The organism is Stenotrophomonas sp. 05N37, assembly GCF_056397365.1.
The window spans coordinates 1-201,995 of sequence record NZ_JBFTNG010000007.1; the positions used below are offsets into that span (position 1 = coordinate 1).

The window sequence follows — 201,995 nt, forward strand, 5'->3', positions numbered from 1 at the left end:
GTCTCCCGTTTCGCTGGCGATGGCCAGATCCAGTGCCTTTCCCTCGAAGTAGCGATCAGCGCCATGCGAGGAAGCTGACGAGCATCCAGCCAGTGGTGCAAGAAGGGCGAAGGTCAGCAGGCAGGTGAGCGTGATGCGCATTGGCTTGGGATCCTTCCTTTTAAGCGTGCCGCTGGGTCACAGCAGCGGGATATCTTCTTCCTTGCTGGGGAAGTTGAAGGCTTCGCGCTTCCTGCGGATGTGCTCGGGCATGGGCGGCCTGGGGATGTTGCGTGCCATCAGCCATTGCTGACATTTTTTCTGCCAGGGCAGCAGGTCCGGCGAGGTGATTTCCCAGTAGATGGCTTCGACCATCAGTTGTCGCTGTGACTCGACGGGATCGGTGAACAGCCCTGCCTTGATGGTGGGGTCCGCCCCGTGTTCCAGCAGCCAGTAGGCGTGCTTGAATCCGCCACGCTTGGTGTACCAGCTGAGCACGGTGTCATCCCGGTACCTGTTCGCCAGGTTCACATCGGCGCCGCCCTCGACCAGGCGTTGGACGTTCTGCCATTGATTGCCGCTGATGAAAGCCTGGAAGAGGAGCGTTTCGTTGTTGCTATTGCGGGTGTTTGGATCTCCACCGTGGTCCAGAAGAAGACTCAAGTAGCGTGGATCTTCCATCTTGGCTGCGTAGACCATGGCGTTGTTCTGACGGTGCATCCTTGTCTGCAGTTGCTTGGTCTGGCGTGCGTTTGGATTGGCGCCGTTTTCGAGCATGGCGCGCAGCCCCTCTACACTCTCTGCGCGCAGCGGCCAGGCGAGCAGGGGTATCCCGTCGCGTTTGGAAAACTCGACGTCTGGATTGACGCCCTCCTCCTTCATCAACCGACGAATTTCCTTGGCGTGGCCGGTCTCGCTGGCGATGGCCAGCTCAAGCGCCTTTTCCTCGAAGTAGCGGGCAGCGCCGTGCGAGGATGTTGGCTTGCATCCAACAAGTGGACCAGGCAACGCCAGGGCAAAGAGGAAGACGAGTGTGCCGCGCATTGGGGTGGAGTCCTTTCTTGACAGCGTTCGGCTGGGTCACAACAGCGGGACGTCTTCTTCCTTGCTGGGGAAGTTGAAGGCCTCGCGCTTCGCGCGGATGCCGCTGGGCATCGGGGGGCGGGAGACCCCGTGCGCGATCAGCCATTGCTGGCACTTCTTCTGCCAAGGCAGGTGATCGGGTGAGGTGATCTCCCAGTAGATATCTTCGGCTATTGTCATACGGGTCGGTTTTCCGGACACCTCGGGCGGAACGTACATCAGCGTGGGATCGGCTCCATGTTCAAGCAGCCAGTAGGCCTGCTTGAACCCCCCGCGACCGGTGTACCAGCTCAGTACGGTATCCGCACTGCCTCGATTCGACTCGTTCACGTTGGCTCCCTTCTCTACCAGCAACTGGACGTTCTGCCATTGATTGCCGCTGATGAAGGCCTGGAAGAGCAGGGTTTCGTTGTCAGCATTGCGGGTATTGGGGTCTCCGCCGTGGTCCAGAAGAAGACCCAAGTAGCGGGAATCTTCCATCTGGGCCGCATACACCATGGCGTTGTCATCGCGGTATGTCTTTCCACGTAGCGGCCTGACTTGCCGCGCATTTGGATCGGCACCGTTATCGAGCATCGCACGCAGTCCCTCCAGGCTCTGCGCGCGCAGAGGCCACGCGAGGAGGGGAATGCCGCCGCGCTTGGAGAACTCGATGTCGGGATTGACGCCCTCGTCCTTGATGAGGCGGCGTATCTCCTTGGCGTCCCCGGTCTCGCTAGCGATGGCCAGCTCAAGCGCCTTTCCCTCGAAGTACCGATCGGCTCCATGGGAAGATGAACGCGCACACCCTGCCGCAAGGAAAAGTGCGACGCATATCGCAAATATGCCCGCGTGATTAGGAGTTATCCGACGTTTTTCGCGCACGATTATCCTTAATGTACGAGCTTGCGGACGACATTAGCAGGGTCCGCCATCAGCCTGTAAGTGCCCCTGATGTTGGGATTGTTGAAGCGCAAAGGAGTTGCCATGAGTGAAGCAGATACAGAAGCAAAGATTAGGGTCCTGCATGAGCAGAACAAGTTGGTTGAGCAACTGCGTAGGGGCGGACATCACGCTGAAGCACTCATGTTGCAGGAAACTTACCACTCACGGGAAGTCGCTGGGCTTGCCGCAGATGTGTACCGTGCTGCTGCGGGTGAGGGGGGCTGTCCCCCCGGTTGGACCCGCGCCAGCGAGGATCCGGCGAGCCTTAGAAGGGCAGGCGTCAGCCTTAGTGATGAAGAAATTCTCTTGGCGTTGCGTCCAACTCGATCTGGATTCCGAGCAGAGATTTACCTTCCGGATCCCCAAATCCTTGGAGAAGGGGCTAAGCCGGTTCTAGTGTTTAAAGGGTCGACGGGCATAATTGTTGATCCCAACGCGCCGCTCGGTCGCCGCGAGTCCGGTGGGGAAGATTTCCTCAACAACGGGCAGCAGGGTTCTGGCAATCGGAGTGACTACTACGATCGCAGCATGGATTTATCCATGCTGTTGAAGCGAAGTCTCGGCGACAGGTTCGAGATTGCTGGCCACTCTTTGGGTGGTGGCTTGAGTTCCGCCGGTTCGGCTGTTAGTGGCGCGCGTGCAACTACTCTTAACGCGGCGGGCTTGCACGCGGAGACTGCCGCGCGCTACGGCAGGGAGAACGGACTACCGCTATTCAATACACAGAGCACGGTGAGCACTTACCAAGTCACAGGCGAGGTGCTCAACGACGTGCAGAACGGATGGCAGCGGTTGAACGATCAGCAGCGCCGCGACTTTGGCGTGGTGGTCAACGAGACCAGCATGCTGTTGCGAGAGCCCTTGATGAAGGAGATCGTCAAGGAAAAGCTGGAGGCTTCACTCCCCGCCGGTGCCCAGACGGCCGCCGCGCAGTTCATCGATCGGTTGGCCACACCTGAGGGGGCCAAAGCCCTGCGTAGCGTGCCCGTGGCGGCTGGCAAGATGTAGATTCTGCTGGACCCCAAGGCCCTGGATGCGGAGGGAAATGTTGTCGACCGCAGACGGGTGGAGTCGCCGAGCCAGGTGGCCGAGCTTGCCGGTCCGTTGTCCCATGTCCTTGTGGATGCCGCGCGTGCGATGCGTAGCGGGCGACAGCTGGGCGAGCACGTTGAGCGCGTGGGTGCCGGTGTGGCCGCGTCGATGGAGCGCAGCGGCGTCATGGCAGTGCAGGCCGGGCGCGTGCAGAGCGTGCTGGCGGGCAACGCGGTGGACATGGGGTCCCAGAGCATGCGGGTGGGCGTGCAGGGCGCGGCTACCGTGATTGCGAAGGGGCAGGAGCTGAAGGCACTGGTGGAAAGCACGGCCCATCGCGTCGACGGCTACCTGGCCGGGAAGTACGCCGGAGCACTCTCCAGAGGGGCCGAACTGGTCGGGCTGGACGCGGCGGCGAAGCACCTGCGGCACGGGGCCGATCAGTTCGCTGCGTCCCAGGATGCGAAGGCTGACCAGGTGATGCAGCGCGGAGCGGCACAGGCGGAGGAAACCCGCGCGGCGGGCAGTCGTGGTGCCGAGGTGATCAGGCGGACGGGCGAGGCGGCGTCAGAGGCAATGAGCGACGCGTCGGCCAGACCAGCGGCGTTCGTGGAACAGGGCTACCACTGGGGGAGTCAGAAGGTCAGGGGCATTACGGAGGATGCACCTGCGGTCATGGCAGGCACTGCCGGGCTGGTGGCAGCGACGGCCAGCGTGGCGGCGCGCCACTCGCCGACCTATGTCGCGCCGGAGAACGTAAAGAACCTGGAAGACACCGCGCAGTTCGCACGAAAGATCGGCAGATCCTTCAGCGAATCCATGGCGCGCCACGGCATGGACGAAACCGTCATCCCCAGCCTCGACGCCGAAATCGCCCGGCAGGAGGCCGCTGCACGCACGCTGCTCCGCGCTGACCAGGGCAGGCTGCAGGAAGGCGATACGCCCGAGCCGCCGCCGCTCAACGCGCCGGCGGTCGGCATCAACCACCCGGCCAATGCCGACTTCCACCTGTTCAAGGCGGCGCAGGCCGGTGTGCATGGGATCGACGCCAGCGTCGGGCATACGCCGGATATCTACAGCGACCAGCTGGCCGGCGCGCTGGCGGCCAAGGCCAAGCAGGAGGGGCTGCAGTCGATCGCACAGGTGGTGCTGAGCAAGGACCAGCGCCTCGCCGCGGCGGTGGACACCCTGGACCTGGCCGCGCCGGACCGGCATGCGGCCTATGTCGATGTGGTTGGCGGCCGCCAGCAGCCTCTGGCCGTGAGCACCGAGCAGGCCGCCGAGGTGGATCGGCAACGCGCGCAGGCAGCCAATGGACCGCAGATGGGGGCCGAGCAGCGGCCCGACGGCCGCGCCATGGGCTGAGCGCGGGCCCGCCGCGCCGGGCCGGGCGGGGTTTCCCCACGCGGGTCAGTGCGGTACAGTCAGCGGGTGTCCATTCTGACGACCCCGCATACCCTTTCTTCCGCTCGCCGCTGGTGGCGATGGTGGCCTGTTGCCGTCGTCCGTCCCGCCACCGCCGTTTCCCGGAAGGAAAGTCGTCTTGATCACGTTCGAGCAGTTCCAGCAGCAGGCCGCTGAAGGCCACACCCGCATCCCCGTCGTCCGCGAAGTGCTGTCCGACCTGGACACGCCGCTTTCGGTCTATCTGAAGCTCGCCGACGGCCCACATACCTATCTGTTTGAATCGGTCGAGGGCGGTGAACGCTTCGGGCGCTATTCCATCATCGGCCTGCCGGCGCGCCGGGTGTATGCCTTCCACGGCCATACGCTGACCGTCAGCGAGTCCGGCCAGGTGGTGGAGACCCGTGACGTGGCCGACCCGTTCGCCGAGGTCGAGGCGCTGCGCAGCGCCCACTCGGTGCCCAAGCTGGCCGGTCTGCCCGGCTTTACCGGCGGCCTGGTGGGCTGGTTCGGGTTCGAGTGCATCGGCTACATCGAGCCGCGCCTGGCGCCGCCGCGTGGCCGCGACGAGCTGGGCACGCCGGACATCCTGCTGCTGCACTCCGAAGAACTGGCGGTGTTCGACAACCTCAAGGGCCGCCTGTACCTGATCGTGCACGCCGACCCCGGTGAAGCCGGGGCGTGGGACCAGGCCCAGGCCAAGCTGGACGCACTGGTGGCCAAGCTGCGGGCACCGGGTGCCGGCTACCCCGCGCCGATCACCCGCGACGTGCTGGACGAGAACGACTTCGTCTCCGGCTTCACCCGCGAGGGCTTCATCGCCGCGGTCGACAAGTCCAAGGAATACATCCGCGCCGGCGACATCTTCCAGGTGGTGCTGAGCCAGCGCCTGAGCGTGCCGTTCAAGGCGCGCCCGGTGGACGTGTACCGCGCCCTGCGCGCCCTGAACCCCTCGCCATACATGTATTTCCTGGATACCGGCGATGTGCAGGTGGTCGGCTCCTCGCCGGAAATCCTGGTGCGCCTGCAGGACGGGGAAGTCACCGTGCGCCCGATCGCCGGCACCCGCCCACGCGGGGCGACGGTGGAGGAGGACAACGCGCTGGAAGCCGAACTGCTGGCCGATCCCAAGGAGCGCGCCGAGCACCTGATGCTGATCGACCTCGGGCGCAATGACGCCGGTCGCGTGTCCAAGGCGGGCACGGTGGAAGTGGGCGAACAGTTCGTGATCGAACGCTACAGCCACGTCATGCACATCGTCAGCGAAGTGACCGGGCAACTGCAGCCCGGCCTGAGTTATGCCGACGTGCTGCGCGCGACGTTCCCGGCCGGCACCGTCAGCGGCGCGCCGAAGATCCGCGCGCTGGAAGTGATCCGCGAGCTGGAGCCGATCAAGCGCAACGTCTACGCCGGCAGCATCGGCTACATCGGCTGGCATGGCGATGCCGATACCGCGATCGCCATCCGCACCGCCGTCATCAAGGACGGCCGTCTGCACGTGCAGGCCGGTGCCGGCATCGTCTACGACTCCGATCCGGGCAAGGAATGGGACGAGACGATGAACAAGGGCCGCGCGTTGTTCCGTGCCGTCGCCCAGGCGGCCAAGGGCCTGTGAGTTTTCCTGCCGTGGCGCGTGCCACGGCGTTCGCTGCACCACCCAGACAAGGAATACCGCATGAAGCTGCTGAGCGCATTGCTGTTGTCGACCACGTTGGCCGCTGTCGCACCCGCGTGGGGCCAGGCCAATACCATCCCCTCGCAGCCGCACCTGCTGGTCAAGGGCAGCGCCACGCGCACGGTGATGCCGGACCGCTTCACGGTAAAGGTGGCGCTGGAATCGGTCGACATGCAGACCGAGACCGCCCGCGCCCGCGTGCAGGCCAACGCCGAACGCGTGCTGCAGTTGTTCGCCCAGCACGGCGCCATCGACGGCACCGTGCGCGCTGACAACCTGAGCATTGCCCCGTCCACGCGCTATCGCAACGATGAGGAAGTGTTCAACGGCACCGCCGCCCGGCGCGACCTGAAGGCCGAATTCCCCGACGCGCAGGCGCTGAAAGCCTTCCTCGGCGATCTGAAGGCCAGCCGCGAAGTGCAGGTCAGTACCGCTGAGCCCACGTATTCGGGTGAAAGCCGCCTGCGTGGCGAACTCAAGGCCGAGGCCGCCGCGCAAACGCGCGAATCGGCCAAGGGCCTGGCGGGCGCATACGGCACGAAGATCACCGGCCTGTACAGCATTTCCGACGTCGCACCGAACTTCGCTTATGGCGTGCAGGCCGGTACCTGGGGCACGCCCGGTCGGGATCGCTTCGGCGACGGCGGAGAAAGCGCAACGCTGGACAAGATGGTCGTGACCGGGACGCGCCGCGCGCCGTCGGCTGGCGAGCTGCTGACGGCTGCACCCATCACGTACACCGAAAACGTGTACGCCATTTTCCTCATCCAAGACGGACCCTGACCATGTTGTTGATGCTCGACAACTACGACAGCTTCACCTACAACCTCGTGCAGTACCTGCAGACGCTCGGCGCCGAGGTAAAAGTGGTGCGCAACGACGCCCTGAGCGTCGACGAGATCGCCGCGCTCGCCCCCGAGCGCATCGTGATCTCGCCCGGCCCGTGCACGCCCAACGAAGCGGGCGTGTCGCTGGAGCTGATCCGCCGGCTCGGCCCGAGCACGCCCATCCTCGGCGTGTGCCTGGGCCACCAGGGCATCGGCCAGGTCTACGGCGGTGATGTGATCCGCGCGGGCACCATCATGCACGGCAAGACCTCGGCGATCCGGCATGAAGGCAAGGGCGTCTTCGCCGGCCTGCCGGACCGCTACCAGGCCACGCGTTACCACTCGCTGGTGGTGGACAAGACCACGCTGCCGGCGTGCCTGGAAGTGACCGCCTGGACCGAAAACGCGGACGGCACCATCGAAGAAATCATGGGCCTTCGCCATCGCGAGTACCCGGTCGAAGGCGTGCAGTTCCATCCCGAATCGATCCTCACCGAGCACGGCCACGCCCTGCTGAAGAACTTCCTGCAGCGCTGATCGGCGCCGCACCCGCATCGCAAAGGACCCCCCGCATGACCTTCTCCCCCCAGGAAGCCCTGCAGCGCACCATCGAGCACCGCGAGATCTTCTTCGACGAAATGGTCGACCTGATGCGCCAGGTGATGCGCGGCGAGGTGTCGCCGGTGATGACCGCCGCGATCCTCACCGGCCTGCGGGTCAAGAAGGAAACCGTGGGCGAGATCGCCGGTGCGGCCACGGTGATGCGTGAGCTGGCGCTGGCGGTGCCGGTCGAGGACAAGGCCCACCTGGTCGACATCGTCGGCACCGGTGGCGATGGCTCGCATACCTTCAATATTTCCACCTGCGCGATGTTCGTGGTGGCCGCGGCGGGGGCCAAGGTAGCCAAGCATGGCAACCGCAGCGTGTCCTCCAAGTCCGGCAGCGCCGATGCGGTGGAGGCATTGGGGGCGGTCATCGACCTGCGCCCGGAACAGGTGGCGCGGGCGATCACCGAGACCGGGATCGGCTTCATGTTCGCGCCGATGCATCACCCGGCGATGAAGGTGGTCGCTCCGGTCCGCCGCGAGATGGGCGTGCGCACCATCTTCAACATCCTCGGCCCGCTGACCAACCCGGTGGGCGCCACCAACGTGCTGATGGGCGTGTTCCACCCGGACCTGGTCGGCATCCAGGCGCGCGTGCTGCGCGAACTGGGCGCCGAGCGCGCGCTGGTGGTGTGGGGGCGCGACAACATGGACGAGATCTCGCTCGGCGCCGGCACCCTGGTGGGCGAGCTGCGCGACGGCAAGGTGCGCGAGTACGAAATCCATCCGGAGGACTTCGGGATCGCCATGTCGGCCAGTCGCAACCTCAAGGTGGCCAACCCCGAGGAATCCATCGCGATGCTGCGTGGGGTGCTCGACAACCAGCCCGGCCCGGCGCTGGACATCGTGGCCCTCAACGCCGGCGCGGCGCTGTACGTGGCCGGCGTGGCCGACAGCATCGCCGATGGCCTGGCCCGCGCCCGCGCGGCCATTGCCGACGGCGGCGCGCGCGCGCGCATGGCGCAGTACGTGGCCGCCACCCAGCGCATCGCCGCCGGCAGCTGAGCCGGCGATTTCACGCTTCACCCGCGGCTGGCCGATAATGGCCGGCCTGAAGGACCCGACCGACATGAGCGACATCCTCGACACCATCCTGGCCCGCAAGGCCGAAGAAGTCGCCGCCCGGCGCGCCGACGTGCCGCTGCAGGTCCTGATCGACCGCCTCGTGCAGGCGCCTCCGGTGCGGGGCTTTGCCGATGCGCTGCGCGCCTCGATCGCGGCCGGCAACCCGGCGGTGATCGCCGAGGTGAAGAAGGCCAGCCCGTCCAAGGGCGTGATCCGTGCCGACTTCCACCCGGCCGACATCGCGGTGAGCTACGAATTCGGCGGCGCCAGCTGCCTGTCGGTGCTGACCGACATCGATTTCTTCCAAGGCAGCGACGCCTACCTGCAGCAGGCCCGCGACGCGTGCACGCTGCCGGTGCTGCGCAAGGACTTCGTGATCGATCCCTACCAGGTGTATGAAGCGCGCGTGCTCGGCGCCGACTGCATCCTGCTGATCGTGGCCGCACTCAGCGACCGCCAGCTGGCCGAGCTGTCCGACCTGGCCATGCAGCTGGGCATGGACGTGCTGGTGGAAGTGCACGACATCGACGAGCTCGAGCGCGCCATCCAGGTGCCGGTGCCGCTGATCGGCATCAACAACCGCAACCTGCGCACCTTCGAGGTGTCGCTGCAGACCACCCTGGACATGCGCCAGGCCGTGCCCCGCGACCGCCTGCTGGTGACCGAAAGCGGCATCGTCGATGCGGACGACGTCACCCGGATGCGCAGCGCCGGCGTGCACGCCTTCCTGGTCGGGGAGGCTTTCATGCGCGTGGAGGAGCCCGGCGAGGGCCTGCGTCAGCTATTCTTCAGCGCATGACTGCGATCTACCCAACGCCGCGCGACGACGCCCCGCTGGTGGTCTTCGATTTCGATCACACGCTTTATGACGGCGACTCGGGCAGCCATCTGTTCGCCTGGCTGATCAAGCGCAACCCGTTGCGCCTGCTCGCCGCGCTGCTGGCCACCCCGGTCCTCGGGCCGCTGGTGGCGTTGCTGCCCACCCGCCGCCGCGGTATCTCCGGCTATGTGTGGATCGCCACCTTCGGCCTGCACCGCGCGCGTGACCTCAACAAGGCCATCGACCGCTACGTGCTCACCCACGAGGCCGACATCCGCCGCCGGCTGCTGCCGGTGGCGCTGGACGTGTTCGCCCAGCACCGGGCGCAGGGCGACCGCGTGGTGGTCGCCACCGGGGCGCCGCCGGAGCTGGCCCGGGCGATCCTCACCTTCGTGGCCCACCAGGGCGTGCCGGTGATCGGTACCGAGGTCGGCCCGTTCCTGGGCGCGGTGATCGCCACCCGGCACTGCCACAACGAAGAGAAGATGCGCATGCTGCGCGAGCGCGGTTACGGCGAGATCGCCATCGCCTATTCCGACAGCAGCGCCGACCTGCCGCTGCTGCTGGCCGCCAAGGCGCCGGTGGTGGTCAATCCGAAGGCTTCGCGGGTGGCCCACTTCCGCCAGGTGCTGCCCCCGGGCACGCCGGTGCTCAACTGGGGTTGCCTCGATCGGGCCGGCGATCCGGTCTGAGCGACGCGATCGATGATGCGTCTCGCGTCGTCCCGCCGGGATGACGCAACCGGCTCAGGCCGCGCGCCACTGCACCAGCGCATGGCCGATCTGGAACAGGCTGATCGCCAGCACCAGGACGCCCACGGCCACCAGGACCCAGCGCTCCTTGACCCGCTTGACCAGCAGCGCGGCGACCGGCGCGGCCATCATGCCGCCGATCATCAGCCCGGCCACGATGTTCAGGTACTGCAGGCCCATCGACAGCAGGAAGGTGATCGACACGGCCAGGGTGACCACGAACTCGGCCGCGTTGACCGTGCCGATGGTGGTGCGGGCCTGGCCGCCGCGGGCGAGCAGGGTGGAGGTGGCCACCGGGCCCCAGCCGCCGCCACCGCTGGCATCCAGCAGCCCGGCCACGAACCCCAGCACCGGCACCCGCTTCACTTCCTGGGCCGGCATCAGCCGCCCGGCCGCGCGCAGCAGGATGAAGATCGCCAGCACCAGCAGGTAGCAATAGATGAAGGGGCGAATGACGTCCCCGGGCAGCTGGGTCAGCACGTAGGCGCCCACGACGCCGCCCACCGCACCGGGCAGGGCCAGGCGCAGGAACAGGCGGCGGTCGACATTGCCGGCCACCAGGTGGGAGACGCCCGAGGCGCCGGTGGTGAACACCTCGGCGGTGTGGATGCTGGCGCTCACCGCTGCCGGCGGCAGGCCCATGCTGAGCAGGACCGAGGACGATACCAGCCCAAAGGCCATGCCCAGCGCGCCATCGACCAGCTGCGCGCCCAGGCCGATCAGGATGAACCAATAGAATTCGCTGCCCAGTTCCATGGCAACAGCCTAGCGGCAAATGGGTGAAATGGCGGCCTGGGTGGTGCTGGCGGCTGGCTGGCGGCTGGCGGCATTGGCCCGGTGGCATGCCGGGCGGGACCCTGGAAGCCGACCAATGGCCGGCCCTACGGATCAGCGGGTGCCGTACAGGACCACGGTCTTGCCGCGGGCGTGAAGGAGCCCGTCGGTCTGCAGCTTCTTCAGCACGCGGCCGGCCATTTCCCGCGAGCAGCCGACCAGCCGGGCCAGTTCCTGGCGCGAGACGCGCAGCTGGGTGCCCTGCGGGTGGCTCATGGCCTCCGGCTCGCGGGACAGGTCGTGAAGGGTGCGCACGATACGATCGGTGACGTCCAGGAAGGCCAGGCGGCTGGCTTTCCTGCTGGTGTCCAGCAACCGCTTGGAGATCTGCTGACCCAGCGCGTACAGCAGGCGCGGGGCATCGGCCGACAGCGGGCCGAGGAACAGCTGGTGGAGGCGCTCGTAGCTGATCTCGGCCAGCTCGCACGGGGTGCGGGTGCGCAGGATCACCTCACGGCGGTCGGATTCGACGAACAGCCCCATTTCGCCGACGAATTCACCTGAACCGAAGTAGCCGAGGACCAGCTCGCGGTCGTCCTCTTCCTCAGCAATTATAGAGACCGAGCCACTGATCACGTAATAAAGGGTGCCGGCGGGATCCCCGGGGCGGAACACATCGGTGCGCGCGGGGTAGCGGCGGCGATGGCTGTGGGCCAGGAAACGGTCGATGGTGGCGATATCCAGGGCCAGTGGACTTGTGGCAAGGCGCACAGTTGACACGTTTGAGGCGCTCCCTTTGCTCATGAACAATTCACGGCTATGTCCCGCGAGCTTAACGATCCGGTTTGTGAAGGGCAAACACAGCACACCTATTCCTTTCGATGCAAGTTTCGCCCCCGATCACTTTGCCCCATAATTGCGCCTTTCCCACCACACACAGGATCGACCGCCGTGGTCAAGCCGTTGCCTCGCCTGAGGTTGCAGGGTTTCAACAACCTCACCAAGGCGCTGAGCTTCAACATCTATGACGTGTGTTACGCGCGCACCGAAGAGGAGCGTCAGCGCTACATCGAATACATTGATGAAGAGTACAACGCCGATAGGCTTACTCAGATCTTGACCGATGTCGCCGAGATCATCGGCGCCAACATCCTCAACGTGGCGCGCCAGGATTACGATCCGCAGGGTGCCTCGGTGACGATCCTGATCTCTGAAGAACCGGTGATCGACAAGAAGCAGGCCGGCAAGGAGCTCATCTCCGACGCCGTGGTCGCGCACATGGACAAGTCGCACATCACCGTGCACACCTATCCGGAAACGCACCCGCAGGAAGGCATCGCCACCTTCCGCGCCGACATCGACGTGGCTACCTGCGGCGTCATTTCGCCGCTGAAAGCGCTGAACTACCTGATCGAGAGTCTGGAATCGGACATCGTGATCATGGACTACCGCGTGCGTGGCTTCACCCGTGACGTGAAGGGCAAGAAGCACTACATCGATCACAAGATCAACTCGATCCAGAACTTCCTGGCCAAGAACATCAAGTCGCGTTACGAGATGTTCGACGTCAACGTCTATCAGGAAAATATCTTCCACACGAAGATGCACCTGAAGGACTTCGACCTGGACCAGTACCTGTTCGAAGAGAAGGCCAAGAACCTGTCGTTCAAGGAACGCATGAAGATCGAGGCGCTGCTGCGTCGTGAGATCGAAGAGCTGTTCCACGGGCGCAACCTGGCCGAGTAATGCGGTGACGACAGCCGCCCCGGGCAACCGGTGGCGGTGCTGCGCAGGACGGAAGCGTCCTGCCTGTGGAACCTGCGGTTTGCGCAATTGACGGTTCCACGGACGCAGATCAACAACGGCTCGGTGTGAAGACACCGGGCCGTTGTCGTGTTCACGTTCCGGGTCCGGAGGCGGCCCGCCGGGCCAGCCAGCCGCGCTTACACGCGGTAGGCGATGCCCTTCATCACCGCCGAGGCCAGTGCCATCACCGATGGGATCGGGAACGGCAGCTTGCGTGCGCCGGCATGCTCGGCGTGGTCGGCATGGCGGGCTTCGTCGATCTTCATCACCTTGAGGATCTCGCGGCTGCGCAGGTCGGCCGGGGGCAGGGTGCCCAGGTGTTCGTCCAGGTGGGCTTCGACCTGGCGCTCGGTTTCGACCACGAACCCGAGGTTCCAGCCGTCGCCGCGCAGGCCGGCCAGGGTGCCGATGGTGTAGCTGCCGGCATACCAGAGGGGGTTGAACAGGCTCGGGCGGCTGTCCAGCTCGCCCAGGCGCTGGGCGCACCACGCCAGGTGGTCGGTCTCTTCCTGGGCCGCCTCCAGCAGGTGGGCACGGGTCGCCGCTTCCCGGGCGACCGCGGCCTGGCCGAAATACAGGCCCTGGGCGCAGACCTCGCCGACGTGGTTGATCCGCATCAGCCCGGCCGCGTGGCGGCGCTCCGCACGGCCCATCTGCACGTCCGGGGTGGCCTCGGCGGGGTAGGGGCGGCTGGCCGGCGGGTTGCCGAACACCGTGTCCAGGGCGCGCTGGGCTTCGGTCAGCAGGTGATCGAGCGGGGTGATCTGGCGGGTCGCGGTCATGGGGGCGGCGGCGTACGGCGGGGGATCGTCGATTCTCGCCCCCTGGCGCCGGTGTGCCAAGCCATGGCAGCGGGCGACTTGCATGTGGGTGGCATGGCCAGTACAATCCCGCCTCTTCACAACGCGTGGCAGAGTTCCGGCCGTTCAGCGCCGCAATGAGCCCGACCTACTTGAGTTCTTTCATGAGCACTTTCACTGCAAAGTCCGAGACCGTCCAGCGCGACTGGTATCTCGTCGACGCTTCCGGCAAGACGCTGGGCCGTCTGTCCACCGAGCTGGCCCGCCGTCTGCGCGGCAAGCACAAGCCGGTCTACACCCCCCACGTTGATACCGGTGATTACCTGGTTGTCATCAATGCAGAAAAGATTGCCGTCACCGGCAACAAGCTGCAGGACAAGCTGTACCACCGCTTCACTGGCTACATCGGCAACCTGAAGACCGAAACTCTGGCCCAGGCGCTTGAGCGCCACCCGGAGCGCGTCATCGAGACCGCCGTCAAGGGCATGCTGCCGAAGGGCCCGCTGGGCCGCGCCATGTACCGCAAGCTCAAGGTGTACTCGGGTTCCGAGCACCCGCACGCCGCTCAGCAGCCTCAGGTTCTGGATATCTAATCATGGCTATCACGCAAAACTACGGCACCGGCCGCCGCAAGTCCTCCACCGCCCGCGTGTTCCTGCGCAAGGGCGCCGGCAACATCACCGTCAATGGCCGTCCGCTGGACGAGTTCTTTGGCCGTGAGACTGCACGCATGATCGTGCGTCAGCCGCTGGAACTGACCAAGAACACCGAAAGCTTCGACATCATGGTCACCGCCGCTGGCGGTGGTACCACCGGTCAGGCCGGTGCGATCCGCCTGGGCATCGCCCGCGCGCTGGTCGAGTACGACGAAACCCTGAAGTCCGAGCTGCGCAAGGCTGGCTTCATGACCCGTGACGCCCGTGAAGTCGAGCGTAAGAAGGTCGGCCTGCACAAGGCACGTCGCGCCACCCAGTTCTCCAAGCGCTGATCCATCGCGCCTGGCGTGGGATCCCTCGGGGTCCCGCTGGGAGGACAGCAAAAGCCCGGCCTCGGCCGGGCTTTTGTCGTTTGTGGGCAGGGCCCAAGGCGGGGCGCATGGGTAGAGCCGAGCCATGCTCGGCTGCACGGCGCGCGCAGAAAGGTAGAGCCGAGCCACGCTCGGCTGCACGGCACGCGCAGACAGGTAGGGCCGAGCCATGCTCGGCTGCACGGCCCGCGCAGAAAGGTAGAGCCGAGCCATGCTCGGCTACACGGCAAGCGCAGACTGCATAGAGCCGAGCCATGCCCGGCTACACGGCACGCGCAGAAAGGTAGAGCCGAGCCACGCTCGGCTACACGGCAAGCGCAAGCTGCATAGAGCCGAGCCATGCCCGGCTGCACAGCACGCGCAGACAGGTAGAGCCGAGCCATGCTCGGCTGCACGGCCCGCGCAGAAAGGTAGAGCCGAGCCATGCTCGGCTACACGGCAAGCGCAGACTGCATAGAGCCGAGCCATGCCCGGCTACACGGCACGCGCAGAAAGGTAGAGCCGAGCCACGCTCGGCTGCGCCGCACGACACAGCGCAGCAGCCACGGCCGAAGCGTCTGCTCCCCGCATCAGTCCTGCCGGATCGACGCGGGTCAATAGCCGGTACACCCGACAAGTCCCGCTCCGCAGCCCGGCCAGCCGCTGGCGGCTGGGCGTTCGGGCGCTTGCGAGGCCGCGCCTCGCAGGCAAGGCGCCGTCACCCCTGCAAGCTCCGTCGCCGCACCTATGCGGCTCGGGGGTCCCGCCAACCCGCCCACGCCGACCCCCAACCGCTGGCGGGTGCGCAGGCGACGTGTGAGGCAGGACGGGTCCAGCACCTGGGAGCTGTGAATCAGTGCCGGCCGCTGGCCGGCAACCGCGTCACCATCCGCGAGCCGATGGCGTCGCCTTCGGTGGTCGTGACCGCGATTACGTTCGTTGATCACCGATCACCGATCACCGATCACCGACCGCATGGGCGTCATCGCCTGTCAATCGCGGCGCGTCCCCGCCGGCGATGGCAAACGCCATCGACCCACCCGCCGGCACCAACGGCACTCGGCGGCCCTCGCGCCCCATCACGCGACACACCCCTTGCAGTCCAAGGGCGCGTCCCGACGGGCGCGGGGATATGAGGCGGTGGATGACCCGGACCCCAGCCTGGCTACGCAAGGTCGGGGTGCTGGCCGCTAAGTCCCCAGCTCATCGCGCCAAATAAAACAAAAGGCCTGATCTTTCGATCAGGCCTTTTGTTTTATTTGGCTGCCCCGGATGGATTCGAACCACCGAATGCCTGAGTCAGAGTCAGGTGCCTTACCGCTTGGCGACGGGGCAATATATGCGTGCAAGTATTGCACTTTTTCCCTACAAAACCAAGCAGAACTTGGTGGCTATGGGTGGACTCGAACCACCGACCCCAGCATTATGAGTGCTGTGCTCTAACCGGCTGAGCTACATAGCCTAGGGAGCCGGTAATTCTGGAGATGTATCCGGGATCTGTCAACACTTTTTCATCGCGCTTGTGAGTGGCCTGCCGGCGTGTCACAGTCCCAACCAGTAGATTTTTCTAGGAGTCCGCATCGTGATCGATCCGGACGGCTATCGACCGAACGTCGGCATTGTGCTGATGCGGGAGGATGGGCAGGTGTTCTGGGCACGTCGTGTGCGCCGGGATGGCTGGCAGTTCCCGCAGGGCGGCATGAATACCGATGAGACGCCTGTCGAAGCCATGTATCGCGAGTTGCACGAAGAAACCGGGTTGTTGCCTGAGCACGTTGAAGTGCTCGGGGCCACGCCGGGTTGGCTTCGCTATCGGCTGCCGGCACGGGCCATCCGTCGCAATGAGAAGCAGGTCTGCATCGGCCAGAAGCAGGTCTGGTTCCTGCTGCGCCTGGCGGGCGACGAATCCCATGTGACGCTGGACCACACCGACAGCCCGGAGTTCGACCAGTGGCGCTGGGTGGATTTCTGGTACCCGGTCGAACACGTGGTCATGTTCAAGCGGGGCGTCTATGCACGCGCGCTGCGCCACTTGGCGCCGTTGGCGCGGGGCGTGGCGGGGGCCGGGGTGGAGTCGATGCCCAAGTCCGCCCAGGAGGCGTGGATGCCCGGCAACACGGCCGGGCACGATCGGCCGCGCAAACGCAGCACGCCGCCGCCCAAGCGGGGCTACTGGCCGAAGAAGGCCAAGGCCGAGCCGGGTACCCCCTGAGACGGCGCCACGACCCAGGTCGTGGCTCCGTCGGCCCGACCGGTCGACGGCCTGCCGCGTTCTCCGGGCCGCAAGGTGCGAGTGGCTGAACCGTATCGAGAATGATTCAGATACGAAATTGACAACCATTCTCGTTTCGATTGGAATAGCCGCAGGCCGATCCGGGCCTGTCTGCCGAGTCCGCACGTGTACGTCTGCATCTGCAACGGGGTTACCGACCACCAGATCCGCGAAGCCGCGCAAAGCGGTGTCGCCAGCGTGTCCGAACTGACCATGCGCACCGGCTGCGGCGCCACCTGCGGCTCCTGCCTGGACATGGCGGCCGACCTGTTGGCCAAGTTCAGCGCCACCCACGATCTGCCGCTGCCCGTGCTGGGCCTGGCCCAGGTCGCCTGAGGCACCGCACGCGCAGCTGCGCGTGATTCGCGTTCCCTCATCGTCCGGCTCGAAGCGCTACAGTGCGCGCGTTCACACGCAGCAGGAGCAGCTCATGAAGGGCGACGCCAAAGTCATCGAATTCCTCAACAAGGTCCTCTACAACGAGCTGACCGCGATCAACCAGTACTTCCTGCACGCCAAGATGCTGAAGAACTGGGGCCTGAAGGAACTGGCCGACCACGAGTACAAAGAGTCGATCGAAGAAATGAAGCATGCGGACATGCTGTCCGATCGCATCCTCTTCCTCGAAGGCCTGCCCAACTTCCAGGCGCTGGGCAAGCTGCGCATCGGCGAAAACCCCACCGAGATCCTGCAGTGCGATCTGGCGCTGGAGCGCGACGGTGTGGTCACCCTGCGCGACGCGGTGTCGTATGCCGACTCCGTGGGCGACTACGTGAGCCGCCAGCTGTTCGTGAAGATCCTGGATTCCGAAGAAGAGCACATCGATTGGCTGGAAACCCAGCTCGAGCTCATCGAACGCATCAGCGAGCCGAACTACCTGCTGACCAAGCTGGACGACTGAGTCAGCCCTGCAGCGGGGCGCGCAGGCCGTTCTGATACCCGGCCAGCGCGATCCGCGCACGCGCGAATTCGGCGATGAGCAGCGCCACTGCCACGGCGGGGCGCTCCAGGGTGCCGGCGCGCGCGTCGTGTTCGATCCGGCGTGCGGCCGCCGACAGGGCGATGGCCCCGACATTGGCGCTGGCCGACTTGAGGCTGTGCGCGATGGCGCGCAGCTGGTCCAGGTCGGCGGCCACCGAGGCGTCCTGCAACTGCTGGATCAGCGCCGGGGTGTCGTCCAGGAACACGCCGATGATGTGCGCGGTCTGCGCGCCGATTACCTCCAGCAATTCATCCAGCACGCTGCTGTCGAGTACCGGCAGCGGCTCGTCGCCGTTGTCGGGGAAGCCCGCCAGCCCCAGCGCGGCCAGGCTGGAGGCGATCTCGGCCGGTTCCGGCTCGCGCAACGCCTGCAGCGGGACGCGCGCCGACGGCGCCTGTCCCTGCCAGCGTTGCAGGCAGGCCTGCAGCGAGGCGCGGTTGACCGGCTTGGACAGGTAGTCGTCCATGCCCGCCTGCAGGCAGCGCTCGCGATCGCCGGCCATGGCGTTGGCGGTCATCGCCACCACCGGCAGGCGTTCGGCGCCGGCCTGGGCCTCCTGCGCGCGCCAGCGCCGCGTGGCCTGGTAGCCATCCAGCACCGGCATCTGGCAATCCATCAAGACCAGGTCGACGGGGTGGCGGTCCAGGTACTGCAGCGCCTGTTCACCGTCATGGGCGGTGACCACGTTGCAGCCGAGGACCTGCAGCAGGCGCTGGGCGACGGCCAGGTTGACGCTGTTGTCTTCCACCAGCAGCACGCGCAACCCCAGGTGCGGCGACGGCGCCGGCCGGGTGGCATCGGCTTCGGCCAGCAGCGGTGCTGGCCGGGCCGTGGCGGTGGCGGGGCGCAGCAGGGCGTGCAGCTCGCCATCGGCCGCGTCGCGTGGCAACTGCAGCGCATCGTCCAGCAGCAGCGCGGCCAGCGGCTCCTTGCCCTGCAGCCACAGCAGCTTGGGCGCGGGGTCGCGGCCATCGCGCAGGACCGCCCGGTGCAGTGCGGTGGCCCCGTGGCGCAGCGCGTCGGTGTCGGCGATCACCCAGGCCAGGACGGGCTCGATGCCGGGCCGCTGCGGCGCGCGCAGGATGTCCAGCGCGGCCGACGCGCTGTCGACCACGTGCAGGCGCACGTCGTGGTGGTCCAGTACGCGCTCCAAGCGCGCGGCCAGCACCGCATCGGTGCTGACCAGCAGGGCGCGGGTGGCGCCGTTGCCGGGCGCGGGCAGGTCGCCGATCACCTTCAGCAGGGGGATCTCGAACCAGAACGTGGCGCCCTGGCCCGGGGTCGAGCTGACGCCGATGCGCCCGTGCATCAGGTCGATGATGCGCTTGCAGATGGCCAGCCCCAGCCCGGTGCCGCCGTAGATGCGGGTGGTGGAGGCGTCGGCCTGGCTGAAGGACTGGAACAGGCGCGATTGCAGGGCCGCGTCGATGCCGATGCCGCTGTCGATCACCTCGAAGCGAAGCTGGTGCTGGGCACTGGTCTCGCCCAGGCGCTGCACGCGCACGCGGATCTGGCCGCGTTCGGTGAACTTGATCGCGTTGACCAGCAGGTTGCCCAGCACCTGGCGCAACCGCACCGGATCGCCGCGCACCGACAGGCGGACCGCCGGGTCCAGTTCCAACGACAGCTTCAGCGCCTTGGGATCGGCGGTGCGCTGCATGAGCTGGACCAGGCCTTCGAGCAGTTCGCGCAGGTTGAAGGTGGTGATCTCCAGGTCCAGGCCCTTGGCCTCCAGACGGGAGTAATCGAGGATGTCATCGACGATGCGCAGCAACTGCTGCGAGCTGACCGTGGCGGTCTGCAGCATCTGCCGCTGGTCGTTGCCGAGCTGGCCGCCGGCGATCAGGTCCAGCATCGGCAGGATGCCGTTGAGCGGGGTGCGGATCTCGTGGCTCATCGTGGCCAGGAACTCGCCCTTGGCCAGTGCCGCGGCCTCGGCGGCCTGTTTGGCCTGCAGCAGTTCCTGCTCGAGCGCGTCCTGCTGCTGCACGGCGTGCTGCAGCTGGTCGCGTTCGCGTGCCAGTGCGTCGCCGCGCCGCTGCAACTGCTGCAGCCGTTGCTGGGTGTCGCGCCAGTGCTGCACGCAGGACAGGCTGGCGATGACCGCCAGCACGGCCGCGCCGGCGGCGATGGCCGGCCATGGCCCACGGCTGCCGAGCGCGGCCATGCTGGCCGCGGTGGCGCCGACGGCAGCGGCCGTGGCCGCCAGCCAGAGTGCGCGGGGAACCCGTCCGTGGGCCGTCATGCTCACAACACCGCGTTGTGGAAGTCGAAGTTCAGTTCACTGCCCGCGGACTGCACCATGTTGCCCTGGATGAAGTCGACGCCGCCCATCCACATGGCCGCGGCGGCCTGCGGATCTTCGATCTGCTGGCCGATGATGAGCAACCCGGCGCGGTGCGCGTGCTCGATCGCCGCGCGCAGTTCGTCGCGGGTGCGCTGGTTTGCATGGCTGCTGGAGAAGCGCGCGGCCATGCGCACATGGCTGAGCGGCAACTGGGTGAGCAGCGCATTGGCTTCGCTGCCGGGCTCGAACTGGCTCAGGCAGAAGCGCACGCCGGCCGCGCTCATGCGCGTGCAGAACTGTTGCAGGGTGACGGTGTGGATCAGTGCGTCGGGCAGGCGCACATCGATCACCAGCGCGCTGCCGGCGATCTGGCGACGGGCCAGTGATTCCAGCAGCCAGTCGGCGAAGGCGTCGCGTGCCAGCGTGCGCAGCGACTGCGACACGAACAGGCTCAGCGGCTGGGTGGCATGGCGGTACAGGTCCAGCAGGCCCAGGGCATGGTCCATCACCTGCTGGTCGAGGTCGGCGATGCGCCCGGCCGCTTCGGCGGCGGGAATCACCTGGCCGGCGGCGAGCACGCTGCCATCGGCCTGGCGCAGCCGCAGCAGCACCTGGTACTGCGCGCTGTCGCCCCCGGCAACGGCGACGATGGGCTGGTAGGCCAGTTCCAGCTGGCCGTCGAGCAGGGCCAGGTGTTCCTGCGCGGCGATGTCTTCGCGGCGCACGTGCGCGGCCACGCCGGCGCTGAGCAGGCGGGCCTGCAGGGTGGTGCGTTCGACCGCTTCCAGTGCCGCGCCGGCATCGCTGAAGCCCAGCGACAGCTGGGCATGGCCGACCACGCCGCGCAGGTGCACCGATTCGTCGTCGCGGATCACGAAGGCGCGCGCGGACAACTGCTCGCGCAGGTTCTGCGCGAGCACGTCCAGGCTCTCTTCGTCGATGCCGCGGGCCAGGACCAGGAAGCTGTTGTCGTTGAGGCGGGCCAGCAGGTGCGGCTGGGCGCTGTCGGCGAGGCGTTGCGCGGCCTGCACCATCAGGCGCTCGAAGGCGGCATAGCCGTAGCGCTCACGCAGGCCCAGGGCGCTGGCCACTTCGATGAAGAACAGCCCGCCCTGGTCGCGATGGGCGAGCGAGGCGGCGAGCTGCTGCATGACATGGTGGCGGGTGGGCAGGCCGGTCTCGGGATTGTTCATCGCCGGGGCACCCTGCGCGCCCGGTTGCGAGGCGGCCTGGGCGCGGGCGCGGCGGATCCGGTTGGAGACCGCGGCGATCAGGTGGCGCGGGCGGATCGGCTTGCTGAGGAAATCGTCGGCACCGCTGTCGAGGACTTCAAACTGGCGTTCCGGGTCCGGGTCGCCGCTGAGGAACACGATCGGCAGCAGCTGCTGGCCGGGCTGCTGGCGGATCAGCGCGGTCAGGCGCATGCCATCCAGGCCGGGCAGGTGCAGGTCCATCAGGATCAGGTCGGGGCGGTTGTCGGCGATCGCCTGCTGCACGCCTTCGGCGTCGCTGTGCACGATCGCTTCCATGCCGGCGCCATGCAGCACGCTCTGCGCGAACAGGGCCTGCGAGCGGTCGTCCTCGACGATCAGCACCCGGTAGGGCGCGTCCAGCGCCAGCGGCGGTGCGGCCTCGTCGTGCTGGCCCGGTTCCAGCGGCGGCGGCACCGGCATCGGCGGCGGGGCCGGTGCGGCGGCCAGGGCAGCAGTCAGCGGCACCACGTTGCTGGGGGCCACGGCAGGCGCGGTCGCGCCGACCCAACGCTGCCAGTGATCGGCCGGCGGCGTTTCAGCGCGGATGACGCGGGTGGATGCAACAACGTTTTCGGTGACGGCCATCAGTACTCCCAGTCTGCGGCGCAATTATGCCGTGCATGTCGCTGCTTACGGTGGCAACACGTCGCGGTTCGACAGCGCGGCGGATCGTTCGGTGGCCTGGCCCAGCAGCCAGCGCATGCCCTTCCACAACGTGCGCCAGACCAGCCACACCACCAGCGCGCCGGCCAGGCTGCAGCCGACCACCACCACCAGCGCCAGCCACGGGTGCGCCAGTGCCAGCGCAAGGCCGCCGACCACCACGGTGTCCTCGGCCGCTGAGGCCATCCAGTTGCTGGCCGGCTCGGGCGAGGTGTTGAGCAGGGCGCGGGTGCCGGACTTCAATCCATGGCTGGCCAGCGCCACGCCGGCGCCGGCGACCAAGGCGGTGCCGCTGAGTTCGCCACTGGGCGACAGCGTGGCGGCGGCCAGGAACGCACCGGCGGGGACCCGCGCCAGGGTCTGCACCAGGTCCCAGGCCGAGTCGACCCCGGGGATCTTGTCGGCAAAGAACTCGGCGATCGCCAGCGCCGCGGAGGTGCCCAGCACCCACCACGACTCGGTGGCCTGCAGCGCCGGCGGCAGGTCGACCCAGCCAAGCAGCCCGGCCAGACCCACGCCGAATACGGTCAGGTACACGCGGATCCCGGCCAGCCAGGCCAGCAGGATGCCGATGACGAACAGATGGGCTTCGGTCATGGGACGGGCTCCGCCTGCAAAGTGTGCACAGGCCCACACTATCGGGGATGACGTCAATGAACGCCACCGCCGGCCACCCTGCCCGGCGCGTGAAATCCCTCCCCCCTGATTTACACTAGCCAGTCGCTCGTTCCGACAGGGGCCGTGCCGGTAGCGCCCTGCGCTGCCGCGGACAACCGCCATGAACCACCCGTCACCCTCACGTATCCAGATCCGCCGCCCCGGCACGCCGCCCGTGCAGGATCGCCGCCGTCTGGCCCTCCTGGCCGGGGCGTGGCTGCTCACGCTCATCGTGGCGGTGCTGGTCGGTCGTTGGACCGCCGGCCCGGGCGGTGACGTGGGCCAGCAGCTGGCGGCCGCCCAGGCCCGCGCCGAGACCCTGAACAAGCAGGTGGTCGAGCTGCAGCAGCGCCAGGCCACGTTGCAGGCCTCCGACCGGATCAGCCGCGCGGCCAACAATGAAGTGCAGACCTCGCTGGGCGAGCGCGACGAGGAAATCGCCGGCCTGCGTGCCGACGTGGCCTTCTACGAGCGGCTGGTCGGGGCGACCAGCCAGCGCAAGGGCCTGAACACCCATTCGGTGGAGTTTTCGCCGGAGACCGGGGGCACCTGGCAGTACGCCGTGGTGCTCACCCAGAACCTCAACCGGGGCGCCATCAGCCAGGGGCAGATGCGTTTCACCGTCGAAGGCGTCAAGGACGGCAAGCTGACCTCGGTCAGCTGGGACGAGCTGCACCAGCGCACCAAGGTGCCGGGCCAGGAGTATTCCTTCCGGTACTTCCAGCAGCTCACCGGCAGCATCATCCTGCCGAAAGACTTCACCCCGCAACGTGTGCGGGTCACGCTGGGATCGGGCGCGGGGGGCGCCACCCAGGTTTTTGATTGGAAGCAGGCCGGCGCACCGGCTGCACCATCGGCAAAAGAAGGGGAGTAAGCCCATGTTTGGCAGCAATAAATCCAACCGCGACGGTCATCTGGTCGTGGACGCGTTGATCGGCGCACAGGTGGTGATCCGGGGTGACGTGGAGTTCAGTGGGGGCCTGTATGTGGAAGGCACCATCCTGGGCAAGGTGATCGCAGCCGAGGGGGCGTCCAACGCCACCCTGACCCTGGCCGAACAGGGCAGCATCGAGGGCGAGATCCGCGCCCAGGTAGTGGTCATCAGTGGCCGCCTCGACGGCGACGTGCATGCCAGCGAAAAGGTCGAACTGACCCCGACTGCCCGGGTCACCGGCAACATCCACTACCAGGTGGTGGAGATGAACGCCGGGGCCCAGCTCACCGGCCGCCTGATTCATGGCGCCGCGCAGATGGCGCTGCCGCCGCCGGCCGACGAGAACGCCGACAAAGGCAAGGACGGCAGCGCCCGCAAGAAGCTCGCCAACGCGATGGCCTGAACGGCCGATCGCTTGAAAGCGTGCTCATGCGCCCCCATGCTGGGGGCATGAGCACGCTTGTTTCCCTGCCCGGCGCCCCCGCGCCCGCGCCGAACTACCAGTCGCTGGACCGTCCCTTGAACTTCACCGAGGCCGCTGCGGCCAAAGTGAAGGAACTGATCCAGGACGAGGCCAGTACCTCGCTCGCCCTGCGCGTGTACATCCAGGGCGGTGGGTGCTCGGGCTTCCAGTACGGTTTCGAGTTCGACGAGAACCGCGCCGAGGACGACCTGGCCGTGGACACCAATGGTGTCACCCTGCTGGTCGATCCGCTGAGCCTGCAGTACCTGATGGGCGCCGAAGTGGACTACACCGAAAGCCTGACCGGCGCGCAGTTCGTGATCCGCAACCCGAACGCCAAGACCACCTGCGGCTGCGGCAGCAGTTTCAGCATGTGATGGCGCGCGCCGGCGACCCGATCAGGTCCGCCGGCGCTTGCCACTGTCGTCGAATATGGGCAGGCTTTGTGCATGTCCAGATTTTCTTCGCCGCTGTCCGGTTTCGCCTTCACCACCGACCCCCTCGAACGTGCCGATACGCTGCGTGATGACGCCGACGCGTTGGCACGCCTGTGGCCGACGGCCCACGTCCTGGTCATGGACCCGGATGGCCGCGCGCTGGCCGGCGACGACGGCCAGCCCCTCGCGCTGCGTGGCGCGCAGCTCGGCGGCGGCCCGGGCACCGCGATCTTCCTCGGCCTGCGGGGTGAGCGCGGCTGGTTCTCGGTGGAATCTGCCGCGGTCGATGTGACCGCACCGCAACGCGTGGACCTGCGCGAGTCGGCCACCACGTGGTCGGCCGCCGACGCCAGCGCGTTCTGCTATGCGCGCGGCATGTCGTACTGGCACTCGCGCACGCGCTTCTGCGGGGTCTGCGGGGGTGGGATCACCTTCTCGCGCGGCGGCTTCGTCGGGCGCTGCGGGCAATGCGGCACCGAGCACTACCCGCGGGTGGACCCGGCGGTGATCGTGGCCGTGGAAAACAACGGGCGATTGTTGTTGGGGCGCCAGGCCAACTGGGCGCCGCGCCGCTATTCGGTACTGGCCGGGTTCGTCGAGCCGGGCGAGTCGCTGGAGCAGACGGTCGCACGCGAGGTCTTCGAGGAAAGCCGGGTGCGGGTACGCGAGTGCCGTTACCTGGGCACCCAGCCGTGGCCGTTCCCGGGCGCGCTGATGCTGGGCTTTGCCGCCACGGCCGAAGACGACGTGCCCACCGTGAACGGTGAGCTGGAAGATGCGCGCTGGTTCACCGTGGACGAGGTGGGTGCGGCGCTGGCGCGGGATGTGGACGATGACGGGCTGGGCATCCGCCTGTCACCGCCGATCTCGATCTCGCGCAGCCTGATCGAGCACTGGTACCGCCAGCAGGTGGGGTGACCGGGAGCGCCGTTGCCGCTGGCTGAACACGCGGCAGCGTAGAGTGGCACTGGCCCGGGGAATTGCCGGGTCGCAGGGCATAGTAGCGGCCAGAAACCGCGCCGGAGGCTTACATGTTCACCACCCTCGTCGCCGTGCTGGTTGCCCTGGCCCTTGGCCACGTCGCCCCTGCCGCGGCGGTGGCGCTGCGCCGGTTCGGGCTGTACCGGCGCTGGTTGCAATGGCTGGATGCGCATGCCGCCGAGGGCGGCTTCTGGCGCTCGCGCCAGGGGTGGGTGCTGGCGCTGCTGCCCTGGCTGCTGGTCCTGCTGCTGTTGCAGTGGGCGCTGCACGGGCGCCTGTTCGGCCTGCCCTCGCTGCTGCTGGGCGTGGCGACGCTGGTGGTCTGCTGGGGCCCGCGTGACCTGGACCGCGATGTCGAGGCGGTGATCGATGCCGACGACGCGCCGACCCGGCACCTGGCAATCACCCAGTTGCAGGCCGCCGGCGGCAGCCTGCACGAAGACGTGTCCTCGCTGGTCGAAGCGACCGTGCTGAACGCGCTGCGGCGCTGGTTCGCGGTGTTGTTCTGGTTCCTGCTGCTGGGCCCGGTCGGTGCGCTGGCGTATCGCCTGCTGGCGTTGCTGGCGGTCGGGCCGATGCGTGCGCTGGCCCCGGTGGACTGCGCGATCGGGGCGCGGCGGGTGTTGAGCTGGCTGGAGTGGCCGGTGGCGCAGCTGATGTCGCTGTCGATGGCGCTGGTGGGCAATTTCGATACCGCGTACAAGGCCTGGCGGCAGGCCCACGGCAACCAGTGGGCGGCCTCGGCGGTGTTCCTGGGCGCGGTGGCGCGCGCCAGCGTCAGCGCGGAGCTGCGCGAGGACGCGCACGATTACAGCGATGCGGGCATGGTGCCGGTGTGGCGACGCCTGCCGGAACTGCGCGATGCGATGAGCCTGGTATGGCGGATGCTGCTGCTGTGGATGGCAGCGCTGGCGCTGCTGGTGATCGCCGGCTGGGTGACCTGAGCGGGGCGATCAGCCCGGCGCGAGCCAGGTGAACGGTACCCACGGCAGGTTGCGCGCGATCCAGTACACCGGCAGCAGGGTCAGCCAGAACGCCGGGGTGGTCAGCAGGGTGATCAACGGTTGCATCCAGCGCGGGCGCCAGCCCAGCGTCCAGCCCAGCACGAGCGGGGCAATGGCCAGCATCAACATGGCCAGCGGGTTCATCGAAATGGCGGTCAGCACATCGCCATGGGCCAACGCGTGCAGCGCACGGGTCAGCCCACAGCCGATGCAGTAGAAACCGGTGACGGCGTGGAAGCTGCACGGCGGGAACGGGCTGTTGGCGCTGTTGGGGTCGAAATGACGCAACGCCCAGAACCCCGCGCCGACGACCAGCGCCGTCGGCGGAAGGGCCGCCATCAACAACCAGCGCTTGCCGTGCAGTGCCTGCATCAGTTGCTGCTTTCGATCTGCTGCTGGAGCTGCTGGATCTGTTCCATGTAGCCCTCGGTGCCGACAGTGGCCAGCCAGATCAGCGAGAACAGGGTGGCGGCGATCAGGATGCCGGAGGTGACCCAGGCCCAGATCTTGGCGTTCTTGGAGGCATTGCGCGCGGCGACCAGGTCGCCCTGGTTGAGCAGCGTATTGACCTTGGTACCAAACACGATGGCGACGATACCGGTGGCGATCGCCGGGAAGCTCAGGCACGACACGCAGCACATGAAGAATGCCAGGACGGTAACGATGATCGACCAGATCAGGTAGTTCGGGACGGTACCGGAGGCGGGCGGCAGCGGGGCGGTGGCATTCATTGGCGAAGCTCCATTTTCTGGGGTGGGTGGTGTCGAACAGCGCGTTCGACCGTGCTGGGCGGTAATCTAACCGATGTGAATGCCGGTATGTATACGGTTACATGGGCGCCGACGGCCTCAGCCGTTGGTGCCACGGAGGTCGCGGACCCGTTGTTCGAGTGCGTCGGCGGTGGCCGTTGCCCCCGGCACTGCCGGGCCCGCAGCCACCTCCACGTGCGCGCGGAAGCGGCGCGGGACGCGCATCCGGCCCATCCGGGTATCGCGCCGGCTCCACATGCTGGCCCACATCCCGCGCAATGCCATCGGCACCACCGGCACCGGGCGGCGCTCCAGGATCTTTTCCACGCCGGACTTGAACGCGGCCATCTCGCCATCGCGGGTGAGCGCGCCTTCCGGGAAGATGCAGACCAGCTCGCCCTCGGCCAACGCCGCGTCGACCTCGTCGAAGGCGGCCTGCATCAGCGCGGGGTCCTCGCGCGCGCCGGCGATCGGGATCGCCTTGGCGGTGCGGAAGATCCAGCGCATCACCGGGATGTTGAAGATCTTGTAGTACATGACGAAGCGGACCGGGCGCGGGATGGTGGCCGACAGGATCAGCGCATCCATGTAGCTGACGTGGTTGCACACGATCAGCGCGGCGCCTTCGTCGGGCACGTTGGCCTCGATGCCGTGCAGGCGCAGCCGGTACAGGCCGCGCACCATCACCCAGCTGAGGAAGCGCATCAGGAATTCGGGGACGATGGTGAAGATGTAGATCGCCACCACGGCATTGGCGATGGCCAGTGCCAGGAACAGCTGCGGGATGGTCCAGTGCAGGAATTTCTGCGTGACCAGCGCGATCAACGCGGCGCCCACGATGAAGCCGGAGTTCTGGATGTTGAGCGCGGCGAACACGCGCGACATCTCCGATTTCGGGGTGCGGCTCTGGATCAGCGCGAACAGCGGCACCACGAAGAAGCCGGTGAACAGGCCGATGCCGACCAGGTCGACGATGATGCGCACGCTGCCCGGTTGCGCGACGAATGCGGCGACCCCGAGCCCGGCGGCGGTGGCAGTGCCGGCCCGGGCGAAGTACAGGTCCAGCATGAAGGCGGTCATGCCGAATGCGCCCAGTGGCACCAGGCCGATTTCAACGGTGCGCCCGGACAGCTTCTCGCACAGCAGCGAGCCGACCCCGGTGCCGACCGAGAACAGCGCCAGCGCGAAGATGTACAGCGTGGGCTCGCCGCCGAGGTTGACCACCGCGTAGGTGGGCAGCTGCGAGGTCAGCATCGTGCCGACGAACCAGAACCAGGACACGCCCAGGATGGCGTTGCGCACCGCCTTCTGCTTCTTGGCCAGGCGCAGCACGGCCAACGACTCGGGGATGGGGTTCCAGTTGATCTTCAGGTCCGGCGCGCCGGCATCGACCTTGGGGATCATCCGCGCGGTGATGTTGCCGACGATCGCCAGCGCGATCACCGCCGTGGCCGCCACCACCGGGCCGAAGCTGCCGGCCAGGGTGAAGATGATGCCGCCGCTGATCATGCCGGTCAGGATCGACATCGAGGTGCCCATCTCGACCAGGCCATTGCCGCCGGTGAGCTCTTCCGGGCGCAGCACCGAGGGCAGCACCGAGTACTTGACCGGGCCGAACAGGGTGGACTGCAGGCCGGTGCAGAACAACGCCACCAGCAGCACCGGCATGCTCTGGGTGAGGAAGCCGACCGCGGCCAGCGACATGATCGCGATCTCCATAGTGGTGGTGATCACGATCAGCCGCGATTTCTCCAGTTTTTCGGCGATCTGCCCGGCCAGGGCGGAGAACAGGAAGTACGGCAGGATGAAGATGGCCGGCGCCAGCGTGGTGTACAGCGATTGTTCTTCCTGGCTCACGCCGAGGTAGAACAGCAGGCCGATGATGGCCTGGCGGTACACGTTGTCGTTGAACGCGCCCAGCGACTGGACGATGAAGAACGGCAGGAAGCGACGCTGCTTGAGCAGGGCGAACTGGCTGTGGCCGGACATGGAATCTCCTTGCGAACCGGCGCAGCCTAGCACTGTCGTCGTTCGCGCAGGATGGCAGCGCCGCGGCCCCCGGCGCTGCCGGGCGGGGTCAGACGATGTCGTCGACCACGCCGCCGTCCACCCGCAGCGCCGCGCCGGAGGTGGCCGAGGCCTGTGGCGAGGCCAGGTAGACCACCATGTTGGCCACTTCCTCCACCGTGGCCGCGCGCTGGATCACGGAGGTGGGCCGGTTGGCCATCACGAACTCGCGGCCGAGCACCTCCAGCGACTTGCCGGTGCGTGCGCGCTCGTCCTCCATCATCGCCGCGAAGCCATCGGACAGGGTCGGGCCGGGCAGCACCGCATTGACGGTGACGCCGCTGCCGGCCACGCGCTTGGCCAGCCCGCGCGACAGCCCGAGCAGGGCGGTCTTGGTGACCCCGTAATGGATCATGTCGGCGGGGATGTTGCGGGCCGACTCGGACGACAGGAACAGCACCCGGCCCCAGCCGCGCTCGACCATGCCCGGCAACAGGGCGCGCGACAGGCGCACGCCGGACATCACGTTGGTCTGCCAGTAGTGGTCCCAGGTGCCGTCATCGGTCTCGAAGAAGTCCTGCGGGCCGAAGATGCCGGCGTTGTTGACCAGGATGTCGATGGCCGGCAGCGCGGCCAGCAGGGTGTCCACGCCGGCGGCGTCGGAGAGGTCGGCGGCGGCGCCGAGCAGGGTCGCGTTGGGCAGGGCCTGGCGCAGCGTGGCCAGCGCAGCGTCCACCGAGGCCTGGCTGCGGCCATTGACGACGACCCGGGCACCCGCGGCGGCCAGCCCATGGGCGATGCCGTGGCCGATGCCGGCGGTGGAGGCGGTGACCAGGGCGGTCTTGCCGGTGAGATCCAGTTGCATGGGCGGTTCCTTGAGCAGGGGGAGAACGCGGTCAGTGTGCGCGGCCGCCGGTAAGGGCGTCGTGCATCCCGCGTTCCCTTCATGGTGGGGCGCGTCTCTGCGGCACCCGTGCACGCGCCGCAACGCTGCGTTGTACCGCCTCAGCGCAGGGTGCGTGCCGCTTCGTTGGCGGCGCCGCGCAGCTTGGGCAGCAGGCGCAGCATGAGTCCCATCTGGGTGCGGATGAGCTGCAGCTTGGGCGGCATGTCGTCGGTGATCTGTTCCAGCTGCTCGGCCAGTGCGCGGTCGCCGTCGTTGTCGGTGTCGTCCACCGGTTCACGCTGCTCCAGTGCCGCGGCGATGCGCTGCATGGCCTGCTCGACGCGCTCGCGCCCCGCCTGGGCCTGCGGGTCCTGGACGTAGCTGTCCAGCTGCGCGCGGTGTGCGCCGAGCGCGGAGAGGTGGCCAAGCAGGGTGTTGGACAGGGCCAGGAAGCGGAAGCCGGCATCCAGGTTGCGTCGCACGTGGCCCGGTTCGCGCAGCATGTTCGACAGCGCGGTGGACAGCGCCGCATCGGCGTTGTGCATGTCGCGCCGGGCGATGCGGTAGGCCAGGTCGTCCTGCATGCCGCTGCCGTACTGGCCGAGCACCGCGTCAAGGTAACGCGCGCAGTTGGCCAGCACCCGCGCCATCACCAGGTTGAGCCGCCGGCCCTGCCAGTCGGGCAGGATCAGGAACGCGGCCGCGGCGGCGATCGCGCAGCCGAGCAGGGTGTCGACCAGGCGCGGCCAGATCAGCAGGAACCCATCGCCGATGAGGTTGAAGCAGGTCAGGGCCATCACCGTGATCGCAGCCGAGGCGACCAGGTAGCGGTCGCTGCGGGTGAAGAAGAACAGTAGCGCGGACAGCAGCGCGATCAGCAGTTCGATGCGCAGGTCCTGGAACAGCTGCATCAAGGCCCAGGTGAGCACCAGGCCGATCAGCGTGCCGGCGATGCGCTGGGCCAGCCGCTGCCGGGTGGCGCCGAAGTGCGGGCGGCACACGAACACGATGGTGAGCAGTACCCAGGAGCCGTTCTGTGCGTTGAACAGGCGGATGGCGGCGAAGCCGACGATCAGCGCCAGCGCCATGCGCAGACCATGGCGGAACAGCACCGAGCCCGGGGTGAGCTGCTGGCGGATGCGCACGAACATTTCGCGCAGGGTGTGCGGGTTGGTGTCGCGCAGGCGGGTGTCGACGTTGTCCAGGGTGGAGTCCGACTTCTCCGCCTCGGACAGGCGCCGCTCGATGCTCTGCAGGTTGTGGCCGAGCAGTTCCAGCGAGGACAGCAAGCGCTGCCACTGCGGGTTGTGCTGGGCGCGCAGCCAGGTGAGCGAATCGGTGAGGTCGGCGGTGGCCTGCTTGGTGCGTTCCCCGTACTGGAAGGGGCGGCGCAGGCGGATGGCCAGGCCGAGGTTGGCGCAGGCCTCGCCCTGCAGCGCGAGCAGGCGCTGGCAGCGGTACAGCACGTCGCTGTGGAAGAACGCCTCGGTGAGCGCACCGTAGGGATAGTGCGAGGAGCTGGCGCGTTCGTGGAAGTCCTGGGCCATGTAGTACAGGCGCAGGTACAGGCCGGATTGCACGCCGGGGCGGCCGGAGCGGCCGAAGCGGGCGAGGATGGCGACCTTGGCGATGTTGAGCGCGTCGACCACGCGGCGGTTCTGTTCGGCCAGGGCGAGCTGGCGCTTCTGCACGTCGGCATCGCGGACCGGTTCGAACAGGTCGGCCTTGAGCTGCAGGTAGCGCCCCAGTTCCAGGTAGAGGCGGGCGACGCGTTCGCGCACCGGGCGGTTGGCGAACAGGGCGGTCCAGAGGATGGAGAGCAGGCCGTACCAGAGCGCGCCGGCGAGCAGGTGGCTGACCGCGTTGATGGCCTGGGCGCGGTCGCTGGCGCCGTGTTGTTCCAGGCCGATCATGGTGTAGATGGCCAGGGTGACGGTGGCCTGGGCAATGGAGGCGTAGCGTTCGCCGAGAGCGCCGAGCAGGGTGAGGCCGAAGGTGGACAGGGCCAGGGCGGCGATGAACACCCACGGCCAGGCGAACAACTCGACCACGGCGGTGGCGGCGATGATGAAGCACACCAGGGAGAGCGCGACCGATTTGGTGCGGCCCCACGCGTTGTCGTCGGTTTCGGCGATGGCGCTGGCGATGATGCCGAGGAACACGCCAGGCAGGGCCGGCAGCTGGTCCAGGTGCCAGCACACGCCCATCGCCACCGACAGCGCAATGAACACCCGCAGGCCATAGCTGGCCTTTTCGTGCGCCCACAGGCGGCTCAGGCGGGATTCTCGGGCGGACATGCGGGCTCGGGGTGCGGGGCAGCCCATTATTGCCGGTGTAGGGTGAAGGGGACAGCGCGGGTGTCCCCACCTCAACAGCGTCGCGATTGGGCCCCACCGGTGTGGGGCGGTGCCCAACGGAGAAGCCGGCAGTGCCGAGCCATGCCCGGCACCGCACGAAGCGCGCCGTCCGATCCAGCACAGCGGGTCGGTGCCCAACGGCGAAGCCGGTAGTGCCGAGCCATGCCCGGCACCGCGCGAAGCGCGCTGCCCGATCCGGTACAGCGGGTCGGTGCCCAAGGGCGAAGCCGGTAGTGCCGAGCCATGCTCGGCACCGCGCGAAGCGCGCCGTCCGATCCAGCACAGCGGGTCGGTGCCCAACGGCGAAGCCGGTAGTGCCGAGCCATGCTCGGCACCGCGCGAAGCGCGGCCGCCAGGTGCCAACGCCATCGCCCTGAACGTCGCCGAGCGTGGCTCGGGATGACCGGAACGGTTACAGGTCGAAACGCACGCTCACCGCGAAGGTGCGCGGCAGGCCGACGCCGGCATTGGACCAGTATTTTCTGTTGGCCAGGTTCTCCACGCCGGCGCGCCAGGTGACCGGGTGGCCGTCCAGCTGCATGCGGTAGCCCAGGCCGGCGTTGACCAGGGTGTAGTCGGGAAGGTTGAGGGTGTTGTCGGCGTCGTAATAGACATCGCCGTAGTAGCGGGCCAGCGCGTAGACGCTCAGGCCCTCCACCTGCGGGATGCTGTAGTCGGCGTGCAGCACCCCCTGCCAGCGCGCGGCGCCGGCGGTGCGGTTGCCCTGCTGGGCGACGCTGTCGGGGGACAGCTTGTCGTAGGTCGGGTCGAGCCAGGTGACACCGCCGCCGACGGTGAGCGCGTCGGTCAGGCGGACGTCGCCGCTGACTTCGACGCCCTCGTACAGGGTGATGCCGTCCTGCACCAGTACCTTGCCGGCGGGGGTGAGCAGGTCGATGTTGGCGCCGCGCTCCAGGCGGAAGGCGGCGGCATTGGCATTCCAGCGCGGGGTTTCGATCTTGGCACCGATCTCGTACTGCTTGCTGAGGGTCGGGTCGAGCACGGTGCCCGCGTTGATGTAGTCGCTGCCGACGCGGCTGCCGGCCTCCAGCGATTCGACGTAGCTGGCGTACACGGTGACGGCGTCGGCCGGCTTGTACATCACGGCGTAGGTCGGGGTGACCGGGTAGGTGTGGTAGGCGCCCTTGTTTTCGAAGTCGTTGTAGCGCGCACCGGCCAGCACCGACCAGCCGTCGGCGATGCTGACCGTGTCGCTGACGAAGACCGCCTGCTGCACCGTTTCGCTGCCGCGGCTGAGCACGCGCGAGCCCACCGCATCGTGGCGCAGCACCGGGCGTTGGTAGATGTTGCCGCGGCCGATGGTGTTCCATTCGTACGGGCGGTCCCAGCCCAGCCCGGTCTGGTGGGAGACCCCGGCCACGACCTGGTGCGACAGCGGGCCGGTGTCGAAACGGCCCTGGAGGATGGCCTGGGCCAGCGTCCACTCGCTCTTGCCGCCGAGTTCGTAGGTGTTGACGTTGTAGTCGCCGTTGACGTCGTCGATGTAGGCAAAGATCTTGTTGACGTCGTTCCAGGAGGTGGTCACGCCATAGCTCAGGCTGGCCTTCCAGTCGCTGTTGATCTGCCAGTTCAACGCGGTGGAGAGCAGGCTGGAGCGGGTATCGTAGTAGCTGCCGTCGATGCTGTTGTCGACGTCGCCGGCCAGCGCGCGCGGCAGCTCGGTGAGGCCGATGAAGTAGTACTGCGGGGATTCGTTGGCCAGGTCGCGCGACTGGAACACGCCATCGAAGGTCCAGGTGAGGCGGTCGCTCAGACGCGCGTCCAGCGACAGCGCGCCGACCTTGCGGTTCACGTCGCCGCCGTTGAAGGTCTCGCCCTTCTCCTGGTACGCGTTGAAGCGGTAGCCGAACATGTCTTCGTTGCCGAAGCGCCCGCCCACATCGACCTGGCCGCTGACAATGCCCGCCTCGCGCCAGCCGAGCTGCGCCGACAGCATGGTGACCTCGGTCGGCTTCTTGGTCACGTAGTTGACGATGCCGCCGGGTTGGCCGAAACCGTACATGAACCCACCGGGACCCTTCAGCAGTTCCACCTGCTCCATCACTTCCAGCGGCCACTCGGTGCCCCACGAAGAGACCTGCAGGCCGTTGACGCGGTAGCTGTCGTAGCTGAGGTCGATGCCGCGGTTGCGGATCGGCGAGCTCCAGCCGCTGGCATACGCGCTGACCTGGGTAACCACCGACGGGTCGGTCAGGAAGGCCTCGCCCAGCGAGACGACCTGGCGCTTCTCGATCTCTTCGCGACCGACCACGGCGATCGCGAACGGGGTATCGCGCACCGCGCGGTCACCCAGCGCGCCGGTGTCGGTGTGGGTGCGCTCGGCGATGACCTTGATGGCATCCAGGTCGGTGGCCGAGCGTGCGCGCGGCGCGCCATCCGGGGCGGTTTGCGCCTGCGCGGCACAGGCCAGGGACAGGGCCACGGCGAGCGTGGCCAGGCGGGGCAGGGAAGACGACAGCATCGATGGGTTCCTTGGCGGACAGCGCAACGCCGTCCGCGATCTGCAGAAGGCGGGGGAGAGGTCGATGGCTGGATCGCGCAGGCTGGCCGGGAACCGGCAGCGGGTGCATCGCAGAGGGCGGTGCAGGACCGTGGCTGGATGCGAATTGTTGTCGTTTTGCTACGCGGCGTCAAACCCGCCCCGGGGGTGACGACCGCTGGTCGTCATCTCGCCGCGCCGTGGCGCGGCCGGGCCTCTGCGCAGGTACCGGGCCACGCCCGGTACCTACCGGGCGACCGCGCTCCGCTTCAATGCCCGACGCTCGCGGCGGCGCGCGCGGCGGTTGACCCAGCGCTCGCGCAGGCAGGAGAAGATCACGTACAGCGCCGGGGTGCTGAGCAGGGTCAGGCTCTGCGAGAACAGCAGCCCGCCGATCATCGCGATGCCCAGCGGGCGACGCAGCTCGGAGCCCTCGCCCAGGCCGATCGCCAGCGGCACCGCCGCCAGGATCGCCACCATGGTGGTCATCATGATCGGGCGGAAGCGCACGATGCTGGCCTCGCGCACCGCATCGCGCGGGCTCTTGCCGTGCTCGCGCTGGGCCACCACGGCGAAGTCGATCATCATGATCGCGTTCTTCTTGACGATACCGATGAGCAGTACCAGCGCGATCATCGAAATCACCGACAGCTCGGTATTGGTCACGAACAGCGCCAGCAACGCGCCCACGCCCGCCGCCGGCAGCGTGGACAGGATGGTGACCGGGTGCACCAGGCTTTCGTACAACATGCCCAGTACCAGGTACACGGTGATGATCGCGGCCAGCACCAGGATCAGCATCGAGTTCGGGTTGAGCTGCACGTTGAAGCCGCCGCCATCGCTGATGCGGATGTCGCCGGGCAGGCGCAGCCCGTCCACGGTGGCCTTAATGATCGCCTCACCCTCGCCGGTGCTCACGCCCGGGGCCAGGTTGTAGCTGAGGTCCATCGTGGTGTACTGGTTCTCATGGGTGATCTGCGGCGGCGCCAATCCCGGCACCTGGTGGGCCACGGCCGTGAGCGGGATCATGTCCCCATTGCCGGCGCGCACGTGGATCTCATCCAGCGCGCGCGGGGTGGCGGTCTGTTCGGGCAGCGCGTTGACCACCACGCTGTACTGGTTGATGTCCGAGTAGATGGTGGAGATCTGGCGCTGGCCGAACGCGCCGTACAGCGCGCCGTCGATGGCACCCACCGACACACCCAGGCGCGCGGCCTGGGCCCGGTCGATCACCACGTTCTGGCGCAGGCCGGCGGTGTCCACGTCGGTGCCGACATCGCGCAGCATCGGGTTCTTCTTCAACGCGGCCTGCACCTTGGGCAGCCATTCCTGCAGCTGGGCCAGGTCGTTGCCCTGCAGCGACACGCGGTACTGCGCGCCCTGGCTGTTACCGCCGCCACCGTCGCTGGGCAGGTCCTGGATCGCGCGCAGGCGCAGTTGCAGGTCGGGGTAACGGTCGGCCTTGGCGCTGAGCCGCGCCAGCGCCAGTGCGGTGGTTTCCTTGCGGCCTTCCTTGCGCGTCTTCAGCTGGATGTTGAACTGCGCGCTGGAGCCCTGGCGGCCGCTGCCCAGGCGCACGCCGACGGTCTTCACCGCCGGATCGGCCATCAGCATGTCGGTGATGCGGCGCTGGCGGTTGACCATGTCCTCGAAGGACACGGTGGCGCTGGAGTTGGCGCGGCCCCAGATCAGGCCGGTGTCCTGGGCCGGGAAGGAGCCCTTCTTGACCGCACCGCCGAGCATGACCGTGGCTACGATCAGCAGGATCGGGGTGAGCGAGAGCAGCAGCGCGTGGCGCAGCGAGAAGTCCAGGCACACGGTGTACATGCGCAGCATGCGGTCATGCATGCCATCCAGGAAGCGACCGATCCGCGACGGCTTGTCCGGTTCGGTATGTGCGCTCAGGAAGCGGCTGCACAGCGCCGGGGTAAGGGTGAGCGAGACGATCATCGAGACCACGATCGCCGCCACCAGGGTGATGGTGAACTCGCGGAAGAACGCCCCGACCATGCCGCTGGCGAACAGCAGCGGAATGAACACCGCCACCAGCGAGGCGGTGATCGAGACGATGGTGAAGCCGATCTCGCGCGCGCCGGTCAGCGCGGCCTGCATGCGTGGCATGCCCTCGTCGAGGTGGCGCATGACGTTCTCGATCACCACGATCGCATCGTCGACCACGAAGCCGATCGCGATCACCAGCGCCAGCAGGCTGAGGTTGTTCAAGGTGAAGCCGAACACGTACATCACCAGCGCCGCGCCGGCCAGCGACAGCGGCACGGTGACCGCGGCGATCAGGGTCGGGGCCAGCCGGCGCAGGAACAGCGCCATGGTCAGGATCACCATCGCCAGGCTGATCAGCAGGGTGATCTGTACTTCGTGCAGCGACGAGCGGATGGTCGGGGTGCGGTCGAAGTACGGGGTCATCACCGTGCCCGGCTGCAGGTAGTCGCGCAGCATCGGGATCTGCGCCTTGACCCGGTCCACGGTCTCCACGATGTTGGCGCCGGCGCGGGTGAACACGTACATCACCACCGCCGGCTTGTGGTCGAACCACGCGGCCTGGTAGGCATCCTGCTGGCCGTCGTAGACGTTGGCCACGTCCTTGAGCCGGATCACCCGGCCATCGGCCTGGGTCTTGATGACCAGGTTGGCGAAGTCGGCCGCGCGCGCCACCGAATCGTTGGCGATGATCGCGGTCGTGGTATTGCCGTCGGTGAGGAAGCCGGTGGGCGAGGTCACGTTGGCCGCGCGCACCGCGTTGCGCAGGTCATCCGGGGTGAGGTTGAGCGCGTTGAGCAGGCGCAGGTTCACGTCCACGCGCACCGCCGGGGTGGACGCACCGGCGATGTCGACCGAGGACACCCCGCTGATCTGGCGGATGCGCTGGGCCAGCAGCGAGTCGGCGACGTTGTAGAGCTCGTCGGCCGACTGGGTCTGCGAGGTGAGCGCGATGGCGATCACCGGGTCGTCGTTCGGGTTGGCCTTCTGGAACATCGGCGAGCCGAGCCCGGAGGGCAGGTCGGCCTGCGAGGAATTGATCGCGGTCTGCACGTCGAGCGCGGCCGAATCGATGTCCACTCCGCTCTGGAAGATCATGAAGACCAGCGAGCTGCCTTCCGAGCTGGACGAGCGCATCTGGTCCACGCCGGGCAACTGGCCGAGGTGGCGTTCCAGCGGCGCGGTGACCGTGGACGCCATCGTGGTGGCGTCCGCGCCGGACTGGCTGGCGTGCACGAAGATCACCGGGATCTGGATGTTCGGCAATGCCGATACGCCCAGTTTCAGGTAGCAGAACAGGCCGACCACGAACAGGCCGATGGCCAGCAGCGCGGTGCCGATCGGGCGGCGGATGAAGGGGCCGGAGATGTTCATGCCGGCGCCCCCATGGCACGGAAGGACGCTGCGCTCATGCGCGGTCCTGGGCGCTGGCGTGGCGCAGCGCGCGCTGTTCGCGGCGCTCGCGCATCCACTCGGAGAAGCGCTCCATGTACAGGTAGATCACCGGCGTGGTGTACAGGGTGACCAGCTGGGACAGCAGCAGGCCGCCGACGATGGCGATGCCCAGCGGGCGGCGCAGCTCCGAGCCGATGCCGGTGCCCAGCGCCAGCGGCAGCGCGCCGAGCATGGCCGCGGCGGTGGTCATCATGATCGGGCGGAAGCGCAGCAGGCAGGCGCGGCGGATCGCCTCATGCGCGTTGGCGCCGGTGCGGCGTGCCTCGATGGCGAAGTCGACCATCATGATGCCGTTCTTCTTGACGATGCCGATCAACAGCACGATGCCGACGATGCCATCCACCGACAGCGGCAGCCCGCACACCATCAGCGCCAGCAGCGCGCCCACGCCGGCCGGGGGCAGGGTGGAAATGATGGTGAAGGGGTGGATGTAGCTCTCATACAGCACGCCCAGCACGATGTAGATCAGCACCAGCGAGGCCAGCAGCAGCCACACCACGTCGGTCTGGCTGCCGGTGAACTCGGCGGCCTTGCCGATGAACTGCGCGTGCACCTGCGAGGGCATGTCCAGCGTGGCCTTGGTCTCTTCGATCGCCTTGACCGCATCGGACAGCGAGTAGCCCGGCGCGATGTTGAACGACACGGTCACCGCCGGCAGCTGCTGCTGGTGGCTGACCACCAGCGGGGTGCTGGTGATCTTGCCCTCGGCCAGCGCGGCCAGCGGGATGATGTTGCCGGCGCCGACCGGGATGCCGGTGTTCTGCGCGCCGATGCCGGTGGCGGTGGAGGAGTTGGACGAGGTGACCTGGCCGAAGTTGGTCGCGTTGCTGCCGGTCAGCGCGCCGGCCCCGTTGGAGGCCACCGCGAGCTGGTTCATCAGCGCGGTGCTGGTGCGGAACTCGGGCGCCACTTCCAGCACCACGCGGTACTGGTTGAGCTCGGTGAAGATGGTGGAGATCTGGCGCTGGCCGAAGGCGTCGTAGAGGGTGTCGTCGATGGTCTGCATCGGCACGCCCAGCACGCTGGCCTTGTCGCGGTCGATGTTCAGCTCCAGCGCGCGCCCCTGGTTGGACAGGTTGTTGTCCACGTCGGCCAGCTCCGGGCGCTGGCGCAGCGCCTCGGTCAGGCGCGTGGCCTGCAGCGCGACCTGCGCGCTGTCCACGTCCGACAGCGAGTACTGGTACTCGGTGGCGGCCACGCGGGTGTCCAGGGTGACGTCCTGCACCGGCTTGAGGTACAGCGCCACGCCGGGGATGCCGGCCACGGCCTGTTGCAGGCGCGGCAGGATGTCCTCCAGCCCGTCGCGGTCGCCGCGCTCCTTCAGCACGATCGAGAGCTGGCCCTGGTTGAGCGTGGGGTTCATGCTGCCGGCCCCGATGAAGGCCGACACGCCGGTCACCGCCGGGTCCTTGCGCAGCGCTTCGGCCACCGCCTTGGTGCGCTGCTCCATCTGCGGGAAGGCGATGTTCTGGTCGGCCTGGACCACGCCGGTGATCAACCCGGTGTCCTGCTCGGGCAGCAGGCCCTTGGGGATCACGATGTACAGCACCACGGTGAGGACCAGCGCGCCGGCGGCCACCGCCAGGGTCATGCGCTGGTGGTCGAGCACCCAGTCCAGGCTGCGCTCGTAGGCGCCCACGGTGCGCGTCCACAGGTTCTCCTTGCCGGCCGCGGCGGCGCGCTCGTGCGCGTCTTCGCCCTCGGGCAGGGCGTCGGGCTTGAGCAGGTAGGCGCACATCATCGGGGTGAGCGTCAGCGAGATCAGCATCGACAGCACCACCGCGATGCTCAGCACCCAGGCGAACTCATGGAACAGCCGGCCGGTGACGCCGGGCATCAGCAGCAGCGGCAGGAACACCGCCACCAGCGAGATGGTCAGCGAGAGCACGGTGAAGCCGATCTGCTGCGCGCCGATCTCGGCCGCTTCCGGGCCGCTCTTGCCCTGCTCGATGTAGCGCACGATGTTCTCGATCATCACGATCGCATCGTCGACCACGAAGCCGGTGGCCACCACCAGGGCCATCAACGACAGGTTGTCCAGCGACATGCCGGCGAACGCCATCACCCCGAAGGTGCCGGCCAGCGACAGCGGCACGGCCACCGAAGGAATGATGGTCGCCCACAGCCGGCGCAGGAACACGAAGATCACCGCGACGACCAGGCCGATGGTGAGGATCAGGGTGAACTGCACTTCATGCACCGAGGCGCGGATGGTCTCGGTACGGTCGGAGAAGATGTCCAGGTGCACGTCGGCCGGCAGCACGTTCTGCAGCTGCGGCAGCAGGGCGCGGATGCGCTCGACGGTCTGCACGATGTTGGCACCGGGCTGGCGGCGCACTTCCAGCAACACCGCCGGCTTGCCATCGGCCCAGGCGGCGAGCTGGTCGTTCTCCACCCCGTCCACCACGGTGGCCACGTCGGACAGGCGCACCGGGCGGCTGTTCTTGTAGCTGATGATGGTGTCGCGGTAGTCGGCGGCGCTGGTCAGCTGGTCGTTGGTGCCGATCGAGTAGGACTGGGTCTTGCCGTTGAGCGAGCCCTTGGGCGCGTTGACGTTGGCCTGGGTCAGCGCGCTGCGCAGTTCTTCCAGGGTGAGGCCCATGTTGGACAGCTGCGCCGGGTTGACCTGGATGCGCACGGCCGGGCGCACGTTGCCGGCGATGGAGACCAGGCCCACGCCCTGCACCTGGGACAGGCGCTGGGCCAGGATGGAGTCGGCGTAGTTGTTCACATCGCGCAGCGGGCGCGTGTCGGAGGTGAGCTTGAGGGTGACGATCGCCGCGTCGGCCGGGTTCACCCGGTTGTAAACCGGCTGGTAGGGCAGCGAGGAGGGCAGGGTGGCCTGGCGGATCGCGGCCTGGACGTCCTGGGCGGCGATGTCGATGTCCCGGTCCATCGAGAACTGCAGGATGATCGTGGACAGGCCGGCCGAGGAATCGGAGGTCATGATCTCCAGCCCGGAGATCTGCCCGAACTGGCGTTCCAGCGGGGTAGTCACCAGCGAGGCCATGGTGACCGCGTTGGCGCCGGGGTACTGGGTGGTCACCACCAGGCTGGGCGCGTCGATCTCCGGCAGCGCCGACACCGGCAGCTGGCGGTAGCCGAGGATGCCGAGCAGCAGCAGGCCCGCCATCAACAGCGAGGTGGCGATCGGGCGGCGGATGAAGATCGTCGAAAAGCCCACGGGCGGATCCTTGCGGTTACGTCATGCGGCGTTGGAGCGGGCAGGCGCCGGCCAGGCGGCCGGCGTCGGGAACGTCAGGCAGGTGCGCTCAGCGCGGACCGCCGCCACGGCGCCCACCGCCACCGCCCTGCTGCTGCGCGGCAGCCTTGAGTTCGGCTTCGGTGGGCGCGGCCGGGGTTTCGCCGGGCTTGAGCGCGGTCACCTTGGCGCCGGGCTTGAGCCGGAACTGGCCTTCGCTGACGACGCGCTCGCCGCCCTTGAGCCCCTCGGTGATCTGCACGTTGCTGTCGCCCACTTCCACGCCGCTCTTGACCGTCTGCATGGCCACGGTGCTGTCCGGCTTGACGATGTAGACGTACTCACCGTCCGGCCCGCGCATCACCGCCTGGGTCGGGATCACCACGCCACCGCCGATGGTGCGCAGCTGCATGCGCACGTTGACGAACTGGCCCGGCCACAGGGTGTTGTCGGTGTTGTTGAACAGGGCGCGGGCGCGGAAGGTGCCGCTGTCGCTGCTGATCTGGTTGTCGACCACGTCCAGGGTGCCGCCGTCGGTGAGCACGTGCGAGTCGTTGCGGTCGAGCGCGGCGATGGTGACCGGGCCGGCCTGCTGGGCGGTGCGCACGTCCGGCAGCTGGCGCTCGGGCAGGTTGAAGACCACGTGGATGGGGTGGATCTGGGTCAGGGTGACCAGGGCGGTGCCGGCGCTGACGATGTTGCCGGCGTCCACGGCGCGGATGCCGGCGATGCCGGAGATCGGGGCGGTGACGCGGGTGTACTGCAGCTGCACCTGGGCGGCGCGCATGCTGGCTTCGTTGGCGGCCACGGCGCTTTCGAACTGCGCGACCTGGTTACGCTGGGTGTCCAGGTCGGTCTTGGCCACGTACTGGCGATACTCCGGGGAGTTGGAGCGCTGGTAGTTGGAGCGGGCGGTAGCGAGCTGGGCCTGGTTCTGGCGCTTGGCCGCGGCGGCTTCGTCATAGCTGGCCTGGAGGGTGCGCGGGTCGATCTGCGCGAGCAGGTCGCCCTGCTTCACTTCCTGGCCTTCCTTGAAATTGATGCTGATCAGCTGGCCGCCGACCTGCGGGCTGACGGTGACGGTGTTCATGGCGGCGACGGTGCCCAGCGCGCTGGCATAGACCGGCACGTCCTGGCGGATGGCGTCGACCACGGTGACCGGGACCGGCCCGGTGTCGCGCTGGTCGCCGTCCTTGCCGGCGCCGGCGGCCGTGCCGCTGGCCTCACCCTTGTGCTTGCCGCCATTGAGCAGGTGGAGGCCGATGAAGCCAATCACCAGCACTGCAACCACCAGCAGCACGATCTTCCAGAAACGCGACATTCAACTAACTCCTGAGGCTGGCGGAGGGCAGGGCCCGATTGGCTGGTGCAAAGCATACCCGTGGTGCGCGGGCTTTCATGCATGACGGATGGGACGGGCGATCAGACCGGATGTGACGGGGCAGGTTCCATCGGAGAACGGCTGCAGGGGCAGAAAGTTACAGCAGCAAGTGCGCTGATGGCCTACATTCAGCTTGGTCCGCCTTGAGCACCCGTGGAGATCGTCGATGCCCCGTCTGTCGTTGCTGTTGTCCGCCCTGCTGCTTGCGAGCCCCGCGCTCGCCGCGGCCGCCCCTGCCGAACGCCCGGAAGTGACCGCGGCGGCGACCCGCCTGAAGGCCAAGGTGATCGACTGGCGGCGCGACTTCCACCAGCACCCGGAGCTGTCCAACCGCGAGGAGCGGACCTCGGCGAAGGTGGCCGAGCAGTTGCGGGCGTTGGGGCTGAAGCCAAAGACGGGGATCGCCCACCACGGCGTGGTGGCGATCATCAAGGGCGGCAGGCCGGGGCCACGGATCGCGTTGCGCGCGGACATGGACGCGCTGCCGGTGACCGAGCAGACCGGGCTGCCGTTCGCATCCAAGGCGACGAGTACCTACCGCGGCGAGCCGGTGGGGGTGATGCATGCCTGCGGGCATGACGCGCATACGGCGACGTTGCTGGGGGTGGCCGATGCGCTGGTGAAGATGCAGGCGAGTCTGCCGGGCGAGGTGATGCTGATTTTCCAGCCCTCCGAGGAGGGGGCGCCGCCGCCGGAAGAGGGCGGGGCGGCGTTGATGCTGAAGGAGGGGCTGTTTGCGGATTTCAAGCCGGAGGCGGTGTTCGGGCTGCATGTGTTCTCCAGCGTGCCGGCGGGGCAGATCGCGGTGCGCGGGGGGCCGCTGATGGCGGCGTCGGACCGGTTCGGGATCAAGGTGATCGGGCGGCAGACGCATGGGTCGGCGCCATGGAACGGGGTGGACCCGATCGTGGCGACGGCCGATCTGGTGGGGACGGCGCAGACGATCGTGAGCCGCCGGGCGAATCTGTCCAAGCAGCCGGCGGTGCTGACGTTCGGGGCGATCAAGGGCGGTATCCGCTACAACATCATTCCGGACGAGGTGGAGATGGTGGGGACGATCCGGACGTTCGACGAGGGGATGCGGCAGCAGATTTTCGCGGACCTGCGCAACGTGGCCGAGCATACGGCGGCGGCGCATGGGGCGAAGGCGGTGACGGAGATCTACGAGTCCGAGGGCAATCCGGCGACGGTGAACGATCCGGCGCTGACGGCGCGGATGCTGCCGAGTCTGCAGGCGGTGGTGGGGGCGGAGAATGTGTACGAGCCGCCGCTGCAGATGGGGGCGGAGGATTTTTCGTTGTACGCGAAGGAGGTGCCGGGGCTGTTCTTCTTCGTGGGGTCCACTAGCGTGGGGATCGATCCTGCCACGGCACCGGCGAACCATTCGCCGAAGTTCCTGCTGGATGAGAAGGCGCTGGACGTGGGGCTGCGGGCGTTGCTGCAGGTGAGTCTGGATTATCTCAATGGGGCGGGGGGTGCTGCGCCTGCGGCGGGGTGAGGGTGGGTTCTGGATGTAGATCAAGATCTGGATCTAGATCTGGATCCAGATCAACGGCGATGGGAAGGGCGAGTGTCGGCGCGGGTTTGTCATGCGTGGGGCGGGCCGGGGTGGGGCGGCGGGACACGCCGTGAACCCATCCATGGGGGCTCTTTGTGCGCCATCCATGGCGCACAACGGTCCCGCCACCCCACCCCGGCCCACCCCCGGACAGTTGGCTGGTGACGGATGGGACGGCGAAGCCGAAGCCGGAGCCGGAGCCGGAGCACCCAGGGCACGCCTTGAACCCATGTTTGGGGGACTGGGGCCTCGCCACCGCACCCCGGCTCCTCCCGGACCGTTGGCTGGTGACGGACGGGGAGGCGGAGGCAGGGCAGCCAGGGGAGGTCCCGGCCAATGGCCGGGGCGAGGATCGGTACTGACCAGGTGGCGGCAGGTGTCGGACGTGGCTCGGCCACCAGCGTAAAATGGGCGGATGAATACCCCCCAGGACTCCAGCCTCGGTCGCGAGGTTGCTTACCCGTCGCAGTACGATCCCGCGCTGCTGTTTCCCATTCCGCGCCGTGGCGCGCGTGAAGAGATCGGGCTGGACGAGGCGGCGCTGCCGTTCGTCGGGCACGACCGTTGGCAGGCCTATGAGCTGAGCTGGCTGGACCGGCGCGGCAAGCCGCGGGTGGCGGTGGCCACGATCAGCGTGCCGTGCACGTCGCCGAACCTGATCGAATCCAAGTCGTTCAAGCTGTACCTCAATTCGCTCAACAGCACGCGTTTCGATGATGACGAGGCGGCGCGGCTGCGCATGGTGAGCGATCTGTCGACGTGCGCAGGCGCGGTGGTGACGGTGCGCTTCGGGGTGCCGGTGCTGGTGGAGGATGCCGAGGGCGAGTCGCTGGACGACCTGGACGTGGCGATCGAGTGCTACGGCCCGCCGGCGCCGGGGTTCCTGTCGGCAGATGCGTCGCAGATCGTCACCGAGACGCTGAGCTCGGCGCTGCTCAAGTCCAATTGTCCGGTGACCGGGCAGCCGGACTGGGCCAGTGTGAGCCTCCGGTACCACGGGCCGCAGATCGACCGCGAGGGGCTGCTGAAGTATCTGGTCAGCTACCGCGAGCATGCCGAGTTCCATGAGCAATGCGTGGAACGCATCTTCAGTGAGGTCACCCAGCGCTGCGCGCCAGCGTGGCTGGAAGTGGAAGCGCGCTACACCCGCCGCGGCGGGCTGGACATCAACCCGTGGCGGGCCAGCCCGGGCATCGATCTGCCGGCCCGCACCGTGCGCGACCTGCGCCAGTAACCGGCTGCCGGCCAGTGGCCGGCAACGGGCCGCCGCCGCCCCGGCCCGCCCGGGGCTGGGGGAGCGCCACGCCCTGCGTGGCTGCGTGGGCGGCCTGACCTGATGGGTCCAGTCACACAGGGCGTGGCGCCGCCGTCGCCCCTCGTTCCGCACGTCTTCACATCCACGCCATGTCTCATTAACACGGGCTGTGACACCGTGCCTCCCATGTCGTCAATGAAGACGGGAGCGTGTGGATGAGTACCGATAAGAAAGCCGATTTCTCCGGTGTCACCTCGAGCGTGGACAGTACCGCGCAGAAGGTGGAAAAGGCTGATTTCTCCGGCGTCACCTCATCGGTGGATACCACCGCCGAGAAGGTGGGAGGCACCTACACCGTACAGAAGGGCGACTCGCTGTCGAAGATCGCCAAACAGGAGCTGGGCGACGCCAACGCCTGGCAGAAAATCTTCGAGGCCAACCGTGATGTGCTGGACGACCCGGACAAGATCTTCCCGGGCCAGACCCTCAAGTTGCCGCCCAAAGGCTGAGTCGTTCCACTTGCATTCCACAGATTCCCAGGGAGGAATTCCATGAAGAAGACGTCCATCAGTACCGCCGTACTCGCTGCCTTGCTGGCCACCGTTGCGCTGGTCGGTTGCAAGAAGAAAGAAGACACCGCCGACAACAATGCACAGCCCGCCGCAGCGACCACGCCGGCTGCGCCGGAACCGATGACCCAGGCCGCGCCGCAGCCGATGGCCGCTGCTGCCGGGGTCACTGTGTCCACCGTCACCGTGGGCAAGACCGCTGCCGCCGACAAGAGCGTGGCCACCACGGCGCTGTTCGCCCCGAAGGACGACATCATCGTGTCGGTCCGCACCGACGGTACCGCCAGCAACACCAATGTCGGCGCCAAGCTGACCTTCCAGGATGGCCAGGTAGCCGGTGAGAACTCGCAGACGCTGAACACCACGGCGGCCGAGACCACCAACATCACCTTCAAGAATGCCAAGGGCTGGCCGGCGGGCAAGTACCGCGCGGAAGTCACGGTAGATGGTAAGGCGGCCGGAACGCCGCAAGAGTTCGAGGTCAAGTAAGCCCGCGCCGACTCTCTCCCGGCAACAGGCTCACGATGGACGCAGCCGCGAGGCTGCGTCTTTTTTGTTTATAGGGGCATGGCCACCGCGAAGCGGGCGGGCAGCGCGCTCAGCTGCGCGCGGCTGCCTGCTGTGCTGCGTCGGGTTCGCGCCCGGCGTCGGCCACGGTCTGGGCTTGTGCCTGCGCCTGCGCGCGGGCGGCAAATTCCTGCCCTTGCGCGGAGGCCTGCAGCTCGCGCATCGCAGTGCCGAGCGCCGCCTCGCCGTCGCGTGCGCCGGCCAGCAGGGCACCGGCGCCGGTCGCCGGACCCGCATCGGTCTGCGCGAGTTGGCCCTGTTCGGGCTCGCGCGGCGCCACGGGCTCCCGCGACGACAGCACCGGGTAGTCCTTGTTGCGCAGCTTCTCGATCTCCTCCGGGGTGGTCATTCGGTTGTCGAGGCCCGGTTCGATCACGCCCCCGAAGTCCTTCACCGGCACGCCCATTACTTCACCCAGGGTGCGATAGGCCGAATTGCTGTTGACCGTATCGCTGAACACCTTGAAGCCGTACTTGGGATAATTGAGGTCGAGCGCGTTCAACGGCTCCTTGGCGGCCACGGCGGCGTTCCAGCGCCCCAGCACGTCCTCCTTGCTGCCGCTGAGCACGGTGTGGTGCTGCTGGCCTTCCTGAATGTAGGTTTCGCGCGTGGGCTTGACCCCATGCTCGGCAGCGAATTCCTTGTCATGCACGTAATGCCAGATGCGCAGCGAATGCTTCTTTTCGTCGGTGCCGATCGGGATGGCACGGTTGGTCTCGCGGTCGGTGGCCAGGCCGTGCAGTTCGGCCATGTCCTTGCCATCCGGGCCACGCAGCACCCAATAGTCGTGGCTGGCCACGCCGGCCACGCGCAGGGATCGGGCTTCGATGGAGTACTGGTCGTCCGGCATGCGTCCTCTCCTTGATGTGATGTGCGCAGGCCGCGCGCAACCACGCGCCTGCGCCGTTCCCGGGCTTGCTTATGGGGACGCCAGGCAGGCCGAGAAGCCAGCCTGGAATTCCTTCAGCCCGGCATCCACGCCCTGGTCAACGAAATAGGCGCCCGCTCCGCGCAGTCGCAGCGCGACCGCGCCCTTGGCCGGGTCATGCTGCAGGTGCAGGCGGAAGCCGCTGATGTTGTCCTCGGGGAAATCGCCCGTTTCCAGCACGCCGTGCTGCACGTCCTCTCGGGTCACCGCGTGGTCCCACAGGGCCTCATCCCGGCCCAGCTCGGCCAGCCGCTGGCGGGCGCAGGCGAACACCTTGGGCGTCGGCGTCTCCACCGGCACCTGCAGGGTGGCGGCAGCCTCGGGAACCGCATGAGCGGAATTGGACATCGCGCACCCTCCTGATGCTAGAAGAACCATCATCGCCGTCGCCGGCAGACCGAATTTCCACATGACGACCATCCTGTTTCGTCCAACCGCGCCGACTATACCCCGACCCCAGGTTAAGGCGGCATCAGCCCGCGCATAAACACGGTTCCCGTGCCGGGGCGGGGCCCGGAACGGTTTCAGGCGACACGAACGGCCGGGGCATGGATCGCAGCGTTGCAGTACCGCCGCGTATGGCCCGGCTTTGCTCCGGGGGGCTGAAAACGCGACAATGCGGGGGTTTCCCGCAGCGCGCGCCGAGCGGCTCGGTCCACGGGAAAGTGACACGGTTGCACGCGGCCCGGCATCGCCGTCGGCCATTACTCCTCAGATCCGCAAGAGAGCATCAGTCCCCCATGTCGAACACGCCCAAGATCCTCTACACGCTGACCGACGAAGCACCGTTCCTGGCCACCCAGTCGCTGCTGCCGATCGTCGAGGCCTACACCGCCACCGCCGGCATCGCCGTTGAAACCCGCGATATCTCGCTGTCCGGCCGCATCCTGGCGCTGTTCCCGGATTACCTGAAGGACGACCAGCAAGAGGCCGACCACCTGGCCGAGCTGGGCCAGCTGGCGACCACCCCGGACGCCAACATCATCAAGCTGCCCAACATCAGCGCCTCGGTGCCGCAGCTGAAGGCGGCGATCAAGGAACTGCAGGACCAGGGCTTCGCGCTGCCGAACTACCCGGACGTGCCGACCGACGACGTCTCGCGCGACATCAAGGCGCGCTACGACAAGGTCAAGGGCAGCGCGGTCAACCCGGTGCTGCGCGAAGGCAACTCGGACCGCCGTGCGCCGCTGTCGGTGAAGAACTACGCGCGCAAGCACCCGCACCGCATGGGCAAGTGGTCCACCGAATCCAAGTCGCACGTCTCGCACATGGACGGCGGCGATTTCTACGGCAGCGAAAAGTCGGCCACGCTGGCCAGCGCCGGCAGCCTGAAGATCGAGCTGCAGCAGGCCGATGGCACGACCGTCGTGCTGAAGGAAAAGACCGCGGTCAAGGCCGGCGAGATCGTCGATGCGGCGGTGATGAGCCGCAACGCGCTGGCTTCGTTCGTGCAGGCGCAGATCGCCGATGCCAAGGCCAAGGGCGTGCTGTTCTCGCTGCATCTGAAGGCCACCATGATGAAGGTCTCCGACCCGATCATGTTCGGCGTGGTGGTCGAAGAGTTCTACAAGGACGTGCTGACCAAGCACGCCGACGTGCTCAAGCAGGCCGGTTTCGATCCCAACAACGGCATCGGCGACCTGTTCGCGCGCCTGCCGCAGCTGCCCGACGCCACCCAGGAAGCGATCAAGGCCGACCTGGCGGCCGAGTACGGCAAGCGCCCGGGCCTGGCCATGGTCAATTCCGACAAGGGCATCACCAACCTGCACGTGCCGAGCGATGTGATCGTCGACGCCTCGATGCCGGCGATGATCCGTGACTCGGGCGGCATGTGGAACGCCGAAGGCAAGCTGCAGGACACCAAGGCGGTCATCCCGGACCGTTGCTACGCCGGTGTGTACCAGGCGGTGATCGATGATTGCCGCACCCACGGTGCGTTCGACCCGGCCACCATGGGCTCGGTGCCCAACGTGGGCCTGATGGCGCAGAAGGCCGAGGAATACGGCTCGCACGACAAGACCTTCCAGATCCCGGCCGATGGCACCGTGCGCGTTACCGACGAGGCCGGCAACGTGGTCTTCGAGCATGCCGTGCAGACCGGCGACATCTGGCGCATGTGCCAGACCAAGGACGCGCCGATCCAGGACTGGGTCAAGCTGGCCGTCAACCGCGCCCGCCTGAGCAGCACCCCGGCGGTGTTCTGGCTGGACGCCAGCCGCGCCCACGATGCGCAGGTGATCGCCAAGGTCGAGACCTACCTGAAGGACCACGACACCACCGGCCTGGATATCCGCATCCTGGCCCCGGTGGAAGCGACGGCCTTCTCGCTGGACCGCATCCGCAAGGGCGAGGACACCATCTCGGTGACCGGCAACGTGCTGCGCGACTACCTGACCGACCTGTTCCCGATCATGGAGCTGGGCACCAGCGCCAAGATGCTGTCGATCGTGCCGCTGATGGCCGGTGGCGGCCTGTTCGAGACCGGTGCCGGTGGTTCGGCGCCCAAGCACGTGCAGCAGTTCGTGGAAGAGGACTACCTGCGCTGGGATTCGCTGGGCGAGTTCCTGGCCCTGGCCGCCTCGCTCGAACACCTGGGCAACCGCTACGACAATGCGGGTGCCACGGTGCTGGCCAAGACCCTGGACCAGGCCAACGGCCAGTTCCTGGACAACGACAAGTCGCCCTCGCGCAAGCTCGGTGGCATCGACAACCGCGGCAGCCACTTCTACATCGCGCTGTACTGGGCCCAGGCCCTGGCCGCGCAGGATGACGATGCCGCGCTGAAGGCCCGCTTCGCTCCGCTGGCCAAGGCACTGGCCGACAACGAACAGAAGATCGTTGAAGAGCTGGCCGCGGTGCAGGGTAAGCCGGTGGACATCGGCGGTTACTACCGTCCGGACGTGGCCAAGGCGGCGGCGGCGATGCGTCCGAGCGCGACCCTCAACAGTGCGCTGGCCGCGCTGTAAGCTCCGCCTGCCGCACACGCGGTGATGGACGAAGAACCCGCGCCTCGGCGCGGGTTTTTTGTGCGCGGCGCACTAGCGGCGGTGCTGGCGCGGTGGCGTCGGGAACAGGGCCAGGATGCTGTCCACCGCGGCATCCAGCTGGTCCACGTCGCCCCCTCGACGGGCCACCTCGGCGCGGATGTACGCCTCCAGGTCCGACGGTGCGCACATGCCCGCCATGCAGAACTGGTCCATCAACGCGCTCCCTGCCGCGCAGTCCAGCCCGCGCCTGCACGCCGCGATTTGCCACGCATGACCCGCCACCTCGCCGCGGGTGAAGTCCACGGCCTCGTCCCCACCAGCCTCGTGGCGCATGTCGCCCAGGTAGAGCATCGCGGTGGGATCATCGGCCGCCACCACCTGTTCGATCAGGGCCAGGTAGGCGGCGTGTGTGATCGGGTCCGGTTCGCCCCGTTGCAGCCAGATGATCGAGGCGACGTCGCCGTTGAGGGCAGCCATCGCCCGCCACCTCGGCAAGTGTGACGATGGTCGTGCCCGGGTCTCCGGCATGAAGGCCGCGTCAACGCGAATGGAACGGAACTTGCCTTGTCGCGACGGCGTCCGGACGGCCGCGCACGGTGCGCAAACGTCAACTCAATCTGTGCGATCCATCACTTATAGGCCGATATCGATGGCATAGCCTATCGACGATCTTTTCTGCAGTAAGTGTGAACTCTCACAGCGCAGGGGAAGGCGATGGCCAGGGTGCTGGTGGTTGGATCGGATATCCAGGGGGAGCACGCCTTGCTGCAGCGCCTGCGTGCGGCGGCGGCGTTGCCGGCCGATACCGTGCGCAGTTGCCGCGATCTGGACGATTGCGACCTGCTGGTGATCAAGGACACGCCCGCGCTGCGCAACGCGGCGATGCGGATGGTGCGCGAGCGGCCCAGGATCCAGTTCTGGATCGAAGACCAGCATGGCCACCTGCGGCATGGGCAGGGCGATGAACATGCCGTGCTCGACGACCACGCGATCGAGCATGCACTGCGGCAGATGCCGGCGGTATCGGCGCCGATCGAGGAGCCCATTGCGGCGCGCGCGGCCAAGGCCATCACCCGCGCGCTGCGCGAGAGCCTGCAGTCGCGGCATGGGCATGCCGTGCTTGCCCTGGATGGGTTGCCGTTGTTGCTGCTGGACTTCGAGCAGGACCAGATGGTGGTGCCCGATGGCAGCGGCCATGCCGAACTGGCGCAACTGCTGTCCGATGATTTCGAGCGCCTGGCACTGCACGGTATTGCGGCCAAGCGCTACCAGCAGCTGGCCGGCGACCTGCCGCGCCAGTCCTTGCGCCCGCTGTTGTGGCAATGGGGCCAGCACCCGGCGCACTGGGACGACCTGGATGCACGCCTGCAGCGGCACGCGCGCGTGCGCCTGTTGCGCTGGCCGGACTTCCGCGTACTGGGCCACCAGCACGACAGCTTCCGGCTGTGTTCGCTGCTGCTCAAGCGCGCCTGCAGCGTGGACGAATGCGCCTCGCTGCTGGACATTTCCGGTGCCGCGGTGCGTGCGTTCGTGCACCCGGCCTACCTGTGCGGCTACGCCGCGCTGGAGCCGGCGGCAGAGGGCAGCCGGCTGGCCAGCGTGGCCAGCGAAGGCGGCGGGCTGCTGGCCCGGATGTGGCGCAGCGTGCGCCAGCGTGGCGGGGGCTGAGCATGCGCGAACACAAGATCGTGGTGCTCGGCAGCATGGGCAGCGGCAAGTCGACGCTGGTGCGCGCGATCGCGGCCGGCGCGGTGATCGACACCGATGTGCACAACAGCGACCGCCAGGGCGCCGACAAGGCCTCGACCACCGTGGCCATGGACTATGCCGACATCGACCTGCCCAACGGCGACCGGTTGCGCCTGTACGGCACGCCCGGGCAGCAGCGGTTCGACTTCCTGTGGCCGATCCTGCTGCAGGGCGCGAGCGGGGTGGTGCTGCTGCTCGACGCCACCCGCGGCACGGCGATCGCCGAGCTGGAGGCCTACCTGGGCGTGCTGCTGCAGCACGCCGCGCAGGTGCCGGCGGTGATCGGGGTATCGCGGCTGGACCTGGCTCCGCAGTTCGACCTGGAGGCCTGCGCGGTCCGGGCCGGGCGCGAGGGGCGCTGGTTGCCGGTGGTGCCGCTGGATGCGCGTGACCGCGAACAGGGGCTGTGCCTGATGGACGTGCTGATGAGCGAGATGGAAGCCGGGGCACTGGTGGCGGCGCATGGCTGACGGACACGAGGTGCGCGGCCTGGATGCCGCACTGCGGACGCGCCTGGCCGGTCACCTGCAGCGCTTTGCCGACGACATCAACGGCGTGCGCAGCGTGGTGCTGGCCAGCGTGGATGGCTTCGCCCTGGTGCCGGCGGCCGGCACCCATGGCAACGGCGAACGGTTGGCGGCGATGACCAGCGCGATGTTGGCCCTGGCCGCGGCAGTCGGGCGCGAGCTGGCGCTGGGCGAGCTGGAGGTGCTGATGCTCGAGGCCGACGGCGGCAAGGTGCTGATGCTGGCGTTGCCTGCCGAGCCGGCCCCCCTGCTGCTGATGACCGCCTGCGATGCGCGCTGCGTGATCGGCAAGGTGCTGTGGAATGCCAAGGAATGTGGCCGGAACATCATGGCCGAACTCAGCGGATCACGAGCCGATCCGCAGGGGAAGACGGGGCTCGACAACCAACGGGGTGCAACATGGCAGGACTCGACGATACCTTGAACGCGCTGATGACCATCGATGGCGCCCAGGCAGTGGCGCTGGTCGATTACGAGAGCGGCATGCTGCTGGGGGAGGCCGGCTCGGGGATGGACATGGAAGTGGCCGCAGCGGGCAATACCGAAGTGATCCGCGCCAAGATGAAGACGGCGGCCTCGCTCAACCTCAACGACACCATCGAGGACATCCTGATCTCGCTGGGCAAGGCGTACCACATCCTGCGCCCCGTCTCGCGCAAGAAGGGCCTGTTCCTGTACCTGGTGCTGGATCGCAACAAGTCCAACCTGGCGCTGGCGCGGCGCAAGGTGCAGGACGTGGAGGCCGAGCTGGCGCTGTAGCCTGCCGCCGCCGGGCGTGGCGCAGTGACGTCCGGCGGCGCATCTGTCCGTCCGGTGCAGCCGACCCATGGTCGGCTCTACCCGGGGCGGGGCCGGCTGTCGTATGGTTGGTGCAGGTCTTATGGGTCTGCCCGCATGCGTGGTGCCGATGGTGATGCTCGACTGCTGGCAGGCCTGATCCGCGACGGCTTCGAGGCCTACCACGCGCGCTTCGCGGCAGTGACGCGGCGGGCGCGCGGACGCTTCCAGCGCCGTGACTGGGCCGGTGCGCGGGCCGACGCGGTGGAGCGGATCGGGCTGTACGACCTGTGCATCGCGCAGACCGTGGATGCGGTGCGCCGCGCCGCCGGCGACAGCGTGGGCACCCGCGCGCTGTGGCTGCAGATCCGCCCGGCCTATGCGGCGCTGCTGGACGGGCTGATCGATGCCGAGCTGTACAAGACCTTCTACAACACCCTGGCGCGGCGGCTGTTCGCCACCGAGGGCGTGGATGCGGCGATCGAGTTCATGGCGATGGACGTGGAGCCCTCCGACGCCATCACCCACCCGGTGGCGCGGCACAGCTACACGCTGTCGGCCACGCGCCCGGCCGAGGCGATCGTGCGGGTGCTCGGCGACTACCGCTTCGACATCCCCTATGCGCACCAGTTGCGCTGCGCGGCGGCCATCGCGGTGCGCCTGCAGGACGACCTGGCCCATTGGGGCGACTACCCGGTGCGCAGCATCGAACTGCTCGATACGGTGTTCTATCGCGAGCGACGCGCCTACCTGGTGGGGCGCGTGTTTGGCGAGCATCGTTTTTCGCCGTGCGTGATCGCGCTGGTCAACGACGGGCAAGGACTGCGTGCCGAGGCCGTGCTCACCGGCCGGCGCGACGTGGCGCATCTGTTCGGCGTCTCGCGCAGCTATTTCCAGGCCGACCTGGCCACGGTCGGCGATGCGGTGGTGTTCCTGCGCAGCCTGCTGCCGGCCAAGCCGATCGACGAGATCTACACCGTGCTCGGCCGTGCCAAGCAGGGCAAGACCGAGCGCTACCGCACGTTCTTCCGGCATTTCCAGGAGCAGGCCAGCGAGCAACTGGTGCATGCCGATGGCACCCCCGGCATGGTCATGGCGGTGTTCACCCTGCCCAGCTACCCGCTGGTGTTCAAGCTGATCCGCGACCGCTTCGCCTGGCCCAAGTCCATGACCCGGCACCAGGTGGAAGAAAAGTACGCGCTGGTGTTCAACCTGGACCGGGTCGGTCGCCTGCTCGACGCGCAGCCATACCGCCACCTGCGTTTTCCGCGTGCGCGGTTTTCCCCGGCCTTGCTGGCGGAACTGCTGGGCCAGTGCAGCGGCAGCGTGCACGCGGAGGGCGATGAGCTGGTGATCGCGCTGTGCTATGTGCAGCGCCGGTTCCGTCCGCTCAACCTGTACCTGCGCGAGCAGGGCAGCGAGGCGCGGCGCCGGGCCGCGCTGGACTATGCGCAGGCGATCACCGACATGGCCCGCAACAACATCTTCCCGGGCGACATGCTGCCCAAGAACTTCGGTGTGTCCCGGCATGGGCGCGCGGTGTTCTACGACTACGACGAGCTGTGCCTGGTCAGCGACTGCCACTTCCGCGCGTGGCCCACGCCGCGTAACGACGAGGAGGCCCTGGCCGACGAGCCGTGGTTCCAGATCGGCCCGCGCGATGTCTTTCCCGAGCGCTTCTGGATGTTCATGGGCCTGCCGGCCGCCGAGCTGGCGGCGGTACGCGAGCACTTCGCGCATCTGTTCGACCCGGGCTGGTGGCAGGGCCTGCAGGCGCGCTTCGCTGCGGGTGACTTTCCCGACACCGCGCCGTACGCGTCCAGCCATCGGTTGGCCTGATTGGCGGGCGAGGCGTGCCTGCGCTACGCTTCGATGCATCCACAAGGAGCAGGTGCGATGCGTTCATCCCATATTCTTGCGCTGGCGCTCGCCGTCGGCGCTGCCAGCATGGTCATGCTTCCGGGCGCAGGCGCGCAGAGCCGGAGCCAGGTCCTGCAACAGGCCGAAGCCAGCATGGTGCTCACCGGCCACATCGATATCGGTCCCCAGGGCCAGGTCGAAGGCTTCACCCTGGACAAGCGCGACAAGGTCAATGACGCGCTCGCCGGCTTCGTCGAAGGCCAGGTGCAGCACTGGCGGTTCGAACCGGTGCAGGTCGACGGCCACCCGGTCAAGGCACGCACGCCGGTCAGCATCCGCCTGGGCGGCAAGGTCACCGACGATGGCCGTCAACAGGTGACGCTGCTGGCGGCCAACTTCGAGCGCTACGACCCGGCCTCCACCGAAGACGTGACCCGGCTGAAGGCGTCGCCGCCGGCCTATCCCAAGGAGGTCTACAGCATCGGAGGGCGCGGCGACGTGCTGCTGCTGGTGCAGGTGGGGCGCGATGGCAAGGTGATCGACGTGGCCACCGAGCAGGTCAATCTGCGCCTGGCCACCAACGAAGCGGTGATGCGCCGGATGCGCGACAAGCTGTCCCAGGTGTCGATGGCGGCGGCGCGCAAATGGACCTTCAGGGTCCCCACCACCGGCGAGCGCAAGGACGATGCCAGCTGGACCGTCCGCGTGCCGGTGCACTTCGCCCTCAACGACGACCGCGAGGCACGCTACGGCCGCTGGGATGCCTACATCCCGGGCCCGCGCCAGCAGGCGCCCTGGCGCGCCGACACCGCGCTGGGCGCCGATGCCAACGCGGACCTGCTGCCCGAGGGCGGCGTCTTCATGGCCGATGCGGCCAGCCGGGGCCCGCGGCTGTTGACCCCGCTCGGCGGCTGATCCGGCGCGCCGGCGCCGGTGCGGAGTGGATGTCGCCGAATCGATCGGCGTGGTTTGCTAGGCTGTCGGTCCGATCAGGACAAGGAGTCATGGCAATGGCGTCATCGTTGCGTTGGATATTGGTCGCCGGGCTGGGCCTGGCTGGCGTGAGCGCAAGCCCCGGGAGCGTCGAGGCGGCGCCCAGCATGCGGGCGTTGCAGGACCAGGTGGAATCGAGCATGCGGATTCATGGCAGCCTGGATATCGGGGCCGACGGCCACGTGGTCGCGGTGCGCCTGAAGGACGAACAGGCCATCCCCGCCGGCGTGGTCGGCTTCGTCAAGGAATCGATGGCCGGCTGGGCGTTCGAGCCGACGCTGCAGGAGGGCAGGGCGGTGCCCATCACCACGCCGGTCTCGTTGCGCGTGGTCGGCAAGGTGCAGGGCGATGGCAGCGCCCGGATCGAGATCCGCAGCGCCAGTTTCATGGAGTATCGGGAAGACGACCTGACCCGGCCGGCACGGCTGAGCGGTTCGGTGCCGACCTACCCGGTGCGCACCGCCGGTCGCGGTGCCGCCGCCGATGTGTTCCTGCTGATCCAGGTCGGGCGCGATGGAAAGGTGCGCAATGTCGCCGCCGAGCAGGTCAACCTGCGCGTGCTGGTGCCGCCGCGCCAGCTCGACAGGGTCCGCACTGCATTTGCCGACAGCGCCATCCAGGCGGTCCGTGACTGGCAGTTCCGCATCCCCACGCAGGGCCCATTGGCCGATCGCGAGACCTGGGTGGTGCGCTTGCCGGTGCGCTATGCCGATCACTCCCCTTCGCGCGACGTGCCTGCGTGGGAGCCGTATCTGCCTGGCCCTCGCCAGCGGGCGGCATGGCAGCAGCCCGAGCCCGTGGCGGTAGCGCCGGACGCGCTGGGTGACGGCGTGTATGTGGCCGGCGAGACGCGCGGGCCGGTCCTCAAGACGGTGCTCGGCCAGGGCTGAGCCACCCCTGTCGGCGTCGCTGTGGATCAGCGGCGCCGGCGTGGCCCCGGCGCCGCCCGCAAGCTCACGCCTGCGGGTACACCACGGTGCGGTTGCGGCCCTGTTCCTTGGCCATGTACAGGGCCTTGTCGGCCAGGCGCAGGGCCTGCTGCGGGTCGTCGTGGTAACTGGGGTAATGGGCCACGCCGAGCGACACCGTCACCGAGCCGACCTCGTCGAACACCTCCGCGGCCACCTGCACGCGCAGGCGCTCGGCGATGCGCGCCGAGGCGTCGGTGTCGATCCCCGGCAGCAGGATCAGGAATTCCTCGCCGCCATTGCGGCACAGCAGGTCGGTATCACGCGAGTCGTCGCGCATCAGCTGCGCGATGCGCAGGATCACGGCATCGCCCACGGCATGGCCGAAGCGGTCGTTGATGGTCTTGAAGCGGTCGATGTCCAGCGCGATGATCCCGAACGGCTGGCCACGCGCCTGCCAGTCCTCCAGCCCCTGCTGCAGCCCCCGGCGGTTCTGCAGGCCGGTGAGCGGGTCGGTCATGCTGGCCCGGTTGAGTTTGCCGATACGGTCCTGCAGCAGGTTGAAGCTGTACAGCAGGGCCTGCTTGAGGTGGGACACCTCGTAGTACCAGGCGCGGATGCCGGTGACATGGCGGATGGCGATGCCGGTGTCGCGGTTCTGCACGTTGCGGGCCAGTTGCCACAGCGGCAGCGAGATGCGCCGCGCGCACCACCAGGTGACCAGCAGCGACAGCACGCCCAACGGGATGGCGTTCCAGATCACCGAGGTCATCAGGCTCGCCAGCGGTGCCAGGGTTGCCTCGGTGGGGCGTTGCGCCACCACGCCCCAACGCACCGCCGGCACCGGTGCGTACCCGGCGAGCATTTCCACGCCGTGGCTGTTGCGCACCTGCTGCGCGCCGGAATGGCCCTTGCCGACTGCCTGCACCGCCGGGTTCTCCTGCGCCAACTGGCCGACCCGGTCCGGCTCGACGTGGTACAGGATGCGGCCGTTGCGGTCGACCACGTACAGATAGGACCCGTCGCGGTAGTAGTGCTTGCCGAGCAGGGTCTGCAGGATGCTGCGTTCGCGCAGGTAGAGGGTGCCGCTGACATAGCCCTTGTACTCGCCCTGCGCGCTGAAGATCGGGTGCGAAATGGCCACGATCAGGCGACCGGTGGCCGACTGGTAGGGGTCGCTGATGAACGGCTCGCGGCGGGCCAGCGCTTCCTTGTTGCCCGGGCTGTTGAGGACCACGCCCTGCAGGGCCAGGCTCAGCGGCGAGGTGGCGAGCACGGTGCCGGCCGGGTCCACGATCAACACCGAGTTGAAGCTGTTGGTCTGCAGTTGCAGGCGCGCCGCTTCGGCCTCCAGTTCGCCGCGGTCGTGCGCGCGTTGGCCCAACGCGGTGGCGCTGTAGGCCAGCTGCTGCTGCGCGGACTGGATGAAATTCTGGGTGGTCTCGGCCAGCTTGCTGGCATACACCCGGTTGGCTTCCAGGGTATTGCCGATCAGCTGTTCGCGCTGCACGCGGTAACTGGCGTGCAGGGCGTTGGCCAGGGCGACCAGCGCACTGAGCAGGGCCAGGGCAAGGATGAGCTTGCCGAGGTTCAGACGGGTGGACAACGGGCGCATGCGGGCGATTCGGACTGGCAGGGTGCTGCGCCAGCCGAGGGACGGATGGAACGGCATCGATGGAGCAATCAGGAGCGCACGACTTCCCCGCTCCCGGGCGGACTACGGTCACGGCGCGGATTATTGCGGATTCCGCCGCCGCGTGGGTGAAGCGGTGCGTGCCGCAGCGCTCAGCGCTCCAGGCGCCTGCGCAGCACGCTGCGCACGTTGCCGGCCGTGGTGGCATCCAGCGGTGCCAGCACGCCGCGCGCGTGTGCGGGAACATGCGCGTGGGTTCCCGCGTCGGCCTCGAACACGTAGTGGTCAAACAGGGCCCGCCAGTGCGCGCGCTGCGCGGGTGGCAGCTCGCGCAGGGCCAGCATCGCCAGCATCAGGGCATTCATCGGCGCGTCCATCCACGCCGGCACCGGCCGCCACCAGCTGTTGACCAGCACGTTGAAGGCGTCCAGGCCTTCCATGTGGTGCCACCACAACGAGGGAATGAACACCGCATCCCCCGGTCCCAGCTCGGCGACCTGGGCCTGCGCAAGCGCCACGGGGAAGCGCGGGAAGCGCTGCAGGTCCGGCGAAGCGAAATCGACCAGGCTGACCGCTTGCCCGGCCGGGGTGAAATCCAGCGGCCCGATGTACAGGTTGTCGATCTGGTCGGGCGGGAACAGGGTAACCCGGCGCCGGCCGGCGGCCACGCAGGCCAGGTTGTCCGGCACGTCCTGGTGGGCGGCGATGCGCGAGCGGTTACCGATCCAGATGCTGGTCAGCGGTTCGTCCACGCCCAGCGCCAACGGGTTGGCGGCGGCGAAGCCGGGCAGGAAGCTGTCCAACGTGGTCGAGGCCACGTAGATGGTGGGCGGTGCCGGTTCGGCCTGGTACTTGAGCAGCGTATCCAGCACCACCCTCAGGGCGATCTGTTCGCGGCGGAAATTGAAGCCGGTCATGTCCTCGTTGTAGAAGATCCGGCCCTGCGCCTGCGGTGCGGCGGTGGTGGCGGTGACCGGCATCCGGCCGTGGTCGAACTGCTTGAGGTGGGCCACCGCCGCGGCCGCCGAGTCACGCGCGGCGGTCACCATCGGCCAGTGCGCGACCAGGCCGCGCAGCACCTTCGGGGTGGTCCACGAACGCAGCAGCGCGGGCAGCTGCGCCGGATCCAGGTCCGGGATCTCGTCGATCGGGCCGGGCAGGGGGGACATGGACATCCTCGGGGGATGGAGTGGGTGGCGCCTACCGTAGCGCACGGCCGGCGCGTGAAGCGACCGGGCGCCGGCGGAGCGGCCGCTCGTGTCGAGCGACCGCCCCACCGGCGGCCCGGGGGGATCAGAACGTGTAGCGGACCCCGAACATGTAGCGCGGGCCGGTCTGGGTGGCGTAGCGCAGCATGTTGGTGTGGCGCGAGTAGGTGCGCATGGTTTCGTCGGTCAGGTTGATCGCCTCCAGGCTCAGGGTGAGCTGGTCGCTGACCGCGTAGCTGATGTTGAGGTCGAGCTGGCCGTAGGCATCGGTGTAGTTCGGGTTGGGGCCCTGGCCGCCGATGCCGTTGAGGAACGTGTCGCGCCAGTTGTAGGCCGCCCGCACCTGCCAGTTGTACTTCTCGTAGAACAGCACCAGGTTGGCCGAATCGCTCAGGCCGATCATCGGGTACTGGTCGCCCAGGCTCAGGTTGTCGAAGGTCAGCCCGGATTTCACCTTGGTGTAGTTGGCGGCCAGGCCGAAGCCGGTCTGCCCGAACAACTGCTGCACGCTCAGTTCCCAGCCGTCCAGGTGGTCCGAACGCTGGTTGGCCGGCACGGTGATGTCGAACCCGGCCACCGGGTCGCCAGGCTGGCCGACGATGGTGCCGGTGCGCTGCCCGGCCGAGTTGGTGCCGGTGGCGGTCACGCCCGGATCGCCGTCGTGGTTGGCGAAGATGTAATCGCGGATGCACGGCATGTCGGTCACCCCGCAGCCCGATGCCAGGGCCTCGTTCCAGTAGGTGCCGCCCACCGGCGTATGCAGCCCGGCGCTGTTGTCGCGCACGATGGTGTTGCTGATGAAGTTCTTGATGTTCTTGCGGAAGAAGCCGACCGAGGCATAGCTGGATTCGCCGTAGTACCACTCCAGCGACAGGTCGATGTTGTCCGACAGCAGCGGCTCCAGGCCCGGGTTGCCGCGCGAGCCGGTGCCGCCCTGGGTGCGCACGATGGTGTCGAAGCGGCGACCGCTGTCGATCTGGGTCCAGCCGGGCCGGCCGATGCTGCGGCTGTAGCTGCCGCGCAGGGCGAGTGTTTCGGACAGGTCCAGCTTCAGGTCCACGTTGGGCAGCACGTAGTCGTACTTGCCCTTGCCGCCGATGAAGGTACCCTCGGCGGCGTAGCCCAGGTTGAACTCATTGGCCGAGCCCCAGTTGATGCTGGTCGGCACGCGCACCAGCGCGGTCGATTCCACCTCGGTCTGCTCGTAGCGCACGCCGGCGGCCACATGCAGCGGCATCGTCCAGTCGAAGGTGGTGCGGTACTGCAGGTAGGCGCTCTTGGAGGTTTCGGTGGTGCGGATGTCTTCGGTGTACTCGGTGGGCGCCAGGTAACAGGTGGGGCAGGGCGGCTCGCCGTTGGCGGCGACCTGGCCGGCGCGTTCGCGCAGGCGGTCGAAATCGAACACCAGGAACTGCCCGGTCAGGCGCGGGTCGCCGTGGCCGGAGAACGCATCGAAGTACCTGGCCATGTCATCGGCGTACCAGATGCTGTCGTCGTAGTCGGCCGGCGTGCCGAGGCCGCCCCAGGTGTCGCGCTGCATGATCGCCGAGGCCGAGCGGTTCTCCACCTTGGTGTGGCCCACGCCGAAATCCAGTGCGGAATAGTCGGCGAACTTGAACGTGCCGCGGCCCTGGTACTGCTGCACCTTGGACTTGTTGTAGCTGTTCTGGAACACCGAACCGGTGACCAGCGCATCGGCGGCCTGCACGCCGCCCGGCGGCAGCGCGATGTTGATGATCGGCAGGTCGCCGCTGTAGTCCACGGTGGTCTTGCCGCGCACGAAAGCGGCCACGCCGAGCACGCCGGCCGAGCCGTACGGGCCGTCCGGCTGGGATTCGGCGGTCGAGTTGTGGACGTCGAAGGACAGGTCCAGCGCGTCGTTCACTGCCCAGTCCACGTTGAAGCCGAGCGAATCCATCGTGTTCTTGGTGGCCAGCTTCATGCCGCCCATGGACACGTCCGAGTTGGTCATGTCCTCGCTGTAGAGGATCGGCGCCGATATCGGGCCATTGGTCCAGGTGCTGTCGCCGGGCCCGTAGTTGAACCACACCGACAGCTCGCTGCGCTGCTGCTGCACCTTGTTTTCCACGTAGGTGTAATCCAGCGTGGTGGTGACGTTGTCGGCTGGCTTCCATTGCAACGTGGCCTGGCCATTGGTGCGCTGGCGCTGCACGCCGTTGACGTTGTAGGCGGTGTTCTGCGGGCGCGCGTACACGTCGGTGGGGCCGGGCCGGTTCTGGATGCGGTCCGCATACCCCTGGCCCGGCTGCGGCAGGGCGCGCCAGTCGGTGCTTTCATTGCCGTAGAACGTGGCCCAGCCTTCGGCCACGGTGGCCTGGTTGAAGCCGGAGTCGCGCTCCTGGTAGCTGCCGCTCAAGGTCACGCCGAAGCGGTCGTCGGCGTAGCGCTGGCTGAAGATGCCCGACAGTTCGCCGGTGACGCTGGCGCCCTGCAGCGTGCGCGGGAGGTTGTCGTTGGAGCTGTCGTTGACCGCCTTCAGGCCGAGGCTGATGACCGGCTCGGATTCCAGCGGGCGCATCGTCTTGATGTCGATGGTGGCGCCGATGCCGCCGGTGGGATTGTCGGCGCGGGTGGTCTTGTACACCTCCACCGCCGAGATCGACTCGGAGGCGATGTTGGCGAAGTCGAACGAGCGCGAGCCGGACAGCCCGCCACCGCCGTTGCCGAGGTTGGAGGACGGCATCTGGCGGCCGTTGAGCAGCACCAGGTTGAAGTCCGGGCCGATGCCGCGCACGGTCACCTTGGAGCCTTCGCCGCTGGACGTGCGGTCGATCGATACGCCGCTGATGCGCTGCAGCGATTCGGCCAGGTTGGTATCGGGGAACTTGCCGATGTCCTCGGCGACGATGCCATCGACGACGCCCTGGCTGTCGCGCTTGAGGTTCATCGACGAGGTGAGGCTGCCACGGATGCCGGTGACCTGCACCGCATCGAGCGTGGTCGGGTCGGGGCTCTGCGCCGACGGCGTGGCGGCATCCTGGGCCCAGGCCGGGCTGGCCAGCACGGCCAGCAGAGCCGAAGCAAGCATCGCTTTGCGAGGTACGACCTTGTACGTCTTCATGAAAGCTCCCTCCCCAGGGAAATCGATAATGGCGGTCCTACGGCGTGATGGCGCGGTTCCACTGCACAGTCGGCCGGATTGGGAGCCATGGTTGACAGCGTTGTCAACAAACACCCCTTCGGGTCCCCTTTCCATGCGCCGTGCGGGCGATGTCCAGCGCTGTCGTCGGCGTGCACGGGAAGGCGGGCAAACGCCTGCGGCGCAGGCCTTGCCATGCGTTTTTCACCGCACGGGGTCGTGCGGATTCAGCAGCGCAGCAGCGTTGTGCAGTGCAGAACGAAACTGCGCGAAGCACACCGCGCGCCGCGCCGGGCACCGTTCGTCCTGCCATGACCGATCGGCTGACAGCGCTGGACAATCGTGGACGAAGCGGGTTCCATGTGTGGCCGCCGCGTGGCCGGCACCCCCTTCCGGAAGGACATGCAATGGACAACCCTGCTGCAGTTCGCGGGCAACACGTGCAAAGCAATGGCGTGGCGCTGGCGGTGGTCACCGCTATTTTCTTCATGTGGGGCTTCCTCACCTGCCTCAACGACATCCTCATCCCGCACCTCAAGGCCGCGTTCGCCTTGACCTGGGTGCAGGCGATGCTGGTGCAGTTCACTTTCTTCGGCGCGTACTTCCTGATGTCGCTGCCGGCCGGGCGCCTGGTCGCCGCGGTGGGCTACAAGCGCGGCATCGTTGCGGGCCTGGCCATCGCCGGGGTCGGCGCGTTGCTGTTCTGGCCCGCCGCGCACGCGCACGTGTATGGGCTGTTCCTCGGTGCGTTGTTCGTGCTCGCCACCGGCATCACCGTGCTGCAGGTAGCGGCCAACCCCTACGTGGCGCTGCTCGGTCCCGAGCAGACCAGTTCCAGCCGGTTGACCCTGGCGCAGTCGATGAATGCGTTGGGCACCACGCTGGCACCGCTGTTTGGCGGGTTGCTGATCCTGTCCGCCGAGCCGCGCACCGACGCGGCGCTGGCACTGTTGCCGCAGGCCGAGGCGTTGGCCTATCGCGCCGCCGAGGCGCAGTCCGTGCAGCTGCCGTACTTCGGCCTGGCCGTGGCGCTGTTCGTGCTGGCCGCGGCGATCTGGATGTTCCGCCTGCCGGCCATCCCCGGCGTGGAAGAGGGCGCCGTCGGTGGTCGACTGCGTGATGCCCTGCGCCATCGGCACCTGCGCTATGGCGTGCTGGCGATCTTCTTCTATGTGGGGGCGGAAGTGTCCATCGGCAGCGTGCTGGTCAACTTCCTGTCCATGCCGGGCATCGGCGAAGGCCTGACCGAGCAGGAGGCCACCCGCTACGTGTCGTTGTACTGGGGCGGTGCACTGGCCGGCCGCTTGATCGGCACGGTACTGCTGGCGCGGCTGGACCCGCGGCGCCTGCTGGGCATCTTCGCGCTGGTGGTGATGGCGCTGCTGGCGGTGACCATGCTCGGCAGTGGCGGGCTGGCCAAGTGGGCGGTGGTCAGCATCGGCCTGTTCAACTCGATCATGTTCCCGACCATCTTCGCGTTGGCCATCAGCCGCCTGGGCGCGTTGACCGGGCAGGGTTCGAGCCTGCTGGTGATGGCGATCGTCGGTGGCGCGGTGGTGCCGCTGGCGATGGGCTGGCTGGCCGATCGCCATGGCCTGCAGCTGTCCTTCCTGCTGCCGATGCTGTGCTACCTGTACATCGTCTTCTACGCGTGGTGGGGCGCGCGCCGCAGCGCGTAAACGCGCCGCTCAGCGCCGACGGGGTGCGTGGGTGGACTCACGCACCAGGACCGCATGCTCGACGGTGACCATGCGCCCGCCGTCGGCCGACCGGATCCGGTCGATCAGCTGCTCGGTGGCCAGCGTGCCCATGCGCGCGGTGGGCTGCCGCACCGTGGTCAGCGCCGGGTAGATGTGCCCGGCGATGGGAGTGTCATCGAAGCCACACACCGACAGGTCCCTGGGCACGCGCAGGCCGCGCTGCCCGGCCACGCGGTACACCGCGGCCGCCATGTCGTCGTTGGCGGCGAAGATCGCCGTCGGCGGTTGCGGCAGGTCGAGCAGCGTGTTGGCTGCCTCGATGCCGGACTCGAACGAAAACTGCCCGCTGGCCACCAGTGCCGGGTCGTAGGCGATGCCGTGCGCACGCAGCGCCTGGCGATAGCCGGCCAGCCGCCACTGGCAGGCACCGTGCGCGCGCGGCCCCTTGATGTGGGCGATACGGCGATGGCCCTGCGCGACCAGGTGGCCGATCAGCTCGACCACCGCGGTGGTCTCATCCATGCGCACCCCGATGCAGCCATCGGGATGGCGCGGGGCGATGCTGGCGAACGGGATCTCGTGCTCCTCCAGGTAGGCCAGCACCACGGCATCGTCGGTCAGCGGCGGGATCAGCACCACGCCGTCGGGCCGCGAATTCTCGAACAGCGCGGCCAGGTCGGGCAGGGTGCTGCGGCCGACGCCGACCGGCCCCAGGATCAGGTTGTAGTGGCTGGCGTGGCAGGCCTCGAGCATCCCGTTCTGGATTTCCATCAGGTAGTTGCGCGAGGGGTTGTTGTAGACCAGCGCCAATGCGTAGGAGCGCTGCCCGGCCAGGCTGCGCGCGGACAGGTTGGGCTTGTAGCCCAGCCGCGCCACTGCCGCGGCCACGCGCTCGCGTGTTTCGGCGCGCACGTTGGGCTCGTTGTTGAGCACGCGGGACACGGTCTTGATCGAAACGCCCGCAACCGCGGCGACATCCTCGATTCGACTACGCATGGTGCGGTGGATCCTATGTGGGGGCAGGTCGGCAGATGCCGATGGTAGTGCGGCGGTGTCGAAACGGTGTTGCCGATGCAGGCGGATGTTGCCATGCCGCGATGACTTCTGGCGTACCCGCGCATTCCGTGCGGCATCGCAACACCGGCAGCATGATCCAGGCACGCGTTTGAACGCCAGCCCCCGTCGTTGCGGGACCGACGCGGCCACCGCGACGTTGCGCAGTTGACAGTACTGGCCGCGCTTTGTATGACAGCGCTGTCAGACAGGGGCGTTGAACCGATCCAAATCGCGTCGGCATGACGTGCTGCGCACCGCGCAGTGCGCCCGACCGCGGCAACGCCCGCCCCGATCGCGCGTCATTCCCACCGGAGGTAGATGTCAGTGAACAGCCCCAACAAGACCCTTCTTGGTACCTGCCTGCTGTTGGCCCTGGCCGCGCCGGTCGCTGCCGCGCCGGCCACCGGCGAGACGCTCAAGGACTGGCCGCGGGTGACCAGCGCGATCACGCCGGAGGCCGCCATCGAAGCGCGCGTGCAGCAGATCCTGGCGCAGATGACCCTGGCGCAGAAGATCGGGCAGATGACCCAGCCCGAGATCAAGACCATCACCCCCGCGCAGGTGCGCCAGTACTACATCGGTTCGGTGCTCAACGGCGGCGGTTCGTGGCCGGGCATGGACAAACATGCCAGCGTGGCCGATTGGCTGGCGCTGGCCGATGCCTACCGCGCCGCGTCGCTGGCCACCGACGCGGCCACGCCGATCCCGGTGATCTGGGGCACCGACGCGGTGCACGGGCACAACAACGTCTACGGGGCCACACTGTTCCCGCACAACATCGGGCTGGGCGCGGCGGGCGATGCCGCGCTGATCGAGCGGATCGGCGAGGCCACCGCGCGTGCGAGCCGGGCCACCGGCATCGACTGGGTCTTCGCCCCCACCCTGGCCGTGGCGCACGATCCGCGCTGGGGCCGTACCTACGAAAGCTTCTCCTCCGACCCTGCCCGCGTGCGCGAGTACGCCCGTGCCTACGTCAAGGGTGCGCAGGGCCGCTTTGGCGACGACGGCAACGTGGTCGCCACGGCCAAGCACTACATCGGCGACGGTGCCACCGAGCAGGGGCGCGATCAGGGCGAGGCGCGGGTGGACAAGGCCACGATGGTCAACGTGCACGGCCAGGGCTACTACGGCGCGCTCGGCGAGGGCGTGCAGACGGTGATGGCCTCCTTCAACAGCTGGAACGATCGCAGCGGCCGCGTGGACTACGGCAAGATGCACGGCAACAAGGCGCTGCTGACCGACGCGCTTAAGGAGAAAATGGGCTTCGATGGCTTCGTCGTCTCCGACTGGAACGGCATCGCGCAGGTGCCCGGCTGCCGTAACGACAGTTGTGCGCAGGCGATCAATGCCGGCATCGACATGGTGATGGTGCCCGACGACTGGAAGGCATTCATCGCCAATACCACCGCCCAGGTGGAGCGCGGCGAGATCCCGATGGCGCGCATCGACGATGCGGTCACCCGCATCCTGCGGGTCAAGCTGCGCGCCGGCCTGTTCGACCACGCGCCATCGGACAGCCGTTACGCCGGCGACGCCAGCGCGGTGCAGCACCGCGCGCTGGCGCGGCGCGCGGTCAGCGAGTCGCTGGTGCTGTTGAAGAACCAAGGCAGCGCACTGCCGTTGCGTCGCGATGCGCGGGTGATGGTGGTGGGCAAGAGTGCCGACAGTCTTTCCGACCAGGCCGGTGGCTGGTCGCTGACCTGGCAGGGAACGGAGAACACGAATGCCGATTTCCCCCATGCCGATTCGGTACTGGGCGCATTGCGTGCCGAACTGGGCACGCGGCAGGTGACCTACAGCGCCGACGCTGCCGGGCTGGACCCCGCGCAGTTCGACGTGGTCGTGGCAGTGGTCGGTGAGACGCCCTACGCCGAAACCAACGGCGACATCCTCGCCTCCGATTCGGTCAGCCACAGCCGCGCCTACCCGCAGGACCTCGCCGTGTTGCGCGCCGCCCAGGCCACCGGCAAACCGGTGGTCACGGTGTATTTTTCCGGCCGGCCGATGTACGTCAACGACCTGTTGAACCTGTCGCAGGCGTTCGTGGCCGCCTGGCTACCCGGTACCGAAGGCCGTGGCATCAGCGACGTGCTGGTGGCCGGCAAGGACGGTAGGCCGGCGCACGATTTCCGCGGCCGGCTGAGCTTCCCGTGGCCGGGCGTGCCGTGCCCGGCACCGATCGACCAGCCCGACCCGACGCGGCCGGCGCTGTTCAAACTGGGCTACGGCTTGCGCTATGCCGCGGCGGGGAACGTCGCGCGCCTGCCCGAAGCCAACCCGGACAACTGCGGCGAGGTGACCACGCTGCCCATCTTCAACCGTGCCGACACGCCGCCGTTCTCGTTGCACGTCGCCGCCGGCGGCGCTACCCAACCGCTGGGCAATGACCTCAACGCCACGCTGCGCTGGCCGGCCACCACGCCGGTGGTGCAGGTGCGGACCGTGCAGGTGAATACCCAGCAGGACGCCAAGGAAGTCACCTGGCTGGCGCCGGCGCAGCTGATCGCACGCAGCACCTCGCGGCGCAACCTCGCCGCGCTGGCGCGCAACCACGGGGCGCTGCAGTTCGACGTGCAGCTGGTGCAGCGCCCGGGCTCGCCGGTGAAAGTGACCATGCAGTGCGGTACCGGCTGCGAGGGCGGGGTGGATATCGCGCCGCTGCTGGCCAGGCGCGCGCCGGGGCAGAAGCAGACGGTGACGGTGCCGCTGGCGTGCTTCGCCAAACAGGGCGTGGACCTGGGCGCGGTGGAAGCCCCGTTCGTGGTCAGCGCGGACAAGCCGTTTGCGGCAGCGTTCACCCAGGTGCGGGTGTCGGTGGATGCGGACAAGGCGGAAGGCGCGGTCGGATGCCCGTGATGCGACGGTAGAGCCGTGCCATGCCCGGCTGACGGCCCAGGATGGTCTCTGCACCGGCGGGGTTTTTGATGCACGGACCGGAGAGCAGCCGAGCATGGCTCGGCTCTACCCGGGCAACGGAGGAGGCCCCGCATTGGTGCAACGAAAGAGGCCACGTACCGGTGCGGGTGTCGCTGGATGCGGACAAGGCGGAAGGCGCGGTCGGCTGCCCATGAGGCAACGGTAGAGCCGAGCCATGCTCGGCTGGCGGCCCAGGATGGTCTCTGCACCACCGGGTTTTCATGCGCGGACCGGAGAGCAGCCGAGCATGGCTCGGCTCTACCCGGTGGAAAGAAAATGGCCCCGCACCGATGCAACGAAGGAGGCCCCGCATTGGTGCAGCGAAAGAGGCCACGTACCGGTGCGGGTGTCGCTGGATGCGGACGAGGCGGAAGCCGCGGTCGGCGTCCCGTGAGGCAATGGTAGAGCCGAGCCATGCTCGGCTGACGGCCCAGGAAGGTCTCTGCACCACCGGGGTTTTATGCGCGGACGGAGAGCAGCCGAGCATGGCTCGGCTCTACCCGGGCAACGAAAGAAGGCCCGCACCGATGCAACGAAGGAGGCCCGCATTGGTGCAACGAAAGAGGCCACGTACCGGTGCGGGTGTCGCTGGATGCGGACAAGGCGGAAGGCGCGGTCGGCGTCCCGTGAGGCAATGGTAGAGCCGAGCCATGCTCGGCTGGCGGCCCAGGATGGTCTCTGCACCACCGGGTTTTCATGCGCGGACCGGAGAGCAGCCGAGCATGGCTCGGCTCTACCCGGTGGAAAGAAAAAGGCCTCGAACCGATGCAACGAAAGAGGCCCCGCATTGGTGCAGCGAAAGAGGCCACGTACCGGTGCGGGTGTCGCTGGATGCGGACAAGGCGGAAGTCGCGGTCGGCGTCCCGTGAGGCAATGGTAGAGCCGAGCCATGCTCGGCTGACGGCCCAAGATGGTCTTTGCACCATCGGTGTTTCATGTACGGTCGGAGAGCAGCCGAGCATGGCTCGGCTCTACCTTGTGCGACGCAAGAGTCCCCCGCACAGGTGCAACGAATGAGTCCCCGCACAGGTGCAACGAAAGAGGCCCCGCCGCGATGCAACGGAGGTGGCCCCGCCGCGATGCAACCAAAGGTGCTCCCATCGATGCAACGGAGGAGGCTCCCAACGATGCAACGAAAAAGGCCCCGCAGTGCGGGGCCTTTTTCTATTTCGATGCAGCGCCGATCAGCGCTTCATCGAACCGAAGAACTCGTCGTTGGACTTGGTGTTCTTCATCTTGTCGAGCAGGAATTCCATTGCGGCCATTTCATCCATCGGATGCAGCAGCTTGCGCAGGATCCAGATCTTCTGCAGCAGTTCCGGTTCGATCAGCAGGTCTTCGCGACGGGTACCCGAGCGGTTGATGTCGATCGCCGGGAACACGCGCTTTTCAGAGATGCGGCGGCTCAGGTGCACTTCGCTGTTGCCGGTGCCCTTGAACTCTTCGTAGATCACCTCGTCCATCTTGCTGCCGGTATCGACCAGCGCGGTGGCGATGATGGTCAGGCTGCCGCCTTCCTCCACGTTGCGCGCGGCGCCGAAGAAGCGCTTCGGACGGTGCAGGGCGTTGGCGTCCACACCACCGGTGAGCACCTTGCCGGAGCTGGGCACCACGTTGTTGTAGGCACGCGCCAGGCGGGTGATCGAGTCGAGCAGGATCACCACGTCCTTCTTGTGCTCGACCAGGCGCTTGGCACGCTCGATCACCATTTCGGCAACCTGCACGTGACGGGCCGCCGGCTCGTCGAAGGTGGAGCTGATGACTTCGCCGCGCACGGTGCGCTGCATTTCAGTCACTTCTTCCGGGCGCTCATCGATCAGCAGCACGATCAGGTGCACGTCCGGATGATTGGTGGTGATGGCCGTGGCCACCTGCTGCATCATCATCGTCTTGCCGGCCTTGGGCTGGGACACGATCAGCGAACGCTGACCCTTGCCCTGCGGTGCCATCAGATCGAGGATGCGGCCGGTGATGTCTTCGGACGACCCGTTGCCGCGTTCCAGGGTGAAGCGCTTGCGCGGGAACAGCGGGGTCAGGTTCTCGAACAGCACCTTGTTCTTGGACGCTTCCAGCGGCTCACCGTTGATGGTGTCCACGATCGACAGCGCGAAGTAACGCTCGCCGTCCTTCGGGAAGCGGATGCGGCCGGACAGGTGGTCGCCGGTGCGCAGGTTGAAGCGGCGGATCTGGCTGGGCGAGATGTAGGTATCGTCCGGACCGGCCAGGTAGCTGGCTTCGGCCGCGCGCAGGAAACCGAAGCCGTCGGGCAGGATTTCCAGCACGCCGTCGGCGGCGACGCCGTCACCGTGGCGGGTAAGCACCTTGAGCAGGGCGAAGATCACGTCCTGCTTGCGGGCACGCGCCACGCCTTCGGAGATCTGCAGCTGCTCGGCGATTTCCAGCAGCTTCTGCGCCGGCATGCGCTTGAGGTCGCTCAGCGAATAGACCGGGAAGCCTTCGGGAACGTTGGGCTGCTGGCTGCGCACGAACGGCTGCTGTTCGCTGTTGTCCTGCGGCATGCCGTCGTCGTTGTAGCGATCGCCACCGCGGTTGCGGTCACGGTCGCGACGATTGCGGAAGCGGTCGCGGCGGTTGCCCTGGCCTTGACCCTGGCCTTGGCCCTGATTCTGGCCCTGGCCCTGCTGCTGGTACGGGTTCTGCCCGCCCTTGGCGTTGTGGTTGCCGTTCTGGTTGCGCTGGCCACCGTCGCCGGTGTCCTGCTGCGCGCCGCCCTGGCCGGACGATGATTCGCCGGACGGCGCGGCCGGTGCCTGCTGGGGCGCGGCCGGCGCGGCGACCGGCGCCGGCGCGTCAGGCGCGGCAGCCAGGGGCAGGGCGGATTGATGCGTGGGGGAAGAACCGGTGTCGGCCGCGGTGTTGGCGGCGGCCTTGGCGACGCGCGGCTTGCGCACGCGCTTCTCGGCGGGCGCGTCGGCGCTCCCGGGTTCGGAAGTAGTGATATCGGACAAGTGCTGGATTCCTCGCTGGAAGGTGCGAGCGCCCGGCAGGGCGGCGAAGTTTGGGAAAGGATTCTGGAAAGAACGTCGTCCAGAAGATGCGGCGCGCGAATGCGGCCGGATGCTGCCGACACTAACACCGGCTCGCGGCGGCGCGCAAGCCGGGTGGGGCAGGGTCATTCATGCGGGCGCAGGGCCCGCGGCAGCCGGCGGGTGCCGGCTGCCTGCCTGGATCAGGCCAGGGCCTTGTCGAGCATGCCGGCCAGCTGGGCCTTGCCGACGGCGCCGATCTGCTGCGCCTGCACCTCGCCGTCCTTGAAGACCAGCAGCATCGGGATCGAGCGGACGTGGTACTTGGCGGCCAGGGCGCGGTTCTGGTCCACGTTGACCTTGGCGATCTTGGCGCGGCCGTTGTAGGCGTCGGCCAGTTCGTCCAGGGCGGGGGCGATCATCTTGCACGGGCCACACCATTCGGCCCAGAAATCGACCAGCACCGGTTCCTTGGAATTCAGCACTGCGCTATCGAAGTCGGCATCGCCGACATGTACAACCTTGTCGCTCATCTTGGATTCTCGTCTGGAAATGCACCCGGCCGGGCCGGAGCGAGGTTGAATTTGGACGCCACCGACCGGTGCCGTCCGCGTCTGCTGCCTCGTGGCCGCGACGGCGGCCAGCGGTGCGCCAGGTGGATGCCTGGACGCTCACGGCGGGCAGTGTACCCCTATCGTCGCGGGCGGGCAGGTGCAGGCTGAAATCCAGCATCCTGTGATTGGCGTCGCGCGTTGATCGGGCCACTGGATCGGATATGCGGCCGTGGGCCGGCGCCCACCAGCCCCGCGAGGGGGCCTGTTCAACTGGCGGCAGGCCCCGTGAAGCCTGCGAAAAGGGCCATCAGGGAGCCGTGTCGCAGCGGCGGGAGACGGCCCACGGCAGGGCGTCTCGCCAGGGTCTGCGACGGTCGGCCCCGGTTTGGCGCCGACATTGCGCTAAACTGGGTCACTGTGCGGCGCCCGCAGACCTGATGGTCCGGCCCCGCCGACCCCGGCGCAGGGCCCGCAATGGCGACGGTGCCCCCAAGATTGCAAGCCTCCCGCGCACCGCTGCCGGGCCGGCCTTACCAAGACGGACACATGAGCGACAAACCGCTGACCGATTTGACCTTCTCCTCCTTCGAGCTGCATCCGGCCCTGCAGGCCGGCCTGGAAGGAGCCGGATTCACCCGTTGCACGCCCATCCAGGCGCTGACCCTGCCGGTGGCACTGCCCGGCGGCGATGTCGCCGGCCAGGCCCAGACCGGCACCGGCAAGACGCTGGCCTTCCTGGTCGCGGTGGTGAACCGCCTGCTGACCCGCCCGGCGCTGGCCGACCGCAAGCCGGAAGACCCGCGCGCGCTGATCCTGGCCCCGACCCGCGAACTGGCCATCCAGATCCACAAGGATGCGGTCAAGTTCGGCTCGGACCTGGGCCTGCGCTTCGCGCTGGTCTACGGCGGCGTGGACTACGACAAGCAGCGCGAGATCCTGCAGCAGGGCGTGGACGTGATCATCGCCACCCCCGGCCGCCTGATCGACTACGTCAAGCAGCACAAGGTGGTCTCGCTGCACGCCTGCGAGATCTGCGTGCTCGACGAAGCCGACCGCATGTTCGACCTGGGCTTCATCAAGGACATCCGCTTCCTGCTGCGCCGCATGCCCGAGCGCACCACGCGCCAGACGCTGCTGTTCAGCGCCACGCTCAGCCACCGCGTGCTGGAGCTGGCCTACGAGCACATGAACGAGCCGCAGAAGCTGGTGGTGGAAAGCGAGTCGATCACCGCCGCACGCGTGCGCCAGCGCATCTACTTCCCGGCCGACGAAGAGAAGATTCCGCTGCTGCTGGGCCTGCTGTCGCGCAGCGAAGGCGCGCGCACCATGGTCTTCGTCAACACCAAGGTGTTCGTCGAGCGCGTGGCGCGTTCGCTGGAGAAGGCCGGTTACCGCGTGGGCGTGCTGTCCGGTGACGTGCCGCAGAAGAAGCGCGAGAGCCTGCTCAACCGCTTCCAGAAGGGCCAGCTCGAGATCCTGGTGGCCACCGACGTGGCCGCGCGCGGCCTGCACATCGATGGCATCAAGTACGTCTACAACTACGACCTGCCGTTCGACGCCGAAGATTACGTGCACCGTATCGGCCGTACCGCGCGCCTGGGCGAAGAGGGCGATGCGATCAGCTTCGCCTGCGAACGCTATGCGATGGGCCTGCCGGACATCGAGGCGTACATCGAGCAGAAGATCCCGGTCGAGCCGGTCACCAGCGAGATCCTGACCGCGCTGCCGCGCCCGGAGCGCGCACCTGCTGCGCCGGGTGAGGAAGGCGACGAGAACGAGAGCGTGGGCCAGATCTTCCGCGAAGCGCGCGAAGCGCGTGCCGCTGAAGAACAGCGCCGTGGCGGCGGCAGCAGCAGTGGCCGCGGCGGCAAGCCGTCCGGTGGCCGTGGCGAACGCCGCGCGCCGGGCGAGCGAAGCGCCGATGGCGCGCCGCGCCGCGAGCGCAAGCCGCGCGTGCAGGGTGAGGCGCCGGTCGTCGCCGCTGCCGCCGAGGCCGCGCCGCAGGGTGCACCGACCGTGGCCCCGACCGTGGCCCCGACTGCCGACGGCAGCCCGGCCGTGGAAGGCGAGCGTGCCCCGCGCAAGCGTCGTCGTCGTCGCCACGGCCGTCCGGTCGAAGGCGCCGAGGGCGCGGCAGCGACCGGCCCGGTGACCCCGGTGCAGGTGGCCGCCAAGCCGATGCGTGCCACCCCGGCCGCCGATCCGGGCGCGTCGTTCCTGACCCGCATCGGGCGCAAGATCCGCCGGATGCTGTCCGGTTCGTAAGACCTGACGCCTGACCCGCGCGGTCCGATGTCCCGCCCCCTCGGCAAGGGGGCGGTCGCGAAGCGACGGGGGATCGGGTGCTGATGAAGCGGACCCACGGTTGGCGCAGCCAATCGTGGGGCGACAGCGCGAAGGTGATGTTGCGTCCCCCGGCCAACGGCCGGCACGACCGATGCACCCCCCACCTGCACGTCGTCACCCTCGTCCTGCATAATCAGGGGATGAGCGTCCTGCGTTTTGACAATGTCAGTAAACAGTATGCCGGCGGCCACCAGGCCCTGGTCGACGTCAGCTTTGATGTCGCCCCCGGCGAAATGCTGTTCGTCACCGGCCACTCCGGTGCGGGCAAGAGCACCCTGCTCAAGTTGATCCACCTCGACGAGCGGCCCAGCCGCGGCGCGGTGATCTTCAATGAGCGCAACCTGCTCAAGGTGCGCGGCGGCAATATCCCGCGGCACCGTCGCGAGGTGGGCGCGGTCTACCAGGACCATCGCCTGCTGATGGACCGCAGCATCGCCGAGAACGTCGCGTTGCCGCTGATCCTGCGTGGCACCCGTCGCGCCGACATCGGCAAGCGGGTGCGCTCGGTGCTGGAACGCATGGGCCTGGGCCACCGCGAAAAGGCCTTGCCCTCGCAGCTGTCGGCCGGTGAGCAGCAGCGTGTCGGTATCGCCCGTGCGATCGTCAGCGAGCCCAAGCTGCTGGTCGCCGACGAACCCACCGGCAATCTGGATCCGACCCTGGCGGCGGAAATCATGGCGCTGTTCGCCGAACTGCCCGACCGCGGCACCAGCGTGCTGGTGGTCAGCCACGACCTGGCGCTGCTGCGGCACATGCGCAAGCGCGTGTTGATCCTGGACCACGGCAAGCTGATCGACGACATCTCGCCGCAGGACCTGGCCGAATGAACGCACCCACCAACAAGGAAGCCGCGGCGCCGTCGCGCTTGGGCGTGTGGCTGCACCACCACGGCCACAGCGTGGTATTCAGCCTGGGCCGCGCGTGGCGCAAGCCGTGGGCCACGCTGCTCACCATCATGGTGATGGCGCTGGCCCTGGCGTTGCCGCTGGGCCTGTCGATCGCACTGGACAACCTCACGCATTTCGCCGGCAGCGTGCAGCAGTCGCGCGACATCAACCTGTTCCTGAAGACCGACGTGGCCGCGGCCGCCGCCGGCGAGGTGGCCGATTCGCTGCGCGGCCGTGCCGACGTGGCCAACGTCACCGTGCAGACGCCCGAACAAGGCCTGCAGGAGTTGCGCGAAGGCGCCGGGCTGGGCGAGGCGATCGATGCGCTGCACGACAACCCGCTGCCCACCCTGCTGATCGTGACGCCCAAGGCCGGTGCCGACGATGCCCGCCTGGCGCAGTCGCTGGAGGGCCTGCCGCAGGCGGACCTGGTGCAGCACGATGCGCTGTGGCGCAAGCGCCTGGATGCCTGGCTGGGCTTCGGCTCACGGCTGGTGCAGGTGTTGTCGGTGCTGCTCGGCCTGGGCGCCGCGCTGGTGGTCGGCAACACGGTGCGGCTGGACATCCAGGCGCGTCGCGACGAGATCGGCGTGCTGCAGCTGCTGGGCGCCAGCGATGGCTTCATCCGCCGCCCGTTCCTGTACCTCGGCGCGTGGTACGGCCTGGGCGCCGGTGCCGTGGCGCTGGGCCTGATCGGCGTGGCCGGGCTGGCCCTGCGCCCGCCGTTGGCGGCGCTGTCGGAAAGTTATGCCAGCCCGTTCGTGCTGCATGGGTTGGACCTGCTGCATTCATCGTTCGTGCTGGTCGGCACCGTGGTGCTGGGCTGGCTGGGCGCGTGGCTGGTGACGGGGCATTTCCTGCGCCAGACCCGACCGACCGAAACCTGAGGCCCGCATGCGCCCGCAAGCTTTGAAGCACCTGGTCGACGACGCACCGCGCGTGATGGTGGTCGACGGCTCCAAGCTGGTCCGCAAGTTGATTGCCGATGTGCTGCAACGCGAACTGCCGGCGGTGGACGTGGTGGGCTGTGCCAGCATCGAAGAGGCACGCCGCGCGCTGGAAGCCGGGCCGGTGAACCTGGTGACCACCTCGCTCACGCTCAGCGACGGCGATGGCCTGGCGCTGGCGCGGCTGGTGCGCGAGACCGCGGGGCAGGCCTACGTGCCGGTGATCGTGGTATCCGGCGATGCGCAGCAGCACCTGGAACAACGCCGCTTCACCGAATACGTCACCGACTATTTCGACAAGGCGCTGGGGCATGAAGCGCTGGCCACCTTCATCCGTGGCTACGTGCAGCCGGAAACCATTCCCGGCGCGACCATCCTGTATGTCGAGGACAGCCGCGTGGTGGCCGAGGCGACCAAGCGCATGCTCGAACGCCAGAGCCTGCGCGTGCTGCACGTGATGACCGCCGAGGAAGCCTTCGCGCTGCTCACCGCCGAATCGCTGGGCCGCAGCAGCCACCGCATCGACCTGGTGCTGACCGATGTCACCCTGAAGGGCGAGCTCAGCGGCCTGGACGTGGTGGAGCGCGTGCGCGTGGATTTCGGATACGGCAAGCGGCGCCTGCCGGTGCTGGTGATGACCGGCGACGGCAACCCGCTCAACCAGTCGGGGCTGCTGCAGGCCGGTGCCAACGACTTGGTGCAGAAGCCGATCGAAGAACGCCTGCTGGTGACCAAGGTGCTGTTCCAGCTGCGCCTGGCCCGGCTCAACGACCGACCCGTGGTGCGATGAACGACGAAGCAACCTCGAGCATCCAGCTCGAACCGAGCTGGAAGGCGCGCATTGGCGAGTGGCTGTTGCGACCGGAGATGCGTGAGCTGTCCAGCTTCCTGCGCCAGCGCAAGGCCGCCGGCGCGCACGTGTTCCCGCCGGGGCCGCAGATCTTCGCGGCCTTCGATGCCACCCCGTTCGAGCAGGTCAAGGTGGTGATCCTGGGCCAGGACCCGTATCACGGCGCGGGGCAGGCGCATGGCCTGAGCTTCTCGGTGATGCCGGGGGTACCGGTGCCGCCCTCGCTGCTCAACATCTACAAGGAAATCGAGGCCGACCTCGGGATCCCGCGGCCGGACCACGGCTGCCTGCTGCCGTGGGCGCACCAGGGCGTGCTGCTGCTCAACGCGGTGCTGACCGTGGAAGAGGGCCAGGCCGGCGCGCACCAGAAGCGTGGCTGGGAAGGCTTCACCGATCATGTGGTGGAGACCCTCAACCGCGAGCGCGACGGAGTGGTGTTCATGCTCTGGGGCAGCTACGCGCAGCAGAAGGGCAAGGTGATCGACACCAGTCGCCATCGCGTGCTGAAGGCGCCGCATCCGTCACCGCTGTCGGCACACCGCGGTTTCCTCGGCTGCCAGCATTTCTCGATAGCCAACACCTACCTGCAGCGCCGGGGCCAGGCGCCGATCGACTGGGCATTGCCGCCGCGCGCGGCGCTGTAACCCACCTGGGCCGCTGGCCAGGTGCGGCGGCCCGCCATCAGTCGGTGAGCATTTCCATGATTGCGCGCGCCACCTGGCGTTTGCGCGCGGGCATGCGCCGCAGCAGCGAGAGAATCTCGGTTTCCTGGACCGTGCGCGCTGCCTCCACCGGCAGGCTTTCCGGCAGGGGCAGGTCGACGCCATCCTCCGGTCGTCCCGGTCCGCGCCCGGTCGCCAGCCATTCAAAATGGACTTGCGTCACAATTGCGATGCAGGCAAGGTGTTGCACGCTCGGGAATGTGCCGCCTTCCCGTTCCCACTGCGCCACGGCGCTGCGGCGCACGCCGGCCTCCAACGCCAACTGTGATTGAGACAGGCCAGCCGTTAGTCGGGCTCGCCGGATTCTGTCGCACATCGCCTTCATTTACTGCCCCCTTTCCCTGTTCGGTAAGTGTTGCTTCCCTGAAAGCGATTCTTTTGCCGCCTGTACAGAAGCGCTTTCTCACACTGCTGCTGCAAGGGTATTGCGTGGACGCCGGCCCGCCAGCAAGCGTTACTGCCCTCCATTTTCACGCCGTCGTGTTTGACGGAATTTTCGTTGCCTCGCATTAATCGCCCCGAACCGGACATAAACGCTTTCCCAAGCGGAAAACGACACCGGCAGGGGACGACCAGAACGGCGATGGAGTAAATCCACCGTCACGGTCGGTTTCTGCCCAGAAACGGCGGAGACGCATGTATGGTTAATGTGAAAGGCGTGAAAGATTCGTCATTGCGGTGGCAGGCGTTGGCCCTGCTGGCCCTGCTGGCGGTGCTTTCATGCCTGGGTCGGGCACAGGCCCAATCTGCATGCACCGCCGGCGCCTGCGTCAGTGCGGGGCCGCGTCTGGCCTCGGTCGACTCCACCCAGAGCCCGGTACTGAACCTGCTGTTCGGCGCGCTGCTGCCGGGCACCACCCTCAACCTGAGCGTGGCCGACTGGAACAACCTGGCCGGTGCCAACATCAACCTCAACGCACTGCTGACCCAGCTCAACGGCGGGGTGGTGGTGAGCGATCCCAGCCAGGTGCTCAACACCAACATCACCCTCGGCCAGTTGCGCGCGGCGATGGTGCAGGTGCTGCAGGCCGACAACCAGTCCGCGGCCGCCAACGTGCTCAACGCCTTGCCGCTCGGCGTGGCCGGCGTCACCGGCAGCATCCGCCTGGCCGACATCCTGCAGATCGCGCTTCCCACCGGCTCGCTGGCGACCGTGCGGCTCAACGTGCTCGACCTGCTCACCGGCGGCGTGCAGCTGTACAACTTCCGCAACGTGCTGACCACGCCAACGCCGATCACCGTCAACACCGCCGCGCTCGGCCTCAATGGCGTGGCCAACGTGCGCCTGTGGGCGCAGGTGATCGAGCCGCCGGTCTACAACTGCGGTGCAGTGGGTGCGGCGTTCCACAGTGCGGCCATCCGCATCAAGCTCGATCTGGACCTGGTGCAGGGGCTCAACACCGGCACGCTCAGTGCCGCGCTCAGTGGCCTCAACCTGCTGGGGGTGTCGCTGTCCAACACCAGTATCAGCGCCGACGTGCTGCACCTGCAGCTGTATGCCGACGTCGCCCGCGCCGAAGGCTCGATCTCGGCGATCAACCTGGTCGGCAACGCCGTCACCCTGCAGGCGCGGCCGGGCCTGGTGAACCTGTACGTCGGGCAGATCAGCGACGCCACGTTCTTCAATCGCAGCACGGTGCTGAGCGACACCGCACTCACCGCGGCCACGCTGACCTCGCTGAGCGTGCGCGTGCGCGTGTCGGCCAACGTGCTGGGGCTGCTCACGCCGATTGCCGACATCACCATTCCCCTGACGGTCAGCGTGCGCAGCTACGCCACCGCGACCCCGGGGCTGCAGAGTGCGAGCTTCACCGGGCCGTACCCGCAGACCCGCACGCTGACCGCCGGCACGGTCAGTGCGGCCACGATGGTGTCCACGCTGGTCAACTCGCTGAGCATCCAGGTGACCAGTGGCAACCCCACCGTGACCCTGCTCGGCGGCATCGCCTTGCCGTTGCCGGTGGCCGACCTGGTCAATGGCATCGTCAACACCCTGCTGACCCCGATCCGCACCCAGGTCAACGCGCTGGTCACGCCCGTGCTGACCGCGTTGCTGGGCGGCCTGGTCGACAACCTGCTGGCGCTGCTGGGCATCCGCATCGGCCAGGCGGTGTTCACCGTGGAGGGCATCACCCAAGCGTGCGCGGCCACGCTGCAGCTGGTCAAGCTGCTGCAGCCGACCAGCGACACCGGCCGCTTCAACCTGTCCATCGCCTACAACGGCAGCACCGTGGGGTCGGCCAGCAACGTCGGCAACAACGGCGCCACGGCCGCGGTGATCACCGTGCCCGGTGGCAGCTACGCGCTGGCCGAAGCGGCCGCGGCCGGCACCACGCTCACCCGCTATGCCAGCAGTTGGCAATGCGTGGACCAGAACAACACGGTGGTGTCCTCCGGCAGTGGCGGCACCTTCACCCTGCAGGCACCGGCGATGACCGCCACCGCGGTAACGCTGGTGTGCAGCATCACCAACCGCACGCGCCAGGCCGACCTGTCGATCACCAAGACGGACGGCAGCGGCAGCTACACGCCGGGCGGCACCGCCACGTACACGTTGCTGGTGCGCAACGACGGCCCCGATCCGGTCACCAATGCGGTGGTCACCGACAGCCTGCCCAACGGCACCACGCTGCGCGGCGCATGGACCTGCAGCGCCAGCAGTGGAAGTGCCTGCGCGGCCGCCAGCGGCGGCGCGGTCGGTGGCAACGCGGTCAACGTCGGCGTGACTCTGATCAACGGCGGACAGGCAACGATCAGCGTACCGGTCAGCTTCAGCAACAGTCCCGGCGCGTATTAGCGCCGGGTGCAGCAGCGTGGGTAGCGCAGGCAATGCCCTGCGTGGGGATGGGATGGACCACCAGAGCCGAACGGACCCGTGCAGGGGGCGTCGGCCGCATTCGAGGATGAGCGCATGGCAGCAACGGGCACGCACCGCAGGGCAGGCATGGCGTCGGCCAGCATCGCGTATGCGGTGAGCCTGCTGTCCCTGCTGCTGTCGCCGCCGCTGCTGGCGCAGAGCTACCCCAATCCACTCAACAACACCGCCACGGTGACCGCACCAACCGACGTGGCCGATCCCACGCCGGGCAACAACAGCGCCACCGACACCAATGCCCTGGCATTGCAGGCGCAGTTGAGCGTGACCAAGAGCCTGCTCAGTGCCACGCCGGTGGCTGCCGGCGGCGCGGTGCAGTACCGCATCCAGGTCAGCAACGCGGGGCCGTCGGTGGCCTCGGCGGTCGCGGTGGTCGACAGCGTGTCGCCGCTGCTTGCCAACGTGACCTGGACCTGCCAGCCCGGCACGGGCGCATCCGCGTGCGCGCAGGCCAGCGGCACCGGCAATGCGATCAACGTGCAGGTCAATGTCGCCGTCGGCGACAGCGTGGTGCTGCTGGTCAATGGCACCGCGCCCACCAGCACGCCGGCAACGGTGCCGGCCAACAGCGTGTCGCTGGTGCTGCCCACCGGCACCACCGACCCGACCCCGGGCGACAACAGCGCCACCACGCCGGCGGTACCGGTGCAGGCCAATGCACTGATCGCCAACAACGATACCCTCGCCACCGCGATCTCCTCGGCCACCGGCGGCAGCACGCCCACGGTGCTGGCCAATGACACCCTCAACGGTGCGCCGGTGAACGGTGCCGCCCTGATCATCGCGCTGCAGAACGCGCCGGCCGGGTTCACCATCAACAGCGCCGGCGTGATCACGGTGCCTGCCGGTGCCACCGCCGGCGCCACCACGCTGACCTACCAGATCTGCGAAAACGCCTCGCCGACCAACTGCGCCACGGCCACGGCCAGCCTCATCATCGGCCCGACGGCGGTGAACGACAGCTTCAACGCCACCGGTGGCGCGCCATCGTTCAGCGGCACCGTGGCCAGCAACGACAACGCCCCGGCCGCTGCCGTGTTCAGCGCCATCGGCACGCCGCCGGCCGGCCTCACCGTGAGCAGCAACGGTAGCTTCGTCTATGCGCCGGCCGGTGGCATCGTCAGCGCCAGCGCGTTTCAGTACCAGGTGTGCCTGCCGGCACCGGATGGCAGCGTGTGCGCCACCGCGACCGCCTCGATCGTGGTCAATGCCAATGCCCTGGTGGCCGCAGACGACACCTTCACCACGCCCTTGCCCGCCGGTGCGGGCGGGCTCACCCCGAGCGTGCTGGCCAATGACACCTTCAACGGTGGCGCGGTGCCGCAGGCACAGGTGACGATGAGCCTGGTGGGTGCGCCGACCGGGTTTGCCATCACCGGCAACGGCGCCATCCAGGTGCCGGCCACCGCGGCCGCCGGCCCGCTGGCGCTGACCTACCGCTTCTGCGAAAACGCGCTGCCGGCCAACTGTGCAACGGCCACCGCGAACCTGGTGGTGAGTCCCGACGCGGTCAACGACACGGTGACCACGCCCGGTGGCGGCCAACCGGCCACCGGCAGCCTGGCCGGCAACGACAACATCGCCAGCGGATCGGCCTACACGCTGGGCACCGCGCCCACCCGTGGCACCGCGGTGGTCAATCCCGATGGCACCTTCACCTACACGCCGACCAACGCCAACACCGGGCCGGACTCCTTCACCTACCAGGTGTGCCTGCCCGCGCCGAACGCGACCGTCTGCGATACCGCCACGGTCAGCGTGAACGTGCAGGCCAACCAGATCGCCGCGGTCAACGACGTGTTCGCCACGCCGCTGCAGCCAGGCACCACCACCACGATCAGCCTGCTCGGCAACGATACGCTCAACGGCGCGGCGGTCCTGCCCGCCGCGGTCACCGTGGCCCTTACCGGTGCCCCGGTCAACTACACCGTCAACGCGGCCGGGCAGATCTCGGTGCCGGCGGGTGCGGCGGCCGGCGCGGTGAGCTTCGGTTATCAGATCTGTGAACTGGCCGCGTCGAGCAACTGCGCCATCGCCAACGTGCAACTGGTGGTCGCGCCCGATGCGGTCGACGACACCTTTGCCGCCACGGCCGGCATCGCGCTGGCGGGCAGTGTCGCCGGCAACGACGACGTGCCGGTGGGCGCACAGTTCAGCCTGCTGGCGGTGGCCGCGCACGGCACGGTGGCGTTCAATGCCGATGGCAGCTTCAGCTACACCGCGCAGTCTGCCTATACCGGGCCGGACACCTTCCGCTACCAGGTGTGCCTGCCCGCACCGAATGCCGGTGTCTGCGATGCGGCCACTGCCACGATCAACGTCAGCCCGGGTGCGATCGTCGCGGGGAATGATGATTTCAGTGGCACGCCGTTGACCGGCGCGGGCGGCCTGACCGCCAGCGTGCTCGGCAACGACACTCTCAATGGCGTCGCGATCCAGCCGGCGCAGGCCACGCTGTCGCTGATCAACGCGCCGCCGGCCGGCTACACGCTCGAGCCGAACGGCCAGCTGCAGGTGCCTGCCGGCGCCCCGGCCGGCCCCATCAGCCTGACCTACCAGCTGTGTCAGGCCGGGACCAGCAACTGCGCCACGGCCAGCATCGCCGTGGTGATCGCCCCGGATGCAGTGGCCGATGCCTACGCCACGCAGGTGGCCACGCCGGTCAGCGGCAACGTGGCAGTGAACGACAACGTCGCCGTCGGCACCACGTATGCGGTGTCCGGCGTCACGCCTGCCGGGCTGCTGTTCAACGCCGATGGCAACTTCACCTACACCCCGCCGGCGCAGTACACCGGCACCACCACGTTCACCTACCAGGCCTGCCTGGCCGCGCCGTTGGCCACCGTGTGCGATACCGCCACGGTCACGCTCAACGTCAATGCCGGCACCCTGGTCGCCAACGACGATGATTTCCGCAGCGCGATCCTCAATCCCGCCACGGGCGGCACCACCAACAGCGTGCTCGGCAACGACACCATCAATGGCGCGATCCCGCCTGCGCCGGCCCAGGTGATCCTGAGCCTGATCGGTGCGCCGGCCGGCTACGTGATCAACGGCAACGGCACGCTGTCGATCCCGGGTGGTGCAGCGGCGGGCGCGGTGGGCTTCACCTACCAGCTGTGCGAAGCGGCATTGCCCGGCAACTGCGATACCGCAGCGGTGCAGCTGCTGCTGGCGCCGGTGGCGGTCAATGACACGGTCAGCACGGCCGTCGGCGTGGCCGTGAGCGGTAGCGTGGCCGCCAACGACAACGTGCCGGCCAATGCGGGCTTCAGCCTGAGTGGCGCCGCCCCGGCCGGGCTGGTGTTCACTCCGGATGGCAGCTTCACCTACACGCCGCCGGCAGGTTCGCAGGGGCCGGTGACGTTCGCGTACCAGGCGTGCCTGCCGGCACCGGACACCGCCGTCTGCGCCGGTGCCACGGTCACCGTCAACGTCAACGCCGGCACGCTGGTCGGCAACGATGACGACTTCCGCGGCACCCCGATCAATCCCGCCACCGGCGGCAGCACCGCGTCGGTGCTGGGCAACGACAGCCTCAACGGCACGGTGCCGCCGGCCTCGGCCGATGTGCTGCTGAGCCTGGTCGGTGCACCGGCGGGCTACACCCTGCTTGCCGATGGCACCCTGACCATCGGCAGTGGCGTGCCGGCCGGTGCGGTGACGCTCACCTACCAGTTGTGCGAAGCGGCGCTGCCCGGCAACTGCGATTCGGCCCAGGTCCAACTGCTGGTCGCTCCGCTGGCGACCGCCGATGTGTTCTCCACGCCGGCCGGGCAGTTGCTGGCCGGCAATGTCGGCAGCAACGACAACGCGCCGGCCGGCGCGGTGTTCACGCTGACCGCAGCGGCGCCGACCGGTCTGCAGTTCGGGCCCGATGGCAGCTTCCTCTACACCCCGCCGGTCGGGTTCACCGGCCCGGTCGCCTTCACCTACCAGGTCTGCCTGCCCGCACCGGACGGCGCCCAGTGCAGCACCGCCACCGCCACCCTCAACGTCAACGCCGGCACCCTGGTGGCGCTGGACGACGACTTCAGTGCCACGCCGCTTGCGCCCGGCGGCGGCAGTGCCACCAGCGTGCTGCTCAACGACAGTCTCAACGGCAGCACGCCGCCGGCTGCCGGCAGCGTGCTGCTCAGCCTGGTCGGTGCCCCGGCCGGCTACACGCTCGATGCCAACGGCCTGCTGCAGGTGCCTGCGGGTGCCGCCGGCGGCGCGACGGTGCTCACCTACCAGATCTGCGAAGCGGTACTGCCCAGCAACTGCGCCAGCGCGACCATCCGCCTGGTGGTGACTCCCTCGGCCAGCAATGATGCCTATTCAACGGCGGCAGGGCAGGCGCTCAACGGCAACGTGGGCGACAACGACAACGTGCCGGCGGGCGCGGTGTTCAGCGTCACCGGCAGCGTGCCGGCCGGGCTGTCGTTCACCCCGTCGGGCAGCTTCAGCTACGTGCCGCCGGTCGGCGTCGCCACGCCGGTGACCTTCACCTACCAGGTCTGCCTGCCCACGCCGAACGCGGCCCTGTGTGCCACCGCCAGCGCCAGCATCGCCATCAGCGTGGGCACGCTGGCCGCCAACAACGATGATTTCAGCACGACCCCGATCAACCCGGTCACCGGCGGCAGCACCACCTCGGTGCTGGCCAACGATGCGCTCAACGCGGCGACGCCGCCGGCCGTGGCCGATGTGCAGTTGACGCTGGTAGGGGCGCCGGCCGGGCTGGCGATCACCGACGAAGGCGCGGTGACGGTTGCGCCGGGCACCCCTGCGGGGGTGAAGAACCTGACCTACCAGCTGTGTGAAGCGGCGGCGCCGGGCAACTGCGCCATCGCCACGGTCCGCCTGGTGGTCGCGCCGTCCGCGCTGGACGATGCGCTGTCCACGCCGGCCGGGCAGGCACTGAGCGGCTCGGTGGCCAGCAACGACAACGCGCCGGCGGGGGCACAGTTCACGGTGCTCAATCTCCCGCCGGCCAACCTCGCGCTGGCGGCCGACGGTACCTTCAGCTACACGCCAGCGGCCGGCTTCACCGGGGCCATCACTTTCGATTATCGGGTCTGCCTGCCCGCCCCGGATGCGGCGGCATGCGCCACCGCGACCGCGACGATCAACGTCAACAGCGGCACCCTGGTCGCGGTCGACGACAGCTTCGCCACGCCGCTCGCGCCGGGTGCCGCGTCGCCGTCCGTGCTGGCCAACGACACCCTCAACGGCGCCACGCCACTGCCCGCCGAGGTGCAGCTGTCGCTGATCGGCGCACCGACCGGCATCGCGATCGCCGCTGATGGCACGGTCACCGTCGCGGCTGGCACGGCGGCCGGTGCCACCACGCTCACCTACCAGATCTGCGAAGCGGCCGCGTCGACCAACTGCGCCACCGCCAGCATCGCGCTGGTGGTCGCCCCGGCGCCGGCCGACGATGCCTTCACCGTGCAGGCCGGGCAGACGCTCAGCGGCAACGTGTCCGGCAACGACAACATGCCGATCGGTACGCTCTACACGCTGCAGGGCACGCCGCCGGCAGGCGTGACCTTCGCTGCCGACGGCAGCTTCACCTATGCGCCGCCGGCCGGCACCACCAGTCCGGCCAGCTTCGTCTACCAGGCCTGCCTGCCGGCGCCGAACAGCGCCGTGTGCGGCACCGCGACCGCGACGTTGAACATCAACAATGGCCTGCTGGTGCCCGCCGACGACAGCTTCGGTGCGATCGCACCCGGGGCCAGCACGCCCAGCGTGCTCGGCAACGACGCGCTCAACGGCGTCAACCCGCCCGCCGCCGCCAGCGTGTCGCTGTCGCTGGTCGGTGCACCGGCCGGCTTCACCCTCAATCCCGACGGCACGCTGACCGTCGCGGCCAACGCGCCGACGGGCGCCAACGCGCTGGTCTACCAGATCTGCGAAACCGCGGCCGCCAACAACTGCGCCATCGCCAACATCGCGCTGGTGGTGCGCCCGACGCCGGTCGACGATGCGATCACGGTCCAGTCCGGCCAGCCCAACAGCGGCAACGTATCGGGCAACGACGCCATGCCCGCCGGCTCCAGCTGGAGCGTGGCATCGCCGCCGCAGGGCCTGGTGTTCAACAGCAACGGCAGCTTCACCTACACGCCGCCGGCCGGCACCATCGGCCCGGTCACCTTCGCCTACCAGGCCTGCCTGCCGGCACCGGATGCCGCGGTGTGCGGCACGGCGACCGCGACCTTGACCATCAGCGTCAATGCGGTGGTGGCCAACGACGACACCTTCGCCGCCCCGGTCAGCGTCGGCGCGGACACGCCCAGCGTGCTGGCCAACGATTCGCTCAACGGGGTGACCCCGCCTGCGTCGGCCAGCGTGCAGCTGCTGCTGGTCGGTGCGCCGGCCGGCTACGTGATCAACAACGACGGTACCGTGCAGGTGCCGGCCGGAGTGACTGCCGGGGCCACGCTGCTGACCTACCAGGTGTGCGAGGCCGCCTCGCCGACCAACTGCGATACCGCCACGATCCGCTTCGTGGTCACGCCGATGCCGCAGAACGATGCGTTCGCGGTGCAGGCGGGCGGCACGATCGCCAGCGGCAGCGTTGCCAGCAACGACAGCATGCCGGCCGGGTCGAGCTGGGCGGTGCAGGGCACGCCGCCGAACGGGCTGGTGTTCAACACCGACGGCAGCTTCAGTTACACCCCGCCGGTGGGCACCGCCGGCGCGATCACCTTCACCTACCAGGCCTGCCTGCCCGCGCCCAATGCGGGGGTGTGCGGCCTGGCCACGGCCACCGTGAACGTCAACCTGGGCACGCTGGTCGCCGGCGATGACAGCTTCGTCGGCATCGCCCCGGGCGCAGCCACGCCCAGCGTGCTGGGCAACGATGCGCTCAACAGCGTGACCCCGCCCGCACCGGGCAGCGTGCAGTTGAGCCTGGTCGGTGCACCCACCGGTTACGGCATCGCCACCGACGGCACGATCAGCGTTCCGCTGACGGTCACCTCCGGCCCGGCCACGCTGACCTACCAGATCTGCGAAACCGCGGCGCCGTCCAACTGCGATACCGCCACGGTATCGCTGGTGATCGCGCCCGCACCGCAGGACGATGCGTATGCGGTGCAGGTCGGCGGCACCCTCAGCAACGGCACTGTCGGCGCCAACGACAGCCTGCCCACCGGGTCCACGTGGGCGGTGCAGGGCGCCGCGCCGGCCGGCCTGGCGTTCAACGCGGACGGCACGTTCACCTATACGCCGCCACTGGGCACCACCGGCCCGGTGACGTTCACCTACCAGGCCTGCCTGCCCGCGCCCAATGCCGCGCTGTGCAACACCGCCACGGTCACGCTCAACGTCAACACCGGTACGCTGGTGGCCGTTGACGACACCCTCAGCGGGATCGTCGCCGGCGGTACGTCCGGCACCAGCGTGCTGGCCAACGACACGCTCAACGCGGTCAGCCCGCCCGCACCGGGCGACGTGCAGCTGAGCCTGGTGGGCGCGCCGTCCGGCTTCACCATCAGCGCCGCCGGCACCATCAGCGTGGCCACCGGCGTGGTGTCGGGCAGCACCACGCTCACCTACCAGATCTGCGAGACGGCGGCGCCGAGCAACTGCGACACCGCCACCGTCACCGTGATCGTCACCCCGACGCCGCAGGACGACGCGTTCACCGTGCAGGCCGGGCAGACCCTGGCCAACAGCGTGGCCGGCAATGACAGCATGCCGGTCGGTGCGACGTTCGCCGTGCAGGGCCCGCTGCCGACCGGCCTGGTGTTCAATCCGGACGGGTCGTTCACCTATGCACCGGGCGTCGGCACGCCGAGCCCGGTCACCTTTACCTACCAGGCCTGCCTGCCGGCGCCGACGTCCCTGTGTGCCCCGGCCAACGTGACCCTCAACATCGCCAATGGCACCCTGCTTGCCGGCAACGACACCCTGAGTGGCGTGGCGCCGGGCACCACCTCGGCCGCCAGCGTGCTGGCCAACGACAGCCTCAACGGGGTCTCGCCGCCGGCACCGGCCAGCGTGGTGCTCAGCCTGGTCGGCGCGCCGGCCGGGTTTGCGATCACACCCAGCGGCACCCTCAGCGTGGCCACCGGCGTCAGTGCCGGGCCCACCACGCTGACCTACCAGGTCTGCGAAGCGGCGGCGCCGGGCAACTGTGCCACCGCCAGCGTCACCGTGATCGTCAGCCCGACCCCGCAGAACGACGCGTTCTCTGTGCAGGCCGGGCAGACGCTGAGCAACAGCGTGGCCAGCAACGACAGCATGCCGGCCGGCTCGACCTGGGCCGTGCAGGGCACGCCGCCGGCGGGGCTCACGTTCGCGACCGACGGCAGCTTCACCTACACCCCGCCGGTCGGCGCGGTGTCGCCGGTGGGCTTCACCTACCAGACCTGCCTGCCCGCCCCGAACAACAGCCTGTGCGCCACCGCGACGGTCACCTTGAACGTCAACAACGGCACGTTGAGCGCCGGCGATGACAGCCTGGTCGGCGTATTGCCCGGCGCGACCACGGCCACCAGCGTGCTCGCCAACGACAGCCTCAACGGCGTGTCGCCGCCGGCCGCCGGCGATGTGATCCTGAGCCTGGTCGGCGCACCGGGTGGCTTCACCCTCAATCCCGATGGCACCGTCAGCGTCGGCAGTGGGGTGACGTCCGGCCCGACCACGGTCACCTACCAGATCTGCGAAGCGGCCGCGCCGTCCAACTGCGATACCGCCAGCGTCACCGTGGTGGTGACCCCCGCACCGCAGAACGATGCCTTTGCCGTGCAGGCTGGGCAGACCCTGGCCAACAGCGTGGCCAGCAACGACAACACCCCGCCCGGCACGCTCTACACCCTGCAGGACAGTGCGCCGAGCGGGCTGCTGTTCAACCCCGATGGCAGCTTCAGCTACACCCCCGCCATCGGCGTGATCGGTCCGGTGAGCGTGGCCTACCAGGTCTGCCTGCCGGCCCCGAACGCCAGCCTGTGCGGCCGGGCGATCATCACCATCAACATCAACAACGGCCAGCTCGTCGCGGGCGACGACACCCTCACCGGGGTCGCACCCGGCACCACGTCCGGCGCCAGCGTGCTGGCCAACGACAGCCTCAACGGGGTCTCGCCGCCGGCCGCCGGCAACGTCGTGCTGAGCCTGGTTGGCGCGCCGGCCGGCTTCAGCATTGCAACCGATGGCAGGATCAGCGTGCCCACCGGCGTCACCTCCGGTGCGACCGCCATTACCTACCAGGTCTGCGAAGCCGCCGCGCCAACCAATTGCGATACCGCCAGCGTGACCGTGGTGATCAGCCCGGCACCGCAGAACGATGCCTTCTCGGTGCAGGTGGGGCAGACCCTGAGCAACAGCGTGGCCAGCAACGACACCATGCCGGTCGCGGCGGTCTACACCGTGCAGGGCACCGCGCCGGCCGGGCTTGCGCTGGCCAGCACCGGTGCGTTCACCTACACGCCGCCAGCGGGCACGCCCAGCCCGGTCGGCTTCACCTACCTGGCCTGCCTGCCCGCACCGTATGCGGGTACCTGCGGCACCGCCACGGTCACCATCAACATCAACACCGGCACGCTGGTGGCCGGCGACGACGTGCTCACCGATGTGCTGCCGGGCGCAGGCTCGTCCAGCAGCGTGCTGGCCAACGACCGTCTCAACGGGGTCAGCCCGCCGCCGCCCGGCGATGTGCTGCTGAGCCTGGTGGGCGCACCGGCAGGGATCACCGTCAACACCGATGGCACCATCAGCGTGGCCAGCGGCGTCGCCTCCGGCGCCACCTTGCTTACGTACCAGATCTGCGAAGCGGCCGCGTCCGCCAACTGCACCACCGCCAGCGTCACCCTGGTGATCACCCCGGCACCGCAGAACGATGCCGTCACCACGCCGGCCGGGCGCCCGACCACCGGCAACGTGTCGAGCAATGACAACGTACCGGTGGGCGCGCTGTATACGCTGACCAGCGGTGCCGTCGCCGGCCTGGTGTTCAACGCCGACGGCAGCTTCAGCTACACCCCGCCGTCGGGCACCACCGGGCCGGTCGGCTTCACCTACCAGGTGTGCCTGCCGGCGCCGTACAGCGCGCAGTGCGGCACGGCCAGCGTCACCCTCACCCTGGCCGGCTCGGCCAACGTGGTGCTGGCGGTCAACGATGACTTCACCAGCACGCCGGTGGACCCGGCCGTGGGCGGCACCATCGCCCGCTCCGTGCTCGACAACGACAGCTACAACAACGTCTCCCCGCCGCCGGTGGGCAGCGTGGTCGCCAGCCTGACCGGCAGCACCCCGGGCTACACGATGAACAACTTGGGCCAGATCATGGTCGCGGCCGGGGTGCAGCCGGGCCAGGTCCAGTTGGCGTACCAGCTCTGCGAGAACGGGGTGCCGACCAACTGCACCACCGCCATCGCCACCGTACGCGTGCAGGGCGCGGTCGGGGCGCTGCTGGCGGTGGACGACAGTGCAGGGCCGGTGGGCCCGGCCGGGCGCACGCGCCTGCTGAACGTCTTCGCCAACGATACGTTCAACACCGCACCGCTGGACCCGGCCCAGGTGAGCTTCGCCCCGGTGGCCACCAGCGCGCTGACCTTCAGTGCCGACGGCTGGGTGGACGTGGCCGCCGGTCTGGCGGCAGGCAGCTACAGCACCCCCTACACGATCTGCCTGGTCAGCCAGCCGACCGTCTGCGACACCGGCACCGTGACCGTGACCGTGATCGCCGGCGATCCCGGCGTGGATGCCACGGATGATCGCGTGGAGATCCCGCAGGACGGGGTGATCGAAATCGACGTCCTCGGCAACGACCGCGTCAACGGCACGCCGATCGATCCGGACACCGTCACCGTCACCATTGCAGCGCCACCGCCGTACGGCACCGCCACGGTGCTGCCGCGTGCGCGCATCCGTTTTGCCGCGCTGACCAACTTCTCGGGCGAGCAGCGCTTCGACTATGAGGTCTGCGACGTCGCGGACCCGGCGATGTGCGCGGGTGCCACGGTCACGGTGATGGTCGAGCCGAACGTGCTGACCCTGTCCGACGACGCCATCACTGCCCAGACCGCCGGGCCGCAGGTGATCGACGTGCTGGCCAATGACAGCGCCCGCAGCGCGCCGCTGGATCGGGCCTCGCTGCAGGTCGCGGTGGCACCCGCGCACGGCAGCGTGCAATGCAGCAACGGCCTGTGCACCTACACGCCGGCGGCCAACTTCGCCGGCACCGACAGCTTCCGCTACCGGGTCTGCGATGTGTCCATCCCGACCCCGATGTGCGCCGAGGCCAATGTCGCGGTCACCGTGGCCGGCCAGCAGGCCGTGCTGCGCCTGACCAAGGTGGCGGCCAAGCGCAGTGCGCAGATCGGCGACCTGGTGCGTTACACCGTCACCATCGACAACGTGGGTGAGGTCGATGCCAACGGCGCCACGCTGCTGGATACGCTGCCGCCGGGCTTCACCTTCGTGCGCGGTGGCTTCGCGGTGCAGGATGCGGACAACGATGCACGCACCAGCGGCGTGCAGCCGCTGCGCATCGACGGCATCGACGTGCCGGTCGGCGAGCGCGCCACGGTGGTGTACTACCTGCGCGTCGGCGCGGGCACGGGCACCGGCGTGCACACCAACCGCATCACCGCCATCGATGGCGAGAACCGCACCATCGGCAACGTCGCCTCGGCCGAGGTGGACGTGACCACCGATCCGCTGCTCGACGAGAGCCTGATCATCGGCAGCGTGTTCGATGACCGCAACGGCAATGGCATCCAGGATGACGGCGAACGCGGCATCCCGGGCGTGCGCGTGGCCGCGGTGGAAGGCCTGCTGATGGAGACAGACGCGTTCGGCCGCTATCACCTGGTGGGCATCCCCGGCGGGCAGGCACGCGGGCGCAATTTCATCCTCAAGGTGGACCCGGCCACGCTGCCTGCCGGCACCCGCTTCACCACGCCCAACCCGCTGGTACGGCGTATCACGCCCGGCTTGCCGGCGCGCTTCGACTTCGGCGTGCGCCTGCCCGAGGGCTCACTGGGTCCCGCCGCCCCGGGCCCGGCCCTGCCCATGCGAGCGGCCCGGATCGAACTGGGCGAGGCGCTGTTCGCGCCGGGCAGCGCCCGACTGGAGTCCGATCGCGGCCCGGTCCTGGACAAGGCTGCCCAGGCGCTGGTCGCGCGCGGTGGTGGCCGCCTGCTGCTCACCGCCAGCGCCGGCCAGGAGGCACTGGCGCGGCAGCGCGCGCAGGTCCTGCAGGCCGCGCTGCGCAGCCGGGTGCCGGCGGCGGTGGCCGCTGCCAGCCGCATCGAGATCGTGGCCGCCGACGGCAGCACCTTGCACCACCTGCAACTCGACGATCCACCCGCGCCGCTGCCTGGCACGGACCGCACCGGCAGGGAGGGGCGCTGACATGATGGAGAACACCCTGAGCCCGACCCCCACCACCGCGCCCCTCGTGCGCCGCGTCGCCCGCCTCGCTGCGCTGCTGCTGCTCGCCGCGCCGGCCTTCGCGCAGCAGCCCACGCCGGCCACCGCTGCGGCGCCGATCCGCTGCGAGGGCGACAGCTGCCGCAATGATGACGGGCTGTTGCTGCGCATCGGCGACGATGCCGACCCGGCGCCGCTGCCACTGCCGGCCCACGCCGATCCGCGCGCGGCCGGCACGGTGCCGGCAGGCCCGTCCACCACGCCGGACGTGGCCGCGCCCGGCGGCCAGTTCATGGCCGAGCTGCCCAACGGCGGTGTGGTCTGGGCGACCGAAGACCCGACCATGGTCCCGCCCAGCCTGAGCGTGCAGGCTGCGGCCACCGTGCCATTCGAGAATGGCCGGGTGATCCGCCCGCTGCGCTTCCACAGCTACAACAACTACGCCTCCTTCATCCAGAAGCTGGAGGTGACCCTGTACCGCGGCACCGACACCGACCTGGTCACCCCGCTGGCGCGCATCGACCTGCCGGTGGACTACGTGGGCGATGCCGAGTGGAATGGCGAGCTGCCGGCGCAGATCAAGCTGCGCACCGGCGACGACCTGATCTACGTGGCCCGTGCCTACGGTGCCGGTGGCGCGTTCGATGAAACCCGCCTCCAGCGCATCCAGCTGGTGACCCCGGCCGACTTCGACCGCGGCCTGCAGGTGACCCGCGAGAACGTGCAGAAGACCCTGGGCCAGGCCCTGGATGGCGACAGCGCGCAGGACCTGCAGGTCAGCAACAGCATCTACGGCCAGAGCACGCTGCGCCTGCAGAACATCCCCATCCATGGCTCGCGCGTGCGCCTGTACGGCCGCAACCTGGAGCCCAACAGCCGCGTGCGCATCAACGGCCAGGACTTCCCGGTCGACCTGGAGCAGAAGTTCGCCGCCGAGTTCCTGGAGCCGGTCGGCCAGCACCGCTACGACGTCCGCGTGGAATCGCGCGACGCCCCCGCGGCGCAACGCCAGCTGGACGTGGATGTCACCGGCCGCTATCTGTTCCTGGTGGGCATCGCCGACGTGACCCTGTCCAGGAACACGGCCAGCGGCAACGTGCAGCCGCTGGCGGCCGACGACCGCGATACCGATGGCTTCCTCAGCGAAGGGCGGTTGGCGTTCTATCTGAAGGGCAAGATGCGCGGCAAGTACCTGGTGACCGCGCAGGCCGACACCCAGGACCGCGAGCTGAAGTACCTGTTCCGCGACTTCTCCGACGCCGACGCGCAGGATGTGTTCCGCCGCCTCGACCCGGACCTGTACTACCCGGTGTACGGCGACGACTCCACCACCTATCGCGACGTGGACACGCAGGGCCGCCTCTACCTGCGCGTGGACTGGGACCAGAGCCAGGCGCTGTGGGGCAACTACGCCACCGGCATCACCGGCACCGAGTATGGCCAGTACGTGCGCTCGCTGTACGGCGGCGCGTTGAACTGGCGCTCGCTGGCCGCCACGCCGCTGGGTGATGCACGCTCGCAGTTGAAGCTGTTCGGCTCCGAGGCGCAGTCCGCGCCGGGCCACAGCGAATTCCTCGGTACCGGCGGCAGCCTCTACTACCTGCGCCACACCGACGTGCTGCCCGGCTCGGAGCAGGTGGTGCTGGAAGTGCGCGACCGCACCACCGGCCGCACCGAAACCCGCGCCACCCTGCAGGAAGGCGTGGACTACGAGATCGACAACCTGCAGGGTCGCCTGATCCTGACCCGGCCGCTGGCCCAGCTCACCCGCGAGAACGTCCGCAGCATCACCCGCGACATGCCGCTCGATGGCTACGACCAGTTGCTGCTGGTGGACTACGAGTACGTGCCGCTGGGCTTCAGCAGCGACGACGTCACCTATGGTGCGCGTGGCCGGCAGTGGATCGGCGACCACGTCGCCATCGGCGGCACCTGGATCGACGAAAACCGCAGCGGCGAGAACTACAGCCTCAAGGGCGCCGACCTCACCCTGCAGGCCGGGCGCGGTACCTACCTGAAGGTCGAGCAGACCCGTACCGACGCCACGGCTGCTCCAGTGTTCTATTCGGACAACGGCGGCCTGAGCTTCATCCGCCGCAACCCGTACGAAGGCCGGCGCTCCGGCACCGCCAGCGCCGTGGAAGCGCGGGCCAACCTGCGCGAGCTGGGCTGGACCCGCCGCGACTGGAGCCTGGGTGCCTGGTGGCGCGATGTGGACGCCGGCTTCTCGGTGGCCCGCCAGGACACCGGCCAACCCATCCAGGAATACGGCGCGGAGTTCCTCGGCTACCTCACCGACGATCTCAGCCTGTATGGCCGGCACACCCGCACCGAGCAGGGCGACCTGGCGCTGGAGCAGAGCCAGCTCACCGCCGAGTGGCGGCTGGGCAACGACGGCCAGCTCACCGGCGAACTGCGTCGCGTGCGCGAAGAACAGGCACTGCAGGACGTGTCCGCGCTGCTGGCGGCGGTTGGCTATCGGCAGCGCTTCGGGTCCTCGTGGGAGTTGTACGGCACCGGCCAGGTCACGCTGGACGATGATGGCGGCGCGTACGAGAAGAACGACCTGCTCACCCTGGGCGCGCGCTATCTGTTCGGCGACCGCAGCAGCGTCGGCGCCGAGCTCAGTGGTGGTAGCCGCGGCCACGGGGCCAAGGTGGATGCCGAGTACCGCATGGCCCCGGACCACAGCCTGTACGGCAGTTACAGCTACAGCACCGACCGCACCGGCACCGATCCGCTGTTCGACACCGGCCTGCAGAGTGGCTGGACGCTGGGCCAGCGCTGGCGCCTGAGCAACCAGGTCAACGTCTACAACGAAAGCCAGTACCTCAAGGATCGCCGCCAGGACAGCGCCGGGCTGGTGCACACCTTCGGCATGGATTTCTATCCCGCGCAGGGCTGGAACCTGGGCTTCACGGTCATGGACGGCGAGCTGGATTCCAGCGCCGGCCGCATCGACCGCCGCGCCTACAGCGTCAGCGGCGGCCGTACCGATGCGGTGGCGCAGTGGAGCAGCAAGCTGGAGTACCGCCGCGACAGCGGGGCCGAACAGCGCGAGCAGTGGGTGACCACCAACCGGCTGCTGTACAAGCTCAACGAAGACTGGCGCTTCGCGCTGCGCGCCAACTACGCCGACACCGACGATCGCATCAATCCGCTGGCCGACGCCAAGCTGGTGGAGACCAACGTCGGCTTTGCCTGGCGACCGCACGACAGCACCGGTTGGGCGGGCTTCGGCAAGTTCACCTATCTCTACGACGTGGCCTCGCTGGGCCAGGAAGGCGGCAACCTGTACGACCAGCGCTCGCAGGTGCTGTCGCTGGAAGGCATCCGCCAGCTCGGCGCGCGCTGGGAACTGGCCGGCAAGCTGGCCTCCCGCTGGGGCGACTACCGCACCGGCCGCGGTGAAGGGGCCTGGCTGGACAGCCGCGCCGATTTCGCCGCGTTGCAGGTGCGTTATCGCCTGTTCGAGAAGTGGGAAGGGCTGGCCGAACACCGCTGGCTGAAGGTGCGCGACGGTGGCGTGCGCAAGGGCTGGCTGGTGGGGCTGGACCGGCGGGTAGGGGAGAACTTCAAGGTCGGGGTGGGGTACAACTTCACCGAGTTCAGCGATGACATGACCGAGCTGCGGTATGACCAGAAGGGGTTCTTCTTGAATATGGCGGGGTATTACTAGGCTTCGGCGGTCGGCTTCGGTGGGGGGGGGGTAGAGCCGAGCCATGCTCGGCTGGGCCACCGACCAAGCTGGCGTTGTCTGGCTGGCACGCATTCGTTTTCGTCATTGTCTGGCGTGCCACGCATCTGTCTTCGTCGTTGTCTGGCCTGCCACGCATCTATCTTCGTCATTGTCTGGCCTGCCACGCATGGCGTGGCACTACTGGAGATGGCGGCTTCGGCGGTCGGCTTCGGCGGGTGGGCTGTTGGTAGAGCCGAGCCATGCTCGGCTGGGCCACCGACCAAGCTGGCGTTGTCTGGCTGGCACGCATTCGTTTTCGTCATTGTCTGGCGTGCCACTACCGGAGATGGCGGCTTCGGCGGTCGGCTTCGGCGGGTGGGCTGATGTCGACGCAGGCCATGCCGGCCACGGCCAACCCTGACCGCGCGGCCACGTCCGTAGATCCAGGCCACGCCTGAATAGGCCACCGACCAACCCCGACCGGCCCAGCACCCGTAGATCCAGGCCACGCCTGGATGGGCCACCGACCAACCCCGACCCGCCCAGCGACGTCCGTAGATCCAGGCCACGCCTGGATAGGCCGCCGACCAACCCCGACCGGCCCAGCACCCGTAGATCCAGGCCACGCCTGGATGGGCCACCGACCAACCCCGACCCGCCCAGCGACGTCCGTAGATCCAGGCCACGCCTGGATAGGCCGCCGACCAACCCCGACCCCGCCCGCCCACGACCCTGCATCACAGCCCGCAGGCCCCACGATGCAGGGGGCTGAATGCCGGACAACCTTACCGGCCTGAATAGGCCCTGCCAGACACCGCGTTCAGCAGAAATCCACAGCCCGCCCCCGTGCATTCAATTCCAAGCTATTGAAATTAAACAACTATCTGCAGCCCTCCCGACCCCCTCGCCACTGTCATCATTTCGCGGTACGTTAGTCGGGTGATCGGTGCCAGCGTCCCATCAACAGAACGCTGGAACTTCTTTCCCCTTTAGCAGTCCAATTCCCGGACTGCTAAGATGAGTGCTATGAGCCAGAACACCTCTACTGCCCTTGTGGCAAACAATCTCCCGATCCCCAGTGCGCTCGGTTCGCTGGACGCCTACATCGGTGCCGTGCACCAGATCCCGGTGCTGTCGGTCGATGACGAGCAGGATCTGGCCCGTCGCTTCCGCGACGAGCTGGATCTGGACGCCGCGCGCGAACTGGTCCATTCCCACCTGCGCTTCGTGGTGCACGTGGCCCGTGGCTACAACGGCTACGGCCTTGCGCTGGGCGACCTCATCCAGGAAGGCAACATCGGCCTGATGAAGGCGGTGAAGCGCTTCGACCCGGACATGGGCGTGCGCCTGGTGTCCTTCGCGGTGCATTGGATCCGTGCGGAAATGCACGAGTTCATCCTGAAGAACTGGCGCATCGTCAAGGTCGCCACCACCAAGGCGCAGCGCAAGCTGTTCTTCAATCTGCGCAAGTCCAAGACCCGCCTGGGCTGGATGAACGCGGCCGAAGTCAGCGCCGTGGCCAAGGACCTCAACGTGTCCGAGCGCGAAGTGCTCGAAATGGAATCGCGCCTGTCCGGTCGTGATATTGGTTTCGACGCGCCCAGCGACGAAGACAATGAAAACGCCCCGCCGTCGCCGGCCGCCTACCTGGTGGCCGACGCGGAAGACCCGTCCATGGCCTATGAGCGTGCCGACAGCGAAGACAACAAGCTGCAGCTGCTGCGCGAAGGCATGGCCGAGCTGGATGCGCGTTCGCGCGACATCATCCGCCGTCGCTGGTTGGACGCGGACAGCAAGGTGACCCTGCAGGAGCTGGCCGACGAGTACGGCGTGTCGGCCGAACGCATCCGCCAGGTCGAAGCGAACGCGCTGAAGAAGATGAAGGCGCTGTTTACTGCGTAATACGCGGTGGCAATGGTGTGAACAGAAGGCCCGGGACTGCCGGGCCTTTTCTGTCCCGGTGGCGCTGTCTCATCGCTCATCTCTCCGACACGGCAATGCCAGGCGGTTCGTCTTTCGGTGCGGCGTGACATGGGGAATCGAGGCTGGAGGCTGCGTTCATCCACGCATGGCGTGGATCTACGGTTGGCGGGCGATGGCCTGCGAACGAGGAAGGGCCCCGCAATGCCGGACCCTTCTTCTTTGTTCGGTGTGGCGTGACATGGGGAATCGAGGCCGGAGGCTGCGTTCATCCACGCATGGCGTGGATCTACGATTCCCGCGCGATCGCCCGCCAGCCGATGTCGCTGCGGTGGAATTCGTTGGCCCAGCGGACCGCCGCCACGCCGGCATACGCGTTGGCCTGCGCATCGCCCACGCTGTCGCCCAGCGCCGCCACGCACAGCACCCGGCCGCCGGCGCTCAGCACCTGGCCCTGCGCGTCCAGCACCGTGCCCGCATGGAATACCTTGGCGCTCGCCGGCACCGCATCCAGCCCGTGGATCACATCGCCGGTGATCGGCGTTTCCGGGTAGGGCGATGCGGCCATGACCACGCCCAGCGACGGACGCGGATCCCACTGCGCGTCCACCTCGTGCAGGCGCGCATCGATGGCCGCGTCGAGCAGGTCCACCAGATCCGACTGCAGACGCAGCATCACCGGCTGGGTTTCCGGGTCGCCGAAGCGCACGTTGAATTCGATCACCTTCGGCGCGCCGCTGGCGTCGATCATCAGGCCCGCATACAGGAAGCCGGTAAACGGAATGCCGTCGGCGATCATGCCCTGCACGGTCGGGTTGACCACCTCGCGCATCACCCGCGCATGCACTTCTTCGGTCACCACCGGGGCCGGCGAGTACGCGCCCATGCCGCCGGTGTTCGGGCCGGTGTCGCCGTCGCCCACGCGCTTGTGGTCCTGCGAGGTGGCCATCGGCAGCGCGGTGGTGCCGTCCACCATCGAGATGAAGCTGGCTTCCTCGCCGTCCAGGAACTCCTCGATCACCACGCGCGCGCCGGCATCGCCGAACGCATTGCCGGAGAGCATGTCACGCACCGCGTCCTCGGCCTCGGCCAGGGTCATCGCCACGATCACGCCCTTGCCGGCGGCCAGGCCGTCGGCCTTGACCACGATCGGCGCGCCCTTTTCGCGGACATAAGCCAGCGCCGGCGCCACCTCGGTGTGCACCGCGTAGAAGGCGGTGGGGATGTTGTGGCGGGCCAGGAAGTCCTTGGCGTAGGCCTTGCTGCCCTCCAGCTGCGCGGCGGCGGCGGTGGGCCCGAAGATGCGGTGGCCGGCCGCGCGGAAACGATCGACCACGCCCGCCACCAGCGGCACTTCCGGGCCGACCACGGTCAGCGCGATGCCTTCGTCGGCGACCAGCGCCAGCAGGCCGTCCAGGTCGGTGACCTTGACCGGCACGTTGCGGCATTTGGCCTCGGTGGCGGTGCCGGCGTTGCCGGGCGCCACCAGGACCTCGCTCACGTTCGCGGATTGGGCGAGCTTCCAGGCCAGGGCGTGTTCACGGCCGCCGGCGCCAATGACCAGGATCTTCAATGCAGTTCTCGCGGAGGGGAGCAGGACCGCGATTTTACGCCGTGCAGGACGCGCCTGCACCGCGCCAGGGCATTACTGGCAGCCTTCGCGCTGCAGGGCGTCGGGGAAGGCGTAGGTCCAGGTCTTTGGGTCCAGCGTGAAGCGATGTTCGCGCCGCACCTGCCTGCCACCGCACTCGATGCCGGTCTCCTCGATCACCAGCGGCCAGGTCCGTGCGCTGCGGTCGCTGTCGTCCATGCGCAGGGCGAAATCGAGGTTGAACGTCCGGGTCCGGCAGTCGTCGGCCTGCTCGGCGTCATCGCAGTCGTAGGCGGCGGTGTTGTCGATGTGGCTGCGCACGCTGCCGGTGTCCACCAGCCCGTTCGGGCCGGGCAGGATCAACGCCTGCGATTGCAGCGCGTAACCCTGGCCATACCAGCCACTCTCGTTGCGGAAGCCGTAGAAATCGCTGCCGGCACGGATGATCTCCACCGTGCCCGGGCGGCCGCTGCTGCCATAGGTGCCGCCGGTGAGGTCGGCCGCCACGTCGAAGCCGTCCGCGGCCGGGCGCAGCACGTAGAAGTCGATCGTGCCGGGGTCGGCATGGCCGCCCTCGACCAGCTCGCCACACACGGCCAGCAGCTGCTGCCAGCTGTCACCACTCACCACCGGCTGCTCGGCGCACACCGTCCAGTCGGTGGCGCGCGCCTGGCCGTCCTGCGTCCACGTGCCGCGCCAGCCCTCGGAAAGCCGCGCGTCCTTGCCGTAGCGTTGGGCCAGGAACGCCTGCAGGCGGGCAGTGCGGCTGACGTGCGGGGCGGCGGTGGCCGGAGCGGCCGCCGCTGCGCTGGGAGCGGTCGGCTGCGCCGGGGCAGGTGCAGCGGCCGGCTTGCAGCCGGCCAGCACTGCGCTGGCGCCGATCGCCAGCGCCAGCAGGGACTTCAATGGCATGGCAGACATCCGTGTCGCTCCTTGATTCAGTGGCGGAAGTGGCGCACGCCGGTGAACACCATGGCCAGGCCATGCTCGTCGGCGGCCGCGATCACTTCGCTGTCGCGCATCGAGCCACCCGGCTGGATCACCGCCTTGATGCCGGCCGCCGCGGCGGCATCGATGCCATCGCGGAACGGGAAGAATGCATCGGAGGCCATCACCGAGCCTTCCACCACCAGGTTCGCATCGGCGGCCTTGATGCCGGCGATGCGCGCCGAGTACACCCGGCTCATCTGGCCGGCACCGACACCGATGGTGCGGTTGTCCTTGGCGTAGACGATCGCGTTGGACTTGACGAACTTGGCCACGTTCCAGGCGAACAGCAGGTCGGCGAACTGCTTCTCGGTCGGCGCCAGCGTGCTGACCACCTTCAGTTCGTCACGGCGCATGCCGCGGTTGTCCGAGGACTGCACCAGCAGGCCCGAGCCGATCCGCTTGGTGTCGTAGTTGTTGCGGCCGTCGCCATGCGGGATGCGCAGCACGCGCACGTTGGCCTTCTTCTGCGCGTATGCCAGCGCGGCCGGCTCGAAGTCCGGGGCGATCAGCACTTCCACGAACTGGCGGTCCAGGATCACCTGCGCGGTGGCCGCATCGAGGGGCGTGTTGAAGGCGATGATGCCGCCGAACGCACTGGTCGGGTCGGTGGCGTAGGCCAGTTCGTAGGCATCGCCGTTGCCGGCACCCACGGCCACGCCGCACGGGTTGGCGTGCTTGACGATCACGCAGGCCGGCGCGTCGAACTGGCGCACGCATTCCCACGCCGCATCGGCGTCGGCCAGGTTGTTGTAGCTCAGTTCCTTGCCCTGCAGCTGCTGGAACGTGGCCAGCGTGCCCGGCACCGGGTACAGGTCGCGGTAGAACGCGCCGCTCTGGTGCGGGTTCTCGCCGTAGCGCAGGTCCATCACCTTCACGAAGCTGGAATTCATCTGCGCCGGGAATTCGGCACGCACCGGCACGGCGGTGTCGGTGGTGGTGACGGCAGACAGATAGTTGCTGATCGCCGCGTCGTACTGCGCCACGCGGTTGAACGCGGCCACCGAGAAAGCGAAGCGCCTGGCTGCCGAGAGCTGGCCATCGTTGGCCTCCAGCTCGGCCAGCAGGTCGGCGTACTGCGACGGGTCGGTGGCCACCGCCACGCGCGCGAAGTTCTTCGCGGCCGAACGCAGCATCGCCGGGCCACCGATGTCGATGTTCTCCACGGCGTCTTCCAGCGTGCAGTCGGCCTTGGCCGTCACCGACTCGAACGGATACAGGTTCAGCACCAGCAGGTCGATCGCGCCGATGCCGTGTTCGGCCATCACCGCTTCATCCAGCCCGGCACGCCCGAGCAGGCCGCCATGCACCAGCGGGTGCAGGGTCTTGACCCGGCCGTCCATCATTTCCGGGAAGCCGGTGACATCGGCCACGTCCTTGACTGCCAGGCCGGCCTCGCGGATCGCCTTGGCGGTGCCGCCGGTGGACAGCAGCTCCACGTTGCGCGCCGCCAGGGCGCGGGCCAGGTCGATCAGACCGGTTTTGTCGGAGACGGACAGGAGGGCCCGGCGAACGGGCAACAGATCAGCAGTCATGGGGACAGGGCAATCGGCAGCGGAGCGGGGCCGATATTGTAGGCGGTGGGGGCCGGCGAGGGGCGCCGCCGGCCGATATTGGCCCCGGCTGGCCGCATCCGGCACTGTAACCGGCCCCCGCAAGGCTGTGGCACTGGGGTAGGCTGCGCGCTCTGCCAGGGATTTGCAGGTCAAGATCGTGTCGACAGCAACATGGAAAGTGCCGCTGCTTGCAGGCGTCGCGGCGTGGGCCAGCCTGATGGGCGCCGCGCAGGCGCAGGATGCCGCCCGCGTGGCCGATGCGCCCGTAGAGGTGGAGGTGGTGGACGTGGCAACCGCAGCGGCGTCGGCGCGGGACGCGACGGACGCCGACGCAGCGGTCGATGCCGACGGGGCGGCCCCCGAGGACCTGGAGCAGCAGGCCAACGCGGCCTACGAGGCGCAGGACTGGGCCGGGGCCCGGCGGCTGATCGACCAGGCCATCGCCGTGGACCCGCGGCAGGCCCGCCTGTACCGCCTGAAGGCGTACATCGCCGCGGCGACCGAGGACAATGCCGGGGTACTGGCCGCCGCCGCCCAGGCGCTGCAGGTCGACCCGACCGATGCCGAAAGCCTGCAGCTGCAGGGCACCGCCAAGGCCAAGGGCGGGGACACCGCGGGCGCGCTGGCCGACTACGCGGCAGCGCTCCAGGCCGGTGGCCACGCCAGCAGCCTGTTCCGCAATTACCTGTTCCTGCTCAACCAGCAGCACGACAACGCGCGCATGCTGGAGGTGTTCGCCGCCTACGAGCAGGCCTACCGCGACGACCCCGAGGGCACCGGCCAGCAGGCCGACATCCAGTTCCACGCCGCGCAGGCGTATCACCACCTGGGCCAGCCACGGCGCGCGCTGGAACTGCTGGACCAGGCCATCGCGCAGTCGCCGCAGGTGGCCGGCTACTACGGCAACCGCGCACTGGCCCAGCACGCGCTGGGCCGTTCCAGCCAGTCGCTGGCCGACGATGGCCAGGCCATGCGGCTGGCGCCGAGCGAACCGCTGTATCCCTACAACCGGGGCGTGACCCGGTTGGACATGGGGGATGCGGCCGGGGCGCTGCAGGACTTCAAGGCGGCCCTGGCGCTGGGCAAGGACGATGCCGATACCTGGCTCAACATCGGCGTGGTCGAGGAGCGGCTGGGCCGCACGCGCGAGGCGCTGGCCGCCTACGACCGTGCGCTGGCAAAGGACCCGGGCAACCCGAGGGTGCTGACCAACCGGCTGTCGCTGCAGGGCAAGGGCGGCAAGGGCGACAGCGCAGCCGTGGCGGCGCAGGCCGGTACGCTGCCGGCAGAGAACCAGGCGCAGCTGCTGTTCAACCAGGGCCAGGCGCAAAGCCGGGCAGGGCAATGGCAGGCCGCGGCGGACCTGTTCGCGCAGGCGGTACGGCGGGATCCCGGCCTGGATACCGCCTGGCTCAACCTGGGCGTGGCGCAGGCCCGGCTGGGGCAGCACCAGCGTGCGCTGGACACGTTCAACGATTACCTCCAGCGTGCCCCGCTCAAGACCATCGGCCTGCTCAACCGCGCCAACGTCCTGCACGAACTGGGCGATGATGCCGCGGCCGAGAAGGACCTGTTGCGGGCGGTGCAACTGGAGCCGGGCAACCTGGACATCCAGCAGCGCCTGGCCTTCCACTACAGCCGCACCGGGCAGACCGACACGGCGCGGCGCTACTACGCCCAGTTGGTGACGCTGCCCGGCAACCTGTCGCCGGATGCCTTCATCAACTACGCGGCCATGCTGCTGCAGCTGGGCGACAGCCGCGAGGCGGCGGTGGTGGCCGGCAACGGCGTGGCGCGCTTCCCCGACAACTACGGCCTGCGCCTCAACCAGGCCAATGCGCTGGGCGACAGCGGCCAGCATGCGTTGGCGGTGGATGCCTACCGCGCGGCGATGCGGCTGCAGCCCAAGCGCCTGGACGCGCACTTCAACCTGGGCAACCTGTACCTGCAGCAGCTCAAGCAGCCGCGCAAGGCCGTGCAGGAATACCGCACCGCGCTGACACTGCCGTCGGCGCCGGACCTGGACGCCGCCGGGCAGCGCGAGCAGCGCATGAGCATCCATCTCAACCTGGCCAGCGCGCTCACCGACAGTGGCGATGCTGCCGGCGCACGCGCCGCGCTGCAGGCCGCGATCGAGGAGTCGCCGGAGGACTACCGCCCATGGTTCAACCGCGCCGCGATGGCCTTGTCGTCTGGCGACCCGGCGGCGGCCACGCCCGACTTCGAGGCGGCATGGGTGCGCCTGGACGCCCTGCAACGCGCACAGCCTGCGCGGGCGCAGCCGGACCCGGAGCTGCTGGAACACGCCGGCTACCTGCTGTTCCACCTGGGCCGCACCGGCGAGGCGGCCAGCCGCATGCAGCAGCTGCTGCAGGCGCAGCCGGACAACATCGAGGCCCAGCGCAACTATGGGTTCATGCTGCTGGACCTGGGGCGGCCGCAGGACGCCAGGCAGTTGTTCGAGCAGGCCTTTACCCGCGAGCCGGACGAGGTGGACGGCTGGCTGGGCGTGTTGGCCTGCGCGATGCTGGACAGCGATCCGGCGCAGTTGGCCCGGTTGAAGCGCCAGTTCGAGCAGCGCTTCGCCAGGCGTTACGTGCTTTCCGCCGGGCTGCCGGAGCAGTTGATGCGCAGCGAGGGCTACTGGTACTCCGACCGCTTCCTGCAGCTTTGGCGGCAGTTGCTGGTGGCGGGGTGAGTCGATACCGACGTACAGCATTCCCCTGCCCCTGTGCGGGCAGGTAGATTAGCCACGGTCAGGAGGACGGTACGGCATGTCGATCTATGCATTGAAGGGGCGCTTCCAGGACCTGCTGCGCCCGGGCGTACGCGGCCTGCATCGCGCGGGCGTCACCGCCAACACCGTCACCGTGGCCGCCGCGCTGGCCTCGTTGCTGGTGGCCGCGGCCGTGTGGTGGTGGGCGCCGGCGCAGCCGCTGCTGTACCTCGCACTGCCGCTGTGGATGCTGTTGCGCATGGCGCTCAACGCCGTGGATGGCATGCTCGCGCGCGAATTCGGCCAGCAGTCGCGGCTGGGGGCATATCTCAATGAACTGTGCGACGTCCTCGCCGATGCCGCGCTGTATCTCAGCCTGCTCAGCGTGCCGGGGGTGAATCCGGCCGCCTTGTGGACCCTGACGTGGATGGCCGCGGTTTGCGAGTACGCTGGCGTCCTGGGGCTGATGGTGGGGGCCAGCCGGCGCTACGACGGGCCGATGGGAAAGAGCGACCGGGCGTTCGTGATCGGCCTGCTGGGCGTGCTGCTGGCGCCGGGCTGGATCGACGGCGCCGTCGTGGGCGGGATCGCGTGGGCGGCGGCGGCACTGTGCGTGCTCACCGGCTGGCGACGCGTTAAACACGGATTGGCGGAGACCGGCTGACCTGGCCGGATCCCGCTCGCTGCACAACGGAGTGACGCATGCGCGCACAGCACCACCTGCAGTTCCACAGTTTCGATGGCCAGCCATTGTTCTACCGGCATTGGGCGGGCAGCGGATCGACTGCACCCCGCCGCGCGGTGGTGCTGCTCCATCGCGGCCATGAACACTCCGGCCGGGTAGCCCACCTGGTCGACGAACTGGACCTGCCCGACACCGAGGTGTTCGCCTGGGATGCACGCGGCAATGGCCAATCGCCGGGCGAGCGCGGCGACGCGCCGGGCTTCGAGGCGCTGGTGCGCGACCTGGACAGCTTCATCGCGCACATCGGCCAGCAGCATGGCATCGCCGTGCAGGACATCGCGATCATCGCCCAGAGCGTGGGCGCGGTGGTTGCCGCGACCTGGGTGCACGACTATGCGCCCGCGCTGCGCGCGCTGGTGCTGGCCTCGCCGGCGTTCAAGGTCAAGCTGTATGTACCGCTGGCGGTGCCGGGCCTGAAGCTGATGCAGATGCTGCGCGGCAACTTCTTCGTCAACAGCTACGTCAAGCCGCAATGGCTCACCCACGACCCGGAGCGGGTGGGAAGCTACCGCACCGATCCGCTGATCACCCGGCCGATCTCGGTGCGCGTGCTGCTCGGCCTGTACGAGGCCGCCGAACGGGTGGTGGGCGATGCGCAGGCGATCACCGTGCCGACCCAGCTGCTGGTGTCCGGCTCGGACTTCGTGGTCCACCGCGCGCCGCAGGACCGTTTCTACGAGCGGCTGTCCTCGCCGGTCAAGGAACGCCACCTGCTGCCCGGTTTCTTCCACGACACCCTGGGCGAGCGTGATCGCGCGCCGGCGATCGCGGCGATCCGTCGCTTCCTCGGGGAGCGCTTCGCCCAGCCGCTGGTCCGCCCCAGCCTGCGCGATGCGCACCGTCACGGCGCCACCTTCGACGAAGCGGAGATCCTGTCCTGGCCCCCCGAGCGCAACAGCGCCAAGGATGCGTACTGGCGCTTCACCCGGGCCGGTCTGCGCTTCGGCGGCACGCTGTCCGAGGGCATCGCGCTGGGCCTGGAAAGCGGGTTCGATTCGGGCAGCACGCTGGACTACATCTACCGCGACGAGGCCCGCGGACGCGGGCCGCTGGGCCGCATGATCGACCGCAACTACCTGGACGCGATCGGCTGGCGCGGCATCCGCATCCGCCGCACGCATGTGCGCGAGCTGCTGCAACTGGCGGCCCTGCACCTGCACGGCGAAGGGCGCCCGGTGCGGGTGCTGGACGTGGCCGCCGGGCATGGCCGCTACGTGCTGGACGCGCTGGCGCACGGCGAACAGCGCGCCGAATCCATCACCCTGCGCGATTTCAGCGCGCGCAACGTCAGCGACGGGCGCAAGCTGATCAGCGCCTTCGGCGCCGACGATATCGCCACCTTCGAGCAGGGCGACGCGTTCGACGCGGCCTCGCTGGCGGCGCTGCCGATCGCACCCACCTTGTCCACGGTCTCGGGCCTGTACGAACTGTTTGCCGACAACGATGCGGTGCTGCGCTCGCTGCAGGGCATCGCCGCGGCGATGCGCGAAGGCGGCTACCTCGTCTATACCGGCCAGCCATGGCACCCGCAGCTGGAGTTCATCGCGCGCGCCCTCACCAGCCACCGCGAAGGCGCGGCCTGGGTGATGCGCCGCCGTACCCAGCAGGAGATGGACGAGCTGGTGCGCCTGGCCGGCTTCGAGAAAGTCACCCAGCGCATCGACCGCTTCGGCATCTTCACCGTGTCGCTGGCACGGCGGGTGATGCAATGACCGAGGGCACGCGGCCATGGCGGCGTGCACTGCTCTGGCTGGCCGTGCTGGGGCCGTTCTTCTTCCTCAGCTACGGCCTGGCCAACGCCTGGGCCGGGCGCCTGCCGTACGTGCCCTCGATCGTGTTCGACTGGGAGGCGAAGATCCCGTTCCAGGCCTGGACCATCGTGCCGTACTGGTCCATCGACCTGTTCTACGTGGCCTCGTTCTTCATCTGCAGCCACCGCGCCGAGCTGGACATGCATGCGCGGCGCCTGTTCACCGCGCAGCTGCTGTCGGTGGCGTGCTTCCTGCTGTGGCCGCTGCGCTTCAGCCTGGAACGGCCGGAAACCGCCGGTGTGTTTGGCTGGCTGTTCGATGTGCTGCTGGGTTTCGACAAGCCGTTCAACCAGGCGCCTTCGCTGCACATCGTGCTGCTGGTGGTGCTGTGGGTGCGTTACCAGCAGCACCTACGTGGCTGGTGGCGCGCGGCGCTGCACGTGTGGTTCGCGTTGATCGGGCTGTCGGTGCTGACCACCTGGCAGCATCACTTCGTCGATGTCCCCACCGGCGTGGCGGTGGGCTGGCTGTGTGTCTGGGTGTGGCCGGCGCACGGCCGCTCCCCGCTGGCGCACTGGCAGTGGGCGCAGGACGGCGCGCGCTGGCGGCTGGCCGCGGTGTACGGCCTGGGCAGCGCGCTGTGCGCCTCGCTGGCGCTGACCTTCAGCGGCTGGGTGCTGTGGCTGGGCTGGCCGGCGCTGTCGCTGGCGATGGTGGCACTGGGCTACGCCGCGCTGGGCACGGCAGTGTTCCAGAAGCAGGAGGATGGGCGGCTGAGCGTGGCCGCATGCTGGTTGCTGGCGCCCTACCTGCTGGCGGCGTGGTGGAACTCGCGCTGGTGGACCCGGCACGCGCCGCAGCCGCAGCTGGTGATCGATGGGGTATGGCTGGGGCGGATGCCGGAGGCGGGCGCGACCCTGGCGATGCCGACCGTGGTGGATGTCAGCGCCGAGCTGCCGTTCCGCGCCAAGGTGCGCCATTACCGCAGCGTGCCGATGCTGGACCTGGCCACGCCCACCGCGCAGGAACTGCGCCGCGCCGCCGAGGCGATCGCGCATGGGCACCGGCGTGGCGAGGTGCTGGTGTGCTGCGCACTGGGGTATTCGCGCAGCGCCGCCGCGCTGGCCACCTGGCTGTGCCAGAGCGGGCACGCCGACAGCGCCGATGCCGCGATCAAACTGCTCCGCCTGGACTGCCCCTGGATCGTGCTGCACGAGCGCCATCGCGATGCGATCGCGCAGGCCGTGCAGCTGCCGCGTGCCACCGGGTTGCCGGGGGTGCGCGCGTGAGCATGGCCATGCAGGTGCATGCGATGGCCGCGCTGCTGCGCCAGGCGCGGGTGCCGGCGGTGATCTCCACCTTGCTGGCCGCTGCCGCGCTGGCGCTGCTGGTGGTGCTGCCGCCGGGTGCATCCGCGGTGGCCGGTGCCGCGCTGCTGAGCCTGCTGGCAGGCGTGGGCCAGGCCTGTTTCGCCGTACGCATCGGCTTTGACCGTGCGCTGCTGGACGGGTTGCTGCAGGCGCACCCGGATGCGGCACCGGATCCGATCGACGCCGCGCTGCATGCCCTTGGCCTGCGCCAGGCGGCAGCGTCCCCGCGTGACTGGCCGCTGCGTTGGCAGGGCATGTGCCGCCTGCTGCGCGGGCAGGCGGTGTGCGTGCTGCTGCAGGCGGCCACGTTGTTGGCCGCACTCTGGCTGCGGATGGCCGCATGAACCGCATGATGGATACAGGCAAGGAGAACGCGCGACATGCTGGCTGACCTGGTGGCACGCGGTTGCAGCGGTGCGATCCGCGCGCTGACCGGCGCGCGCGCGTTGTGGCAGGGCTGTGCGCCCTCCAGCGACCATCGCGTGTATTACGGCAACCACGCCAGCCACGGCGACTTCGTGCTGATCTGGTCGGCCTTGCCGATCACCCTGCGCCGCCAGGTGCGGCCGGTGGCCGCGGCCGACTACTGGCAGCGCGATGGCCTGCGCCGCTACCTGATCCACGCCGTGTTCAACGGCGTGCTGATCGAACGCGATGCGACCAGGCGCGAGCACGATCCGATCGCCTGCCTGTGCCAGGCGGTGGACGAAGGCAATTCGTTGATCCTGTTCCCGGAAGGCACGCGCAACACCGGGGAGGGCGTGCTGCCGTTCAAGAGCGGCATCTACCACCTGGCCCGGCAACGCCCGGAGCTGGAGTTCGTGCCGGTGTGGATCGACAACCTCAAGCGGGTGATGCCCAAGGGCCGCTGGCTGCCGCTGCCACTTCTGTGCACCACCACGTTCGGCGAGCCGCTACGGCTGAAGGCGGACGAAGACAAGGACCGTTTCCTGGAGCGCGCGCGGGTCTCGCTGATGGCGCTGGATCCGCAGCCGCGCAGGCAGCGCGCATGATGCCGCTGCTGTTGTCCAGCCTGGCCAGCGACGTGGCGCAGCTGTCCACGCATGCGCAGACCCGGCTGTTGTTCGCCGGCATCGCCGCCGTGCTGGTGCTGGCCACGGTCATCGCCGAAACCCTGCGCTGGCGCGCCCGGCATGCGCCCAGCACGGTGCTGGCCAACCTGGTCTCGCGGATCCGCGCGTGGTGGGTGATGGCGGCGGTGGTGGCGCTGGCGTTCTTTTTCGGGCGCACCGGGGTGGTGCTGCTGTTCGCGGTGGTGTCGCTGTTCGCACTGCGCGAGTTCATCACGCTCACGCCCACCCGTGCCGGCGACTACTACGCCCTGCTGGCGGCGTTCTACGTGGTACTGCCGTGGCAGTACTGGCTGGTGTGGACCGACTGGTACGGCCTGTACACCTTGCTGATTCCGGTCTACGCGTTCCTGTTCCTGCCGATCCTGGCCACCATCGGCGGCGACACCACCGACTACCTGGAGCGCACGTCCAAGGTGCAGTGGGGGCTGATGATCTGCGTGTTCTGCATCTCGCACGTGCCCGCATTGCTCAACCTGCGACTTGCCGGGGTGGAGCCGGCGCGCAACCTGTTGCTGTTCGCCTTCCTGGTGATCGTGGTGCAGTCCTCGGACGTGCTGCAGTACATCTGGGGCAAGCTGATCGGCAAGCGCCTGATCGCACCGAAGCTGTCGCCGTCCAAGACGGTGGAAGGCTTCATCGGCGGCGTGCTGTCGGCCAGCGCGCTGGGCGCGGCGCTGTGGTGGCTGACCCCGTTCACACCGTGGCAGGCGTTCGGGATGTCGCTGGTGGTCAACCTGATGGGGTTCTGGGGCGGCCTGGTGATGTCGGCGATCAAGCGCGACCGCGGCATCAAGGACTGGGGCCACATGATCGAGGGCCATGGTGGCATGCTCGACCGGCTGGATTCGGTGTGTTTCGCCGCGCCGGTGTTCTTCCACCTGGTGCGGTATTTCTGGAGCGCGTAGGCATCGACCGCGGGCCGATGCACGGCATCAGGTGGCGATGCCGTATTCCTTCAGTTTCTTGCGCAGCGTGGCGCGGTGGATGCCCAGCATCGCCGCGGCGCGGCTCTGGTTGCCTTCGCAATGGTTGAGCACTTCCACGAACAACGGGATTTCCATTTCGCGCAGGACGATCTCGTACACGTCGTCGGCGTCGCAACCATCCAGGTCCCGCAGGTAGCGCCGGACCGATTGGGCCACGTGTTCGCGCAGCGGTGGCTTCGGCGCGCCACGACTATTGTCAGGACGAGAAAGGACAGCGTTCAAGGAGGTTCCCGGTGCAGATGCCGGGGCGGACAGCAGCCCCGGGCGGAGAATTGTAGGGGGCCAGTCTAGCGCGTGCGCGGGCGGGCTGCCACGCTGGCGGTGCCAACCGGTTACAGGAACTCGAAGGTGAATGCGACGGTGGACGACGCTGGCTCGCGCACGCGGAAGGCGATCTGCGCGCTCTGTCCCGGTTCCAATACGCTGTTGGCGTCCAGCGAACGGTCCAGGTAATCGTGCGGGGCGAACACGCCGGTGCCGATCACGCGGCCATCGGCATCGGACAACGACAAGCGCAGCGACGGCCACGCCTGGGCCCAGCGCGCATCGTTGCGGAAGCTGGCCTGCACCTGCAGTGCGCCGGCCTGGCCGGGCACCGGCCGCACGTCGCGGCTGATCATGCTGAACGCCGCTGGCTCCTGCCAGGCCGGCAACGTGCAGCCAAGCACGCCGCAGACCGCGGCGATCCACGGTCGGCTGCCGGCGTCGGCGGCCAGCCGTGCGCGGTCGGCCACGGCGATCTGGATGACCAGCAACACCACCAACCCCGCCAGCACGCCCCACTGCCAGCGGGGCGTGTGCAGGCGTGCCACCGGCAGGCGCATGAAGCTGGGCGCACTGCCGCCACGTGCCGGTGCGGGGGCGTCGCCCGTCGCGGTGGCCGCCACCGTCGCCTCGTCGGCCAGCGTTCGGAGGGGAGCTGCATCGCTGTGCGCCGCCCACGCGTCGAGCGCGGCGGCGGTGGCCGCCTCGGGCACGTCATCGGGGAACGCGCGCGCGTCGTCGACGACGTCACGCTCGTCTGCCGGCGGATCGAACACGGCCACGGTCTGCGCCCAGTCCTTGCCCACGGTGATCGGCGCCACGGCGAGCGGATCGGCCACGGCGGGCGCGTCGGTGTCGGGCGACGACGGCGACGCGGGCTCCACGGGGGGATCCACGGCGGGCGTGTCGGCCTGGCTGGCACGCAGGAACGTGGCCAGCGGGCGGCGTGGCGGCGGGGTGGGCTCGGTCATCGGGTCGGGGCCGGGCAGCAGGGTCGCGCCCATTCAATCACGTTCAAGCCGACTTACGCGCGGCGCACGCCGGTGATGCGCATCCAGTCATCGTCCTGCGCGGTCTCGAGCTGTTCGAACCACGGCGCATAGCGCACCAGCAGTTCCTGCTCCTGCCCATGCAGGATGCCTGACAGCGCGATCCGGCCACCGGCGGCGACGCGTGCCGCCAGCACTTCGGCCAGCGCGTCCAGCGCCGACGCCAGGATGTTGGCCACCACCACCGGGTAGGTGGCCGCCGGTTCGTCGGCCGGCAGGTACACCTGCAGGCGGTCCTGCAGGCCGTTGCGTTCGGCGTTGTCACCGGTGGCGATCACCGCCTGCGGATCGTTGTCCACGCCCACCGCCGACGCGGCGCCGAGCTTGAGCGCGGCCAGCGCCAGGATGCCCGAGCCGCAACCGAAGTCGAGCACGGTCTGGTCCTGCAACGCGCCTTCGCCCGCCAGGCCATCCAGCCAACGCAGGCACAGCGCGGTCGTGGGGTGGGTGCCCGACCCGAACGCCAGGCCCGGGTCGAGCCGGATCACGGCGGCATCGTCGGCCTGGGCGGCCTCGGGCAGGTCGTGGTTCCACGGCACGATCCAGGTGCGCTCGCCGAAGGCCATCGGCTGGAACTGGTCCAGCCACGCGCGTTCCCAGTCTTCATCCTGCACCGCGCGGAAACTCGCATCGGACCAGTCCAGGCCGGGGTCGAAGGCTTCCAGCGCGGCCAGCAGCGCGAGCGCGTTGGTCTCGGCCGGGAACAGGGCGCTCAGTACCAGGTCGTTCCACAGCGGGGTCTCGCCCACGCCCGGTTCCAGGATCGCGCGCTCGTTGCTGGTATCGGCATCGGCGTCGAGCAGGGTCACCGCCAGCGCGCCGACATCATCCAGCGCATTCTCGTAGCGGGGCTGGGTGGATTCGCTGCAGCGGAGGGTGAGTTCCAGGAACGGCATGGGCGGGGCTACCTGCGGAAAACGGTGAATGCTAGACCATTGTGGGCCCCGTGGCCCATCCACGGTCTCCGGGGTGGGCGAGACGCGCACCGGCGGCCGATTCAGACAGCGTTCGGGCCGCTTGCTAGACTTGGCATTCCGTTGCCTCGCCGGCAGCTTCCGGTCCTGCGCATGGCGCTCGTGCCCACCCTCAAAACCTGGATGCTGGTCGTACCGGCCCTGGCGTTGCTGGGGGTGGTGGGTTATCGCGCCGGTGGCCACGTGCGGCATGCCGATCCGGCACCGGCCGCGGTGGACGCGGCGCCCGTGGTCGCGCTGGCCAGTGCCCCGGCGCAGGCCCAGCAGTTGGCGCGCCAACTGTTGACCGCCGAGCGTGGCAACGCGATCCCGTCGGGGCTGCCGCTGGACATCCGCGCCGATATCGAAGGCGATACCGATCTGTTCGCCTACGCCCAGCGCTTGCAGCTGCAGGCAGCCAACGGCAATGCCGAAGCGGCGTGGATGGTCAGCCGGGTGTACGACTATTGCGCGACCTATGCGATGGACCCCGGGGGCTACCAACTGGACAACGCGCTGTTGAGCGGGATGGGCATGACCGCCTCGCCCATCATGGTGCAGGCGCGCGAGCGCGTTGCGCGACGCTGCGATGGCTTCGTCTCCAGCGACGGCCTGGGCCGCCAGCTGATCCTCACCCAGCGCCTGCAGGCGGCCAAGGCGGGCAACCTCGCCGCCGAGGCCTCGCTGTTTGCCGAAGGCCAGCCGCTGCAGAACACGCCGGCTTACCGGCGCGGGCTGGTGGAGCGGGTGATGGACTCGCGCGACCCCGAAGCCTACATGGCGCTCTCCACCGGCATGGGCCAGCGCGCCAGCGGCGACCGCGCCCTGGACGGGCTGGTGGCCGGCGACCAGTTCAGTGAGCTGGCCTGGCGGCTGGCCGCCTGCGAACTGGGCATGGCGTGTGGGGCGGACAGTGTGTTGATGAACAATTTCTGCGCGAACGGAGGGATCTGTTCGCAGGACGGTGGGCAGGACTTTGCCACTTTCGTGTATGACGCTGCGGTATCGCGGCAAGGTGCGGGGAAAATGAAGACGTTGGTTGAAAAGCTGATCAAGCAGAGGAACGGGCGATGAACTACCGTCGATTCCTGCATGGCGCCAAGTTCTGGTTCTGGGTGGCGCTGTTCGTGGCGTACTCGGCCGGGGCGGTGGGCCTGGTGATGATCGATACCTATGAGGACCGCTATCGCAGCCTGTCCAAGGTGCAGCTGACCTCGGTCAAGGCACCGGAAGACGTGCGCCGCGCCGGCGCCAGCCAGGTGGCCGCGGTGTACCGCGCGCAGAGCGGCATGCCGTTCGCCTCGCTGCCGGCCGGCAGCACCTTCCAGGTGGTCTGGCCCGATGGGTCCACCGAGACCATGGTGATCGTCGACCCGACGTCCTCGCTGGGCGTTGCGCCGGTCAAGAACAGCCAGGTCACCGCGGCCGACGTCGCGCGTTGATGCCGCACGCCGAGGCGGGCGTGGTGGCCACCACGCGCCCGCTGCGGCTGGTGCTGCTGCCTGGCCTGGACGCGACCGGCAGCCAGCACGCCGCGTTCCGCGCCGCGATGCGGCGGCTGGGCGTGGAGGTCACGGTGATTGCCTACCCGGTCGACCGCACGCTGGATTACGCCGCGCTGGCCCACTTGGTGCGCCAGGCGCTGCCCACCGATGGCGACTACGTGCTGCTGGGCGAATCGTTCTCGGGGCCGCTGGCGCTCACGATCGCCGCTGCACCGCCACCAGGCCTGCGCGGCCTGATCCTCTCCACCACGTTCGCGCGCTCGCCCTGGCTGGCGTGGCGACGGCTGCAGTCGCTGCTGTACTGGGCCCCGGTGCGCGCATTGCCGATGCCCGCGCTGTCGTGGATGTTGCTTGGCCGCTGGAGCACGCCCGCGTTGCGCGATGCGCTGCGGGCCGCGTTGGCCAGCGTCGCTGCCGATGTGTTGCGCGGCCGTGCGATGGCCGCGCTCGGCGTCGATGTGGCGGCGCGCGCAGCCGCGGTGACGGTGCCGACACTTTGCCTGCATGCGGTGCAGGATCGCCTGTTGCCCACGCGTTGCCAGCGCCACCTGTCGGCCTTGCTGCCGGCGCAGGCCAGCCAATGGCTGGATGGCCCGCACCTGCTGCTGCAGGCGCGACCGGGCCCGGCCGCCGCGGTGATGGCCGCCTTCGCGCAGGACGCGTGCCAGCGCGCGTGACCGGCGTGTTGTGATCGCGTCCACGCGGCCTTCGCTTATGGCTCTCGGGCAATTCACGGCGTGACGCGCAGCCTGCGCGTATTGGCTGCATCCGCAGCGCACGTGCCGGAGAACTTGACGCATGAACACCCGAGGCGACTACGCCGCATCCGAACCCCTTGCCGCCGCGACTGTCGCGGTGGTCACGCCGCCGCCCGTCGTCGCGCCCGCGCACGATGGCGCCGTCTCCTGGGGCGCCATCTTCGCCGGTGCCGCCGCCGCGGCGGCCCTCTCGCTGGTCCTGCTGATCCTGGGCGTGGGCCTCGGCCTGTCGTCGGTCTCGCCGTGGTCGTATGAGGGCGTGTCGGCCGAGACCTTCGGCTGGTCGAGCATCGCCTGGCTGACGCTGACCGCGATCGCGGCGTCCGGGCTGGGCGGTTATCTCGCCGGCCGGCTGCGCAACAAGTGGAGCAACCTGCACGGCGATGAGACGTACTTCCGCGACACCGCGCACGGCTTCCTGTCGTGGTCGGTGGCCACCCTGCTGACCGCCGGGCTGCTCACCACCGCCATCGGCGGCGTGCTCGGTGCCGGCGCCAAGGTAGCCGGTGCAACGGCAGGTGCCGCCGCGACCACGGCGGGTGGCCTGGCCGCCGTCGCCGGTCCCGCCGCAACGGGCGACAACGGCGATCTGCAGTACTGGGTGGACGGGCTGTTCCGCGCCAACCCGGGTGCACCGGCTGCACCGATGGGCGCGCCGCCGGCCGATCCGGCCGCCGCGCCGCCGGCACCGCAGGCTGGCGTGATGCCGCCGCCGCCGCCGCGTCCGATGCCGGGCGGCGAACGCGGCCCGGGCCCGGGCCGTGGCGGTGACGTGCGCGCCGAGGTCAACCGGATCGTGGTCAACAGCCTCAAGTCCAATACGATGGATCCGGCCGACACGCAGTACCTGGCGCAGCTGGTCGCCAACCAGACCGGCATGAGCCAGGTTGAGGCGCAGGCCCGCGTGACCGACATGCAGGCCCGCCTGCGCGCCAGCCTGGAAAAGGCCAAGGCCGATGCCAAGCAGGCCGCTGACGACGCCCGCAAGGCCACCGCCTACGCCGCGCTGTGGCTGTTCATCACGCTGCTGGTCGGTGCCTTCAGCGCCAGTCTGTTCGCCACCTGGGGCGGTCGCCGCCGCGACCTGTAACCCCACACGTTCAACGAGGAGGATTCACCATGAAATATCTGCTGCTCTGGTTCCTGGGCATTCCGATTCCGATCCTGCTGCTGATCGCGCTGCTGCGCTGACGCAGCGCGCCCGGTAACGGGTATCGACCGACGGTCGTTACCCGCCGGGCAACACAGACTGCCGGGCCGCCATCGTGCGGCCCGGTGTCGTTTCACACAGGCGAACAAAGGTTCTTCTCTGCTGTGAGGGGGGTGTCTTGTTGCAGGCGCGGTTGCGGAGTGAGAGCAACGCTTTGCGTGTGGACGGGCAGTACCGGCGATGCTGGATCGGCTGGCGATCTTTGATCGTTTTTGTCGCGCGCGTGAGGGCCCCGTAGCCGCCGGTAGGCCCCTGGTGTAGTGTCCCCCGGCCGCGGAGCGGCCTCCTCCTTTATTTTGCCCAGGAGCCTACCGGCCGCTACGGGGCTCGGCTGTGCCAAGCAGGTGGACGCCAGGCGGGTCGGTGGGTTTGGCGCCGGGCCCCCATGCCCTTGGAGGCGAAATAAAGGGGGAGGCCGCGCCGCGGCCGGAGGACATTCGCCGGAAAGGGCATGGGGGCCCAGCGCGGAACCCATCGACTGCCGCTTGCGGCGAAATAAGAACAGGGGAGCGGCCGCGGGCGGACCCCGAAGGCGTCGCCGGAAAGGGCATGGGGCGCCCAGCGCCCGACCCGCCGATCCCCGAGCAGGAAACACTCCGTGCGTGCGCTGCATCTACGCGACGAACCAAACAAAAAGGCGGGGAAATCCCCGCCTTTCTGCCGTGCCGCCGTTACTGCTCGATCAGGTCAATGCAATCGACTTGTTCTTGCGTTCGGCCAGGCGCTTTTCCAGGTAGTGGATGTTCTGCCCACCGGCCTGGAAGCCTTTGTCGCGCATGATCCGCTGCTGCAGCGCGACGTTGGTCTTGATCCCGTCCACCACCATCTCGCTCAGCGCCACGCGCATGCGCGCGATCGCGGTTTCGCGGTCCGGGCCGTGCACGATCAGCTTGCCGATCATCGAGTCGTAGTTCGGCGGCACGCGGTAGCCACTGTAGATGTGGGTATCCACGCGCACCCCGGGGCCACCCGGCGGATGGAAGGCGGTGATCTGGCCCGGGCTCGGCACGAAGGTTTCCGCGTCTTCGGCGTTGATGCGGCACTCGATCGCGTGGCCGGTGAGCACCACGTCGCTCTGCTTGATGCTCAGCTTCTGGCCGGCGGCGATGCGCAGCTGCTCGCAGACCAGGTCGATGCCGGTCACCATCTCCGTCACCGGATGTTCCACCTGCACGCGGGTGTTCATTTCGATGAAGTAGAAGCGGCCGTCCTCGAACAGGAACTCGAAGGTGCCCGCGCCGCGGTAGCCGATGCGGATGCAGGCTTCCACGCAGACCTTGCCGATCTGCTCGCGCATTTCCTCGGTGATGCCCGGGGCCGGCGCTTCTTCCACCACCTTCTGGTGACGGCGCTGCATCGAGCAGTCGCGTTCACCGAGGTGGATGGCGTTGCCCTGGCCGTCGGCGAGCACCTGGATTTCCACGTGGCGCGGATTCTCCAGGAACTTCTCCATGTAGACCTGATCGTTGCTGAAAGCGGCCTTGGCCTCGGACTTGGTGGTCTCGATCGCCGCCTTCAACGAGGCCTCGGCATGCACCACGCGCATGCCACGACCGCCGCCACCACCGGACGCCTTGATGATGACCGGGTAGCCGATCTCACGGGCGATCTTGGTGTTGGCCACGATGTCGTCGGTGAGCGGGCCGCCCGAGCCGGGCACGCACGGCACGCCGGCGGCCTTCATCGCGCGGATCGCTTCCACCTTGTCGCCCATCAGGCGGATGGTGTCGGCCTTGGGCCCGATGAAGATGAAGCCGGACTCTTCCACGCGCTCGGCGAAGTCGGCGTTCTCCGACAGGAAGCCGTAGCCCGGGTGGATGGCCTGGGCGTCGGTGACTTCCGCCGCGGCGATCAGCGCCGGGATGTTGAGGTAGCTCTCCGAGGACGGTGCCGGACCGATGCAGACCGACTCGTCGGCCATGGCCACGTGCTTGAGGTTGCGGTCGACCGTGGAATGCACGGCCACCGTGCGGATGCCCAGGGTGTGGCACGCGCGCAGGATGCGCAGCGCGATCTCCCCTCGGTTGGCAATAACGACTTTGTCGAGCATGGACGGATCCTTAGCCGATCACGAACAGCGGCTGGTCGAATTCGACCGGCTGGCCGTTTTCGCCCAGGATGGCGACGATGGTGCCGGAGACATCGGCCTCGATCGGGTTGAACATTTTCATGGCTTCGATGATCGCCAGCGTTTCGCCGGCCTTCACCGCCTGGCCGACCGACACGAAGGCCGGCTTGTCCGGCGAGGACGAGGCATAGAAGGTGCCGACCATCGGCGCGCGCAGCACGTGGCCGTCCGGCAGGGCATTGCCCGGCTTGGCGGTGCCGCCGGTGGAGGCTTCGGTGGGCGACTGCATCGGCATCGCCGGGGCGGCCTGCTGGGCCGGGGCCGGGGCCATCATCATCTGCGGCTGGGCCTGGATCATGCCGTAGCCGGAGACCGGCGCGCGCGACAGGCGCACGGACTCTTCGCCTTCCTTGATTTCGATTTCGGCGAGGTTCGACTCTTCCAGCAGGTCGATCAGCTTCTTGATTTTGCGGAGATCCATAGAGGCCTCTTTAGCTCGTGGTGTCAGTGTGGTGGGAAGCGCGTTGCGCTCGGGTCAACGTAATTCGTAGAAGGTGCGCAGTTGGGCGATGCGATCGTTGGCAAGCGTGGTCAGGCAGCGCATCTGCGCGCCATTGCGCGAGGTGCCATCGGCGTTGAAGGCGTAGACCGCGTCGCAGTCGTGATTGCGCAGTTGGATCCAGGCACGCTGGGCCAGTACCAGCTGCTTCTCCGCCTCCGCGCAGTGGGTGCAGGCACCCTCGGCGGCCTGCGTGCGCAACTGCAGGCGCGCCTGGGCGTACACCGTGTTGAGTGCGGCGTCGGCTTCGCTGGCCACATCGGAGGCGCACAGGTCGCTCTCCATCGTGCCGCTGGGCTGCGCGCAATCGATGCCCTCGGCGCTGCGGTCGGCGGCCAGGGCGCCGCCGCACAGGCCGGCCCACAGCAACACGCTGGTCAAGGCACGCGGCAAGGTCGTCACGCGGCGGTGGCCGCCAGCCGGGTCAACGCCGCATCCATGGCATAGCGATAGCTGTCCGCGCCGAAGCCGCAGATCACCCCGACCGCCTTGTCGCTGAAGTAGCTGTGCTGGCGGAACGGCTCGCGTGCGTGCGGGTTGGACAGGTGGATCTCGATGAACGGCACGTCCACCGCGGCCAGTGCATCGCGCAGGGCCACCGAGGTGTGGGTGAACGCGGCGGGGTTGATCAGGATGAAGGCGGTGCCGTCTTCACGGGCGGCCTGCACGCGGTCCACCAGGATGTGTTCGGCGTTGGACTGCAGGTGCTCCACCACATGCCCGGCGGCCTGCGCCTGGGCCAGCAGGGCCTGGTCGATCTGCGCCAGCGTGGTGTGCCCATACACCCCCGGCTCGCGTGTGCCGAGCAGGTTGAGGTTGGGGCCATGCAGGACCAGCAGTTTCGCCATGGGGACCACGGAGCGGGAAAGGGCGAAGTCTGGCGGAACCTGCTGATCGTGTCCAGTTCGGCGAAGTTACGCGCGTTTCAATCGAACGTTTGAATTTTGGCCGGAATCCTTGTGCGGGCACTGCGCCTGCGTCGGACCCGCATCGGGCCGGGCACGTCAACGGTCCCCGGCAGACTGGCCGGAGACCGGCCGCACCCTGCGTGCTGGACCGTGCCCAGAGCGCACTATCGGGATTGGTAGTGGATACGTTATAACATCGCACCTTGTCGCCTTTCCCGCTGATTCCGTTCCCCATGACCCCCCATCGTCTTGCTGCCGCGCTTGCGGCCGCCACGCTTGCGCCGTGCGCCTACGCGCAGTCCGCCGATTCCGCCCTGACGCTTGGCACGGTCGATGTGCGCCAGCGCAGCGAGGGCCAGCTCACTGCGCACCAGGTGCTGACGTCGGTGGACGTGCTGGGGGCCGACCGGATCGAGGACAGCAACGTGCAGCACAGCTGGGAGTTGCTGGGGCAGATGCCCGGCATCCAGCTCACCGAAACCCGCCAGGGCGCCGAATCCGGCAAGGTCAGCTTCCGTGCGTTCAATGGCGAGGGCTACCTCAACGCCATCAAGACCCTGATCGACGGCGTGCCCAGCAACGTCAACAGCGGCAACCAGCGCTTCATCGACATGCTGTTCCCGCTGGAAATCAGCTACATCGAGGTGGTTCGCGGCACCAACGACCCACGCTACGGCCTGCACAACATCGGCGGCAACGTCAATTTCGGTACCCGCCAAGGCGGCAACTACACCGATGGCCGCCTTGCCTACGGCAGCGACGCCACCCGGGATGCGCAGCTGGCGATCGGGCGCGAGGCCAATGGCGTGGCGCAGAACTACTTCGTCGGTACCCAGGCATCGGGCGGCTATCGCGACCATGACACCTCGCGCAAATACACGGTGGGCGGCAAGTGGTACTACGGCAACATGGATGACGGCATGCGCATCGGGCTCACCGCCCGCGCCTACCACCACCAGGCCGAGGAGCCCGGCTTCATGACCGCCGCCGAGCTTCAGGCCGACCGCCGCGGGTCGGCACGGCGCAACGCGAACGACGCTGATGACCGCGACATGCGCCAAGTGGTGCTGCATGCCGATCTTCGGCTGGCCGATACCCTGTCCGCCGCCACCCGGATTTACTACAACCGCTACGAGGACGACCGCCAGGTCACCTTCAGCGACCTGCGCACCGGCAACGCGCCACGCCAACGCCGTGTCTGGGATGAAACGCAGGTGGGCATGCTGGGCACGCTCACCTGGCGCGCGCACGACACCCTCACCCTGGACGGCGGGATCAACTACGAGCACCAGGACAACGGCTACCTTCGCCAGCGCTTCAGCTACAGCGAACCGACGGATTTCAGCGCGCTGCCCGCACGCATCCAGAGCGACGACCGCCACACATTCGCCCATTGGGGCGCATACGCGCAGGCGATCTACCAGCCCGCCAACGCGCTGAAGATCGTGTCCGCCTACCGCGTGGACCGCTTCGACGGCCGCACCCACCTGCCCGGCGGCGTCAGCGGCCCGCTCCAGCGCTACGGCACCATCGGGCAGCCCAAGCTCAGCGTGGTGTATGCGCTGGGACCGACGACCAACGTCTACGCGAACTGGGGTCGCACCTTCCAGGTACTTACCGGATCGACCGCGCCGGCGTATCTCACCGCGGGGCAGGCGGCGGTGCAGCCGTCCACCAATACCGGCAAGGAGGCCGGCGTGAAGTTCGTGCCGTTCGCGGGCAGCCAGGCGCGTGTTGCGGTGTGGCAGCAGGACGCGGAGAACGAGATATCCAACATGCCCGCCACCGGTACCACCGTGGTACTTGGCCAGACCCGCCGCCGCGGGGTGGACCTGCAGGCCAGTGCGCCGCTGGGCGAGCGTTGGACGGTGTGGGCGTCGCACGCCTACCAGGAAGCGAAGATCACCCGCGATGGACGTAGCGGCGTGGTGTCGCTGCAGGGGCGCGAGGTGGCGGCGGTGCCGCGCCATATCAGCACCCTCGGGGTCGACTACCAGGCCACGGCGTCCCTGCAACTGGGCATGCAGGGCAGGGCGCAGGGCGACTATTACCTGGAGGAGCGCAACGTCGCAGGCAAGTACGGCGCATTCGCCGTGCTCGACCTGAGCGCGCGCTATGCGATCGACCCGAGGTGGAGCGTGGACGTACAAGTGAAGAACGCCACGGGCCGGGAATACGCCTATGCGTGGTGGGACAGCTTCTTCTGGGACCAGCCGCAGGCCATGTTCTCACCCTCGGCCGGGCGCTCGGTGCACGTCGGGGTGAGCATGCGGCTTTGACGGGAAAGGGTCAGCCCCGTCCGTTACGCAGCCCTACTCATCCCGCTTCAGCCACGCGACCAGTGCCGAAAACGCGGGGGAGGGCTGCCGGCGGTTCGGGTAGTAAAGGTGGTAGCCGGGGAAGGGCACGCACCACTTGTCCAGCACGGCCACCAGCCTGCCCTGCGCAATGTACTCGGCGACCATCGGTTCCGGCGCGTAAGCCAGGCCCAGGCCGTCCAGTGCGGCATTGATGACGTGGGTCATGCTGTTGAAGACCAACGGTCCATCGCCGCGTACGGTGAATTCCTTGCCCTTCTCTTCGAACTCCCAGGCATAGATGGCACCGGTTGGGCGATGCCGGATGTGCACGCAGCGGTGTTGGGTAATGTCGGCGGGTTTCCTGGGCTTGGGATGTTTCTCGAAGTACCCGGGAGATCCAACCACCACCAGGCGCCAATCCGGCCCGACCCTGACCCCGATCATGTCCTTGCTCAGCGCCTCTCCGAGCCGGATGCCGGCGTCGAAGCGCTGTTCCACCACGTTGATGAAGCCGTAATCCACGTACAACTCAAGCGTGATGTCCGGGTACTCGGCCAGGAACCCGGCAAGCCGCGGACGGATGATCGTCTGCATGGAATCATCCGTGCAGGAGATCCGTAGCGTTCCGGCTGGCCGGTCGCGCAGGTCGCCCAGCGCTTCCACGCTGGCACCGATGGCCTCGAAGTGCGGCGCGATGGAGCGCATCAGGCGCTCGCCCGCCTCGGTGGGCGAAACGTTGCGCGTGGTCCGGGCCAGGAGGCGGATGCCCAGGCGTTCTTCCAGCAACCGCATCGAATGGCTCAGCGCAGAGGGCGTTACCCCAAGGCGAACGGCCGCCTTGGTGAAGCTCTGCTCCTGGGCCACTACCAGAAAGGCTTGCAGATCATGGGTCTTCACGGCGCTCATGGATCAATTGTGAGCTCAACTCAACAATGCATCAACTTTAAGCCGGCTTATCGGCGTAGCCGACGGGGCTTACCGTGGCGCCCTGAGTCCCCCAACCGAGGCCGCCCTCGCATGAAACCCACCACGTTGCTGCTGGCGCTGCTCGCTGGCCACCTCCTTCCGCTGGCCGCGTTTGCCGCAGATGTGCCGGTGGCGGCCCGTGCCACCGGGGCGGACAACTTCTACCGGAGCCCGACGGTGACGGGTGAGCGCGTCAGCTTCCACAACCAGTACCAGATGGAGGTGGTGGGCACGCTGTACCGCCCACGGGGCCTGCCTCGCGGTAGCCGCGCCCCCGCCGTGGTGGTTGGCCACCCGATGGGCGCGGTGAAGGAGCAGAGCGCGCAACTTTACGCGCAGAAGCTGGCCGAGCAGGGCTTCGTCACGCTGGCGATCGATCTTTCCTTCTGGGGCGAGAGCGACGGTACCCCGCGGCACCTGGTGGCGCCGGAAATCTATTCGGACGACATCAGTGCGGCCGTGGACTTCCTGAGCACGCAGTCCTCCGTGGACCCGGATCGGATCGGCGGCCTGGGTATCTGCGGCAGCGGCAGCTTTGTGATCAGCGCCGCCAAGATCGACCCGCGCATCAAGGCCATTGCCACGGTGAGCATGTACGACATGGGGGCGGCGGCACGGCAGGGGCTGAACAACGGGCAGTCGCTGCAACAGCGCAAGGCGGTGATCCAGTCCGCAACCGACCAGCGCCTGGCCGAATTCAAGGGCGGGGCGCCCGTGTTCGTGCCCGGCACGGTGAACGAACTCGATGCTGACACGCCTGCCATCCAGCGCGAATTCTTCGACTTCTACCGCACCCCGCGCGGCGCCTACACGCCCAAGGGTGACACGGCCGAACTGGCGACCCAGCCGCTGTTCAGCAGCCTGGTCAAATTCATGAACTTCTATCCCTTCAACGACATTGAAACCATCTCGCCCCGGCCGATGTTGTTCATCTCCGGCGACGCCGCCCATTCCCGCGAGTTCAGCGAAGACGCCTACCGAAGGGCGGGGGAGCCCAAGGAGCTCTACTGGGTGAAGGGTGCGGGCCACGTGGACCTGTATGACCGCACCACCCTGATTCCCTTCGACAAATTGGCGACGTTCTTCCAGCGTGGCCTGGCAGGGAAATGAGCCGCACCGACGCCATTGCAGGCCGCGCCAACTGGGGCGGTGTGCTCGCGATGACGCTGTGCGTCTTCGCGTTGATCGCCTCTGAATTCATGCCGGTGAGCCTGCTCACGCCCCTGGCGGCAGATCTGGGCGTGACCGAAGGTCTTGCCGGGTATGGCATTGCCATTTCGGGTGCGTTTGCGGTGCTGACCAGCCTGTCGATTTCCCGGTTGGCGGGCAGCATAGACCGACGAACGTTGCTGCTCACCCTTACCGCATTGATGGCGGTGTCGGGTGGGGTGGTAGCGTTGGCGCCGAACTATCCGGTCTACATGGCGGGCCGTGCGCTGGTTGGCGTGGTGATCGGTGGGTTCTGGTCGCTGTCTGCCGCCACGGCCATGCGGCTGGTGCCGGCTGCGAAGGTCCCGCGCGCCTTGGCGATATTCAACAGCGGCAACGCGCTGGCAACGGTAGTGGCGGCGCCATTGGGCAGCTACCTGGGCGGCATGATCGGATGGCGCGGCGCTTTCCTGTGCCTTCTGCCGGTGGCTGCCATCGCCCTGGCGTGGCAGTGGGTTTGCCTGCCTTCCATGGCCGCGGAGCGTCGGCAATCACATGGCGGGGTGATCGCGCTGTTGCGTCGGCGCGAGGTGGCGCTGGGCATGATTGCCTGCGGTGCCTTTTTCATGGGGCAGTTTTCCTTGTTCACCTATGTGCGACCGTTCCTGGAACGGGTGACCGGTGCAGGAACCGCGGCTGTTCCGCTGCTGCTGCTGGCCATCGGCGCAAGCGGCTTCGTGGGCACGCTTGCCATCGGCGCATTCATCAGACGCGGGCTCTACCGCACGCTGGTGACCATCCCCGCGTTGATGGCGTTGATTGCAGTGGCCCTGGTTCCGCTGGGCCCCCGTCTTTGGCCGACCGCCGCGCTGCTCTCGGCATGGGGCCTGCTGGCCACCGCCGCACCGGTGGGATGGTGGAGCTGGCTGGCCCGCACGTTCACTGACAACGCAGAAGCCGGCGGGGGCCTGATGGTGGCAGTGGTGCAGTGCTCCATCGCGCTGGGATCCACCGTCGGCGGACTGCTGTTCGACAGCGTCGGCTTTGCCAGTACGTTCCTGGCCAGTGCAGGCCTGCTGCTGGTTGCCGCGCTGCTCGCCCATGTCACGGCGGCCGGCGCCGCGCCCACCTCCGGGCCGGCGGTGGCCGTGGAGGCCCGGGGCTGATGAGGCGTCATACGTCGATCACGGGCAAGCCGCTCTCCCTGCTGCTTGCACTCGGGGCAGTAGCGGCATGCTCTGCCGCCCCCCATCATCACGACGTCGCAGACATGAAAGCAGCGTCCAACACGGAGCTCCAGCCCATGAAGATTCGACTGATCATCAACGATCAGACCCTGTCGGCGGCCATGGAAGACAGTATCCCCGCACGCGAGTTCATCGCCCAGTTGCCCCTGACGCTGCAGCTCGAGGACTACGCTGCCACCGAAAAAATCGCACCGCTTCCGCGCCGTCTCAGCGTGGCGGGCGAGCCGGAGGGAATGACGCCGGTGGCAGGCGACATCGCCTTTTATGCGCCGTGGGGGAACCTGGCGATTTTCCACAGGCCCTTTGGCTACTCGAAGGGACTGATACGACTGGGTCGAATCGAAGGAGGACTGCAGGTCCTTCGCACGGAAGGTCCGGTAGACGTCCGCATTGAGTCCGATCCGCCGTAGGTCGCCTACGCGGTACACCACAATGATGAAGGCTTCGACGGAGTACGGCACCGCCCAGTTCGCGTGGAGGCGTGGGGTACGCCCCTCCAGGGGGAGAAGGTGACCGATGTCCACTACCAAGGCGATTGACTGGACGTGGCGGTCAAGATGTCTCGTCGGTCTGATGGGTGCGGCGATGCTCGCCTCCGCTCGGGGACAGACGGCGTTCGTACATGAAGGAGCAACGATGACTGTTGAATCAAACGGGGTTTCTGCCACCGAACTGGATTCCCTCCAGCACGGCATTATTCCGATCAGCGCCTTCGCCGCGGCCGGCAATATGGCGGGCCTGCGGGAGGCGTTGAACCAAGGCCTGGATGCGGGCGTGAGCCTGGCTGAAGCGCGGGAGATCCTCGTGCAGGTCTATCCCTATGCGGGCTTTCCGCGCAGCCTGAACGCGTTGAGCGAACTGATGCAGGTGGCGGAGTCGCGCAGGCGGCGGGGCATCCTGGATGAAGCCGGCCGCGAGCCCGGCAGGCCGATCCCCAAAGGCGACGCCTTGCTCGCTGCAGGCACCGCGAATCAGACCCGGCTGGCTGGCGGTCCGGTGTCAGGGCCGTTGTTCGATTTCGCACCGCAGGCAAATGGATATCTGCGTACGCACCTGTTCGGCGACATCTTCGAGCGCGACAATCTTGATTGGCAAAGCCGCGAGGTGGCCACCGTCAGCATGCTGGCTGCCCTGTCCGGCGTGGAACCTCAGTTGTACGCCCACATCGGCATCAGCATGAACATAGGGCTACGCCCAGAGCAGCTCTACACGCTGGCCGATGTACTCGAAGCGCGCTTCGGCCGGGAGGCTGCCGAGCGTGTGCGTGTCGGCATTCAACGCCAGCGCGAGGCCCGGCAGCAATGATGTCCAGGAAGATCGCCTTGTCGAGTGGCACAGGCACATTGGAGGGTGGATTGAACAAGATGATCATCGGAACGTTGATCGGCATGGCGGCATGCTCCTTCAGTGTTGGCGCGGAGGAGGCACAGATGACGAGGCTGTCAAAGATCACCGTCAGTGCAGAGCATCTGCCCGCCTATCGGGATGCCCTGGCTGAAGAGGTTCGCGCCTCGATGGACCTTGAGCCAGGCGTGCTGTCGCTGTATGCGGTCTTCGACAAGGAAGATCCGACCCGGCTGACAATCCTTGAAATCTATGCGAGTCGGCAGGCATACGAACAGCATGTGAAGAGTCCGCATTTCCTCAGGTACAAGAACGGCACGCTACATATGGTCACGTCGCTGGAGTTGGTTGATGTTGACCCTCTTCTGCCGGCGCTGAAGATCAAGTAGTAGGGAGCCTGGCTGCGCATGCGTGTGATACGCCAGGGACTCTCTTTCACTTACGGCATTCCGCCGTCAGTACGTCGGCGCGGCAGTCCTGCATTGGCCGATCTGCTGAAAGTGATCGGAGTCCGCTGATGGCCGGAAGCGGACGTTCCTTTGACCTTGTAGGCCAATACTGCACCTGGGTCGCCACCACCGCGGAGTCGGATGCTTCTCCCCAAGTTGGGCGAATTCTGAGTTGCGGCAGCCGCTGCGAGGCCTTTTCCACTCGGAGGCATTAGTCCGTCTGTTAACCCTATCTCGCTCGCGCGCCGTCTTTGTGTGTGGCAGACTCTTCCGCAAGCATAACCCGGGGGGGGCAAGATGCCGAAGTACTCTGGACCAGACGATGTCTACCGAGAACTGGTAGACGAATCGGATGAGAATTGGTTACTAGGCCTTTTGGCCTTCGCAGTCATCGAGCAGCAGCGAATCGATTGGGCAAAGCATCGATTAGAAACGTCTGGAACCTCCCCGACGGCCGGGGACGTTCAAGCATGGTACGAATCGCAGCCGCAGAGCGCGGTCGTTAGAGCAAAGGCCGAAGCAGAGACGGCACTGAATAACTACGGCGCACAGGCTGTTGAAGAATTCGATGACGCCTATCGCAAGGAAATTGCTCAAGGAATTGTCGTTGCTGAGATACAGAAGTTAGGGCGGTGGGGTCCTCAGCTGGGAATGAATGTTCTTGGCGGGGTAATCGGCTCTGTCGTCTTCACTGCACTCTTAATCATCATTGCTCTTTTCGTATTGCATGAACCATCGACGAACCACATAGCTCAGAAACTCAGACAACAAGCGGAGACCAAAGATGGCCAAGTCGGAAGTAACAAGTAAGCGCGCAGCATCGGCTGCGTCGAAGGTGCTGCGCGACAGTGGGTCGAGCAAGTCAGCCAAATCGGCCGCTGGTTCTGCATTGTCACAGCGCACTACGACAAATACCACTTCCAGTCGCGCAGCTACCGCGGCATCCAAGGCGCTTAATAGCGCCGGTTCAAGTAAGGCTGCGCGAACAGCAGCTGGCTCGGCGCTCACGCAAAAGCCAAAGCGGTAGTAGGAACAGATTAAATCCAAGGCCACTAGCACCTTAGTGTCCGCTCCTGGCCGGCTACGGCCGCGAGCACGGCCCGGAAGGGTTGAAGGAATTCGTCAACGTCAAGTCGATCAAGATTCCGGCTGCCGCTTGACAGTTGACCGCGGCGCCAACAACCGGCTCTGCGGCACCGAGCGCCCTCACGTGAAGTGACGCATTCGGCAAGGTGCCAGAAGCGCTTACAATCGTGTGCACCGCGCGCATTGACCGGTGCACGAAGAAGCGTAGTGCCACGCCATGCGTGGCTGCCCCAGGAAGAGAGCATTACAAATTGATCGCAAGCGAATGGTGTAAGTCCCTCGGTCTGATTGGCATGGCACTAGCCCTGGCACCCATGGCGTCAGCGGCAGAACCAGCCCGGCACCCCGCCCCCAATCAGGAACAAATCGACCGCGCCGTAGCCCTCGCAACCTGCAAGGCCGACCGCCCAACGTTCCGCACATTGTCCTATGAGCTACGCGACGTCGCATCCAGCCGCGAGCCCTCGGCAGGCTGGCAACCGGTCGCCCGCGAAGCGGGGGAATACGGCATGGCGCTGGGCAACATTGCCGGTGTCTTGGCGGAAATGCAGCTCACCGAACCCCTTCTCATTTTCGGCCATCCGACCAGGCGCTTGATACTGTCGCGCAGTTCCGTAGTCGCCACCTTCGATGACCCAGCCATCGGCGCAGACCTGGCCAAGTCCATGGGCATTGAACCAGAGACGAGGCAGGGCGGTCCTGCCGGGATGCGCATTGTTGAGTCAACGCCGGAAGCCGAAGGGGATGGCATCGAGGTGAAGGCATTGATAACCTCGCGGATCGACGCCGATCATGGACCGTTCGCCGTGGCAGGGTGCCTGTACTACACCCAGTAGACGCGAAGCCACCTCGGCACCCCATTCAGCGAGTTCCCGATGCAGTGGATTGATCTGCGCAGCGACACCGTCACCCAGCCCACCCCCGCGATGCGCCAGGCCATGGTCACTGCGGAAGTGGGGGATGACGTCTACCAGGACGACCCCACCGTCATCCAGCTTGAGCGCCTGGCCGCCGAGATGCTGGGCAAGGACGACGCGCTGTTTGTTCCGACCGGGGTATTCGGCAACCAGCTCGCGGTATTCACCCATTGCCGCCGGGGCGACGAAGTGATCGCCAGCGACGACTCGCATCTGGTCTGGCACGAAAACGGTGCGGCGGCGGTGATCAGTGGCGTCCAGCTGCGCACCATCGCCAGCGACCGGGGCCAGTTGGCGCCCAGCGAGATCGCGGCCCGCATACGGGTGGGGGAGGATATCCACATTCCCCGCACCGGACTGATCTGCCTGGAGAACGCGCACGGCAACGGCCGCGTGATCCCGCTGGCAACGATGGAGGCCACCGCCGCCATTGCCCGCGAACACGGCGTTCCCATCCATCTGGACGGCGCACGCGTGTTCAATGCCGCCACCTACCTGGGGTGCGACGTGAAAGCGATCACCCAGCATGTGGACACGGTGATGTGCTGCCTTTCCAAGGGCCTGGCCGCACCGGTCGGCTCGATCCTGGCCGGGCCGGCGGCCTTCATCAAGCGCGCCCGTTACAACCGCAAGCTGCTGGGAGGAGGGTGGCGCCAAGCCGGGGTGATCGCCGCGCCGGGCATTCTTGCGCTCACCGAAATGACGCAACGGCTGGATGTGGACCACGACAATGCAATCTACCTGGCTCAGCAATTGGCCGCAGTGCCAGGCATTGACGTGGACATGGATGACGTCCACATCAACATGGTGTGGTTCGCGCTACCCGAAGGCGTAGACATGCCGGGGCTGATGCAAGCCCTGGAAGCAGCCGGCATACGGGCCAACGGTGCGTACGGCGGCAAGATGCGGCTGGTGACCCATTGGCAGATCGACCGGGAAGCCATTGACCGGACCGTATCAGTGATCCGGAGCGTGGTGGCTGGGTGATCAGTCAGGACGGCGCGCGACCCAGCCCCGGAAGCTGAAGGCGGCGTAGAACAGCTCCACGTCCGTGAAGCCGGCCGCCTCCAGCAACGCAACCTCGTCCTCTGCGGAGAGAGCGGGGAGCTTTTCCGCCATCACCACAATCGACGCTTCGTCCCGCTCGTCCAGCACGCCGCTTGCAGACGCGAACGCTGCCGAGCGGCGCAACGAACGCATACGGGCCTCAGGCGCATAGCTGTGGTGGGCTACCACCATCACACCGCCAGGCCGCAGGCGTTGGAACAACCCTCGCAGGGTATTAAGCCGCGCATCCGGGTCTAGGAAGTGCAGCGTCAGCAGGCAGGTAGCGCCGTCGAACTCACGCTGCGGCGCATCCTCGATGAGGCCCTCCACCAGCACAGCACGCGAGGCGTTCGCGCCCAAGGTCTCCCGTGCAAGTTGCAGCATGGGAAGCGAAGGGTCTACGCCAACGAATCGCCAGCCCGGCTGCGCTTGGGCAAAGGCGTTGAGCTCCAGCCCGCCCCCAGCACCCAGCACCAGCACCTCGCCCGTCGGCGGAACGGATTCGGCCAGCAGGAGGTGGGTCATACGATGGAGCGCCGCGATACCAGGCACCTTGGCCTGTGTGGTCTGCTGATAGCTGCTGACTGCGGCGGGGTCTTTGAACGTCGACATGGATACTCGGCCTGCGAGGGCCCACTGATATGTAACCTCGATTGTTACATACAGCGGGCGTGTCCTGGTTGGCCATGCGTTAACGGTCACCAGAGAATGACCGCTACCAGCCGGAAGCGGACAACGGGACCACTTGAGCGGCTGGCCCGGTGCTAACGTTCGCTGTCGACCCTAAGCGGTCACTCGCAGCCGACGGTTTCAATGTTTGAAGGCGAACGCTGAATCCGCTATAAGCTCCAATCTCAAGGCGATTTGGAATCGGATCATGGTGTGGGAAAGGCTCAAAGGAATGTTTAGCAGCCAAGGCAAGCCAACCACGCCCGTCCCGTCGTCGGCACCGACCCGAGCGGAAGACAAGCCCGCACCGCAAGTGCCCGACTTGAACTGGATTGAAGCGACGGACAATCCTTGGGGCGTCCCCGTGCTCGACGTACGGCCCGTGACCTTGACCATGTTGTCCACGAGCCAGGATCCACAATGCGCGGCGAATGCGATGTCGTTCGCGCAGGATGACGGCACTGGCTTCATCGGGAAGACACCCGTTGCCGAACGCAACGTTGAGACGTCACTGTGCTTTCCCGTCGACCAGGTGTTGTCCGATGGCGTATTGTTCGCGCCGCGGGCTATGGAACACAAGTGGGCACTTTTCTTTCATCAGGGTGAGATCATCGCTGTGCGCAGTTGGACACGCGTCGTGATGCTGGTCGCGCGTGTGGAAACGCATGATCGTCATATCGAGATCACCCGTATCCGAGGCACTTTGTGTGCTACTGACGAGGCGCCCGAGTTCACGGTCAGGGCACTCGACTACCTGCTGCGCAGCCATGTACTCGGCGCTATCTACCCAGCGCCCCTACCGCCCGGCATCGAGGCGGACCTGAAGGCCGCAGCCATGTGGTGCATGTCTGCGTTCGGCAATCTCGCGCAACTCGCGACGCCGTGCTCCTTTGCACGACCCGATCCCGAGCGTCCGTTACGGACTCATTCGCTGTTGCACATTGCCGTTGCGCGTGGGCAGCCCGAAGCAGTCGACGCCTGCCTGCGATCAGGAACGCCAATCGATGCGTTGGCAGCCGACGGGCTGGCTCCACTACATTGGGCGCTCGCAGCTCAAGACGGCGCGATTATCAGCATGCTGCTGGACCGCGGTGCGTCCGTCGACGTGCGCTCCGATCAGGGTGCAACGCCACTAATGAACGCAGTGCAGGCCGCCAGCGTGGAAAGTACCACGCTGCTTCTCGATCGAGGCGCCGATGCGAACGCACGAGACGGGCGCGGCTTCACGGCATTACATCGTGCGGCCGAAATGGGGCTCGCCGACATCGTGCGCTTGCTGTTGGATAGAGGCGCGACCGTTGAAGTCGATGCCGAAGGACATACTCCTCGGACGCTGGCGGAAGGCCGAGGCCGGAATGACATTCTCGCGATGCTTCAATCGCCTGGATGACCGCTTGTGGCCGGAAGCGGCCCCTGGCCCAACGGGAAGGGCAGGGGAGCTGCCATCCGATGTAAAGATTAGGGATGGTTATCGGGGGTAGGGTGGAGGTCCGCTTCTGGCCGGAAGCGGTCACTCGGTGAGGGTCGTCGGCCGCGCCTTGGCGGTCGAGCGCAGCGTCGAGCAGCAACCGGGCATATACTCGCCTCCACCACGATCCAGCTTGGATTACAGCCCCATGCGTTTCACTGCAGCCGCCGGTTCTCTTGTCGTTTTACTGACCATGTCGTCCACCGTATCGGTATCTGCGGCGGAAACTGACATATTCGGCATCAAGTTAGGGGCACAACTAACGCTGCCTGTTTGCGAACTATCCTCACCCGCTCCAGCTGCCCGCAGGAGCAACGTCGGATTGGGGGCGAGGGCGTTCAACAAGCTGACAGCCCCGCCGCCGGAGCCGCTGAAAGCCATGCCACCGGCAACAGGGTTGTGCGTCGCGCCCGGCACGACGAACATGGCCGTAGGCAATACCGAATTCGCGCCAGGCGAATACGGTTACCTGGTCTTCGCCACGACCGAGGCACCGGCTTGGGTTGCGCCGATCGGCATGTCGATCGGCGCGGGCGCAGGCGACGCTTTTTCCCTGGAAGGTGCGGGCGGCCTGGTGTTGCTGCGCAACGGGCGCGTGATCGCCCTGCGCTTCAATACCATGGGGTTCGAGGCCGAGCCGCGCGTGATGGAGCTGCTCAAGCGCAAGTTCGGTTCGCCCGGTTCGCAGAGGGCCGTGACCTGGAACAACGACCTGGGCGGCAGTCGCGATTCGATTTCCGCGCAATGGCGCAAGCCCGATTTCTTCGCGGATTATTCTTCGGTCGTGCAAACGCAGGCTATGCGAGCGCAAGGGCTCTCTGGCGGGATCGGGTTCCTCAACATCGGCAATGAGCTAGGGCGGCAAGTGTTGCAACCTGCTGCCAGCAAGGAAGCGGAATTCTAGGGAACCGACGACCTTGCGGGAGGCAGTGGTTGGATCCCGGCCAGCGCCTTGAGGCCTTGGCAGGAATGCCCTTGTAGGCGAAGGAGATGACCTGAAGATGTTCGCTCCTGGCCGGAAGCGGACATCGGAGCGGCAGGTAATCAGGGATGTCTATCTGGTACGGAAGCGCTGCTTTCGACCCCAAGGCTCCATTCGCAGAGGGACCAAAGTTCCATCGCTGGGTGCGGTCACACGTCCACCTGCTGTACAGGCTCAGCAGCCATAAGATCGAGCTGTACTAAGGGATGGCGTGCCATACGGCGCGCTTTGGACAAGTCGTATAGCCAAATTGCGGGATCCGGCTATTATGGAGTTTGGCACTCAACTCGAGGAGTACGTGATGGAAGATTTCCAAGAAGGTGACATCGTTCGACTCAAAGGCCAGATGGAGCCGTGGATGACCGCAAAATGCTGTGATTAACAGCCGCGATGTTCACGTTATCGCTGTAGATGTATTCGTTATCGTATATTTAATGCCGTGGCAGGTTGGGTGCCTAGGGCCAGCGTTTTTACCTTGGGTCAGGCTGGGGACAGTTGGTTCCCTATCGACACTCTGCGGCAGATCAAGCGGGAGATCTGTATTTTGGGCGATGGCAATGGAAGCATGACGGTTGTTCCATATTTGGGAGAGGTCGTCGATACGGGGGAGACGACCTTGCTCGCTCCCTGAGCTTCATGAGCTTGGCGCAACTGTGTTGCTGGAGGGATTCGCCCCCCAGACGACGCCGCGATAGTGCCGGCCGATGGCCGGCAGCCTTTTAAAGAGCGTCCCGATTCGCCTCAGGCGTGGATCGGTACGTCCTGGCCGTCGCGCACGCGAACGTTCAGGATCACCAGCAGCCATACCTGCTGTGTGGTCAATGCCTTTGATCCTGTTGCGGATGTGTCGGTAACGCTTGGCTGATCCGCAGCCCGCGAATGTCCTGCTGTAGTGGAGCCCCGAACAGCCGGCTGTACTCACTACTGAACTGGGAAGGGCTTTCGTAGCCCACGCGCAGGCCGGCCACGCTGACATCCACGTGCTCGTTGAGCGTGATCTGTCGAGCCTCCTGCAGGCGAAGCTGCTTCTGCAAGGGACTCATGCCGGCCACGTCGCGGAAATGCTGTCGAAACGTCGATGGGCTAATGTTTTCCGAAGCTACCGGCTCGTCAATGCGCAGCGTGCGATTGAAGTTCAACCTGAGCCACGCCAGAACCTTGGCGATCTGCTCGCCATTCGTGCCCATCGTGACCACCTGGCGAAGATGGGTAGCGGCGGCGCCCTCTGCGGCTAGGCGGTAGTACAGGCCTGCATCAGCGATCAGACGCATCCTTGGCAACGCTTAGAACGCCTGTTTGTTGGTTGCCCGCCTCGTAACTCGCGCGTGCGACCTCGACTTTGCTGACGTTCTCAGTCGCCCAGGCGTGGAGCGCAGCAAAAGGAGCCTCAAGGGTCCGTCCGAGTTTGGTGATCTCGTATTCCACTGCGATCGGCTTGGCAACAAGCACCTGGCGCCGAACAATGCCGTTCCTTTCCAGAGAGCGCAGTGTGGTGGCAAGCATCTTCTGCGAAGGGCCATCGAGTCGTCGCTTGAGCTCATTGAAGCGCAGCGGACCGTGACACAACGCGTCCAATATCAATACAGACCATTTGTCGGCGATCTGGTCAAGCAGCAGGCGGATGGGAAGCTCGTGAACGACACGGGGTGGTTTCTTTGAAGTCACCTAGTCACTCCTTGGTTCCTGATTGACACCAGGTTTCCAAAATATAGCATCAGCTGGTCTTCAAAACCTATGTCTCCGGAGCCATTCATGAAAAACAAGAATTTTCCCTCCTTGCGCCTTCGCACCCAAGCTGGGGCCATGTTCGTGACAATCGAACATCAACCGTTCCCGTTGCTCGACGCATCGTTGATGAAGCAGCTTGATGACCTTGCACTGACTCTGCTTGATGATTCGAGCATCCAAGTCGTAGTGTTTGACAGCGCCGATCCGGACTTCTTCATTGCCCACGGTGACATGGGTTTTGTTAAGGATCCTGAGGCATTCATGCAGTTGCAGCTGGGCGACAAGTCCAACGCCCATCTCAACCCGATGATGGCTCTGCTGGAGCGCTACCGCACCCTACCTCAAGTGACCATCGGCAAACTGAAGGGGCTGGCGCGGTGTGGCGGCGCCGAATTCCTGACGGCGCTGGACATGCGTTTTGCTGCCGAGGAGACCGCTGGGCTCGGCCAGACGGAGGCACTGATGGGAATCATTCCTGGTGCCGGTGGCACTGCCTACCTGCCGCCACTTGTGGGCCGCGCGCGCAGCCTCGAAATCGTTCTTGGGGCCGACCTCTTCGACGCACGCACCGCGGAGCGCTATGGCTGGATCAATCGCGCCTTGCCAGCGGCGGAGCTCGATGGTTTCGTCGAGTCCTTGGCACTGAGGATCGGAAGCCTGGTTCCCGGCGTCGTTCTCGCAGCAAAAGCGGCCATCGATGCTGGAGCCACGCTCCCCATTGGCGACGCACTGAAGATAGAGAACGAACAGCTTGGTGCGGTGTTCTCCCAGCCCATCGCCGTGGAGCGTACCTTGGAAGCTCTTCGGCGCGGGGCGCAGACACGAGAGGAAGAAAAAACCTTCGAACTGCTTCTGCAGAGCTTCTGAATCCGGGCGTGACCTGCGATCAGCTCGTCACGGCCTTGCAACCATTCGGTCGGCGCACTGCGCCTGACTGTTTCAATCAATGTGTTGCGGCACCTGTAGGTGCCGCCTCGTCTTTGCCGAAATCGACCGCCCCGCGGCAGGGCCCTCGGTAATCGAGAAGGCCTTGCGTCTGCAGCGGACGCGCCAGATCGCTCCACGCATCGCGCGCGGCGCCCTCGAAACGGAGGTTGCTGCGAAGCTGCAGACGGACGCCAATCGCTCATATGTCCCGGAGCTTGAGCGGCGCCTTCTGGCCGACGATCTTGTCCTTCTTCCAGAGCACTCGGTGGAGCCTAAGCGTGGTAGCCGTGGGAATCTCACGCGTCTTGAGGGAGTACAAGCGTGCTACTTCACCTCCGCGGCCGCATTCGACCCCGAGCGAACGTTCGCCTCTTGTTCGCGTAGGCTCCGTACTCGTTTCTTCAGCAGTTCGACCTGGACGGAGACATCCCTTGTGCGAAACGTCCATGTAGGCGGAAAAGTTGGCGTCATCTTGGTAATTGCAGTACTTGCACTCGTGGTCCGGTATCTCAATGGGCTTGAGCAAACCTCCGAGTTTTCGGCGGCGCGCAGGGCGTACGTGCAAGCTCATCCGGAAACAGCAGGTGCTCGCTTTGCAATTTGCTACTCGTGCGGATTCCGCTCCAGATATTTAGCGAACTGGAGGCAGCTTAGGTTCGGGATGCGAGTGCAACTACCGGCTGGAACCGAGACTGCCTTTGCTGAAGTGTCGACAAAGGGTGATCTGGCTTCCTCGATAGAGCTCGCCTAGGCCCACCTTCGGCTTACGTTTCGCGACGACTGCTCCTGGCCGTAAGCGGACATCCTTCGCGGGAAAGGCTCTGTAGCGAAAGTGGTGAACTTTGTGACCATGGACAATCCATGGCGGCGATTCGGATAAAGAGTCGAGACCCGCAACGATACTGGGCGCGGCAGTTGGCGGTCCAACTGCTCAATGCTCAACACACGAGACGTTGGGCTCGTAGTACGCTCCATACCGGTGATGTTGCCTTAGACCGTACGTCGACAAAAAAGAGACGGAGCTCAGATTTTGGAGGGAACGTGCTATCCAGGAAGAAGTTAATTGCGTTTTTTGGTCTGTCTTTAGGTCTAGTAGCGGGGGGCATAACAGCCAGCGCTATTCCTGATAGCACCAGCAGCGGCGAAGGCAAGCGAAGCAATCGCGCTGCCTCCGACTCACGGGCAGGCGACGGCGCTGCTAGGCAACTGATGTCTGCGGTCGACGGTCAAGGGCTGCCGCTCGATGGGATTCCTGTAGCACTCCGCTCCTCACACTCGGGAGCTTACAAGTACCTGAGGCAATGTCAGGCGAGAAGGCAATTCGAAACCTTCGTCGAGAATTCGAAGGTTGACCCGGACTCGCTTCAGTCGCGGCCAGAAAAGATTATGCAACTTGATCCGGACACGAGAGCCGGGTATCTCGATGGATTGGCCATGTTGGAAGATCGGCGAGAGGTGTGCGCAGACTGGGAGAAGAATGTCTCTCTCGATACCGCATACGAGCAGCTTTACCTGACTGCTCTTGAGAACGCTTTGGCCGGTGACCAGATTGCTGCGTCTTGCTTCGTGGTGAGAACGTGGCCGATGCCGTCAAATGGTTCGCCAGAGTATCAGCGCGTCGCTCGCTTGTATGTCGACAACAGTAGACGGCTCATTGACAGTGGGCTCTCAAACGGAAGTTGGCCAGTAGTGCGCGCGACCGCCGCAGCACTTTCCTCAAACCATTCCGTGGATTCCTTGCTGCCTACTGACAACCCGATGGCTTACCAGATCTCAAGGCTCATGCAGCTCGGCAGCGGGGACAACGCGCTTTCGCAGACCTACGGCTACGATGCGGCGCAGTTCGGTGCGAGCGTCGGTAGCCCAGCAGAACTGCAGCGTCTGGATGCGGAGGCGCGGCAATTGTTTGAGACGAACTTCCACAGCTCCCACGCTGAAATGACATCTTTTACGACCCTCTGCGACTGATCCCACACCCACCACTAATTCAAGCGTGGGCGCGATTGGAACTGAGCACACACGTGAGAGTCCTTTTTTGTGGTCCTTCAGAGACAATCCCGACATATCAGCGGGGGATGCAAATCGAGCCGTCTCGATCAAAGTTCACAAGATGCTATGGAAGGCCTTGGATATCCGCACTGGTAGCGCATTCACGGTGAGATGAAACGAGCCGCGTGATGACATACGCAGAAGCGTCCATATCGGAAGCCCTGGCGACGCCGCGGAGAAGCACCTAGTGCGAGAGCAAAGGCACGTCGTGAATTTTGGTGGCCTGCGCCCAGGACCGAACACGACCTTCGTAACAGCTGTCGTCCGCTTCTGGCCGGAAGCGGACACGGACGAAATGGGCGTCAGAAGGGATCAATCGGCGCGCAGTGGTCTGCCTGGCCATCACCCTGACGCGGGTTCTGCACAGCGTTCGCTCACCACGGCACCCTCAATGAAGCTTTCGACCGCCGCTACAAAGCAGCGTGGAGCCACCAATGCGAGCAGATGGGCGCCGCGGTCCACTGTGTGGAACGTGACAGGCCCCGACCCGGCAAGCGTGGCAGCGTGTTCTACGGCACCGGCGTACGCGGTATTCGGGTCCAGGGTCCCCTGCATTACCAGGGTTCGCGGAAGGGTGCGCGGACTCTTTCCGAACCATGCATCACGTGGGTAGCGCGGAACACCGCCATTCACCAGCAGGCCGGGAATGGGGCTGGCGAACAGCGCGTGCCTGGCCTCTTCATCGACAGTGGCCAGGCTCAGCTCCGGACGAGCGTTGTTCTCCGAGGCGGCAATGAGCATCACCAGCGGCAAGGCCGGCTGATTGTTTCCACCCTGTCCCAGTTGCGCCAGCGCAATGTTCCAATCGTTTGCCGTGGCAACCAGCGACCGGGCATCGCCAGCGGAAAGATCCTGCACGATCTTCGGGATTCGATCGCGCAGCGCAGGGAAGCTCAGCAGCGCGGCGAAAAATCGGCGCACATCGCCGCCCGGCACCTCTCTCTGCCAAGCAGCATCCTTCGCCGCCAGCAGCGTTCGATAGCGAACGAGGCTACCTTCATCCATGCTCTCACGGCCTACCTGGTCGACAAGCGCTGTGCGCCGGCTGAGATCGAACCTCTCAGTGGTTTCCGGCGGCACCAGTCCGTCAAGAATGAGGCCATCCACGTCAAGCTCGTTGACCTGGAGCGCGCGCAGCGCCAGTTGGGTGCCGTAAGAAACGCCATACAGCAACACCTGACCGCCGCGATCCCCGTCCGACATCAGGATGCCAAGGTCCTGAGCGGCCTCGGTAATAGAGAAGGCCGACGTCCGCTGCAGGTTGGCGTACATAGACCCGATGCAGGGTCCCCATTCCGTTCCTGCCAGCCCCCTGCCTTCCGGGCTTTCAGGTGACTCCTGGACGGGACAGATCCGCGAAGATCGGCCTGTACCCCGGTGGTCGGGAATCACAAGATCGAATCCGGGAAATGCACGCTGGTAAGTCTGGATCAGGGGATACAGGGATGCCCCTGACTCACCCGGGCCGCCGGAGAGCAGCCAGACTTCGCCTCGTCTGGCATGGTCGGCGCTGGCCGGTATGCGCCGCAGAAACAACGATATGTGCTCGCCTGATGGGTCAGCATGGCGCAGTGGCACATCGACAGAGGCGCACTGCGATCCGCGTAATGCGGGTGATGCGTCATCCTCGCAGGCTTGCGCCTTCGGTGCAGACGCGTTGGCACCCAAGGGTGCGACCAGAAGCAACACCGCCCACAGCACACTGCGACACATCGGCCATCCTCGAGCGTGATTGAGCAGCTAGGATGAACTGGCTGCGGAATCGAGACGAATGCCGGAAGTAATCCTGGTCTGCCGTCTTTGTCTGCTCCCGGCCGGAAGCGGACACGCGCCCGCTTTGCCGCACGGACCAATGGCGAATGCCGGGCGTGCCTGGCTAGCTACCCCGCTTAAGAAGCTCCCTATTGAAGATCGCTCGACGATCTACGCCTGCTGGACAACGCCAAGTCGAGGCACGGCATATATACCCTCCATGCATTAGTGATATGCACCTGCGCTCTTCTTCCAGCATGGTCCCGAGGGTAGATTTCCCTGACAATCTGTCACGGAGTGACCCATGCAGACTCGCACCCGCCAGCGCACTCTGGTGCCTCGCGTCCCCTCCACGCTGATCTGGATAGCGTTTTCCCTTTGCACCGCGACTGCCATGGCAAACGAGCCACTGCAGATCGACGCGCAAGGAAGCTTTCTCGCGGGTGGCATGGAAAAGACGGAACCTGGCACGTTCGATCCGTTGAAGCCCTCTGATCCGAATGGCCAGACCTACCACGGTGATCACGTCTATGCCTTCTACCAGAAGCCGGTCAACGCGCGTCCGCTGCCGATCGTGATGTGGCATGGTGCGGGCCAGTCATCCAGGAGTTGGGAAACGACTGCCGATGGACGCGAGGGCTTCCAGAACCTGTTCCTGCGTCGTCGCTTCACTACCTATCTGATCGATCAGCCAAGGCGGGGCAAAGCTGGCCGCAGTATGGTCGAGTCCACGGTGAAGCCGGTGGCAGACGATCAGATGTGGTTCAACCAGTTCCGAATCGGACTCTGGCCGAAATACTTCAACGGTAGCCAGTTCCCGAAAGGGGACGCCACGCTTGATCAGTTTTTCCGTTCGGTCACGCCGAACACTGGGCCGTTCGACCTCGAGGTAGTCTCTGACGGGGTAGCTGCCGTGCTCCAGAAGACAGGGCCTGCAATCCTGTTTACCCACTCGCAGGCCGGAGGCCCTGGCTGGATGACGGCGATAAAGAGCCCGAACGTTCGCGCAATCGTCGCCTTCGAGCCTGGCAGCAGCTTCGTATTTGCAAAGGACGATGCGCCGGCGCCGATTCCCAGTGCATTCGATACCGTCGCACCTGCCGTGGTGTCGTCTGAAAATTTCAAGGCGCTGACGCGGATTCCCATTCTGGTGCTGTATGGCGACAACATTCCTGAAAAGCCCGTTGACCTGCCCGCGCAGGACAGTTGGCGGGCACGGTTGGAAATGGCGCGCGCCTGGCGCGATGCGGTCAATCGGCAGGGCGGAGACGTCACCCTGATCCATTTGCCGGACATCGGCATCCGTGGCAACAGCCACTTCTTGTTCTCGGACCTCAACAACGTCCAGATCGCCGATCTGGTGAGTGAGTTCCTGGCGAAAAAGAATCTGGATCAGTGAGCCGGACTATCTGGTGCAGTGATCGCACCATGAAGGGCGTGTGGCGCGATGGGTGCCGCGTCGCTCGCCCATCCATAATTCATATCATTCATGCATGAGTGATATCCGGCTGATGCTCTAGCTATATGAGTGCACGGCGGTTAGTTTTACTCCTGATCCCTCCAGCCCGGGCGCGCCATAGGGCACCGGCAGGGATTACCTCCAGACTGGGAGCAGTTGAATGAAGCACATCGTGCACGCCACGCTGTTGGCGATGTCCCTTGGCTTGTCGGCAGGCGACGCGTCCGCAGCCGACTACAAGCTCAACCCCTTCAAATTGGCCTACGAAGGTGCGATCACGCGGAATGTTCCCAGCGAGGTCAATGTCCACTCGGTGACCTATCCGCTGAATGGAATCGAGATCGCGGCAAACTTCTACACGCCGCCCAACTTTGACGCCGCGCGGAAATACCCGACCATCGTGGTGGCCCATCCCAACGGTGGGGTGAAAGAGCAGGTGGCCGGCCTGTACGCGCAGCGCTTGGCCGAGCATGGCTATATTGCCATTACTGCTGACGCGGCATATCAAGGTGCCAGCGGTGGCCAGCCGCGCAGCGTGGACACTCCTTCCCACCGCATCGAAGACATCCACGGCATGGCCGACTTCATCAGTCGATTCCCGTGGGTCGACACCACGCGCCTGGGCTTGCTGGGCATCTGTGGCGGCGGCGGCTATTCGCTGGCGGCCGCGCAGACCGACAAGCGGTTCATGGCCGTAGCCACGATCAGCATGTTCAACTCTGGCCGCGTACGCCGCAACGGCTACGGCGACTCGCAGCTCGACACGATCCAGCAGCGCCTGCAGCAGGCCTCGAAAGCGCGAGCACAGCAAGCTGCCGGCGGCGAAGTGCTGTACTCCGGCGACGCCAACCTCACCGACGAGCAGATCGCCGAACTTCCGTTCGATCTGTATCGCCAGGGCTATGAGTACTACTGGAAGACGCATGCCCACCCCAACTCCACCTTCCGCTACACCACCAGCAGCCTGCTTGAGCTGATGCGTTGGGACGCCACCGACCAGATAGCGCTCATCAACCAGCCGCTGCTGATGATTGCCGGCAGCAAGGCTGACAGCCTTTACATGACCCGGGACGCCTTCGCCAAAGCGACCGGCACCACCGACAAACAGCTGGTGCTGCTGGACGGCGCGACGCATATCGAGACTTACTGGGTGCCGAAATACGTGGATGCCGCCATCGCCTCGCTGGCCACGTTCTACGGCCGGACGCTTGCGCCATGAGCACGCCTCGCGCATCAACCGCGCAGACTGCGCTGCTCGGCGCGGCACTGAGCGTGGCGGCACCGTTCGCTGGCGCGGTCGAACCACCCACGCAGCAGATCACCCGAGCGGGAACGCAGTCGTCCGTTGCCGGTCCGGCAGCGACCTTCGTCGGCAAGGTGCGGGTAGATCCGCTGTTCCCGGCGGACGAGGAGGTGCAAGCGTCCTCCGCATACGTCAGCTTTGCGCCGGGCGCGCGCTCGGCCTGGCACACTCACCCCTCCGGTCAGCGACTGGTGGTTACCTCCGGCGTTGGGCTGACCCAGGAATGGGGCAGGCCGGCGCGGCAGATACATGCCGGGGACGTGGTGGTGTGTCCTGCCGGAGTCAAGCATTGGCACGGCGCCGCGCCGCACAGCGCGATGACTCACCTCGCAGTAACCGGTGTGGAAGATGGCAAATCGGTTGCCTGGCTTGAGCAGGTCAGCGATGACGAGTATCGCGAGGCGTCAGCGGGCATTGACGCCCCCGTTGCCGGTCCGCTGTCGCCGAGGCAGCAGGCGATCCCGCTGCTTGCAGCCGCCGCAGCCAGCAGCGACATGCCGCAGCTCAATGCCGCGTTGCGCCGGGGACTGGACGCTGGCCTGACGCTGAGTGAGACGAAGGAAGTGCTCGTGCAGCTGTATGCCTATGCGGGGTTCCCGAAGAGCCTCAACGCCCTGGGCGAGCTGATGAACGTAGTGCGCGAACGTGAGGCGCAGGGCATCGCGACCGCGCCTGGGCGCGCGCCCACCGGGAAGGTTCCCGTGGGCGATGCGCTTCGCGCGGTAGGCACCGCCAACCAGACCCGGATCTCCGGTGCCCCGGTGACCGGGCCGGTCATGGACTTCGCCCCCATCATCAACCAGTACCTGCAGACGCACCTGTTCGGCGACATCTTCGAGCGCGACAACCTGGACTGGCAGAGCCGCGAACTGGCAACGGTGGGCGCGCTGGCAGTGATGCCGGGCGTGGAGGCGCAGTTGCGCTCGCACATGGCGGCCAGCCAGCGCGTCGGCCTCAGCCGCGCACAGTTGCAGCACCTGGCCCAACTGCTGGCTCACAGCGGCTACGCCGCCGCATCCGCGCGCGCGGTGCAGGCACTGGAACAGACCCCGGCACCGGGGCCCTGACAGCGCCCCACATGGAGACCCCAATGAATACCCTGCCCACCAACGCCCAACGCCGCTCCCTGCTGAAGGGCGCCGCTACGCTGGCGGCGCTGCCGCTGGCCGGCACGCTGGCCACGTCCACGACAAAGGCCTCCCCGGCAGCTGCAGCACCGAGGATGGACGGCCGCCGCATGCTCGGGAAGCTGCAGGTGTCCAGCATCGGGTTGGGCGTGCAGAACATGAGCCGCACCTACCAGACCACCCTTCCCTCGCGCACCGAGATGCACCGCATCATCCGTGCCGCGTTCGATCACGGGATGAACTTCTATGACGCGGCCGAGGCGTATGGCCCGCACGAAGTGGAACGGATCCTGGGGGAAGGGGTGGCCTCGTTCCGCAACGAAGTGGTGATTGCCACCAAGTTCGGCTGGAACATCGACCTGGAAACCGGCGCGCGTGGCCCGGGCCTGATCAGCAGGCCTGCGCACGTCAAGCTGGCGGTGGAGGGCATGCTCAAGCGACTGCGGACCGACCGCATCGACCTGCTGTACCAGCACCGCGTGGACCCGCAGGTGCCGATCGAAGACGTGGCCGGTGCGATCCAGGACCTGATGACCGAGGGCAAGGTGCTGCATTGGGGCCTGTGCGAGATGGGCCTGAAAACGCTTCGTCGCGCGCACGCTGCGCTGCCGGTGACGGCTGTGCAGAGCGAGTACTCGATGCTCTGGCGTGGGCCGGAACAGGAAGTGCTTGCTACGTGTGCTGAGCTGGGGATCGGATTCGTGCCATGGAGCCCGCTGGGCGTAGGCTTCCTGACGGGGGCGATCGACGCCGGAACACGGTTTGCCGAGGGCGATATTCGCGGCATCGAAACGCGCTTCGCCCCGGCGAACATCGAACACAACCTTGTATTGGTGAACCTGCTCAGGGACTGGGCCGCGCGAAAACAGGCCACGCCTGCGCGGATCGCACTGGCCTGGCTGATGGCGCAGCGACCCTGGATCGTGCCGATTCCTGGCACCACGCAGATGGCCCATCTGCTGGACAACCTGGGCGCAGCCGAGGTGGTCTTCAGCGCCGCCGAGCTGCGCGAGCTCAACGCTGCAGTCGCTGCGGTGGCAGTGCAGGGCGAGCGCCTTCCGCCGGCGGTGCAGGCCTACAGTGGCGTGGAGGCGCCCCTGCGTTAGCGCTCAATCCCGATAGCGCAGCGCATCACGCAGCAGGGTAAACGCCGGCGATGACTGCCTGCGACTGGGGTAGTACAGGTGGTAGCCAGGGAAGGAGGGGCACCAGTCCTGCAGCACGTGGACCAGGGTGCCTGCCTGCACGTGGGAGCGCACCAGATCCTCGGGCATGTAGGCCAGTCCCAGCCCCTCCAGCGCGGCACCCAGGCGCAGGGCGATGTTGTTGAACACCAGTTGGCCTTCCACCCGTACTTTCAGTTCCTGCCCCTTCTTCTCGAACTCCCACGCGAAGATGCCCCCATGGGTTGGCAGGCGGATGGTGATGCAGTTGTGCCGGGTGAGGTCGTGCGGCGATTTCGGCTTCGGATGGCGCTGGAAATAAGCAGGCGATCCGACGACGGCCATGCGCAGGTCAGGCCCGACGCGCACGGCGATCATGTCCTTGGCCACCTGTTCGCCCATGCGGATGCCGGCGTCGAAGCCCTCGGCGACGATGTCGGTCAACCCGTAGTCGACGATCACCTCGATGTTCAGGTCGGGGTTGGCCGGCAGCAGCCTGCCCAGTACCGGCTGCATCACGGTGAGCGCGGCATGTTCACCTGCCGTGATGCGGAGGCGGCCGGCGGGCTTGTCGCGGAACGCGTTGAGCTGGGCCAGCTCGGTATCGATCTCCTCGAAGCGCGGTGCGATCACCCGCAACAGTTGCTCGCCCGCTTCTGTGGGGGACACGCTGCGGGTGGTGCGCGCGAGCAGGCGCACGCCGAGACGCTCCTCCAGCTGGCGCATGGATCGGCTCAGCGCTGGCTGGGACATGCCAAGCTGCGCGGCGGCACGGGTAAAACTGCGCTCACGCGCCACCAGCACGAACATGGCCAACTGGTCGTAGTTCTCCGCGCCCATTGATGCAATCCGGATATAAGCGATATTCGATTATGCCTCTGCAAGCATGCGCGCGGGGGGCGTAGATTGGGGCCATGACCACGCCATCCCCCCATCCTGGTCGCCGGGCGGTCGTTGCCGCGTTGGCATCGCTGCCGCTGGGCTGTACCGCTGCGGTGCCCGAAAAGCAGCCCGTTGCCCGCCCTTCAACCGCGCGGACGCTGGTGGCCTACTTCTCGCGCTCGGGAAATACCCGGGTGATCGCCGGGTTGATCCATCGCAGCGTGCAGAGCGATCTGTTCGAAATCCAGCCTGCAACGGACTACCCGGCGGACTACCTGGAAACGGTGGCGCAGGCGAGGCAGGAGCGCGACGACAGCCGCGAGCCGGCGTTGCGCGCGACGATTGCGGACCTCGCACGCTACGACACGGTGTACCTCGGCTTCCCGATCTGGGGCGAGACCGCTCCACCGGTCATCCGTTCGTTGCTGTCACGGCACGACATGGGTGGCAAGACGCTGGTGCCTTTCATTACCCATGGCGGGTACGGCGTGGGCAGCAGCCTGCGCGTGCTGGCGCGCCATGCGCCCAAGGCACGCATCCGGGAGGCCTTCGTGATGCAGGCCGACCAGGAGCGAAAGACGATGGAAAGCGTCAACGCCTGGCTTTCCGCTTCCCCTACTGCTCGATGAGGAACCCGCGATGAAAATGCGTACGCTTGGACAAGGCCTCGAGGTCTCCGCCCTCGGCCTGGGCTGCATGGGCATGAGCTCGGGCTACGGCCCGGCCGCGAACAGGCAGGAGATGATCGGGCTGATCCGCGCGGCGGTGGAGCGCGGCATCACGCACTTCGACACCGCCGAGGCTTACGGCCCGTTCGCCAACGAAGCGTTGGTGGGCGAGGCGCTTGCGCCGGTGCGCGACCAGGTGGTGATTGCCACCAAGTTCGGGTTCGATATCGACCCGGCCACCGGGACGCGCGGGCCGGGCACCAACAGCCAGCCGGCGCACATCAAGGCGGCGGTGGAGGCCAGCCTCAAGCGCCTGCGCACGGAACGTATCGATCTGCTGTACCAGCACCGGGTTGATCCGGCCGTGCCGATTGAAGACGTGGCCGGTGCGGTGAAGGATCTCATCGCGGAAGGAAAGGTGGGCCACTTCGGGCTGTCGGAGGCGGGGCTGCAGACCATCCGCAGGGCGCACGCAGTGCAGCCGCTCGCCGCCGTGCAGAGCGAGTACTCGCTGTTCTGGCGCGAGCCGGAGATTACGTTGCTGCCGCTGCTGGAGGAACTGTGCATCGGCTTCGTGCCATTCAGTCCGCTGGGCGCAGGTTTCCTGACAGGCAAGATCGACGAGCACACGCAGTTCGATGCAAGCGACTTCCGCAACGTCGTGCCGCGCTTCTCTGCTGACGCACGCCGGGCCAACATGGCGCTGGTGGAGGTGGTCAGGACCGTGGCAACCGGGAAGGGAGCGACGCCAGCACAGGTTGCGCTGGCATGGCTGCTGGCCCGGAAGCCCTGGATTTCGCCGATTCCGGGCACGACCAAACTGCATCGCCTCGATGAGAACCTGGGGGCCATCGATCTGGTGCTGGATGGAGGCGACCTTGAACGCATCGACAGCGAGCTCGCGCAGGTGCGCGTGCAGGGTGAGCGACTGCCGGAGGCGGCATTGGCCATGACCGGCAAGTAGATGCCGCCGAGCAAGTAGCGCGTCTGTCCGGCTGCCGAGGGCGCGCATGCCGAACCGGCGGCGGTGGGCCGGAAGCGCTGCCGGGCAGGAGCGACCTTCATAGGTGGCCCGGTCAGGCGGCTTCCGTGAAGCGGCCCGCGCGGCCGACCTCAGCGCGTCCAACCTGAGCGAGGCGGTCAAGCGCATCGAGGCCCAGTTGGGCGTGAGGCTGCTCAATCGCACTACCCGCAGCGTGGGCCTCACCGACGCGGGCAAAGTGCTGCTGGCCCGGGTGGAGCCGGCCCTGAGGGAGCTGGATACCGCGACCGAGGCGATCAGTGCGTTCCGGAGTACGCCGACCGGCACGCTGCGGCTGAACGTGCCTGTCAGCGCGGCACGGCTGGTGTTGCCGCGGATTCTGCCGCCACCGCTGCGCGCCTTCATCGATTTCATCAAGGCAGCGCCGGTATGAGCGCGAGGGACCGGTCGGCGGCCAGGCTCAGCGGCAGGTAGTGGTGCTGCGATTGACCAGGTCCGCGCTGGCCGGTGCGAACTGGAACACGCTGGTCATCGCTTCGCCCGATGTCTCCGGTGGCGACCTGCCCAGGAGCAGCAGGGTGCCACCTGGCTGCGACACGATGCTGGTCGGCTGCCGGTGCGCGGGTGCATAGCGCGGGTAGGTCGATGCCGGCTGCGTGCGGTAGCGCTGTTCGAGGGCAGCCTGCAGTGCTCCATGGGTGTCGTCGCGGTAGGCGGTCATGAACATCATCGAGACCGGTGCGCCAGTCGCCTCCAGCGTCATCAGGCTGGCGAAGGTCATGGGCTGTCCGCCGATCGTGCAGATGCCGTCGCGCCGCATGATCATCGAGGCGGTCGTGGCCGGTGTGCAGGTGTCGCTTGGCATCTTCTCTTCCACGTCCCGTGGCAGCGCGCCGAACGCGGCAACGGCCTGCGCGCCGGCAAGCTCGGCATCGAGCGGGCACTCGGACAGCGTCGGGGCACCCACCGCGGCGGCGGTGGCGACGGTGCCGGTTCCCGTTCCGGCGGTATCGGCCGTGTCATCGGTGCTGGGGGTGCCGGGCACAAGGGAGTCCAGGAACTGCATCCCCATCTTCCTGGCGCTGCTGCAGTGCGCCGGCGCTGCCTCGACGGTCATCAGGATGTTGTCCCGGGTGCCGTGCACGATGCGGACCAGCGTACAGGTGCTGCCGGTGTCGAGCTGGCGGGTGATGGTGGGGTGGTCCCGATACGGCGCCCGGTCCAGCGAGGCGCCAGGCAATGCGCCGGCCGCCGCGAAGCCTTCGAAGTAGGTGCCGGCGAGCGCTGCATCGCGGTATTGGACACGGGTGGCGCCAAACTTCACGCCATCGCCCACGCAGCCGAGCACATCCGCCCGGACCACATCCCCCGAGCCGGGCGTGGCGGTCAGATCGTTGAAGCGGCACGGCAGCCGCACCGAGAAGCTGCCGCCGCTGGAGGTCGCCTCCAGCCAGCCGTCCGGGCCGGGCGTGCCAGCACCGCTGCGATGCATCTTGATCTTCTCGGCGGCCGTGGCGCTGGCGGCGCAGGCGACCGCGATGAGGCCGAGCAGGGCCGCAGCCCGTGCGGCACGGCGGCGGGGCGTGGCCGGGGCCGGGACAGGGGCAACGTGTGTCATCGGTGAAGTCATCCTGACGTGATCGAGGTGGGGCGAAGCAAGGCGGGAGACGATAGCGTGGCCCGGCGTGCGCCTCAATCGGTCGCGCCGTCCACGACTGGCTTGACTGGCTTATGATCGCCCCACTTCAACTCCCGCACCGGCATCATGGACCGATCCCGTACGCACCTTGCCGGCCTGGCGTCGCCGCGGGCATGGATGGCGATGCTCTTCCTGCTGTGCTGCGTCGCACCCGCGCTGGCGCAGACCGCGCGCAAGCCGTCGCCCTACGAACATCGCCAGGGCAGTGACGCGGCTCCCGCGCAGCCGAGCGAGGGGCCGGACTATCTCTCGCGCCTCGACAGCCGCGCGCAGTTCATGCAGCTGGCCCGGGTCTACAACGCCGGTACCGCGCTGGAGATGCCGCACCTGATCTTCGTGATCGACCGGCAGGATGCCGCGCGGATCTACTACATCAACACGCCGCGGTTCGCGCTGCACGAGCAGTTCGTGCGCCGCCAGCGGCTGGTGCGCAGCCTGGACAAGGCCACGCTCAACGCGCAGTACCGCGACCCGCAGCGGCGCTTCCTGTTTGGCACGCTCAGCTGGCAGCGCGACCTGCCGGGGTACACCTACGAGTTCTGGGAGGGCGACGTGCTGAGCGCGGCCCTGCTGCGGCAGACCGATGCGGTGGTGCGCGCGTCGTTCCGCGAGCCGATCCGGTTCAAGACCAACTCCACCCAGCACGAGCAGGTGGCCAGCGCCGTGGGGCTGGCCCACGTGAGCCAGGAGGCGCTGCTGCGCGAGCAGCGTTTCCTGCCACTGAACACCGGTCGTGCCGAGGGGCGGCTGCGCATCGTGCGCTCGGAGGCGCAGCTGCGAACGCTGTCGCCGCGCGACATCCCGGTACTGGACGAGGTGCCCATCGCGCTGGCGCCGGTGGCCGGCCTGGTGACGCAGCGCCCGTCCACCCTGCTGTCGCACGTGAACCTGCTCGCCAAGGGCTGGGGCATTCCCAACGTGTATATCCGCGACGCGCAGGATGCCCTGCGCCAGTACGACGGACGCTGGGTGGCACTGGAGGTCACCCACAACGACTACCGGGTGACGCCGCTGACGCGCCCGGCCAGGACCCCGTCCCCCACGGCCCACCGCCCGGTGGCGGCCAACCTGCCGCGCCCGGACCTGAGCGTGGTCGCGCTGAAGCCGCTGGCCGCCCTGCGCGCGCGCGACAGCAGCCACTGCGGCGTCAAGGCGGCCAACCTCGGTACGCTCAAGGCCGTGCTGCCGCCGGCCGCGCGCGTGCCGGATGGGTTCTGCGTACCGTTCTCGCACTACCAGGCGATGGTGCAGCGCCTGCAGGTGGCCGAGCGCCTGCGCGAACTGCAGCGCCGGCCGGGCTTCGGCAGCGACCCGGACGTGCGGCGTGCCGCCCTGGCGGCATTGCGCACCGAGATCGCCACCGCCGTGCCCGATCCCGCCTTCGTGCGCACGCTGGAGGGCCAATGGCGCGGCCAGCTGCAGGGGGGGGCGGTGTTCGTGCGCAGTTCGTCCAATTCCGAGGACCTGCCCGGCTTCAGCGGTGCCGGGCTGTACACCACCGTGCCCAACGTGACCCGCGCCGACGCCGTGGCCAAGGCCGTGCAGACGGTGTGGGCGTCGGTCTACAACTTCGAGGCGTACGAAGCACGCGCCGCGGCAGGCTTGCGCCAGGATGCGGTGGCCATGGCGGTGCTGGTGCAACGGGCTGCGCCGTCGGACAGCTCGGGCGTGATGATCACCCGCGATCCCTTCGACGCGGGCCGCCACCACATCACCTACATCTCGGCCAAGCGCGGGCTTGGCATCCGCGTGGTGGAGGGCAAGCGCCAGGCCGAGCAGGTGATGTACTCGGCCTGGTCCAAGGCGGTGCAGGTGCTGAGCCGCTCGGCCGAAGACACCCAGCTGGTGGCCAGCGCCGCTGGTGGGGTGCGCGAGGTGCCCATCACCGGCTCCCGCCAGGTACTCACCGATGCGCTGATCGCGCGCCTGGCCAAGGTGGGCGCCGCCACCAAGCAGGCGCTGGGCGGCGTGGACCAGGACATCGAGTGGGCCGTGGTCGGCGATGAGGTGCTGATACTGCAGTCGCGGCCGTACGTGGACCGGAGTACGCGATAGCGGCGAGAACTTCTCGGGGGTCCATTCGATCCGTGACACGCACAGGGCAACGGAAGGCTGATCCTCGTTCAACGCATGGGCCGGCACCCTTTCTGCCGACCCACGTGTTTCCCCGCGGGGTATCCAGCTGTACCGCGTGCTGGCAGTCGCAGGCCTGCTCGCGTTGGCGTCGGTCACGGCGTTGCCGTGGCCACGGGTGACGCACGCCCTGCGGGAGCGCGCCGAACGCGCCGCGTTCCAGACGGCCGATTCTGCGCTCCAGGCCGGGCTCGTGCGGACCTGCCTTGGGCATGGACCAGACCGGCCGGAACGGACGCTTCGGGGCCACGCGATGCAACCGATGGTGTTCTTGGATACCACGTCGTCGCCGCTATGCGCGCTCGACCAGCCAGCGCCCGGCGATGCGAACGCGCTCCTGGCCGCGGACCGGGAGGGCGCGCTGGTGGATGCCGCGGACCACGAGACGCCGTTGCCATTGCAGCGTCTGCTTGATCGCATCACCGACAGCGGACCTGCAACCGCGCCCCGCGCATTCCGGGTCTGACAGTGATCGGTGCGCACGAGCAGGCGAGGTTTGCCGACGCGTGCGCAGCGACGTCAAGGAAACCGATGGCGCGCTGCCGGCGGTGCTGCCCGCGTTCCAGGCCCTGCACGACAGATGGACGATGCCCTCAGGAGGGGACATCGGCCAGCATGTAGCGCGCCAGCTCTTCCGGGTGACCCAGCGGAAATGCCGCCTTGAGGACGTCGAGGAATGCGGTGACGCGTGCGCTCAACAGACGACGCGATGGATACAGCGCCCAGATCTCGATCGGCGGCGTCTTCGCGTCGCCCCATCGCGCCAGCACGCCGGCCTCCAGGTCGTTGGCGACCAGCGAAAGCGGCAGCAGTGCCGCGCCAACGCCCGTGCGGACCGCATCGCGGATCATGATCAACGAGCCCAGCCGCAGGATCGGGTCAATCTGCACCTGCCAGTCGCCGGCGTCGGTCGCCAGTTGCCAGGCGGACTCGCCGGCGGAGGCGCGCGCGACCACCGGCACGACCACGCCCGGCGAGGGACGGCGCAGCCGCGGGCTGGCCACCGCGACCAGCCGATCACGGATCAGCACCCGGCCGATCAGGGTGTCGTCCGGGTCCGGGTTGACCCGGATCACCAGGTCGTAGCCTTCCTCCACCATGTCCACCGGGCGGTCTTCGGTGGTGATGTCGAGGCGGATGGCGGGATGACGCAGGGTGAATTCGGCGGCGAGTTTCCCCAGCGCCATCTGCGAGAACAGCAGGGGAGCGCTGACCCGCAGCCTGCCCGTGGGCGACAGCCCGCCGGAAGCGATCGCGGTGGCGGCGTCGCCGAGTTCGGCCAGCAGGCCCTCGGTCCGTTCGAACAGCGCCCGGCCTTCCTGGGTCAGCCTGAGGACGTGGGTGCCGCGCTCGAACAGACGCACGCCCAGATCGCGCTCCAGCTCGGCGACGCGCCGCGACAGGGTGGCCTTGGGCCGATCGGCGGCCCGTGCCGCACGCCCGATACCGCCATGCCGGGCCACAAGGGTGAAGTCAGCCAGGGCGAGCAAATCCATGTGTTCCACCAGTGAGACGGGTGGTCCAAATATACGGGCTATCGGCCCGAAGGTGGATCAACAACCATGAGGCCTCCCAACCCTGCAGGAGCAACACCATGACCATTCTCGTTACCGGCGCCACCGGCACCGTCGGCCGTCACGTGATCCATCACCTCATCGCGCGGGGCGCGACGGTGCGCGCCTTGGTTCGTCATCCGGACACGGCGCAGCTGCCCGACGCAGTGGAGCGGGTGCAGGGCGACCTGCTTGACGTCGATGCGCTGCGCGAGGCGTTCAAGGGCGTGTCGACCCTGTTCCTGCTCAATGCAGTGGTGGCCGATGAGTTCACCCAGGCGCTCATCACGCTCAACGTGGCGCGCGACGCCGGCGTGCAGCGGGTGGTGTACCTGTCGGTGATCCACGCCGACCGCTACGTGAACGTGCCGCATTTCGCCGGCAAGTTCGGGGTGGAACGCATGCTCGAGCAGATGGGCTTCAGTGCCACGGTCCTGCGCCCGGCCTACTTCATGGACAACGACCTGACCATCAAGGACGTCGTGCTGGGCTACGGGGTGTATCCGATGCCGGTGGGCAGCAAGGGGTTGGCGATGATCGACGCAGCTGACATCGGCGAGATCGCGGCCCTTGAGCTGCTGTCACGCGACCAGGCGGTGCACGACAGCGCGCTGACCCGCATCAACCTGGTCGGCCCGGATACGCTCACCGGAGTGGATATCGCCGGCATCTGGTCGGAGGTGCTGGGGCGCACGATCGCGTACGGTGGCGATGACACGGCGCCGTTCGAGCAGAACCTGCGCCGGTTCATGCCGGCCTGGATGGCCTACGACATGCGGCAGATGGCCGAGCGCTTCCTGAGTGACGGCATGCTGCCCGAGGCGGGCGACGTGGCGCGGCTGACCCGGCGGCTGGGCCGCCCGTTGCGCAGCTACCGTGACTTCGCCTCGGCGGTGGCGGCAACGGCCTGACCGGCGTGCCACCCGCGCGCCTCAGCCCTTCGGCGGACGCTCGTAGTCCTCGGGCGTGGCGGTGTGTTCGGCCTCGGGCATGTCCTTGTCCTTCCACCTCGCCTCGTCATTGCGAGGTTTGTCGGGCGTGTGGGCCTTGTCCTGGTCGTCGACGTCGGCGCCGGGATTGAGGGGAAGCTTGGTCATGGCAGTGTCCATCGAGAGGCGTCCAGGCCACGTTGCGCGCCTCCCGGTGAGCACCGTGTCTGGGCCGGCTGCACATTCCCAGCACATGGCGGTCACCGCAGGGGGACGCCCTCACCGGTATGTGTAGGTCCTACGTTATGCAAGGACCTACCGATGCGCGCACTGACTTACCACGGCAGCAAGGACGTACGGGTGGACACCGTTCCGGACCCCACGCTGGCCGCGCCGGACGACCTGATCCTGCGCGTGACCGCGACCGCCATCTGCGGCTCGGACCTGCATCTGTACCGCGGCAAGATTCCCGATCTGCATACCGGCGATGTGCTCGGCCATGAATTCATGGGCGTGGTGGAGGAGGTGGGCAGCGGCGTGACCGACCTGCGCCCCGGTGATCGCGTGGTGGTGCCGTTCGTGATTGCCTGCGGCGAGTGCTTCCACTGTAAGTTGGCTGAACACGCGGCATGCGAGACCACCAACACCGGCAAGGGCGCGGCGCTGAACCAGAAGGGCATCCGCCCGCCGGCGGCGCTGTTCGGCTACAGCCATCTGTATGGCGGCGTGTCCGGCGGACAGGCCGAGTACGTGCGCGTGCCCAAGGCCAACGTGGGGCCGCTGCGCGTCCCCGATGCGCTGCCGGACGAGCAGGTGCTGTTCCTGTCCGACATCCTGCCCACCGGCTACCAGGCCGCGATCAATGCCGGCATCAAGCCCGGGGCCACGGTGGCGATCTTCGGCGCCGGTCCGGTCGGATTGATGGCGGCGGCGTGCTGCCGCCTGCTGGGCGCCGAGACCATTTTCATGGTCGACCATCTCGCGTATCGGCTGGCGTTCGCGGCACAGACCTATGGCGTCACCCCGGTGGACTTCAGCAAGATCGAAGACCCGGCGCAGTACATCATCACCCAGACCAACGGGCGCGGCGTGGATGCCTCGATCGAGGCGGTAGGCTTTGAAGCCGAGGGCAGCGCGCTGGAGTCGGCGCTGACCACGCTGAAGGTGGAAGGCAGCAGCGGGGTGGCGATCCGCCAGTGCATCGCCGCGACCCGGCGCTGCGGCACGGTGAGCATTCCCGGCGTGTATGCCGGTTACCTGCACGGCTTCCTGCTCGGCGATGCGTTCGACAAGGGCCTCACCTTCAAGATGGGCCAGACCCACGTGCAGGGCCTGATGCCCGAGTTGCTGGATTACATCGGCGAAGGCGCGCTGGACCCGGGCGTGATCATCACCCATCGCCTGTCGCTGGAAGACGCCGTGCGCGGCTATGAGATCTTCGATCGCAAGGAGGAGGATTGCCGCAAGGTGATCCTCACGCCCTGACATGGACCGGCTTTCCGACCATGCCGCGCCCGCGCTGGAGGCCGATGCGCGCGAGGTGCTGGCCCGGCAGCCCTCGCTGCCGCTGCCGGGGCGCGGGCACACGCTGGAGCGCTGGCGTGCGCTTGCCGGCATCGCCGGGCATGACCTGTGCGTGGCCAAGGTAGTGGAGGCGCACTACGACGCGCAGGCGATCCTTGCCGATCTGCACGCCGCGCCGTTGCCGCCCGATGCGCTGGCGGCGGTGTGGGCGGCGGAAGGACCGCAGGCAACGCTTCACTTCGACCCGGCCACCGGCACGGTCAACGGCACCAAGCCGTGGTGCTCCGGCGCCGGGCTGGTGGATGAGGCGCTGGTGACCGCGCGCAGTGACGACGGTGCGCAGCTGCTGCGCATCCGCGTCGACGCACCGGGCATCCTGCTGCAGCCGCAGACCTGGCATGCCACCGGGATGAGCCGCATTCCCAGCGGCAGCGTGCAGTTCACCGACGTGCCTGCCATCGCCGTCGGCAAACCCGGTGGCTACCTCGCGCGCCCCGGCTTCTGGCATGGCGGGGCCGGCATCGCCGCGTGCTGGTACGGTGCGGCGGCGGCCCTGGCCGCGCCCCTGCAACGCTCGCCGCGGGTGGCCGGGGACGGCCAGACCGCCGCCTTGCTGGGACATGTGGACATGGCATTGCAGGCCACCGCCGCGCTCATCCGCGAGCTGGCGGCGTGGATCGATGCGATGCCGTCGCAGCCGCACCAGTCCGATGTGATCCGCGTGCGCAGCGTGGTCGAGCGCAGCTGCACGCAGGTACTCGATGCCGTGGGCCGCGCGCTTGGCCCGGCGCCGATGTGCCTGGACGCCGCACATGCCCGCCGTTGGAGCGACCTCACCGTGTTCATCCGGCAGAGCCATGCCGACCGTGACTGGGCCGAACTGGGCCGTGCGGTCCAGACGCAGGAGGGGCCGTGGACGCTGTAGGACCACGCATTGAAGGACAGGGCAGCCTGGAGGCCGACTGGGCCGCCTGCACCTGGTTGGAGGCGCTGCCGGTACACGACGCGGCCAGCGTGCTGCGGGATGTGCGCCGCCTGGTGGTGGTCTCGCCGCACCCGGATGACGAAGTGCTTGCGTGCGCCGGCGTGATGCAGGCTGCGCTGGCCCAGGACATCGCGGTGCACGTGGTGTCGGTGACCGACGGGGAAGCCTGTTACCCGGATGCGCCGTTGTGGCCGGCGGCGCGCCTGCGCGATGCGCGCCGGCATGAGCTGGCCACGGCGATGCGGCTGTTGGGCCTGGACGCCACCCATGTGACCCCGCTCGGCCTGCCCGACGGCAGCGTGGCCACCCACGAGGCCGAGCTGGCCGCGCAACTGGCCGCGCAGGCACTGCCCGGGGACCTGCTGGTGGCGCCGTGGGTGGGTGACGCGCACCCCGACCATGACGCGGCCGGGCGTGCGGCGCAGGCGGCGGCCCGCGGGCGTGGCATTCGCAGTTTGCAGTATCCGGTGTGGGCCTGGCACTGGCTGGATCCACGCGCCGCCACCGGCCCCTGGCCGGGCGCGATGCGCATTCCGATGAGCCGCGCAGCGCAGGCAAGAAAGCACGACGCGATGCAGGCATTTGCCACCCAGACCGGCGCAGTGGAGGGCCTGGACTGCGAGCCGATCCTGCCGGCGCACGTGACCGCGCGTTTCCGGCGCGCGTTCGAGGTGCTGATCGGATGAGTACCGCCGACTACTTCCAGAAGCTGTACCAGCAGCCAGACCCCTTTCACTACCGCAGCCGCTGGTACGAGGCGCGCAAGCGCGCGCTCACCCTGGCGTGCCTGCCCCGGCTGCGCTATGCCAGCGCATGGGAACTGGGGTGTTCCAACGGCGTGCTCACCGCCGCGCTCGCCGCACGCTGCGATGCCTTGCTGGGCACCGACATCAGCGCCGAGGCGCTGGCCGAGGCCGCGATCTCCACGCAGGCGTGGCCGGGGGTGACGCTGCAACGCGCCGACCACCCGGGTGACTGGCCGCCGGGCAGGTTCGACCTGATCGTGGTGAGCGAAGTGGGCTACTACCTGGACACGACGGCGCTGGCGCTGATGGCGCGGCAACTGCATGCCAGCCTTGCCGATGACGGGCTGTTGCTGGCCTGCCACTGGCGGCATCCGTTCGACGAAGCGCGCACAACCACGCCGCAGGTGCACCGCGCCCTGTCGGCCACGCTGCGGGAGGCGTTCACCTACCAGGATGAAGACCTGCTCCTGCAGGGCTGGAGCACGCAGCCGATCAGCGTGGCGCAGCAGGAGGGCCTGCGATGATCGCGGTGATCGTCCCGGCCCACAACGAGGTGGCGGACATCGGTCGCTGCCTGGCGGCGATCAACGTGGCCGGCGCGCACCCGCGTCTGCAGGGTGAGCCGGTCGTGGCGGTGGTCGCCCTGGATGACTGCAGCGACGGCACGGAGGCCGTGGCCGCCTCCTTCGGGGCGGCCACCATCACCGTGGACGCGCGCTGCGTGGGCGCGGCGCGGGCAGCGGCGGCCAACCACGCGCTGGCGCTGGGCGCGCGCTGGATCGCCAGCACCGACGCGGACACGCTGGTGCCGCCGGAGTGGGTGTGGAAGCAGACGCGCTGCGGTGCCGACGCTTTCTGCGGGGTAGTGGACGTGGTGGATTGGCTGGATTACCCGCAGGCCGTGCGCGAGGCCTTCGCCTGCCGGGAAGTGGCCCGCGACGGCCACGGCCACGTGCATGGCGCCAACCTGGGCGTCAGTGCCGCGGCCTACCTGGCGGCAGGAGGCTTCGCGGCGTTGGCCACCGGCGAGGACGTGGCGCTGGTGCAGGCGCTGCAGCGCAGCCGCGCCAGCATCGCCTGGCATGCGCGACCGGCGGTGGCCACCAGCGCCCGTCGTGCGGCGAAGGCGCCGCAGGGCTTCAGTGGGTTCCTGCGCGCGCTGGAACGCGAGGTGCTGGACGCAGGCACGGCCTTGCTGCCGACGCCGGCGTTGCTGCGCTGACGAGGCGGCGGAAACGCCGGTGCGGCAGCCGCCTCAGGCGTTGGCCAGCACCGTGCGTATCCGCGTGGCCAGTTCGTCCAGGGTGAACGGTTTGCCGATCACCTGCACGCTGGGGTCGAGCACGCCGTCGCGCTCCAGCGCATTGCGGCTGTACCCGGTGGCGAACAACACCCGCAGGTCCGGCCGCCGCCGCAGCGCTTCGTCCGCCAGCTCGCGCCCGTTGACCTGCGGCATCACCACGTCGGTGAACAGCAGGGCGATGGCCGGATGCGCATCCAGCAGTGCCAACGCCGTGCCAGCGCCATCGGCGGCCAGCACGGGGTAGCCCATCTCGCTCAGGGCGTCGATGGAGAACTGCCGCACGGCCGGTTCGTCGTCCACCACCAGGATCAACTCGCGGTCGCCGCCCGGCGCTGCCGTGCCCTCCGGCCCCTGCGCGCCGCCCGCATCGCCTGCGTCGCCTGCCTCCATCGCCGCGACCGGGCGCGGCAGGTACACCTTCACCGTGGTGCCCTGGCCCACCTGCGAGGCGATCTTGAGGTGGCCGCTGGACTGCTTCACGAACCCGTACACCTGCGAGAGCCCCAGCCCGGTGCCCTGGCCGACGCCCTTGGTGGTGAAGAAGGGATCGAAGGCCTTGGCGATCACCTCCGGCGGCATGCCGTGGCCGCTGTCGGCCACGCTGATCATGATGTAGCGCCCGGGCGGTACGTCGGGATGCGCGTCGTCGCCGGGCGCATCGATGCAGCAGTTGGCGGTGGCCACCCGCAGATGACCGCCCTCCGGCATGGCGTCGCGCGCGTTGACGGCCAGGTTGAGGATGACGTTCTCCAGCTGGTTGGCATCGGCGAACGCCGGCGACAGGTCGTCGGCCAGCGCCGTGTCCAGATGGATGCGGCTGCCCAGCGAGTGCACCAGCAGGTCCGACATGCCGGCCACCAGCTGGTTCACGTCCAGCTGCACCGGCTGCAGCGGCTGCTGGCGTGAGAACGCGAGCAGGCGCTGGGTGAGCTGGGCGGCGCGGCTGGCGCCGTCGATGGCCATGTCGATGTAGCGCGTGGCGCGCGGGTCGCTGTCGCCCAGGCGCAGGGCCAGCAGGTCCAGCGGGCCGATCACCGTGGCCAGCATGTTGTTGAAGTCATGCGCGATGCCGCCGGTCAGCTGGCCCACCGCTTCCATTTTCTGGCTCTGCCGGAGCGCATCTTCCACCCGCGTGCGCTCGGCCACTTCCTCGGCCACGCGGCTTTCCAGGCGCTCGTTCAATTCGTGCAGGCGCGCATCGGCGGCCTTGCGTGCGCTGATGTCGATGGCCACGCCCACCACGCGCACGCAGCGATCGCCGTCGAACAGGCCCTGGCCCTTGGCGGCGACCCAGCGCACCACGCCATCTTCCTTGCCGATGGTGCGGTACTCCACGTCGTAGCGCGCGCGCTGCGCGGGGTCGGCCGCGGCGGCAAACGCGGCGCTGGTCATGGCCAGGTCGTCCGGGTGGATGCCGCCGTAGAAGTCGCGCATGGAGACGGCCACGTCCGGCGAGATGCCGAACATCGCCTTGGTCCGTGCCGGCCAGATCAACACATCGTGCACGAGGTCCACGTCCCAGAAGCCCATGTCGCCGGCCTCGGTGGCCAGGCGCAGGCGCTCTTCACTGTCGGCCAGGGCGGCCTCGGCGGCCTTGCGCCCGGACAGGTCGAGCATGGCGCCGATCATCCGCACCGGCTCACCGGCGGCGCCCCGCAGCATCGCACCGCGGTCGAGCACGGCGGCGTAGCTGCCATCGGCCCGGCGGAACCGGTATTCGGCCGACCACGCGTCGCCGTCGCCGTCGATGACGGCATGGATGCCGGCGTCCACCCGCGCACGGTCGTCGGGATGGATGTGGTCCAGCCACCACTGTGCATCGGTCTCGCTGTGCGCATGCCCGAACAGGGTGGCCAGCGCTTCGTTCCAGATCACCTGGCCATCGCTGATGCGCCAGTCCCAGATCGCATCGTTGGTGGCGCGCGCGGCCAGCCGGTAGCGCTCCTCCACTTCCAGGTGGCGCGCTTCGGCCACCTTGCGCGTGGTGATGTCCAGCGAGGTGCCTATCAGCCCGACCACATTGCCGTCGGCATCGCGCAGGGGCGACTTGGTGGACAGCCAGTGCGCGCGCCGGCCATCGGGAAAGCTGACCTCTTCCTCCAGCTGCTCGCTCTGCCCGCTGGCCATCACCCGCTCGTCGGTCGCCATCACCGTGGCGGCCTGCACCGGGTCGCCGAGCAGTTCGGCATCGGTGCGGCCCACGTACGCTTCCGGCGGCCTGCCGATCAGCTCGGTGGTGCCGCGGTTGCCGATCAGGATCCGGCCTTGCCGGTCCTTGGCGTAGACCACGCCGGGCGCAGCCTCCACGAAGGAACGCAGCAGGGTTTGCGCCTGGTCGCGCTCGGCTTCCACCCGGCGTCGTTCGTCGATGTCGATGAGTACGCCGGGGAAACCGATGGCCTTGCCCTCGGCATCCAGGTCCACCCGGCCGATGGCTTCGATCCAGCGGTACTGTCCATCCGCGCTGCGGGTACGGTACTGGTGTGCGTAGCGGCCGCCGCGACGGACGGCCTCGGCGATCGCCTCGGCCAGGCCGGGCCGGTCCTCGGGATGCACCGCGGCCACCACCTGTTCCAGGCGCAGCTCGGTGCGGGCCAGCGCCGGGTCCAGGCCATGCACGCGGGCCAGCGCATCGTCGACGGTGAGGCTGTCCTGGGCCACGTCCCAGAACCAGGTGCCGATGATGGCGCCGGCGGCCAGCGCCATGTTGACCCGCTCGGTGTCACGCTCGCCTGGTGGATCGGAAGAATGCGAAGCGCTCACGGGGTACTCGCGGTGAAAGGGGAGGAGTCCAGGCGTTCACCCGGAAGATGCAGCGAGGCGAGGCGAGGAGGCGACCTAGAGTAGCGCCGCCGCCCGCGCATGGGGAACCACGGCACGGCCCCGGCCGGCGCAGCGGGACCGGTCGGCGTGCGGCTTCCCTCCCGTGCACCGACGCGGTGACGCCCCGGTTCTGGCTCCTGCAAGCCGTGGGCGGGTCGCGGTGCCTGCTGGCTCGGGCACATCCGCTCGCGCGTTTCACCTGGGCAACAGGACACTGCCGCCGGGTTGCGGGTCCGTGAAGAAGTCCGTCGCCGCGCGCGCCCGCGCTGCGGTGGCGGCGGGGGTGTCTTCCGGCGGGGCCCGGGTCGTGCCGGCCCAGGCCAGGGCGCTGGCCAACTGCAGTGTGCCGACACGCTTCCTGTGCTCTTCCTCGTGGTGGGCGAGCACAACGCAGGTGCGCCCGGCGCGCGGCCCGAGCGCCATATGAGCTGCGGTCGAAGGACGCCTTCAGCGGCGGCGCGGCCGGCTGAGCGGTGCGTCGCTGCCGTCAGCCGCGCGCGGCGAACGTGCCGTGGAAGCCGAGCGGCACCGCGTACGGCAGCCACGCCTGCGCCAACGGGCCCTCGTCGATGCGCCGGGCGTCGAGCACGGCGATGCCGCTGCGTTGGCTGGCCGCGTCCAGCAGGGTGCCGACCAGCCAGCCGTCGTCGGCGCTGCGGCTGCCGGGGCGCGGTACGAACACGTGCTCCTCGGCCAGGATGTCGCGGCCGTAGCGGTAGACCTCGCGGCGGCCGCGGTCCACGTCGTAGCTGGCCACCGCATTGAAGTAGGGCGCGCTCGTGTCGCCGTGCATGGCCGGTGCGTACAGGCGGGCGCCGCGGCTGCCGGTGCTGCGGGTGTCGAACAGCGGGAACTCGATGCCGGTGATGCCGGTGTCTTCCCAGTGCGCCTTGCCGGTGCGCAGGTCCAGGTGCAGCTCGCGCAGCGATGCGTTGGAGTTGGCCGCGTGCGCGGCATCGCCGGCCATGGCCGCCTGCATGGGCGAGCGCGCCTCGTTGATGTCGTCGTGGCGGACGGTGCGCATCACGATGCGGCCGTTGCGCTGGTAGGCATCGCCGAAATGGTAGGCGGCGGTGAACGCGGCCTCGAACCACTGCGCGCTGTCCGGGGCGGCCTTGGGCACGACGGCGATGCGGCAGGGGCGGTCCGGGGCAAAGGCCAGGCGCTCGAAGAACGCGCCGCCGCCCTGCCTGTAGTCGAACGGCATCAGCATGAAGACCAGGTGCGCGTCGGTCATGGCGAAGGCATGCAGGTAGCCCATGAACGGCGTGTCCAGCACGCTGGCCGAGCGCAGCTGGCCGTCCGCGCCGATCTTCCAGACCAGCAGGCCGGTGCCGCCCAGCAGCGACAGCGAGCCGAAGTTCCACACCGTGCCGTCGCGGTCCACCAGCGGGTGCGCCGAGAACGGCACGCTGGCCAGGTCCGGGCGCCAGGTGGTCGGGCCGAGCGTGGTCAGCTCATCCGGGTCCAGTTCGAAGGCCGAGCCGGCTTCGCACAGCGCGAACAGGCGGCCGTTGATGTTGATCACCGACGTGTTGGCGGCGTTGGCGTCGTCGTTGTTGCGCACCGGCTGCATGTCCGGCACCACCGTGCCGGCGGCCGGGTACAGGAAGCGCCCGGCCTTCTGCTCGCGGGTGAACTTGGGCGTGGCCACCATGCGCGCGCGGTGGGTGAGCGTGCCATCGCCGTTGAAGTGCCACCCGTGCACCATGCCGTCGCCATCGAACCAGTGGTCGTAGCGGAAGCCGTTGCGCTCGGTCCAGGCCGGGCCGTTGCGGTACAGCGTGCCGGCCAGGCCCTGCGGCAGGCGGCCCTGCAGGGGCACCGTGGCCGGCCCCAGGGTTTCACTGTCGACGCTGCGCCAGCCGGTCAGCCACGGATGCTGCTGGCGGGCGGCGGCGAAGCTGGCGGCATCGCCGGCGAAGGCGGGCAGGCTGCGCAGCGCGGTGGCGCCGAGCAGGGCGGTGGTGGTGGCCGAAAGCAGCGAGCGGAGGAAACGTCGGCGGTCCATGCGGGGTCTCAAGGTTGGCGGGGAGGACGGCGGGCGATCAGCGCAGCGCGATGCTGATCGCCGCGCCGTCGGCCGGCACGTGCACGCGGGCTTCGTCGAAGGTGGGCTTGCGCTGCACCTGCGGGTTGTTGCTGAAGCCGTAGCCCTCGACCGGGATGCCAACGATGTTGGTGTCCAGCGCGCCGTTGTCGTTCTCGTCGTGGGTGACCAGCACGGCGTAGTCGCCGGCCGGCAGGTTCTTGAACACCACGTGCGCGTCATCGGTGCTGGGCGCCAGGCGCTGCGCCTGGACCGGCGCGGCCTTGCCGTCCCAGCCGGCCGTGCCATCCACCACCGCCAGGCGCACGGTGCCGGTATGGACGCGGATGCCGTGCAGGTCCACCTGCAGGTCGCCGGCCGAGGCGGAGGCGGCCAGCAGCAGGCCGGCGAACGGGAGGCAGAACAGGGCGTTGCGGATCATGGCGGTGGCTCGGGTTGGGTGTGGGGCCAGTCTGCCCAGCCGCGTGGCGCGGCCCCATGCCCAGTGGTCATCGATCCGCAGTGCCGGAAGTCACTTTCTGCACGCGGGCCATTGCCGCATGGGGCACTGCACGGGCAGCATGCGGACATGCCTGCTTTCCTGCGCACCCTCATCAGCCCGCTCAGCCTCGCCGGCCTGCTCACCATCGTGGGGGTAGGGCTGTCGCTGGGCCTGCCCTCCGACGCCGACGGCGCGCTGCGCTGGGGCGTGCTCGGGGTGTTCATCGCCCTGTTCCTGGCCTACGACCACCTGCCACCGCGCACCCCGCTGCGCCTGGCCAGCGATGTGGTGCAGGCACTGCTGGCGTTGTGGCTGGCCTGGCTGGAACCGCGCGTGGGCACCGTGCCGGTGCTGCTGGTGGTGCTGGTGGCGCACCTGGCCGAGCACTGGCCGCCGCGCGTGGTGCTGGCCACCACGGTGGTGCTCAACGTGGTCCTGTACCTGGTGCTGCGCCACAGCGGCTTCACCCAGCCCTTGCTGATCGTGGCGATCTACGCCGGCTTCCAGGCGTTCGCCGCGCTCACCGCGCATTACGCGCGCAGCGCCGAGCAGGCCCGCGACGCGCTGGCGCGGGTCAACGCGGACCTGCTCGCCACGCGCACCCTGCTGGCCGATGGTGCCCGCGACGCCGAGCGCTTGCGGCTGGCGCGCGAGCTGCACGACGTGGCCGGGCACACGCTCACCGCGATGCGCCTGAACCTGCGCGCGCTGGCCGCCGACCCCGCGCTGGCCGGCCGCGAGCCGTTGGTGCAGGCCGAACGCCTGTCCGGTGAGCTGCTCGGCGATATCCGCCGCGTGGTGCAGTCCATGCGCGATGAGCGCGGCCTGGACCTGGCCACTGCGCTGCAGGCGCTGGCGGCGCCGTTCCCACGCCCGGGCCTGCGCGTGCGCATCGACGCGCGCGTGCGCATCACCCACCCCATCGTCGCCGACGCGGTGCTGCGGCTGGCGCAGGAAGCGTTGACCAATGCCGCCCGGCATGGCGATGCCGCTACGGTATGGCTGGACATCGACAACGAGGACGACGGCGTGCGCATCGACATCCGCGACGACGGCCAGCGCGCCGAGCGCATCCGCGAAGGCAACGGCATCACCGGCATGCGCGAGCGGCTCGCCGAGCTGCACGGCACGCTGGAACTGGCCCGGACCGACGCCGGTGGCATGCACCTCACCGCGCGGTTGCCGGCATGAGCGCGGCCACGGCGTTGCGCGTGGCCCTGGCCGACGACCAGGCGCTGGTCCGCGCGGGCCTGCGCGCGCTGCTCCAGGGCCTGGGCGTGCAGGTGGTGCTGGAGGCCGATGACGGCCAGACGCTGCTGGATGGGCTGCTGGCCCAGCCGGTGGACGTGGTGCTCAGCGACATCCGCATGCCCGGCCTGGACGGCATCCAGGCGTTGCAGCAGTTGCGCGCACGTGGCGACCGCACGCCGTGGCTGCTGCTGACCACCTTCGACGAAAGCGACCTGCTGCTGCGCGCCAGCGAGGCCGGCGCGCAGGGCTTCATGCTCAAGGATGCCGCACCGGAAGACCTGCACGAGGCGATCGTGCGGGTTGCACGCGGCGACACCCTGCTGCAGCCGGTCAGTACCGACCCGGTGCGTGCGCGCTATCGCTTCCACGACGAGGCACCGCCCAGCGATACCTTCGGCGAGAAGGAAGTGGCGATCCTGCGGCTGCTGGCCGGCGGCTATTCCAACAAGGAGATCGCGCGCAGCCTGTTCCTGGCCGAGGGCACGGTGAAAAACTACGTGTCCACCATCCTGGACAAGCTCGGCACGCGCGACCGCACCCGCGCGGTGTTGAAGGCGATCACGCTGCGGGTCATCTGAGGGACGGCAGCGGATCGCCGCGCTACGGCGACCCGGCCGCCGTGCCGGCGCCCTCGTCCTGCAGCGCCAGCCGGATCGATCCGGCCAGGTCGCTGCGGGTGAACGGCTTTGGCAGGATCGCGATGTTCCTGCCGACCGTGCCGCTGGCATCGATGTCGCGCGGGTAGCCGGAGGTGAACAGTACATGCAGCTCCGGCTTGTGCTGCAGCGCGCGCTTGGCCAGCTCCCAGCCGGACATCCCCGGCATCACGATGTCCGAGAACAGCAGGTCCACGGCGACGTCGGTGCGTTCCAGCAGGCGCATGGCGGACGGGCCATCGTGTGCTTCCAGTACGCGGTAGCCGAGCTGGCGCAGGGTCTCCACGGTGTAGGCGCGCACGTCGTCGTTGTCCTCGGCCACCAGTATCGTGGTGTCTTCCAGCACCTGGTACAGGCCTTGCCGCGGTTCTTCCAGCGGCCGGCTGTCGGGCAGCGGCGCGGCCGAGCGCGGGAACAGCATGGTGATGGTGGTGCCGGCGCCCGGGGCGGAATCCAGCAGCACATGGCCACCGGACTGCTTGACGAAGCCATACACCATCGACAGCCCCAGGCCCGTGCCGCGGCCCACCTCCTTGGTGGTGAAGAAGGGCTCGAACACCCGGGCCACGGTCTCGGCGGACATGCCGTGGCCGCTGTCGCGCACGCGCACCATCGCGTACTGGCCCGGGGGCACGTCCGGATTCTGCGCGCTGAAATCATCGTCCAGGTGGGCGTTGTCCACCTCGATGGTGAGCCGGCCGCCCTCGGGCATCGCGTCGCGGGCATTGACGGCCAGGTTGAGCACCGACGCCTCCAGCTGGCTGGGATCGATCTCCACGCACCAGATGTCCGGGCTGTGCAGCATTTCCAGTTGCACCAGTTCGCCCAGCGAGCGCTTGAGCATGTCCTGCATGTCGCTGACCTGCGCGTTGAGGTCCACCGGCAGGTTGCGCAGCGGCTGGCGGCGCGAGAAGGCGAGCAGGCGCTGGGTGACGTTGGCCGCGCGCATCACGCCCTTGAGCGCGTTGTCGAGCGCACGCCCGGCGTTGCCGGCGCTGTCGCCGAGCCGGTCGATCAACAGCTGGGCGTATTCCACGTTGCCGGCGATCACGGTGAGGATGTTGTTGAAGTCGTGCGCGATGCCACCGGTGAGCTGGCCGACGGCCTCGATCTTCTGGCTCTGGCGCAGGGCCTCCTCGGCCTGGCGGCGCGCGGTGGTCTCGACCGCTTCGGACACCACCGCCGTCACCTTGCCCTGGTGGTCGAGCAGCGGCCGGAAGGAGAACTCGAAGGCGCGCTTGCCGGTGGGCAGGCGCAGTTCCAGCTCGTGCCGGGAGGCGATCCCGGCCGCCGCGTCCAGCACGGCCTGGCAGACGATCGCGGGCACGCCCTCGGTATCGGCGAACCACGCCGATTCGCAGTAGATCGCACCGTGCACGTCCTGCTTGGTGGCCAAAATGGCGGCCAGCGAGGCGGAGTTGGTGTCGATGATCCGGCCATCCAGGGTCAGCAGGTTCTGGTGCTGGAAGCTGGATTCGAACAGCGCCTGCAGCCGGCTCTCGCTGCGGTGCAGGGCCGAGGTGCGCTCGGCCACCTGGCGCTCAAGGGATTCGTTGCTGGCCGTGAGCAGCGCCTGGGCCTGCTTCAGGTCGCTGATGTCGCGGGCCATCGCGTAGTAGCCCATGACCGTGCCGTCCGGGCCCAGTTCGGGCACGCAGTCCACCTGCGCATGCCGCGGCGTGGCGCCGCCACGCTGGGACAGCGTTTCGAAGCTGACCTTCTCACCCTGAAGCACCTTGTCCAGATGTGCCTGCATCTTCTCGAAGGCCGCGTCGCCGACGATCTCGCGGGCATGCATGCCGACCAGGCTCTGCGGCTCGCGACCATGCCACTCGAAATAGGCCTGGTTGGCGAAGCGGTAGCGGTGATCCTGGCCGAAATAGGCGATCAGCGCGGGCAGCGAATCGGTGATCAGGCGCATCCGCTGGTGGCTGTCGCGCAGCTCGGCTTCCACCTGCAGCAGCCGGCGGCGTTCTTCGGCCTCGCCAATGGCGCGCACGATGGCGTCGGGCAGGCGCTGCAGGCGCGCCTTGACCACGTAGTCGCGCGCGCCGCGCTTGAGCGCTTTCACCGCCAGGTCTTCGGTGAGGGTGCCGGAGACGAAGATGAAGGGAATGCCGGGGGCGATCTCGCAGGCCAGTGCCAGCGCGGCGTCGCCATCGAAGCCGGGCAGCACGTGGTCGGCCAGGATCACGTCGAACCCGCCGCCGCGCAGCGCGTCCAGCATGCCCTGGTGCGTCCAGGTGCGTTCGACGGTGAACGGCAGCCCGGCGCGGCCGAGCTGCAGTGCGATCAGTTCGGCATCCAGCGCGTTGTCTTCGACCATCAGGATGCGGATCGGTGTACCCGGTGCAGCGTCAGCCATCTTTTCTGCTCTTGGCGCCGAACAGGGTTCCGTGCGGCGGCGGTTGATTGGTGATGCCCCAGAACATGCCCAGGCCCTGGATGGCCTCCAGGAACTCCTTGAAGTCCACCGGCTTGACCACGAAGGCGTTCACGCCCAGTTCGTAGCTGCGGATCAGGTCCTGCTCTTCGCGCGAGGAGGTCAGCATCACCACGGGCGTGCTGCTCAATGCGGCGTCGGAGCGGATTTCCTTGAGGACTTCCAGTCCGTTGAGCTTGGGCAGTTTGAGGTCCAGCAGTACCACCACCGGGCCGCCATGCAGGGCGCCCTCGTACTGGCCCTGGCAACGCAGGTACTCAAGCGCTTCCACGCCATCCCGGACATGGGTCACGTCGTTCAGCAGCTGGCAGCGTGCGAGGGCGGCCATGGTCAGCTCAGCGTCTTTCGGGTTGTCTTCCACGAGCAGAATCGGTCGCAGATCTCTCATAGGTTGTCTCCAGTAGCAAAGGGGATGGTGAAGAAGAACGTCGCCCCGCTGCCCACCTCGCCCTCGGCCCAGGTGCGGCCGCCGTGGCGGGTGATGATGCGGTGCACATTGGCCAGGCCGATGCCGGTGCCTTCGTATTCGTCCGAATGGTGGAGGCGCTGGAACACGCCGAACAGCTTGTCGACGTAGCGCATGTCGAACCCGCAGCCGTTGTCGCGGACGAAGAACACGTCCTCGGTGTCGCTGCGCTGGTGGCCCACCTCGATCATCGGCTGCGGCGTATCGCGGGTGAACTTGATCGCGTTGGCCAGCAGGTTCTGCCAGACCAGCCGCAGCATGCCGGGGTCGGCCTGCACGCGCGGCAGCGACGGCACCTGCCACTGGATCGAGCGGCCGGCGTATTCCATGTCCAGCTTGTGCCGGACATCTTCGACCAGGGCGGTCATGTCCATGGAAATCTGACCCATCGTGGACCGGCCCATCTGCGAGAAGCTGAGCAGGTCATCCACCAGTGTTCCGGCAGATTGTGCAGACTCGACGATGGTGTCGAGGAATCTCTTTTCTGAATCGTTCAACCTTTCGCTGGCCGAGGCCCACAGCAGTTCGGAATAGCCGACGATGTGGCGGAACGGCGCACGCAGGTCGTGGCTGACCGAGTAGGAGAACGCTTCGAGCTCCTTGTTGCTGCGCAGGAGCTGTTCGTTGAGCGCGGCCATTTCCTCGGCCTTGCGCAGCACGATGTCCACGATGGCCGCGCGCAGTTCCAGCGCGGCGTCGCGGTCGACGGCGTTCCAGGGCAGCGATTGCCGGCGCACCGTTTCCTTCCACCCTTCGAACGAGGTCCGCGGGGTGAGCATGCCGGTGGCCTCCTTGCGCGGGTCGCCCCCCCAGCGCACGGTGCGCACCACTTCCGGGCGGAACCACAGCACGAAGCTGTCGTGCACCTGCGAGATGGAAATGGCCAGCACGCCGCTGGCCACGTCGGCGAAGGCGTCGGCCTCCCGCCATAGCGAGGGCAGGCGCTCGGTGAAGAACAGGTCGCCCTCGTGCTGCTGGGCGGCCAGCCATTGCACCAGCTGCATCACCTGCGGCTGGCTGGGGCACTCGCCATGCAGGATGCATTCGCCACGGTGCACGATCGCCGCGCCGGCCGATTCGGTCAGTGCCAGCAGGCTGTGCCGGTCGCGGCCCAGGGCCGCCATGAAATCCTGGTCGCCGGCCATGCGCGCCAGCAGGCGCACCTGGATGGCGCGGCGGGCGATGCGCTGCTCCACGCCCAGCGCGCGCTCTTTCAGCGCGATCTGCAGGGACAGGATCTGCCCGATGAACTCGCACGCGGTGCGGACGTGGTACGGCACCCGCCGTGGCTGCTGGTTGTGGCAGGAAATCAGCCCCCACAGCTGGCCTTCGCGCAGCAGCGACACCGACATCGAGGCGCCGGTCCCCATGTTGCGCATGTACTGCAGGTGCACCGGCGAGACGCTGCGCAGCGACACCGGGCTCAGGTCGGTGGGCGGCGCGGCGGCGTCGCCTGCGGCACGCACCAACGGCACCGGCTGGTAGTTGTTGTCGGCGATCAGCCGGACGCGGTTCTGGCGATAAAGCTCGCGCGCCTGCGCCGGGATGTCCGACTCGGGGAAGCGCAGGTCCAGGTAGCTGGGCAGCACGTCGTTGCGGTCCTCGGCCACCACCGCGCCGTTCCAGTCCTCGTCGAACCGGTACACCAGCACGCGGTCCAGCCCGGTGAGCTGGCGGATATGCGTCGCGGCGATGTCGCACAGCTCGGCAAGGGTGGGGGCGCGTTCGATCGCCTCCATGAAGCGGCGGATCGACGGGTACAGGTCTTCCAGCGAGCCCGGTTCGCCCGCCACGGGCTCCTCCAGCTCGACGATGACGTCTTCGCCAACGCGATGCGCCAGCACCTGGTGGGCGCCGTGGGCGCCGATGGCCTGCGCGCCCAGGAACTGCGTGGCCCCGGCGTCCATCGCGTCCAGCAGGGGGCGGCAGTGCGCCAGCGCACCGCCGAGTACGCGGTCGATCGGATGCCCCAGCGGATCGCCGTATGCCTCCAACACCTCCGCGCGTGCGATCGCGCGCGCCTTCACCGTCAGGCTGCCGTGCTCCAGCACGAGGATCATCCCGTAGGGCTGGATGGCGCCCGGCGTGCGTATCGGCTCGCTGGCACAACTGCTCAGATCCAGGGGGATGTGGCTGGAATTGCGTGATGACATGCTGTTGACTCCACCCATTGCCTTCGTAACAGAACCGCTCCGGCGAGACCGCGGAGGCAAGGCCCGGCGGCAGCGCCTACGCCGATGCGGCGTGGAACAGCCCCATAGCTTGGCATATTGAGGGGCGGCTACCGGTGACGAACGGGCGCGCCTGGGGCGGCGGCGTGACGACGGTGGCGTCAGCGGAATTCGGCCTCGACGTGGTGCACCACGCGGGCGAACGCGTCCTCCGCGCCCTGCAGCACGGCGGTTTCCTGCGGCGGCTCCAGCACGATGGCGTCCAGTTCGGCGGCGAAGCGTCGCCATGTCGCGGCAATCCCTTGTGCTGCGGGGGCCAGGTGGCGCGCGCCGAAATCCTCGTGCAGGCCCAGCCGGGCGGCCATCTTCAACAGCACCGCGCCGCCGAGCGCCGAGCCTTCCACCACGTACAGCCAGCCCAGGCGATGGGCGAGCGTGCCGAGGTCCGGCGTCGCGGCAGACGGGTCGGGGACGGGCACGTCCAGGTCGGCCAGGTCGCGTTCGATCAGCGACAGCCGCTGCCGTCCCGCCAGGCTCGGCAGCTGCCGCAACAGCACGGGGCACGCGTACAGGCCCTGCACATCGGCATGCAGGCGATGCTGCACGCGGACGAAGCGTGCAAACGCAGCGCGGCTGTCGAAGATGCCCAGGCCCAGGATGCGCTCGTCCACGCGGCGATGGGCCTGGTCGGTGCGTGCCTTCAGGCGCTGCGCGCGCGACAGGGCCGGCGGCGGATCGGGCAGCGGGATCGGGTGGGGAACGGGCACGGGTAGGGCGGGCAGGAGTGCAGCGGGCATGCTACCAACGCGCCCGCGCGGGACCTCAGCGCTGCAACTGGCTGGAATCGACCTGGCGGCGGCCTTCCTGGGTGAGATCGATATCGCCATCCTCGGCCTGCGCGGCATAGCCGGCGGTCACCGCCCAGTTCGCCTCTTGGTCCGAGACCGGGCGGGTGGCGTTGATGTCCTCCAGGATGCGGCGCTGCGTGCTGGTCAGGCTCACGTGGGCGACCTGTCGGCACCCAAGGCGGGCACATCCCGCCGGGCGCGGATGGCGCGGCGGTGGTTGATCCACCACACCAGCCCCGGCAGCCCATACAGCACGGCGCCGACCAGCAGGAAAATCTTGAATGCGGTGTTCATGATGTGTCGATATTCACGGGCGACAGCTGCAGTTCAGCAGATTCCCCGTGAAGCCCCCGTCCATCCTGCGCTACCGCCTGCATCACTTCATGCCCGCCCCACAATGGCTTTGTACCCTCGTGGTGGTTAGCCGCGGCCCTCCGCCGCCGCCTGCTGGAGTCACGATGGCCCCTGATCTGCGTCCCGATCCACCGTCCCCCGCGCGCCGCCTGCGCCGTTGGCTGCTGCGCCTGCTCGTCCTGGCCCTGTGCGCCCTGGCGGTGGGCATGCTCTGGAACAGCCGCTGGGCACAGCTGCCGCGGGCGCTGTGGACGGTGTCGCGGATGCCGGCGCCGAGCGCGCTGCCGGTACCGGTCGAGGGGGTGGCCGCACGGCGCATCGCCGATACCTTCGGCGCGCCACGCGGGCGCGATCGCACCCATGCCGGGGTGGATATCTTCGCCAAACGCGGCACGCCGGTACGCAGCGCCGGGCCGGGGGTGGTGGCCGACATCCGCGACGGCGGGCTGGGCGGGCGCCAGGTCTGGGTGCTGGGCCCGGCGCGCGAGCGTTACTACTACGCGCACCTGGAGGGCTGGCGCGAGGGCCTGGCACGTGGCGAGGTGGTGGAGGCGGGCACGCTGCTCGGCTACGTGGGCGACAGTGGCAACGCCAAGGGCACGCCGCCGCACCTGCACTGGGGCATCTACGGCGCCGACGGTGCCTACGACCCCTTGCCGTTGCTGCGTGCGTGGACGCCGGCAGCAACCGGCACGCCGCCGAAGGACCCATGATCGCAGCGGCCGCTCCGGCCGGGCCGGTGCGGTCCAGGCCACCTGGTCACCAGCTCTAGCGCGCAGGCGGCGTGTCGTTCACCGGCGCCAGCGCCTCCCCGAACAGATGGATCGCCTGCGCGATGGCAGCGGCGTGGGTGGCCTGGCGGGAGGCCGTGCCGCTGCACAGCGGCGGCATCGCCCGCTGGCCCGCCGGGGTGCAGATCGCCAGGAAATCGTAATGACCCACGTCGGCCAGCACCCGTAGGCCGGCCTCCGGGACCAGCGCGGCGAGCACCTCGGCGTTGCTCACCGGCGGCGCGACGTCATCGACATCGCCGACCAGGATGGACAGCGGTTGCGGCAACGTGCGCAGGTGCGCCGGGGTCAATGCCTGCACGATCGCCGGCGCCATCACGAACACCGCGCGTACGCCGGGGATGCGGTGGTCTGCGGACGAGGCGGCCATGTAAGGCGCCAGCGCGGGCGCTGCGGCGGTGGCGATACGCGCCTCCAGCGTCATGTCCGGCGATTCCTGCTGCGGCCGGCACACGCCATCGTCCGGATGGGCGCGGCAGAACGCGATCAGCTGCGCCAGGTCCACGCGTGCGCCCGCCGCGACCAGCGCGGTGAAGCCGCCGGCCGAGAAGCCGGCCACGCCCAGCCGGCCGGCATCCACGTGCGGCCCCAGCTGCGGGTCGGCCTGCACCGCCGCCAGTGCGGCCTTGAGGTCCTCGGCGCGCTCCCAGCTCAGCAGGCTGCCGGCCGCCGTCATCGCGTCCACGCCGTTGTTGCCGGGATGGTCCACGGCGATCACCAGGTAGCCGGCGCGTGCCAGCGCGGTGCCGAACCAGCCCATCATCCGCGCGCTGCCGCCATTGCCGTGCGACAGCAGCACGGTGGGCAGCCGGCCGGGCGCGATGCTGGCATCGGCCGCGGCGCGGCCGACCTCGAACAACGGTGCCTCCGCCGGCCCGATGGTGATCGGCAGCTCGCGGGCATCGGCCGTGGCCGGATACCACACGGTGTAGCGCACCGTATCGCGCTGGCCGGCATCGCGCACCGCGGCGCTCGCAAGCTGGGCCACGCCATGGCGCTCCCCCACCGGTGCCGGTGGCGGTGCGGCAACCGCCGCGGTGCTGGTCATGCAGAGCAGCAGGCAAAGCAGCGGTACGATCAGGCGCATGCGGTCGTTTCCTTGCAGGATGTGGGATCGGCCAGCGGCAGCCAGATCTGCATGCCGCCGTGGCCGGTGGTGGCGTCGAAGCGCGCGTCGTAGCGCTCCAGTTCGGGGCCGTCGGCCAGGCTGAGCCCGGCCATGGGCAGGTAGTGGTTCAACAGCCAGTACCAGGTCGAGCGTATCGCGGAGATATGGCCCGCGTGCCAGGCCACCACGTAGCGTTGCGCCGGTATGCGCACCCGCTGCCATCCTGGCGGCACTGCGGACGCGTCCGCCACCTCGATGCCGGCGATGTAGTCGAAGCCGCCCTCGGCATCGCTGTTGCAGCACACGCCGTAGCGGACGGCACCCGCATGCGTGCACTGCAGCGCCAGCGCCTGCCACTGCGAGGGAATCCCGGCCACCGACGCGGCATGGTGGCGCGCCCCGATCCCGGCCACCTGCAGCGGCCCGGCCGTCTGGATCCGGGGCGGCTGCGCGCACGGCACGACCACGTCATCGAGCTTGATCGCCTCCACCAGCGCGATGTCGCCCAGCCCGTGCGCGCGCACGTGCTCGGGCGTGCGGCCGAACTGCTCGCCGAAGGCGCGGGTGAACGTGGCGTGCGAGGCGTAGCACGCATCCAGTGCGACCTTGAGGATGTCCTCGGCACCGCCGGCCAGTTGGCGTGCCGCCTGGCTCAGGCGACGGCCCCGCAGGTAGCGCACCAGCGCCGTGCCGGTGGCAGCCTGGAACAACCGCGACAGGTGGAACGGCGACAGCCCCACCACCCGCGCCACGTCGGCCAGCCCGATCGGCTCGGCGTGATGGCTTTCGATGTACCACAGGGCCCTGTGCGCCGCGCTCATGCCGGCTCCGTGTCGATGGACAGGCCCGCAGCGTAGCCGAGCACGCGCGGGCCCGCTTGGCCGTTCTTGCGGTGGCCGCTTCCCCGCCGCCATCCCCGGCGCCAGCTCCCTCCTGGCCTGAGCCGCCTGCCGCACCCGCCTGCACCTGGCCGTCAAGCCACGCCGCGCAACCATGCCGCGATCGCATCGTGCAGGCGCGGATGGGTGGGGACGGTGATCCCGAAGGCATCGCGCAGCACCGTCAGCACGTCCTGCACGTCCGCCAGCGGGCGGCGCTCGCTCGGCTCCCCGATGCGATGCACGCTGTAGACCCCCGCACCGAGCGTACGCCGCCAGCCCGGGCCGGCCAGCGCCGCCCGCAGTTGTCCGGGAAACGAGGAGGCCGGGTGCGTGCAGACGTACCAGTTGCCCAGGACATGGTCGACCGGTTCCTGTACCGCCAGGTCGAACCGGTACAGCGGCCGCCATTCCCCGCCGATCTCGACCTGCAGCAGGTAATACGGTGACTGCAGGTCCAGCCGGTAGCGCGCGTGTGGCGTGGCCTGCGCAAAGCGGTGGTCGAGCCGCAACGGGCCGGTCGGGGTAGTGCCGCCAAAGCCCACGTCGGCGATGTACTCCACCCCCTCGATGCGCACCAGCACCAGCATGTGCGTGCGGGGTGTCGCCGTGTCCGTGGTCTGGCCCATCACCACCCGCGCGCTGATCGCGCGGGCGTCGAAGCCCACGGCGTGCAGCAGCGCCAGGAACATCCCGTTGAGTTCGTAGCAATACCCGCCACGCCCTTCCTGCAGCAGCTTGTGCTGCACGCTGGGCAGGTCGATGGCGACCGCATCGCGCAGCAGCGTGGTCAGCGTTTCGAACGGAAAACAGGCGTTGTGGCGTGCCTGCAGCTGGGCCAGCGTGGCCAGGGTGGGCGTTGGCATGCCGTCCATGCCGAGCCGGGACAGGTACATGGCAAGAACGTGCGGATCCATCGGCAGACCATCGGAGGGAAGGTGCGTGCACTGTGCCGGCTCAACCACGGTTGAGGTCAAGGCACGAGGCGGCGGGTGGCTGAACGCCGGCACCGCCAGACCGCCTGCCGTCATCGTGCCGTCGCCTGCGCCCGCTACAACGGGCCATCGGCGGCACGCGCGGGTCGCCGCTTGAACCTGCCGCTAAAGTCTGCGCCCGGCCGGCCGATACCGATGCGTCTTTCCGCCTGGAGTACGTGATGTCGGTCGTTCCCCGCCGCCCGTTGCCTGCGCTTGCCCGCCTGGGCCAACACCCTTCGTTCCGACCGCTGGCCGCGCTGGCCGCCTCGCTGCGCCGCTTCAGTGTCGCACGCAAGCTCAAGGCCGCGCTGGTGGTCTGCGGCAGCGGCCTGCTGGTGGTCGCCCTCGTCTACGCCTGGACGCGCTATGACAGCGCCCACGCCGCAGCGACCTTCGCCGCCCACCAGCAGGACGCGGCGCAGGCCGCTGCGCTGGCCACCGAGGTCGCCGAGGCGCGGCGCCTGCAGACCCGCTATGCGATCAGCTTCGACGATGCCGACCGCAGTGCATTGCACCAGGCACAACGGCAGTTGCAACACTCGCTGGCATCGCTGCAGCGCACGCCGCACGACCCGGGCAGCGCCGCTGCGCTGCGCGGCCTGGCAGAGCGCGTGCAGGCCTTTGCCGACGGCATCGCCACCCTCAATGAACGCGCCGACGAAATGGGCCGTGGCGAGGACGGGTTGCGCGCGCAGCTGGAGGCCAGCGCCGCTGCACTGGACGCACAGCTCGGTGACGCCGCACCGGCGGCACTGGCGGCACACTGGCAGGCGATGCGGCGCCAGGAGGCCCTGTTGCTGCTCAGCGGTGATTCGGCGCATACCGACCGCGCCAGCGAAGCCAAGCTGCCGTTCGAGCTGGCGTTGTCGGCCGCCGCGCTGCCCGCGGCCCGCCAGGACGCCCTGCGTGCGGGCATGGACGCGTATCAAGGTGCGCTGTTGGCCTACACCGCGGCGCGGGTGGGACTGGACGTGGAGGCCCAGTCCCTGGCCGAGAGCGCCGCGCAGATCGCCCCGGCGCTGCAGCGGTTGCAGCGCGCACAGACCCTGGCGCTGGACGCGGCACGCGCCCGGCAACATGGGCAGGCACGTGCGATGACCGTGGTATTCGGCCTCACCCTGGCACTGGTGGCCGTGGTGCTGATCGCCAGCCTGGTGCTGGTGCTGCGCGCGGTACGCCGGCCGATCGCCGATACCCTGCGTTTCGCCGAGGACATCGCCGAGGACCGCCTGGACAGCGTGCTCACCGTGCACAACCCGTACGACGAGATCGGCCAGCTCGCGCAACGGCTGGTCCACATGCAGCAGCGCCTGCGCGAGCGGATCGATGCCGAGCGCGCCGCCGCACGCGACAACGCACGTGCGCGCCAGGCCCTGGACAGCGCCCAGACGGGGGTGATGGTGATCGACCCGGAGGGGCGCATCACCCTGCTCAACCGTGCGTTGCTGGCCGCGTTGGCGACCACCGATGCCGACTGGCGCGGGCGACCGGCGTCGGCACTGCATCCGGCCTTTGCCCGGATCGAGGCAACCGGCGGGGGCAACGCGCCGGCCACACACGAGATCGAACACGCCGGCACGCGCTACCAGTTGGTGGTCACCCCGATCATCGACCACGAGCAGTGCCTGGGTGCCGCGGTGGAATGGCGCAGCCGCGCGCTGGAAACCACGGTGGAAACCGAAGTGGCCGCGCTGGTCGACGCGGCCGCGCGCGGCCAGCTGCACGGGCGCATCGACGTGGCTGGCAAGCAGGGCTTCGTGCTGACGTTGGCCGTGAGCATCAACCGCCTGCTGGAAACCTTCCAGGGCAATCTTTCCGGGCTGCAGGCGCTGCTCTCCGCGTTGGCCCAGGGCGACCTGCGGGTCCGCATGCAGGGCCAGTTCGACGGCGTGTTCGCACAGATGCGCGACGACGCCAACGCCACCGTGCAACAGCTCACCGACATCGTTGCCCGTATCCAGCAGGCCTCGCTGGCGATCAATGGCGCGGCCGGGGAGATCGTGTCCGGCACCCAGGACCTGGCCGGGCGCACCGAGCGCCAGGCCGCACACCTGGAAGAAACCGCCTCCTCGATGGAGGAACTCACCGCCACCGTGCGCCAGAACGCCGATGCCGCCCAGCAGGCCAACCGGCTGGCGGTGCAGGCCACCGGCATCGCCCAGCAGGGCGGTGCGTCGGTGGCCCAGGTGGTCGCGCGAATGGAAGAGATCGCGCAGGCCTCCCGCCGCATCGCCGACATCACCAGCGTGATCGACGGGATCGCCTTCCAGACCAACATCCTGGCCTTGAACGCGGCGGTGGAAGCGGCACGCGCGGGCGAGCAGGGCCGCAGTTTCGCGGTGGTAGCCGGCGAGGTGCGCCTGTTGGCCCAGCGCAGCGCCGACGCCGCGCGGCAGATCAAGGGCCTGATCGAGACCTCGGTGGACACCGTGGCCGCCGGTACCCGGCAGGTGGACCAGGCCGGTGCCACCATGGGCCAGATCCTGGGCAGCGTGCAGCAGGTCAGCGCGATCATGGCCAGCATCTCGGCCGCCTCGCAGCAGCAGAGCGCCGGCATCGAGCAGGTCGGGCAGACGCTGCTGCAGATGGACGGCAGCACCCAGCAGAACGCGGCACTGGTGGAAGAGGCCTCGGCCTCGGCACATGCCATGGAGCGCCAGGCCGCGCTGCTGTCCGAGGCGGTGGCCGCGTTCGTGCTGGCCACGCCCGCAGCACGGCCGCCGGCGCGACTGGCGGCCGTGTAGCCGCTGCCGTACACCTGGCACTCACCTGCCTTCACTGGCCGCGTGCGTCGGTGCTCACTATCCTGCGCGGATGAGCACTCGTCGCAAGCCCGCCCCCTCTTCTGCCGCCGCGGCCGCGGCCGCGTTCGTGCGCGTCCGCGGCGCCCGCGAACACAACCTCAAGAACGTCGACGTGGACATCCCGCGCGATGCACTGGTGGTGTTCTCGGGCATCTCCGGCTCCGGCAAGTCGTCGCTGGCCTTCGGTACGTTGTATGCCGAGGCGCAGCGGCGCTACCTGGAATCGCTGTCGCCCTACGCGCGCCGGCTGATCGACCAGGTCGGCGTGCCCGACGTGGATGCGATCGACGGCCTGCCACCGGCGGTGGCGCTGCAGCAGCAGCGCGGCACCGCCAGCGTGCGCTCGAGCGTGGGCAGCGTCACCACGCTGTCCAGCCTGCTGCGCATGCTGTATTCGCGGGCTGGCACGTATCCGGCCAAGCAGCCCATGCTGTATGCCGAGGACTTCTCGCCCAACACGCCGCAGGGTGCCTGCCCCCATTGTCACGGGCTGGGCCACGTGTATGAAGTGACCGAAGCGTCGATGGTGCCGGACCCGTCGCTGAGCATCCGCGAGCGCGCCATCGCCGCCTGGCCACCGGCCTGGCACGGGCAGAACCAACGCGACATCCTGGTCACCCTCGGCTACGACGTGGACATCCCGTGGCGCGACCTGCCCAGGAAGCAGCGCGACTGGATCCTGTTCACCGAAGAACAGCCGGTGGTGCCGGTGTATGCCGGTTTCACCCCGGCCGAAACCCGCGCCGCGCTGCGCCGCAAGGAAGAGCCCAGCTACATGGGCACCTTCAGCGGTGCGCGCCGCTACGTGCTGCACACGTTCGCCACCACGCAGAGCGCGATGATGAAAAAGCGCGTGGCCCGTTACATGGTCGGCACCGCGTGCCCGGTCTGCGACGGCAAGCGGCTCAAGCGCGAAGCGCTGTCGGTGACCTTTGCCGGGCTGGATATCGGCGCGTTGTCGCAGCTTTCGCTCAGTGCCATGGCCGAAGCGCTGCGCCCGGCCGCCGAGGGCCGCTTCGATGCGCCCACCACGGCGGCCACGCGCAGCCGCGCGGCGGGCCGCAAGGCCTTGCAGGCGCGCGCGGCCGCCGGTGGGCCCTCGCATGTGGGCGGCAGCGATGTGCGCCGCACGCCGGACCTGTCCGAGGAAAAGCGCATCGCCGCCCAGCGCATCGCCCACGACCTGGTCGAGCGCATCGGCACCCTGCAGGACCTTGGCCTGGGCTACCTGTCGATGGACCGCGCCACCCCGACACTGTCGCCCGGTGAGCTGCAACGCCTGCGCCTGGCCACGCAGATCCGTTCCAGCCTGTTCGGCGTGGTGTACGTGCTCGATGAGCCCACTGCCGGCCTGCACCCGGCCGATGGCGAGGCGCTGTACCGCGCGCTGGACCAGCTCAAGGCCGGTGGCAACACGCTGTTCGTGGTCGAGCACGACCTGGAGATGCTGCGGCGCGCGGACTGGCTGGTCGACGTGGGTCCCGGCGCGGGCCAGCACGGCGGGCGGGTGCTCTACAGCGGGCCGCCCGAGGGCCTGCGCACGGTCGAGGCGTCGGTAACGGCGCCATACCTGTTCGAGACCGGTCGCGGAGAACGGCGCACGCCGCGCACGCCGGCGGGCTGGCTGGAACTGCGCGGCATCCACCGCAACAACCTGCACGGCCTGGACGCCCGCTTCCCGCTCGGGGCGTTCACCGCCGTGACCGGTGTGTCCGGTTCGGGCAAATCCAGCCTGGTCAGCCAGGCATTGGTGGAGCTGGTCGGCGAGCACCTCGGCCACGAGCCGGTGGTGGAAGAGGTGGACAGCGAGCTGCCGGTGCCCAGCAGCATCGAGCGCGCCCGTGGCCGCCTGCACGCCGGCGCCAAGGCGATCAAGCGGCTGGTCAACGTCGACCAGAAACCGATCGGGCGCACCCCGCGCTCCAACCTGGCCACCTACACCGGCCTGTTCGACCACGTGCGTCGGCTGTTCGCCGGCACGCGGATGGCCAAGGCGCGCCGCTACAGCGCCGGGCGGTTCTCGTTCAATGTGGCCCAAGGCCGCTGCGATACCTGCGAGGGCGAAGGCTTCGTGCATGTCGAGCTGTTGTTCATGCCCAGTGTCTACGCGCCGTGCCCGACCTGCCACGGCCAGCGTTACAACGCCAAGACCCTGGAAGTGGAATGGAACGGCCGCAACATCGCGCAGGTGTTGGCGATGACGGTCGAGGAAGCCCTGCTGTTCTTCGCCGAGGAAGCGCCCGTGCAGCGCCCGCTGCAGTTGCTGCGCGATATCGGCCTGGGCTACCTGCGGCTGGGCCAGCCGGCTACCGAACTGTCCGGCGGCGAGGCGCAGCGGATCAAGCTGGCCACCGAACTGCAGCGCAGCCAGCACGGCAGCAGCCTGTACGTGCTGGACGAGCCGACCACCGGCCTGCATCCGGCCGACGTGGACAAGCTGATGGCGCAGTTGCACGGGCTGGTCGACGCCGGCAACACGGTGGTGGTGGTCGAGCACGATCTACGCGTGGTCGCCGATGCGGACTGGGTGATCGACGTCGGCCCGGGCGCGGGCGAGCAGGGCGGTACGATCGTCGCCGCCGGTACGCCTGCGCAGGTCAGCCGCGTCACCACCGGCGCGACCGCGCGTTACCTGCGGCGCTGGTTCAAATAAGGATTTCCTCCCATCGGGCTATGTCTTCGGTCGGGTCTGTCGTGCGCGACTGGGCTCGGCTTGCGGTACGGGCGAGGAGCGAGGCTCTCTGACTTCCGTCGGTGGGTCGGGCGCCGCGAGCGGCCCGACCTGGGATTCGTTGCGTGCGGGTGGAGCTGAGGCGATGCGCGGCATAGGAATTGTGGGATTCTGCGCGGTGGCAGGCGTTTGACCGCGCGTGGAATGCTAGCTTCGCGCCATCTGTTGGAATGAGAGGTGGACATGGAAATCTGGGCGCGGCGGCAGGATGCAACGGGGCAGGACGATCCGCATCGGGACCAGTACGGGCGCGACAGGGCGCGCATCATCCACTCAGCCTTTTTTCGTCGCCTCCAGGGCAGACCCAGGTGCTTGGGCTGGGCGAGAGCGATTTCTACCGTACACGCCTGACCCATTCCATCGAGGTCGCGCAGATTGCCAGCGGCATCGTCGAGCAGTTGCAGGGCGATCCTGCCTATGAGGACTACCAGGCATTTCTTCCATCGCTGCAGCTCGTGGAGGCGATCGCGCTCGCGCACGATATCGGTCATCCGCCCTTCGGGCATGGTGGCGAGGTCGCGCTGAACTACTGCATGCGTAACGAAGGGGGCTTCGAGGGTAATGCGCAGACCCTCAGGATCGCCACCAAGCTGGGTGAATACTCGATTCACTCCGGCCTCAATCTCACGCGGCGGACATTGCTTGGCCTGATCAAGTACCCGGTACTACATTCGGCAGTAGTGAATGCGGACAAGTACAGTGGGCGTGACGCGCCGTCCAATCTGGACGCCTATAAGCCTCCCAAGTGCGTCTTTGATTGCGACGCGGTATCGGTCGATTTCGTGCTGGAACCCCTTGCTGCGGGCGAGCGCGCAACATTCATGGCCGTGCAGAAAATGGAGGGCAGGCACGCCAAGTCCTGTCACAAGGGTTTTGACACATCGATCATGGAGCTGGCCGACGACATCGCCTACGGCGTGCATGATCTTGAGGATGCCATCGCATTGCGCTTCGTCAGCGAGCAGCAGTGGCGGACCCACGTCCATGACCGGATCAAGGACGACGCCGCGCGCTATCCGTTGGCGCAGGAAATCGATTGGATCACCCGGGAGTTGTTCTCCGGCTGCAGCCGCGAGCGCAAGCATGCCATCAGTTACCTGGTCGGCTACTTCATCCGCAGCTGCTCGATCATCGAGAACGGCCACTTCGCCAACCGCCTGTTCGGTCTCTCGGCAAGCATGGAAGCGCCCAAACGCGCCGAGCTCGATCTGCTCCAGAGCTTCGTCGTCCAGAAGGTGGTCAAGACCGCCGAGGTGCAGACGTTGGAGTACAAGGGCCAGCAGATGGTGATCCGGTTGTTCGATGCGATCGCCAACAACCCCACGCGTTTGCTGCCGGAGAAGCAGCAGGGCGAGCACCGGCAGTACGGGATGCGCGCCATCTGCGATTACCTCGCCGGCACCACCGACGACTACGCCACCCGCCTGTACCACAAGATATTCACCCCCTCGTCGGGGTCGGTGTTCGACCGGCTCTAGCGGGCGGCTGGCGGGGCGCGCTCGGGTGCCGCCCACGCCTCGATCTCACCGGCCTGGAACGGCCCGAGCTTCTGCTTCAGGATGCGCCCGTCCGCATCCACCAGCACCGAATACGGCAGCAGCCCCTGGCGATTGCCCAGGCGCACGCTGGCATCGGTCGGGCCGGGGGTATCGAGCACGATCGGGTAGGCCACCGGCACGCGGGCCAGGAATCCGCGCACGCCCTCCTCGGTGTCCAGGGCCAGCCCCAGCACCTGCACGCCGCCGGCCGGTTGCGCGGCGGAAAATGCCGCCAGCGCCGGCATCTCCTCCACGCACGGGCCACACCAGCTGGCCCACACGTTGATCAGCAGTGGGCGGCCGCCGAAGGTGGCCAGGTCCACGGGCCGGCCATTGATGTCCGGCAGGGTGATCGCCGGCAGCGGATCGCCGATGCCCGCGGCCGACGCCGGGGAGCGCACGCTCGGCGGCGACGGCGACGGCGACGGCGTCGCGGCGCGGTCGAAGAACCACACCCCGGCACCGATCCCGACCACGGCGGCAAACGCGGCCACCAGCACCGTCCGGTGGGGTGGCCGCAGGCTCATCGTGCCGTCCGCAGCAGCGCTTCTTCCACGATGGCCTGGGTCAGCACGGTGGGCAGCACGGTCGGCGGCGCGCCGGGGCCGTACACCACGTACAGCGGCACGCCCACGGCCTTGTGTTCATCCAGGAACGCGGTGATGTCCGGGTCCACGTTGGTGTAGTCGCCGCGCATGTACACCGCGTTGGTGCGGCGCAGGGTGTCGTGGAAGGCGTTGGTGCCCAGCACCGCGCGTTCGTTGGCCTTGCAGGTCACGCACCAGTCGGCGGTCATGTTGACGAACACCACGCGGTTGTCCTGGCGCAGCCGGTCCAGCATCTGCGGCGAGTACGCCACCACGTTGTCGGCGGCGGCCACCGCGGCCTTGGCCGGTGGCGCCAGCCGGGTCACGCCCCACACCGGCAGCAACGCGCCGAGCAGCAGCAGCACGGCCAGCAGGCTGCCGACGCGGTGGCTGCGCCACCGGCTGCGCTCGAACCACCACAGCGCCAGCGCCAGTACCACCAGCCCGCCCAGCACCAGGGTCATCGCATCCACACCGCGCTGCTTGCCCAGCACCCACAGCAGCCAGATGGCCGTGCCGTACATCGGGAAGGCCAGCACGTGCTTGAGCGTCTCCATCCAGGCGCCGGGACGCGGCAGGCGCTTGGCCAGCGAAGGAATGAAGCCGATCAGCAGGAACGGCAGCGCCAGGCCCAGGCCCAGTGCCAGGAACACCAGCAGGGCCGGCACGGTATCGGTGGTGAACGCGTAGGCCAGCGGCAGGCCCATGAACGGCGCCACGCACGGGCTGGCCACCACGCAGGCGAGCACGCCGGTGAAGAAGTCGCCGACCGGGCCGCTGCGCGCGGCGAGCGACTGGCCCATCCCGCCCAGGCTGCCGCCCAGGGTGAACACGCCGGACAGGCTCAGGCCCACGGTGAACATCAGGTACACCAGCGCGGCGATGAACCACGGGTGCTGCAGCTGGAAGCCCCAGCCGGCCGCCTGGCCGGCGGCGCGCAGCGCCAGCACCAGCGCGCCGATCGCCGCGAACGCCACCAGCACGCCGGCGGTGTACCACAGCGCATGGCTGCGCGCGCGCTGGCGGCTCTCTCCGCTCTGCGCCACGCCCAGCACCTTCAGCGACAGGATCGGCAGCACGCACGGCATCAGGTTGAGGATCAGGCCGCCCAGCAGGGCCAGCAGCAGTGCGCCGATCAAGGTCGTCGGCGCGGCGTCGTCGCCTGGCGGGCGGGTGCGCTGCGCGTTGTCGGCACTGGCGTCGGGCGCCACGCCGGCATCGATCGCCGCCGGCGCCGTCTCGTTCGGGCGGATCAGCATCGGCTGGGTGGCGATCCCGGCCGTGTCGCGCTCGCGCACGTTGGTACGCGTGATTTTGCCCGGCAGCGGGACGATCACGTCGTTCCTGTGCGCGGCTTCATCGGCACTGGCGTTGACCTTGCCGGCGGGCAGCGACAGCTTCACCCGGCGCGTCATCGGCGGGTAGCAGATGCCGTCGGTCTGGCAGCCCTGGAAGGTGATCACCAGGGTGGTGTCGACCGCCTCAGGGCGGCTGCGGCGCAGCGGCAACTTCACGTCCACCTGGTCGAAATAGACCGCCACGTCGCCGAAGTGTTCGTCGCGGTGCGACTTGGCCGCGGGCCACAACGGCTTGTCCGCGCGCAGGCCGGCGGCGCCTTCCAGCTTCAGCGAGGTGCGGTCGCGGTACAGGTAATAGCCCGGTGCCGGGCTGAAACGCAGCAGCACCGTGTTGCCATCGTCGACGATCGCATCGAAGCCGAAGGCGCGTTCGGACGGCAGCGGCAGTGCCTGGGCCGTGCTGGTACCCGGCAGGCGCAGGCCACCGCCGCTGTTGCCGGCCAACGGGTTGTTGAAAGGCGAGCCCGTGGCCGGTGCCGCCGCGGCCACCGCTGCACTGCTCCCCGCACCGGCGGGCAACGTCACTTTGACGCTGCGCTTCTGCGGCGGGTAGCACACGCCAGCGTCGGCGCAGCCCTGGTAGCGGATCTCCAGCGTCACCGTGTCGGTGCCGTCGGCGGCCTTGCCCGGCAGCACCGCGGTCAGGCGTTCGCGGTAGGTTTCCACCTCGCCGAAGAAATCGTCCTGGTGTTTCTTGCCGGCCGGCATCTGCAGCGCCTCGGCGGCGAAGCCGGCGTCGGCCTTGACCGTGGTGCGATGGCGGTAGAGGTAGTACCCCGGCGCGATCTTCCAGCTGATCTCGATGCGGTCGCGATCCCGCGCCTGCGCACTCAGCCCGAAGGCCTCGTCCACCGGCAGCAGGTCCTTCTCGCTGACAGCCAGCGCCGGCAGGGACACCACGAACAACGCGCACAGCGCGGCAACACGACCAAACAGGGTCATCAATCAATTTCCTCTCGGGTCTGTGCCCGAATCCAATCCAGGTACGCCGGCAGGCCAGCGCGGGTTTCGACCGCGATGCACTCCGGGAGTTCATACGGGTGCAGGGCCTGCACGCGCGCGATGGCCGCGTCCAGGCGGCTGCCGGTGGTCTTGATCAGCAGTTGGACCTCGTGGTCCTCGCAGATCTCCCCGTGCCAGCGGTACGTGGCGTGCGCCGCGTCCAGGCGGGTAACGCAGGCCGCCAGGCGTTCTTCCACCAGCGCACGCGCCAGCCGCGCCGCGGTCGCCGCGTCGGGGCAGGTGGTGAACAGAATGAATACGGGATCGGCGATCGACATGACCGCCGAGTATAGGACCGTGGGATGCCAATGGTCCGACCGGCGCCGTTGCGGCGCCGGTCGGTGGGGCTCAGTTGAGCAGCTGGCAGGTGCTCGGCTTGGCCGAGGTGAACAGGCCCGGGGTCGCCCACTCGGGGTGGTCGATGAACGGGTTGCGGTTGCCCTGGAAGCTGTAGATCACTTCATTGCGGGCACGTTCGGCGGCATCCGGCGGATCGGCCAGGTGCCACTCGATCAGCGTCGAGAGCAGGCCCATGTAGGCCGGCGAGGCCGACGTCTTGACGATCTTGCTGCGGTCGTCGGTCAGTTCCAGGTCCGGCTCGGACTGGCCGGTCTTGGCGTCTTTGCCCCCTTCATAGCGGATCGCCATGTACATCACCGCGCGCGCCATGTCGCCCTTGCGGTGGCCCCACACTTCAAACGTGCCGGTGTTGCCGTCCGGCGTGCGCACCCAGTTGGAGTTGCCCGGGTAGCCGCCGCTGCCACCGCCGAACCCGTTGTTGGCCTCGGTGGCGCGTTCGCCGCAGTTGCTGTCGCATTTGCCGAAGGGCTTGTTGCCGCGGTCGGCGTTCCACTGCGCGTCGGTCAGGTACAGCATGTGGGTGTCGGTGTAGGGCGCATACGGCAGGCCCTTGTCACCGGTGGTGCTGGCAAAGCCCAGCGAGTTGGGCCAGGTGTGCTCGCGGTTGTAGGTCAGGCCGCTGCCGGTGCCCGCGCGGCCGCTCACCTTGGTGTAGCTGCGGTTGCGGTAGGCGTCCAGGATCTTGCCGCTGTTGTTGGGATCCTCGTCGGCGATCTCCAGGATGGTCCAGGTGCTGGTGCCCGAGCCGCTGTACGGGTAGGCGGTGTGGCCCTTGATGGTCTCGTGCAGCGAGCAGCGCAGCTGGCTCGGGTTGCTGGTGTTGACCCGCGAGTAGTACTCGCCCGGCGTGCCGGGGTTGCCGGGATCGGGGTTGCCCGGGTCCGGGTTGCCGGTGCCGCTGGCCACGGTGAAGGCGATGCGGGTGTCGGCGGCCGGATGCGCGCCCTGTGCATCGGTGATGCGGCTGGCGCGGATATCGAAGCGGCACGCCTCGCCAGCCACCAGGGCGGTGTTGGTGGACAGGGTGAAGCGGCTGCCACTGCTGGCGTGGGTCAGCGGCACCGTGCCGGACTGGCCGCAGCTGAGCACGAAGGCGCCGCTGGCCAGGCTGACCGTTTCGCTGAAGGTTACGCCCAGGTCGGCGGCGGCCGGGAAGGTGCTGGCCCCCTGTTCCGGAGTGGTGGTGCTCACCGAGGGCGGGGTGTTCGGGCCCGTGCCACCGCCGCCGCTGAAGGTCTGCCCGGCGTTGCAGGCACCGAAGGTCTGCGCGCCCGAGGCTGCCCAGGTGAAGTGGGCGTACTGGCTGCCATTGCCGGTGAGCTGCAGGGAGGTGCCCGGGGCGGTGCTGTTGCTCTCGCTGACCGGGATGTTCTGGCTGGTCAGGCCCGCGGCCGGACCACCGGCGGCGGTGATGGTGCCTTCGTAGCTGATGAACTGGACCACCTTGCCGCTGCCATCCACCAGCGCGATGCCGTCATTGGCGCCGTTCTGGATGCCGTTGCTCGGGTAGCTGACCGTGGCGATGCTGGCCTTGCCGCAGCTGGCCGCGCTGCCGGCCGGCACCGGGTTGTTGGCGTACACGGTGGCCGCCGACGGGGTGCTGCCGTTGTAGAGGTACAGCCGGTAGCTGGACAGGTCCTCGCCACCGGTGGCCACCACCTCGATGGCCTCGCCGACGTCGCCGGCGGCGGTGCTGTCGTCGTAGTGCAGTTCATTGATGAATACATCCGCCTGGGCGGTGCCGGCCAACGCCAGCAGGCACCCCAGGGACAGCGGTGTGAGCAACCTCATCTACGTCTCCTTGTGATTGGGTATCGCCGGCCGAATCTAATCAATCCAGATGACACATCTATCGATGTGTCGTAATCGGCCTCCCACAGTGGGACGTGCGTCAAGAAAATGGCGGTTGGTGGGGTAGGTAGGTGGGGCGCTGGGACTCCATCCCCTTCCGGCGACGCCTCCCCCCTTATTTCGCCTCAAGCGGGAGTCGGTGGATCGGGCGCTGGGCCCCCATACCCTTTCCGGCAAATGTCCCCCGGCGTCGGCCTGCGGCCGCCCCCTCCTCCTTTATTTCGCCTCCAAGGGCATGGGGCCCCAGCGCCCGACCCACCGACCAACGCCAAAACAGCTTGGCTTCTACCTGCTTGCCGCACCCGAGCCCCGTAGCGGCCGGTAGGCTCCTGGGCAAAATAAAGGAGGAGGCCGCCAGGCCGGGGGACATTTGCGCCAGGGGCCTACCGGTCGCTACGGGGCCCCCCACGCTAGCGGCAGTCCCGAACGGGGACAGGGAGCTTTGCCTTTGCCCTTGCCGTTGTCCTTGAACCACACGCAGCCCGGAAAAATTTCGACCCTGCCCCTTGAAAGGCGCGCACCCAGCACCATCTCTGCTCCGTACCCGCACTGCCGGGTTTTTTCGTGAGCGTGGCTGGCAGTCGCCTTGTGCGAGTGCTAACATCGCCAGACTTTCCTAGACCAATCAACAACTTAAAAGGGTCTCACATGAGCATCAAGCCGCTTCATGACCGCGTTGTAGTCAAGCCGATCGAAGCCGACGAAATCTCGTCCGGCGGCATCGTGATTCCGGATTCCGCCAAGGAAAAGTCGACCAAGGGTGAAGTCGTGGCCGTCGGCCCGGGCAAGCCCCTGGACAACGGCAGCGTCCGCGCGCCGTCGCTGAAGGTCGGTGACAAGGTCATCTACGGCCAGTACGCCGGCAGCAGCTACAAGTCTGAAGGCGTCGAGTACAAGGTCCTGCGCGAAGACGACATCCTCGCCATCGTCGGCTGAGTGATGCCGCCGGCCCGTGCCGGCGCGTCCGCAATTTCCCCCATTCAAGCAGCCGGGCTTGGCCCGGCTCTCCATAAAAGGTAATCGCAATGGCTGCCAAAGATATTCGTTTCGGTGAAGATGCCCGCTCGCGCATGGTGCGCGGCGTCAACGTGCTCGCCAATGCCGTGAAGGCCACCCTGGGCCCGAAGGGCCGCAACGTCGTGCTCGAGAAGAGCTTCGGCGCCCCGACCATCACCAAGGATGGCGTGTCCGTCGCCAAGGAAATCGAACTGGCTGACAAGTTCGAGAACATGGGCGCCCAGATGGTGAAGGAAGTCGCTTCCCGCACCAACGACGACGCCGGCGACGGCACCACCACCGCCACCGTGCTGGCCCAGGCCCTGATCCGCGAAGGCGCCAAGGCCGTCGCTGCCGGCATGAACCCGATGGACCTCAAGCGCGGTATCGACAAGGCCGTCATCGCCGCCGTCGCCGAGCTGAAGAACATCTCCAAGCCGACCGCCGACGACAAGGCCATTGCCCAGGTCGGTACGATCTCGGCCAACTCCGACGAGTCGATCGGCAACATCATCGCCGAAGCGATGCGCCGCGTGACCAAGGAAGGCGTCATCACCGTTGAAGAAGGCTCGGGCCTGGACAACGAGCTGGACGTCGTCGAAGGCATGCAGTTCGACCGTGGCTACCTGTCCCCGTACTTCATCAACAACCAGCAGTCGCAGACCGCCGACCTGGACGATCCCTACGTGCTGCTGCACGACAAGAAGATCTCCAACGTGCGTGACCTGCTGCCGGTGCTGGAAGGCGTCGCCAAGGCCGGCAAGCCGCTGCTGATCATCGCCGAAGACATCGAAGGCGAAGCGCTGGCCACCCTGGTCGTCAACACCATCCGTGGCATCGTCAAGGTCGTGGCCGTCAAGGCACCGGGCTTCGGCGACCGTCGCAAGGCGATGCTGGAAGACATGGCCGTGCTGACCGGCGGCACCGTGATCTCCGAGGAAATCGGTCTGTCGCTGGAAAAGGCGACGATCAAGGACCTGGGCCGCGCCAAGAAGGTGCAGGTCTCCAAGGAAAACACCACCATCATCGACGGTGCCGGCGAGAAGGCCAACATCGATGCGCGCGTGACCCAGATCAAGACCCAGATCGAAGACACCTCGTCCGATTACGACCGTGAAAAGCTGCAGGAACGCGTGGCCAAGCTGGCCGGCGGCGTTGCCGTGATCAAGGTCGGCGCCTCGACCGAAATCGAAATGAAGGAAAAGAAGGATCGCGTCGACGACGCCCTGCACGCGACCCGTGCAGCCGTTGAAGAAGGCGTGGTCCCGGGCGGCGGCGTGGCCCTGGTCCGTGCGGTCACCGCGCTGGCCGGCCTGAAGGGTGCCAACGAAGACCAGAACCACGGCATCCAGATCGCCCTGCGCGCGATGGAAGCCCCGCTGCGCGAAATCGTCGCCAACGCCGGCGAAGAGCCGTCGGTCATCGTCAACAAGGTCAAGGAAGGCACCGGTAGCTACGGCTACAACGCGGCCACCGGCGAATTCGGCGACATGCTGGAATTCGGCATCCTGGACCCGACCAAGGTGACCCGTTCGGCGCTGCAGAACGCGGCCTCGATCGCCGGCCTGATGATCACCACCGAAGCCATGGTTGCCGAAGCCCCGAAGAAGGATGACGGCGCTGGCGCAGCGGGCGGCGGCATGGGTGGCATGGGCGGCATGGGCGGCATGGACTTCTGATGGAGATGCCGGCCATCGGTCGGCACACATCGGAGCGGTAGGTACCGACCGTGGTCGGTACCTGCCATCCGCCAACGCACGACGAAAAACCCCGCCGGAAGGCGGGGTTTTTTTGTTGTCGGCGTCACTCCACGAACGCCTTGCCCCCGTACTCCCACGTCCACGGCACGCCGGTCTCGCCCAGAACGAACCGCACCAGCGCAGGAAACGCCGCTTCGGCGCGCACGTCGTTGCCCAGCACCACCACGCAGCGTTGGCGCCACGCCACGCACACCAGCGTGTTGCCGACCGCATCGTCGTGGCCGCCCTTGTAGAACCCGCGCCCCTGCGGCCCCTGGAACACCACCACGCCCAGCCCGGCGGCGAGGTCGCGGCGCCGTTTCGCGGGCGCCAGCGCGTCCTGCAGGGTCGGGAACTGGCTGGCCGTGGTGATCGGCCACTGCGCGCGGACCAGCGCTGCCCGCGCCTTGGCCGACAGTCCCTCGCCGCGCACGTAGCCGGCGGCAAACCGGGCCATGTCGGCGATGGTGGTATCCATCGAGCCCGCCGCACGCACCCGGCTGCGTTCGTCGTGTGGTTCGGTGCGGCCGTCCTGGGTCCAGCCGTCGGCCAGGTTGCCGGCGAAGTCGGCGCGCCAGGTCATGCTGGTGCGGGTCATGCCGAAGCGGTCGAACACCCGCCGCTGCATCTCCGCGCCCACCTCCAGGCCCAAGCCGCGCTCCAGGACGAACTGCAGCAGGATCAGGCCTTCGCCGGAGTAGGCGTAGCGCGTGCCTGGATCGAAGTGCAGGCGCAGCTTTCCATCCGGCTCCAGGAACGCGAAATTGGCGAATCCGCTGCGATGGCTGAGCAGCATCCGCGCGGTCAGGCGTTGCCAGCGCGGGTCGTCCTTCAGGTCCGGCCAGGGCGCGTACTGCTTCTCTGCCGGGTAATCCGGCAAGGGGCGCTCCAGGTACGCGCCGATCGGCCGGTCCAGGTCCAGCACCCCCTCGTCCACCAACTGCATCACCATGTAGGCGAAGGCCATCTTGGTCAGCGACGCGCCGTACATCACCGTGTCGGTCGTCAGCGGGTCGCCGGCCGCGTTGCGTTTTCCGGCCGCATGCAGCTGCACCACCTTGCCCTGATCGACCACCGCCACGGCCCACCCCTGCGCCCCGGTGGCGCGCATCAAGCGCGCCATTTCCGCCTCCACTGCAGCGGCGTCGGCCATCGGTGGTGGGGCGGGCGGGGCCGCAGCGAGGGCGGTCACGGGGGCCACCACGGCGAGCAACACGGCGAACAGGCGCATGCACGGCACTCCAGCGGGAGGTGTGGCGCATGCTACCGCGGCGGCCCCGCCGGCACAGTGCCGGCGGTCATCGTGACCACCGGCCGGGCCCGGTCACCCGCGCCGCAGGCAGATCCAGGCCGCGCCGCTGCCCATCTGCACCCGCGTATCGGCCATCGCATCGGCCCCCAGGATCAATGCCGGTCGCTCCTTCAATCCCAGCGAGGCGAACACCGGCAGTTCACTGATCCGCACCTCCAGCGGGGCGTGCTGCCAACGGCCCATGCGCAGGCCCGGCAGGGTGGCCAGCCAGGTCTCCATCACGCGGTCGCCCAGCCCACGCGTGCCCTTTTCGCGCACCCGCACGCGCGCATCGCTGCCATCGGTGCGCAGGCCCAGCGCACTGGCCGCGGCGCTGTTGAGCACGGTCTGTGCCGCGCCGGTGTCCACCACCGCGATCGCCTCCACTGCCGTCGAGCCCAGTTGCACCGGGATGAAGCCGAACCGTTGCATGCTCGCGTCGCGGACCGGCACGGCATTGGCTACGCACCCGGCGTCCGCCGGCATCGGGCCCGGCGGCTGCAGCAGCACGCGCTGGCCGGCGATATCGAAGGTGGTATCGAAGCGGTTGGTGACGTCGTTGCCGAGGATGCCGTCGATGCGGCGCCCATCCTTGCCCAGCCGGCTCAGGTCGGTCTGCATGGTCGCGGCCTCGAATGACAGCGTGCCTACCTGCCAGCGGGTGCTGCGGGTGCGGCGCAGCACCGCGCTGCTGTCGGTGGCGCCTTCCACCTCGACGCCCGCCGCATCCGGGTCATCCAGCCCCAGTCGTCGCGCCGTGGCCTGGTCCATCACCGTGGCCCCGGCCGCACTGTCGATCACGAAGTGCAGCGGCTCCACGCTGTCACCCAGCCGCACCGCGACGGTCGGGTGGCCACCCTGCATCCACATCGGGATTTCATGGGTGGCCGTGGCGGCCTGCGCGGGCAGGGTGGCCAGGCAGGCAAGGGCGAGCAGGGGCGTAATGCGCATGGGGCGGTCTCCGTTGGGAAAAGGACATGACACCCGCTGGCTGTATCGCCGCGATGTCGTGCTGGCACGCGTGCCGATACAGTCCCGATACAAACCCGCGCCATAATCGGCGAATGCCTGCAGCAATCGACATCGTGGTGGTGGACGACGACGCCAGTATCCGCGACGCCATCGCCGACTGCCTGCGCCAGCACGGCTACCAGGTGCGGGTGGCGGCCGATGCGGCCATGCTCGATGCATTGCTGGCCCAGCAACGCAGCGCCCTCATCGTGCTGGACTGGATGATGCCGGGCGAGGACGGCCTGTCGGTCTGCCGACGCCTGCAGCCCAGCGGCATCCCGATCCTGATGCTCAGCGCGATGGGCAGCACCCCCGACCGCGTGATCGGGCTGGAGATGGGCGCCGACGATTACCTGGCCAAGCCGTTCGACCCGCGCGAACTGCTGGCCCGCGTGCGCGCGTTGTTGCGCCGCGCCGACAGGAAAGAGGGGGCGGCGCCGTCCACCACCCTGCACTTCGAGGGCTGGCAACTGCAGCTGGAGCAGCATCGCCTGCTCACCCCGCAGGCCGCCGACGTGCCCCTCACCCGCGGCGAGTTCGCGCTGCTGCGGGTGTTGGCCGAACGCGCCGGTCGCGTGCTCAGCCGCGAGCAGCTGCTGCGCCTGACCCGTGGCGAAGACAGCGAACCGTTCGATCGCGCCGTCGACCTGGCGGTCAGCCGCCTGCGCCGCAAGCTCGCCCAGGCAGCCACGGGCGGCGACGCGCTGGTGCAGACCCTGCGCGGGGAGGGCTATCGCTTCGCAGCCCCGGTGTCCCGCCGGTGAGCCGCCCCTGGCGCACCGCCACCTGGGTGGCCTTGCTGACCCTGTCCACGCTGCTGGTGGCGCAGGCGGTGAGCTTCGCCGTGGTGTGGGCGCTGCCCAGCCCCGCCGCGCCGCAGATGAACCTGCATCAGGCAGTGCAGGTGATGGCCGGCGAGCGCGCCGCGGCCGACCTCGGCCTGCGCCGCTGGCGGCAAGCGCAGCCGCCCGCCGGCCGTGACAACGACTGGATGAGCAGCGTGGTGGCCGCTCGCCTGGGCGTGCCGCGCGCGCGGGTACGCACGGTCTGGCAGCGCAGCACCGATCCCACCGCCGTGCAGGTGCAGGTGATCAAGCAGGGGCAACTGCTGGCCAGCGGCCCCGAGCAGCGTGCCACGGTGGAAGAGGCATTGCTGTTGCCGGGCCTGCTGTGGCCGGCGTTCGAACTGGCCGTGCAGCACGCCGATGGCCAGTGGACGGTGGTGGGCGCCGACTACAGTGCGCTGCTGCAATGGCGGCGCCAGGTGCTGCTGGCCCTGCTGGCCGGCGCGGTCCTGCTGGCGCCACTGGCGGCCTGGCTGGCGCTGCGCGTGACCGGCTCGCTGCGCCGCCTGGCCGATGCCAGCGCGGACCTGTCGCTGCAGTCCACCGCGCGCCTGCCCGTGGAGGGGCCGCGCGAGGTGCAGGTGATGGCCGAGGCGATGAACGCGGCGCGCGAGCGCCTGCGTGACCAGGCCCATGAGGTGACCCGCATGCTGGCCGCCGTCGCCCACGACCTGCGCACTCCCCTCACCGGTTTGCGCCTGCGCGCCGACAGCGCACCACCGGCCCAGGCCGAGCGCATGGTGGCCGACATCGCGCGCATGACCAGCATGATCGACCAGGTGCTGGACTATGCGCGTGGCGAACTGCATCCCGCGCAGCGTCACTCCACCGCGCTGCACCTGCTGCTGGAGGAATGCGCCCAGCACGCGCAGGCGCGCGGCGCCGACGTGCGCCTCACGCATGCCGCGCACGTCAGCCTGGCCGTGGATGTGCTGCAACTGCGGCGCGCGCTGGACAACCTCATCGACAACGCGGTCCGCTATGCCGGGGCGGCCGAGCTGCGGCTGGAGGCAGGCGATGGCGTGGTGATGCTGGAGGTGGCCGACCGCGGTCCCGGTATCGCCGACGCCGACAAGGTACGCCTGCTGCAGCCGTTCCAGCGGCACGAGGGCTCGCGCAACCGCAGCACCGGCGGCATCGGCCTGGGTCTTGCCGTCGCGCAGGGCGCGGCGCGTCAGCACGGCGGCGAGCTGCACCTGCTGGCGCGCGACGGCGGCGGCCTGGTCGCGCGGATCTGCCTTCCGCTCGCGCAACCGGCCGGGCCCAGCCTTGCCGGGCGGCATGCGTGACCCAGGCGCCTTGCTGGCGTCGAGCGCCACCGCTAGGCTCTCGGCATGCCTACTTCCATGATTGTCGTCGACGACTTCCTGGCGACCGCCGATGCCCAGGGATTGCGTAACGCCGCACTGCAGCTGACCTATCCCGAGCAGGACGGTGCCTTCCCCGGCCGCAACTCTATCGAGCGCCTGGAGATCGACGGGCTGGCGCATGCCGCGTCCCGCCTGGTCAACGAACCGCTGCGCGTGGTCTCGCCGCTGCAGTCGCACGGCAAGTTCCGCATCACCCTGGCCCATGACGTGGGCCGCGCCAAGGTGCACGTGGACCGCTCGCACTGGTCGGGCATCCTCTACCTCAGTGCGCCGGAAGACTGCCAGGGCGGCACCGAATTCTTCCGCCATCGCCGCACCGGTACCGAGCGCCTGGCGCTGGACGAGGCCGAGCTGGCGCGGCACGGCTATCCCGACCGCGCGGCCATGCACCGCGACATCATCGAGCGCGACAGCGCCGACGACAGCCAGTGGGAAATGACCATGCGCGTACCGATGCGCTTCAACCGCCTGGTGCTGCTGCGTCCGTGGCTGTGGCACACCGCCGGGCCGGCGTTCGGCGACCGCATCGAGAACGGTCGCCTGGTCTACCTGATGTTCTTCGACGCCGCCCCGCCGCCGGCGCGCTGAGCCCACCTCGCCCGCTGCACAGGGTATGATTAGGCGCCTAATCATCCTCTGGAAGCTCCATGCTGGCCCTGAAACACCAGGCGTTCCTGGCCGAGATGCAGCGCCGTGGCCAGCCGCAGCCCGATGGCCTGGCCCAGTGCTTCCAGCTGCTGTCGCTGGCCGCTGCGATCGACCAGGACTGTGCGCACCGCTTGGCCCCGCTGGGCCTGAGCGAAGGCCGCTTCGTGCTGTTGTTCCTGCTGCAGGGGGCCGAGGCGCCGTTGTCGCCGCACCAGCTCGCCGAGCGCGCCGGGGTGACCCGCGCCACCATCACCGGGCTGCTGGACGGGCTGGAGCGCGACGGGCTGCTGGACCGGCACGCCGACCCGGACGACAAGCGCCGCGTCAACGTCTGCCTGACCCCGGCCGGCGAGGCCATGGCAGTGTCCCTGTTCGACCAGCACACCCAGTGGATCCGCAGCCTGTTCGCCGACCTTGGTGATGACGAACGCACCCTGCTCAGTGGCATGCTGTGCCGCATCTGGGCGCGTACCGATGCGGGGCAGGCAGCATGAAGAAGCAGGCGCTCTCGCGCGAACGCCGCGCCCAGCTCGACGGGGGGGAGGCCGAAGCGACCCACCTGGCCGAGATCCTGGCGGTGGACTTCGCCCGGCTGCTGGCCAGCATCGCGCCGTCGCTGCCGGCGGCGGCAGTGGCCAACATGCGCAAGGCGGCCAACAGCGGCATCACCCTGCGCATGCAGGGCGCGGCCACGCTGCTGCGTGCGCACGCCCTGGGCGATCCGGCGCAGTGGATCGACCACCGCAGCGACACCGTGCGTGGCTGGGCCTGCTACCTCATCGGCAGCGACCCGCGCCTGTCGCTGGAACACAAGCTCGACGCGCTGCGCGCGCTGGCCGACGACCCGCATTTCGGCGTACGCGAATGGGCGTGGCTGGCCGTACGCCCGCACATCGCCGCAGACCCGCTGCGGGTGCTGGCCCACGTGCAGCCATGGACGGCCGATGCCTCGCCCAACGTCCGCCGCTTCGCCTGCGAAGCACTGCGTCCGCGTGGCGTATGGGCCGCGCATATCGCCCTGCTGAAGCAGGCACCGCAGCACGCGCACGCGCTGCTCGAGGCGCTGTGCTGCGATGAATCGCGCTACGTGCAGGACTCGGTGGGCAACTGGCTCAATGATGCCGGCAAGAGCCAGCCCGACTGGGTACGCGAACGCTGCGCTGCATGGCAGCAGCGCCACGCCGACCACCCCGCCAACACCTACATCCGCAAGCGCGCCCAACGCTCCCTGTAGAGCCGACCGTTGGTCGGCTGGCACCTCCCGTAGACCCAACCGTCGCTCGGCCGTCTCCACTCACCTGCAATCCCCAACCACGCACCCCAGTTGCGAATGAAACATTTTGCGCCGCACAAAACCTGTGTTATCAATACTCCCCAATGAACGCACGCCCCGCCAACGCCTACTTTTGGTATTACTTTCCGAAGCCACCGGCGGAGGAAGGCATGCGCTCACCCTGAAGAAACCTTCAGACGCATTCCCGAAAGCCGCCAGCGCACCTGGCGGCTTTTTTGTTGCCGCCGCGCTGGGGACCCCCACTTCCAAGGAGTTTCCCCGCATGCCCCCGCACACCGATGACCTGCGCATCCGCAAGATCGAACCGTTGACCCCGCCGGCCCAACTGCTGGCCATGCTGCCCTGCGACGATGAAGCCTCCGACACGGTCAGCGCCTCGCGCGCGGCCCTGCACGAGATCCTGCACGGCCGCGATGACCGCCTGGCGGTGGTGATCGGCCCGTGCTCGATCCACGACCCGGTCGCCGCCATCGAATACGCCCAGCGGCTCAAGCCGCTGCGTGATGCCTACGCCGACGAGCTGGAAATCGTCATGCGCGTGTACTTCGAAAAGCCGCGCACCACCGTGGGCTGGAAGGGGCTGATCAACGACCCGGACCTGGACGGCAGCTTCAACATCAACAAGGGCCTGCGCGTGGCGCGCGGCCTGCTGCGCGACATCAACAAGCTCGGCCTGCCGGCGGGCGTGGAATTCCTCGACGTGATCTCGCCGCAGTACATCGCCGACCTGGTGGCCTGGGGCGCGATCGGCGCACGCACCACCGAAAGCCAGGTGCACCGCGAGCTGGCTTCGGGCCTGTCGTGCCCGGTCGGCTTCAAGAACGGCACCGACGGCAACATCAAGATCGCCGCCGACGCGATCGGCGCGGCCTCCAACCCGCATCACTTCCTCTCGGTCACCAAGGAAGGCGGTACCGCCATCGTGGCCACGGCCGGCAATCCGGATTGCCACGTCATCCTGCGCGGCGGCAAGACGCCGAACTACGATGCCGACCACGTTGAAGCGACCAGCCAGACGCTGGCCAAGTCGCACCTGGCCGCGCGCATCATGATCGATGCCAGCCACGCCAACAGCAGCAAGAACCCGGAAAACCAGCCCAAGGTCATCGCCGACATCAACGCGCAGCTGGCCAATGGCGAAGAGCGCATCGTCGGGGTGATGGTGGAAAGCCATCTGGTGGCCGGCCGCCAGGACCTGGTCGACGGCCAGCCGCTGACCTACGGCCAGAGCATCACCGACGGCTGCATCGGCTGGGACAGCTCGCTGGCGGTGCTGGAGAGCCTGGCCGAAGCGGTGCGCGCGCGGCGCGCGGCGCGGGTCAGCAAAGCGGCGTAACGTGTCGCCGTGTGATCGGACAGGCACGTCGATCCCGTAGAGCCACCCCATGGGTGGCTGCAGCGCGGACCCGGCGCCGCTTGCACCGGGTCGTTTGACAACGATTCAGTTTCGTTGCTACAACGCTCCTCGCTAGCTGCCCCAGCAACTGGGGCGGCAGGGAATGGCTCAGGGGAAAACTTGATGCAGCACGTCGCACGGTATTTGGCCGGGCTCGGCCTCGCGCTGTCTTTCGGATTCGCCCACGCACAAACACCCGGCTCCTACGGCCTGCACGAGCGTTCCATCGAGCGCATAAACGGTGCAAAAGACCTGGGCGTACTGTCCGCCGATACACTGTTTGGCGAGCAGGTCAGCCTGTTCAACGGCAGCACCACGTTTGAGAACGTTGACATCAGCATCCCGGGAAACAGCGGCCTACCGGTGGAGTTGCGACGCAAACTCAATGTGGATGATCGATCCCGCCTAAACGGCCAGCACCTGCTTGGCTTTGGCGAATGGGACGTCGATGTGCCCTTTATGTCGGGTGTTTTTGCCGCCGCAGCCGGCGGATGGCGACCGGCCGGTGGTACTGTCGATCAGCGCTGCAGCCTGCCACAGGAGCCGGCGCTGGCCGGCTTCACTGGTCCAGAGGACTACTGGAACGGCTATGAGGTTAGCGTGCCCGGTAAAGGCAGCCGCACCCTGCTGATCAATCCCAGGGCCAGGTTTCCTCCTCGTCCGTCAACGGCATCAGCACAACCAGCACGCAATACGACACGTTGGCACGGGCGACGGCTGAGTACCAGTTCGGCAAGCTCAGGCACGAGCTCGGCTACCACGCCGATGGCACGCTGGCATCGGTGAAGGACGGGCGCGGCAACACAATCACGCTTGCCAACTGGAAGCGTGGCATCCCACAGACGGTTGGATTCCCCGACGCTACCCAGCAGACGGCCACGGTCGATGACGCGGGATGGATACGCTCCACCAGCGATCAAAACGGATTCACCACGCAGTACGGCTACGACGCCATGGGCAGGATCACTCAGATCGACCGCCCGGGGGCAGACACCGTTGCGTGGAATTCGACCACGCAGGTCTACGAGGCGATCTAACGAAGGTCAAGGAACGGGATGGAAATAAGGTTGCTCAGGATGCTGGATATGATGATGCGCATGATGCAAAGAAAGGTCGAGGTGAGGGCGGCGTTGATATCTACCGCGACAAAAGTGGTGGGAATTGGCTCTGGAATGGCGTTCCGGGCGGAGAAAAGGAGTCGTTATGAACAAGAGCATGAAATCAAAGATCGCCTCACTGACCTTTAGAGGATTTGAGGTCTCGCCTCATGTGATAGAGGAGATGCTCAGTGTGAAAGCCAGTGAGACAGGCGAGCGGGGTGCCCACGTGAGAGCGGGAGTTTCCGCGTTGCTGAAGCGATCCTTCGCGAGGTTCTCCATTGAACTGGAACCAGACTGCAGGCTGGATCAAGCAGTTCCAATACTGCTAGCCCACGCGGGTGGCTTGCAGCGCCTGAAATCCGTGCGAGAGGTGATCACGCCCGAATGTCTTGAGCTGGATATCACTTGGCCGGTCAAAGGGTCCGATGAGCAGGAGGGCGGCTTTCTGCCTATCGTCGTGCTCTCGGATCTGGCGAACCTCGAATGCTCCCTTTCATTCGGATTCATCTGACGCCCTATGGACATCCGGCCGTTGCTACCCCCGCCGCAACCGCGCCAAGGCCAGATAGATCGCCGGCGTCGTATACAACGTCAGCCACTGGCTCACCAGCAACCCACCCACGATCGCGATCCCCAGCGGCTGGCGCATCTCCCAGCCGTCGCCGGTCGCCAGCATCAGCGGCAACGTGCCCAGCAATGCCGCCACGCTGGTCATCAGGATCGG

The 201,995-nt window shown here is 68.0% G+C and carries 161 protein-coding genes, 2 tRNA genes and 3 pseudogenes; 99 read left to right on the plus strand and 67 right to left on the minus strand.

All coding sequences use genetic code 11. From position 1 onward, the window contains the following. Nucleotides 1-177: 177 nt before the first annotated feature. Both AC1DGC_RS16640 and AC1DGC_RS16645 read right to left on the minus strand, forming a co-directional pair. Nucleotides 178-1,023: an ankyrin repeat domain-containing protein gene (locus tag AC1DGC_RS16640; RefSeq protein WP_478048382.1), complete on the minus strand. Its 846-nt coding sequence runs from the start codon at nucleotides 1,021-1,023 to the stop codon at nucleotides 178-180. A 36-nt stretch (nucleotides 1,024-1,059) separates the two neighbouring features. Next, a complete protein-coding gene (locus AC1DGC_RS16645; RefSeq protein ID WP_478048383.1) occupies nucleotides 1,060-1,926 on the minus strand; it encodes an ankyrin repeat domain-containing protein in 867 nt (288 codons plus the stop codon). A gap of 102 nt (nucleotides 1,927-2,028) precedes the next feature. Between AC1DGC_RS16645 and AC1DGC_RS16650 the strand changes: the two genes are divergently transcribed. The 8 genes from AC1DGC_RS16650 to AC1DGC_RS16685 all read left to right on the plus strand — a co-directional run bounded on the left by AC1DGC_RS16650 (nucleotide 2,029) and on the right by AC1DGC_RS16685 (nucleotide 10,106). Further along, complete coding sequence (locus AC1DGC_RS16650) at nucleotides 2,029-2,994, plus strand: Tle-like phospholipase domain-containing protein (protein ID WP_478048384.1); 966 nt, start codon at nucleotides 2,029-2,031, stop codon at nucleotides 2,992-2,994. 75 nt (nucleotides 2,995-3,069) lie between these two features. Next, the gene (locus tag AC1DGC_RS16655) at nucleotides 3,070-4,383 is read left to right on the plus strand and encodes an XVIPCD domain-containing protein (protein ID WP_478048385.1); all 1,314 of its coding nucleotides are present in this window, start codon (nucleotides 3,070-3,072) and stop codon (nucleotides 4,381-4,383) included. Between the two features lie 178 nt (nucleotides 4,384-4,561). Beyond that, entirely contained in the window at nucleotides 4,562-6,037 is a 1,476-nt protein-coding gene (gene trpE / locus AC1DGC_RS16660) for an anthranilate synthase component I (protein WP_394164001.1), read from the plus strand. A 60-nt stretch (nucleotides 6,038-6,097) separates the two neighbouring features. Then, a complete protein-coding gene (locus AC1DGC_RS16665; protein ID WP_394164002.1) occupies nucleotides 6,098-6,880 on the plus strand; it encodes an SIMPL domain-containing protein in 783 nt (260 codons plus the stop codon). A 2-nt stretch (nucleotides 6,881-6,882) separates the two neighbouring features. Next, nucleotides 6,883-7,461 carry an anthranilate synthase component II gene (locus AC1DGC_RS16670; protein ID WP_259208936.1) on the plus strand — a complete coding sequence of 193 codons (579 nt, stop codon included), beginning with the start codon at nucleotides 6,883-6,885 and terminating at the stop codon, nucleotides 7,459-7,461. Between the two features lie 35 nt (nucleotides 7,462-7,496). Beyond that, nucleotides 7,497-8,534, plus strand: coding sequence for an anthranilate phosphoribosyltransferase (gene trpD, locus AC1DGC_RS16675; protein WP_259208938.1), 1,038 nt, complete (start codon nucleotides 7,497-7,499; stop codon nucleotides 8,532-8,534). Nucleotides 8,535-8,598: 64 nt separating this feature from the next. Continuing rightward, the gene (trpC, locus tag AC1DGC_RS16680; protein WP_394164003.1) at nucleotides 8,599-9,393 is read left to right on the plus strand and encodes an indole-3-glycerol phosphate synthase TrpC; all 795 of its coding nucleotides are present in this window, start codon (nucleotides 8,599-8,601) and stop codon (nucleotides 9,391-9,393) included. Next, nucleotides 9,390-10,106: a haloacid dehalogenase-like hydrolase gene (locus AC1DGC_RS16685; RefSeq protein WP_259208942.1), complete on the plus strand. Its 717-nt coding sequence runs from the start codon at nucleotides 9,390-9,392 to the stop codon at nucleotides 10,104-10,106. Before trpC ends, AC1DGC_RS16685 begins: the two co-directional genes overlap by 4 nt. Nucleotides 10,107-10,160: 54 nt before the next feature. On the opposite strand, the gene AC1DGC_RS16690 is transcribed toward AC1DGC_RS16685, so the two are convergent. Beyond that, nucleotides 10,161-10,922: a sulfite exporter TauE/SafE family protein gene (locus tag AC1DGC_RS16690; RefSeq protein ID WP_394164004.1), complete on the minus strand. Its 762-nt coding sequence runs from the start codon at nucleotides 10,920-10,922 to the stop codon at nucleotides 10,161-10,163. 132 nt (nucleotides 10,923-11,054) lie between these two features. Further along, nucleotides 11,055-11,744, minus strand: a complete 690-nt coding sequence (gene crp, locus AC1DGC_RS16695) for a cAMP-activated global transcriptional regulator CRP (RefSeq protein ID WP_256776562.1) — start codon at nucleotides 11,742-11,744, stop codon at nucleotides 11,055-11,057. Between the two features lie 147 nt (nucleotides 11,745-11,891). On the opposite strand from crp, the gene speD reads away from it, so the two are divergent. Continuing rightward, nucleotides 11,892-12,686, plus strand: a complete 795-nt coding sequence (gene speD, locus AC1DGC_RS16700) for an adenosylmethionine decarboxylase (protein ID WP_019185315.1) — start codon at nucleotides 11,892-11,894, stop codon at nucleotides 12,684-12,686. A 197-nt stretch (nucleotides 12,687-12,883) separates the two neighbouring features. Here the strand turns inward: speD and coq7 are convergent, their stop codons facing one another. Then, nucleotides 12,884-13,528 carry a 2-polyprenyl-3-methyl-6-methoxy-1,4-benzoquinone monooxygenase gene (gene coq7, locus AC1DGC_RS16705; RefSeq protein ID WP_259208949.1) on the minus strand — a complete coding sequence of 215 codons (645 nt, stop codon included), beginning with the start codon at nucleotides 13,526-13,528 and terminating at the stop codon, nucleotides 12,884-12,886. Between the two features lie 182 nt (nucleotides 13,529-13,710). Here coq7 and rplM point away from each other — a divergent pair, with 182 nt between their 5' ends. Further along, the gene (gene rplM, locus AC1DGC_RS16710; protein ID WP_017354548.1) at nucleotides 13,711-14,139 is read left to right on the plus strand and encodes a 50S ribosomal protein L13; all 429 of its coding nucleotides are present in this window, start codon (nucleotides 13,711-13,713) and stop codon (nucleotides 14,137-14,139) included. A 2-nt stretch (nucleotides 14,140-14,141) separates the two neighbouring features. Further along, a complete protein-coding gene (gene rpsI, locus AC1DGC_RS16715) occupies nucleotides 14,142-14,534 on the plus strand; it encodes a 30S ribosomal protein S9 (protein ID WP_017354549.1) in 393 nt (130 codons plus the stop codon). A gap of 1,278 nt (nucleotides 14,535-15,812) precedes the next feature. On the opposite strand, the gene AC1DGC_RS16720 is transcribed toward rpsI, so the two are convergent. Together AC1DGC_RS16720 and AC1DGC_RS16725 are read right to left on the minus strand one after the other, a co-directional pair. Further along, a tRNA-Gln gene (locus AC1DGC_RS16720) sits at nucleotides 15,813-15,887 on the minus strand. Nucleotides 15,888-15,937: 50 nt separating this feature from the next. Continuing rightward, a tRNA-Met gene (locus AC1DGC_RS16725) sits at nucleotides 15,938-16,014 on the minus strand. A 120-nt stretch (nucleotides 16,015-16,134) separates the two neighbouring features. Here AC1DGC_RS16725 and AC1DGC_RS16730 point away from each other — a divergent pair. The 3 genes from AC1DGC_RS16730 to bfr all read left to right on the plus strand — a co-directional run bounded on the left by AC1DGC_RS16730 (nucleotide 16,135) and on the right by bfr (nucleotide 17,725). Then, nucleotides 16,135-16,764 (plus strand): RNA pyrophosphohydrolase, encoded by a 630-nt coding sequence (locus AC1DGC_RS16730; RefSeq protein WP_259208952.1) that lies wholly within the window; start codon nucleotides 16,135-16,137, stop codon nucleotides 16,762-16,764. A gap of 186 nt (nucleotides 16,765-16,950) precedes the next feature. Further along, a complete protein-coding gene (locus AC1DGC_RS16735) occupies nucleotides 16,951-17,160 on the plus strand; it encodes a (2Fe-2S)-binding protein (protein ID WP_038685797.1) in 210 nt (69 codons plus the stop codon). Between the two features lie 94 nt (nucleotides 17,161-17,254). Further along, nucleotides 17,255-17,725: a bacterioferritin gene (bfr, locus tag AC1DGC_RS16740; RefSeq protein WP_259208955.1), complete on the plus strand. Its 471-nt coding sequence runs from the start codon at nucleotides 17,255-17,257 to the stop codon at nucleotides 17,723-17,725. A gap of 1 nt (nucleotide 17,726) precedes the next feature. Here the strand turns inward: bfr and AC1DGC_RS16745 are convergent, their stop codons facing one another. The 3 genes from AC1DGC_RS16745 to AC1DGC_RS16755 are packed head-to-tail and all read right to left on the minus strand — an operon-like array spanning nucleotide 17,727 to nucleotide 22,606. Then, the gene (locus tag AC1DGC_RS16745) at nucleotides 17,727-20,015 is read right to left on the minus strand and encodes an ATP-binding protein (protein WP_394164073.1); all 2,289 of its coding nucleotides are present in this window, start codon (nucleotides 20,013-20,015) and stop codon (nucleotides 17,727-17,729) included. Between the two features lie 38 nt (nucleotides 20,016-20,053). Beyond that, nucleotides 20,054-21,931, minus strand: coding sequence for an EAL domain-containing protein (locus AC1DGC_RS16750; RefSeq protein ID WP_259208956.1), 1,878 nt, complete (start codon nucleotides 21,929-21,931; stop codon nucleotides 20,054-20,056). Nucleotides 21,932-21,976: 45 nt separating this feature from the next. Beyond that, nucleotides 21,977-22,606: a DUF4126 domain-containing protein gene (locus AC1DGC_RS16755; RefSeq protein WP_259208957.1), complete on the minus strand. Its 630-nt coding sequence runs from the start codon at nucleotides 22,604-22,606 to the stop codon at nucleotides 21,977-21,979. A 181-nt stretch (nucleotides 22,607-22,787) separates the two neighbouring features. Here AC1DGC_RS16755 and AC1DGC_RS16760 point away from each other — a divergent pair, with 181 nt between their 5' ends. From AC1DGC_RS16760 to ampE, 5 genes are all read left to right on the plus strand, one after another. After that, a complete protein-coding gene (locus AC1DGC_RS16760) occupies nucleotides 22,788-23,540 on the plus strand; it encodes a DUF6776 family protein (protein ID WP_259208959.1) in 753 nt (250 codons plus the stop codon). Between the two features lie 4 nt (nucleotides 23,541-23,544). Continuing rightward, nucleotides 23,545-24,003, plus strand: coding sequence for a bactofilin family protein (locus AC1DGC_RS16765; RefSeq protein WP_394164005.1), 459 nt, complete (start codon nucleotides 23,545-23,547; stop codon nucleotides 24,001-24,003). A gap of 47 nt (nucleotides 24,004-24,050) precedes the next feature. Further along, nucleotides 24,051-24,440: an iron-sulfur cluster insertion protein ErpA gene (gene erpA, locus AC1DGC_RS16770; RefSeq protein ID WP_256776573.1), complete on the plus strand. Its 390-nt coding sequence runs from the start codon at nucleotides 24,051-24,053 to the stop codon at nucleotides 24,438-24,440. Between the two features lie 66 nt (nucleotides 24,441-24,506). Beyond that, the gene (gene nudC, locus AC1DGC_RS16775) at nucleotides 24,507-25,418 is read left to right on the plus strand and encodes an NAD(+) diphosphatase (RefSeq protein ID WP_259208961.1); all 912 of its coding nucleotides are present in this window, start codon (nucleotides 24,507-24,509) and stop codon (nucleotides 25,416-25,418) included. Nucleotides 25,419-25,531: 113 nt separating this feature from the next. Beyond that, nucleotides 25,532-26,425 (plus strand): regulatory signaling modulator protein AmpE, encoded by an 894-nt coding sequence (gene ampE, locus AC1DGC_RS16780; RefSeq protein WP_449336193.1) that lies wholly within the window; start codon nucleotides 25,532-25,534, stop codon nucleotides 26,423-26,425. A gap of 9 nt (nucleotides 26,426-26,434) precedes the next feature. Here ampE and AC1DGC_RS16785 read toward each other — a convergent pair whose 3' ends face one another. The 9 genes from AC1DGC_RS16785 to AC1DGC_RS16825 all read right to left on the minus strand — a co-directional run bounded on the left by AC1DGC_RS16785 (nucleotide 26,435) and on the right by AC1DGC_RS16825 (nucleotide 42,960). Beyond that, the gene (locus AC1DGC_RS16785) at nucleotides 26,435-26,857 is read right to left on the minus strand and encodes a DUF2752 domain-containing protein (RefSeq protein WP_394164007.1); all 423 of its coding nucleotides are present in this window, start codon (nucleotides 26,855-26,857) and stop codon (nucleotides 26,435-26,437) included. Next, a complete protein-coding gene (locus AC1DGC_RS16790) occupies nucleotides 26,857-27,216 on the minus strand; it encodes a CD225/dispanin family protein (RefSeq protein ID WP_394164008.1) in 360 nt (119 codons plus the stop codon). The genes AC1DGC_RS16785 and AC1DGC_RS16790 overlap by 1 nt, the downstream gene beginning before the upstream one ends. Nucleotides 27,217-27,333: 117 nt before the next feature. After that, nucleotides 27,334-29,223 (minus strand): MFS transporter, encoded by a 1,890-nt coding sequence (locus tag AC1DGC_RS16795; RefSeq protein ID WP_394164009.1) that lies wholly within the window; start codon nucleotides 29,221-29,223, stop codon nucleotides 27,334-27,336. A gap of 88 nt (nucleotides 29,224-29,311) precedes the next feature. Further along, nucleotides 29,312-30,106: an SDR family NAD(P)-dependent oxidoreductase gene (locus AC1DGC_RS16800; protein ID WP_259208965.1), complete on the minus strand. Its 795-nt coding sequence runs from the start codon at nucleotides 30,104-30,106 to the stop codon at nucleotides 29,312-29,314. A gap of 140 nt (nucleotides 30,107-30,246) precedes the next feature. Further along, nucleotides 30,247-32,424, minus strand: coding sequence for a YccS family putative transporter (yccS, locus tag AC1DGC_RS16805; RefSeq protein WP_259208966.1), 2,178 nt, complete (start codon nucleotides 32,422-32,424; stop codon nucleotides 30,247-30,249). Between the two features lie 472 nt (nucleotides 32,425-32,896). Further along, the gene (locus AC1DGC_RS16810; protein ID WP_478048386.1) at nucleotides 32,897-34,966 is read right to left on the minus strand and encodes a TonB-dependent siderophore receptor; all 2,070 of its coding nucleotides are present in this window, start codon (nucleotides 34,964-34,966) and stop codon (nucleotides 32,897-32,899) included. Between the two features lie 264 nt (nucleotides 34,967-35,230). Continuing rightward, nucleotides 35,231-38,356, minus strand: coding sequence for an efflux RND transporter permease subunit (locus AC1DGC_RS16815; protein ID WP_394164012.1), 3,126 nt, complete (start codon nucleotides 38,354-38,356; stop codon nucleotides 35,231-35,233). Between the two features lie 34 nt (nucleotides 38,357-38,390). Further along, entirely contained in the window at nucleotides 38,391-41,621 is a 3,231-nt protein-coding gene (locus tag AC1DGC_RS16820; protein ID WP_478048387.1) for an efflux RND transporter permease subunit, read from the minus strand. Between the two features lie 88 nt (nucleotides 41,622-41,709). Then, nucleotides 41,710-42,960, minus strand: coding sequence for an efflux RND transporter periplasmic adaptor subunit (locus tag AC1DGC_RS16825; protein WP_259208970.1), 1,251 nt, complete (start codon nucleotides 42,958-42,960; stop codon nucleotides 41,710-41,712). Nucleotides 42,961-43,186: 226 nt separating this feature from the next. Here AC1DGC_RS16825 and AC1DGC_RS16830 point away from each other — a divergent pair, with 226 nt between their 5' ends. The 4 genes from AC1DGC_RS16830 (at nucleotide 43,187) to AC1DGC_RS16845 (ending at nucleotide 46,891) form a co-directional block, all read left to right on the plus strand. Continuing rightward, nucleotides 43,187-44,518 carry a M20 family metallopeptidase gene (locus AC1DGC_RS16830; RefSeq protein ID WP_259208971.1) on the plus strand — a complete coding sequence of 444 codons (1,332 nt, stop codon included), beginning with the start codon at nucleotides 43,187-43,189 and terminating at the stop codon, nucleotides 44,516-44,518. Between the two features lie 475 nt (nucleotides 44,519-44,993). Then, the gene (gene queF / locus AC1DGC_RS16835) at nucleotides 44,994-45,812 is read left to right on the plus strand and encodes an NADPH-dependent 7-cyano-7-deazaguanine reductase QueF (protein WP_478048388.1); all 819 of its coding nucleotides are present in this window, start codon (nucleotides 44,994-44,996) and stop codon (nucleotides 45,810-45,812) included. A 236-nt stretch (nucleotides 45,813-46,048) separates the two neighbouring features. After that, nucleotides 46,049-46,342, plus strand: coding sequence for a LysM peptidoglycan-binding domain-containing protein (locus AC1DGC_RS16840; RefSeq protein ID WP_259210166.1), 294 nt, complete (start codon nucleotides 46,049-46,051; stop codon nucleotides 46,340-46,342). A 42-nt stretch (nucleotides 46,343-46,384) separates the two neighbouring features. After that, on the plus strand, nucleotides 46,385-46,891 hold the full coding sequence (locus AC1DGC_RS16845) for a hypothetical protein (RefSeq protein WP_478048389.1): 507 nt from the start codon (nucleotides 46,385-46,387) through the stop codon (nucleotides 46,889-46,891). Nucleotides 46,892-47,000: 109 nt separating this feature from the next. Here AC1DGC_RS16845 and AC1DGC_RS16850 read toward each other — a convergent pair whose 3' ends face one another. Beyond that, nucleotides 47,001-47,819, minus strand: coding sequence for a hypothetical protein (locus AC1DGC_RS16850; RefSeq protein WP_478048390.1), 819 nt, complete (start codon nucleotides 47,817-47,819; stop codon nucleotides 47,001-47,003). 69 nt (nucleotides 47,820-47,888) lie between these two features. After that, on the minus strand, nucleotides 47,889-48,245 hold the full coding sequence (locus AC1DGC_RS16855) for a hypothetical protein (RefSeq protein WP_394164016.1): 357 nt from the start codon (nucleotides 48,243-48,245) through the stop codon (nucleotides 47,889-47,891). 392 nt (nucleotides 48,246-48,637) lie between these two features. On the opposite strand from AC1DGC_RS16855, the gene AC1DGC_RS16860 reads away from it, so the two are divergent. After that, nucleotides 48,638-50,863: an NADP-dependent isocitrate dehydrogenase gene (locus tag AC1DGC_RS16860; RefSeq protein ID WP_478048391.1), complete on the plus strand. Its 2,226-nt coding sequence runs from the start codon at nucleotides 48,638-48,640 to the stop codon at nucleotides 50,861-50,863. A 72-nt stretch (nucleotides 50,864-50,935) separates the two neighbouring features. Here the strand turns inward: AC1DGC_RS16860 and AC1DGC_RS16865 are convergent, their stop codons facing one another. Continuing rightward, a complete protein-coding gene (locus AC1DGC_RS16865) occupies nucleotides 50,936-51,361 on the minus strand; it encodes a hypothetical protein (RefSeq protein ID WP_394164018.1) in 426 nt (141 codons plus the stop codon). Between the two features lie 237 nt (nucleotides 51,362-51,598). Here AC1DGC_RS16865 and AC1DGC_RS16870 point away from each other — a divergent pair, with 237 nt between their 5' ends. The 7 genes and pseudogenes from AC1DGC_RS16870 to AC1DGC_RS16900 all read left to right on the plus strand — a co-directional run bounded on the left by AC1DGC_RS16870 (nucleotide 51,599) and on the right by AC1DGC_RS16900 (nucleotide 57,680). Then, nucleotides 51,599-52,552, plus strand: coding sequence for a hypothetical protein (locus tag AC1DGC_RS16870; RefSeq protein WP_394164019.1), 954 nt, complete (start codon nucleotides 51,599-51,601; stop codon nucleotides 52,550-52,552). A 2-nt stretch (nucleotides 52,553-52,554) separates the two neighbouring features. Beyond that, on the plus strand, nucleotides 52,555-53,103 hold the full coding sequence (locus tag AC1DGC_RS16875) for a GTP-binding protein (RefSeq protein WP_259210173.1): 549 nt from the start codon (nucleotides 52,555-52,557) through the stop codon (nucleotides 53,101-53,103). Continuing rightward, nucleotides 53,096-53,509, plus strand: a pseudogene (locus AC1DGC_RS16880) (roadblock/LC7 domain-containing protein); the annotation flags it as partial. The gene AC1DGC_RS16875 and the pseudogene AC1DGC_RS16880, both read left to right, overlap by 8 nt. Before the next feature lie 50 nt (nucleotides 53,510-53,559). Next, nucleotides 53,560-53,919 (plus strand): hypothetical protein, encoded by a 360-nt coding sequence (locus AC1DGC_RS16885; RefSeq protein ID WP_038685821.1) that lies wholly within the window; start codon nucleotides 53,560-53,562, stop codon nucleotides 53,917-53,919. Between the two features lie 135 nt (nucleotides 53,920-54,054). Next, nucleotides 54,055-55,776 carry a bifunctional isocitrate dehydrogenase kinase/phosphatase gene (gene aceK / locus AC1DGC_RS16890; RefSeq protein ID WP_394164020.1) on the plus strand — a complete coding sequence of 574 codons (1,722 nt, stop codon included), beginning with the start codon at nucleotides 54,055-54,057 and terminating at the stop codon, nucleotides 55,774-55,776. 57 nt (nucleotides 55,777-55,833) lie between these two features. Then, a complete protein-coding gene (locus AC1DGC_RS16895) occupies nucleotides 55,834-56,712 on the plus strand; it encodes an energy transducer TonB family protein (protein WP_394164021.1) in 879 nt (292 codons plus the stop codon). 95 nt (nucleotides 56,713-56,807) lie between these two features. After that, complete coding sequence (locus AC1DGC_RS16900; RefSeq protein ID WP_394164022.1) at nucleotides 56,808-57,680, plus strand: energy transducer TonB; 873 nt, start codon at nucleotides 56,808-56,810, stop codon at nucleotides 57,678-57,680. Between the two features lie 64 nt (nucleotides 57,681-57,744). Here AC1DGC_RS16900 and AC1DGC_RS16905 read toward each other — a convergent pair whose 3' ends face one another. The 3 genes from AC1DGC_RS16905 to AC1DGC_RS16915 form a co-directional block, all read right to left on the minus strand. After that, nucleotides 57,745-59,313, minus strand: a complete 1,569-nt coding sequence (locus AC1DGC_RS16905; RefSeq protein WP_478048392.1) for a sensor domain-containing diguanylate cyclase — start codon at nucleotides 59,311-59,313, stop codon at nucleotides 57,745-57,747. A gap of 170 nt (nucleotides 59,314-59,483) precedes the next feature. Continuing rightward, a complete protein-coding gene (locus AC1DGC_RS16910) occupies nucleotides 59,484-60,500 on the minus strand; it encodes a cupin-like domain-containing protein (protein WP_478048393.1) in 1,017 nt (338 codons plus the stop codon). 124 nt (nucleotides 60,501-60,624) lie between these two features. After that, nucleotides 60,625-63,621, minus strand: coding sequence for a TonB-dependent receptor (locus AC1DGC_RS16915; protein ID WP_478048394.1), 2,997 nt, complete (start codon nucleotides 63,619-63,621; stop codon nucleotides 60,625-60,627). Between the two features lie 425 nt (nucleotides 63,622-64,046). On the opposite strand from AC1DGC_RS16915, the gene AC1DGC_RS16920 reads away from it, so the two are divergent. Next, the gene (locus AC1DGC_RS16920) at nucleotides 64,047-65,318 is read left to right on the plus strand and encodes a sugar MFS transporter (protein ID WP_259210185.1); all 1,272 of its coding nucleotides are present in this window, start codon (nucleotides 64,047-64,049) and stop codon (nucleotides 65,316-65,318) included. Nucleotides 65,319-65,327: 9 nt separating this feature from the next. Here AC1DGC_RS16920 and AC1DGC_RS16925 read toward each other — a convergent pair whose 3' ends face one another. After that, entirely contained in the window at nucleotides 65,328-66,335 is a 1,008-nt protein-coding gene (locus tag AC1DGC_RS16925; RefSeq protein ID WP_259210186.1) for a LacI family DNA-binding transcriptional regulator, read from the minus strand. 378 nt (nucleotides 66,336-66,713) lie between these two features. On the opposite strand from AC1DGC_RS16925, the gene AC1DGC_RS16930 reads away from it, so the two are divergent. Then, on the plus strand, nucleotides 66,714-69,251 hold the full coding sequence (locus AC1DGC_RS16930; protein ID WP_478048395.1) for a glycoside hydrolase family 3 protein: 2,538 nt from the start codon (nucleotides 66,714-66,716) through the stop codon (nucleotides 69,249-69,251). A 1,244-nt stretch (nucleotides 69,252-70,495) separates the two neighbouring features. Here the strand turns inward: AC1DGC_RS16930 and rho are convergent. Both rho and trxA read right to left on the minus strand, forming a co-directional pair. Then, nucleotides 70,496-72,280 carry a transcription termination factor Rho gene (rho, locus tag AC1DGC_RS16935; protein ID WP_259210188.1) on the minus strand — a complete coding sequence of 595 codons (1,785 nt, stop codon included), beginning with the start codon at nucleotides 72,278-72,280 and terminating at the stop codon, nucleotides 70,496-70,498. Between the two features lie 221 nt (nucleotides 72,281-72,501). Then, the gene (trxA, locus tag AC1DGC_RS16940) at nucleotides 72,502-72,831 is read right to left on the minus strand and encodes a thioredoxin TrxA (RefSeq protein WP_019183509.1); all 330 of its coding nucleotides are present in this window, start codon (nucleotides 72,829-72,831) and stop codon (nucleotides 72,502-72,504) included. A 567-nt stretch (nucleotides 72,832-73,398) separates the two neighbouring features. Here trxA and rhlB point away from each other — a divergent pair. From rhlB to ung, 5 genes are all read left to right on the plus strand, one after another. Further along, nucleotides 73,399-75,117 carry an ATP-dependent RNA helicase RhlB gene (gene rhlB, locus AC1DGC_RS16945; RefSeq protein ID WP_478048396.1) on the plus strand — a complete coding sequence of 573 codons (1,719 nt, stop codon included), beginning with the start codon at nucleotides 73,399-73,401 and terminating at the stop codon, nucleotides 75,115-75,117. 221 nt (nucleotides 75,118-75,338) lie between these two features. After that, nucleotides 75,339-76,025, plus strand: coding sequence for a cell division ATP-binding protein FtsE (gene ftsE, locus AC1DGC_RS16950; RefSeq protein ID WP_259210193.1), 687 nt, complete (start codon nucleotides 75,339-75,341; stop codon nucleotides 76,023-76,025). After that, nucleotides 76,022-76,972: a permease-like cell division protein FtsX gene (ftsX, locus tag AC1DGC_RS16955; RefSeq protein WP_259210194.1), complete on the plus strand. Its 951-nt coding sequence runs from the start codon at nucleotides 76,022-76,024 to the stop codon at nucleotides 76,970-76,972. The genes ftsE and ftsX overlap by 4 nt, the downstream gene beginning before the upstream one ends. Before the next feature lie 7 nt (nucleotides 76,973-76,979). Beyond that, on the plus strand, nucleotides 76,980-77,822 hold the full coding sequence (locus AC1DGC_RS16960) for a response regulator (protein ID WP_259210195.1): 843 nt from the start codon (nucleotides 76,980-76,982) through the stop codon (nucleotides 77,820-77,822). Beyond that, a complete protein-coding gene (ung, locus tag AC1DGC_RS16965; protein WP_478048397.1) occupies nucleotides 77,819-78,526 on the plus strand; it encodes a uracil-DNA glycosylase in 708 nt (235 codons plus the stop codon). The genes AC1DGC_RS16960 and ung overlap by 4 nt, the downstream gene beginning before the upstream one ends. Before the next feature lie 37 nt (nucleotides 78,527-78,563). Here ung and AC1DGC_RS16970 read toward each other — a convergent pair whose 3' ends face one another. Then, the gene (locus AC1DGC_RS16970) at nucleotides 78,564-78,929 is read right to left on the minus strand and encodes a helix-turn-helix domain-containing protein (protein WP_310440441.1); all 366 of its coding nucleotides are present in this window, start codon (nucleotides 78,927-78,929) and stop codon (nucleotides 78,564-78,566) included. 333 nt (nucleotides 78,930-79,262) lie between these two features. Here AC1DGC_RS16970 and AC1DGC_RS16975 point away from each other — a divergent pair, with 333 nt between their 5' ends. From AC1DGC_RS16975 to rpoH, 4 genes are all read left to right on the plus strand, one after another. Then, the gene (locus tag AC1DGC_RS16975) at nucleotides 79,263-81,401 is read left to right on the plus strand and encodes a hypothetical protein (RefSeq protein WP_259210197.1); all 2,139 of its coding nucleotides are present in this window, start codon (nucleotides 79,263-79,265) and stop codon (nucleotides 81,399-81,401) included. Nucleotides 81,402-81,548: 147 nt separating this feature from the next. Further along, nucleotides 81,549-93,830, plus strand: a complete 12,282-nt coding sequence (locus AC1DGC_RS16980) for an Ig-like domain-containing protein (RefSeq protein ID WP_478048398.1) — start codon at nucleotides 81,549-81,551, stop codon at nucleotides 93,828-93,830. A 1-nt stretch (nucleotide 93,831) separates the two neighbouring features. Next, nucleotides 93,832-97,527, plus strand: a complete 3,696-nt coding sequence (locus AC1DGC_RS16985; protein WP_478048399.1) for a hypothetical protein — start codon at nucleotides 93,832-93,834, stop codon at nucleotides 97,525-97,527. 1,026 nt (nucleotides 97,528-98,553) lie between these two features. Further along, entirely contained in the window at nucleotides 98,554-99,429 is an 876-nt protein-coding gene (gene rpoH, locus AC1DGC_RS16990; protein WP_259210048.1) for an RNA polymerase sigma factor RpoH, read from the plus strand. Nucleotides 99,430-99,736: 307 nt separating this feature from the next. Here the strand turns inward: rpoH and purD are convergent, their stop codons facing one another. From purD to purH, 3 genes are all read right to left on the minus strand, one after another. Further along, nucleotides 99,737-101,020: a phosphoribosylamine--glycine ligase gene (purD, locus tag AC1DGC_RS16995; RefSeq protein WP_394164033.1), complete on the minus strand. Its 1,284-nt coding sequence runs from the start codon at nucleotides 101,018-101,020 to the stop codon at nucleotides 99,737-99,739. Nucleotides 101,021-101,092: 72 nt separating this feature from the next. Continuing rightward, nucleotides 101,093-101,959: a hypothetical protein gene (locus AC1DGC_RS17000; protein WP_478048400.1), complete on the minus strand. Its 867-nt coding sequence runs from the start codon at nucleotides 101,957-101,959 to the stop codon at nucleotides 101,093-101,095. A 17-nt stretch (nucleotides 101,960-101,976) separates the two neighbouring features. Continuing rightward, a complete protein-coding gene (gene purH / locus AC1DGC_RS17005) occupies nucleotides 101,977-103,560 on the minus strand; it encodes a bifunctional phosphoribosylaminoimidazolecarboxamide formyltransferase/IMP cyclohydrolase (RefSeq protein ID WP_449336343.1) in 1,584 nt (527 codons plus the stop codon). Nucleotides 103,561-103,759: 199 nt separating this feature from the next. Here purH and AC1DGC_RS17010 point away from each other — a divergent pair, with 199 nt between their 5' ends. The 7 genes from AC1DGC_RS17010 to AC1DGC_RS17040 all read left to right on the plus strand — a co-directional run bounded on the left by AC1DGC_RS17010 (nucleotide 103,760) and on the right by AC1DGC_RS17040 (nucleotide 112,162). Beyond that, nucleotides 103,760-106,279 (plus strand): tetratricopeptide repeat protein, encoded by a 2,520-nt coding sequence (locus AC1DGC_RS17010; protein ID WP_478048401.1) that lies wholly within the window; start codon nucleotides 103,760-103,762, stop codon nucleotides 106,277-106,279. A 76-nt stretch (nucleotides 106,280-106,355) separates the two neighbouring features. Next, nucleotides 106,356-106,961 (plus strand): CDP-alcohol phosphatidyltransferase family protein, encoded by a 606-nt coding sequence (locus AC1DGC_RS17015; protein ID WP_478048402.1) that lies wholly within the window; start codon nucleotides 106,356-106,358, stop codon nucleotides 106,959-106,961. Between the two features lie 38 nt (nucleotides 106,962-106,999). Next, complete coding sequence (locus AC1DGC_RS17020; RefSeq protein ID WP_478048403.1) at nucleotides 107,000-108,754, plus strand: bifunctional alpha/beta hydrolase/class I SAM-dependent methyltransferase; 1,755 nt, start codon at nucleotides 107,000-107,002, stop codon at nucleotides 108,752-108,754. Next, nucleotides 108,751-110,082 (plus strand): phosphatase PAP2/dual specificity phosphatase family protein, encoded by a 1,332-nt coding sequence (locus AC1DGC_RS17025; RefSeq protein ID WP_394164037.1) that lies wholly within the window; start codon nucleotides 108,751-108,753, stop codon nucleotides 110,080-110,082. The genes AC1DGC_RS17020 and AC1DGC_RS17025 overlap by 4 nt, the downstream gene beginning before the upstream one ends. Next, nucleotides 110,079-110,507 (plus strand): hypothetical protein, encoded by a 429-nt coding sequence (locus AC1DGC_RS17030; RefSeq protein WP_478048404.1) that lies wholly within the window; start codon nucleotides 110,079-110,081, stop codon nucleotides 110,505-110,507. Before AC1DGC_RS17025 ends, AC1DGC_RS17030 begins: the two co-directional genes overlap by 4 nt. A 36-nt stretch (nucleotides 110,508-110,543) precedes the next feature. Continuing rightward, nucleotides 110,544-111,176 (plus strand): lysophospholipid acyltransferase family protein, encoded by a 633-nt coding sequence (locus AC1DGC_RS17035; RefSeq protein ID WP_478048405.1) that lies wholly within the window; start codon nucleotides 110,544-110,546, stop codon nucleotides 111,174-111,176. Then, nucleotides 111,176-112,162: a phosphatidate cytidylyltransferase gene (locus AC1DGC_RS17040; RefSeq protein WP_394164039.1), complete on the plus strand. Its 987-nt coding sequence runs from the start codon at nucleotides 111,176-111,178 to the stop codon at nucleotides 112,160-112,162. Before AC1DGC_RS17035 ends, AC1DGC_RS17040 begins: the two co-directional genes overlap by 1 nt. Nucleotides 112,163-112,189: 27 nt before the next feature. Here AC1DGC_RS17040 and fis read toward each other — a convergent pair whose 3' ends face one another. The 3 genes from fis to prmA form a co-directional block, all read right to left on the minus strand. Beyond that, nucleotides 112,190-112,465: a DNA-binding transcriptional regulator Fis gene (fis, locus tag AC1DGC_RS17045; protein WP_038685853.1), complete on the minus strand. Its 276-nt coding sequence runs from the start codon at nucleotides 112,463-112,465 to the stop codon at nucleotides 112,190-112,192. Nucleotides 112,466-112,575: 110 nt separating this feature from the next. Beyond that, entirely contained in the window at nucleotides 112,576-113,478 is a 903-nt protein-coding gene (locus tag AC1DGC_RS17050; RefSeq protein ID WP_394164074.1) for a DUF3426 domain-containing protein, read from the minus strand. A 53-nt stretch (nucleotides 113,479-113,531) separates the two neighbouring features. Next, the gene (gene prmA / locus AC1DGC_RS17055; RefSeq protein ID WP_394164040.1) at nucleotides 113,532-114,452 is read right to left on the minus strand and encodes a 50S ribosomal protein L11 methyltransferase; all 921 of its coding nucleotides are present in this window, start codon (nucleotides 114,450-114,452) and stop codon (nucleotides 113,532-113,534) included. Between the two features lie 171 nt (nucleotides 114,453-114,623). Between prmA and AC1DGC_RS17060 the strand changes: the two genes are divergently transcribed. The 4 genes from AC1DGC_RS17060 (at nucleotide 114,624) to AC1DGC_RS17075 (ending at nucleotide 117,862) form a co-directional block, all read left to right on the plus strand. Next, nucleotides 114,624-115,583 (plus strand): hypothetical protein, encoded by a 960-nt coding sequence (locus AC1DGC_RS17060; RefSeq protein ID WP_259210062.1) that lies wholly within the window; start codon nucleotides 114,624-114,626, stop codon nucleotides 115,581-115,583. Further along, the gene (locus tag AC1DGC_RS17065; protein ID WP_259210064.1) at nucleotides 115,580-115,951 is read left to right on the plus strand and encodes a hypothetical protein; all 372 of its coding nucleotides are present in this window, start codon (nucleotides 115,580-115,582) and stop codon (nucleotides 115,949-115,951) included. Before AC1DGC_RS17060 ends, AC1DGC_RS17065 begins: the two co-directional genes overlap by 4 nt. Then, a complete protein-coding gene (locus AC1DGC_RS17070; protein ID WP_259210067.1) occupies nucleotides 115,951-116,691 on the plus strand; it encodes an alpha/beta fold hydrolase in 741 nt (246 codons plus the stop codon). Before AC1DGC_RS17065 ends, AC1DGC_RS17070 begins: the two co-directional genes overlap by 1 nt. Nucleotides 116,692-116,812: 121 nt before the next feature. Further along, nucleotides 116,813-117,862 (plus strand): hypothetical protein, encoded by a 1,050-nt coding sequence (locus tag AC1DGC_RS17075; protein ID WP_394164042.1) that lies wholly within the window; start codon nucleotides 116,813-116,815, stop codon nucleotides 117,860-117,862. Nucleotides 117,863-118,664: 802 nt separating this feature from the next. Here AC1DGC_RS17075 and accC read toward each other — a convergent pair. Genes accC through aroQ form a run of 4 tightly spaced genes read right to left on the minus strand, consistent with a single transcriptional unit; the run spans nucleotide 118,665 to nucleotide 121,457 of the window. Beyond that, nucleotides 118,665-120,032, minus strand: coding sequence for an acetyl-CoA carboxylase biotin carboxylase subunit (gene accC / locus AC1DGC_RS17080; RefSeq protein WP_259210071.1), 1,368 nt, complete (start codon nucleotides 120,030-120,032; stop codon nucleotides 118,665-118,667). 10 nt (nucleotides 120,033-120,042) lie between these two features. Continuing rightward, complete coding sequence (gene accB, locus AC1DGC_RS17085; RefSeq protein WP_259210073.1) at nucleotides 120,043-120,531, minus strand: acetyl-CoA carboxylase biotin carboxyl carrier protein; 489 nt, start codon at nucleotides 120,529-120,531, stop codon at nucleotides 120,043-120,045. A gap of 54 nt (nucleotides 120,532-120,585) precedes the next feature. Next, complete coding sequence (locus AC1DGC_RS17090) at nucleotides 120,586-121,011, minus strand: lysozyme inhibitor LprI family protein (RefSeq protein WP_259210075.1); 426 nt, start codon at nucleotides 121,009-121,011, stop codon at nucleotides 120,586-120,588. Further along, nucleotides 121,008-121,457 (minus strand): type II 3-dehydroquinate dehydratase, encoded by a 450-nt coding sequence (gene aroQ, locus AC1DGC_RS17095; RefSeq protein WP_259210076.1) that lies wholly within the window; start codon nucleotides 121,455-121,457, stop codon nucleotides 121,008-121,010. Before aroQ ends, AC1DGC_RS17090 begins: the two co-directional genes overlap by 4 nt. 293 nt (nucleotides 121,458-121,750) lie before the next feature. Between aroQ and AC1DGC_RS17100 the strand changes: the two genes are divergently transcribed. Continuing rightward, entirely contained in the window at nucleotides 121,751-123,796 is a 2,046-nt protein-coding gene (locus AC1DGC_RS17100) for a TonB-dependent receptor (RefSeq protein WP_478048406.1), read from the plus strand. Between the two features lie 33 nt (nucleotides 123,797-123,829). Here the strand turns inward: AC1DGC_RS17100 and AC1DGC_RS17105 are convergent, their stop codons facing one another. Next, nucleotides 123,830-124,723: a LysR family transcriptional regulator gene (locus AC1DGC_RS17105; protein ID WP_259210078.1), complete on the minus strand. Its 894-nt coding sequence runs from the start codon at nucleotides 124,721-124,723 to the stop codon at nucleotides 123,830-123,832. A gap of 111 nt (nucleotides 124,724-124,834) precedes the next feature. Between AC1DGC_RS17105 and AC1DGC_RS17110 the strand changes: the two genes are divergently transcribed. The 8 genes from AC1DGC_RS17110 to ltaE all read left to right on the plus strand — a co-directional run bounded on the left by AC1DGC_RS17110 (nucleotide 124,835) and on the right by ltaE (nucleotide 131,962). Then, nucleotides 124,835-125,893 carry an alpha/beta hydrolase gene (locus AC1DGC_RS17110; protein ID WP_478048407.1) on the plus strand — a complete coding sequence of 353 codons (1,059 nt, stop codon included), beginning with the start codon at nucleotides 124,835-124,837 and terminating at the stop codon, nucleotides 125,891-125,893. Then, nucleotides 125,890-127,098 carry an MFS transporter gene (locus AC1DGC_RS17115; RefSeq protein ID WP_478048408.1) on the plus strand — a complete coding sequence of 403 codons (1,209 nt, stop codon included), beginning with the start codon at nucleotides 125,890-125,892 and terminating at the stop codon, nucleotides 127,096-127,098. The genes AC1DGC_RS17110 and AC1DGC_RS17115 overlap by 4 nt, the downstream gene beginning before the upstream one ends. Nucleotides 127,099-127,235: 137 nt before the next feature. Next, nucleotides 127,236-127,589: a cyclophilin-like fold protein gene (locus tag AC1DGC_RS17120; protein WP_478048409.1), complete on the plus strand. Its 354-nt coding sequence runs from the start codon at nucleotides 127,236-127,238 to the stop codon at nucleotides 127,587-127,589. 226 nt (nucleotides 127,590-127,815) lie between these two features. After that, a complete protein-coding gene (locus AC1DGC_RS17125; protein WP_478048410.1) occupies nucleotides 127,816-128,484 on the plus strand; it encodes a carboxymuconolactone decarboxylase family protein in 669 nt (222 codons plus the stop codon). A gap of 59 nt (nucleotides 128,485-128,543) precedes the next feature. Continuing rightward, complete coding sequence (locus AC1DGC_RS17130) at nucleotides 128,544-128,912, plus strand: putative quinol monooxygenase (RefSeq protein WP_394164075.1); 369 nt, start codon at nucleotides 128,544-128,546, stop codon at nucleotides 128,910-128,912. Nucleotides 128,913-129,269: 357 nt separating this feature from the next. Then, nucleotides 129,270-129,782 (plus strand): hypothetical protein, encoded by a 513-nt coding sequence (locus tag AC1DGC_RS17135; protein ID WP_478048411.1) that lies wholly within the window; start codon nucleotides 129,270-129,272, stop codon nucleotides 129,780-129,782. A 569-nt stretch (nucleotides 129,783-130,351) separates the two neighbouring features. Continuing rightward, nucleotides 130,352-130,894, plus strand: coding sequence for a hypothetical protein (locus tag AC1DGC_RS17140; RefSeq protein ID WP_478048412.1), 543 nt, complete (start codon nucleotides 130,352-130,354; stop codon nucleotides 130,892-130,894). A 39-nt stretch (nucleotides 130,895-130,933) separates the two neighbouring features. Further along, entirely contained in the window at nucleotides 130,934-131,962 is a 1,029-nt protein-coding gene (gene ltaE / locus AC1DGC_RS17145) for a low-specificity L-threonine aldolase (protein ID WP_478048413.1), read from the plus strand. On the opposite strand, the gene AC1DGC_RS17150 is transcribed toward ltaE, so the two are convergent. Next, on the minus strand, nucleotides 131,963-132,634 hold the full coding sequence (locus AC1DGC_RS17150; RefSeq protein ID WP_478048414.1) for a class I SAM-dependent methyltransferase: 672 nt from the start codon (nucleotides 132,632-132,634) through the stop codon (nucleotides 131,963-131,965). 205 nt (nucleotides 132,635-132,839) lie between these two features. Between AC1DGC_RS17150 and AC1DGC_RS17155 the strand changes: the two genes are divergently transcribed. Together AC1DGC_RS17155 and AC1DGC_RS17160 are read left to right on the plus strand one after the other, a co-directional pair. Continuing rightward, the gene (locus tag AC1DGC_RS17155) at nucleotides 132,840-134,081 is read left to right on the plus strand and encodes an ankyrin repeat domain-containing protein (RefSeq protein ID WP_478048415.1); all 1,242 of its coding nucleotides are present in this window, start codon (nucleotides 132,840-132,842) and stop codon (nucleotides 134,079-134,081) included. Between the two features lie 226 nt (nucleotides 134,082-134,307). After that, a complete protein-coding gene (locus AC1DGC_RS17160) occupies nucleotides 134,308-135,063 on the plus strand; it encodes a hypothetical protein (protein WP_449335094.1) in 756 nt (251 codons plus the stop codon). A gap of 896 nt (nucleotides 135,064-135,959) precedes the next feature. On the opposite strand, the gene AC1DGC_RS17165 is transcribed toward AC1DGC_RS17160, so the two are convergent. Next, nucleotides 135,960-136,412, minus strand: a complete 453-nt coding sequence (locus tag AC1DGC_RS17165) for a helix-turn-helix domain-containing protein (RefSeq protein WP_478048416.1) — start codon at nucleotides 136,410-136,412, stop codon at nucleotides 135,960-135,962. Further along, a complete protein-coding gene (locus tag AC1DGC_RS17170) occupies nucleotides 136,396-136,806 on the minus strand; it encodes a winged helix-turn-helix transcriptional regulator (protein ID WP_478048417.1) in 411 nt (136 codons plus the stop codon). The genes AC1DGC_RS17165 and AC1DGC_RS17170 overlap by 17 nt, the downstream gene beginning before the upstream one ends. Nucleotides 136,807-136,893: 87 nt before the next feature. Here AC1DGC_RS17170 and AC1DGC_RS17175 point away from each other — a divergent pair, with 87 nt between their 5' ends. Next, nucleotides 136,894-137,736, plus strand: coding sequence for an enoyl-CoA hydratase/isomerase family protein (locus AC1DGC_RS17175; RefSeq protein WP_039810126.1), 843 nt, complete (start codon nucleotides 136,894-136,896; stop codon nucleotides 137,734-137,736). 1,269 nt (nucleotides 137,737-139,005) lie between these two features. Next, entirely contained in the window at nucleotides 139,006-139,764 is a 759-nt protein-coding gene (locus tag AC1DGC_RS17180; protein WP_478048418.1) for a hypothetical protein, read from the plus strand. A 423-nt stretch (nucleotides 139,765-140,187) separates the two neighbouring features. Here the strand turns inward: AC1DGC_RS17180 and AC1DGC_RS17185 are convergent, their stop codons facing one another. Then, nucleotides 140,188-141,558, minus strand: a complete 1,371-nt coding sequence (locus tag AC1DGC_RS17185) for an alpha/beta hydrolase (RefSeq protein WP_478048419.1) — start codon at nucleotides 141,556-141,558, stop codon at nucleotides 140,188-140,190. A 343-nt stretch (nucleotides 141,559-141,901) separates the two neighbouring features. Here AC1DGC_RS17185 and AC1DGC_RS17190 point away from each other — a divergent pair, with 343 nt between their 5' ends. The 5 genes and pseudogenes from AC1DGC_RS17190 to AC1DGC_RS17210 all read left to right on the plus strand — a co-directional run bounded on the left by AC1DGC_RS17190 (nucleotide 141,902) and on the right by AC1DGC_RS17210 (nucleotide 146,592). Continuing rightward, complete coding sequence (locus AC1DGC_RS17190) at nucleotides 141,902-142,996, plus strand: alpha/beta hydrolase (RefSeq protein WP_478048420.1); 1,095 nt, start codon at nucleotides 141,902-141,904, stop codon at nucleotides 142,994-142,996. A 220-nt stretch (nucleotides 142,997-143,216) separates the two neighbouring features. Continuing rightward, on the plus strand, nucleotides 143,217-144,275 hold the full coding sequence (locus tag AC1DGC_RS17195) for an alpha/beta hydrolase (RefSeq protein ID WP_478048421.1): 1,059 nt from the start codon (nucleotides 143,217-143,219) through the stop codon (nucleotides 144,273-144,275). Further along, nucleotides 144,272-144,760 (plus strand): annotated as a pseudogene (locus tag AC1DGC_RS17200) ((R)-mandelonitrile lyase); the annotation flags it as partial. The gene AC1DGC_RS17195 and the pseudogene AC1DGC_RS17200, both read left to right, overlap by 4 nt. Nucleotides 144,761-144,772: 12 nt before the next feature. Continuing rightward, on the plus strand, nucleotides 144,773-145,426 hold the full coding sequence (locus tag AC1DGC_RS17205) for a carboxymuconolactone decarboxylase family protein (RefSeq protein ID WP_478048450.1): 654 nt from the start codon (nucleotides 144,773-144,775) through the stop codon (nucleotides 145,424-145,426). Nucleotides 145,427-145,581: 155 nt separating this feature from the next. Next, complete coding sequence (locus AC1DGC_RS17210; RefSeq protein ID WP_478048451.1) at nucleotides 145,582-146,592, plus strand: aldo/keto reductase; 1,011 nt, start codon at nucleotides 145,582-145,584, stop codon at nucleotides 146,590-146,592. A gap of 3 nt (nucleotides 146,593-146,595) precedes the next feature. On the opposite strand, the gene AC1DGC_RS17215 is transcribed toward AC1DGC_RS17210, so the two are convergent. Then, a complete protein-coding gene (locus tag AC1DGC_RS17215) occupies nucleotides 146,596-147,489 on the minus strand; it encodes a LysR family transcriptional regulator (RefSeq protein ID WP_259210090.1) in 894 nt (297 codons plus the stop codon). 122 nt (nucleotides 147,490-147,611) lie between these two features. Here AC1DGC_RS17215 and AC1DGC_RS17220 point away from each other — a divergent pair, with 122 nt between their 5' ends. The 3 genes and pseudogenes from AC1DGC_RS17220 to AC1DGC_RS17230 all read left to right on the plus strand — a co-directional run. Next, entirely contained in the window at nucleotides 147,612-148,160 is a 549-nt protein-coding gene (locus tag AC1DGC_RS17220; RefSeq protein ID WP_478048422.1) for a flavodoxin, read from the plus strand. A gap of 10 nt (nucleotides 148,161-148,170) precedes the next feature. Continuing rightward, nucleotides 148,171-149,163: an aldo/keto reductase gene (locus AC1DGC_RS17225; RefSeq protein WP_259210093.1), complete on the plus strand. Its 993-nt coding sequence runs from the start codon at nucleotides 148,171-148,173 to the stop codon at nucleotides 149,161-149,163. Nucleotides 149,164-149,266: 103 nt separating this feature from the next. Then, nucleotides 149,267-149,590 (plus strand): annotated as a pseudogene (locus AC1DGC_RS17230) (LysR family transcriptional regulator); the annotation flags it as partial. Nucleotides 149,591-149,641: 51 nt separating this feature from the next. On the opposite strand, the gene AC1DGC_RS17235 reads toward AC1DGC_RS17230, so the two are convergent. Continuing rightward, entirely contained in the window at nucleotides 149,642-150,799 is a 1,158-nt protein-coding gene (locus AC1DGC_RS17235; protein WP_478048423.1) for a hypothetical protein, read from the minus strand. Between the two features lie 147 nt (nucleotides 150,800-150,946). Here AC1DGC_RS17235 and AC1DGC_RS17240 point away from each other — a divergent pair, with 147 nt between their 5' ends. Next, a complete protein-coding gene (locus tag AC1DGC_RS17240) occupies nucleotides 150,947-152,935 on the plus strand; it encodes a PEP/pyruvate-binding domain-containing protein (protein ID WP_478048424.1) in 1,989 nt (662 codons plus the stop codon). Between the two features lie 136 nt (nucleotides 152,936-153,071). Then, the gene (locus tag AC1DGC_RS17245) at nucleotides 153,072-153,479 is read left to right on the plus strand and encodes a hypothetical protein (protein WP_478048425.1); all 408 of its coding nucleotides are present in this window, start codon (nucleotides 153,072-153,074) and stop codon (nucleotides 153,477-153,479) included. Between the two features lie 127 nt (nucleotides 153,480-153,606). On the opposite strand, the gene AC1DGC_RS17250 is transcribed toward AC1DGC_RS17245, so the two are convergent. Next, on the minus strand, nucleotides 153,607-154,509 hold the full coding sequence (locus tag AC1DGC_RS17250; RefSeq protein ID WP_478048426.1) for a LysR family transcriptional regulator: 903 nt from the start codon (nucleotides 154,507-154,509) through the stop codon (nucleotides 153,607-153,609). A gap of 98 nt (nucleotides 154,510-154,607) precedes the next feature. Here AC1DGC_RS17250 and AC1DGC_RS17255 point away from each other — a divergent pair, with 98 nt between their 5' ends. Continuing rightward, on the plus strand, nucleotides 154,608-155,477 hold the full coding sequence (locus tag AC1DGC_RS17255) for an SDR family oxidoreductase (protein WP_478048427.1): 870 nt from the start codon (nucleotides 154,608-154,610) through the stop codon (nucleotides 155,475-155,477). Between the two features lie 21 nt (nucleotides 155,478-155,498). Here the strand turns inward: AC1DGC_RS17255 and AC1DGC_RS17260 are convergent, their stop codons facing one another. Beyond that, complete coding sequence (locus AC1DGC_RS17260; protein ID WP_478048428.1) at nucleotides 155,499-155,663, minus strand: hypothetical protein; 165 nt, start codon at nucleotides 155,661-155,663, stop codon at nucleotides 155,499-155,501. 153 nt (nucleotides 155,664-155,816) lie between these two features. Here AC1DGC_RS17260 and AC1DGC_RS17265 point away from each other — a divergent pair, with 153 nt between their 5' ends. The 5 genes from AC1DGC_RS17265 to AC1DGC_RS17285 are packed head-to-tail and all read left to right on the plus strand — an operon-like array spanning nucleotide 155,817 to nucleotide 159,972. Continuing rightward, complete coding sequence (locus AC1DGC_RS17265; protein WP_259210099.1) at nucleotides 155,817-156,980, plus strand: zinc-dependent alcohol dehydrogenase; 1,164 nt, start codon at nucleotides 155,817-155,819, stop codon at nucleotides 156,978-156,980. Between the two features lies 1 nt (nucleotide 156,981). Continuing rightward, nucleotides 156,982-157,944 carry an acyl-CoA dehydrogenase middle domain-containing protein gene (locus tag AC1DGC_RS17270; RefSeq protein ID WP_478048429.1) on the plus strand — a complete coding sequence of 321 codons (963 nt, stop codon included), beginning with the start codon at nucleotides 156,982-156,984 and terminating at the stop codon, nucleotides 157,942-157,944. After that, nucleotides 157,932-158,690, plus strand: coding sequence for a PIG-L deacetylase family protein (locus tag AC1DGC_RS17275; RefSeq protein ID WP_259210103.1), 759 nt, complete (start codon nucleotides 157,932-157,934; stop codon nucleotides 158,688-158,690). The genes AC1DGC_RS17270 and AC1DGC_RS17275 overlap by 13 nt, the downstream gene beginning before the upstream one ends. Continuing rightward, nucleotides 158,687-159,274, plus strand: coding sequence for a class I SAM-dependent DNA methyltransferase (locus tag AC1DGC_RS17280; RefSeq protein ID WP_394164055.1), 588 nt, complete (start codon nucleotides 158,687-158,689; stop codon nucleotides 159,272-159,274). The genes AC1DGC_RS17275 and AC1DGC_RS17280 overlap by 4 nt, the downstream gene beginning before the upstream one ends. Continuing rightward, nucleotides 159,271-159,972 carry a glycosyltransferase family 2 protein gene (locus AC1DGC_RS17285; protein WP_449335105.1) on the plus strand — a complete coding sequence of 234 codons (702 nt, stop codon included), beginning with the start codon at nucleotides 159,271-159,273 and terminating at the stop codon, nucleotides 159,970-159,972. The genes AC1DGC_RS17280 and AC1DGC_RS17285 overlap by 4 nt, the downstream gene beginning before the upstream one ends. 33 nt (nucleotides 159,973-160,005) lie before the next feature. Here the strand turns inward: AC1DGC_RS17285 and AC1DGC_RS17290 are convergent, their stop codons facing one another. The 3 genes from AC1DGC_RS17290 to AC1DGC_RS17300 all read right to left on the minus strand — a co-directional run bounded on the left by AC1DGC_RS17290 (nucleotide 160,006) and on the right by AC1DGC_RS17300 (nucleotide 165,347). Then, nucleotides 160,006-162,816: a PAS domain-containing hybrid sensor histidine kinase/response regulator gene (locus AC1DGC_RS17290; RefSeq protein WP_478048430.1), complete on the minus strand. Its 2,811-nt coding sequence runs from the start codon at nucleotides 162,814-162,816 to the stop codon at nucleotides 160,006-160,008. Nucleotides 162,817-163,363: 547 nt separating this feature from the next. Continuing rightward, nucleotides 163,364-164,887 (minus strand): carotenoid oxygenase family protein, encoded by a 1,524-nt coding sequence (locus AC1DGC_RS17295; RefSeq protein WP_478048431.1) that lies wholly within the window; start codon nucleotides 164,885-164,887, stop codon nucleotides 163,364-163,366. Between the two features lie 37 nt (nucleotides 164,888-164,924). Next, nucleotides 164,925-165,347 carry a DUF2141 domain-containing protein gene (locus AC1DGC_RS17300; protein WP_478048432.1) on the minus strand — a complete coding sequence of 141 codons (423 nt, stop codon included), beginning with the start codon at nucleotides 165,345-165,347 and terminating at the stop codon, nucleotides 164,925-164,927. Nucleotides 165,348-165,494: 147 nt separating this feature from the next. Here AC1DGC_RS17300 and AC1DGC_RS17305 point away from each other — a divergent pair, with 147 nt between their 5' ends. Then, nucleotides 165,495-166,598 (plus strand): sensor histidine kinase, encoded by a 1,104-nt coding sequence (locus AC1DGC_RS17305; protein ID WP_478048433.1) that lies wholly within the window; start codon nucleotides 165,495-165,497, stop codon nucleotides 166,596-166,598. Beyond that, on the plus strand, nucleotides 166,595-167,236 hold the full coding sequence (locus AC1DGC_RS17310; RefSeq protein WP_478048434.1) for a response regulator transcription factor: 642 nt from the start codon (nucleotides 166,595-166,597) through the stop codon (nucleotides 167,234-167,236). Before AC1DGC_RS17305 ends, AC1DGC_RS17310 begins: the two co-directional genes overlap by 4 nt. 22 nt (nucleotides 167,237-167,258) lie before the next feature. Here AC1DGC_RS17310 and AC1DGC_RS17315 read toward each other — a convergent pair whose 3' ends face one another. The 6 genes from AC1DGC_RS17315 to AC1DGC_RS17340 all read right to left on the minus strand — a co-directional run bounded on the left by AC1DGC_RS17315 (nucleotide 167,259) and on the right by AC1DGC_RS17340 (nucleotide 173,536). Then, a complete protein-coding gene (locus tag AC1DGC_RS17315; protein WP_478048435.1) occupies nucleotides 167,259-169,679 on the minus strand; it encodes a hybrid sensor histidine kinase/response regulator in 2,421 nt (806 codons plus the stop codon). Next, nucleotides 169,672-170,145, minus strand: a complete 474-nt coding sequence (locus AC1DGC_RS17320) for a response regulator (RefSeq protein ID WP_259210116.1) — start codon at nucleotides 170,143-170,145, stop codon at nucleotides 169,672-169,674. Before AC1DGC_RS17320 ends, AC1DGC_RS17315 begins: the two co-directional genes overlap by 8 nt. Continuing rightward, on the minus strand, nucleotides 170,142-172,376 hold the full coding sequence (locus tag AC1DGC_RS17325) for an ATP-binding protein (protein ID WP_478048436.1): 2,235 nt from the start codon (nucleotides 172,374-172,376) through the stop codon (nucleotides 170,142-170,144). The genes AC1DGC_RS17320 and AC1DGC_RS17325 overlap by 4 nt, the downstream gene beginning before the upstream one ends. Nucleotides 172,377-172,555: 179 nt before the next feature. Further along, nucleotides 172,556-173,191 carry a biliverdin-producing heme oxygenase gene (locus tag AC1DGC_RS17330; protein ID WP_478048437.1) on the minus strand — a complete coding sequence of 212 codons (636 nt, stop codon included), beginning with the start codon at nucleotides 173,189-173,191 and terminating at the stop codon, nucleotides 172,556-172,558. Between the two features lie 25 nt (nucleotides 173,192-173,216). After that, complete coding sequence (locus tag AC1DGC_RS17335) at nucleotides 173,217-173,396, minus strand: hypothetical protein (protein WP_394164064.1); 180 nt, start codon at nucleotides 173,394-173,396, stop codon at nucleotides 173,217-173,219. Beyond that, nucleotides 173,393-173,536: a hypothetical protein gene (locus AC1DGC_RS17340; protein ID WP_259210122.1), complete on the minus strand. Its 144-nt coding sequence runs from the start codon at nucleotides 173,534-173,536 to the stop codon at nucleotides 173,393-173,395. Before AC1DGC_RS17340 ends, AC1DGC_RS17335 begins: the two co-directional genes overlap by 4 nt. 164 nt (nucleotides 173,537-173,700) lie before the next feature. Between AC1DGC_RS17340 and AC1DGC_RS17345 the strand changes: the two genes are divergently transcribed. After that, nucleotides 173,701-174,309, plus strand: coding sequence for a M23 family metallopeptidase (locus tag AC1DGC_RS17345; protein WP_259210123.1), 609 nt, complete (start codon nucleotides 173,701-173,703; stop codon nucleotides 174,307-174,309). Nucleotides 174,310-174,364: 55 nt separating this feature from the next. Here the strand turns inward: AC1DGC_RS17345 and AC1DGC_RS17350 are convergent, their stop codons facing one another. The 3 genes from AC1DGC_RS17350 to AC1DGC_RS17360 all read right to left on the minus strand — a co-directional run bounded on the left by AC1DGC_RS17350 (nucleotide 174,365) and on the right by AC1DGC_RS17360 (nucleotide 177,269). Continuing rightward, nucleotides 174,365-175,474: an alpha/beta hydrolase family protein gene (locus tag AC1DGC_RS17350; protein ID WP_478048438.1), complete on the minus strand. Its 1,110-nt coding sequence runs from the start codon at nucleotides 175,472-175,474 to the stop codon at nucleotides 174,365-174,367. After that, nucleotides 175,465-176,316, minus strand: a complete 852-nt coding sequence (locus AC1DGC_RS17355; RefSeq protein WP_259210125.1) for an AraC family transcriptional regulator — start codon at nucleotides 176,314-176,316, stop codon at nucleotides 175,465-175,467. Before AC1DGC_RS17355 ends, AC1DGC_RS17350 begins: the two co-directional genes overlap by 10 nt. Nucleotides 176,317-176,468: 152 nt before the next feature. Then, nucleotides 176,469-177,269, minus strand: coding sequence for an arylamine N-acetyltransferase family protein (locus AC1DGC_RS17360; protein WP_478048439.1), 801 nt, complete (start codon nucleotides 177,267-177,269; stop codon nucleotides 176,469-176,471). A 260-nt stretch (nucleotides 177,270-177,529) separates the two neighbouring features. Here AC1DGC_RS17360 and AC1DGC_RS17365 point away from each other — a divergent pair, with 260 nt between their 5' ends. The 3 genes from AC1DGC_RS17365 (at nucleotide 177,530) to AC1DGC_RS17375 (ending at nucleotide 184,363) form a co-directional block, all read left to right on the plus strand. Then, on the plus strand, nucleotides 177,530-180,094 hold the full coding sequence (locus tag AC1DGC_RS17365; protein WP_478048440.1) for a methyl-accepting chemotaxis protein: 2,565 nt from the start codon (nucleotides 177,530-177,532) through the stop codon (nucleotides 180,092-180,094). 70 nt (nucleotides 180,095-180,164) lie between these two features. Continuing rightward, nucleotides 180,165-182,807, plus strand: a complete 2,643-nt coding sequence (locus tag AC1DGC_RS17370; RefSeq protein ID WP_478048441.1) for an excinuclease ABC subunit UvrA — start codon at nucleotides 180,165-180,167, stop codon at nucleotides 182,805-182,807. Between the two features lie 386 nt (nucleotides 182,808-183,193). Then, nucleotides 183,194-184,363, plus strand: coding sequence for an anti-phage deoxyguanosine triphosphatase (locus tag AC1DGC_RS17375; RefSeq protein WP_478048442.1), 1,170 nt, complete (start codon nucleotides 183,194-183,196; stop codon nucleotides 184,361-184,363). Here AC1DGC_RS17375 and AC1DGC_RS17380 read toward each other — a convergent pair. The 4 genes from AC1DGC_RS17380 to AC1DGC_RS17395 form a co-directional block, all read right to left on the minus strand. After that, nucleotides 184,360-184,950, minus strand: a complete 591-nt coding sequence (locus AC1DGC_RS17380; protein ID WP_478048443.1) for a TlpA family protein disulfide reductase — start codon at nucleotides 184,948-184,950, stop codon at nucleotides 184,360-184,362. The two genes, AC1DGC_RS17375 and AC1DGC_RS17380, sit on opposite strands and share 4 nt — an antisense overlap. Next, nucleotides 184,947-187,310 (minus strand): protein-disulfide reductase DsbD family protein, encoded by a 2,364-nt coding sequence (locus tag AC1DGC_RS17385; protein ID WP_478048444.1) that lies wholly within the window; start codon nucleotides 187,308-187,310, stop codon nucleotides 184,947-184,949. Before AC1DGC_RS17385 ends, AC1DGC_RS17380 begins: the two co-directional genes overlap by 4 nt. Next, nucleotides 187,310-187,648, minus strand: coding sequence for a divalent-cation tolerance protein CutA (gene cutA, locus AC1DGC_RS17390; RefSeq protein WP_259210134.1), 339 nt, complete (start codon nucleotides 187,646-187,648; stop codon nucleotides 187,310-187,312). Before cutA ends, AC1DGC_RS17385 begins: the two co-directional genes overlap by 1 nt. A gap of 70 nt (nucleotides 187,649-187,718) precedes the next feature. Next, nucleotides 187,719-189,521, minus strand: coding sequence for an endonuclease (locus AC1DGC_RS17395; RefSeq protein ID WP_259210137.1), 1,803 nt, complete (start codon nucleotides 189,519-189,521; stop codon nucleotides 187,719-187,721). Nucleotides 189,522-190,229: 708 nt separating this feature from the next. Between AC1DGC_RS17395 and AC1DGC_RS17400 the strand changes: the two genes are divergently transcribed. Both AC1DGC_RS17400 and groL read left to right on the plus strand, forming a co-directional pair. After that, on the plus strand, nucleotides 190,230-190,517 hold the full coding sequence (locus tag AC1DGC_RS17400) for a co-chaperone GroES (protein WP_259210139.1): 288 nt from the start codon (nucleotides 190,230-190,232) through the stop codon (nucleotides 190,515-190,517). Nucleotides 190,518-190,606: 89 nt separating this feature from the next. After that, entirely contained in the window at nucleotides 190,607-192,256 is a 1,650-nt protein-coding gene (groL, locus tag AC1DGC_RS17405) for a chaperonin GroEL (RefSeq protein ID WP_259210140.1), read from the plus strand. Nucleotides 192,257-192,380: 124 nt separating this feature from the next. On the opposite strand, the gene AC1DGC_RS17410 is transcribed toward groL, so the two are convergent. Then, entirely contained in the window at nucleotides 192,381-193,547 is a 1,167-nt protein-coding gene (locus AC1DGC_RS17410; RefSeq protein WP_478048445.1) for a serine hydrolase domain-containing protein, read from the minus strand. A gap of 93 nt (nucleotides 193,548-193,640) precedes the next feature. After that, on the minus strand, nucleotides 193,641-194,558 hold the full coding sequence (locus AC1DGC_RS17415; RefSeq protein WP_259210142.1) for an aspartyl protease family protein: 918 nt from the start codon (nucleotides 194,556-194,558) through the stop codon (nucleotides 193,641-193,643). A 113-nt stretch (nucleotides 194,559-194,671) separates the two neighbouring features. On the opposite strand from AC1DGC_RS17415, the gene AC1DGC_RS17420 reads away from it, so the two are divergent. The 9 genes from AC1DGC_RS17420 (at nucleotide 194,672) to AC1DGC_RS17460 (ending at nucleotide 201,782) form a co-directional block, all read left to right on the plus strand. After that, nucleotides 194,672-195,382: a response regulator gene (locus tag AC1DGC_RS17420; protein WP_478048446.1), complete on the plus strand. Its 711-nt coding sequence runs from the start codon at nucleotides 194,672-194,674 to the stop codon at nucleotides 195,380-195,382. 32 nt (nucleotides 195,383-195,414) lie between these two features. Beyond that, on the plus strand, nucleotides 195,415-196,752 hold the full coding sequence (locus AC1DGC_RS17425; RefSeq protein WP_478048452.1) for a HAMP domain-containing sensor histidine kinase: 1,338 nt from the start codon (nucleotides 195,415-195,417) through the stop codon (nucleotides 196,750-196,752). 45 nt (nucleotides 196,753-196,797) lie between these two features. Then, nucleotides 196,798-197,421: a DUF6445 family protein gene (locus tag AC1DGC_RS17430; RefSeq protein ID WP_478048447.1), complete on the plus strand. Its 624-nt coding sequence runs from the start codon at nucleotides 196,798-196,800 to the stop codon at nucleotides 197,419-197,421. A 59-nt stretch (nucleotides 197,422-197,480) separates the two neighbouring features. Then, nucleotides 197,481-197,975 (plus strand): MarR family winged helix-turn-helix transcriptional regulator, encoded by a 495-nt coding sequence (locus tag AC1DGC_RS17435; protein ID WP_478048448.1) that lies wholly within the window; start codon nucleotides 197,481-197,483, stop codon nucleotides 197,973-197,975. After that, nucleotides 197,972-198,715 carry a DNA alkylation repair protein gene (locus AC1DGC_RS17440; protein ID WP_259210146.1) on the plus strand — a complete coding sequence of 248 codons (744 nt, stop codon included), beginning with the start codon at nucleotides 197,972-197,974 and terminating at the stop codon, nucleotides 198,713-198,715. Before AC1DGC_RS17435 ends, AC1DGC_RS17440 begins: the two co-directional genes overlap by 4 nt. 322 nt (nucleotides 198,716-199,037) lie before the next feature. Continuing rightward, nucleotides 199,038-200,111, plus strand: a complete 1,074-nt coding sequence (gene aroG, locus AC1DGC_RS17445; RefSeq protein ID WP_259210148.1) for a 3-deoxy-7-phosphoheptulonate synthase AroG — start codon at nucleotides 199,038-199,040, stop codon at nucleotides 200,109-200,111. 183 nt (nucleotides 200,112-200,294) lie between these two features. Further along, nucleotides 200,295-200,957, plus strand: a complete 663-nt coding sequence (locus tag AC1DGC_RS17450; RefSeq protein WP_394164791.1) for a hypothetical protein — start codon at nucleotides 200,295-200,297, stop codon at nucleotides 200,955-200,957. Beyond that, a complete protein-coding gene (locus AC1DGC_RS17455; RefSeq protein WP_394164792.1) occupies nucleotides 200,954-201,208 on the plus strand; it encodes an RHS repeat domain-containing protein in 255 nt (84 codons plus the stop codon). The genes AC1DGC_RS17450 and AC1DGC_RS17455 overlap by 4 nt, the downstream gene beginning before the upstream one ends. Nucleotides 201,209-201,374: 166 nt before the next feature. Beyond that, nucleotides 201,375-201,782 (plus strand): hypothetical protein, encoded by a 408-nt coding sequence (locus AC1DGC_RS17460; protein WP_259210336.1) that lies wholly within the window; start codon nucleotides 201,375-201,377, stop codon nucleotides 201,780-201,782. A 24-nt stretch (nucleotides 201,783-201,806) separates the two neighbouring features. Here AC1DGC_RS17460 and AC1DGC_RS17465 read toward each other — a convergent pair. Further along, a partial coding sequence (locus AC1DGC_RS17465; protein ID WP_478048449.1) for an efflux RND transporter permease subunit occupies nucleotides 201,807-201,995 on the minus strand: 189 nt, incomplete at its 5' end.

What these genes read in the sequence shown, in the direction of transcription:
- AC1DGC_RS16640 (WP_478048382.1), bottom strand. Translation starts at nt 1,023, where the DNA reads ATGCGCGGCACACTCGTCTTCCTCTTTGCCCTGGCGTTGCCTGGTCCA.
- AC1DGC_RS16650 (WP_478048384.1), top strand. Translation starts at nt 2,029, where the DNA reads ATGAGTGAAGCAGATACAGAAGCAAAGATTAGGGTCCTGCATGAGCAG.
- AC1DGC_RS16665 (WP_394164002.1), top strand. Translation starts at nt 6,098, where the DNA reads ATGAAGCTGCTGAGCGCATTGCTGTTGTCGACCACGTTGGCCGCTGTC.
- AC1DGC_RS16670 (WP_259208936.1), top strand. Translation starts at nt 6,883, where the DNA reads ATGTTGTTGATGCTCGACAACTACGACAGCTTCACCTACAACCTCGTG.
- trpD (WP_259208938.1), top strand. Translation starts at nt 7,497, where the DNA reads ATGACCTTCTCCCCCCAGGAAGCCCTGCAGCGCACCATCGAGCACCGC.
- trpC (WP_394164003.1), top strand. Translation starts at nt 8,599, where the DNA reads ATGAGCGACATCCTCGACACCATCCTGGCCCGCAAGGCCGAAGAAGTC.
- AC1DGC_RS16685 (WP_259208942.1), top strand. Translation starts at nt 9,390, where the DNA reads ATGACTGCGATCTACCCAACGCCGCGCGACGACGCCCCGCTGGTGGTC.
- AC1DGC_RS16690 (WP_394164004.1), bottom strand. Translation starts at nt 10,922, where the DNA reads ATGGAACTGGGCAGCGAATTCTATTGGTTCATCCTGATCGGCCTGGGC.
- crp (WP_256776562.1), bottom strand. Translation starts at nt 11,744, where the DNA reads ATGAGCAAAGGGAGCGCCTCAAACGTGTCAACTGTGCGCCTTGCCACA.
- coq7 (WP_259208949.1), bottom strand. Translation starts at nt 13,528, where the DNA reads ATGACCGCGACCCGCCAGATCACCCCGCTCGATCACCTGCTGACCGAA.
- rplM (WP_017354548.1), top strand. Translation starts at nt 13,711, where the DNA reads ATGAGCACTTTCACTGCAAAGTCCGAGACCGTCCAGCGCGACTGGTAT.
- rpsI (WP_017354549.1), top strand. Translation starts at nt 14,142, where the DNA reads ATGGCTATCACGCAAAACTACGGCACCGGCCGCCGCAAGTCCTCCACC.
- bfr (WP_259208955.1), top strand. Translation starts at nt 17,255, where the DNA reads ATGAAGGGCGACGCCAAAGTCATCGAATTCCTCAACAAGGTCCTCTAC.
- AC1DGC_RS16750 (WP_259208956.1), bottom strand. Translation starts at nt 21,931, where the DNA reads ATGGCCGTCACCGAAAACGTTGTTGCATCCACCCGCGTCATCCGCGCT.
- AC1DGC_RS16755 (WP_259208957.1), bottom strand. Translation starts at nt 22,606, where the DNA reads ATGACCGAAGCCCATCTGTTCGTCATCGGCATCCTGCTGGCCTGGCTG.
- AC1DGC_RS16760 (WP_259208959.1), top strand. Translation starts at nt 22,788, where the DNA reads ATGAACCACCCGTCACCCTCACGTATCCAGATCCGCCGCCCCGGCACG.
- AC1DGC_RS16765 (WP_394164005.1), top strand. Translation starts at nt 23,545, where the DNA reads ATGTTTGGCAGCAATAAATCCAACCGCGACGGTCATCTGGTCGTGGAC.
- erpA (WP_256776573.1), top strand. Translation starts at nt 24,051, where the DNA reads ATGAGCACGCTTGTTTCCCTGCCCGGCGCCCCCGCGCCCGCGCCGAAC.
- ampE (WP_449336193.1), top strand. Translation starts at nt 25,532, where the DNA reads ATGTTCACCACCCTCGTCGCCGTGCTGGTTGCCCTGGCCCTTGGCCAC.
- AC1DGC_RS16785 (WP_394164007.1), bottom strand. Translation starts at nt 26,857, where the DNA reads ATGCAGGCACTGCACGGCAAGCGCTGGTTGTTGATGGCGGCCCTTCCG.
- AC1DGC_RS16790 (WP_394164008.1), bottom strand. Translation starts at nt 27,216, where the DNA reads ATGAATGCCACCGCCCCGCTGCCGCCCGCCTCCGGTACCGTCCCGAAC.
- AC1DGC_RS16795 (WP_394164009.1), bottom strand. Translation starts at nt 29,223, where the DNA reads ATGTCCGGCCACAGCCAGTTCGCCCTGCTCAAGCAGCGTCGCTTCCTG.
- AC1DGC_RS16800 (WP_259208965.1), bottom strand. Translation starts at nt 30,106, where the DNA reads ATGCAACTGGATCTCACCGGCAAGACCGCCCTGGTCACCGCCTCCACC.
- yccS (WP_259208966.1), bottom strand. Translation starts at nt 32,424, where the DNA reads ATGTCCGCCCGAGAATCCCGCCTGAGCCGCCTGTGGGCGCACGAAAAG.
- AC1DGC_RS16810 (WP_478048386.1), bottom strand. Translation starts at nt 34,966, where the DNA reads ATGCTGTCGTCTTCCCTGCCCCGCCTGGCCACGCTCGCCGTGGCCCTG.
- AC1DGC_RS16815 (WP_394164012.1), bottom strand. Translation starts at nt 38,356, where the DNA reads ATGAACATCTCCGGCCCCTTCATCCGCCGCCCGATCGGCACCGCGCTG.
- AC1DGC_RS16825 (WP_259208970.1), bottom strand. Translation starts at nt 42,960, where the DNA reads ATGTCGCGTTTCTGGAAGATCGTGCTGCTGGTGGTTGCAGTGCTGGTG.
- AC1DGC_RS16830 (WP_259208971.1), top strand. Translation starts at nt 43,187, where the DNA reads ATGCCCCGTCTGTCGTTGCTGTTGTCCGCCCTGCTGCTTGCGAGCCCC.
- queF (WP_478048388.1), top strand. Translation starts at nt 44,994, where the DNA reads ATGAATACCCCCCAGGACTCCAGCCTCGGTCGCGAGGTTGCTTACCCG.
- AC1DGC_RS16840 (WP_259210166.1), top strand. Translation starts at nt 46,049, where the DNA reads ATGAGTACCGATAAGAAAGCCGATTTCTCCGGTGTCACCTCGAGCGTG.
- AC1DGC_RS16845 (WP_478048389.1), top strand. Translation starts at nt 46,385, where the DNA reads ATGAAGAAGACGTCCATCAGTACCGCCGTACTCGCTGCCTTGCTGGCC.
- AC1DGC_RS16850 (WP_478048390.1), bottom strand. Translation starts at nt 47,819, where the DNA reads ATGCCGGACGACCAGTACTCCATCGAAGCCCGATCCCTGCGCGTGGCC.
- AC1DGC_RS16855 (WP_394164016.1), bottom strand. Translation starts at nt 48,245, where the DNA reads ATGTCCAATTCCGCTCATGCGGTTCCCGAGGCTGCCGCCACCCTGCAG.
- AC1DGC_RS16860 (WP_478048391.1), top strand. Translation starts at nt 48,638, where the DNA reads ATGTCGAACACGCCCAAGATCCTCTACACGCTGACCGACGAAGCACCG.
- AC1DGC_RS16865 (WP_394164018.1), bottom strand. Translation starts at nt 51,361, where the DNA reads ATGGCTGCCCTCAACGGCGACGTCGCCTCGATCATCTGGCTGCAACGG.
- AC1DGC_RS16870 (WP_394164019.1), top strand. Translation starts at nt 51,599, where the DNA reads ATGGCCAGGGTGCTGGTGGTTGGATCGGATATCCAGGGGGAGCACGCC.
- AC1DGC_RS16875 (WP_259210173.1), top strand. Translation starts at nt 52,555, where the DNA reads ATGCGCGAACACAAGATCGTGGTGCTCGGCAGCATGGGCAGCGGCAAG.
- AC1DGC_RS16885 (WP_038685821.1), top strand. Translation starts at nt 53,560, where the DNA reads ATGGCAGGACTCGACGATACCTTGAACGCGCTGATGACCATCGATGGC.
- aceK (WP_394164020.1), top strand. Translation starts at nt 54,055, where the DNA reads ATGCGTGGTGCCGATGGTGATGCTCGACTGCTGGCAGGCCTGATCCGC.
- AC1DGC_RS16895 (WP_394164021.1), top strand. Translation starts at nt 55,834, where the DNA reads ATGCGTTCATCCCATATTCTTGCGCTGGCGCTCGCCGTCGGCGCTGCC.
- AC1DGC_RS16900 (WP_394164022.1), top strand. Translation starts at nt 56,808, where the DNA reads ATGGCGTCATCGTTGCGTTGGATATTGGTCGCCGGGCTGGGCCTGGCT.
- AC1DGC_RS16905 (WP_478048392.1), bottom strand. Translation starts at nt 59,313, where the DNA reads ATGCGCCCGTTGTCCACCCGTCTGAACCTCGGCAAGCTCATCCTTGCC.
- AC1DGC_RS16910 (WP_478048393.1), bottom strand. Translation starts at nt 60,500, where the DNA reads ATGTCCCCCCTGCCCGGCCCGATCGACGAGATCCCGGACCTGGATCCG.
- AC1DGC_RS16915 (WP_478048394.1), bottom strand. Translation starts at nt 63,621, where the DNA reads ATGAAGACGTACAAGGTCGTACCTCGCAAAGCGATGCTTGCTTCGGCT.
- AC1DGC_RS16920 (WP_259210185.1), top strand. Translation starts at nt 64,047, where the DNA reads ATGGACAACCCTGCTGCAGTTCGCGGGCAACACGTGCAAAGCAATGGC.
- AC1DGC_RS16925 (WP_259210186.1), bottom strand. Translation starts at nt 66,335, where the DNA reads ATGCGTAGTCGAATCGAGGATGTCGCCGCGGTTGCGGGCGTTTCGATC.
- AC1DGC_RS16930 (WP_478048395.1), top strand. Translation starts at nt 66,714, where the DNA reads ATGTCAGTGAACAGCCCCAACAAGACCCTTCTTGGTACCTGCCTGCTG.
- trxA (WP_019183509.1), bottom strand. Translation starts at nt 72,831, where the DNA reads ATGAGCGACAAGGTTGTACATGTCGGCGATGCCGACTTCGATAGCGCA.
- rhlB (WP_478048396.1), top strand. Translation starts at nt 73,399, where the DNA reads ATGAGCGACAAACCGCTGACCGATTTGACCTTCTCCTCCTTCGAGCTG.
- ftsE (WP_259210193.1), top strand. Translation starts at nt 75,339, where the DNA reads ATGAGCGTCCTGCGTTTTGACAATGTCAGTAAACAGTATGCCGGCGGC.
- ftsX (WP_259210194.1), top strand. Translation starts at nt 76,022, where the DNA reads ATGAACGCACCCACCAACAAGGAAGCCGCGGCGCCGTCGCGCTTGGGC.
- AC1DGC_RS16960 (WP_259210195.1), top strand. Translation starts at nt 76,980, where the DNA reads ATGCGCCCGCAAGCTTTGAAGCACCTGGTCGACGACGCACCGCGCGTG.
- ung (WP_478048397.1), top strand. Translation starts at nt 77,819, where the DNA reads ATGAACGACGAAGCAACCTCGAGCATCCAGCTCGAACCGAGCTGGAAG.
- AC1DGC_RS16970 (WP_310440441.1), bottom strand. Translation starts at nt 78,929, where the DNA reads ATGAAGGCGATGTGCGACAGAATCCGGCGAGCCCGACTAACGGCTGGC.
- AC1DGC_RS16980 (WP_478048398.1), top strand. Translation starts at nt 81,549, where the DNA reads ATGGCGTCGGCCAGCATCGCGTATGCGGTGAGCCTGCTGTCCCTGCTG.
- AC1DGC_RS16985 (WP_478048399.1), top strand. Translation starts at nt 93,832, where the DNA reads ATGATGGAGAACACCCTGAGCCCGACCCCCACCACCGCGCCCCTCGTG.
- rpoH (WP_259210048.1), top strand. Translation starts at nt 98,554, where the DNA reads ATGAGCCAGAACACCTCTACTGCCCTTGTGGCAAACAATCTCCCGATC.
- AC1DGC_RS17000 (WP_478048400.1), bottom strand. Translation starts at nt 101,959, where the DNA reads ATGTCTGCCATGCCATTGAAGTCCCTGCTGGCGCTGGCGATCGGCGCC.
- purH (WP_449336343.1), bottom strand. Translation starts at nt 103,560, where the DNA reads ATGACTGCTGATCTGTTGCCCGTTCGCCGGGCCCTCCTGTCCGTCTCC.
- AC1DGC_RS17015 (WP_478048402.1), top strand. Translation starts at nt 106,356, where the DNA reads ATGTCGATCTATGCATTGAAGGGGCGCTTCCAGGACCTGCTGCGCCCG.
- AC1DGC_RS17020 (WP_478048403.1), top strand. Translation starts at nt 107,000, where the DNA reads ATGCGCGCACAGCACCACCTGCAGTTCCACAGTTTCGATGGCCAGCCA.
- AC1DGC_RS17025 (WP_394164037.1), top strand. Translation starts at nt 108,751, where the DNA reads ATGACCGAGGGCACGCGGCCATGGCGGCGTGCACTGCTCTGGCTGGCC.
- AC1DGC_RS17035 (WP_478048405.1), top strand. Translation starts at nt 110,544, where the DNA reads ATGCTGGCTGACCTGGTGGCACGCGGTTGCAGCGGTGCGATCCGCGCG.
- AC1DGC_RS17040 (WP_394164039.1), top strand. Translation starts at nt 111,176, where the DNA reads ATGCCGCTGCTGTTGTCCAGCCTGGCCAGCGACGTGGCGCAGCTGTCC.
- AC1DGC_RS17050 (WP_394164074.1), bottom strand. Translation starts at nt 113,478, where the DNA reads ATGACCGAGCCCACCCCGCCGCCACGCCGCCCGCTGGCCACGTTCCTG.
- prmA (WP_394164040.1), bottom strand. Translation starts at nt 114,452, where the DNA reads ATGCCGTTCCTGGAACTCACCCTCCGCTGCAGCGAATCCACCCAGCCC.
- AC1DGC_RS17060 (WP_259210062.1), top strand. Translation starts at nt 114,624, where the DNA reads ATGGCGCTCGTGCCCACCCTCAAAACCTGGATGCTGGTCGTACCGGCC.
- AC1DGC_RS17065 (WP_259210064.1), top strand. Translation starts at nt 115,580, where the DNA reads ATGAACTACCGTCGATTCCTGCATGGCGCCAAGTTCTGGTTCTGGGTG.
- AC1DGC_RS17070 (WP_259210067.1), top strand. Translation starts at nt 115,951, where the DNA reads ATGCCGCACGCCGAGGCGGGCGTGGTGGCCACCACGCGCCCGCTGCGG.
- AC1DGC_RS17075 (WP_394164042.1), top strand. Translation starts at nt 116,813, where the DNA reads ATGAACACCCGAGGCGACTACGCCGCATCCGAACCCCTTGCCGCCGCG.
- accC (WP_259210071.1), bottom strand. Translation starts at nt 120,032, where the DNA reads ATGCTCGACAAAGTCGTTATTGCCAACCGAGGGGAGATCGCGCTGCGC.
- accB (WP_259210073.1), bottom strand. Translation starts at nt 120,531, where the DNA reads ATGGATCTCCGCAAAATCAAGAAGCTGATCGACCTGCTGGAAGAGTCG.
- aroQ (WP_259210076.1), bottom strand. Translation starts at nt 121,457, where the DNA reads ATGGCGAAACTGCTGGTCCTGCATGGCCCCAACCTCAACCTGCTCGGC.
- AC1DGC_RS17100 (WP_478048406.1), top strand. Translation starts at nt 121,751, where the DNA reads ATGACCCCCCATCGTCTTGCTGCCGCGCTTGCGGCCGCCACGCTTGCG.
- AC1DGC_RS17105 (WP_259210078.1), bottom strand. Translation starts at nt 124,723, where the DNA reads ATGAGCGCCGTGAAGACCCATGATCTGCAAGCCTTTCTGGTAGTGGCC.
- AC1DGC_RS17110 (WP_478048407.1), top strand. Translation starts at nt 124,835, where the DNA reads ATGAAACCCACCACGTTGCTGCTGGCGCTGCTCGCTGGCCACCTCCTT.
- AC1DGC_RS17115 (WP_478048408.1), top strand. Translation starts at nt 125,890, where the DNA reads ATGAGCCGCACCGACGCCATTGCAGGCCGCGCCAACTGGGGCGGTGTG.
- AC1DGC_RS17120 (WP_478048409.1), top strand. Translation starts at nt 127,236, where the DNA reads ATGAAGATTCGACTGATCATCAACGATCAGACCCTGTCGGCGGCCATG.
- AC1DGC_RS17125 (WP_478048410.1), top strand. Translation starts at nt 127,816, where the DNA reads ATGACTGTTGAATCAAACGGGGTTTCTGCCACCGAACTGGATTCCCTC.
- AC1DGC_RS17130 (WP_394164075.1), top strand. Translation starts at nt 128,544, where the DNA reads ATGATCATCGGAACGTTGATCGGCATGGCGGCATGCTCCTTCAGTGTT.
- AC1DGC_RS17135 (WP_478048411.1), top strand. Translation starts at nt 129,270, where the DNA reads ATGCCGAAGTACTCTGGACCAGACGATGTCTACCGAGAACTGGTAGAC.
- AC1DGC_RS17140 (WP_478048412.1), top strand. Translation starts at nt 130,352, where the DNA reads ATGGCACTAGCCCTGGCACCCATGGCGTCAGCGGCAGAACCAGCCCGG.
- ltaE (WP_478048413.1), top strand. Translation starts at nt 130,934, where the DNA reads ATGCAGTGGATTGATCTGCGCAGCGACACCGTCACCCAGCCCACCCCC.
- AC1DGC_RS17150 (WP_478048414.1), bottom strand. Translation starts at nt 132,634, where the DNA reads ATGTCGACGTTCAAAGACCCCGCCGCAGTCAGCAGCTATCAGCAGACC.
- AC1DGC_RS17160 (WP_449335094.1), top strand. Translation starts at nt 134,308, where the DNA reads ATGCGTTTCACTGCAGCCGCCGGTTCTCTTGTCGTTTTACTGACCATG.
- AC1DGC_RS17165 (WP_478048416.1), bottom strand. Translation starts at nt 136,412, where the DNA reads ATGCGTCTGATCGCTGATGCAGGCCTGTACTACCGCCTAGCCGCAGAG.
- AC1DGC_RS17175 (WP_039810126.1), top strand. Translation starts at nt 136,894, where the DNA reads ATGAAAAACAAGAATTTTCCCTCCTTGCGCCTTCGCACCCAAGCTGGG.
- AC1DGC_RS17180 (WP_478048418.1), top strand. Translation starts at nt 139,006, where the DNA reads ATGTCTGCGGTCGACGGTCAAGGGCTGCCGCTCGATGGGATTCCTGTA.
- AC1DGC_RS17185 (WP_478048419.1), bottom strand. Translation starts at nt 141,558, where the DNA reads ATGTGTCGCAGTGTGCTGTGGGCGGTGTTGCTTCTGGTCGCACCCTTG.
- AC1DGC_RS17190 (WP_478048420.1), top strand. Translation starts at nt 141,902, where the DNA reads ATGCAGACTCGCACCCGCCAGCGCACTCTGGTGCCTCGCGTCCCCTCC.
- AC1DGC_RS17195 (WP_478048421.1), top strand. Translation starts at nt 143,217, where the DNA reads ATGAAGCACATCGTGCACGCCACGCTGTTGGCGATGTCCCTTGGCTTG.
- AC1DGC_RS17210 (WP_478048451.1), top strand. Translation starts at nt 145,582, where the DNA reads ATGGACGGCCGCCGCATGCTCGGGAAGCTGCAGGTGTCCAGCATCGGG.
- AC1DGC_RS17215 (WP_259210090.1), bottom strand. Translation starts at nt 147,489, where the DNA reads ATGGGCGCGGAGAACTACGACCAGTTGGCCATGTTCGTGCTGGTGGCG.
- AC1DGC_RS17225 (WP_259210093.1), top strand. Translation starts at nt 148,171, where the DNA reads ATGAAAATGCGTACGCTTGGACAAGGCCTCGAGGTCTCCGCCCTCGGC.
- AC1DGC_RS17235 (WP_478048423.1), bottom strand. Translation starts at nt 150,799, where the DNA reads ATGACACACGTTGCCCCTGTCCCGGCCCCGGCCACGCCCCGCCGCCGT.
- AC1DGC_RS17240 (WP_478048424.1), top strand. Translation starts at nt 150,947, where the DNA reads ATGGACCGATCCCGTACGCACCTTGCCGGCCTGGCGTCGCCGCGGGCA.
- AC1DGC_RS17250 (WP_478048426.1), bottom strand. Translation starts at nt 154,509, where the DNA reads ATGGATTTGCTCGCCCTGGCTGACTTCACCCTTGTGGCCCGGCATGGC.
- AC1DGC_RS17255 (WP_478048427.1), top strand. Translation starts at nt 154,608, where the DNA reads ATGACCATTCTCGTTACCGGCGCCACCGGCACCGTCGGCCGTCACGTG.
- AC1DGC_RS17260 (WP_478048428.1), bottom strand. Translation starts at nt 155,663, where the DNA reads ATGACCAAGCTTCCCCTCAATCCCGGCGCCGACGTCGACGACCAGGAC.
- AC1DGC_RS17265 (WP_259210099.1), top strand. Translation starts at nt 155,817, where the DNA reads ATGCGCGCACTGACTTACCACGGCAGCAAGGACGTACGGGTGGACACC.
- AC1DGC_RS17270 (WP_478048429.1), top strand. Translation starts at nt 156,982, where the DNA reads ATGGACCGGCTTTCCGACCATGCCGCGCCCGCGCTGGAGGCCGATGCG.
- AC1DGC_RS17280 (WP_394164055.1), top strand. Translation starts at nt 158,687, where the DNA reads ATGAGTACCGCCGACTACTTCCAGAAGCTGTACCAGCAGCCAGACCCC.
- AC1DGC_RS17285 (WP_449335105.1), top strand. Translation starts at nt 159,271, where the DNA reads ATGATCGCGGTGATCGTCCCGGCCCACAACGAGGTGGCGGACATCGGT.
- AC1DGC_RS17295 (WP_478048431.1), bottom strand. Translation starts at nt 164,887, where the DNA reads ATGGACCGCCGACGTTTCCTCCGCTCGCTGCTTTCGGCCACCACCACC.
- AC1DGC_RS17300 (WP_478048432.1), bottom strand. Translation starts at nt 165,347, where the DNA reads ATGATCCGCAACGCCCTGTTCTGCCTCCCGTTCGCCGGCCTGCTGCTG.
- AC1DGC_RS17305 (WP_478048433.1), top strand. Translation starts at nt 165,495, where the DNA reads ATGCCTGCTTTCCTGCGCACCCTCATCAGCCCGCTCAGCCTCGCCGGC.
- AC1DGC_RS17310 (WP_478048434.1), top strand. Translation starts at nt 166,595, where the DNA reads ATGAGCGCGGCCACGGCGTTGCGCGTGGCCCTGGCCGACGACCAGGCG.
- AC1DGC_RS17315 (WP_478048435.1), bottom strand. Translation starts at nt 169,679, where the DNA reads ATGGCTGACGCTGCACCGGGTACACCGATCCGCATCCTGATGGTCGAA.
- AC1DGC_RS17320 (WP_259210116.1), bottom strand. Translation starts at nt 170,145, where the DNA reads ATGAGAGATCTGCGACCGATTCTGCTCGTGGAAGACAACCCGAAAGAC.
- AC1DGC_RS17325 (WP_478048436.1), bottom strand. Translation starts at nt 172,376, where the DNA reads ATGTCATCACGCAATTCCAGCCACATCCCCCTGGATCTGAGCAGTTGT.
- AC1DGC_RS17330 (WP_478048437.1), bottom strand. Translation starts at nt 173,191, where the DNA reads ATGCCCGCTGCACTCCTGCCCGCCCTACCCGTGCCCGTTCCCCACCCG.
- AC1DGC_RS17340 (WP_259210122.1), bottom strand. Translation starts at nt 173,536, where the DNA reads ATGAACACCGCATTCAAGATTTTCCTGCTGGTCGGCGCCGTGCTGTAT.
- AC1DGC_RS17345 (WP_259210123.1), top strand. Translation starts at nt 173,701, where the DNA reads ATGGCCCCTGATCTGCGTCCCGATCCACCGTCCCCCGCGCGCCGCCTG.
- AC1DGC_RS17350 (WP_478048438.1), bottom strand. Translation starts at nt 175,474, where the DNA reads ATGCGCCTGATCGTACCGCTGCTTTGCCTGCTGCTCTGCATGACCAGC.
- AC1DGC_RS17355 (WP_259210125.1), bottom strand. Translation starts at nt 176,316, where the DNA reads ATGAGCGCGGCGCACAGGGCCCTGTGGTACATCGAAAGCCATCACGCC.
- AC1DGC_RS17360 (WP_478048439.1), bottom strand. Translation starts at nt 177,269, where the DNA reads ATGTACCTGTCCCGGCTCGGCATGGACGGCATGCCAACGCCCACCCTG.
- AC1DGC_RS17365 (WP_478048440.1), top strand. Translation starts at nt 177,530, where the DNA reads ATGTCGGTCGTTCCCCGCCGCCCGTTGCCTGCGCTTGCCCGCCTGGGC.
- AC1DGC_RS17370 (WP_478048441.1), top strand. Translation starts at nt 180,165, where the DNA reads ATGAGCACTCGTCGCAAGCCCGCCCCCTCTTCTGCCGCCGCGGCCGCG.
- AC1DGC_RS17380 (WP_478048443.1), bottom strand. Translation starts at nt 184,950, where the DNA reads ATGAGCCTGCGGCCACCCCACCGGACGGTGCTGGTGGCCGCGTTTGCC.
- AC1DGC_RS17385 (WP_478048444.1), bottom strand. Translation starts at nt 187,310, where the DNA reads ATGACCCTGTTTGGTCGTGTTGCCGCGCTGTGCGCGTTGTTCGTGGTG.
- cutA (WP_259210134.1), bottom strand. Translation starts at nt 187,648, where the DNA reads ATGTCGATCGCCGATCCCGTATTCATTCTGTTCACCACCTGCCCCGAC.
- AC1DGC_RS17395 (WP_259210137.1), bottom strand. Translation starts at nt 189,521, where the DNA reads ATGAGGTTGCTCACACCGCTGTCCCTGGGGTGCCTGCTGGCGTTGGCC.
- AC1DGC_RS17400 (WP_259210139.1), top strand. Translation starts at nt 190,230, where the DNA reads ATGAGCATCAAGCCGCTTCATGACCGCGTTGTAGTCAAGCCGATCGAA.
- groL (WP_259210140.1), top strand. Translation starts at nt 190,607, where the DNA reads ATGGCTGCCAAAGATATTCGTTTCGGTGAAGATGCCCGCTCGCGCATG.
- AC1DGC_RS17410 (WP_478048445.1), bottom strand. Translation starts at nt 193,547, where the DNA reads ATGCGCCTGTTCGCCGTGTTGCTCGCCGTGGTGGCCCCCGTGACCGCC.
- AC1DGC_RS17415 (WP_259210142.1), bottom strand. Translation starts at nt 194,558, where the DNA reads ATGCGCATTACGCCCCTGCTCGCCCTTGCCTGCCTGGCCACCCTGCCC.
- AC1DGC_RS17420 (WP_478048446.1), top strand. Translation starts at nt 194,672, where the DNA reads ATGCCTGCAGCAATCGACATCGTGGTGGTGGACGACGACGCCAGTATC.
- AC1DGC_RS17430 (WP_478048447.1), top strand. Translation starts at nt 196,798, where the DNA reads ATGCCTACTTCCATGATTGTCGTCGACGACTTCCTGGCGACCGCCGAT.
- AC1DGC_RS17435 (WP_478048448.1), top strand. Translation starts at nt 197,481, where the DNA reads ATGCTGGCCCTGAAACACCAGGCGTTCCTGGCCGAGATGCAGCGCCGT.
- AC1DGC_RS17440 (WP_259210146.1), top strand. Translation starts at nt 197,972, where the DNA reads ATGAAGAAGCAGGCGCTCTCGCGCGAACGCCGCGCCCAGCTCGACGGG.
- aroG (WP_259210148.1), top strand. Translation starts at nt 199,038, where the DNA reads ATGCCCCCGCACACCGATGACCTGCGCATCCGCAAGATCGAACCGTTG.
- AC1DGC_RS17450 (WP_394164791.1), top strand. Translation starts at nt 200,295, where the DNA reads ATGCAGCACGTCGCACGGTATTTGGCCGGGCTCGGCCTCGCGCTGTCT.
- AC1DGC_RS17460 (WP_259210336.1), top strand. Translation starts at nt 201,375, where the DNA reads ATGAACAAGAGCATGAAATCAAAGATCGCCTCACTGACCTTTAGAGGA.